Source organism: Sphingomonas sp. (genome assembly GCF_965200105.1).
GTDB lineage: Bacteria > Pseudomonadota > Alphaproteobacteria > Sphingomonadales > Sphingomonadaceae > Solisphingomonas.
Map to the genome: position 1 here is coordinate 1,237,218 of NZ_CBDATN010000002.1, position 165,283 is coordinate 1,402,500.

Annotated in this window: 138 protein-coding genes, 1 tRNA gene, 2 rRNA genes, 23 pseudogenes and 1 other annotated feature (2 of these 165 only partly in view); of the genes and pseudogenes, 87 read left to right on the top strand and 77 right to left on the bottom strand. The window is 65.6% G+C overall.

The genetic code is table 11. The features are described from left to right. From odhB to sdhC, 10 genes are all read right to left on the bottom strand, one after another. Positions 1-1,037, bottom strand: partial view of a 2-oxoglutarate dehydrogenase complex dihydrolipoyllysine-residue succinyltransferase gene (gene odhB, locus ACOFKX_RS07355; protein ID WP_419826382.1) — the 5' portion only. The gene continues 196 nt to the left of window position 1, outside the view; 1,037 of the gene's 1,233 nt are visible here — the first part of the coding sequence; its start codon is at positions 1,035-1,037; its stop codon lies beyond the left edge, outside the window. Positions 1,038-1,057: 20 nt separating this feature from the next. Further along, on the bottom strand, positions 1,058-3,991 hold the full coding sequence (locus ACOFKX_RS07360) for a 2-oxoglutarate dehydrogenase E1 component (RefSeq protein ID WP_419826383.1): 2,934 nt from the start codon (positions 3,989-3,991) through the stop codon (positions 1,058-1,060). 87 nt (positions 3,992-4,078) lie between these two features. Beyond that, the gene (sucD, locus tag ACOFKX_RS07365) at positions 4,079-4,963 is read right to left on the bottom strand and encodes a succinate--CoA ligase subunit alpha (RefSeq protein ID WP_419826384.1); all 885 of its coding nucleotides are present in this window, start codon (positions 4,961-4,963) and stop codon (positions 4,079-4,081) included. 43 nt (positions 4,964-5,006) lie between these two features. Further along, entirely contained in the window at positions 5,007-5,969 is a 963-nt protein-coding gene (gene mdh / locus ACOFKX_RS07370) for a malate dehydrogenase (RefSeq protein WP_419826385.1), read from the bottom strand. A gap of 137 nt (positions 5,970-6,106) precedes the next feature. Next, positions 6,107-7,507, bottom strand: a complete 1,401-nt coding sequence (locus ACOFKX_RS07375) for a M20/M25/M40 family metallo-hydrolase (RefSeq protein ID WP_419826386.1) — start codon at positions 7,505-7,507, stop codon at positions 6,107-6,109. A gap of 53 nt (positions 7,508-7,560) precedes the next feature. Continuing rightward, positions 7,561-8,691, bottom strand: a complete 1,131-nt coding sequence (gene zapE, locus ACOFKX_RS07380; RefSeq protein WP_419826387.1) for a cell division protein ZapE — start codon at positions 8,689-8,691, stop codon at positions 7,561-7,563. Positions 8,692-8,961: 270 nt separating this feature from the next. Further along, the gene (locus tag ACOFKX_RS07385; RefSeq protein WP_419826388.1) at positions 8,962-9,744 is read right to left on the bottom strand and encodes a succinate dehydrogenase iron-sulfur subunit; all 783 of its coding nucleotides are present in this window, start codon (positions 9,742-9,744) and stop codon (positions 8,962-8,964) included. Between the two features lie 7 nt (positions 9,745-9,751). Next, positions 9,752-11,548, bottom strand: a complete 1,797-nt coding sequence (sdhA, locus tag ACOFKX_RS07390; RefSeq protein WP_419826389.1) for a succinate dehydrogenase flavoprotein subunit — start codon at positions 11,546-11,548, stop codon at positions 9,752-9,754. Continuing rightward, positions 11,548-11,934: a succinate dehydrogenase, hydrophobic membrane anchor protein gene (gene sdhD, locus ACOFKX_RS07395; RefSeq protein WP_419826390.1), complete on the bottom strand. Its 387-nt coding sequence runs from the start codon at positions 11,932-11,934 to the stop codon at positions 11,548-11,550. Before sdhD ends, sdhA begins: the two co-directional genes overlap by 1 nt. Beyond that, positions 11,934-12,362: a succinate dehydrogenase, cytochrome b556 subunit gene (gene sdhC / locus ACOFKX_RS07400; RefSeq protein ID WP_419826391.1), complete on the bottom strand. Its 429-nt coding sequence runs from the start codon at positions 12,360-12,362 to the stop codon at positions 11,934-11,936. Before sdhC ends, sdhD begins: the two co-directional genes overlap by 1 nt. Before the next feature lie 148 nt (positions 12,363-12,510). Here sdhC and ACOFKX_RS07405 point away from each other — a divergent pair, with 148 nt between their 5' ends. Continuing rightward, a complete protein-coding gene (locus tag ACOFKX_RS07405; protein WP_419826392.1) occupies positions 12,511-13,878 on the top strand; it encodes a methyl-accepting chemotaxis protein in 1,368 nt (455 codons plus the stop codon). Position 13,879: 1 nt separating this feature from the next. Here the strand turns inward: ACOFKX_RS07405 and ilvD are convergent, their stop codons facing one another. From ilvD to ACOFKX_RS07420, 3 genes are all read right to left on the bottom strand, one after another. Continuing rightward, a complete protein-coding gene (gene ilvD / locus ACOFKX_RS07410) occupies positions 13,880-15,733 on the bottom strand; it encodes a dihydroxy-acid dehydratase (protein ID WP_419826393.1) in 1,854 nt (617 codons plus the stop codon). 245 nt (positions 15,734-15,978) lie between these two features. After that, on the bottom strand, positions 15,979-16,275 hold the full coding sequence (locus ACOFKX_RS07415; RefSeq protein WP_419826394.1) for a putative quinol monooxygenase: 297 nt from the start codon (positions 16,273-16,275) through the stop codon (positions 15,979-15,981). Between the two features lie 2 nt (positions 16,276-16,277). Then, entirely contained in the window at positions 16,278-17,051 is a 774-nt protein-coding gene (locus ACOFKX_RS07420; RefSeq protein ID WP_419826395.1) for an enoyl-CoA hydratase, read from the bottom strand. 71 nt (positions 17,052-17,122) lie between these two features. On the opposite strand from ACOFKX_RS07420, the gene leuC reads away from it, so the two are divergent. Continuing rightward, positions 17,123-18,568: a 3-isopropylmalate dehydratase large subunit gene (gene leuC, locus ACOFKX_RS07425; protein ID WP_419826396.1), complete on the top strand. Its 1,446-nt coding sequence runs from the start codon at positions 17,123-17,125 to the stop codon at positions 18,566-18,568. Then, on the top strand, positions 18,568-19,161 hold the full coding sequence (gene leuD, locus ACOFKX_RS07430; protein WP_419826397.1) for a 3-isopropylmalate dehydratase small subunit: 594 nt from the start codon (positions 18,568-18,570) through the stop codon (positions 19,159-19,161). The genes leuC and leuD overlap by 1 nt, the downstream gene beginning before the upstream one ends. Positions 19,162-19,180: 19 nt before the next feature. Here leuD and typA read toward each other — a convergent pair whose 3' ends face one another. Beyond that, positions 19,181-21,007 carry a translational GTPase TypA gene (typA, locus tag ACOFKX_RS07435; protein WP_419826398.1) on the bottom strand — a complete coding sequence of 609 codons (1,827 nt, stop codon included), beginning with the start codon at positions 21,005-21,007 and terminating at the stop codon, positions 19,181-19,183. A 142-nt stretch (positions 21,008-21,149) separates the two neighbouring features. Here typA and ACOFKX_RS07440 point away from each other — a divergent pair, with 142 nt between their 5' ends. Next, positions 21,150-22,361 carry a toxic anion resistance protein gene (locus tag ACOFKX_RS07440; protein ID WP_419826399.1) on the top strand — a complete coding sequence of 404 codons (1,212 nt, stop codon included), beginning with the start codon at positions 21,150-21,152 and terminating at the stop codon, positions 22,359-22,361. Beyond that, entirely contained in the window at positions 22,361-23,089 is a 729-nt protein-coding gene (locus ACOFKX_RS07445) for a hypothetical protein (protein WP_419826400.1), read from the top strand. The genes ACOFKX_RS07440 and ACOFKX_RS07445 overlap by 1 nt, the downstream gene beginning before the upstream one ends. Before the next feature lie 7 nt (positions 23,090-23,096). Here ACOFKX_RS07445 and ACOFKX_RS07450 read toward each other — a convergent pair whose 3' ends face one another. From ACOFKX_RS07450 to ACOFKX_RS07460, 3 genes are all read right to left on the bottom strand, one after another. Then, positions 23,097-23,762, bottom strand: a complete 666-nt coding sequence (locus ACOFKX_RS07450) for a hypothetical protein (protein ID WP_419826401.1) — start codon at positions 23,760-23,762, stop codon at positions 23,097-23,099. Positions 23,763-23,827: 65 nt separating this feature from the next. Next, positions 23,828-24,130: a hypothetical protein gene (locus ACOFKX_RS07455; RefSeq protein ID WP_419826402.1), complete on the bottom strand. Its 303-nt coding sequence runs from the start codon at positions 24,128-24,130 to the stop codon at positions 23,828-23,830. Between the two features lie 742 nt (positions 24,131-24,872). After that, positions 24,873-25,181 (bottom strand): HipA domain-containing protein, encoded by a 309-nt coding sequence (locus ACOFKX_RS07460; RefSeq protein WP_419826403.1) that lies wholly within the window; start codon positions 25,179-25,181, stop codon positions 24,873-24,875. Here ACOFKX_RS07460 and ACOFKX_RS07465 point away from each other — a divergent pair. Together ACOFKX_RS07465 and ACOFKX_RS07470 are read left to right on the top strand one after the other, a co-directional pair. Further along, positions 25,144-25,931: pseudogene (locus ACOFKX_RS07465) on the top strand (alpha/beta fold hydrolase). The gene ACOFKX_RS07460 and the pseudogene ACOFKX_RS07465 overlap by 38 nt on opposite strands. 143 nt (positions 25,932-26,074) lie before the next feature. Further along, the gene (locus ACOFKX_RS07470; protein WP_419826404.1) at positions 26,075-26,881 is read left to right on the top strand and encodes a TauD/TfdA dioxygenase family protein; all 807 of its coding nucleotides are present in this window, start codon (positions 26,075-26,077) and stop codon (positions 26,879-26,881) included. 137 nt (positions 26,882-27,018) lie between these two features. On the opposite strand, the gene ACOFKX_RS07475 is transcribed toward ACOFKX_RS07470, so the two are convergent. The 3 genes from ACOFKX_RS07475 to ACOFKX_RS07485 all read right to left on the bottom strand — a co-directional run bounded on the left by ACOFKX_RS07475 (position 27,019) and on the right by ACOFKX_RS07485 (position 30,513). Then, positions 27,019-27,699 (bottom strand): TetR/AcrR family transcriptional regulator, encoded by a 681-nt coding sequence (locus tag ACOFKX_RS07475; RefSeq protein ID WP_419826405.1) that lies wholly within the window; start codon positions 27,697-27,699, stop codon positions 27,019-27,021. A 175-nt stretch (positions 27,700-27,874) separates the two neighbouring features. Further along, positions 27,875-28,735: an amidohydrolase family protein gene (locus tag ACOFKX_RS07480; protein ID WP_419826406.1), complete on the bottom strand. Its 861-nt coding sequence runs from the start codon at positions 28,733-28,735 to the stop codon at positions 27,875-27,877. A 5-nt stretch (positions 28,736-28,740) separates the two neighbouring features. After that, positions 28,741-30,513: a class I adenylate-forming enzyme family protein gene (locus ACOFKX_RS07485; RefSeq protein ID WP_419826407.1), complete on the bottom strand. Its 1,773-nt coding sequence runs from the start codon at positions 30,511-30,513 to the stop codon at positions 28,741-28,743. Positions 30,514-30,814: 301 nt separating this feature from the next. Between ACOFKX_RS07485 and ACOFKX_RS07490 the strand changes: the two genes are divergently transcribed. After that, complete coding sequence (locus tag ACOFKX_RS07490) at positions 30,815-31,978, top strand: acyl-CoA dehydrogenase family protein (RefSeq protein ID WP_419826408.1); 1,164 nt, start codon at positions 30,815-30,817, stop codon at positions 31,976-31,978. A gap of 2 nt (positions 31,979-31,980) precedes the next feature. Beyond that, a complete protein-coding gene (locus tag ACOFKX_RS07495) occupies positions 31,981-33,108 on the top strand; it encodes an acyl-CoA dehydrogenase family protein (RefSeq protein ID WP_419826409.1) in 1,128 nt (375 codons plus the stop codon). 278 nt (positions 33,109-33,386) lie between these two features. Here ACOFKX_RS07495 and ACOFKX_RS07500 read toward each other — a convergent pair. The 6 genes and pseudogenes from ACOFKX_RS07500 to ACOFKX_RS07525 form a co-directional block, all read right to left on the bottom strand. Further along, positions 33,387-34,091: pseudogene (locus tag ACOFKX_RS07500) on the bottom strand (IS5 family transposase); the annotation flags it as partial. 931 nt (positions 34,092-35,022) lie between these two features. Next, positions 35,023-35,415, bottom strand: coding sequence for a TonB-dependent receptor plug domain-containing protein (locus ACOFKX_RS07505; RefSeq protein WP_419826410.1), 393 nt, complete (start codon positions 35,413-35,415; stop codon positions 35,023-35,025). A 444-nt stretch (positions 35,416-35,859) separates the two neighbouring features. Then, positions 35,860-36,954, bottom strand: a complete 1,095-nt coding sequence (locus ACOFKX_RS07510) for a Rieske 2Fe-2S domain-containing protein (RefSeq protein WP_419826411.1) — start codon at positions 36,952-36,954, stop codon at positions 35,860-35,862. Between the two features lie 12 nt (positions 36,955-36,966). After that, positions 36,967-37,203, bottom strand: coding sequence for a hypothetical protein (locus ACOFKX_RS07515; protein ID WP_419826412.1), 237 nt, complete (start codon positions 37,201-37,203; stop codon positions 36,967-36,969). A 28-nt stretch (positions 37,204-37,231) separates the two neighbouring features. Then, the gene (locus ACOFKX_RS07520) at positions 37,232-37,369 is read right to left on the bottom strand and encodes a hypothetical protein (RefSeq protein WP_419826413.1); all 138 of its coding nucleotides are present in this window, start codon (positions 37,367-37,369) and stop codon (positions 37,232-37,234) included. 166 nt (positions 37,370-37,535) lie between these two features. Next, positions 37,536-39,380 (bottom strand): flavin-containing monooxygenase, encoded by a 1,845-nt coding sequence (locus ACOFKX_RS07525; RefSeq protein WP_419826414.1) that lies wholly within the window; start codon positions 39,378-39,380, stop codon positions 37,536-37,538. A 301-nt stretch (positions 39,381-39,681) separates the two neighbouring features. On the opposite strand from ACOFKX_RS07525, the gene ACOFKX_RS07530 reads away from it, so the two are divergent. The 13 genes and pseudogenes from ACOFKX_RS07530 to ACOFKX_RS07590 all read left to right on the top strand — a co-directional run bounded on the left by ACOFKX_RS07530 (position 39,682) and on the right by ACOFKX_RS07590 (position 51,406). Beyond that, positions 39,682-41,472 carry an N-acyl-D-amino-acid deacylase family protein gene (locus ACOFKX_RS07530; protein ID WP_419826415.1) on the top strand — a complete coding sequence of 597 codons (1,791 nt, stop codon included), beginning with the start codon at positions 39,682-39,684 and terminating at the stop codon, positions 41,470-41,472. 1 nt (position 41,473) lies between these two features. Beyond that, complete coding sequence (locus tag ACOFKX_RS07535) at positions 41,474-42,436, top strand: alpha/beta hydrolase (protein WP_419826416.1); 963 nt, start codon at positions 41,474-41,476, stop codon at positions 42,434-42,436. Positions 42,437-42,533: 97 nt separating this feature from the next. Then, the gene (locus ACOFKX_RS07540; RefSeq protein WP_419826417.1) at positions 42,534-42,782 is read left to right on the top strand and encodes an SDR family NAD(P)-dependent oxidoreductase; all 249 of its coding nucleotides are present in this window, start codon (positions 42,534-42,536) and stop codon (positions 42,780-42,782) included. A gap of 162 nt (positions 42,783-42,944) precedes the next feature. Beyond that, on the top strand, positions 42,945-43,442 hold the full coding sequence (locus ACOFKX_RS07545) for a hypothetical protein (RefSeq protein WP_419826418.1): 498 nt from the start codon (positions 42,945-42,947) through the stop codon (positions 43,440-43,442). Between the two features lie 266 nt (positions 43,443-43,708). Next, a pseudogene (dinB, locus tag ACOFKX_RS07550) lies at positions 43,709-44,341 on the top strand (DNA polymerase IV); the annotation flags it as partial. Between the two features lie 372 nt (positions 44,342-44,713). Beyond that, the gene (locus tag ACOFKX_RS07555) at positions 44,714-45,112 is read left to right on the top strand and encodes a hypothetical protein (RefSeq protein ID WP_419826419.1); all 399 of its coding nucleotides are present in this window, start codon (positions 44,714-44,716) and stop codon (positions 45,110-45,112) included. 968 nt (positions 45,113-46,080) lie between these two features. Beyond that, positions 46,081-46,491, top strand: coding sequence for a CocE/NonD family hydrolase (locus ACOFKX_RS07560; protein WP_419826420.1), 411 nt, complete (start codon positions 46,081-46,083; stop codon positions 46,489-46,491). A 182-nt stretch (positions 46,492-46,673) separates the two neighbouring features. Further along, positions 46,674-47,732 (top strand): CocE/NonD family hydrolase, encoded by a 1,059-nt coding sequence (locus tag ACOFKX_RS07565; protein WP_419826421.1) that lies wholly within the window; start codon positions 46,674-46,676, stop codon positions 47,730-47,732. After that, the gene (locus tag ACOFKX_RS07570; protein WP_419826422.1) at positions 47,729-48,391 is read left to right on the top strand and encodes a TetR/AcrR family transcriptional regulator; all 663 of its coding nucleotides are present in this window, start codon (positions 47,729-47,731) and stop codon (positions 48,389-48,391) included. Before ACOFKX_RS07565 ends, ACOFKX_RS07570 begins: the two co-directional genes overlap by 4 nt. 1 nt (position 48,392) lies before the next feature. Then, positions 48,393-48,758, top strand: a complete 366-nt coding sequence (locus tag ACOFKX_RS07575) for an antibiotic biosynthesis monooxygenase family protein (protein WP_419826423.1) — start codon at positions 48,393-48,395, stop codon at positions 48,756-48,758. A gap of 33 nt (positions 48,759-48,791) precedes the next feature. Further along, complete coding sequence (locus tag ACOFKX_RS07580; protein ID WP_419826424.1) at positions 48,792-50,075, top strand: alpha/beta hydrolase family protein; 1,284 nt, start codon at positions 48,792-48,794, stop codon at positions 50,073-50,075. A 144-nt stretch (positions 50,076-50,219) separates the two neighbouring features. Then, the gene (locus tag ACOFKX_RS07585; RefSeq protein WP_419826425.1) at positions 50,220-50,477 is read left to right on the top strand and encodes a hypothetical protein; all 258 of its coding nucleotides are present in this window, start codon (positions 50,220-50,222) and stop codon (positions 50,475-50,477) included. 35 nt (positions 50,478-50,512) lie between these two features. Continuing rightward, the gene (locus ACOFKX_RS07590) at positions 50,513-51,406 is read left to right on the top strand and encodes an SDR family oxidoreductase (RefSeq protein ID WP_419826426.1); all 894 of its coding nucleotides are present in this window, start codon (positions 50,513-50,515) and stop codon (positions 51,404-51,406) included. Between the two features lie 35 nt (positions 51,407-51,441). On the opposite strand, the gene ACOFKX_RS07595 is transcribed toward ACOFKX_RS07590, so the two are convergent. Next, complete coding sequence (locus tag ACOFKX_RS07595) at positions 51,442-51,720, bottom strand: hypothetical protein (protein WP_419826427.1); 279 nt, start codon at positions 51,718-51,720, stop codon at positions 51,442-51,444. A gap of 3 nt (positions 51,721-51,723) precedes the next feature. Continuing rightward, positions 51,724-52,835: pseudogene (locus ACOFKX_RS07600) on the bottom strand (FAD-dependent monooxygenase). 151 nt (positions 52,836-52,986) lie between these two features. On the opposite strand from ACOFKX_RS07600, the gene ACOFKX_RS07605 reads away from it, so the two are divergent. Then, positions 52,987-53,364, top strand: a complete 378-nt coding sequence (locus tag ACOFKX_RS07605) for a TetR family transcriptional regulator C-terminal domain-containing protein (protein ID WP_419826428.1) — start codon at positions 52,987-52,989, stop codon at positions 53,362-53,364. Positions 53,365-53,588: 224 nt separating this feature from the next. Here ACOFKX_RS07605 and ACOFKX_RS07610 read toward each other — a convergent pair whose 3' ends face one another. Next, positions 53,589-53,879 carry a hypothetical protein gene (locus tag ACOFKX_RS07610; protein WP_419826429.1) on the bottom strand — a complete coding sequence of 97 codons (291 nt, stop codon included), beginning with the start codon at positions 53,877-53,879 and terminating at the stop codon, positions 53,589-53,591. A 95-nt stretch (positions 53,880-53,974) separates the two neighbouring features. On the opposite strand from ACOFKX_RS07610, the gene ACOFKX_RS07615 reads away from it, so the two are divergent. After that, complete coding sequence (locus ACOFKX_RS07615; protein ID WP_419826430.1) at positions 53,975-54,880, top strand: LysR substrate-binding domain-containing protein; 906 nt, start codon at positions 53,975-53,977, stop codon at positions 54,878-54,880. Positions 54,881-54,905: 25 nt separating this feature from the next. Further along, positions 54,906-56,101 (top strand): annotated as a pseudogene (locus ACOFKX_RS07620) (IS701 family transposase). Between the two features lie 163 nt (positions 56,102-56,264). Here ACOFKX_RS07620 and ACOFKX_RS07625 read toward each other — a convergent pair. The 6 genes and pseudogenes from ACOFKX_RS07625 to ACOFKX_RS07650 form a co-directional block, all read right to left on the bottom strand. After that, positions 56,265-56,482: pseudogene (locus ACOFKX_RS07625) on the bottom strand (helix-turn-helix domain-containing protein); the annotation flags it as partial. Positions 56,483-56,795: 313 nt separating this feature from the next. Beyond that, complete coding sequence (locus ACOFKX_RS07630) at positions 56,796-58,235, bottom strand: phosphotransferase (RefSeq protein ID WP_419826431.1); 1,440 nt, start codon at positions 58,233-58,235, stop codon at positions 56,796-56,798. Beyond that, positions 58,232-58,741 (bottom strand): annotated as a pseudogene (locus ACOFKX_RS07635) (alpha-hydroxy acid oxidase); the annotation flags it as partial. The gene ACOFKX_RS07630 and the pseudogene ACOFKX_RS07635, both read right to left, overlap by 4 nt. A gap of 125 nt (positions 58,742-58,866) precedes the next feature. Next, a pseudogene (locus ACOFKX_RS07640) lies at positions 58,867-59,812 on the bottom strand (IS630 family transposase). Between the two features lie 108 nt (positions 59,813-59,920). Next, entirely contained in the window at positions 59,921-60,103 is a 183-nt protein-coding gene (locus tag ACOFKX_RS07645) for a hypothetical protein (RefSeq protein WP_419826432.1), read from the bottom strand. Positions 60,104-60,164: 61 nt separating this feature from the next. Further along, a pseudogene (locus ACOFKX_RS07650) lies at positions 60,165-60,488 on the bottom strand (alpha-hydroxy-acid oxidizing protein); the annotation flags it as partial. A gap of 373 nt (positions 60,489-60,861) precedes the next feature. Here ACOFKX_RS07650 and ACOFKX_RS07655 point away from each other — a divergent pair. Together ACOFKX_RS07655 and ACOFKX_RS07660 are read left to right on the top strand one after the other, a co-directional pair. Then, positions 60,862-61,899 (top strand): Rieske 2Fe-2S domain-containing protein, encoded by a 1,038-nt coding sequence (locus tag ACOFKX_RS07655; RefSeq protein WP_419826433.1) that lies wholly within the window; start codon positions 60,862-60,864, stop codon positions 61,897-61,899. A 411-nt stretch (positions 61,900-62,310) separates the two neighbouring features. After that, positions 62,311-64,722, top strand: coding sequence for a membrane-bound PQQ-dependent dehydrogenase, glucose/quinate/shikimate family (locus ACOFKX_RS07660; protein WP_419826434.1), 2,412 nt, complete (start codon positions 62,311-62,313; stop codon positions 64,720-64,722). A gap of 133 nt (positions 64,723-64,855) precedes the next feature. On the opposite strand, the gene ACOFKX_RS07665 is transcribed toward ACOFKX_RS07660, so the two are convergent. Both ACOFKX_RS07665 and ACOFKX_RS07670 read right to left on the bottom strand, forming a co-directional pair. Next, a complete protein-coding gene (locus ACOFKX_RS07665; protein ID WP_419826435.1) occupies positions 64,856-66,406 on the bottom strand; it encodes an ISL3 family transposase in 1,551 nt (516 codons plus the stop codon). 322 nt (positions 66,407-66,728) lie between these two features. After that, positions 66,729-67,046, bottom strand: a pseudogene (locus ACOFKX_RS07670) (ATP-binding protein); the annotation flags it as partial. A 168-nt stretch (positions 67,047-67,214) separates the two neighbouring features. On the opposite strand from ACOFKX_RS07670, the pseudogene ACOFKX_RS07675 reads away from it, so the two are divergent. From ACOFKX_RS07675 to ACOFKX_RS07715, 9 genes and pseudogenes are all read left to right on the top strand, one after another. After that, positions 67,215-67,774, top strand: a pseudogene (locus ACOFKX_RS07675) (DUF1993 domain-containing protein). 117 nt (positions 67,775-67,891) lie between these two features. Then, positions 67,892-68,722: an aldo/keto reductase gene (locus tag ACOFKX_RS07680; RefSeq protein ID WP_419826436.1), complete on the top strand. Its 831-nt coding sequence runs from the start codon at positions 67,892-67,894 to the stop codon at positions 68,720-68,722. Positions 68,723-68,732: 10 nt separating this feature from the next. Next, positions 68,733-69,293: a metallophosphoesterase gene (locus ACOFKX_RS07685; protein ID WP_419826437.1), complete on the top strand. Its 561-nt coding sequence runs from the start codon at positions 68,733-68,735 to the stop codon at positions 69,291-69,293. Continuing rightward, complete coding sequence (locus ACOFKX_RS07690; RefSeq protein WP_419826438.1) at positions 69,290-69,622, top strand: hypothetical protein; 333 nt, start codon at positions 69,290-69,292, stop codon at positions 69,620-69,622. The genes ACOFKX_RS07685 and ACOFKX_RS07690 overlap by 4 nt, the downstream gene beginning before the upstream one ends. Then, positions 69,619-70,245 carry a class I SAM-dependent methyltransferase gene (locus ACOFKX_RS07695; RefSeq protein ID WP_419826439.1) on the top strand — a complete coding sequence of 209 codons (627 nt, stop codon included), beginning with the start codon at positions 69,619-69,621 and terminating at the stop codon, positions 70,243-70,245. The genes ACOFKX_RS07690 and ACOFKX_RS07695 overlap by 4 nt, the downstream gene beginning before the upstream one ends. 1,164 nt (positions 70,246-71,409) lie before the next feature. Beyond that, positions 71,410-71,961 (top strand): hypothetical protein, encoded by a 552-nt coding sequence (locus tag ACOFKX_RS07700; RefSeq protein ID WP_419826440.1) that lies wholly within the window; start codon positions 71,410-71,412, stop codon positions 71,959-71,961. Next, complete coding sequence (locus ACOFKX_RS07705; RefSeq protein ID WP_419826441.1) at positions 71,958-72,230, top strand: hypothetical protein; 273 nt, start codon at positions 71,958-71,960, stop codon at positions 72,228-72,230. Before ACOFKX_RS07700 ends, ACOFKX_RS07705 begins: the two co-directional genes overlap by 4 nt. Further along, positions 72,208-72,393: a zinc-binding dehydrogenase gene (locus ACOFKX_RS07710; protein WP_419827376.1), complete on the top strand. Its 186-nt coding sequence runs from the start codon at positions 72,208-72,210 to the stop codon at positions 72,391-72,393. Before ACOFKX_RS07705 ends, ACOFKX_RS07710 begins: the two co-directional genes overlap by 23 nt. A 28-nt stretch (positions 72,394-72,421) precedes the next feature. Continuing rightward, entirely contained in the window at positions 72,422-73,216 is a 795-nt protein-coding gene (locus ACOFKX_RS07715) for an NAD(P)H-dependent oxidoreductase (RefSeq protein ID WP_419826442.1), read from the top strand. 245 nt (positions 73,217-73,461) lie between these two features. Here ACOFKX_RS07715 and ACOFKX_RS07720 read toward each other — a convergent pair whose 3' ends face one another. Then, positions 73,462-74,484, bottom strand: a complete 1,023-nt coding sequence (locus ACOFKX_RS07720; protein WP_419826443.1) for a GlxA family transcriptional regulator — start codon at positions 74,482-74,484, stop codon at positions 73,462-73,464. Positions 74,485-74,637: 153 nt separating this feature from the next. On the opposite strand from ACOFKX_RS07720, the gene ACOFKX_RS07725 reads away from it, so the two are divergent. The 4 genes from ACOFKX_RS07725 to ACOFKX_RS07740 all read left to right on the top strand — a co-directional run bounded on the left by ACOFKX_RS07725 (position 74,638) and on the right by ACOFKX_RS07740 (position 77,818). Next, positions 74,638-75,354, top strand: coding sequence for a DJ-1/PfpI family protein (locus ACOFKX_RS07725; RefSeq protein WP_419826444.1), 717 nt, complete (start codon positions 74,638-74,640; stop codon positions 75,352-75,354). 96 nt (positions 75,355-75,450) lie between these two features. Further along, positions 75,451-75,804, top strand: coding sequence for an EthD domain-containing protein (locus tag ACOFKX_RS07730; protein WP_419826445.1), 354 nt, complete (start codon positions 75,451-75,453; stop codon positions 75,802-75,804). A 174-nt stretch (positions 75,805-75,978) separates the two neighbouring features. Beyond that, positions 75,979-76,778, top strand: a protein-coding gene (locus ACOFKX_RS07735) for an IS5 family transposase (protein WP_419826446.1) whose coding sequence is annotated in 2 segments (ribosomal slippage) — positions 75,979-76,338 and positions 76,341-76,778 — 798 coding nt in all. Because the reading frame shifts where the segments join, the coding sequence is not laid out codon by codon here. 254 nt (positions 76,779-77,032) lie between these two features. Next, positions 77,033-77,818 carry an aspartyl/asparaginyl beta-hydroxylase domain-containing protein gene (locus ACOFKX_RS07740; protein WP_419826447.1) on the top strand — a complete coding sequence of 262 codons (786 nt, stop codon included), beginning with the start codon at positions 77,033-77,035 and terminating at the stop codon, positions 77,816-77,818. A 90-nt stretch (positions 77,819-77,908) separates the two neighbouring features. Here the strand turns inward: ACOFKX_RS07740 and ACOFKX_RS07745 are convergent, their stop codons facing one another. Further along, complete coding sequence (locus ACOFKX_RS07745; RefSeq protein WP_419826448.1) at positions 77,909-79,420, bottom strand: putative bifunctional diguanylate cyclase/phosphodiesterase; 1,512 nt, start codon at positions 79,418-79,420, stop codon at positions 77,909-77,911. Between the two features lie 132 nt (positions 79,421-79,552). On the opposite strand from ACOFKX_RS07745, the pseudogene ACOFKX_RS07750 reads away from it, so the two are divergent. The 5 genes and pseudogenes from ACOFKX_RS07750 to ACOFKX_RS07770 all read left to right on the top strand — a co-directional run. After that, a pseudogene (locus tag ACOFKX_RS07750) lies at positions 79,553-80,374 on the top strand (IS701 family transposase); the annotation flags it as partial. A gap of 514 nt (positions 80,375-80,888) precedes the next feature. Then, positions 80,889-81,107 (top strand): annotated as a pseudogene (locus ACOFKX_RS07755) (transposase); the annotation flags it as partial. 178 nt (positions 81,108-81,285) lie between these two features. After that, positions 81,286-81,564: pseudogene (locus ACOFKX_RS07760) on the top strand (transposase); the annotation flags it as partial. A gap of 336 nt (positions 81,565-81,900) precedes the next feature. Beyond that, the gene (locus tag ACOFKX_RS07765) at positions 81,901-84,282 is read left to right on the top strand and encodes a TonB-dependent receptor (protein ID WP_419826449.1); all 2,382 of its coding nucleotides are present in this window, start codon (positions 81,901-81,903) and stop codon (positions 84,280-84,282) included. A 23-nt stretch (positions 84,283-84,305) separates the two neighbouring features. Then, complete coding sequence (locus tag ACOFKX_RS07770; protein WP_419826450.1) at positions 84,306-84,833, top strand: cupin domain-containing protein; 528 nt, start codon at positions 84,306-84,308, stop codon at positions 84,831-84,833. A 92-nt stretch (positions 84,834-84,925) separates the two neighbouring features. On the opposite strand, the pseudogene ACOFKX_RS07775 reads toward ACOFKX_RS07770, so the two are convergent. Beyond that, positions 84,926-85,097, bottom strand: a pseudogene (locus tag ACOFKX_RS07775) (IS3 family transposase); the annotation flags it as partial. Between the two features lie 117 nt (positions 85,098-85,214). On the opposite strand from ACOFKX_RS07775, the pseudogene ACOFKX_RS07780 reads away from it, so the two are divergent. Then, positions 85,215-85,316: pseudogene (locus tag ACOFKX_RS07780) on the top strand (IS630 family transposase); the annotation flags it as partial. Positions 85,317-85,524: 208 nt separating this feature from the next. On the opposite strand, the gene ACOFKX_RS07785 reads toward ACOFKX_RS07780, so the two are convergent. The 3 genes and pseudogenes from ACOFKX_RS07785 to ACOFKX_RS07795 form a co-directional block, all read right to left on the bottom strand. Beyond that, entirely contained in the window at positions 85,525-86,832 is a 1,308-nt protein-coding gene (locus ACOFKX_RS07785; RefSeq protein ID WP_419827377.1) for an IS701 family transposase, read from the bottom strand. Between the two features lie 113 nt (positions 86,833-86,945). After that, positions 86,946-87,398, bottom strand: a pseudogene (locus tag ACOFKX_RS07790) (transposase); the annotation flags it as partial. A gap of 104 nt (positions 87,399-87,502) precedes the next feature. Continuing rightward, entirely contained in the window at positions 87,503-87,784 is a 282-nt protein-coding gene (locus ACOFKX_RS07795) for a hypothetical protein (protein WP_419826451.1), read from the bottom strand. 305 nt (positions 87,785-88,089) lie between these two features. Between ACOFKX_RS07795 and ACOFKX_RS07800 the strand changes: the two genes are divergently transcribed. After that, the gene (locus ACOFKX_RS07800; protein WP_419826452.1) at positions 88,090-88,584 is read left to right on the top strand and encodes a hypothetical protein; all 495 of its coding nucleotides are present in this window, start codon (positions 88,090-88,092) and stop codon (positions 88,582-88,584) included. A gap of 100 nt (positions 88,585-88,684) precedes the next feature. On the opposite strand, the pseudogene ACOFKX_RS07805 reads toward ACOFKX_RS07800, so the two are convergent. Continuing rightward, positions 88,685-88,867, bottom strand: a pseudogene (locus ACOFKX_RS07805) (oxidoreductase); the annotation flags it as partial. A gap of 88 nt (positions 88,868-88,955) precedes the next feature. On the opposite strand from ACOFKX_RS07805, the gene ACOFKX_RS07810 reads away from it, so the two are divergent. The 4 genes from ACOFKX_RS07810 to ACOFKX_RS07825 all read left to right on the top strand — a co-directional run bounded on the left by ACOFKX_RS07810 (position 88,956) and on the right by ACOFKX_RS07825 (position 94,594). Further along, positions 88,956-89,855, top strand: a complete 900-nt coding sequence (locus tag ACOFKX_RS07810) for a LysR family transcriptional regulator (protein ID WP_419826453.1) — start codon at positions 88,956-88,958, stop codon at positions 89,853-89,855. A gap of 826 nt (positions 89,856-90,681) precedes the next feature. Next, a complete protein-coding gene (locus ACOFKX_RS07815) occupies positions 90,682-91,299 on the top strand; it encodes a (2Fe-2S)-binding protein (RefSeq protein WP_419826454.1) in 618 nt (205 codons plus the stop codon). Next, the gene (locus ACOFKX_RS07820; RefSeq protein WP_419826455.1) at positions 91,299-92,324 is read left to right on the top strand and encodes an FAD binding domain-containing protein; all 1,026 of its coding nucleotides are present in this window, start codon (positions 91,299-91,301) and stop codon (positions 92,322-92,324) included. The genes ACOFKX_RS07815 and ACOFKX_RS07820 overlap by 1 nt, the downstream gene beginning before the upstream one ends. Next, on the top strand, positions 92,321-94,594 hold the full coding sequence (locus ACOFKX_RS07825) for a xanthine dehydrogenase family protein molybdopterin-binding subunit (protein WP_419826456.1): 2,274 nt from the start codon (positions 92,321-92,323) through the stop codon (positions 94,592-94,594). The genes ACOFKX_RS07820 and ACOFKX_RS07825 overlap by 4 nt, the downstream gene beginning before the upstream one ends. 325 nt (positions 94,595-94,919) lie before the next feature. Here ACOFKX_RS07825 and ACOFKX_RS07830 read toward each other — a convergent pair. Next, positions 94,920-95,941 (bottom strand): annotated as a pseudogene (locus ACOFKX_RS07830) (IS110 family transposase). A 340-nt stretch (positions 95,942-96,281) separates the two neighbouring features. On the opposite strand from ACOFKX_RS07830, the pseudogene ACOFKX_RS07835 reads away from it, so the two are divergent. After that, positions 96,282-97,605, top strand: a pseudogene (locus ACOFKX_RS07835) (serine hydrolase domain-containing protein). Between the two features lie 8 nt (positions 97,606-97,613). On the opposite strand, the gene ACOFKX_RS07840 reads toward ACOFKX_RS07835, so the two are convergent. The 4 genes from ACOFKX_RS07840 to ACOFKX_RS07855 all read right to left on the bottom strand — a co-directional run bounded on the left by ACOFKX_RS07840 (position 97,614) and on the right by ACOFKX_RS07855 (position 102,106). Next, positions 97,614-99,092: a SulP family inorganic anion transporter gene (locus ACOFKX_RS07840; RefSeq protein ID WP_419826457.1), complete on the bottom strand. Its 1,479-nt coding sequence runs from the start codon at positions 99,090-99,092 to the stop codon at positions 97,614-97,616. Between the two features lie 59 nt (positions 99,093-99,151). After that, positions 99,152-99,207: a sequence feature (sul1 is cis-regulatory element that is thought to sense ions involved in sulfur or methionine metabolism; They are found in Alphaproteobacteria), on the bottom strand. Between the two features lie 203 nt (positions 99,208-99,410). Further along, positions 99,411-100,556 carry a winged helix-turn-helix domain-containing protein gene (locus tag ACOFKX_RS07845; RefSeq protein ID WP_419826458.1) on the bottom strand — a complete coding sequence of 382 codons (1,146 nt, stop codon included), beginning with the start codon at positions 100,554-100,556 and terminating at the stop codon, positions 99,411-99,413. A 29-nt stretch (positions 100,557-100,585) separates the two neighbouring features. Further along, positions 100,586-100,927 carry an SWIB/MDM2 domain-containing protein gene (locus tag ACOFKX_RS07850; RefSeq protein WP_419826459.1) on the bottom strand — a complete coding sequence of 114 codons (342 nt, stop codon included), beginning with the start codon at positions 100,925-100,927 and terminating at the stop codon, positions 100,586-100,588. A gap of 402 nt (positions 100,928-101,329) precedes the next feature. Beyond that, positions 101,330-102,106: a helix-turn-helix transcriptional regulator gene (locus ACOFKX_RS07855; RefSeq protein ID WP_419826460.1), complete on the bottom strand. Its 777-nt coding sequence runs from the start codon at positions 102,104-102,106 to the stop codon at positions 101,330-101,332. A gap of 108 nt (positions 102,107-102,214) precedes the next feature. Here ACOFKX_RS07855 and ACOFKX_RS07860 point away from each other — a divergent pair, with 108 nt between their 5' ends. Further along, positions 102,215-102,625 (top strand): tautomerase family protein, encoded by a 411-nt coding sequence (locus tag ACOFKX_RS07860; RefSeq protein WP_419826461.1) that lies wholly within the window; start codon positions 102,215-102,217, stop codon positions 102,623-102,625. Continuing rightward, the gene (locus ACOFKX_RS07865) at positions 102,625-103,209 is read left to right on the top strand and encodes a carboxymuconolactone decarboxylase family protein (RefSeq protein ID WP_419826462.1); all 585 of its coding nucleotides are present in this window, start codon (positions 102,625-102,627) and stop codon (positions 103,207-103,209) included. The genes ACOFKX_RS07860 and ACOFKX_RS07865 overlap by 1 nt, the downstream gene beginning before the upstream one ends. Positions 103,210-103,282: 73 nt before the next feature. On the opposite strand, the gene ACOFKX_RS07870 is transcribed toward ACOFKX_RS07865, so the two are convergent. Continuing rightward, entirely contained in the window at positions 103,283-104,194 is a 912-nt protein-coding gene (locus ACOFKX_RS07870; protein ID WP_419826463.1) for a LysR family transcriptional regulator, read from the bottom strand. 98 nt (positions 104,195-104,292) lie between these two features. Here ACOFKX_RS07870 and ACOFKX_RS07875 point away from each other — a divergent pair, with 98 nt between their 5' ends. The 4 genes from ACOFKX_RS07875 to ACOFKX_RS07890 all read left to right on the top strand — a co-directional run bounded on the left by ACOFKX_RS07875 (position 104,293) and on the right by ACOFKX_RS07890 (position 106,738). Then, complete coding sequence (locus tag ACOFKX_RS07875) at positions 104,293-105,063, top strand: SDR family NAD(P)-dependent oxidoreductase (RefSeq protein WP_419826464.1); 771 nt, start codon at positions 104,293-104,295, stop codon at positions 105,061-105,063. Positions 105,064-105,274: 211 nt separating this feature from the next. Next, a complete protein-coding gene (locus tag ACOFKX_RS07880; protein WP_419826465.1) occupies positions 105,275-106,180 on the top strand; it encodes a ketopantoate reductase family protein in 906 nt (301 codons plus the stop codon). A gap of 187 nt (positions 106,181-106,367) precedes the next feature. Continuing rightward, positions 106,368-106,490, top strand: a complete 123-nt coding sequence (locus tag ACOFKX_RS07885) for a hypothetical protein (protein ID WP_419826466.1) — start codon at positions 106,368-106,370, stop codon at positions 106,488-106,490. Positions 106,491-106,504: 14 nt separating this feature from the next. Next, on the top strand, positions 106,505-106,738 hold the full coding sequence (locus ACOFKX_RS07890; protein ID WP_419826467.1) for a hypothetical protein: 234 nt from the start codon (positions 106,505-106,507) through the stop codon (positions 106,736-106,738). Between the two features lie 67 nt (positions 106,739-106,805). On the opposite strand, the gene ACOFKX_RS07895 is transcribed toward ACOFKX_RS07890, so the two are convergent. Beyond that, positions 106,806-107,324: a MarR family winged helix-turn-helix transcriptional regulator gene (locus ACOFKX_RS07895; protein ID WP_419826468.1), complete on the bottom strand. Its 519-nt coding sequence runs from the start codon at positions 107,322-107,324 to the stop codon at positions 106,806-106,808. On the opposite strand from ACOFKX_RS07895, the gene ACOFKX_RS07900 reads away from it, so the two are divergent. The 4 genes from ACOFKX_RS07900 to ACOFKX_RS07915 all read left to right on the top strand — a co-directional run bounded on the left by ACOFKX_RS07900 (position 107,323) and on the right by ACOFKX_RS07915 (position 110,412). Next, on the top strand, positions 107,323-107,694 hold the full coding sequence (locus tag ACOFKX_RS07900) for a VOC family protein (protein WP_419826469.1): 372 nt from the start codon (positions 107,323-107,325) through the stop codon (positions 107,692-107,694). The genes ACOFKX_RS07895 and ACOFKX_RS07900 overlap by 2 nt on opposite strands. 123 nt (positions 107,695-107,817) lie before the next feature. Next, a complete protein-coding gene (locus tag ACOFKX_RS07905; RefSeq protein ID WP_419826470.1) occupies positions 107,818-107,952 on the top strand; it encodes a hypothetical protein in 135 nt (44 codons plus the stop codon). Positions 107,953-108,022: 70 nt separating this feature from the next. Beyond that, positions 108,023-109,087: an alpha/beta hydrolase gene (locus tag ACOFKX_RS07910; RefSeq protein WP_419826471.1), complete on the top strand. Its 1,065-nt coding sequence runs from the start codon at positions 108,023-108,025 to the stop codon at positions 109,085-109,087. Further along, positions 109,084-110,412: a saccharopine dehydrogenase NADP-binding domain-containing protein gene (locus tag ACOFKX_RS07915; protein ID WP_419826472.1), complete on the top strand. Its 1,329-nt coding sequence runs from the start codon at positions 109,084-109,086 to the stop codon at positions 110,410-110,412. Before ACOFKX_RS07910 ends, ACOFKX_RS07915 begins: the two co-directional genes overlap by 4 nt. 90 nt (positions 110,413-110,502) lie before the next feature. Here the strand turns inward: ACOFKX_RS07915 and ACOFKX_RS07920 are convergent, their stop codons facing one another. Both ACOFKX_RS07920 and ACOFKX_RS07925 read right to left on the bottom strand, forming a co-directional pair. After that, positions 110,503-110,883, bottom strand: coding sequence for a hypothetical protein (locus ACOFKX_RS07920; RefSeq protein ID WP_419826473.1), 381 nt, complete (start codon positions 110,881-110,883; stop codon positions 110,503-110,505). 122 nt (positions 110,884-111,005) lie between these two features. Then, positions 111,006-111,986: a LysR family transcriptional regulator gene (locus tag ACOFKX_RS07925; protein ID WP_419826474.1), complete on the bottom strand. Its 981-nt coding sequence runs from the start codon at positions 111,984-111,986 to the stop codon at positions 111,006-111,008. A gap of 98 nt (positions 111,987-112,084) precedes the next feature. Between ACOFKX_RS07925 and ACOFKX_RS07930 the strand changes: the two genes are divergently transcribed. The 7 genes from ACOFKX_RS07930 to ACOFKX_RS07960 all read left to right on the top strand — a co-directional run bounded on the left by ACOFKX_RS07930 (position 112,085) and on the right by ACOFKX_RS07960 (position 117,808). Continuing rightward, positions 112,085-112,741 carry a DsbA family protein gene (locus tag ACOFKX_RS07930; RefSeq protein ID WP_419826475.1) on the top strand — a complete coding sequence of 219 codons (657 nt, stop codon included), beginning with the start codon at positions 112,085-112,087 and terminating at the stop codon, positions 112,739-112,741. Beyond that, a complete protein-coding gene (locus ACOFKX_RS07935; RefSeq protein ID WP_419826476.1) occupies positions 112,738-113,361 on the top strand; it encodes an NAD(P)-dependent oxidoreductase in 624 nt (207 codons plus the stop codon). Before ACOFKX_RS07930 ends, ACOFKX_RS07935 begins: the two co-directional genes overlap by 4 nt. An 11-nt stretch (positions 113,362-113,372) precedes the next feature. Beyond that, positions 113,373-114,587 (top strand): MFS transporter, encoded by a 1,215-nt coding sequence (locus ACOFKX_RS07940; RefSeq protein ID WP_419826477.1) that lies wholly within the window; start codon positions 113,373-113,375, stop codon positions 114,585-114,587. Positions 114,588-114,597: 10 nt separating this feature from the next. Beyond that, the gene (locus ACOFKX_RS07945) at positions 114,598-115,383 is read left to right on the top strand and encodes an MBL fold metallo-hydrolase (RefSeq protein ID WP_419826478.1); all 786 of its coding nucleotides are present in this window, start codon (positions 114,598-114,600) and stop codon (positions 115,381-115,383) included. Positions 115,384-115,418: 35 nt separating this feature from the next. Continuing rightward, positions 115,419-115,898 (top strand): ester cyclase, encoded by a 480-nt coding sequence (locus tag ACOFKX_RS07950; protein ID WP_419826479.1) that lies wholly within the window; start codon positions 115,419-115,421, stop codon positions 115,896-115,898. Positions 115,899-115,912: 14 nt separating this feature from the next. Next, on the top strand, positions 115,913-116,914 hold the full coding sequence (locus tag ACOFKX_RS07955; protein WP_419826480.1) for an alpha/beta fold hydrolase: 1,002 nt from the start codon (positions 115,913-115,915) through the stop codon (positions 116,912-116,914). 165 nt (positions 116,915-117,079) lie between these two features. Further along, entirely contained in the window at positions 117,080-117,808 is a 729-nt protein-coding gene (locus ACOFKX_RS07960; protein WP_419826481.1) for a class I SAM-dependent methyltransferase, read from the top strand. Positions 117,809-117,857: 49 nt separating this feature from the next. Here ACOFKX_RS07960 and ACOFKX_RS07965 read toward each other — a convergent pair whose 3' ends face one another. The 5 genes and pseudogenes from ACOFKX_RS07965 to ACOFKX_RS07985 all read right to left on the bottom strand — a co-directional run bounded on the left by ACOFKX_RS07965 (position 117,858) and on the right by ACOFKX_RS07985 (position 121,170). Next, positions 117,858-117,977, bottom strand: a complete 120-nt coding sequence (locus ACOFKX_RS07965) for a DMT family transporter (RefSeq protein ID WP_419826482.1) — start codon at positions 117,975-117,977, stop codon at positions 117,858-117,860. A gap of 16 nt (positions 117,978-117,993) precedes the next feature. After that, positions 117,994-118,164: pseudogene (locus ACOFKX_RS07970) on the bottom strand (DMT family transporter); the annotation flags it as partial. Position 118,165: 1 nt separating this feature from the next. Next, positions 118,166-119,029 (bottom strand): alpha/beta fold hydrolase, encoded by an 864-nt coding sequence (locus ACOFKX_RS07975; protein WP_419826483.1) that lies wholly within the window; start codon positions 119,027-119,029, stop codon positions 118,166-118,168. A gap of 203 nt (positions 119,030-119,232) precedes the next feature. Then, on the bottom strand, positions 119,233-120,174 hold the full coding sequence (locus tag ACOFKX_RS07980; protein WP_419826484.1) for a sugar phosphate isomerase/epimerase family protein: 942 nt from the start codon (positions 120,172-120,174) through the stop codon (positions 119,233-119,235). Between the two features lie 105 nt (positions 120,175-120,279). Next, positions 120,280-121,170: an alpha/beta hydrolase gene (locus ACOFKX_RS07985; RefSeq protein ID WP_419826485.1), complete on the bottom strand. Its 891-nt coding sequence runs from the start codon at positions 121,168-121,170 to the stop codon at positions 120,280-120,282. A gap of 319 nt (positions 121,171-121,489) precedes the next feature. On the opposite strand from ACOFKX_RS07985, the gene ACOFKX_RS07990 reads away from it, so the two are divergent. From ACOFKX_RS07990 to ACOFKX_RS08005, 4 genes are all read left to right on the top strand, one after another. Further along, positions 121,490-122,134: a TetR/AcrR family transcriptional regulator gene (locus tag ACOFKX_RS07990; RefSeq protein ID WP_419826486.1), complete on the top strand. Its 645-nt coding sequence runs from the start codon at positions 121,490-121,492 to the stop codon at positions 122,132-122,134. 250 nt (positions 122,135-122,384) lie between these two features. Then, positions 122,385-123,359 (top strand): alpha/beta fold hydrolase, encoded by a 975-nt coding sequence (locus tag ACOFKX_RS07995; RefSeq protein ID WP_419826487.1) that lies wholly within the window; start codon positions 122,385-122,387, stop codon positions 123,357-123,359. 290 nt (positions 123,360-123,649) lie between these two features. After that, on the top strand, positions 123,650-124,597 hold the full coding sequence (locus tag ACOFKX_RS08000; protein WP_419826488.1) for an AEC family transporter: 948 nt from the start codon (positions 123,650-123,652) through the stop codon (positions 124,595-124,597). 59 nt (positions 124,598-124,656) lie between these two features. Beyond that, the gene (locus tag ACOFKX_RS08005; protein ID WP_419826489.1) at positions 124,657-126,015 is read left to right on the top strand and encodes a class-II fumarase/aspartase family protein; all 1,359 of its coding nucleotides are present in this window, start codon (positions 124,657-124,659) and stop codon (positions 126,013-126,015) included. Positions 126,016-126,521: 506 nt separating this feature from the next. Here ACOFKX_RS08005 and ACOFKX_RS08010 read toward each other — a convergent pair. Further along, entirely contained in the window at positions 126,522-126,758 is a 237-nt protein-coding gene (locus ACOFKX_RS08010; protein ID WP_419826490.1) for a hypothetical protein, read from the bottom strand. Positions 126,759-126,983: 225 nt separating this feature from the next. Further along, entirely contained in the window at positions 126,984-127,907 is a 924-nt protein-coding gene (locus tag ACOFKX_RS08015) for a LysR family transcriptional regulator (protein ID WP_419826491.1), read from the bottom strand. A 92-nt stretch (positions 127,908-127,999) separates the two neighbouring features. Here ACOFKX_RS08015 and ACOFKX_RS08020 point away from each other — a divergent pair, with 92 nt between their 5' ends. Then, on the top strand, positions 128,000-128,806 hold the full coding sequence (locus ACOFKX_RS08020; RefSeq protein WP_419826492.1) for a DODA-type extradiol aromatic ring-opening family dioxygenase: 807 nt from the start codon (positions 128,000-128,002) through the stop codon (positions 128,804-128,806). Positions 128,807-129,229: 423 nt separating this feature from the next. On the opposite strand, the gene ACOFKX_RS08025 is transcribed toward ACOFKX_RS08020, so the two are convergent. Next, entirely contained in the window at positions 129,230-129,931 is a 702-nt protein-coding gene (locus ACOFKX_RS08025; protein WP_419827378.1) for a LysR substrate-binding domain-containing protein, read from the bottom strand. A 12-nt stretch (positions 129,932-129,943) separates the two neighbouring features. Continuing rightward, positions 129,944-130,123: pseudogene (locus ACOFKX_RS08030) on the bottom strand (helix-turn-helix domain-containing protein); the annotation flags it as partial. 111 nt (positions 130,124-130,234) lie between these two features. Here ACOFKX_RS08030 and ACOFKX_RS08035 point away from each other — a divergent pair. Then, positions 130,235-130,675 (top strand): ester cyclase, encoded by a 441-nt coding sequence (locus ACOFKX_RS08035; protein WP_419826493.1) that lies wholly within the window; start codon positions 130,235-130,237, stop codon positions 130,673-130,675. 206 nt (positions 130,676-130,881) lie between these two features. Beyond that, positions 130,882-131,199: a hypothetical protein gene (locus ACOFKX_RS08040; RefSeq protein WP_419826494.1), complete on the top strand. Its 318-nt coding sequence runs from the start codon at positions 130,882-130,884 to the stop codon at positions 131,197-131,199. 37 nt (positions 131,200-131,236) lie between these two features. Here the strand turns inward: ACOFKX_RS08040 and ACOFKX_RS08045 are convergent, their stop codons facing one another. From ACOFKX_RS08045 to ACOFKX_RS08055, 3 genes are read right to left on the bottom strand one after another with little or no spacing between them, the layout of a single operon-like run. Next, the gene (locus ACOFKX_RS08045; protein ID WP_419826495.1) at positions 131,237-132,118 is read right to left on the bottom strand and encodes an SDR family oxidoreductase; all 882 of its coding nucleotides are present in this window, start codon (positions 132,116-132,118) and stop codon (positions 131,237-131,239) included. Beyond that, complete coding sequence (locus ACOFKX_RS08050; RefSeq protein ID WP_419826496.1) at positions 132,111-132,884, bottom strand: SDR family NAD(P)-dependent oxidoreductase; 774 nt, start codon at positions 132,882-132,884, stop codon at positions 132,111-132,113. Before ACOFKX_RS08050 ends, ACOFKX_RS08045 begins: the two co-directional genes overlap by 8 nt. A 14-nt stretch (positions 132,885-132,898) precedes the next feature. Then, on the bottom strand, positions 132,899-133,663 hold the full coding sequence (locus ACOFKX_RS08055) for an SDR family NAD(P)-dependent oxidoreductase (protein WP_419826497.1): 765 nt from the start codon (positions 133,661-133,663) through the stop codon (positions 132,899-132,901). 136 nt (positions 133,664-133,799) lie between these two features. On the opposite strand from ACOFKX_RS08055, the gene ACOFKX_RS08060 reads away from it, so the two are divergent. Continuing rightward, on the top strand, positions 133,800-134,675 hold the full coding sequence (locus ACOFKX_RS08060; RefSeq protein WP_419826498.1) for an AraC family transcriptional regulator: 876 nt from the start codon (positions 133,800-133,802) through the stop codon (positions 134,673-134,675). A gap of 6 nt (positions 134,676-134,681) precedes the next feature. Here ACOFKX_RS08060 and ACOFKX_RS08065 read toward each other — a convergent pair whose 3' ends face one another. Genes ACOFKX_RS08065 through ACOFKX_RS08075 form a run of 3 tightly spaced genes read right to left on the bottom strand, consistent with a single transcriptional unit; the run spans position 134,682 to position 138,510 of the window. Continuing rightward, entirely contained in the window at positions 134,682-135,416 is a 735-nt protein-coding gene (locus ACOFKX_RS08065; protein WP_419826499.1) for an SDR family NAD(P)-dependent oxidoreductase, read from the bottom strand. A gap of 55 nt (positions 135,417-135,471) precedes the next feature. After that, a complete protein-coding gene (locus tag ACOFKX_RS08070) occupies positions 135,472-136,782 on the bottom strand; it encodes a pyruvate dehydrogenase complex dihydrolipoamide acetyltransferase (protein ID WP_419826500.1) in 1,311 nt (436 codons plus the stop codon). Positions 136,783-136,785: 3 nt separating this feature from the next. Continuing rightward, complete coding sequence (locus ACOFKX_RS08075; protein WP_419826501.1) at positions 136,786-138,510, bottom strand: transketolase; 1,725 nt, start codon at positions 138,508-138,510, stop codon at positions 136,786-136,788. A gap of 29 nt (positions 138,511-138,539) precedes the next feature. On the opposite strand from ACOFKX_RS08075, the pseudogene ACOFKX_RS08080 reads away from it, so the two are divergent. Then, a pseudogene (locus tag ACOFKX_RS08080) lies at positions 138,540-139,001 on the top strand (IS5 family transposase); the annotation flags it as partial. A 42-nt stretch (positions 139,002-139,043) separates the two neighbouring features. On the opposite strand, the gene ACOFKX_RS08085 reads toward ACOFKX_RS08080, so the two are convergent. Then, the gene (locus ACOFKX_RS08085; RefSeq protein WP_419827379.1) at positions 139,044-140,351 is read right to left on the bottom strand and encodes an IS701 family transposase; all 1,308 of its coding nucleotides are present in this window, start codon (positions 140,349-140,351) and stop codon (positions 139,044-139,046) included. 203 nt (positions 140,352-140,554) lie between these two features. On the opposite strand from ACOFKX_RS08085, the gene ACOFKX_RS08090 reads away from it, so the two are divergent. Both ACOFKX_RS08090 and ACOFKX_RS08095 read left to right on the top strand, forming a co-directional pair. Continuing rightward, positions 140,555-141,193, top strand: coding sequence for a glutathione S-transferase family protein (locus ACOFKX_RS08090; RefSeq protein ID WP_419826502.1), 639 nt, complete (start codon positions 140,555-140,557; stop codon positions 141,191-141,193). A 195-nt stretch (positions 141,194-141,388) separates the two neighbouring features. Further along, positions 141,389-143,131, top strand: a complete 1,743-nt coding sequence (locus ACOFKX_RS08095) for an ATP-binding protein (protein WP_419826503.1) — start codon at positions 141,389-141,391, stop codon at positions 143,129-143,131. Between the two features lie 392 nt (positions 143,132-143,523). Here the strand turns inward: ACOFKX_RS08095 and ACOFKX_RS08100 are convergent, their stop codons facing one another. From ACOFKX_RS08100 to ACOFKX_RS08110, 3 genes are all read right to left on the bottom strand, one after another. After that, positions 143,524-144,207: a hypothetical protein gene (locus ACOFKX_RS08100; RefSeq protein ID WP_419826504.1), complete on the bottom strand. Its 684-nt coding sequence runs from the start codon at positions 144,205-144,207 to the stop codon at positions 143,524-143,526. A gap of 247 nt (positions 144,208-144,454) precedes the next feature. Then, positions 144,455-145,393, bottom strand: a complete 939-nt coding sequence (locus tag ACOFKX_RS08105; protein WP_419826505.1) for a hypothetical protein — start codon at positions 145,391-145,393, stop codon at positions 144,455-144,457. Positions 145,394-145,573: 180 nt separating this feature from the next. Then, positions 145,574-146,674 (bottom strand): DUF4238 domain-containing protein, encoded by a 1,101-nt coding sequence (locus ACOFKX_RS08110; RefSeq protein ID WP_419826506.1) that lies wholly within the window; start codon positions 146,672-146,674, stop codon positions 145,574-145,576. 35 nt (positions 146,675-146,709) lie between these two features. On the opposite strand from ACOFKX_RS08110, the gene ACOFKX_RS08115 reads away from it, so the two are divergent. The 3 genes from ACOFKX_RS08115 (at position 146,710) to ACOFKX_RS08125 (ending at position 150,072) form a co-directional block, all read left to right on the top strand. Then, positions 146,710-148,131, top strand: coding sequence for a hypothetical protein (locus ACOFKX_RS08115; RefSeq protein WP_419826507.1), 1,422 nt, complete (start codon positions 146,710-146,712; stop codon positions 148,129-148,131). A gap of 10 nt (positions 148,132-148,141) precedes the next feature. Continuing rightward, positions 148,142-149,482 (top strand): DUF6602 domain-containing protein, encoded by a 1,341-nt coding sequence (locus ACOFKX_RS08120; protein ID WP_419826508.1) that lies wholly within the window; start codon positions 148,142-148,144, stop codon positions 149,480-149,482. 287 nt (positions 149,483-149,769) lie between these two features. Next, positions 149,770-150,072, top strand: coding sequence for a hypothetical protein (locus ACOFKX_RS08125; RefSeq protein ID WP_419826509.1), 303 nt, complete (start codon positions 149,770-149,772; stop codon positions 150,070-150,072). Positions 150,073-150,093: 21 nt separating this feature from the next. Here the strand turns inward: ACOFKX_RS08125 and ACOFKX_RS08130 are convergent, their stop codons facing one another. Then, positions 150,094-154,230 (bottom strand): hypothetical protein, encoded by a 4,137-nt coding sequence (locus ACOFKX_RS08130; RefSeq protein ID WP_419826510.1) that lies wholly within the window; start codon positions 154,228-154,230, stop codon positions 150,094-150,096. Between the two features lie 183 nt (positions 154,231-154,413). On the opposite strand from ACOFKX_RS08130, the gene ACOFKX_RS08135 reads away from it, so the two are divergent. Beyond that, on the top strand, positions 154,414-155,310 hold the full coding sequence (locus ACOFKX_RS08135; protein ID WP_419826511.1) for a DUF2971 domain-containing protein: 897 nt from the start codon (positions 154,414-154,416) through the stop codon (positions 155,308-155,310). 357 nt (positions 155,311-155,667) lie between these two features. Here ACOFKX_RS08135 and ACOFKX_RS08140 read toward each other — a convergent pair whose 3' ends face one another. Next, positions 155,668-159,207: an SIR2 family NAD-dependent protein deacylase gene (locus tag ACOFKX_RS08140; RefSeq protein ID WP_419826512.1), complete on the bottom strand. Its 3,540-nt coding sequence runs from the start codon at positions 159,205-159,207 to the stop codon at positions 155,668-155,670. A 630-nt stretch (positions 159,208-159,837) separates the two neighbouring features. On the opposite strand from ACOFKX_RS08140, the gene ACOFKX_RS08145 reads away from it, so the two are divergent. The 3 genes from ACOFKX_RS08145 (at position 159,838) to ACOFKX_RS08155 (ending at position 163,071) form a co-directional block, all read left to right on the top strand. Beyond that, positions 159,838-160,590, top strand: a complete 753-nt coding sequence (locus ACOFKX_RS08145) for a hypothetical protein (RefSeq protein WP_419826513.1) — start codon at positions 159,838-159,840, stop codon at positions 160,588-160,590. Between the two features lie 15 nt (positions 160,591-160,605). Continuing rightward, positions 160,606-161,190 (top strand): hypothetical protein, encoded by a 585-nt coding sequence (locus ACOFKX_RS08150; protein ID WP_419826514.1) that lies wholly within the window; start codon positions 160,606-160,608, stop codon positions 161,188-161,190. A 264-nt stretch (positions 161,191-161,454) separates the two neighbouring features. After that, positions 161,455-163,071, top strand: coding sequence for a recombinase family protein (locus ACOFKX_RS08155; protein WP_419827380.1), 1,617 nt, complete (start codon positions 161,455-161,457; stop codon positions 163,069-163,071). On the opposite strand, the gene ACOFKX_RS08160 is transcribed toward ACOFKX_RS08155, so the two are convergent. The 3 genes from ACOFKX_RS08160 to ACOFKX_RS08170 form a co-directional block, all read right to left on the bottom strand. Further along, positions 163,028-163,104: transfer RNA gene (locus ACOFKX_RS08160), tRNA-Met, on the bottom strand. The two genes, ACOFKX_RS08155 and ACOFKX_RS08160, sit on opposite strands and share 44 nt — an antisense overlap. A gap of 66 nt (positions 163,105-163,170) precedes the next feature. Continuing rightward, positions 163,171-163,285: ribosomal RNA gene (gene rrf / locus ACOFKX_RS08165) — 5S ribosomal RNA — on the bottom strand. 100 nt (positions 163,286-163,385) lie between these two features. Continuing rightward, positions 163,386-165,283 (bottom strand): 23S ribosomal RNA (locus ACOFKX_RS08170); it runs 893 nt beyond the window's last position.

Below are 165,283 nucleotides of genomic sequence, written 5' to 3' on the forward strand. Positions count from 1 at the left end.
GGCGGGTTGATGATCGGCGTGGACATCAGGCTGCCGAACACGCCGCCGTTGGAGATGGTGAAGGTGCCGCCCTTCATCTCTTCGATCTTCAGCGTGCCATCCTTGGCGCGGCGGCCGAAATCGCCGATCGTCTTCTCGATCTTCGCCACCGACATGGCTTGCGCATCGCGGATGACGGGCACGACAAGCCCGTTGGGCGCGGACACGGCGACCGATATGTCGGCATAGTCGTGGTAGACGATCTCCTCGCCCTCGATGAAGGCGTTGACGGAGGGCACGTCCTTCAGGGCCATGCACGCGGCCTTCACGAAGAAGCCCATGAAGCCCAGCCGCACGCCGTGCTTCTTCTCGAACAGATCCTTGTACTTCGCGCGCGCCGCCATGACGGCGGTCATGTCCACGTCGTTGAACGTGGTGAGCATCGCGGCGGTGTTCTGCGCCTCCTTGAGCCGCCGCGCGACCGTCTGGCGCAGCCGCGTCATGCGCTGCCGCTCCTCGCGGCGCTCCGCCGTGGCGGCGGAGGCCGAGGCGGGCTGGGGCGCCGGCGCGTTGGCGGCGGCCTTGGCGACGTCCTCCTTGGTGAGGCGGCCGCCCGGGCCGGTGCCGGTGAGCGTCGCGGCGTCGATGCCGTGCTCGGCGACGGCACGGCGCACCGACGGCGACATCGCGGCGTTCTGCGCCGGGCTGCGGCTGGAGGCCTCCCCCGCCTGCGGGTCGGCCTCGTGGTTGCCGTAGCCGGCCTCGACCGCCTGCACGCTCTTGGTCGGCTGTTCGGCGGGAGCAGGCGCGGCGGCGGCACCGCCGGCCTCGATCGTCGCGATCACGGCGCCGACCGACACGGTGTCGCCCTCCTTTACGACCAGCGCGCCGATCGTGCCCGCCGCCGGCGCCGGCACCTCGACCGCGACCTTGTCCGTTTCCAGGCTGGCGATCGGCTCGTCGGCGGCGACGGTGTCGCCCGGCTTCTTCAGCCACTGGCCCAGCGTCGCCTCGGTGATCGATTCGCCGAGCGTCGGCACCTTCACTTCGGTAGTCATCAACGGTCCTTATGCTGGCGTCAGGCGGCGCGCGCAGGCTTGGCGCCGGCCTTGGCGGTATCGAGGCCAAGCGCGGCGGCGATTAGCGCCTTCTGCTCGGCCTGGTGGCGCTTGGCGAGGCCGGTGGCGGTGGCCGCCGAAGCCTTGCGACCGGCATAAACCGGCCGCGCGGGCCGCACGCCGGCCTGTGTCAGCGCCTCCTCGATGCAGGGCTCGACGAAGGTCCACGCGCCGTTGTTGCGCGGTTCCTCCTGCGCCCACACCACCGTCTCGACGCCGGAATAGACCTTCAGCCGCTCGATCACCACATCGTGCGGGAAAGGATAGAGCTGCTCCACACGCAGAATTGCAACATCCTTCAATTCAGCTTCGTCGCGCGCCTCGATAAGATCGTAGGCGACCTTGCCCGAGCACAGCACCAGCCGCTTCACGTCCGCCGGCTTCGGATCGGCGGGATCGAACAGCACGCGGTGGAAGCGGCTGTCACCCGTGAAATCCTCGATCGGAGACACCGCCGCCTTGTGCCGCAGCAGCGACTTGGGCGTCATGATGATGAGCGGCTTCCTAAAATCGCGCGTCATCTGCCGGCGCAGGATGTGGAAATAATTGGCGGGCGTGGTGCAGTTCGCCACCTGCATATTGTCCTCGCCGCAGAGCTGGAGGTAGCGCTCCAGCCGCGCCGACGAATGCTCCGGCCCCTGCCCCTCGTAGCCGTGGGGCAGCAGCATCACCAGGCCGTTGGCGCGCAGCCACTTGGCCTCGCCGGCGGCGATGAACTGGTCGATGATGACCTGCGCGCCGTTGGCGAAATCGCCGAACTGCGCCTCCCACAGCACCAGCGTCTTGGGCGCGTTGCCGGCGTAGCCATATTCGAAGCCCAGCACGCCGAACTCGGAAAGCGGGCTGTCGAGCACCTGGAAGCTGCGGTTGACCTCGCTGAGCGGGTAGAAGCGGCGGCCGTCCGTCTGGTCGATCCACGCGGCGTGACGCTGGCTGAACGTGCCGCGCGCGGAGTCCTGGCCTGACAGGCGCACCGCGAAGCCGTCCTGCAGCAGCGTGCCGAACGCCAGCGCCTCGGCGGTCGCCCAGTCGAAACCCTGGCCGCTCGCGAACATCTGCTTCTTGGCGTCGAGCACGCGCGCCAGCGTCTTGTGGATGGTGAGGTCGGCCGGCGGCACGGTGAGGATCGGCGCCAGCGCCTCGACCTGGCTCGCGTCCACGCCGGTGTCGCCCGCGCGGCGGCCGCCGGTCGTGGCTTGCGACAGACCGCTCCACACGCCCTCGAACCAGTCGGCCTTGTTGGGTCGGTAGCTCTTGCCAGCCTCGAACTCCTCTTCGAGGTTCGCGACGAGCCGCTCGGCCTCGCCGTCCATCCAGGCCTGGTCGATCACGCCCTGCTCGATCAGCCGCTGGCCGTAGATGGCGGAGACCGGCGGATGCTTGCGGATCTCGTCGTACATCAGTGGCTGCGTGAAGCTCGGCTCGTCGCCCTCGTTGTGGCCGAATCGCCGGTAGCACCACATGTCGATCACGACGTCGCGCTTGAACGTCTGGCGGAAGTCGGTGGCGAGCTTGCAGGCGAAGGTCACCGCCTCGGGATCGTCGCCGTTGACGTGCAGGATCGGCGCCTGAACGGTCTTGGCGACGTCCGAGGGGTAGGGGGACGAGCGCGCGAATTGCGGCGAGGTGGTGAAGCCGACCTGATTGTTGACGATGAAGTGGATCGTGCCGCCGGTATTGTAGCCGCGCAGGCCCGAGAAGCCGAAGCACTCGGCCACGATGCCCTGCCCCGCGAAAGCCGCGTCGCCATGCATGAGCAGCGGCAGCACGCGGTGGCGCTCGACGTCGCCGACCTTGGTCTGCTTAGCGCGCGCCTTCCCGAGCACGACCGGGTCCACCGCCTCCAGGTGGCTCGGGTTGGCGGCGAGCGACAGGTGGACCTTGATCCCGTCGAACTCGCGATCGGTCGAAGTGCCGAGATGGTACTTTACGTCGCCCGATCCGCCGACATCTTCCGGGTTGGCGGAGCCGCCCGCGAATTCGCTGAACACCGCGCGGTAGGGCTTGCCCATGACGTTGACGAGCACGTTGAGCCGGCCGCGATGCGGCATGCCGATCACGATCTCCTCGACGCCCGTCTGGCCGCCATGCTTGATGACCGCCTCCAGCGCCGGCAGCATCGACTCACCGCCATCAAGGCCGAAACGCTTCGTGCCGACATATTTGCGGCCCAGGAACTTCTCGTACTGCTCGCCCTGGATGACCTTGGAGAGGATCGCCTTCTTGCCCTCGGGCGTGAAGCTGATCGTTTTGTCCTGGCCCTCCATCCGGTCCTGAAGGAACTTCCGCTCGCCCACGTCGCCGATGTGCATATATTCGAGGCCGACAGGGCCGCAGTAGTTGCGCCGCAGGATAGCGACGATCTCGCCCACGCTGGCCCGCTCCAGCCCCAACGCGCCGCCAAGATATATCGGGCGGTCCAGATCGGCTGCGGTGAAGCCATGATATTCGGGCGAGAGGTCGGCCGGCACGTCGCGCTTGGCGAGGCCGAGCGGATCGAGCTCGGCGGCGAGGTGGCCGCGCACCCGATAGGTGCGGATCAGCATCATCGCGCGGATCGAGTCGAGCGTGGCAGCCGCCAGCGTAGCACCATCGGGCGTCTCCGAGGGAAGCGCGGCCGCGATCTCGACGAGCTTGCCGCCCTTGGGCGCCTTGCCGGCGACGGTCATCTGCGTGGGATCGAGGCCAGCGGTGAGCGCGTCGGTGTCCGCCGGCGGCCAGTTGGGTTGCCGCCAGCTCGGCCCGGTCATCGCCTCGGCGATCTCGTCGAAATAGCGGTTCCAGGCCGGGTCCACACCGTCCCGATCGGCCTGCCACCGGCGATACAGGTCCTCGACGAAGGCGGGGCTCACGCCCGCCAGTTCGTCGTTCTCGAACGCTCCCTCGAAACCCATGTCACCGTCCTTGGCCTGCCCGGATCGGACGCCGCAGGGTCCGGGCTCAGATACGCATCGGCCGCATGATCGGCGCCCTATGGTTAATCAGCCCTTAAGTACCTGCGACAAGGTGGTGCCGAGCTCCGACGGGCTGGGCGAAACGACGATACCCGCCGCCTCCATCGCGGCGATCTTGTCCTCCGCACCGCCCTGTCCGCCGGACACGATCGCCCCGGCATGGCCCATGCGTCGCCCCGGAGGCGCGGTGCGACCGGCGATGAAGCCGACCATCGGCTTTTTGCGCCCGCGCTTCGCCTCGTCGCGGAGGAACTGCGCGGCCTCCTCCTCGGCCGAGCCGCCGATTTCACCGATCATGATGATCGACTTGGTGTCGTCGTCGGCGAGGAACAGCTCCAGGACGTCGATAAAGTTCGTGCCGTTCACGGGATCGCCGCCGATGCCGACCGCCGTCGTCTGGCCGAGACCCTCGTTACTGGTCTGGAACACGGCCTCGTAGGTAAGCGTGCCCGAGCGCGAGACAACACCGACCGATCCCTTCTTGAAGATGGCGCCCGGCATGATGCCGATCTTGCATTCCTCAGGCGTCAGCACGCCTGGGCAGTTGGGCCCAATCAGCCGCGACTTCGACCCGGAGAGCGCGCGCTTCACCTTCACCATGTCCAGCACCGGGATGCCCTCGGTGATGCACACGATCAGCGGAACCTGCGCGTCCACCGCCTCCAGGATCGAGTCCGCAGCGAAGGGCGGCGGCACGTAGATGACGGAGGCGCCCGCGCCCGTCGCCTTCACCGCCTCGCGCACCGTGTCGAAGACGGGCAGGCCGATGTGCGTCGAGCCGCCCTTCCCAGGCGTAACGCCGCCGACCATCTTCGTGCCGTAGGCGATCGCCGCCTCGGAGTGGAAGGTGCCCTGGCTGCCGGTGAGCCCCTGGCAGATCACCTTGGTGTTGGCGTTGACGAGGATCGACATTCGGCTTCCCTGTTCTGATGGTCGAGACGCGGTGCGCGAGATCTTACTTCAGGCTCTCGTCAATGCCCTTGCAGGCCTCGAGCAGCTCCTTGACCGCGTCGACCGAGACCTGGAGGTTGCCCTTGGCTTCCTCGTCGAGCTCGATCTCTACGATCTTCTCTGCGCCGCCCGCGCCGATCATCACCGGCACGCCGACGTAGAGATTGTCGACGCCATACTCGCCCGAGCACAAGGCCGCCGTCGGCAGGATGCGCTTCTGGTCGAACAGATAGGCTTCCGCCATCGCGATCGCCGACGTCGCCGGCGCGTAGAAGGCCGAGCCGGTCTTCAGCAGCGCGACGATCTCGCCACCGCCGCCGCGCGTGCGCTTGACGATCGCGTCGATGCGCTCCTGGGTGGACAGGCCCATCTTGATGAGATCGGGCACCGGGATGCCGTTGACGGTCGAGTAGGTGGCGACCGGCACCATGGTGTCGCCATGGCCGCCGAGCACGAAGCTGTTCACGTCCTTCACCGACACGCCGAACTCCTGCGCCAGGAAGGTGGAGAAGCGCGCAGAATCCAGCACGCCCGCCATGCCGACGACCTTGTTAGCGGGCAGCCCCGAGAACTCGCGCAGCGCCCACACCATGGCGTCGAGCGGGTTGGTGATGCAGATCACGAAAGCGTCGGGTGCGTTGGCCTTGATGCCCTCGCCGACCGCCTTCATCACCTTGAGGTTGATGCCGAGCAGATCGTCGCGGCTCATGCCGGGCTTGCGCGCGACACCGGCGGTGACGATCACCACGTCGGCGCCGGCGATATCGGCATAGTCGTTCGAGCCGGTGATCTGCGCGTCGAAGCCCTCCACCGGGCCGCACTGCGAGAGATCGAGCGCCTTGCCCTGCGGCACGCCTTCTGCGACGTCGAACAGCACGACATCGCCCAGGCCCTTGAGCGCGGCGAGATGCGCCAGCGTGCCGCCGATGTTGCCCGCGCCGACGAGCGCGATCTTCTTGCGTGCCATGAACCCTCCAAAGGCCGACGGAAGGCACGACCGCGAGAGGAAAGGACCGGCGGCCGGCCGGGAAGCGCGGTTCGCTTAACCCCATGCTGCGGGGCGGGCAACCGGCTTTGACTATGCCGCGGCGATTGGCGGCGCGCTCAGCCGGCCAGCGTCGTCACCATGTCGTGCCAGTGACCGAGATCGTCGTCGAAGCTCTTGACCGGCAGGCGCTCGTCGCGGCCGTGCGCACGCTCGTCCTCGGGGCTCACGATCCACGCGCCCGATACGCCGTAGACGGGCACGCCGGCGATGCGGAACGGCCGAGCGTCGCTGGCGCCCGTGCTCATCTCCGGGATGATCGCGGCGCCCGGATGCCGCCTGTGCACGGCAGCGGTATAGGCGGCCACGACATCGCCGCGAAGCGGGGAGGACAGGCTCGCCGGATAGGCGTCGAGCCGCGTCACCTTCACCTGCGGGTCACCGGCGATGCGCTGCAACTCGTCACGGATCGCGTCGGGCGAGACGCCGGGCAGGATGCGGCAGTTGACGGTGGCGGTGGCGCGCTGCGGCAGCGCGTTGTTGGCATGGCCGCCCGCCAGCCTCGTGGCGACGCAGCGCGTGCGCGTGAGACCCACCTCCTGCGGATCGGCCTCAATCGCGTCCGCCGCCTTGCCGTCGCCCGCGTCGGCGAGCCACGCCTTCATCGCCTGTCCAAGAGCGCCCTTCTCCTGCTTCGCCCGCTCTGCGAAATAGGCTCGCGTGGTCTCGTTGAGCGAGGGCTGGAAGCGGTATGCTTCCAGCCGCGTCAGTGCGTGCGCGAGTTGATAGATTGCGTTGTCGGGCCTGGGCTTCGACGAGTGGCCGCCCTTGTTGGTGACGGCGAACTCGTAATCGGCATAGGTCTTCTCCGCGGTCTGGAGCGAGAAGCCGAGCGATCGCCCCTGCGCGTCGACGCGCCCGCCGCCGCCGTCCGCGTTCAGCCCGAACTCGGCGTCGGTGAGCTGGCGATACTGAGTGGCGGCGAGCTTGGCCCCGATGCCCGTCGTCTCCTCGTCGCCGGTGACGAGCAGCACGATGTCGCGCTTAGGCGTGAAGCCCTCGGCCCTGAGCCGGAGCAGCGTGGCGACCAGCGCGGCGTCGCCCCCCTTCATGTCGAGCACGCCGCGCCCATAGTAATAGCCGTCCTTCTCGACGAACTTGAAGGGATCGGTGGTCGCCCAGTCCTCGGGCTTCGCCTCCACCACGTCCATGTGCCCCATCAGCAGCAGCGGCTTGCGCGTCGGGTTCTCCGCCGGCCAGCGCACGATCAGGTCGGCGGTGTCGTTGCCCACCGCCGCCGTGTAGGGCAGCACGTGGATGTCGGAGGCCGGGAAGCCGCCCGCCCTGAGCTGATCGGCATAGTAGTTGGCGAGCTCCACCGTGCGTCCGCGCCCCGCGACGGTCGGCACGTCGACGGAGTGCTCGAGGATCGCGACCGCCTTGGCGCGCCAATCGGTCGCGGGCGCCGCAGGCGCGGCGGTGGCGGCGATCAGCGCGAGGGCGGCGACGGCGTGGCGCATGATGGTTCATCCCCTTGGTTCACGTCTGGAGCATGACAGGCGTGAGAGCCGCGTCAATGCGATCCGGTCGCCCCCACGCCATGACCCTTCGCGAGATAATCGGCGGATCGCATCTCCATCAGCCGCGAGACGGTGCGCTCGAACTCGAACGTCTCCTCGCCCGCCGGGTAGAGCGCCTCGGGCTCGCCGGCGGCGGCGGCGAGCAGCTTCACGCCATGCTCGTAGAGCGTGTCGATCAGCAGGCGGAAACGGACCGCCTCGTTGCGGCGCTCGGCATCGAGCCGAGGCACGCCGACGAGGATGACGGTGTGGTAGCGCCGGGCGATCGCGAGATAGTCGGCCGCGCCGCGGGCTTCTCCGCAGAGCCGCTTGAAGGAGAAGACCGCGACCCCCTTTGCCGCCTTGGGCACGGTGAGCGTGCGCCCCCCCGAGACTGCGATCTCCTCCGAGGGCACGTGCTCGCGATCCTCGACGGGAAAGTCGGTGAGGCGGAAGAAGGCGCGGGAGAGCGCGTCCGTCGCCGCCGCGCCGTTGGGCACGTACCAGGTGGGGAAGCCGCCCAACCGCTCCAGCCGATAATCGGTCGCCCCGTCGAGCGCTACGACGTCGAGCCGCTGTTCCAGGAGCGCGATGAACGGCAGGAAATGCTCGCGATTGAGCCCGTTCAGGTAGAGCTGGTTCGGCGCGCGATTGGAGGTCGCCACCACCGTCACGTCGTGGCCGATGATGATGCGCGTGAACAGCCGCGACAGGATCATCGCATCGGCCGAGTTGGTGACGATCATCTCGTCGAAGGCGATCAGCCGGTTCTCCGCCGCGATCGCGTCGGCGACGGGGGCGATCGGATCGCCGACCTCGCGCGACCGCTCGACGCGCAGCCGATCGTGCATCTCCAGCATGAACTCGTGGAAGTGCACGCGGCGCTTGGCCTCGATCCGCACCTGCCCGTAGAACAGGTCCATCAGCATCGACTTGCCGCGCCCGACGCCGCCCCACAGGTAGAGCCCGCGCGCCGGCTCCGGCCGCTTGCCGAGCATCCGCCACAGCACCGACCCACGCGGCGGCTTGGCCTCCAGCGCCCGCGCGAGCGCGTCGAGCCGCGAGGCGACGTCGCGCTGCACGGGATCGGGCCGGAGCTCGCCCGCCGCGACCAGCGCCTCATAGCGCGCGGACACGCCGCTCACATCAGGGCGTCCGGTAGCGTCACCTTGCGCGACGTCGCCTGCCAGGAGAGCAGTACGCCCTGCCCCCTGCTGGACCGTACCGAAGGGGGACATGAAGGCGCCCGGTCTCGCGCAGCAGCGTGGCAACCACGTCGATCAGCCGGTCCGGCCGGCCCGCGCCGATGAACTGGGCGGAGCGCGCCAACGTTACGAGGCCCCCGAACACCTCTCGCGAGGCCCTTGGCGTTCGATTCCTCGCGGCGATGATGCGCGGCGGTAGCGTCGCTCACGTCAAACGACGCGCTCGACTTCCATCTTCTTGATCTCGGCGATCGCCTTGGCGGGGCTCAAGCCCTTCGGGCAGACGTTCGCACAGTTCATGATCGTGTGGCAGCGGTAGAGGCGGAAGGGATCCTCCAGCTCGTCGAGCCGCTCGCCCGTCATCTCGTCGCGGCTGTCGGCGAGCCAGCGATAGGCCTGGAGCAGGATCGCTGGCCCCAGGAACTTGTCGGCGTTCCACCAGTAGCTCGGACACGAGGTGGAGCAGCAGGCGCACAGGATGCACTCGTACAGCCCGTCGAGCCGATTGCGGTCCTCGGGCGACTGGAGCCGCTCCTTGCCCGAAGGCGCGGGGGTCGCGGTCTGCAGCCACGGCTTGATCGAGGCATATTGCGCGTAGAAGTGGGTAAAGTCGGGCACCAGATCCTTGATGACGTCCATGTGCGGCAGCGGCGTTATCCGCACCTCGCCCTTCACGTCGTCGATCGCCTTGGTGCAGGCGAGCGTGTTCGTACCATCGATGTTCATCGAGCAGGAACCGCAGATCCCCTCCCTGCAGGAGCGGCGGAAGGTCAGCGTCGGGTCGATCTCGTTCTTGATGCGGAGCAGCGCGTCGAGCACCATCGGCCCGGTCTGCTCCAGATCGAGCTCGTAGGTATCGTAGCGCGGATTCTCGCCTGTATCGGGATCCCAGCGATAGACCTTGAACTTGCGCGGCTTCTTGGCGCCCTCCGCCTTGTAGGAGCGAGCCTTGCCCGTGATCTTCGAGTTCTTGGGGAGTGCGAATTCGGCCATGTCGTCCTCAGTACACCCGCGCCTTGGGCTTTATATAGTCCACCTCATCGGTGAGGGTATACTCATGCACCGGGCGGTAATCGATCCGCACCTTGGCCTGCGCGCGCCCGTCGAACCAGCAGAGCGTGTGCTTCATCCAGTCGCCGTCGTTGCGATCGGGGAAGTCCTCCTGCATGTGCGCGCCGCGGCTCTCCTCGCGGTTGGCGGCGGAGTGCATCGTCACGACCGCCTGCGGCAGCATATTGTCGAGCTCCAGCGTCTCGACGAGGTCGGTGTTCCAGATCATCGAACGATCGGTGACGCGCACGTCGGCCATCTTGGCCAGCACCGCGTCGATCCGTGCCTTGCCCTCGGCCAGGCTCTCCGAATTGCGGAACACCGCGCAGTCCGCCTGCATGGTGCGCTGCATCTCCGCGCGAACCTGCGCGGTGGGCGTGGAACCGTTGGCGTTGCGATAATGATCGAGCCTGGCGATCGCCGCGTCGTCGGCCGCGGTCGCCACCTTGCCGTGCGGGGTGCCGGGCTTCACCAGCTCGGCGATGCGGAAGCCGGTCGCGCGGCCGAACACTACCAGGTCGATCAGCGAGTTGGAGCCGAGCCGATTGGCGCCGTGAACCGAGACGCATGCCGCCTCGCCCACCGCGAACAGGCCGGGGACGACGCTGTCGGGATCGCCGTCCTTCAGCGTCACCACCTCGCCCCAGTAGTTACAGGGGATTCCGCCCATATTGTAGTGGACGGTGGGCACCACCGGCAGCGGCTGGCGGGTGAGATCGACGTTGGCGAAGATCTTGCCCGTCTCGGTGATGCCCGGCAGCCGCTCGGCCAGCACCGCCGGATCGATATGATCGAGATGGAGGTAGATATGGTCCTTGTCGGGGCCGACGCCGCGCCCCTCGCGGATCTCCATCGCCATCGAGCGCGACACGACGTCGCGCGAGGCGAGATCCTTGGCGCTAGGAGCGTAGCGCTCCATGAAGCGCTCGCCCTCGGAGTTGGTGAGGTAGCCACCCTCGCCGCGCGCGCCCTCGGTGATGAGCACGCCGGCGCCGTAGATGCCGGTGGGGTGGAACTGCACGAACTCCATGTCCTGGAGCGGCAGCCCCGCGCGCAGCACCATGCCGCCGCCATCGCCGGTGCAGGTATGCGCGCTGGTCGCCGAGAAGTAGCAGCGGCCGTAGCCGCCCGTCGCCAGCGTGACGGCGTGCGACCGGAAGCGGTGGATGGAGCCGTCCTCCATGCACATCGCGATAACGCCCTTGCACGCCCCGTCCTCCATGATGAGGTCGAGCGCGAAATACTCGATGTAAAAGTCGGCGTCGTACTTCAAGCTTTGCTGGTAGAGCGCGTGGAGCATGGCGTGGCCGGTGCGGTCGGCGGCGGCGCAGGTGCGCTGCACGGGCGGGCCCGCGCCCATGTTCTGCATGTGGCCGCCGAACGGACGCTGGTAGATCGTGCCTTCGGGATTGCGGCTGAACGGCACGCCGGCATGTTCGAGCTCGATCACCGCCGCCGGCGCCTCGCGCACCATATACTCGATCGCGTCCTGATCGCCGAGCCAGTCCGACCCCTTGACGGTATCGTACATGTGCCACGTCCAGTGATCGGGCGTGTTGTTGCCGAGGCTGGCCGCGATCCCGCCCTGCGCGGCGACGGTGTGGCTGCGCGTGGGGAACACCTTGGTAATGCACGCGGTCTTGAGGCCCGCGCCCGCGCAGCCCATCGTCGCGCGCAGGCCCGAGCCGCCGGCGCCGACGACCACCGCGTCGTAGACATGGTCGATGATCGGATAGGTCTGCGTCATCAAGCGGCGACCCCACCAAAGGCGATCTTGAGAATGGAGAAGATCGACAGCGTCGCGATCGCGAGCGCGTAGGCGTTGGCGAGCAGCGTCGCGACGATCTTGCTGCCTTCGTGGACATAGTCCTCGATCACCACCTGCAGGCCCAGCCGGAAATGCCAACACACCGAGACGACGAGCAGCACCATCGGCACCGCCACCAGCGGGGACTTCAGCCACAGCACGATCGCCTGATGATCGACGATCGGCAGCCGCGCGAGCGACAGCACGAACCACAGCATGAGGGCGAGATTGCCCGCCGCCGTTACCCGCTGCTGCCACCAGTGCTGCGGCCCGACATGCGCCGATCCCAGACCGCGGACGCGCCCGAGCGCGGTTCCCGAACGCATCAATATTTGCTCCGAACGAACAGCCAGAAAAGCGCGGTCGCGACGACCGAGAACACCATCGTCATCCACGCGCCTGTCTTGTTGGTGCGCAGCTCGTAGCCCGCGCCGACATCGAGCACGAAGTGCCTGATGCCCGTGGCCATGTGCTGGAAGAAGGCCCATGTGAAGCCAATGCCGACGAGCAGAGCGGCCACGTTGACGAGGCGCTGTCCCGCCATGCCCGGCTGCGCGTCCACCACCCAGGCGTAGAAGGTCGCGTAGCCCTTCGGTCCGGAGGCGGCGGCGGCCAGCCACCAGGCGAAGATGATCCCGCCGCCCAGCGCCATCGCGACGCCGGTGGCGCGATGGAGGATCGAGACCAGCATGTGCGGGCCCCATCGCCAGATCGTCAGGTGCGGCGAGAGCGGTCGGGCGGTGTTTCGCGACACCTCTATCCCCCAGAAGGAAAAGCGGCCCCGTCTCTGCGCGAAACCGTGCTGGGATGCAACATGGCGTCGTCCGCCCGGCGGGATAACGCGACGTTTACCTCGCGCGAGCTAATTGATGCTCAGCCGAGGATAGAGAGGGCCGCCGACCATGACCATAGACGTGCTCGCCCCCGACGTACCGCTGGCGTTGTCGGAAGAGGCCTTGGCGGAAAGGGCCGCGGCCTATAACGGCGACGGTGCGTTCGGCGCGGCGATTGCCGCGCTCTGGTCGCGTGCTGGGACCGTTATCGAGAAGCAGCTCCGCGACTCCTACGCGACCCTGATCCCCTCCCTCGAGGAGGCCGCCGAGCAGAGCGAAGTCGATCTCAGCGGGACAGAATTGTTCAACTCGATATGCGAATACGGCATACGCCGGTACACGATGCCTATCGACGTCGAGTGGGTCCGCAAGATCGCTCAGGGTGGCGCGCGAGCCTCGCAGCTCAACCTGCCGGCATATTTCATGGCCGATCGGAACGCGCGCAGCATCGACGATGTCTTCCGCGTCATTGCGGCGGCGTTCCCGGACGATCTTGAATTCCTCACGCTGGCCGCGAACGTCCTTCAGCGGATGAACATGGTGGAACTCGAAATCCTGATGGCGGAGATGGCCGAGGAGCGGCGCATCGCCGCCGTCGAGTACCGTGCCGAGCAGAGTGCTACGTTCCGGGCCGACGTGACTGATACGCTGAAGGCGATGCTCTCCGACTCAGCCAACCTGCGCGACCAGACCGGCCACACTTCGGCCTCCGCGCGCGGAATGCTCGGCAAGACCTCCGAGGTCGCCGCCGCCGCCGAACAGTCGGCGATCGCGATGCGGGAGGCGGCGCAGACCGCCGCCGGTCTCATCCGCGCGATCGAACAGGCGCGCAGCGAGGTGGAGATCTCGGCCGGCATCGCGTCGCGCGCCGCCACCCAGTCGACCCAGGCGGTGACGGTGGCGGACGCGCTCTCGGGCCACGCCCATGCCATCGAGTCGATCCTCGGCCTCATCCGCGACATCGCGGGGCAAACCAATCTCCTCGCGCTCAACGCCACGATCGAGGCGGCGCGCGCGGGTGATGCCGGACGCGGCTTCGCGGTCGTGGCGCAGGAGGTGAAGAGCCTCGCCAGCCAGACCGCGCGCGCTACCGACGACATCGCCGCCAAGATCGCCGCGATCCAGGCCGCGTCGCGCCACACGCTCGACGTCAACAACGCGATCCGAGACATCGTGGGCGAGGTCCAGTCGTCAGCGCAACGCATCCGCGAGGCCATGGAAGCGCAGGCGCAGACCGTCACGATGATCACCGCCGCCGTCGACGAGACCGCTCTCGCCGCCGATTCCATGTCCGGCACGATCGCCGCCATCCGCTACGATACCGAGGCCGTCGCAACCGACATCGATCGGCTGGAGGCGGGCTTCCGATCGGTCGACGATCGGCTCGGCAAGCTCGACACGACGACCAGCGACTTCGTCGAGCGCTACGCCGCCTGACCTATTCCCGCTCGACCTGCGAGACGTCGCGCACCGCTCCGCGCGCGGCGTTGGTGGTGAGCGCGGCATAGGCGCGAAGCGCGGGCGAGACGTCGCGCTTGCGGCCGAACGGTTTCCACGCGCGCGAACCCCTTGCCGTCATCGCGGAGCGGCGCTGGGCGAGCACCGCGTCGTCGAGGTCGAGCCGGATCATGCGCGAGGGTATGTCGATGAGGATCGGGTCCCCGGTCTCGACCAGCGCGATCAGCCCGCCCTCCGCCGCCTCCGGCGAGACGTGGCCGATCGACAGACCCGAGGTGCCCCCGGAGAAGCGCCCGTCGGTGACGAGCGCGCAGGCGGCGCCGAGCCCCTTCGACTTCAGGTAGCTCGTCGGGTACAGCATCTCCTGCATCCCTGGCCCGCCCTTCGGCCCTTCGTAGCGGATCACCACCACGTCGCCCGCCACGACCTCCTTGCCCAGGATCCCCGCCACCGCGGCATCCTGGCTCTCGTACACGCGCGCGCGCCCGTGGAAGACGAGGCAGGACTCATCGACGCCCGCCGTCTTCACGATGCAGCCCTCGGGCGCGAGGTTGCCGAACAGCACCGCCAGCCCGCCGTCCTGCGAGAAAGGCGTTTCGGCCGAGCGGATCACTCCGTTCGCGCGGTCCACGTCGAGCTCGTCCCAACGAGTGGCCTGGCTGAACGCGGTCTGCGTCGGCACGCCGCCCGGCGCCGCGCGGTAGAAGCGGTGCACTTCGTCGGAGTTGCTGCGCCCGACGTCCCAGCGCGCCAGCGCGTGGCCCAGCGTCTCGGCATGAACGGTCGGCTGCGTCGCATCCACCAGCCCCGCGCGTTCCAGCTCGCCCAAGATCGCCATGATCCCGCCTGCGCGGTGCACGTCCTCCATGTGGACGTCGGCCTTGGCGGGGGCGACCTTGCAAAGGCACGGCACGCGCCGGCTGAGGCGATCGATGTCCGCCACCGTGAAATCCACCCCCGCCTCGTGCGCGGCGGCGAGGAGGTGGAGCACGGTGTTGGTGGAGCCGCCCATCGCGATGTCGAGGCTCATCGCGTTCTCGAAGGCGGCGAAGGTGGCAATGCCGCGCGGCGTCGCGGTCACGTCGTCCTGCTCATACCAGCGCTTGGCTAAGTCGACGATCAGGTGGCCAGCCTCGCGGAACAGCTTCTCGCGATCCGCGTGCGTCGCCAGCACCGATCCGTTACCGGGCAGCGAGAGGCCCAACGCCTCCGTCAGGCAGTTCATCGAGTTCGCCGTGAACATGCCCGAGCAGGAGCCGCAGGTGGGGCACGCCGAACGCTCGACCGCCGCGACCTCCTCGTCCGAGTAGCTCTCGTCGGCGGCGACCACCATCGCGTCGACGAGATCGAGCGCGCGGGCCTTGCCCTTCACGACAACCTTGCCCGCCTCCATCGGCCCGCCCGAGACGAACACGGCGGGGATGTTGAGGCGCAACGCCGCCATCAGCATCCCCGGCGTGATCTTGTCGCAGTTGGAGATGCACACCAGCGCGTCGGCGCAGTGCGCGTTGGCCATATACTCGACCGAGTCGGCGATCAGCTCGCGCGAGGGCAGCGAATAGAGCATCCCGCCATGGCCCATCGCGATGCCGTCGTCGACGGCGATGGTGTTGAACTCCTTGGCGACGCCGCCCGCCGCCTCGATCTCGCGCGCCACCAGCTGACCCAGATCCTTGAGGTGGACATGGCCCGGCACGAACTGGGTGAAGCTGTTGCAGACCGCGACGATCGGCTTGCCGAAATCCTCGTCCTTCATGCCGGTGGCGCGCCACAGCCCGCGCGCCCCCGCCATGTTGCGGCCATGGGTGGTGGTGCGCGAGCGATAGACGGGCATCAGCGGGGCCTCGACAGGTTCGAGTCGGCGACGTTGATAGGGGCGCCGAAGTTGACGAAGTTGACACCACGTCGGGTAGGCATCGCCCCTCCCGCAGCGTTCGCGAGGCGGCGAGTGGAAGGGCGGCGGGCGAAGATCATACCGGCTTCTTGCACGGATCGGGGCGTGTAGGAAAATATCGCCCGCTCCCTGCCGCCGACGTAGCAGGTGCACCGGATGCGGGAAGAGGCAGGCGAAGGCATGAGCTAGGGCACGTCGATCGCGTGGGTGACGATAATGTCGGGACGGCCGCCGGCGAGATCGCGCGCGGCCATCGCAAACGCCCTGAAGTGATCGGACGCCATGTGCGCGTCCACCGCCGCCTGATCGCGATACAGCTCGTTGAAGACGAAGCGGCGCTCACCCGCCGCCTCTCGCCACAGCTCGTACGAAAGCACGCCCTCCTCCGCGCGCGAGGCGGTGGCGCACGTCTTCGCGGCGGCGACGAACTCGTCCTCGCCATCGGGCCGGGCGGGGACGATGGCAACGACCTTGACGGGCATGTTCAGGTTCCTTGCCCGGACAACGGGGCTCGCGCGAAGACGGGTGCGCGCTTTTCCAGGAACGCGGTGAACGCCTCCTTGGCCTCGGCCCCGACGAGCGCGTCCGCGAATGTCGCCTCCTCCGCGTCCAACCGTTGTGCGATCGCTTGCCCATCGCCGCGCATCAGGGCGCGCGAGGCGGCGAGAGCGCGGGGCGGCATCGCCGCCAGCGCCCGCGCCTTCTCCCGCGCGTGATCGTGCAAGGCACCGTCCACCACCGCCGTCACCAGCCCCGCCGCCTCCGCCTCGCGCGCGCCGAGCGGTTCGCCGAGCAGCAGCATCGCCGACGCCCTCGCCATCCCGATCCGCTGGGGCAGCAGCAGGCTGGACGCCGCCTCGGGCACCAGCCCGAGCTTCGCGAACGGCGTCGAGAAGCGGGCGTCGGGGCTCGCGTAGACGAGATCGCAGTGGAGCAGCATCGTCGTGCCCACGCCCACCGCCTGCCCGTGCACGGCGGCGACCATCGGCTTGGCGAAGCGGCTGATCGCCCGGATGAAGCGCATCGCCGCCTCCGCCCCGCCGGGCTTCAGGAAATCGTTGATGTCGTTGCCCGCGCAGAAGCCGTCGCCCTCGCCCGAGAACAGCACGGCGCCGACGCTGTCGTCATCGCCAGCGGCGGCCAGCGCCCGCGTCATCGCCTCGTACATCGCGGCGGTGAGCGCGTTCTTCTTGGCCGGCCGCGCGAGCGTGAGCTCAAGTATGTCGTCGGCGACACGCTGTTGGATGTCCTCGGTCATGCCGCCCCTTAACGCCGTTCGCCGCGCAAGGGCAGACAAAAGGCTGGTGCCGCGCTAGAGGCATCGGCGACATGACCGACAAGCCCGACGCCGCACGCCCACGCACTTTGTACGAGAAGATCTGGGACGCGCACATCGTCTCCCGCCGCGACGACGGCACTTGCCTCCTCTACATCGACCGTCACCTCGTCCACGAGGTGACGAGCCCGCAGGCGTTCGACGGGCTACGCGCCGCCGGCCGCCGCGTGCGCCGCCCCGATCTCACGCTCGCGGTGCCCGATCACAACATCCAGACAACGGCGCGGGTGGATGCGCGCGGCGAGCGGCTGCCCGTCACCGATCCTGAGTCGCTGGCGCAATTGGACGCGCTTCGCCGCAACGTGGCCGAGTTCGGCGTCGAGTATATCGACGATCTCGCGGCGGAGCAGGGCATCGTCCACGTCGTCGGGCCGGAACAGGGCTTCACCCTGCCCGGCACCACGCTGGTGTGCGGCGACAGCCACACCGCCAGCCACGGCGCGCTGGGCGCATTGGGCTTCGGCATCGGCACCTCGGAGGTGGAGCATGTGCTCGCCACGCAGACGGTGCTCTTGAAGCCGTCCAGGACGCTGGAGGTGCGCGTCGACGGCGCGCTTGGCCTGGGCGTCACCGCCAAGGACGTGGCGCTGGCGATCACCCACTCTCTCGGCGCGGGCGGCGGCGCGGGGCACGTCGCCGAATATACCGGCTCGGCGATCCGCGCGCTGTCGGTGGAGGGCCGCCTCACCGTCTGCAACATGGCGATCGAGGCGGGCGCGCGCGCCGGCCTGATCGCGCCCGACGACACCACCTACGCCTATCTCCGCAACAAGCCTCGCGCGCCGAAGGGCGCGGCGTGGGACGCGGCGGTGGCGCACTGGCGCACGCTGCCGAGCGATCCCGGCGCCACCTACGACAAGACGATCGTCATCGACGCCGCCACCATCGCGCCGCTGGTGACGTGGGGCACCAGCCCCGACGACGTCGTGCCGATCGACGGCATCGTGCCCGATCCCGCCGGCTTCGCGGACGAGCAGAAGCGGGCCGCCGCCGAGAAGTCGCTCGCCTATATGGGCCTCGCGCCCGGCACCGCGATGCGCGACGTGACGGTGGACCGCGTGTTCATCGGCTCGTGCACCAACAGCCGCATCGAGGATCTGCGCGCGGCCGCCGCCATCGCGCGCGGCCGGCATGTCGCCGCGGGCGTCAAGCAGGCGCTGGTCGTGCCCGGCTCCGGCCTCGTCAAGCGTCAGGCCGAGGCGGAGGGGCTCGACCGCGTCTTCACGGACGCGGGCTTCGAGTGGCGCGAGCCCGGCTGCTCGATGTGCCTGGCAATGAATCCCGATAAGGTGCCGGCGGGCGAGCGCTGCGCGTCCACGTCCAACCGCAACTTCGTGGGCCGCCAGGGGCCGGGCGCGCGCACCCACCTGCTCTCGCCCGCGATGGCGGCGGCGGCGGCGGTGACGGGGCGGTTGGCGGACGTGCGGGAGCTTAGCTGATGGAGCGCTTCACCGCCGTCACCGGCACCGCCTACCCGCTCGGCCGCGCCAACGTGGACACCGACATCATCATCCCCGCGCACTGGCTGAAGACGGTCGGCCGCGCGGGGCTGGGCCAAGGCGCGTTCGAGACGATCCGCGCCGAGCCCGGCAACCTGTTCGACGATCCCGCCTACGCCGGCTCGCCGGTCCTGATCGCCGGCGAGAACTATGGCTGCGGCTCCTCGCGCGAGCACGCGGCTTGGGCAATGGCCGATCTCGGCATCCGGGCGGTGATCGCGCCGAGCTTCGCCGACATCCACGCCGGCAACGCGCTCAGGAACGGCATCCTGCCGGTGGTGCTGGCCAAGGAGCAGGTCGAGCGGCTGCTGGAGGTGGCGCGCGAGGGCACGACCATCACCGTCGACCTCGAGACGCAGACGGTGACGACCCCCTATCAGGATCGCTTCGCCTTCACGGTCGACCCGTTCCGCCGCGATTGCCTGCTGAACGGCCTCGACGACATCGGGCTGACGCTCGCCGACGGCGATGCCATCGCCGCGCACGAAGCGCGCGAGCCGGCCTGGGTGGGGGGCGCGGCGGCGGGCCGCTAACGCCCCGCCGCCGACCGCCTCACGCCGCCGCGCGCTTCGCCCGCTTGCGGTCGTGCGGATCGAGGTGGCGCTTGCGCAACCGGATCGACTTGGGCGTCACCTCCACCAGCTCGTCCTCGTCGATATAGGCGATCGACTGCTCCAGCGTCAGCCGGCGCGGCGGCGTCAGCCGGATCGCGTCGTCCTTGCCGCCCGACGCACGGAAGTTGGTGAGCTGCTTGGCCTTCATCGGATTGACTTCGAGATCGTCGTCCTTGGCGTTCTCGCCGACGATCATGCCCTCGTAAAGCGCCTCGCCGGGCGCCACCATCATCACGCCGCGCTCCTCCAGTGGTCCGAGCGCGTAGGCGTTGGCCTCGCCCGATCCGTTGGAGATGAGGACGCCGTTCTTCCGGCCCTCGATCGTACCCTTGTAGGGGCCATATTTCTCGAACAGCCGGTTTATGATGCCCGTGCCGCGCGTGTCCGACAGGAACTCGCCGTGATAGCCGATGAGGCCGCGCGACGGCGCCGAAAAGGTGATCCGCGTCTTGTTGCCGCCGGACGGGCGCATGTCCGTCAGCTCCGCCTTGCGGATCGACATCTTCTCGACGACCGTGCCCGAATATTCGTCGTCGACGTCGATGACGACCGTCTCGTAAGGCTCCTCGCGCCCGTTCGGACCGTCGCGCAGCAGCACGCGCGGGCGGCTGATGCCGAGCTCGAAGCCCTCGCGGCGCATCGTCTCGATCAGCACGCCGAGCTGGAGTTCGCCGCGCCCGGCGACCTCGAAGCTGTCGCGATCCTCGCTCTCGGTGACGCGGATGGCGACGTTGCTCTCGCCCTCGCGCAGCAGCCGGTCGCGGATCATGCGGCTGGTCACCTTGGTGCCCTCGCGCCCCGCGAACGGGCTGTCGTTGACGGCGAAGCGCATCGACAGCGTCGGCGGGTCGATCGGCTGCGCGGCGATCGGCGTCGACACCGAGGTGTCTGCGATCGTGTTCGCCACGGTGGCGACGGTGAGGCCCGCGAGGCTGATGATGTCGCCCGCCTGCGCCTCGTCCACGGCCACCCGCTCCAGGCCCCGGAACGCCATGATCTTGGAGGCGCGCCCGGTCTCGACGACGTTGCCCGCCATGTCGAGCGCGTGGATCGGCTGGTTCACCTTGAGGCTGCCGGTGTTGACGCGGCCAGTGAGGATGCGCCCGACGAAATTGTCGCGATCGAGCAGCGTCACCAGGAAGGTGAACGGCGCGTCGAGATCGACGGCGGGCGGCGGCACATGGCCGACGATCGTCTCGAACAGCGGCGTCAGCGTGCCTTCGCGCGCCTCGGCGTCGGTCGACGCGTAGCCGTTGCGGCCGGACGCATAGAGCACCGGGAAATCAAGCTGCTCGTCGGTCGCGTCGAGCGACACGAACAGGTCGAACACCTCGTCGAGCACCTCCTGGATGCGCGAATCCGGACGATCGACCTTGTTGACCACCACGATCGGGCGGAGGCCGAGCGCCAGCGCCTTGCCGGTGACGAACTTGGTCTGCGGCATCGCGCCCTCGGACGAATCCACCAGCAGGATCACGCCGTCCACCATCGAGAGGATGCGCTCCACCTCGCCGCCGAAATCGGCGTGGCCGGGCGTATCGACGATATTGATCCGCGTCGTGTCGCCGCCATGCGCCCACTCGACCGAGGTGCACTTGGCGAGGATGGTGATCCCGCGCTCCTTCTCCAGATCGTTCGAGTCCATCGCGCGCTCCTCCACGCGCTGGTTGTCGCGGAAGGTGCCGGACTGGCGGAACAGCTGGTCGACGAGCGTCGTCTTGCCGTGGTCGACGTGCGCGATGATCGCCACGTTGCGGAGGCTCATGAGTTTTCTCGATCCTGTCGGGTTTTTCGAGGCGGGCGCATAGCCGAGATGCGGCATTGCAACAAGGCGGCGGCGAACCTGCCGTGTCACTTGAATAACACACTCTTCCCCGCCTATCTTCTCCATATAACGGGAGACGCGCATGGCGACCGAGCTGACGAGCCTCGATGCACCGACGGACGCGGCACCGATCGAGCTGACGCCCCCCGCGCCCATGCCCGCCGTCACGCCCGAGAAGGCGGCAGGGCTGGTGCCGCTCGACGATACGCAGCGCACCAAGCTGGAGGAGCGCGTCGACGGCTTCATCGCCGAGCTGGTCGCCGCCGACAGCGCCTCGCCCGAGTTCGGCCGCAAGGTCGACCAGATCACCAACATGGGCCGGCGCGAGATCCAGGACGCGGCCGGCCACTCCAACCGCTTCCTCGATCGCCCCGTCCGCGCGATGGACAAGGACACGACCGTCGGCGCCGATCTCGCCGAGCTGCGCCGCACGATCGAGGATCTCGATCCCGGCAAGCGCGGCAACCTGCTGGCGCCCAAGAAGCTGTTCGGCGTGGTGCCGTTCGGATCGAAGCTGCGCGACTATTTCGACGGCTACAAGTCCGCGCAGGGGCATATCTCGACGATCCTCGCGCGGCTGGCGGGCGGCAAGGACGAGCTTCTCCACGACAACGCCGCCATCGACGTCGAGCGTCGCGCGCTGTGGGCATCGATGGGCAAGCTCGAACAGATGGTCCACATCGCGCGCACCATGGACGCGCGGCTGGAGGAGAAGGCCGCGGACCTCGACGCCACCGATCCCGCCAAGGCCAAGGCGATCCGCGAGAGCGCGCTGTTCTACGTCCGCCAACGCGCGCAGGACCTGCTGACGCAGATGGCGGTGACGGTGCAGGGCTATCTCGCGCTCGATCTCGTCAAGAAGAACAATGTCGAGCTCATCAAGGGCGTCGATCGCGCGTCCACCACCACGGTCGCGGCGCTGCGCACGGCGGTGACGGTGGCGCAGGCGCTCACCTCGCAGAAGCTGGTGCTCGACCAGATCACCGCGCTCAACACGACGACCGCGAACATCATCGACTCGACGGGCGCGATGCTCAAGAACCAGACCGCGCGCATCCACGAGCAGGCGGCGGCCTCGACCATCCCGATCGACACGCTGAAGCGCGCCTTCCAGAACATCTACGACACGATGGACGCGGTCGACACGTTCAAGCTCAAGGCGCTCGACACGATGAAGCAGACGGTGGGCACGCTTTCGTCCGAGGTCGAGAAGTCGCGAGGCTACATCGCGCGCGCCGAAGGCGCCGCCGAGGCGCAACTCTCCGCGCGCGAGGAGCCGTTCCGGATCGAGTGATGGCCAAGAGCGACGACATACTTGCTCATGCCGAGGAGTTCATGGGCCGCATCGAGCGGTACATGAGTCCGGAGGGACGCGCAGCGAAGAAGCGCCAGCGGGAGCGGCAGCGCGCCCGCGCACGCCTCGTGGCGCGGCGGCTCGTGCTGGCCACCGCCGCCATCCTCGCGGTGGCCATAATGGTGGGCGCCTGGACGCCGCTCGGCATGTTCGGCTTCCTCGCCATGCTGCTGGCGATGGCGCTCGCCTGGGCGGCGATCATCCTGTGGTCGCAGCCCGGCGAAGCCACGCCCGAGCGGATCGCGACGACCGCCCTGGCGCAGCTTCCCTCGCAGACCGGGGAGTGGCTGGATCGCCAGCGCGCGCTTCTCCCCGCGCCCGCCCAGCGCCAGGTCGATCAGCTCGCGCTGTCGCTGGACGCGATCGGGCCGCAGCTCGCCGCGCTCGATCCCAAGCTGCCCGAGGCGATCGAGGTCCGCCGGCTGATCGGCGACGAGCTGCCCGAGCTGGTGCGCGGCTACCAGCGCGTGCCGCCGTCGCTCCGCCGCCAGCCGTTGGACGGCGGCCCGTCGCCCGACCGGCAGCTCGTCGACGGGCTCACCACGATCGAGGAGGAGGTGCGCCGCATGAACGCGCGGCTCGCCGCCGGCGACCTGAAGGCGCTGGCGACGCAGAACCGCTTCTTGGAGATCAAGTATCGCGGCGAGGACGGCGACCGGATCGCCTGACGCTCACCTAGAAGCGATAGCCCAGCGAGAGCTGGAGAACGGGATAATATTTATAGTCGTCGACGCGGTTCTCTAGCCGGGCGAGCTGGCGGTCGCGCTCGGCGATGGCGGCCGGGTTGGAGCCGAGCTGCCCCGTTGCCGTCACGTCGTCGAGACGCGGGCGGCCGTGAAACATCACGCCGGCGTCGATGCCGTAGGTGAAGCCCGAGAGCGTCGTCTTCGCGTAGCCGACGGTGACGATCGGCGCGACCGAGCGCGTCTTGATCTTGCCGCTGAGCTCGCCCGCCTGCTCGGGCGAGTAGGTGACGCCGCCGTAGGTCTGCGGGCCCTCCGCCATGCCGTGGAAGCGGATATGGTTGCCGCTGACCGATCGCGCGCCGGCGGAGAGGCGGAAGCCGTTGAGCAGGGGATGGATGTCGACCGTCCCGCCGAAATTGCTGATGCGCGCATGGCCGTCGTAGCGATAGTCGCCGACGTCGCCGTGGCCCGAGATGCCGAGAAAGGTCGCCGAGCCGCGCACCGCGACGAGCGGGTTGACGCGGTAGGTGATCTCGGGGCCGACGCCGAGCGAGCCGCCGCTGACAGCGAGCGTGACGCCCGTGTTGACGATGGGCAGCGCCTGCGCGGCGGCCGGGGCGGCGATGAGAAGCGGAAGCATGACACGGCGGAACATGGCGGATCCTCGACAATCTATGGCCGCCAGTCTCGCCGAAGATGGTTAACGAGTGGTGCTTCCGGTTACCGCGCACATGGCGTGAAGAGGCCCTTGCCGTCGCGGCAGAGCCGCCCGGTGGATATCGCCGGCTGCCGCTCCCGATGCGCCGGCCCGACGCCGCGCGACACGACGGTCGCCGGCTTGTCGCCCGCCCTGACTGGCGAGACCGGGGGCGAAGCGTGGCGACGTGAAGCGACGTCATGACGGCGCGAGGCCTCGGCCGGTGTGCAGGGCGTGAAGAGGCCCTTGGCGTCGCGGCACAAGGGCGCGGCCGTGCCAGCCCCCGGAATCGCGATCAACAGCGGCAGGATCGCCACGAGCTTCATGCGGCTGCCCCCCTATCAGGCTCTTGCCGGCAACCGATCATAGGTCAGCCGCGTCACCATGAAAGACACTCCTGCGCCGCACAGGCTGAACGTACAAGATTCGACTGTAGTCCGCTAGGTCGAGCATAAGCCTCAACCTCGGTGACGCCTGCGAGCGCTCGATCTTCAACGCCGCGCATACTTGATTCGGACTCAGCGGCCCCGGAGTAGCGTGCCATCACCAAGGTCTGACGGGACACGGCGATCGCCAGGATTATATGAGACCGCCGATGGTGCCGATTGCCTTGATGCTGCCGTTCGCGACCGAGTTCCCTGTTAAGCCGAACAGCAACAAGGCTGCTCTTCCGGCGGAGACTTACGCTTGGCTCCGAGGGATCGACGACAGCACCATTTCTCACGCCAGCCTCGGAACGCGAGCGAGACGGCGAGACCCTCTACGTGATCTCCGGGGCGGGGGAGGAGCTGCGCAGGCGCGAGCTCGAGCGTGACGGTGAGTGGCGGCTATCGGGTTCCGCACGACATGCCAGATCGCGAGGGACGCCTGTGGCGGACGGAGGCGGTGCTTCGAGGCGCATCCGGCTCCGGCATCTCCGAGGACGACGTCCACCCCGATCAATCTTCGAGCCGGAGGCGTGTCGCTGATCGCCGGCGCGGGGTCGTCGTGAGCTATGAGGCGGGCTTCGACCGGCCGTTCGTCGAGCGCCGCCTGCCCGAGCTGGCGGGCGCGTTCCAGCCGAGTCCATCAGGAAGCCGTGATTGCGCACGTGCTCGTCCCGCACCGACGCGAGGACGTTAAGACCATTCGTCGGACGAGCTGTTCGTCCGGCTCGGCACCGGACGTTATCGCCATGTGGTCCAGCAGGAGTTCCTCGTAGGAGCCGCCGTCCGGCGAGTCGCGGTCGAGGAGCCCGGCCAGAGGCTGGAAGTGCAACCTTCTGTCGCCGAGCCGGTCGAACCGTGAGACGGCGAAGAAGCCCGGTCCCGTTCCGGACTCCAATAGCCGCGTCGGCGGCATCAAGGATTGGGGCAGCAAGGACGCGGCCGTCGTCATGTTCCATCACGGCTGGCCGCTCAGCTCGACGACTGGGACGCGCAGATGATGTTCTTCGTTCAGAAGGGCTACCGCGTCGTCGCGCATGACCGCCGCGGCCATGGGCGCTCCACGCAGTCGGCCGGCGGCCATGACATGGACACCTACGTCGCCGACGTGATCGCGCTGACCGATGCGTTGGACCTCAAGGATGCGATCCACGTCGGTCACTCCACCGGCGGTGGCGAGGTCGCCCGCTATGTCGCCCGCGCCAAGCCCGGCCGGGTCAAGAAGGCGGTACTTGTGAGCGCGGTCGCGCCGATCATGATCAAGACTGCCACCAATCCGGACGGCGTGCCGATGGACGTGTTCGACATGGTGCGCGAGCAGACCGCCACCAACCGCTCGCAATTCTTCTACGACTTCACCCTCCCCTTCTTCGGCTACAACCGCGAGGGGGCCGAGGTGAAGGAAGCAGTGCGCCTCAACTGGTGGCGGCAGGGCATGACGGGTAGCGCGCTCGCCCACACGCTCGGCATCAAGGCCTTCTCCGAAACCGACTTCACCGACGATCTGAAGGCAATCGACGTGCCGACGCCGGTGCTGCACGGCGAGGACGATCAGGTCGTGCCGTTCGCCACCACCGGCAAGATGTCCGCCGAGATCGTGAAGGGCGCCAGGCTGATCTCCTATCCCCGCTTCCCCCATGGCATGCCGGTCACCAACGCCGAGCGGATCAACGCCGACCTGCTGGCCTTCATCGAAGACTGACCCACGACGAAGCACGGGGCGGTTGCCCGCCCCGTGCTTTCGCATGACACTCAGGCATCACAGGGAGGTGTCGCGATGGGCGACCGGGTTCTGATCTTCTACGGCTCCTACCGCTCCGACCGGCAGGGCATCCGCCTTGCCGAGTGGCCTCGATCCAGGACGCGTTGCGCGGGTTATGGATCGATCGTGGCGTGGTCGTGTTTCGCGGCCTCGATGGCGGCGAGGAAACTCACCTTCTCCTAAGCCGGGTGTTCGGCGAGCTGGAGGACCATGCGATGACGAGGGATCGCGCGGACCGTCACCCGGAGCTGCTCGACATCTTCTACGACGGCTCAAAAGGGGAAATCTACGAGGTCGACGGCAAGTTGCTGGGTGCGTGGCTGCCGTGGCACATCGACCTGATCTACATCGACCGGATGAACCACGGCGGCATCCTGCGCGCCATCGAGCTGCCACGCGGCGGGGGTGGGCAGACCGGCTTCATCGACCGGATCAACGCCTATGATCGCCTTCCCGACGAGCTGAAGGCGCGGATCGAGGGTCTGAACGTCGTCTATCGGGCGCACTTCGACGCATCCATCCAACAGTTCAAGTCGAACCGGGCGCGGACAATCCATCCGCTCGTCTATCGGCAACCCAATACCGGACGGAAGGTGCTTAACGTATCGCCCTGGTTCGCGGAGAGCAGCGAAGGGGCGGAGAACGAGGAAGGCGACGCGATCCTCAAGGCGGCGATCGAGCACAGCATCCGCCCGGACCTTGCCTATTTCCACGACTGGCAGGTCGAAGACATGGTGCTGTGGGACAATTGGCGGATGATGCACAGCGCCAGGGGCGTCGCCGCCGACGACCGGCGCGTGATGAAGCGGACGACGATCGCCGGCGATTACGAGCTCGGCCGCGTCGAAGGCGGCGTGCCGTTCCCCGACGCGCTTCGCATCAGCGTCTGAGGGACGGGAGCGGAGCCGCGAGGAGCGGCCCGCATCCGCGCGAACCGGGGGGTCGTAGAAGCGATCGGCCGTCGACCAAGTCACCGTCGCGTCCGGCTAACGAAGCAACAAGCGCCTTCGAGCCTGTCCGGAGCCGTTCATCTCGGGACCTGGACCGTCGCGTCTGGATCTGAGGCGCGCAAGGCGACGAGTTCGGCGGTCATCGCGTCGAGCGCTGCGGCGAAAGCTGGGCGCGGCGGCTCGTCGAGCGCGCCGAGCAGCGTCAGCCCGAAGCTGACCGAGAGCTCGGCGGCCAGCCGCTGCTCGGACCAGTGCAGCACCACCCAGTGCAGGAACACCGATCCGGCCGCATAAGCGATTTGAACGTCGAGCACGTCGGCGGGAATTGCGGCGCGCAGTATGCCGGCGTCGGCGAGCGCCCGGACCATCGGGGTGAGCATCGTGTCGCTGAGCGGGACGACGAGCCGTTGGAACTCGTCGGACCCGAGCATCGACAGGGAGTGCGAGAGGCCGCGGTAGAAGTCGGGCTTGCGCGAGAAGACCTCGGCGATCCGCGCCGCCACCCGGAAGGCGATGCGGGCCGGATCGCGCGCATCGACCTTGCCGACGCTGCGATGCAGTCCCTCGACCTCGGCCGCGAACACCGCATGCAGGATCGCCGCCTTGGAGCCGAACAGATTATAGGGCGTGGCGAGGCTCAGCCCAGCCTGCTTGGCGAGGGTCGCCATCGAGAACCCTTCGGCTCCGCTCTCGGCGAGCAGCTTGCGCGCGGCGTGGACCAGCCGCTGGCGCCGTTCCTCGCGCTGACGTGCGCGCACGCCGCCGGTCGAGAGGCTGGTCGGGGAAGGAGGCGTGGACGCGGCTGCCGGGCCGCTGGAGGCATTCTGCATGGCAGCAACTGTGGCGCGGCGCGGCGCCGGGAGCAACCGTTTACGGGCAGCCTCGCCCGAGCGGGACCAAATCCCTGCCCGCCCGCTGCCTAGCCGGCGCGCCCTACAGCTTGAACAGCTTCTTGGCGTTGCCGTACAGGAACTTCTCCCAGACATGATCGCGGAACGGAAGCTGACGCAGCTCAGCGTAGATGCGCTCGAGCGACAAGCCCATCGGCCAATAGCCCGCGAAGATGACCTTGTCGGCGCCGCGCGTGTTGGCGTAGTCGATGATCGCCTTAGGATAATGCTTCGGCGCAAACGCGCTCGTCGAGTAATAGAGGTTGGGATATTTGAGCATGAGCTTGACCGCCAGATCCTCCCAGGGCTCGGCGCCGTGGCGCATCACCACCTTAAGGTCGGGGAAGTACCAGCACACCTCGTCGATCAGCTCGGTCTTCTGCGGCGCCATCGGGTAGCGCGGCCCCGGCACCCCGGCGTTGAGCAGGATCGGCAGGTCGAGGTCGACGCAGGCGGCGTAGATCACGTACATCTCCTTGGAGTTGATCGCGACCTGGGGATAGCTACCGCTCGCGAAGAAGCTTAGCGCGCGTACGTCATAGCTCTTGACCAGCCGGCGGATGCGGCGGACCTCCTCCATGCCGAACCCGGGATCGACCGGAACCTCGAAGCTGAACCGGTCGGGGAAGCGCGCCCGGATTTCATCGGGAGTGAAGGTAATCGAGACCAGGCCGCGCTCGATGTTGTACTTGTCCATCTGTTCGACCGCAAAACCGATCGGATCCTTGATTTCGCCGATGTCGGGAATGGCGTTAAACATATATTGCGCCGGAAAGGCGAAGTCGCGGCTTTCACGGTCGCGATATCCCGCTTTCATGGTCTCGTAAGCGGCGTACAGGCTCTTCTTGTCGGGCAAGCCGAGCATTGTGTCGATGACTTTGCCTCCATTATCCAGATACGACATCGGCATTACTCTCCTTGTGTTCGGGCCCCGTAGGATGTCCTGAGCGCCACCTTGTCGATCTTGCCGAGCGCGTTATGCAGGAAAGGCTCATGGTGGACGATAATCTCGGAGGGCACCTTGTAATCGGCCAGGTTGGCGCGCGCGAAGGCGAACGTCTCCCCGACATCGATGGACCGCCCGGCATGCGGCACGATCGCGACGATCAGCCGCTCGCCGAGCCGCGGGTCGGGCACGCCGAACGCGGCGACTTCCATCATCCCCGGCACGTCCTGGAAGACGCGCTCGATCTCGGCCGAGTAGATGTTCTCGCCCGAGCTGATGATGACGTCCTTCTTGCGGTCGACGATTGTTATATAGCGATCCGCGTCGACGAAGCCGACATCGCCGGTTTTGAACCAGCCGTCGCTATATGACGCGGCAGTCGCCTCCGGATTGTTCCAATAGCCCTTCAAAAGAAGCGGGCTGCGCACCCAGATCTCGCCCGCCTCGCCGAGCGGTAGATCGCGGCCGTCGCCATCCACAACGCGAATCTCCGTTCCCGGCACGATCCGGCCGGCGGCCCGAGGATTGGCGAGATACTCCTCACCATGTGCCGCGCAGACCCCGCCGTTGGTCTCGGTCATGCCGAACCCGCCGCCCACGCTTGCATTGGGGAAGGCATCGCGCATTGCCCGCCCCAGATTGCTCGCGAGCATCTGGCCGCCGCTGACGACGCCGGTCACCGAACTGACGTCGGTCGTGACGAAGTCGGGACAGGCGAGCAGGTCCCAGAACAGCGATGGAGGCCCCCCGATCATGCTGATCCGCTCCGTTTCGATGAGCTTGAGCGCCTGCGCCGGATCCCAGCGGTCCATCATCACGATCTTGCCGCCGAGCAGGGCCGTTATCAGCACCGTCCCGGTGGCGCCGCTCATATGGAAGAAAGGGAAGATCGCGAGCGTGGAGTAGGGCGGCGCCGCCGCCGCCAGCTCCTCCGGCTCCTTACCGAGCCTCCTCGCCGCACGGATCAGCTGGGTCATGCCATTGTGGCTCACGCCGACCAGGAACGTCGCCACCCCCATATGGTCGAGCACGGCACCCTTCGCGCGACCGGTGGTGCCCGAGGTGAACATGATTATGACGGGGTCTTCCCACCCTGCGTCGGTCGGCTCCACCGGCGCCGGCTCGATCACCACGTCACGGAAGCCGCCCTCGCCGTCGGCGATCAGGACCGGTCCGCCGAACCGACCGTTCAGGGCATCGGCGCGGCGCCGGTCCGCCAGCAGCAAGGTGCAATCCGCAAGGGCGAGCGCATGGGCCATGTCATCCGGCGTGCCGCGGCTGTTGATCAGCACGGCGGTAGCGCCGCTCAAAATGATTGCCAGAAATGCGAGGGCCCATTCCGTCGAGTTGCGCATCGCGATCGCGATGTGCACGCCAGGCGCGGCGCCATGGCGCTCGCGCAGCACCTTGGCGAAGCCTGCCGCGCGCGGCAGGAACTCGGCATATGTCCAGCGCCGGTCACCGCTGACGATATAGGTTCGGTCGCCGAACGACTGTGCCTGGACGATCAGATGGCTCAAATTGGCGGGCAGCCGCTTGTAGACCTGCATGTCGGCGCCCTTGACGTTCATCCGCTCGAACTCGAACGGCTGTCCGGGCGCCGATAAGGCGAGTCTGATCGCATCGAATTCCGCCAATACCGGTGACATGCTCTCTCCGTTTGAATATGATGATTGCCCGATCGCCCCCCGCAGCATCGAGTAGTGCTGTCTAATCGGCTGCTGCGGTCGCGCCATCGATGATTTGACTCATTCCGATGTGCAAGCGGAGCTGTTCTTCGGCGCCGCGTACGATCATGCTACGCTAAGTCAGCATCGCGACAGAATGCGCGAACTGCCGTGCGCGCGGGCGCTCGCCGGCTACCGTTTGCAGCCTTCAACAAGCCGCCCGGTCGCGGTTGCCCTCCGATCCGGCCTCCCCCGCATCCCTCGCGCTCATCGTCGGACATCTCCTTCTTCGCGTTTATGGCGTTGCTTCGGCCGGGTTCGCACTGATATAGGTATAATACATTATGGTTTTTGAAAAAAGGGGGGGGAGATGGCCGATCTAGAGAGCTTCCGTGCCGAAGCGCGCGCTTGGCTCGAGGCGAACTGCCCGCCTGAAAAGCGCGGCAAGATGCACGAGGACGATCACTTCTTTGGCGGTCGCAATGCGTCGTTCAAGGATGAGCCCCAGCGCCTCTGGTTCGAGCGGATGCTCGCGCGCGGCTGGACCGCGCCCGAATGGCCCGAGGAATATGGCGGCGGCGGGCTTGATGCCCCCGAAGCGGCGATCCTCGAGGAGGAGATGGCCCGGATCCAGGCGCACCGTCCGCTGACCAGCCTGGGCCTCCTCATGCTTGGCTGGGCGCTGCTCAAGTTCGGCACCGAGGCGCAGAAGCAGCAGCATTTGCCGCCGATCGTCCGCGGTGAGATCTGGTGGTGCCAGGGCTACTCCGAGCCCAATGCGGGCTCCGATCTCGTCAACCTTCAGACCCGCGCCGTGCTCGAGGGCGACGAGTTCGTCGTTACCGGCCAGAAGATCTGGACGTCCTACGGCCATCTCGCCGACTGGACATTCTGCCTCGTCCGCACCGATCCGGAGCGGCCGCGCCATGCGGGGATCAGCTTCCTCCTGATCGACATGCGCAGCCCGGGCGTTTCGCCATCGCCGCTGCGCCTGATCTCGGGCCTCAATCATTTTTCTCAGGTGTTCTACGACGAGGTCCGCGTACCGCGGGAGAACCTCGTCAGCGAGCTGAACCGCGGCTGGGATGTCGCCAAATATCTGCTCCTGTTCGAGCGCGCGATGATCGGCGGCGCCAGGCCCGACGACGGCATTAGCCTGCTCGATTTCGCCAAGCTCCATCTCGGCCCCGACGGGCTCGACCGCGAGCCCTATCTGCGCACCCAACTCGTCGCGATCGACATGGAGCTGGCCGCCTACCAGGCGCTCGTCGAGCGCTATGCAAGCGAGACCGAGGCCGGAGTGTCGATGGGCGCGAAATCCTCGATGCTCAAATATTTCGCGACGGATCTGTTCGTGAAGCGCAACGAGATCATGCTGTCGATCCTCGGCACCGCCGGGCTAGACCGCGACGCGGAGACCGCCCACGTCTCGACCGGGTGGCTCAACTCGATCACCCACAAGATGGGCGGGGGCTCCTCCGAGATTCAGCTCAACATCGTCGCGAAGCGCGTGCTGGAGCTGCCGGGAGCATGACCATGAACCTTACCACCAACGAGGTCATGCAAATGCTGCGCGAGAGCGCGTACCGCTGCTTCGCCGAAGCCGAGCCGGCCAAGGCGCTCCGCCGCGACCGCGACGCGCGCGACCTCGACGCGCTGGGGCGGGGCTTGTGGTCGGAGATGATCCCGCTCGGCCTGCCCGGCGTGCTCGTATCCGAGGAGTTCGGCGGGAGCGGCCTGGGCTTCCGCGAGAGCATTCAGGTGTCGGAGATGATGGGGCGCTCGCTGGCGTTGGGCCCGTATCTGTCGACTGCGGTGATGGCCGCGACCGCGATCGGCCATGGCGACAATGCGACCATGCAGCGCGAGCTGCTGCCGGCGATCGCCTCCGGCGAGATGATCGTCGCGCCCGCGGTCGAGGAACGGCCGCGCCATGGCTCGCTCGACATCACGACCTTCGCGTCGCGCAGCCAGGATGCGTACCGGATCAACGGCCGCAAGACGGCGGTGATCGACGCCAATGTCGCCGATCGGCTTATCATCCTCGCCCGCGACGAGAACGCGCCGGAAGAGCTGCTGCTGTTCCTCGTCCCCGCGAACACGGCCGGCGTGTCTTGCACCGCCGCGATGGGGGTCGACAGCCATCCGATCTGCACGGTCGAGCTTAGCGACGTTCAGGCAAGCGTCGACGATCTGGTCTGCGCGACCGCACAGACGGCGGCTTTGCTCGAGCGCGTCCACGATGCCGGCCGGCTCCACCTCGCCGCCGAGCTGGTCGGGCTTGCGGCGGAAGCGTTCGACCGTACGATCGAGTATCTCAAGACTCGGGTGCAATTCGGAAAGCGCATCGGCGAGTTTCAGGCGCTCCAGCACCGCGCGGCGATCCTGTTCGGAGAAATCGAGGTCGCCTCTTCGGTCGTTCTCAAGGCCGCCACCCTGCACGACGCGAACGATCCGCGGTTTCCTGCCTATGCGAGCCTCGCCAAGGCGAAGGCGGGCGAAGTCGCGAAGCACGTCACCGCCGAAGCGGTGCACCTGCACGGCGGGCTCGGCATGACCGACGACTTCGACATGGGGTTCTACATCAAGCGGGCGCGTGCCGCATCCGAACGGCTGGGCGATACCGCCTGGCTTCAGCAGCGCTGGCTTACGCAGCACTTTTGACGTCAGATCGGACTACCTATGATCGATGACACGGTCCGTCGCGGGCAATCCCCAGATCGTGTTGGTACCGAGCGTTGATGGTGCACCGTTCACACACAAGTGAAGACGCGACACCAGAGACGAGGTTCTACACGGGAGCGCTCGGACGATAGAGAACGACGGGCCCTCAATTGTGCGAGCGGGCCGTCGAAAAAGAGAACAACCGGCATCAGCTGTTGATTCCGGTTGTTCATTCTCTAGGTTCTCAATGGGCGAGAGGTAAACGCGCTTAAGACTCCACGAGACCGCCAGGCGAAGGTACGCTTGACTACCCGACGTCGAGGATGAACGACGAAGCCGGACTGGCCGGCGATCCTGCGGACGATCTGGATGTCGATGCTGGTGGCGTTGGCGACACGATCGGAGTTGTAGGCGCTGTCGGCAAAGACCTTGGCGACGAACGGGTGGCGCGAGCGCGATGCCTTGAGCAGCGGCACGGCGCCCTCGCGGTCCTGCACGTCGGCCGGATGGATAAGCACGCCGAGCGGCCGACCGTCGGTGTCGACCATGGCGTGGCGCTTGCGGCATAGGATCTACTTGGCGGCATCATAGCCGTGTGGGCCTCCGCTTTCCGTGGTTTTCACCGACTGGCTGTCGACCACCGCCGCCGACGGGCACGGCTCCCGACCGCGACGTTCGCGATCGGCGACGACGAGCCCGTGGCTGATCCGGGCAAACAGGACCTCGTCACGCCAGAGCCGGAACCAGCGCCAGAGCGCAGGCCATGGCGGCAGATCCGACGGGATCAGCCGCCAGGGACAACCAGCGCGCAGCACGTAGAAGATGCCGTTGACGATCTCGCGCATCGAGCGTGCCCTCGGGCGTCCACATCGCTTCGGCGGCGGCAGGTACGGCTCGACCAGCCGCCATTCGACATCGGTCAGATCGCTCGCATAGCGAGACGCTCGTCGGCTATGGTGCCGACGGGTGGCCGGGGTCCACATGCAAGCTCCAGTCAGGTCTCAGCAACCCTCTGGAATCAGCCAAACCCCGGCCACTCACCCCCGTTTCGACACAGCCTCTTAGGCCGAACGTCCAAAGTGTGAACGCTCCGCTCTTGAAGCCGCGGTTGTAGCTCGCATAAGCGAGAACATCTTCCGAGAGCTTCTGATCGACGCTCAGTCGCCAAGTCTATTTCTTGAACGTCTTGTCGAGATCGATCGGTCGTGCAGGCACTGTGTTGCTGAACAACGGCAGATATTATACAACGTTGAGCGATCGTTTCTCGACGCAGTCCCGGATTCCCCCGTAAGTCTTGCTGCCCAGCGGGACTTCATAGGTCGCCTATCCGAACAATGAGCCGGCCCTGGCCTGTGTGAGCGAGGTGTAGTTTATCAACACCGTTGGCAACTGGGTCATGAACGGCTCGTAGGACTCATGCGAGTTGATATAGTAACCGCCGATGATCCACTGAAACGGTGACGAAATCGTCGACACCACCTGGAGTTCCTGCGTGGACGCACGGCTCGGTGCGATCCATCTCACGATCGTAATCGCGAACGACGTGCCATCGGAATTGAGTTGAGTTCAATTACGCTCTTTCGAATAGAAGGTGATGGAGACCATCTCGATCGCGTCGAGCAAGTGTCGCGCGCGCACCGCACCGGTATAGCCGCGTGAGAATATGCGCGGATCGACATCAGCATAGGAAGTGTTCTTCGACCTCGAAAAACCGCCCGTTGAAACCCGGCCGTAGAGCGGCGGCAGGACTTTCGCCCGGGGCGAACGTCACGCCGAGCTTGGTCTCTCGGCTGCGCCGCCTGGCGTAGGTGCCGAACAGGTCGATCTGGGGCCGCTCGACAGGGTCCACGCCAGTCGACCGTTGACGGTCACGGAGGTGACGCCGCCGAGATGGTGCCCCGTCGTCGGATTACCTCAGTAATCGCCACCCCGGCGGGCGACCAGGCTCAGGCTGGCGTTCAAACCAAGCGCCAACGGACCTGATATGTGCCCCTCCTCCACGGTCTCGTCGAGCCGTCCATAGGAGGAATTCCCGCCTCCTTCGAACTGGTCGGTCGGCTGCTCGATGATGATGTTTATAGCAGCGCCCGTAGCATTACGCCCGTAGAGCGTACCTTGCGGCTTCTTCAGAACTTCGACGCACTCGACATCGGACAAGTCGATCTGACTCAGGATCTTCGCCCCTTGATATACTCCGTCGACGTACAGAGCGATTGACGCCTCATTGCCCGGCAGGGCGGCAGCGGCATCGGGCGACGTCGCCCAGGGCGCTGGCGGCGTTCTGAGCAGCGTCCGACGAAGCCGCATCCGCGGCTCCGGAAGGAGCGGTTTCCGCAAATGCCGGCGCGTCCAAGCCGAGCGCCGCAATGAAGCTGACGGATGCCAGAACCGGAACGAGACTCCGGCGACAGCCGAATAGACGATGCACCCCTAACGTCGTCGTGTTACCCTCCCAAATTATTATATCGACTCTCTAACGTGGGAAGTACTCGAAGCACAGAGATCACACCTTCTTGCAGACGACGCTTTACGCATCGTTTAAAGAGCTAAACGGCTCTTACCGGCCGAACAAATGAGGTTTTCCCTGCCAAGACTTTGCTTGAGAGCCTTGAATAGACTTCGCGGCTGTCCTCGCCCGGCTCCCCGTCTCCCTACCAGATTCTCACCGCCGGCGCTGGCCAGCGGTGTCGATGCGATCATCCCACTACCGTAAGCCATGCGCCGCGTCCAAGCGAGACTCCTCCGACGCGCTCATGCGGCGCGCATTTTAGTCGGGCGTGGCTGAACCAGAAACTGGTTGTAGAAGACCCGATTGCGCCCGAACGGTCCATCACCATCGCAGACGAGCGGCGGCTCTATGCGTTTGTGGCGATCGAAGATCACCTTGTCTTGATCGAGCTGGTTGCAGATGTCCGCGATCAGCCCAGCGGCAAGCCGCGAGCCGGCTTCGGACTTGGGCTGGATGAACGCGAACCGGATCTTGACGCAATCGCGGTCGATGGGGGTATTGCCGCTGACGAGCATCGTTTCGGACAAGCCGGAGAACCTAGCCCAGGCCTGCCCCGGACCGATCGACCGCACGTTGATCGCGCCGTCGACGAAGCCACGTGGCGTGGTCAGTGTGATGTCCGCCCGTACCGAGCGGCGGATGCCGTCATAGCTGATCTTGTAATCCGGCACCGTCGGCGCACCGTGGACGTACTTGAAGTGCGAAATATCGATCCCATTCTCGCTTACATTCTCCATGCAGCTGAAGACGTTCCACTCGAACTTCTTGAACGGGGTCCAATCCGGGTGGCCGACTTCTTCGAACACCTCGAGCTCCCATAGCGGCGCGACCCGCTCGGGGTGATACCAGATCCAGATCATCCCGTTGATCTCCTGCGTCGGCCAGCTCGGCACGCAGTCTTTGCGCCGCGCCTGCGGCGGAATGACCTTTGCGTAGGGAATCTCCTTGACCGCGCCTTCGCCGTCATAGCGCCACGCGTGGAAGGGACATTCGAGGTAATTACCGGTGACCTTGCCGCCGTGCGCCATGTTGGCGCCGAAGTGCGCGCAGTAGGCATCGATCACGCGCGCAACGCCGTCATCCCCGCGCCACAGCGCCAGCTCCTGGCCGAAATAGCGGATCGGCTTGAGCTCGCCGACGGCAAGCTCGTCCGAATAGTCGATCACGTACCAGCCGAACGGATAGTCCTTCGGCAATTCGCGCTCGTCCGCACTCGGCCGATCCGGGATATCGGCCAGCCGCCACGCCTCGCGATCATCGCCCTTCAGGTTCGCAAGATAGTGCCAGAGGGCAGGCAGCGGCGTGTTGGCATCAGTAGGCGGATCGTGGTCGGCCATGATGGATCTCCTTCAAAGCTTTGCTGGCTCAAACAGCGTCGTTGCGTCCGGTAGGGGTTCGAGCGAGGTCGTTTTCTGACGCTGCAAGTCCCCCAGCGGCAGCTGCAGATCCCTCCCGAACAGAAGATGCAATCGCGATCGACAGTCGTCACCGCAGGCACTTTCTGCACCAAACCGATCGCCACGCGCTTGCGCCATCGCCAGGTGCGCCGCGGAGTGTACATGGAAGGGTACGACTTCCTCGATCACGCAATCCTCGCCGGCTCGGCTTGATGATTTATAATCCTTTATAACATGACTCGGGCTGTGGCGACAAGCGTAAAGAGGCCTGAGCTACGCGATCGACGGCGGCGGCGGTCGCCTCGGCGGCGCGCAGATACACCGCCTCGGTCGACGGCGTGATCGCGTCGAACATGCCTGTGCCCGCCGGCGCCACCCACTTGCCGCCGACGAATAATCGATCGGTGGCGATCGCGAGCGATCCGGACTGGCTCTCAACTTCTTGCATACGGCGTCATCGACAGCTTGCCGGACCGCGCCCGATTATCGTCGTCATGTCCGGCCGAGCGAGTTCGGCGAGGTCACGCCTTAAGCGTGAGGCCTTCGAGCGATCCCTCGTTCCGCCACTTCACCAAAATCGCGTTGAACTCGTTGACGCCCGGGGTGTACGCCTCGCCGACCAGAGTCCCGACCACGGTGTCGAACTTGCCTTCGCTGTTATAATAGCCCGGCGTGCAGGCTGCCTTGAAGTCGTTGTTCGCGTTGGCGTGCCTGTGGATCTCGGCCACCCACTCGTCCTCTGCCTCTCGGGTCGGCTGAACGCGCGTGGCGTTCCGCGCGCGTGCTTCGCTTATAATATAGGCGACGTGCTGCGCCTGATCGTCGAACATCGACGTCATGTTCGCCGTCACCCCGTTCTGGCCGATGCCGATGAAGAACCAGTTGGGGAAGCCGTGGCTCGAATGGCCGTGGAACGTTCGCATCCCTTTCGCCCAGTGGTCGAGCAGCCGCTCCCCGTCCTGTCCGATAATCTCGAACTCGAACTGGCGCTTCAGGCTCGTGCCGAACTCGAAGCCGGTAGCGTATATGATGCAGTCCACTTCATATTCGACATCGTTGGCAATCACGCCTTTTCGCGTGATGCGCTGGACGCCCCGCGTGTCGCTGGTGTCAACCAGCGTGACGTTCGGCCGGTTGAACGTGGCGAGATAATCGTCGTTGAAGGTCGGCCGCTTGCAGAACTGCCGATACCATGGCTTCAACGCTCCGGCTGTCGTCGGGTCCGTCACCGTCTCGTCGACACGCGCGCGGATCCGGTTCATCTTCTCGAAGTCGGCGAGTTCGGCCATCTCGGCGGCTCCTTCCGCCGCCTCGCCCGGAGCCTCGTCGTCCGGCGCAAGCGACTTCAGGTTGCGGAAGATTTCGGTCCACGCGTCGCTCACGAGATCCACCTCGAAGGGCTTGCCCGTGACGACGTCGTTGAAGTTCTCGCGCCGGGCACGCTGCCAGCCCGGCGTCAGGCTTCGCGCCCAATCCGGGTCTGTCGGGCTGTTGCCGCGGAAGTCGACGGAGGACGGGGTCCGCTGAAAGACATAGAGGCGCCCGGCATCGGCGCCGAGATACGGAACGCACTGGATTGCCGTCGCGCCCGTGCCGATCACTGCGACGCGCTTGTCGGCGAGCTCGTGCAGACCGCCCCGATGGTCGCCGCCGGTATAATCATAATCCCAGCGGCTGGTGTGGAAGGTATGGCCTTCGAAGTCGAGGATGCCTGGGATGTTCGGCAGCTTCGGGCGACTCACCGGTCCTGTCGCCTGGATGACGAAACGGGCCTTCATCTCGTCGCCGCGATTGGTGCTAACGATCCATCGGTCGATCGCATCGTCCCAGCGAAGTTGGGTCACCTGCGTTTGGAAACAGGCCATGCCATAGAGGCCGTATTGCTTGCCGATCCGCCTGGAATGCTCGAAGATCTCGGGCGCGTAGGAGTATTTCTCCGTCGGCAGAAAGCCGGTTTCCTCGAGGAGCGGCAGGTAGCAATATGACTCGATGTCGCACTGCGCGCCGGGGTAGCGGTTCCAATACCAGGTTCCGCCGAAATCCGATCCCTTCTCGATGATGCGGACATCGTCGACGCCGGCCTCGCTCAACCTGGCGGCCGCGAGCATCCCGCTGAAGCCGCCGCCGATGACCACGACCTCGACCTCGTCTTCCAATGGATCACGGACGATCGGCTCGGCGACATATGGATCGGCGGCTGCGTAGCGCGCGAGTTCGCCCGTGAGCAGCAGATACTGGTCCTCTCCGTCCTCGCGCAGGCGCTTGTCGCGCTCGCTGCGATATTTCTCGCGCAGCGCGACCGGATCGAACCCCCGGCCGCCGCCGACCGCTTGGGACCTATCGTCTTCACGAACCTCGTTTGGCATCACACCCTCCGACCTTATCGCGCAAAGATCGAGGTACGGCACCCGATGACGACCGGAGCCAGCATCCTCGCGGCGGTTCGCATCCATCGCAACGCGAGCGCACCGTGATCTTCATGGTCGCTCCCAACGCCGTCTGCTACCGCGTCGACCATAGCACCTCAAAAATTTCGTACGACTCCGTATCACGGCGGCGACTTGACGCTGGCGACCGGGAAGCCAATGCTGCGGTTCGAGCGGGCGGGTGGGTCGGCGACGCGCTCTGCGGCCCGCTCGGCCACTTGGGCTTTCAGGAGGAGCCGTCTTGGTCCAGTCCGATGCCATCCACGATCTGGTCATCCGCAACGGGCTGATCATCGACGGCACCGGCGCCGAGCCGCGCATGGGCGGCGTCGCCATCGACGGTGACCGCATCACAGCGGTGGGCGAGGTCGGTGCGGGACGCCGCGAGATCGATGCGGAAGGCTGCTGGATCACGCCCGGTTTCATCGATCCGCACACCCATTATGACGGGCAGGCGATCTGGTCGACCCGGCTCGACCCCTCGTCCGCGCATGGCGTGACGACCGTCATGATGGGTAATTGCGGGGTCGGCTTCGCCCCTTGCCGCGCATCGGATCACGCAGCCCTCATTAACGTAATGGAAGGCGTGGAAGATATCCCCGGCGTTGTCATGGCGGAGGGCCTCGACTGGGACTGGGAGACGTTTCCGCAATATCTCGACGCGCTCGAGGCGCGATCACGGGACGTCAACGTCGCGGTCTACCTGCCGCACAGTCCGCTACGCGTCTATGCCATGGGCGCTCGCGGAGCCCGGCGCGAACCGGCGACCGCGCAGGATCTGGCGAAGATGCGTCGCCTTGCCTGCGAAGCCGTCGAGGCCGGCGCGATCGGCTTCGCCACGTCGCGAGTCAACTTCCACCGGACCGCAAACGGCGATCGGATCCCCAGCTTCGATGCCTCGCGCGACGAGCTTCGCGAGATCGCCGCCGGCGTCGCGGACGCGGGCGGCGGCCTCGTTCAGGTCGTGCTCAATCCGTCCGACAACGGTTGGTCCGACGAACTCGACATCGTGTTCGACGTGTGCCGAGCGTCGGGTCTGCCGGCCACCTTCACCTTCGCGACCTCGAACGGCGAAGATCGTAACTGGGAGAACGCGCTGGCAATGGTCACGGCGGCCAACGCCGAGGGGATGCGTGTCACGGGGCAGGTGTTCCCGCGGCCGATCGGGATGATCTTCGGCTACGCACTTTCGACTAATCCTTTCAGTCTCTGCCCATCCTACAAGGAGATCGCCGAGCTTCCGCTCGGGGAGCGCGTGGCTCGCCTTCGGCAGCCGGGCTTGCGTGACCGCATCCTGTCCGAGACGCCCGGCGAGGGGCATCCGCTCGCGATGCTGGCCCGTCGGTGGGATTGGATGTTCCCGATGGGCGACACGCCCGATTACGCGCCACGGCTCGAAAGCAGCATCGGCGCGCGCGCTCGCAGCAAGGGCGCGGCGCCTGAGGACTTGGCCTACGACATGCTTCTTGAGAAAAACGGCCGGGCGCTGATATATCTCGCAGCAGGCAATTTCTACAAGGGGACGCTGGACGAGCTGGGCACGCTTCTTCGCGATCCGGCGATCGTGATCGGTCTGGGCGACGGCGGCGCGCATTACGGCATCATCTGCGACGCGGGCTATCCGACGTTCCTGCTGACCTACTGGGTGCGCGACCGCGACGGAGCGCGCTTCGTTCCCGCCGAGGCGATCAGGATGCTGAGCGCGCGTCCGGCGGAGATGATTGGCTTTACCGATCGGGGGGTGCTGGCTCCCGGCAAGCAAGCCGACGTCAACGTCATCGATCCCGACCGGCTTGCGCTCCACGCGCTGGAGATCGTCAACGACTTGCCGACCGGCAGCCGCAGGCTCAATCAGGAGGCGTCGGGTTACCGGGCCACGATCGTGGGCGGGCAGCCGATCGCGGAGAACGGAATCCCGACAGGTGCCCTTCCCGGTCGACTGATCCGCCGCCGCGGCGGATCGCGACGCCCCGCCTCCGGGGTAAGCGGAGCTTCGCCGATCGGGGAGCCGGCTTATTCCGCGGGAGATTGAGATGCGCTCGCGTCACCTGATCGATCCCGAGGCGGAACCGTTCCTAGAGCTAATCCCGCAGTTCGATCTCTCGTCCGAAACATTGGCGGAGATACGCCGCTGGATGGACGACAACCCCGCGAGCGCCCCGGCGGACTCGAATGCCGCGGTTGCGGAGGAGATCATCCCGGGCGAGAGCGGGGGACCGGCCGTCAGGGTGGTTATCCATCGGCCGAACGACCAAACGGGGCCGCTGCCGGTGGTCGTGCATTGCCATGCCGGTGGCTTCGTCCTCGGCTCGCCGGAGACGCACGCGGCCGGCAACGCCTATCTAGCGCAGCATTTGGACTGCGTCGTCGTCTCGGTCGATTATCGGCGGCCGCCCGAGCATCCGTTCCCCGCGCCGCTGGAGGATTGCTACACGGCGCTGCGCTGGGTGCATCGCAACGCCGAGGGGCTCTGGATCGATCCGGCGCGGATGGCGGTCGGCGGGCAGAGCGCGGGCGGCGGGCTGGCCGCGGCGCTCGCCCTGCTCGCGCGCGATCGCGGCGAGGTGCCGCTGATCTTCCAACTGCTGATCTACCCGATGCTCGACGATCGTACCGGCTCGGCCGGCGAAGCCGATCCGCATCCCTATGCAGGCGAGTTCTGCTGGACTGCCGCGAACAACGCCTACGGATGGCGTTGCATGCTGGGTGCCGAGGCTGGAGGCGCGGACGTGTCGCCTTACGCGGCGCCTGCCCGGGCCAGGTCGCTGGCCGGCCTCCCGCCGACCTTCATCGCCGTGGGCGCGCTCGACCTGTTCGTCGAAGAAGGCATCGAATATGCTAGGCGATTGATCCGAGACGGCGTCTCGACCGAGCTGCACGTCTATCCCGGTGCCATTCATGCGTTCGACTCGTGGCCGGATACCCAGAACAAGGTCGCTTTCGACCGGACCTATGCGGATGCGCTTCGCCGCGCCTTCCGATTATCGCCGACCTGACGTCGAAACGCGGCTGACCAAGCATCGGTAACGGGCGCTCTGCCCACTCGACGGATCGTAGCGTCATCCATTCAGCATCGTTCAAGGAAGAGATCGGGTGCCCGCATCATTACTCGGCAAGGTTGCGATCGTCACGGGCGGCGCATCGGGCATCGGGCAGGCCTGCGTGTCGGCGCTCGCACGCGCTGGCGCGATCGTGCTCGCCGCCGATCTCGACGATGCGCGGCTGGCGACGATCGCCTCCGGCACCGACGGCAAGGTGACGACGATCCGTTGCGAAATCACTTTCAACGCCGACGTCCGCTCGCTGATCTCGGCCGCGGAAAGCGCCGGGGGCTCGACGTAGCGACCGATCGCGCTGGCATCCTGCACATTCGGCGAGACCTAGGCATCGGGCGATTATGCGGGCGGGATCGAGAACCACAACCGCTTCTTCCTCAACCCGATTTGCCGCGCCCCCCCCCCACTCGGGCACCGGCTATCTGCACACCGCTTCGTCCGCCAGCCGATGATGGAGGCGGTAGGTGCGTCGTTCGGGCAGGTGATCGCGCCGGTGGTGGTGGCGAAGGATTTTGTCGACCTTCTGGAGAACGGCAGGCACGACGACCGCCAGAGCGTGCTGATTCAGCTCGCCAGCGCGACATCGGCCACTGCCGGCGACCTAGACGCGGCGGCGGGCGGGATTGAGGCCCGCACCAGCGACTTCGTGATGGCGGGCGGCGGAAAGACCGAGGATGCGGAGGTGGACCGGCTGCGCCGCTACCTCGCAGCTAAACTCACGCGCAGCGAGGTAGATGCGCTGCGCACCGCGTATCAGGACCTTTCGATTAAGATGGTGTGGCGGGACAGCAGGAAGCGCGCGCATTGCCTGGGCGGTGCTCGACACCGGGATCCGTGCCGACCATCCCCATTCTCGCGAGCACAAGCTCCGGGCGCAACGCCGTCATCGGCATCACCGGCCCCTGGCGCAGCGATCCCAAAGTTAGCGAGGCGTTCACGATGCTGATGATGCCACCTGGGCCCGACATAGCGCCATACCAGGACCGCTAGATTGTCATTCTCGACAAATCGAGCTGGGCGACTGGCTCGATGTGCGGATACCCGCGCAATCCATCATCCGGCCTCCGCCTGCGGGCAGCCTCAAGGTTCAGCAGGTCGGCTAGGCAGCGAGTGCGTTGAAGGTTGGAAGGAGGCGTCCACCGCGTACTGACGCCGCGGTGGCGTCGGGAGCCAGGTTGATGTTCCGTATTCGTTCCATACTATGCTGTCGGCATGGGAGGCGGATCGATTCGCAAGATCATCCATTTCGACATGGATGCCTTCTTCGCGTCCGTTGAGCAGCGCGACGATCCCGCTCTACGCGGTCGCCCAATCGCGGTCGGCTATGCCGCGGCTCGCGGTGTGGTGGCGGCGGCGAGCTACGAGGCAAGGGTATTTGGAGTTCGCTCCGCCCTGCCCTCGGTCTCCGCGATCCGGCGCTGCCCGGAACTCATCTTCGTGCCGCCGCGATTTGAGGTCTGTAAGGCTGTGTCCCGGCAAATCCACGCGACTTTTGCGGAGTTCACCTCGCTCATCCAGCCGCTCTCGGTCGACGAGGCGTATTTCGACGTGACCGAGAACCGCGCCGGTCTGCTGACCGCCTGGACCACCGGCAAGGCGATCCGCACGCGCATCTTCGAGGAGACCGGTCTCACCGCCTCGGCGGGCATCTCCTACAACAAGTTCCTGGCCAAGCTTGCCTCCGATCACCGCAAGCCCAACGGCCAGTTCGCCCTCACGCCCGACATGGGCGCGGCGTAGGTCGCGACGCTGCCGGTGGCACGCTTCCACGTCGTCCGTGCGGTGACCGCGGCCAAGATGAAGCGGCTCACCCAAGCAGGTGGCGCAGACGAAGCGCTGCGCAGCGCCGCGCAGGTCATCGGGCCAGCCACGCTGCTGGAACAGCCACCACAATGGAACCGCATTAAGAACCCGCTCCGACCGGCAGCGCCGGCATCGGGGGCGCAGGGCAGCGACGGTGAAGCGCGCACTGCTCGATCGTCCGCAGCACGCGTCCTATATGATCGAGATCGTCCGCAGGCGCGCCAGATATCATGACCTGCCCTGGGGAGAAGGCGGCGCCTCCTCATAGCGGCCGGCGGCACGTGGCTGGCGGACGATGCCGTTGAAGGCGGCGTTGTCCCTTACGCGCCGCCGATCTCATTACTCTGCGCCGCCGCATCGGCGACGATGGCGTTATGGTGAGGAAGTAGGCGCATACTACGCTCGCGAGCCGTGGTGGAGGCGGTCGACCATGCGCGCGGAACGGTGACCCTCCGCTTGTCGCGCGGCCGAGAGCGGGTGTTTCGGCCGGAGAAGCTGCATACGCGCCCGACCGAGAGCCTGGTCCAACTCTATGAGGCGAAAACGCTTCAGCTGCACGAGCGCGACCGCATTCGCTGGACGGCGAACGTTTGCGATCAAGCGCTTTTCAATGCCGATAAGGCGCGGGTCGTGTCGATCGACGCAAAAAGAGTCACGATCGAGACGTCGCACGGTACGAAGGTCGCCCTGCTCCGCGACGATCCGATGCTCCAGCACCTCAATCTCGCCTACGCGTTGAACGCGCACATGGCCCAAAGCCTGACTTCCGATCGGGCATCGGGGTCATGGAGACGCGCGACACCAAGCTTGTGAACCAGCAGACGTGCCTGATGACAGTGACCCGCTTGCGGGACGCGCTGACGCTGGTTGTCGGTCGCGCGAGCAAGCTTGAGCGTCAATTATCTCGCAACGCCAGAGGCAAGTCCTCCGCGCTCGAGACCACGGGCAACGTCCGAGACGGGCGAGTGAGAACGGACGAGCGGTCGCGGCCAAGCAATGTCCCTCAGCCCCCGGAGAGATCGATCGAGGCTGATCAGGGCCGGCCGAAGCCATATAAGATCGGAATCTGATTTGAGACTTTGACCGGACAAGAAGACCCACAATCCACCATTCGGGCTAGACTAGCTGGCACGCTCTCCACTTCCGGCCATTTGTTCATTTGACAGACGCAGGAGCAGGCCTGCAAATTGCGCTGGACCTGCAGCTGTCAGGTTCGACGCCGTTGGAACGCTGTTCCCGCTCGAACCGCTGCGGACGGGCATCCTGAGTTTAGGCCTGCCCGCCGCCGGACTGGAAATATGGTTTGCCGCCGGATGCCGGAACGCATTCTCGCTGGCGGCGTCATCCAATTCTAAACGTTCGCGACCGTGGCGGAAGGTGCTCTCGATTTTGGTACTCGCCTAACAAAGCCTCTCCGCGTCGACGTCGGACCGCACGGAACTGATCAAGGGAGTTCGGGCTTTGGATGCGCGGCAAGGAGCCGAGTAGGCGTTGGCGCGGCTGTCGACACACACCCTTCCTTGGTGACGCTCAGCAACGGATCGCAGCACGCGGCAACGGCGCTGCTGAGGCGCGCCGGGCTGAAGGGGCAAATCACTTACCTCGTCTCGGTCGATGACGTTAGGCATTTCAATCCTTGGGCGGAGAATTTCATTTGCGGCCTGCGTCACCGATCTCCATCGACTGGAAAGAGGACATGAATTTGCGCTAAGATGCGAGTGCAACTAAGTGATTGCTCAGTTGTTATGATTGATGTGGCTAGCGGTTAGCGGAGTGCGGGCATGAGTAGCAGCGACCACACATCCAGCCTGCCGCTCGAGAGGCCGACGGTTCATACCGTCGCAGCCCGCGATGGTGTCGAACTCGCGGTTGCGGTCTATCATACAATGGGCGAAGGTCCCGTTCCCGCGTTGCTTGCCGCCTCGCCCTACCGGTTCGATAATGACGAACTTCCCGACATTCCCGCCTTTATGTTCCGCGAAACGGGTCCGATCGGCTTCTATGTGGAGCAGGGCTACGCCTATGTGCGCCTAGACGTTCGTGGCACGGGACGCTCGGGCGGCGTATTCGAGTTCCTGGGGCCAAGCGAGCAACAGGACCTGTACGACGTCATCGAGTGGATTGCCGCCCAGCCCTGGTGTACCGGGCGTATAGGCGGCAGTGGCCAGTCATACTTCTGCATGGCGCAGTGATTCATGGGAGTCGCGCAGCCGCCGTCGCTAGCGTGCCTCGGTGTCCACGACGGCATGAGTGATCCCTACAGAGCAAGCGTCTACGCTGGCGGCATTCTGGAAACTTCTTTCCTACCACCTGGCTGGATCTCGTTCGCACGATCAACGCCGAGCCAGCGGCCCCGGACGCGCCTCCTCGCGAGTTGCGCTCCGACCTTAACCAGACCATGCGCGACCATCCCCTGTACGACGATTGGTGGCGCGTTCGCACCGCGCGCGAGCGGCTCGGCGCGATTACCATACCCGTTTACGCGAGCGGGATCTGGAGCAAGGGTCACCTTCAGGGTGCGCTTGATGGCTTCCCTCACGTGTCCGGCCCGGTCAAGCTGCGCCTGTCTCGCGCCGAGAACGCCAGCGTCGCGCAGATGGAATACGCGTCAGAAGATTTCCATTGTCGGGTCATGCTGCCATTTTACGATCGTTGGCTGAAAGGCATGACGACCGACTGGGACGCTCGGCCCCCGGTCGAATATGGGGTGCGCGAGAGCGGCGAGACCCGCGCGGCCACCGCCTGGCCCCCTGAGCAGGTCCGCTACCGTGACTGGTTCCTGAGTCCGGCGAAGGCCGATGCCGTTTCCTCTCTGAACGATGGCTCGTTGGTGATAGACCCATCGGAGAAGGCGGAGGTTGGCTATATCTACCCCGATCCCGGCTGGGTGCTCGGTAACGTCGGTTTCGGCGCGGGAGGACCGAAGGACGGTTTCGATCCGGTCATGCGGATGCTGACCTTTATGACGCCGACCCTGGATCAGGAATACTTTTTCGTCGGGCCGATCGCGCTCGAACTGCATCTTTCATCAAGCAACCTCGACACCGATGTGTTTGTTCGCCTCGTCGATCAGCCGCCGTCGGAACCCGGCCGCGCACCAACGGGCAAGCTGGTCAGCGCCGGCTGGCTGCGTGCGTCACACCGTGCGCTCGATCCGGTCGGCACACCGGCCGAGCCGCTTCATCTCCACGACCGCCGTGCTCCCCTGGAGCCGGGCGTGCCCGTGCGGCTCGACATCGCGCTCGCGGCGACGGCGTGGCGGCTGGCATCGGGCCACCGGGTCCGGCTGGAGATCGCGAACACGGATTCGTCGCTTACCGTTCCCATCAACACTCACCTCTATCCGCCGCGAGCGATGGGTGAGGATCACGTCCATATGGGCGGACATCACCAGTCGCGGCTGCGACTGCCAGTGCTGGACGAGCGCGCATGACCCCGGCGACGACCGTACCGAACCGCCGATCGGGACCGCGTCGACGCGACCGGCCTGCAATGGAAGCAGCCCTGATCGAGGCGGCGACCGCGTTGTTTGCTGAACGCGGGTACGAGTCCACAAAGACCCGCATGATCGCCGAGCGGGTCGGTTGCTCCGAAGCGCTCATCCAGAACTATTTCGGCGGCAAGGACGGGCTGCTGCTCGCGGTCATGCGATCGGGCGGCGAATGGGAGACTTACCTGGCCTTCTTCCGCCGACCGCTTTGCGCCTCAATGGAGGAGGAGGCCGCCGAACACCTCACCTATGTGATCAAAGGGTTGACCGCCCGGGCGCCCTACCTTCGCATTCTCGTGTCACGAGCGCTCGTCGACCCCTCGTTCCAAGCAAGTTATGGTGAGTACACGCTCCGCAAACAGGTTCTCGCTGCCTTGACCGAGCGGTTCGATCGCTGCCGGCAGACCGGCATGTTGAGCGACAGCGTGCCGATCTCGGCGGTCGCTGAATGGCTGGTCGACATGGGTTTCCATCTTGGATTCATCCACCCGCATCTGCTCGGCCACAAGCCGGCCCAAGTGACCGGGCTGGCTCGCGACTTTGCCCGGCTGTTTGGGCGGGCGGTCCAACACGACGACTATCAGACCAGCAAGGAGAAGTAACATGCAATTTCAGGAGCTCGAACCGCGCGCGACCATCGAGTCGCAGTTGAGCGACACCGAAGGTCAGGTGGTTTTGCTCAACATATTCACCATGGAGGCACAGGATGCCGATGGCTTCCTTGCGGCATGGTCAAGGGAGGCTGACTTTTTCAAAGCTCAACCTGGCTACATCTCGACCCAGCTCCACAAGGGAGTCGGCGGAAGCACGATGTACGTCAACTATGCCGTATGGGAATCGGCCGCCGCCTTCGGAGCCGCCTTCCACAATCCGACCTTCAAAGAGACGGCCAAGGCATTTCCCGCCAGTGTCGTCGCCCTGCCGCATCTTGTTCGCAAGATCGCGGTTCCCGGCTACTGCGTCGCTTGAGGCGTCCCTCACGATTAAAGGAGGTCCTGCGTCATGGCTAGGTCCATCGACATCGCCGTTCCGCCGTTTCACGTACAGTCCTCCGGCAAGGAGCTCAGAAACGGGTTCCCCTATTTTACCTATCACGAATCCGTGTCGGCGCTTTGGTTGCAAATGTGGCGTCCAGCCTGTGTCGGCGGTTACTATCCGTTTTACGACGGCATCGTGGAGGATTTCGATCCCATCTTCGAGGAGCTAATCAGCATATCAGGCGACGATCCCAGGATCCTGCATCGGCCCGACGATTATGCCAAGCCGTTCCTGCCGGTGGGCCGGTACCTCGTGGCCCAAGCGGAAGAGGCTCTATCACGGGGACAAGGTGATCGGGCCAAGGATCTTTTCCTCCGCGCAGCGGCAGTCTTCCGTATTGCCCGCTTCCCGATTGTCCGGTCACCCCTGACCCGGCAGGCGTGGGAAGAAGGCAAGGCCGCCTATGAGAAGGCGGGCGAGATGCTCGATCCGCCCAGCGCTCGCACCGCTATCCCGTTCGTCCACGCGGATACGTCGGCAGGTGACACCGACGTTCCCATTCAGGCCTATCTGCGCTTGCCAAAGGGTGAGAAGCCGGACGCTGGCTGGCCTGTCTTGCTGTTCGTGTGCGGTCTCGACTCGTACAAAACCGACAATCGACTGCGGACCGATCAGCATCTCGACCGCGGTTATGCCACGCTGATCTTCGAAATCCCGGGCACCGGCGACTGCCCGGCCGCACCGAACGATCCGACCTCGCCCGACCGTCTCATGAGCAGCGTCCTCGACTGGGTGGCGGCAACGGCGTCTGAATACGGGATCGATCTGGCGAAGGTGATCGTGCGGGGGATCAGCACGGGTGGGTACTACGCGTTTCGCGTCGCCCACACCCACGCCGACCGGCTGTTCGCCGTGACCGCCGAGGGTGGTGGCAGCCACTATATGTTTGATCCACGATGGATCGGCGCACAAGACCAGATGGAGTATCCGTTCGCGCTTGCCGAGGCGCTCGCGTATAAGTTCGGCTACCGCGACACCGACTACGCGGCCGCGGTTGACCGTTATTCGGCCGAAGCGCGCAAGTTCAGCCTTGTCGATTCCGGCGTGATCGGCAGCCCAAGCTGCAAGCTTCTCGCCATCAACGGAATGGAAGACTCGATCTTTCCCATCGAGGACAGCTTCCTCGTGGCGACCACCGGCGACAAGAAAGACCTGCTCGCGCGCGGGGATCGCGGGCATATGGGCGCGCCGGGAGGCGAGGAGATCGTGTACCAGTGGATCGACGACGCGTTGGCGGGCAAACCGTGATCGTGAGTTTCACGACAGACGCCGACATCGGTGGCAAAGGCGCGGCTGAAAGGGAGAAGCGAACCATGGCGGCGATATGCGTGCCCAAGTCCGCCATGTCTGGAATGGCTGAATTGGGCGCTGGCCCACCCTCAGAAACGACAGGTGCTCGCGCATCCGGGCGTCTCGCAAGAGATAACCGCTCAGACCTGTGACGCTGCGGCTGCGTGCTTCGCCGAAGTTGTGGCGCAACTCGATCGCAGTCGCGCCGGTGGAGCCCTACGCGACGTATCATTCCTGTTCGTCGCGTCGCTGGTCACCGGCATGGTGGACGCGACGCTCAATTATATCACGCAGAACCCGGAACACCGAGATCGGCACGCTGACGCGGGTCTCGAGGCGCTCTGGCGCTTCCTCGGATAATCGGACTTCATCGTTCAACGACACAGGACGCAATCATGCGCGATAACACGAACGAAACCGCACCTAGGAACGAGATCGTCGTCGTGACCGGCGCATCCCGAGGCATCGGTGCCGCCACCGCCCGGGAGCTCGCTCGACGGGGTTATCACGTGCTCGCGGGTGTGCGTAGCGATGACGACGTCCGAGCACTAAAAGACTCTAATCTAGAGCCCGTGTTGCTCGACATTACCGACGAGGCGGAGATCGCCGCTCTCGTCCGGCGGGTCATGGACTTCCCTGCGGGCCGGCGACTGCGAGCGCTGGTCAATAACGCCGGTCTCGCGATCAACACGCCGTTGGAGACCTACACGCTGACCGAGTGGCGGCGACTGTTCGAGGTCAACCTGTTCGGCCACGTGGCGATGACGCAGGCGCTGCTCCCCGCGCTGATTGCGGGCCGCGGCACCGTGGTGAACATGTCCTCCGTCGGCGGCAAGGTGGCGATGGCCACCTATGGTCCCTATGCCGCCAGCAAGTTCGCCCTCGAGGCAGCCAGCGACGCGCTGCGGCGGGAGGTCGCGTCGCTTGGCGTCAAGGTTGTCGTGATCGAGCCTGGCGCCGTCACCACCAGCATGCTCGGCGAAGTCGATGATCGCGGCCGGCGCGTCCTCGACGCGATGACCCCGGCACAGCGTGGCCGCTACGCCGCGCTGATGCACGCGGTCGTTCGGCAGGCCCGGCCCTCCGCCTCCAGCGGCGCGCCGCCGGAAGAAGCTGGCCGCGTCATCGCGGACGCGATCGCCAGCGAACGGCCACGAGCGCGCTACACCGTCGGACGCAGCACGGCAATGATCGTGCGCCTTACCAGGCTGCTGTCGGACCGGATGCTCGACCGTCTCCTGGCGCGCAATCTCAAGCCCTATATCGACGAATATTCCTCCGATCAGTGAGCCGGTTCGCGCCCGGATCCGAGACTTCGCCGCCATCACAAGCGCGACACAGGCCCGCTGCCGTTGCCTAGGGCCAAGCGTAGCGCGTCGTTCAGAGCGAGAGCTTGATTGACTTGGTCGCGGCGAGATCGCCAGGCCACGACACCATTGGGCCGCACCAGCGAAGCACCCGAACGCGACAGACCGAACGCGGCGGCAAGGTCGAGATCGATCGAGCACACGTCCTGCTCGGCGACCAGGCATCGCACCGGCGCGAGCAGGTGCTTCAAGACCCGATCGAGCACCGCGCGCCAACCGGCGTCGTTCGCCAGCAACACTCAACCGGGCTGGAACAGGTCCAGCGTGGAGATGCGTTCGCCCTCGCAGGTGACCCAAAGGTGCGGCGCGCGTGTGCCGGGCTGCCCGGCCCAGTCGGCCGGTCGCCGGGCGTCGGGCAGGTCGCCATCGCCGCCCGCGATCACGTCGAAGCGGTAAATCTGGCCGAATTCCATCGCCGTGTCGTCTATGATCGGCTCGTCTGCCGCATGACCTTCGGCGCGGCGGCGATAGTCGGGACGCGCCAGGATCTGCTGGTGGCGGCGCCAGGCGACCGGCCGACGTTCCTGCATGTAGCTGTCGAGCAGCTGTGGACCCGACGCGCCCGACCGGACCGAGGCCAGCTCCCAGGCGAAACTATGCGCGTCGGCGATGCCGGTATTCACGCCGAAGCCGCCCCGCGACGGCGACAGCGTGTGCGCAGCATCGCCGGCAAGGAACACGCGACCGGAGGAAAATCGTTCCGCCACGGAAGCGCTGAGGTCCCAGCGTCCGATGGTGATGAGGTCGACCGGAAGATCGGGACGGCTCGTAGCTCGGGCGATGGCCGATCGCAACGCGTCGTGGTCGCGCTCCTGATCATCATGGAACATCACCCAGCGGCCATCGCCGTAGGTGGTCAGGAACGCCTTCAGGTCGGGCTGGTCGATCTCGAACTGCGAAACGCCGCGTTGCAGGTAATCGTCGAGTTCCGCCCGGAACAGCACGCTGCGCATCGTCGCCAAGTGGCCGCGTCCGACCATCGGGATCCCCAACCGCTCGCGATAGGACTGCGGCTGCCGTCCGCCGCGATCAGGTACGATGCCCGTAGCCGGTACGCATGCCCATTCACGCTCCTCACCTGAGCCGTGACTCCGTCTTCGTCCTGGTGCCAAGCGGTTAGCTCGGTGGCGAAGCGGAGGTCGGTGCCGAGTGCCGTAGCGTGCCGGTGCAGGAGCGCCTCCATGCGGTCCTGCGCGATCGCCGCACCGGCACAGGGTGAAGGTGGCGCCCCGTCGTCGCCGGCGCCGCCTGGCGTCCAGGTGTTCGTCTCGAACCACTCGCCGGCCAGGCTCTCGAGGCGGGAGCGTAGAAGCCGGCTGTCGGCCGATACCTGCGGCATTTCGGCGCCCATCCCGACGGCGCGCAGCAGTTCAAGTGTACGGGCGGTGTACTCGGCGAGCGGCGTCGGCGAGATCACGGAGGCGGCAGGCGTTCCGCTCGGCTCCTCCACGAACCACTTCCGCTCCAAGAAGGCCTACGCCATCCTGGTCCTGGAACGCTACATGGACGTTCTGCTCGCAATTGCGGCGGGCAGTCTGGGCGATGGCGGACGCGAGCCGCTCGCCAAAATAGGCGCGTACTTCGACGCGATCGTCGACATCGCCGAGCCCCTCCAATGGCGGTTCGGCTGTCTGCTCGCGAATCTGGGACTGGAGCTGCCGACTCACAGCGAAAGTTTGCGTAAGGCGTTCTCGACGGCGCTTGAGGCGCTGACGGTTCCATTCGCTAACGCAATCCGAGACGCGCAAGCTAGCGGGCAGGCACGCGCCAACGTCGCTGCGGAGGATTGGGCAATGATGCTCCTCGCCAGCTGGCACGGCAGCCTTTTGCGAGCGAAGGTCGAGCGGAGCGGCGACGCACCACGTCTCTCGCGAACATGATGCCGCTGCTTCTCCGGACTGACCCATAGAAGATGCTGTTTGTTATCTTCGAGCGCTTCTCAGCCTTATAGGAGGTTTAGCTGCGGGCGCGACATGACAGCGGGTGGCCAGACGCATCTATCAGCGTCGGACATCAGCTTGTCGCCCTGGCGGCCAAAGCAACAGCGACATTGCAGTCGCACCTTGCAGGAACCGCAGCCACGACGTTTGCCGTCAGAGCCGACCTATGACAGGAGAGCCCCGATAAATCCCTGCGGCCCACCCGGGATCAGCGCTTCGGCCTGCTTGATCTTCTGGTCGTGCTGGTAGCTATCAAGCACGGACTGAGCCTTCTCCAGGCCGGCCCAGCGCGTGTTCACCATTAGGTGGCCCGGGTCAGTCACATCCTGGATGACCTCGTGGTGCTCGTATCCGTCGAGCTCGGTCATGTCATGCCCGATCGAACGGGTGATCTGGACAGCCTGGTCATGGGCGTTTGCAGGAAACTTGAAGTCGAACGTTGATATGAATGGCATGTCTGCGCCTCCGATTGTGCGAGGAAGTCATGCCGCAATGAGAACGCCGGCATCAAGCGCGTGACGGTGATCACACTCGTAACTACGAGAGAGGAATGGACAGATTGAAGGCGATGGCCACCTTCGTCACGGTGGTGGAACGCGGCAGCTTCGCCGCTGCGGCGGCGGCCGGAGGCCTCTCGCCCGCGATGGTCGGAAACCACGTCCGATACCTGGAAAAGCGGCTTGGTGAGCCTCTTCTCACCCGATCCACGCGGCGCCAGGCGTTGACCGATCTGGGGCGCGATTACTACGAGCGGTGTCGCCGCATTCTGGAGGAGGTCGAAGGCGCGGAGGCGGCCGGCTGCATCGGGACGCCCTCCTCCGGCACGTTGCGCGTGACCGCGCCGGTCGTCCTCGGCACGCTGGTTCTGGCGGACACGATCGCGCGCCTTGTCGCTGAAAATGCAGCATTGAAGGTCGACCTGATACTTCGCGACGATCGTCTAGACCTCGTCTCCGAGCGGATCGATGTCGCCCTGCGCATCGGCGCGTTGCCGGATTCCACGCTCGTCCAGCACGCGCTGGAGTCCCTGCCGCTCATCATGTGCGCGACGCCGGACTATCTGCGCAGGCGGGGCATGCCGCGCAGCCCGGCCGACCTCGACGGGCATGCCTGTCTCAGCTTCCTGCAACATGGCGCGAACGAGTGGCCGCTGCGCACCGGCGATGAAACTCTCTCCTGGTCCGTTTCCGGACCGGTTCGGGCCAACAGCGGACTGGCCCTAAGAGCTTTCGCGCTCGCCGGACTTGGGATTGCAATGCTGCCACTGTGCGTCGTCAAGCATGATTTGCAGGATGGTTCATTACGAGAGGTGCTGCAGGATCACGGGCCGCGACCCCTCGAACTGCGCTTCCTCGCCCTGCCCGGTCGCATGGACGCGCCGAAGGTGAGGCGCTTCGTCGACGCCGTCGCCGCGGATTGGCGGGCGGCGACGCTAGCATTACAGTTGCGCTTTTGATCCTGTTTTGAATCAATGGGCCACCATGTCGAGGAGGTCGTGGTGACGGGAGCATCGATCGAGACGACGCTGGAGCTATGGGCGTCATCATTGCGCGAGGTGAAGATGCGGATGCGGCCCTTGTTCAGCCAGGAGCGCGTTGCGGCATCGGCGAACAGCTTCCTCGACGGGTTGCTGGGCGACGAACGTCGCAAGACCGGATGGATGCGCGCGGAGGCGGCTGGCATGGCGGCAACAGGCGATCCTGGGGCGCGGGCGGTGGGATGCGGAAGCGCTGCGCGATATTGTGCGCGACTATGCCATCGACCATCTCGGCACCGATGACGCGGTGCTGGTCATCGATGAGACTGGGTTCCTGAAGCAAGGCAAGGCGTCGTGTGGCGTGGCGCGCCAGTACACGGGGTCGGCCGGCAAGGTGACCAACTGCCAGATCGGCGTGTTCGCCGCCTATGTCTCGGTAAAAGGGCCATGCCTTCGTCGACCGGGCACTGTATCTGCCAAAGAACTGGACCGCCGACCCTTCACGGCTGGCGGCGGCGCACGTGCCCGAAGGCATGGTCTTCGCAACCAAGCCGACACTGGCGGTGAAGATGATCGAACGCTGGATGGCGGCAAACATGCCGTTTTCCCGGCTCGCGGCGGATGCGGTCTACGGTGTCGGCGACATCGAGCAGGCGCTGCGTCGTGCCGGCAAAGGGTACGTGCTGGGCGTAAAGGGCGGCCATCGCTTCGGCTCTTGGGTAGGCAGGCCGGTGGTCGCGGGCACCGCCGCACAGATCGCAAGCGACCCCGATCCTGGCGCATGGCATCGCCGGTCGGCAGGCAACGGCACCAAGGGGCCAGACTTCACGACTGGGCCTGCCTCGAATTCACGGACCTCGAGGCTAACGATTATGCCGACGATCTGTCCGGCACATGGACCAGGGGCCTGTTGTCCGACGCCACGTCGCCGATGGCGATCTCGCCTTCTTCACGACGTGGTGCCCGGCCGGCACGACCATGAATACCCTCGTCGGCGTGGAGGGGCATCGCTGGGCTATTGAGGACAGCTTCGAAACTGCCAAGAACGAACTCGGCCTCGATCACAACGAGACCCGCTCGTGGCATGGCTGGCACCGGCACGTTTCGCTTGTCATGCTCGCCTTCGCGATGCTGGCGGCGATCCGCACCCGCGCCAATGCCACGCCCCCAAAAAGAGCCCGGACGAGGTCACCGACCTGATCCGCTGGTCCGCTGGTCCGTCCAGGAGATCCGCCGCATCGTCGTCAGGCTGGCCCAGCGCCGCATCGAACGCCGCCACGTCATCGCATGGCCATGCTGGCGTCGTGCTCATCAGGCTGCCGCACAACGCGCGCACAGCCAATCAAGAACGCAACTGTAATGCTAGGCCCGCCGGCCCCTCGGCGTTGAACCGCACTATCCAGTCGCGCACGGTCTGGAGCGTGACGTCGCCGATCTCGCCGCCTCGCTGCGGGTCTCCCCCTCGTAGATCGCCGCCAGCGCCAGCAGCCGCCGCACCTGCTCCGCATCGCGGCTCGTCCGACCCAGCTTCCGCAACGCCGCCCCGTCATAGTCCGACCGCAACCGCACCGCCGCCGCGATCGCGAACCTCCCTCAGCCCGCGATCTTGAATCATCCTCTGGGTCGTTTAGGAATCCCCGCCGTGAGTCAGCTCCTCACGGATCTGGTATTACGCGATCCGGGCGCTCACTAAACCCGCCATACCGGTGTCCGACACGATCGGCGAGCGCAGGCGGCGTAGGAGTATAGGGGCGCGGACGAGTTTTACAATCGGCGCCGCGGCGGCTCGCCTCACTCGCCGCCGACCTTCCGGTAACATGTCGTCCTCTCGCTTGATCTGGGCGGGTGGCAGGGGTCACTAGGAAATCGTCGCGCCGACCGCGCGGGACCGCCGCTAAAGCGTGCGCAACGGGATTGCCGACGGCACGACCCCCTCCAAGCTCTCAAGCCTTACGAGTGGAACACCTACGCTGCACCCCGTCGCGCACTGCATAGGTTCGTACAAATACTCGCGCCTTACCTGAACACGATATAGGAAGTTCAGCCTCGCTTCGAAATCATGTTCAGAATCCTGAACGATCAGTCGCTCGAGCTCGTACAATCCCTCATACCAATCATCGACCTTGTTACCGATCAAGGCCGACAACTCCTTCATATTATCCTGATCTATACGTCCCGCTACCGCGTTCCCACGCGCCAGCGTCTTTACGAGCGCGGCGCTGTATCGAGCAAACGACTTTTCGCCTTGGTCGCGCGAGCGCGGAGCATAGAATTGCTCGATCTGCCCGGTGATAAGATCGTGAAGCGGCTTGAGAATCGTCGTCTTCTCGCTTGGCAAGTCGGGTACGCTCAGTGAGATTCCGTGATACTCGGCCATCGCCTCCAGGATGCCGCGCTGCGCCGGAATCTCCCAGGACAGAGTGAACACTAAATCGGGGAGCGTGGGATCGGGTGCGATCTTCGTCGCCGCGGAAGGCAGATTGAACAGCACCGTGCTTGCCACCGTCATGTATCGCAAGGCCGCGTGGTCGAGCGGAATACCGGTAAGCGCCTCATAATGCTTGCCGTAGTGCGCGACGTGCTCCGGCATACGTCCAATCGAATATACCAGTTCACGCACGCGCATTAAACCGATCGCGAGCAGCGGGTCCGCAAGCACACCGAGTTCGAAGTCGATGAGTGACAGGTATTCAGAGCCCGCGAACATAAATTGGTTCGGACCGACGTCGCTCAATCCGAAGCTCAACGGGCGCTCGCTCGGAAGATGATAGGTTTGGAGCCATTGTATCCCAAGCTCAAGGATGGGTTCAGGCTGAGTTCTTTCCAGCGAACGGTAGGTGGCGATGCTCGTCCTCTTGAATTCCTCCCACTGATCCCTCGACGATGCAGGTCTCGCCATGTTTGCCGGAAGCGCCATCTTGTCCACGGGAAAGGCATGCAGGCGTGCGATATCCTCCATGTAATCCTGGAAGAGCGCAAACCGGCGGTCCGGATCGAAGACTTGACTGAGTTCGGCGTCTCCCTCGATCCGCTCCATCAGCATCCACCCGTGCTCGGCATCATGCCCATAATAATATGGGACACTAACCGGCAGGTCCTGTAGAGCCCGCAGGACTTCGGCCTCGCTCGTCAGGCCCTCTCGAACGTCGCCATCGTCGGCACCGCCGCCTGGATCCCGGAAACCCCGCAACATCACCTTACGGACCGATCCATCCGGCAACTGGATGTCCAGGAACCATTGGGGTCGCCAATTATCGTGTTTCAGCTTGCGGACGATCCGGCCGCCGACGACCCGCTCCGCCCAACTGAAACCTTCCTGCTCGGCGCGTATCATTTTGTCTCTCCGCCATCACCATGCCGCCCGACGCGAGGGTCGCGCCATCCCCTCCGCACCGAAGCTACGGAACGGCCCGCAAGGCAGCGCCACCATAGGATCGCCGGCGTGGCCGCGCGAACGTCAGGAGTGCCCGTCAGAGCCGCGCTGAACTCCAGTTCGCTCCGGATCAGCTCGATCACCCGCGCGACTCCTTCCTCGCCGCCGGCGGCCAAACCATAGAGCGGCGCCCGCCTTAGGAGACAGGCCTTGGCGCCGAGCGCGACCGCCTTCAGCACGTCCTGCCCCGAACGGACGCCGCCATCCAGCAGGACGTCCAGCCGTCCGGCGACCCGCTCCACGATATGCGGCAAAGCGGCCACGGTCGATGCCCCTTCGTCGAGCATGTTCCCGCCGTGGTTCGACACTACGACCGCGTCCGCGCCACATTCAACCGCGAGCCCCGCGTCGTCCGGATCGCAGATGCCCTTGACGATGAGCTTGCGCGGCCAGATCGCGCGTACCCACGCGACGTCCTTTTAACTTGCCGTAGGATCGAACTGTCCGACGATATTGGCCATTTCAGCCGCTTGCCCGGCGAAGTTGTGCAGGCCCGATCCTGTCCCGAACAAGGCCCTAGAGCGGTTTTCGATCAGTCTGCATCGCAGTTGCAGGCAGCGAAGTAGTTGGCGCGTTCCTGTGGCGAGTAGAGGTCGAGGATGCGGCCGATGGCGTTCCAGAGGCCATGGATGGTGCGCTCGGCGGCCTTGCGCAGGTGCGCCTTCAGCTTGGAGAAGGCCTGCTCGATGGGTTGAAGTCGGGGCTGTAGGGCGGGAGGAAGAGCAGCCTGGCGCCGACGCTCTCGATGGCGTCGCGCACGGCCGGCGCCTTGTGGCTCGACAGGTTATCCATGATGACCACGTCGCCGGGTCCGAGTTCAGGCACGAGGACACGGGTGACGTAGGTGAGGAAAGCGTCGGCGTTCATGGGTGCGTCGAGTACCCAGGGCGCAACCATGCCCGTGCGGCGCAGGCCGGCGACGAAGGTGGCTGTCTTCCAGTGACCGAACGGGATGTCGGCGCGCAGGCGCTCGCCCCGCCGGCAGCGGCCATGGCGCCGCGCCATGTTGGTGCTGGCCCAGGTCTCGTCTATGAACACCAGCCGCTCGGGGTCCAGGTCGAGTTGGCCGTCGAACCATTTCCCGCGCTGCTTCAGGATGTCGGGACGGTCCTGCTCGCTCGCGTGGCCGGTCTTTTTTTGCGCGTGATCCCGTGCCGGGCGAAGAAGCGCCACAGCGTGGCGATGCTGACGCTCACGCCACGCGCCACCAGCATCTCGCGCAACTCCGCCAAGGTCGGATCGGGCTGCTGCTCGATTGCGTCCAGGATGAAGGACGCATGCTCCTCGATCTTCGCCGTTCGACGATCTCCGCCCTGCGGCTTGGCCGCCGGCACGCCATGACGCACCGCCAGCTGCCGCCACCGTATCGCGCTCGCCGCGCTGACGCCGAACCGCTCGGCCGCTCGCCGGCACGACATCCCACCTTCAACGGCAGCAACGACACGATCCCGAAGATCACGCGATAAGGCTCGACCCATCCATGCCAGCCTCCTCCGCCAGCATGGATCATGAATCAGAAAATCCTAGCCGTGTGAATCCCAGCCGATTCAGCCCGCTCGAAAATCGCTCTAAGTGCCCAGCGCGGCCTACGCCCGAACTCCATCAAAAGCCCCGCGGTTATCTTTGGCGGGAAGGCCAATCCACTTCGAAAGAGCTTGGGGTACATCGCCGGTATCGCTGGTGACCGTCAGGACGAGGACCGGAGAGTTCGCCTCGATCGCAGGATCGATGAGGGACCTGAACAAGTTCCGGTTTTTCAGCATAGCCATTTGGAACCAGACCGGGCCCACCTCCGCCGTCACCTCTTCCAGCGAAGCAGATGGCCAACATCGCGAGGATGTAAGGCACCTTCGCCGCGGCCGCGGCACGCGCAACGGCGATTTCACACTCGCCGCCCCGTGCGATGCCGCCCATGCCCGTCGGTGCGAGGATGATCGGCGCCGGGAGCGATTGCTCCACCACCCTGGTCGCCGTGCTCGTCACCGAGAGGTCGCGGAGAACCTTCGGGCGGAACTTGAGCTTCCGGAAATCGTCTTCGTTCGCCTGCTTGGTGATCTCGCCGTACGATCCGCCGTCGATATAGTCGAATACCGATGGCGGAAGCTTCGGCCTGGCGAGCGCGCGCACGTCAGAGATGTTGGCGACAGGTCGCACCGCTCTTCCTCACTACCCGCGACGCCATCGCGCGATCGATCGGCGCAGGCCTACAAACACCGGCGCGTTGCAGCGGCTGTGGCGTCGTTCCGCATCGCACCCGCGGTCCGCTACCGGTTCGCCTTTGCCAACAACGCGGCTACCACATCGTTTGGCCGCTTCAACTCGCATGACCGCCTCGCCCGCATCAGCGTCTGTGCTTCAATAAGGATTAAGTTGACAGCGCCACATAGGCGAGGCCTTATACGGCTGAGTATTCAGAGCATAAGGAAGATCCGTCGAGCGCGCGCATATAGTGAAGCTTTCGTCTGGGCGGCTCTGGCTGAGTCCCGTCGCGCGTTCATGTGACGATCAGGCATCTCGGAGAGGTTTCATGTCGACGATCTACCGCGAGCCGGAGGCACCCCTCTCATCCTATCCCGCCGTCCACGAGATGGAGGCCGTACGCGTTCCGGCCGAGGGCGAGGGCGGCGTCTACACGCAATCCTGGTTTCCGCTCTGCCTGTCGTCGGAGATCGCCTCGGGCGCGATCGTGGGCGTACCGTTCCTCGGCGGGCGCGTCATCATCTACCGCGACGAGCAGGGATTGCCGCGCGTCCAGTCCGCTTACTGTCCCCATGTCGGCGCCGACCTTTCGCTGGGCAAGATCGTGGATGGCAAGGTGCAGTGCCCGTTCCACAAATATGAGTTTGATGTCGACGGGCGTTGCGTGAAGACCGGGATCGGCGATCCCCCGCCGCGGGGGGCGCGCCTGTTCTCCTTTCCCGCCGAGGAGCGGTACGGCGTCATATGGGCATTCAACGGCGAGGCGCCTCTGTTCCAGCTGCCGAGCTTCGCCTATCCGGAAGACGAACTTGAGATCGAGGTCTATGTCGGCCCGCCGACGAACTGCGATGGCTGGGTGTTCGCGACGAATACGTGCGACGTGCAGCATCTCGTCCATCTCCACGAGATGAAGGAGATCGACGTACAGGGCATCCAGGAGAGGGCCGTCTGGAACGATTGGGGCTTCATATACAATCTGAAGGGTATTCACGGCGTCGGCTGCAGGATCGATTGGGATATCTCAATGCGAGGCTCCACCTCCTTCTACCAGCAAGGAATGGTGGACGATTGGTGGCTCGGTATCATGGTGGGATTCTCCCTACCGGGACCTCAGGAGCACCGCGCCTTCGTAATCAACGCCGTCCGGCGCGAGGCGGATACGGACGAGGCGCGGAAACGCGCGCGGGAACAGCTCGGCTACGCGGCACACCTATCGGAGTTCACGGTGCTGCAGGATGCGGTGATCTTGCAAACCATGCATTTTCGACCAAGAGCATTCACGAGGACGGACAGGCTGCTGGCCAAGTTCCTGCGCTACCTGAAGAAATATCCACGCGCGCATCCCTCGGCGCCGCTCATCAACTAGTGGCCCGAGATGAGGAAGTTTCACCGGCGCGCATCGTCGTCGATCACTGCCCGGCCCCGGCGTCGAAGACACATATTGTTCCTGCGCGTGAGGTGAGACTATCGAACAGGTCCTCAGTCCGGCGTCAGCCTGCACGTGAGCGCGGCGTCTACGATATTGCCTCCAGGGGCGAGCGCATCCCGGTCGGCACGCGAGGCGGCGGGCTGATCGCCCTTGCGCCCAGCGCCAAGCGCGGCTGGAGCCGTGCGACTGCCGGAAGGATGGCTCCCGCTCCATCGGCGAAGCGGCGATCCGCAACCTGCGTTCATGCTTCTGGCGGTTTACGGACGAGATAGACTAGCGATTGTGTGTGCTCGGTTCGGCGAATGGCCGCTGGCTGAACACAGGCTTTGACGAAGAAAAGAGGACGGGATGTTGGCAGAAGCTGTTCCCGCGCGTGTCCGTCGGCGGTGGCCGTCCCGCGTTTTCGGTTCCCTCCTGATACTGCTCGGCTTGCCGCTCGCGATAGGTGGCGTGCGACTCGTCCTCCTGCATGGATCGGCCTACTATGTCGTGGCCGGTGTCGCGTTGACCGCGATCGGCGTTCAGTTCTGGCGCCTGCACCGCGACGCCGCGCTTGCCTACTGGCTGTTCCTGCTTGCCACGATCGTCTGGAGCGTATGGGAAGCGGGGCTTTATCCGTGGGCGTTGATGCCGCGGTTGGCGCTGTTCCTTATTCTGGGCCTATGGCTGGTGCTGCCGCCGTCGATGACCGGATTGCGGCTGCGACGCCGGCGCGGCTTGCCGACCTACCGCGGCGCGACCGCGCTGCTCTGCGCGGCGGCGGCCGTCGTCGTCGGGCTGGTGCTGCATGTCGCGACGGGGAACGACGGGCCTGCCGATCCGGTGTACGCCCGCGGTATCGCCGCGCCGGTTGCGGCCATCAGCCCACGACCCGCGGCCGCCGGTTCGGGTGATTGGCGCACCTATGGCAACGATCTCGCCGGATCGCGGTTCAGCTCGCTTTCACAGATCAACACGGACAACGTCCCGAAGCTCGCTAAGTTATGGGAGTACCGGGTCGGCCCCGGTGTCGATGGCCGTATTGGCGGGCTCGAAGTGACCCCGCTGAAGGTAGGCAACAGCCTCTATATCTGTACCGCCTACAACGACGTCATCGCGATCGACGCGGAGAGCGGCACGGAAAAGTGGCATTTCCGCTCGAACATCGACCGTAAGGGACTGCCGTACAACAACTGCCGCGGTGTCGCATACCATGAGGCCCCTAACGCAAGCGGTGATTGCGTTCGGCGCATAGTCACCGCGACGATGGACGGGCGTCTACTGGCTCTCGATGCCGCCAATGGGCAGCCGTGCCGCACATTCGGTTATAACGGCGCCGTCTCGCTTCTGGAGGGGATGGGCGCAGTCCCGCATCAATATTACCTTGTCAGCTCGGCGCCGACGATCGTGCGGAACACGATCGTGATCGGCGGCTTCGTCGCGGACAACCAATCGGTGGGAGAGCCATCGGGCGTGATCCGGGGCTTCGACGTGACGACGGGCAAGCTCGCCTGGGCCTTCGACGTCGGCCGCCTCGACCGGCAAACGGCGCCGCCGCCGGGCGAGCATTATACGTTGGGCACGCCCAACAGCTGGGCTCCAATGAGCGGGGATGAAGCGCTGGGCCTCGTCTTCGCGCCGATGGGCGGTGCGACGCCGGATTATTTCGGGGGCTTACGACGACCGTTCGACGACCGGTTTTCCGGATCGGTGGTGGCCATCGACGTGCGGACGGGTAAGCCACGCTGGTCTTTCCAAGCGGTCCGACACGACCTGTGGGACTATGACGTGGCGTCGCAGCCGACCCTGGTTGACCTGCCGGGCGAAGGTGGCGCCACTCGCAAGCTGCTGGTTCTGCCGACCAAGAGCGGTCAGCTCTTCCTGCTCGATCGCGTCACCGGGAAACCGGCCGCCGAGGTCGCAGAGCGGCCGGTGCCGCACGACGGGGTGCCCGGCGAGCACGTCTCGCCGACCCAGCCTTTCTCGGTCGGCATGCCGTCCCTCGTCGGCCCGCCACTGTCCGAGCGGAAGATGTGGGGCATCACTCCGTTCGACCAGCTCTGGTGCCGCATCGCATTCCGATCGGCGCGATATGAAGGTCCGTTCACTCCGCCCAACATGACGCGCAACATCTCCTATCCGGGCTTCTTCGGCGGAATGGACTGGGGCAGCGCTTCGATCGACACGGACCGCCATCTGCTCATCATCAATTCGAACCGCATGGCCGCGATCGATCGTCTGTTGACACGGGCGGAGGCGGATCGACGGGGCCTCGCCCCGATGACCGAGCGGAACGGCGTGGTGTTAGGCGCCGCCGCTGCACAGAAGGGCACGCCTTATGGCGCAGACGTGCAGCCGTTCATGTCGCCGCTCTTCGTTCCCTGCCAGCAGCCGCCCTTCGGCATGCTTACCGCGATCGATCTCAAATCGCGCAAGGTCGTCTGGACGCGGCCGCTCGGCACCAGCCAGGACAGCGGTCCTTTGAACGTCGGGACCGGGCTGCCGCTGCCCTTGGGTGGACCGAACGTCGGCGGCTCGGTCGTCACGCGAGGCGGATTGACCTTCATCGGCGCGTCGCACGACGCTTACCTGCGCGCGTACAACACCGCCACCGGAAAGCTGCTCTGGAAGTCCCGCTTGCCGGCAGGAGGAAATGCCACACCGATGACCTATCGATCGAATGCGAGTGGGCGCCAGATCGTCGTGATCGCCGCCTCTGGCCATTATGGCTTGATGAACAGGGCGGGCAATTACATCATCGCTTATGCCCTGCCGCGATGACCCTGCCGTCGGTTAGATCGCGGTCCTGGAATGAAGTAGCCGCGCTGTAGCGGGACAAGAGTGTCAATCGGCTTGGGAAGTTGACCCCGTATCGGCGTGCAACTTTGGCTCTGTCGCAATTTTGCTGATGGCGTCACGTGCTTCCGACGACACGTGCTTCGAGCAGGTCGAGCTTGCCGCGCCCGTACATTTGCCGCTTCACGAGCTTGAGCTTGGTGATCTGCCCTTCGGCCTGAGCGTTGGACCAGGCGGTCGCGATGGCGGCCTTTACTGCGGCGTGATCGCGTGCGAGGCCATTGGCGAAGGGCGCAAGCAGGCCGGATCGAGCCTGCTCTAGCCACCCTTCCAACGCGCCCTCGCGTTTCTGGCGCAAAATCCGGTGGAACGCGGCGGTGACCTCGCGTGCTTCGACCAGCGCCGGCACGCCCGCCTCCAGCGCCGCGACCGTGATGGTTTGTAAGCGGGAGAGCGCGTCAGGCTCGGCCGTCATGAGCCGTGCAACGGTGCGGGCGGACGGCACGCGCGTGATGTGATGGCCCACCGCCACCTCCGTCCGTCGCCGGCGCGTCATCCACTCGGTCACGACCCGCAGCGAGCCCCTGAACCCCTGGTTCCGCAGGTCGCGCCAGATCGCAGCGCCGTTCCGAACACCGCTCGACCACTGCTCGTCCAGCCTGGGCAGGTAGGGATCGAGCGAGCTCTCGCGCGTGCGGAACACCTCGTCGCGCTGGCCACGCAGGACCTTGCGAACCGTGCCGCGACTATGGCCGGTCCGCCGCACGATCTCCTTAATCGGCACGCCTGCTGCGGCCAGCTCATGCACCATGATGTTGTCCGCCTCGCGACGGCGGTATCCCGCGTAGCGCAGGCGCTCCGCCGCCGTGAGCAGGGCCGGGTCGACCGTGGTCCCGTTCAGCACCGCCTTGATCTCGGGCATGCAGGCGCGAGCGGCGGACAGGAACGCGTCGCTGGCGTTGGCCATCAGGTGCCAGCGGTCGGCGACCTGCACCGCGCGGGGCAGCGCGCGCGTGGCGGCGAGCGCGTAGGCGCCACCCCGGTCGCGCGTCACCACCTCGATCTGCGGCTGTGTCGCCAACCATGCTTGCGCGGTCGCCGGTTCGCGATCGGGTAGCAACGCGACTGTTCGCCGCCGTTCGAGGTCGCAGATCAGCGTGCCGTAGCGGTGATTGCGCCTCCAGGCCCAGTCGTCGATCCCGATCGCGCGCGGCGTCGGGAAGGCCGGCCTACCTCGCCGGCGCACCAGGCGCAGCAGCGTGTCGCGGCTGACCGGCAGGACCAGCCGCCTGGCCAGGCTCGCACCGGGTCTGCCGCCCAGTGCAAGGCCAAGATGATGGGCAAGTGCATCCAGCCGCACCGTGCGCCGCGACCAGGGTGCCAGCGCAACGGTGCGCTCGGCGAAGATCCGACGCGTGCAGCGCTCCTCGTCGCAGCGGAAGCGGCGTGCATCGACCTGGAGACGCACCGCCCGACCCGAGATCGGCAGATCGGCCAGGTTCCGGACGTAGCGGCTATGGACCCGTCGCGCTTCGACGCCGCAGACCGGACAGGTTGCGCCGCGTTGTGTCGAGCGCACCGTGATCATCACCGCCGCCCCGTCGGCGTGCACGTCCCGAACGGCGAAGCCGTCGGGAACGAGGGACGACGATCTGAACTTCTCCGCCATGGCGCTGCACTCCCATCGAAGCGACAGCCTCAACGCGTGGCGTCATCAAATCTGAGTCAGAGCCAATTTTGCACGCCGATCAGCCCCGAACGGGGTCAACATTGCAGGCCGATTCACACATGTAAATAGGCGTTGAACCGGGACCCCGGATCGGCGTGCAAGAGGGACCCCTCTGGCGAGGTGGGGCGGTTGTCCCGATAGTCCGTAGGAGGGACCCGCGGCCGGCGCCGCGCGCCGCCACGAGCGCAGGCGGTGACGGCCGTGGGAGATACCTGTGGACCCACCGGGTCAACCGCCGGGAGGGGGCTCCGGGGGGAGGGTTTTAGCTGCGGTGCTTGAGCCGCCAGCTGTCGTTGCCGGTCTCGACGATGTCGCAGTGATTTGTGAGCCGGTCGAGCATGGCCGTGGTCATCTTGGGATCGCCGAACACCGTCGGCCACTCAGCGAACGCCAGGTTAGTGGTGATGATGACCGAGGTGCGCTCGTAGAGCTTGCTGACGAGGTGGAACAGCAGCTGGCCGCCTGAGCGTGCGAACGGCAGGTAGCCGAGCTCGTCGAGCACGACGACGTCGAGCCGGGAGAGCTGGGCAGCCAGGGTCCCGGCCTTGCCGATCCGGGCCTCCTCCTCAAGCCGGTTCACAGTCACGCCCACCGACGATCCTGCGATCGACGCGGAGCTGGCCTCAGCTCTCAAGAAGGTCGGGCTCTAGCCACCGGAGCAGGTGCAATCTTGCGCACCATCGTCGATCTCCCGCAGATATTGCCCCGAGAGATCGAGAAAACCGCGCGTTGAAGAAGAAAGATGATGATGATGCTGAACGACATCCTGATACCAACCTACACCCAGATGCTGGGAGCGCTTTCAGCGGCTCGGCAAGGCCGACGAAATATCGGGCGGTGGAGCGCAAGCGCTGCTCACCGCGCGCCTCGCTTCCGACATGTTCCCACTCGCGACCCAGATCCGGTTCGCGTGCGTGCAGGCGCAGGAGGGGGTGTTCCGGCTGCGACAGGAAGCGTTCCCGCCCTCGATCGAGGTGCTGCTGAACGAAGGGCGCAACGCGGCCGAGCATCCTGCTCCATCGCGGATGCCCGCGCCAGGATCGCCGAGACCATGACGCTCGTGGAGGAAATCGCAGCGGACATGGCGGAGATCGATCCGGCGATACCGATCGCCCACGCGCTGCCGCAAGGCATGGTGTTCGACCTACCGCCGAACGACATGTCCGCGACTGGGCGCTCCCCCAATTCTACTTCCACGTCATGACCGCCTACGCCATCCTGCGCGCGCAAGGCGTCGAGCTGGGCAAGGCTAACTATGTCGCGCACATGTTCGCGTACTTGCGGCCCGGTACGGCGCCTTCCCGCTAGGCCAATCAATTCCGCATTGAGCCAGCTTGCCTCCTTGTGCGCGATTGAAGGCGGGTGGTTGCACCGGAACGACCTATCCGGCGTTGGGTCGTCAGCCATTCCGGCGGTGAGACCAACATGAAGATCGTGACGCTCCCAGGCGGAGAGACGGTGCCGGCGCTCGGCCAGGGCACCTGGATGATGGGTGAGCGGCACGATCGCCGCGGCGACGAGATTGCGGCGCTGCGCACGGGCGTCAAGCTCGGCATGACGCTGATCGACACGGCCGACATGTACGGCGACGGAGCGGCCGAAACGCTGATCGGCGAGGCGCTCGGCGATGTGCGCGACCGGCTGTTTCTGGTCAGCAAGGCTTATCCGCACAATGCCTCGCGCAAACGTCTCGGCCGTGCCTGCGAGGCGAGCCTGAAGCGGCTCGGCACCGACCGGCTCGATCTGTACCTGCTCCATTGGCGCGAGTCGGTGCCGCTCGGCGAGACGGTCGAGGCGATGGACGCGCTGAAATCCGCGGGCAAGATCCGTCACTGGGGCGTCAGCAACCTCGACACCGATGACATGGACGAGCTTGTCGCGGCGGGCGGCGGCGCCTGCGCAACCGACCAGATCCTCTACAACGTCACGCGGCGAGGGTCCGAACATGACCTGCTGCCCTGGCTTGTGGAGCATGGCATCCCGGCCATGGCGTACAGCCCGGTCGAACAGGGACGGCTCCTTGCCGCTCGCACCCTCGCCGAGGTCGCAAAGACGATCGGCGCGACGCCGGCGCAGGTCGCACTCGCCTGGGTGATGCGCCACGATGGCGTGATCGCCATTCCGAAGGCAGGCTCGGTTGATCATGTGCGGGAGAACCGCGCGGCTGCGGACCTCGTCCTCTCGGACGCCGATCTTGCGGCACTCGACGCCGCTTTCCCGCGCCCGCGCGATCGGCGACCGCTCGAGATGCTCTGAGCTTTCGGCGATGGCGCTCTTCTTCACCGCCGACACGCAGTTCGGCGATCACCGCACGATCAACATTCACCGTCGGCCGTTCGCCGATGTGGCGGCGATGGACGCGGCGATTGTTGTCGGCTGGAACGAGGTAGTCGGTCCCGAGGACGAGATCTGGCACCTTGGTGACGTGGCGCGCCGGCCGGCGGACGTGCCAGCCCTGCTCACTCGGCTCAACGGCACCAAGCATCTCGTCCGCGGCAACAATGACGATCCTGGGACCGGTGAAGCCGCCGGCTGGGCGAGCGTTCAGGACTATGTAGAACTGACGTACCACGGCGTCCTGCTGGTGCTCTGCCATTACCCGTTCAGAAGCTGGAACGGGCAGCATCGCCGCTCGATCAACCTGCACGGCCATAGTCACGGCAAGCTGAAGCCATTGCCGCGCCAGTTCGACGTCGGGGTAGATGCGCGTCATTTCCGACCCACGACGCTCGCGGCGCTCGTCGGGCGGGGCTCGGTCGACGTCGAGTCCGGCGAGAACCTCGCTCGGCAGAACCCGCCAACACGATCGCGTGAGACGGCACCGTGAGCGCAAACGCCCACCCGGTCACGCCGGACGGCCGCTATTTCGTGGTTCGCGGCCGCCTGTGGCGGCGATCGAACCCGAGCCTGCCGGAAGAGCAGCGCGCCGCGTTGGTGAGCGAACTCATGACGGGGAGACGGGCGGTAGGAGCCGCGTTGCGTGCCGCCGACAAGGCGCACCTTGCCGAAGCACGTGCTCAGGTCGATCGCGCCAAGGTGGCGCTCGGCGAGCGCGGGCCAGTGTGGTGGCAGGACGGCTCGCCCGATCTCAATCGTCATCTGGTCGTTAACACGCCGTATGCCGGCTGGCTGAGAGAGCAGGATAGCGCGCCATGACGATCGATCCGCTCCCCGAGCTGCCGGCCGGTGCGTTTTCGAAACAGGATCCGAGTGACGACCTCGCTTTCTATGCCCCACCGCGGCTGGTTACACATATCGACAAAGGGGCGGTGGCGGCGCTGACCGCATGTTATCGGGAGCGGCTCCCCGAGAACAGCCAAGTGCTCGACCTCATGTCGAGCTGGATCAGCCACCTGCCATTCGACCGAACCTACGCCAATGTCGTGGGTCACGGCATGAACGCCGAAGAGCTCGCCGCCAATCGAAGGCTGGATCGCTGGTTCGTGCAGAATCTCAATCGCGAGACGTCACTGCCGCTGGACGACCGATCGTTCGATGCCGCGCTCTGCTGCGTCGGCGCGCAATATCTGCAGCAGCCGGTCGCGGTGTTCACCGACGTACGCCGGGTGTTGGCGCCGGACTCCCCGTTCATCGTCAGCTTCTCGAATCGTTGCTTCCCGACCAAGGCCGTCGCCATCTGGCGGTCGCTCGACACGAACGGACATGCCGCGCTGATCCGGCTCTACCTCGAGCGCGCGGGCTTCCGCGACATCACGGTCGAGTTGCTTGCCGATGGTGGTGCGAGCGACCCCCTGGTCGCTGTCATCGGCAACGCCTGACTAGCCCGAGCGCCCGCCGGCACGCTCTTGGACGGCGGCGAAGGCGAACTTGGCGATCCTTGGCTGCGGACGACCTGCCGTCGTCGACGAGTATTTACGGCAGAAAGCGTCGTGGAGGCGACGTGATCCTTCCGGTGGTCAGCGGCTCTTCCGTTCCCGCTGTTCCTCGTGATCCGCCGTGACATCCAGATCCTTCGCAAGCTGCTCAAGCGCGCGGCGAGCGCCTGGGCGCTCAAGTCCGTCCCGACGATCCACCAATCGTAATGGGGCGCTCCGCGCTCGCGCCAGTCTGGCGGCAGCTCTGAGGGTTTCGGAATCCACGGCCGCTGATCCTCCGATCGTTGCTTACGGTAGTTGTACCGCAGCATAGCATCACAGCAGGAAAGGTTCGACTTTCGTAGCGTCGGCGACCCCGGCTTGATCGGCATGCGGTCGCGCTCTATCTCAGCGAGCTCCTGGTGGAGACGCCGCGCTGCCGCGCGATCCTCGAGCGCGGACTGCAACTCGGCCGCCTTCTCGAGGCGCCTGATCCGGGCCTGCTTGTGCGCCTCGGAGCGCGACTGTTTCATGACGATCCGGCACGTCCTCGCCGTTGCGGGCGCGCAACTGCCGTCGGGCAGGACCAGAAAGAAGGAGACGGGGGGCGGGGGCGGGACGGACGAGGCGGAGCCGCCCGAATTTGCCGCAGGCAATTCATTTAATGCGCCACCCGCCCCCAAACTGAACCTGCCCCCTCTCTTGCCGTCCCCTTCGACCTGCTCCTGGCCCTGTTCGTCAGCCCGCTGTGTCGCTCGTGCAAGACACTTGTCGCCCGCGATGGACCTGCGGCGCTGCGTTGAGGTGATCGGCCGATACGTCATGCGCGGCAGTATCGGGCTGTGTCATACTGGCAGCGACGTAAGTGCCGGCCCGAGACCACCGGCTCCGAGAAAATCGTGCGTTAACCACGAATCTCCTGCCGCCGGGCGCCCGATCAGCCCATAAGCTCGGAGTTGGGCCACCCGCCCAGCGCCGATGCTGAAAGGATGCCCGATGCTCGCCCTCGCCGACGTGACCTGCGTCGTCCCGATCTCGCCCGCGGCTCGCGCGAGCGGACGGTCGCGAGGACTTACGTCGCTGACGACATTATCATCATGGTGGGCCGGTCTCGAAGGAGACACGGCCATGTTCGACAGCCATCCACCCGTGAGCGACGAGAAGCTCGTCGCCCATATCGACACCCTACTCGCCGAAGTTCACGGCGCGCGCCGGACTGCGCTCGACAGAATCGTCCAGTGCGACGCGGAGCAGGCCCAGCTCGGCTATCACCTGAACCACGCCGCCTATGTGCCCGGCGGCATGCTCGCCGAGCGCGGGTTCGGCGCCGGCCACATCCTTGCGGTCGCCGGGTTTCACGCGCTCGACTGGCGCGAGGCGCTCGCGCGTCTGGACGCCAGCATCGGTGACCGCGAGGACACCGGCCTGCTCGCGCGCCTGCGCCTCGCCTGCGAGGCCGATCCGATGCTCGAGGTGAGCGGTCACGCCCTGTTCGCCGAGTTTGGTCTGCTGAATTCCGGGCGCTGGAAGCCGCCGCTTTCGCACCAGGGCCATCTCGCGGTCACCACCGCGCGCGCGCTGAACATCACGCTCCCGGCCGCGCGCACGCGCGGGCACGCGGCGAACTGGCTCGACGATCACGACGCCAACCTCCGGTTTCCGCAGGAGGACCGTGCATGACCACGATCACCGTCACCCTCGCCGGCAAGCCGGTGACCATCACCGACATCGCGCCTTATGGCCGCGAACTCGAGCAGACCCGCAACAAGCTCAAGACCATCTATGCCGGGTTCGATCCACCCGCCCGGAGCGGCTGCTTGCCCGTGAGGGGGAGATCAGGACCCTCTTCAATCGCGTCGAGGAACTGCGGTTCGCGATCGAGACCTGGCAGGCCGCCGACGGCGGCTGCGTCACCGTCCTCGCCGGCTGGGAGTTGGTGCGGCAGCTGACCGGAGGCGCAGTCGCCGGCATCAGATGGACCTGATTCGCGGCATCGACGCCGTCCACGGCCGTCCGGTGATCGACCGCTCTTTCCCGCTCGCCGGACTCGCCGATGCCTTCCGGCTCCAGGAGACTGGCGGCCACTTCGGCAAGATCGTCGTCGAGTTCTGACCAACGCATTCAGCAGGACAACCGGACCATGAAGGTTCTTCTCGTCTTTGCCCACCCGGAACGCCACTCCCTGAACGGTGCCCTGCGCGACATCGCCGTGGCCGACTTGCAAGCGCAGGGACACGAGGTCCGCGTCAGCGACCTCTACGCCGAGGGATGGAAGGCGAGCGTCGACCGCGCGGACTTCCCGGAGATGGCGGAAGACGAGCGGTTACGGGTGGCTGGCGCGTCGGGCCAGGCCTTCACCGCCGGATCACTGACGGAGGACGTGAAGGCCGAGCAGGAGAAGCTGCTCTGGGCCGACACGCTGATCCTCCAGTTTCCGCTGTGGTGGTACTCCATGCCGGCCATCCTCAAGGGCTGGGTGGACCGCGTCTACGCCTTGGGCTTCGCCTACGGGGTCGGCGAACAGAGCGACACCCACTGGGGCGACCGCTTCGGTGAAGGCACACTGGCTGGCAAGCGCGCGATGCTGATCGTCACCGCGGGTGGCTGGGCGACGCACTATGCCTCGCGAGGGGTGAACGGCCCGATCGAGGATATTCTGTTCCCGATCAACCACGGCATTCTCTACTATCCCGGCTACACCCTCCTGCCGCCCTTCGTGGCCTACCGCGTGGACCGGTTGGATGAAGCCGGCTTCCAGCAGATGGCGGATCAGTTAAAGGAGAGGATGCGAACCATCGAAACTATCGCACCCATTCCCTACCGGATGCAGAACGGCGGAGACTATCAGGTTCCCAGCCTGGAACTGCGCCCCGAGTTGGGCGACCCCGGCGCCTCCGGCTTTGGCCTCCATGTGGATCGAACGCGGATGGGCTGATGAGCTTCAGCTTGCCATCGGTCGAGTAACAACGACGTTCGATCATCTTCCCGCAAAAACGAACATCCAGCGGGAAGCCAGGTGGGGCCAGCCACGCCGCCGACCCACGCAGAGGCCGTTTAACTCAAAACCCGGTCCCAAATACCTTTTCCCGAAACTGCATCGCGGGGATGGAGTAGCGGGAAGACTCGGCGCTCTCGGACACGGGTTTTTAGGAAAGCGGCAACGACCCAATTTCAGACATTCTAGGCCCCACCACCGCCGCCCAACTTCAGATGTTCATTCGTCTTTGCGTTTGTCCTACTGAGCACCGGCTTTCCCAGGCCCAGCGCGCGCCGGTACGCCGTAGGGTTTACGCCAACCGTCTGGCAGAAGCGGTCGCGCAGAGCCGGTGCCCCGTCAAAGCCAGTGGCTTCGGCGATCTCGCCGAGCGACAGCGCCGTCGTCTCCAGCAGTTCTTGGGCGCGGCGCACGCGGGCGGTGATCAGCCACTGCAGGGGGGTGGTGCCGACCTGCTCGCGGAAGCGCCGGGCGAAAGTGCGCGGGCTCGTCGCCGCGCGACGGGCAAGGTCGGCGACCGTCAGTTGTTGATGAGCATGCTCTCGCATCCAGTCCAGCAGGGGCGCGAGGCTCGCGGACGAGGCGGGTTCCGCATGTACGATGAACTGCGCCTGCCCGCCTTCTCGGTCGAGCGGCGCCACCGCCAGCCGGGCCGCGTGCGCCGCGACGGCATGGCCGTGGTCCCGGCGGAGCAGGTGCAGGCACATGTCCAGCCCCGCCGATGATCCCGCGGAAGTCACGATCCGCCCCTCGTCGACGAACAGCACGTCGGGATCGACGGTCACTGCGGGGTAGCGACCCGCCAGGAGATCGGCGGCCAGCCAGTGGGTGGTCGCCCGCCGACCGTCGAGCAACCCCGTCGCGGCGAGCACCAGCGCGCCCGAGCAGATCGAGACCACGCGTGCGCCGTTCGCATAGGCGGACCGGATCGCCGCGACGACCGTGTCGGGAACGGGGGCTTCCGGATGATCGATGCCCGGCACGATCACCGTGTCGGCTTGGGCGAGTTCTGCAAGCGTCCACGGCGCGCGTATGCCGAAGCTGCGGGCGCGCACCTCCGGCGTCTCGGCGCAGACCTGGACCTGGTAGCCGTGGTCCGGGTTCGGGAGTTGCACGCGGCCGAACACCTCGACCGGGATGGAGAGGTCGAACGGTACCACGCCGTGGAATGCTAGAACTGCGACTTTGTGGATGGCGAGAACCTCCAATGAACTGGGAAACTGCCATATTAAATCCGATACTCACCCTCAATGAACGGTGTCGGCCTTGGCAGGAAACCCGACAAGATTGTCGTTTCTGCCGCTCACGATCGTCGGCTCGCGGCGCCTAGAAGGTGGGAGCAGCAACGAGAGAGAGCTTCCATGACCAGCATGCCCGCCTTCGCCGCCGACCAGCCGCCGCTCGAGATCGGCATGCTACTCTACCCCGGCATGACCCTGCTCGACCTCGCCGGCCCGCAGGCTGCGCTGGGCATGCACGGGCGGACCCACCTGTTCTGGAAGACGCTCGACCCGGTGATGACCGACAGCGGCGTGGCGCTGATGCCCACCGCCACGTTCGCCGACGCGCCCGCCGAGCTCGACGTGCTCTTCGTCCCCGGCGGGTTCGGGACCGTCGCGGCGATGAAGGATGAGGAGATCACCAACTTCCTCGCTGAGCGCGGTCGCGACGCCCGCTACGTCACCTCGGTCTGTTCGGGATCGCTGATCCTGGGCATGGCGGGGCTGCTCGACGGCTATCGCGCGGCGACGCACTGGGCTACCTACGACCTCCTCGACGCGCTCGGCGTCGAGGGCGGTCACGAGCGCGTCGTAGCCGACCGCAACCGGTTCACGGGTGGCGGCGTCACGGCCGGCATCGACTTCGGCCTGACGCTGCTCGCCGAGCTGCGCGGCGAGGAGGTGGCCAAGGTCACGCAGCTCATGATGGAGTACGACCCCGCACCGCCGTTCGCGGCCGGCAATCCCGACAGCGCGGGCCCGGAGCGCGTCGCGGCGGCGAGGGCGATCATGGGCGACACGATGGCGGAAGGCGTCGACGTCGCTCGTGCGCGACGGATGGCGCCGCAGCCCGCATGATCGCGTAGGAGCGCCTAGTACTGGCGGCTCATCGGCTGGCCGCCAGCAGGCTATTCCGCCTCACCGGCGACGCACCAAGCTGCAGAGGAGTACTCCTTGGTCAAGTTCACAATCCTGCTCAAGCGCAAGCCCTCGCTCACCCAGGAGCGGTTCGTCGATTACCATCGCAACGTGCACGCCGCGCTATTCATGTCGGTGCCGGTCGCGAAGGAGACGGTGCGTCGCTACGTCCAGCAGCACGCCCTCCCGGTCGACCTCCCGGGCATGCCGCCGGCCAAGTATGACGGCATCACCGAGCTCTGGTTCGACGACGTCGAGGCGATCGGCAGGCTGTTCTCGGATGCCGAGTATCTGCGGGTCGTTCGGCCGGACGAGGCAAGCTTCCTTGACCTGGAGCGTTGCGACTTCGTCGTGTCGGAGGAGCACGGCGTCCTCCCGCCCAGCATTTGATCCGCACCCGGCGTTTCGGCCCGCGAAGGTTTCCTGCTTGCGTTCGCCGATCACGGCCGGCGGGAGCAGTGCAATCAGCTAAGGACAGCGCTTAGAGCGCGTTTGAGAACGATTCCCAAGGCGGCTTTGGCGTGATTCATAGAGGGTCGGACCCACGATGCGAGCCGACGCCCGATGCCGAAGAGGAAGCTGCCTGCGAGGCGACGGTATGACACCGATCTGACCGACGGACAGTGGGAGCTGATCGCGCCCATGATCCCGGGTGCTCGGGCCGGCGGGCGACCACGAAAGGCGACATCGCGCGAGCTGGTCAACGCCGTCCTCTACTTCCTGCGCGCGGGTGCGGCATGGCGGCTGCTGCCGCATGATCTACCGCCATGGCAGACGGTCTACTACTATCTGCGCCGCTGGCAGGGGGAAGGCGTGTGGCAGCATGTCCACCATGCGCTCGTCCTCGCCGACCGCGAACGCTGCGGCCGCGAGGCGTCGCCATCGGCGGCGATCCTCGACAGCCAGTCGGTCCGCACTGCCGATCAAAAGGGGGCGACAAGGGCTACGACGCGGGCAAGAAGATCACCGGGCGCAAGCGCCACATCCTGACCGACACCGATGGTCGGCTCCTCACCGTCCGGGTGCATGGCGCCGACGTCCAGGACCGTGACGGTGGCAAGCTGCCGCTCAAGGCGTCCCGCCAGCGCTTCCCCTTCGTCGCTCGTGTCTTTGCCGACGGCGGCTATGCGGGCCGGTTCGTGCAATGGGCTGCCGACAAAACCCACGTCACGCTCGAGATCATCCGCCGCGGCGCTCATGCCAAAGGCTTCGAGGTGCTGCCGAGGCGCTGGGTCGTTGAGCGCACCTTCGCCTGGATCTTCAAGAACCGCCGCCTGGTCCGCGACTATGAGCAGCTCACCGCCGTCGCCGAAACCCTCATAACCATCGCCGCTTCCGCCACCCTGCTACGCCGATGGACATGACCAAACGGCCTTCTCAAACGCGCTCTTAGAGGCATTTAAGGCCGTCACCCGCCGCCGCGCACATCGACAGTTCCGCACATGTCGCTGCGACCCAGAGTCGGCCGTTCGAACGAACCACCCGAAACCCCCGCAGCGGGCGGTCATTCAGGTAGCGAATGCTCGCTGCTGCGGGAGCGCAAGTACGATGGAAACCGGCAACTAACGGGTGTTATCGATTGAGGCATCGTTGCGCCGGGTCCATAGAAGTCTCCGACATGCCAGCTTCCGCTAAGAAACCATCTGGATCGGGCCTTCTGCGGTTCGGCAAGAAGCTACGTCCAACGCTAAATCGGTGGGTCGAACGCGCCTCGCTGATCCCCACTACGCCGATACTCGATGCATCGCTGTTGCCCTGGGTCGAACAGCTCAAGGCGGATTGGCGGCTGATCCAGTCCGAGTATGACGCGCTGGTAGCCGAACGTGAGATAATCCCGCCCCTCGGCGAGATCGCGTCTTACCATCGACGCATCGCACCCGATGACAAGTGGCGGAGCTTCTTCTTCGAGGCGCATGGCTATGAGGTCGTCGCCAATCGGGCCAGATGCCCGAATACAGCGGCGATTCTCGACCGTATCCCAAACCTTGTTACCGCTTTCTTCTCCGTGATGGAGGCGGGCACCCACGTGCCTCGCCACAAGGGTTTCACGAAAGCCCTACTGAATATCCATCTCGGCCTGCGCGTTCCTGACGGTCCCGACCAGTGTCGCATCCAGGTTGCCGACCAGAGCCGGGGCTGGGACGACGGCGAAATCCTGATGTTCGACGAAAGCTTTCCTCACGAGGTCTGGAACCACAGTGACAAGCCGCGTACCGTTCTGTTCATCCAAGTGCTGCGCCCGATGCGGTGGCGCGGGCGGGTTCTCGCCCGTGTGACCATCCGGTTCGTCAATTTGACGAAGTACGTCCAGCAAGCTCGCCACTCGATCGGCGCGACGCCGAAGCGACGGACGAAACGAACGAGTTCACTTTTCTCGGAGGTGATCAAGCGTTTGTCATTCTGACCCAGTTCCGGCCATTCAAACCGCCCTCTGCGCTTACCTAAATTTGACCTCTGTTCATCTTCATCGAACAAGCCGTGAGGCGGCTTGAGCCTACCTCGACGATCGTCCAGCCCGAGATAGCTCGACCCCGGCTCTCTGACCGTCGACCCACTTGATGATCCCTGTCCAGATCGACCCTTGTTGGAGTTCGATCGCCACTGACGTGCCAACATCGCTTGGAGTGAGGCTTGCACTCTCGATCATCGCGCCCCCGCCTGACGTGTTGCGGACGGTCGCCTCGTTCCGATCGCTGCCGCGCACCAGTAGCGCCTTGAGGATGACCTTCTCGCGCGGCGGGCGGCTGATCCTGTGGCCGACAAGCTGCGCCGACAGCCCGCGCTGGTCCAAGTCCGCCGCGACCTGCTCAGCCCGTACCGGTTTGCCGTAGACAAAGCCTTGGATGCTGCTGCACCCAAGCTCGCGCACGAACACCACCTCGTCCTGCTGTTCGACGCCCTCCGCGGTGGTCTCGAGGCCCAGCGTGTTGGCAAGGGTGACGATCGCCTTGATGATCGCCGCCTTGCGGTTGCCGGCCATGATCGCGCCGCGCACGAAGCTTTGGTCGATCTTGATCTTGTCGAACGGCGCCTTCTGGAGGTAACCGAGCGATGAGTAGCCGGTGCCGAAATCGTCGAGCGCCAGCCGCACGCCGAGATCTTTGAGGGTCTTGAACGTGCAGCCTGAATCATCGTCTGTCTGCAGGAACACGCCCTCGGTAACCTCCAGCTCCAGGCGGTCCGGCGGGAGACAGGACGCGGTCAGTGCGTTGGCGATCAGGTGGGGCAGCTTGGGGTTGGCGAACTGGAGCGGGGACACGTTGACCGCGACGCGGACGCCGCCCGGCCAAGCCGCGCAATCGGCGACGGCCGTGCGGAGGACCCACTCACCGATGCCGGCGATGAGTCCGGTTTCCTCGGCGATCGGGATGAACTCGGCGGGGCTCACGTTGCCGCGGCGAGGATGGTTCCAGCGGATCAGCGCCTCGTAGCCGACGATCTCCTCGGTCGCCGTCGATACCACTTGCTGATAGACCAGATAGAGTTCGCCGTTGGATGTGGCGAGACGCAGGTCGTCCTCCAGCTGGCGGCGGTTCTTGGCATCAACGAGAAGATCCTCGTTGAAGATGCGATACGTGCTGCGCCCGCCGTCCTTGGCGGCGTAGAGCGCGAGATCGGCGTTCCTGGTCAGCGTCTCCACCGTCTGCCCCTGTTCGGGCGCCACCGCGATCCCGACGGAGCAGCCGATCGTCAATGGTGCGCCCTTGATGATGTACTGCCGCGAGAGCGTCTCGATGATCGTCCGAGCGACGGGCTCGGCGTCGTTCCGGGCGCTCTCGCTTGCCAGGATCACCTGGAACTCGTCGCCACCGAGACGTCCCACGACGCCGGTCTTCTCGATGATCCGCTCGAGGCGTTGCGCGACCTGCTTGAGGAGCTCGTCGCCAATCAGGTGGCCCAGTGTGTCGTTGATCGCCTTGAAGCGATCGAGATCGAGCATCAGCAGCGCAGTCGGATCGAACCCGCTCTGGCGCGTGGCCAAGAGATGCTCCAACGTCGTGCGCATGCGCTCGCGGTTGGCGAGGCCGGTGAGGCCGTCGGTATAGGCCAGTCGGGTGATCGCCGCCTGCGATCTCCGTTTCTCGGTCAGGTCGATCCCCGATCCAACGAAGCCCTCGAAGCCTCCGTCGGCATCGAAGCGGGGCTTCCCGCCGACCGTCAGGCCGCCCTGACCAAGCCGGAGATCGCCATCGAGGAGATCGACCGGGTGAGGACCGCGGGTGTGCGCTTCGGCTGCGTGCTCGCGGACGCCGGCTACGGGATGAGCGCGCCGTTCCGCCAGGCGCTGAGCGAGCGTGGCCTGTCCTGGGCGGTCGGCATCCCTGCCCGGCAGAAGGCGTATGTGGCCGATGTCGCGATGATCTTCCCGGTGGCAGGCCACGGGCGGCCTCGCCAGCACCATATCCCCGACAGCAAGTCCGTCGCTGCCGAGACGCTGCTGGCCGGGCAGTCGTGGCGACGGGTCAGCTGGCGGCGCGGTACGAAAGGGCGGCTGACCGCCCGCTTCGCGGCATTGCGCGTGCGCGTGGCCGACGGTCCGACTCAGCGGATCCGTGACATGGGCAACCAGCATCTGCCGGGCGAGGAGGTCTGGCTGGTCGGCGAGCATCGCTCGACCGGCGAGCGTAAATACTACCTCTCGAACCTGCCGCCCGACATGCCGCTGGGGACGCTTGCCGGCGCCATCAAGGCACGGTGGATCTGCGAGCAAGCGCATCAGCAGCTCAAGGAGGAACTCGGCCTCGACCACTTCGAGGGTCGATCATGGACCGGACTGCACCGACACGCGCTGATGACGATGATCGCCTACGCCTTCCTCCAGTCCCGCCGCCTCACCGCCGCGGGACGGAAAAAAAAGAGTCGGGGGACCACCACCGCAACCGAGCATGCCGGCCGTCAGACAGGCGATCCTCGACTACTTCGCACGACCGCCTCCGACGCGCTGCCCCCATTGCAGTAGACCGCTCGCGACCACTTCACCTACCAACCTGCCAAAGTAGTGCTAGAGAAGGCGGCATACGCAAACGGCGGAGGCGTCGCGACCGTTTGGGAAGCGAAGCCAGCTGGCAAGTTAAAGAGGATTATCTACGGGGAGCACCCGGCCGACTGGGGCATCATTACGCCCGCCGCGCAACTCAGGCCGAACGGACGCTACAGAGTGTCGGTCCATGCAGGCCCTGACCACGGCAGTGAGGACTTCAGCCCGTCCAAGCTACCGCGTTGTCAGATGTGACTCAATCATTCCGAGCAAACGTCCGCTTCCCACCAAGCCCCACCCGCGCTTAAGCGCAAGGCGAACGCCGGCAGCGAACAGGCCGCAAGCGCCCACAAACGGCCCTTCGTGCGCGACATTATCTTGCCCGGCGGTGGACGATGACCGGCGTGTTCGATGCCATGCTGGAAACGCTGGCCGAGGCGGTTGAGCGGGACACCAGCGCCGACATGATCGACAGCACGGTCGTGCGGGCGCACCACTGCGCGGTGGGGATAAAAAAGGAACTGGCCACGCCGAGGCGCTTGGTCGCTCGCGCGGCGGGTTCACCACCAAGCTCCGAGCCAGGTGCGATGCTCAGGGACGCCCGCTCGCCTTCGTCCTGACGCCCGGGCAGGCGCACGACGTCCAGGGCTTCCGCCCGCTCATGCGCATGGTCGCCAATCGGATCGACGCGCTGCTCGCCGACAAGGGCTACGATGCTGACGCGATCCGCGAGGACCTCGCCGACGCCGAGGTGGAGGCGGTAATCCCCGCCAAGGCCACCCCATCAGGTCAGCCGCCACTACGCTATGCTGATGGCGAGTTCGACCTCGTCATCAACCATTCGGATCTGACGCACCTCGACGAAGCGCACCAGGACGCTTCGCTTCCCCAGCGGCGCTCACGCCGTGCTGCTGCTCGACCAGACCGGGTGGCATGGCACGCGCAACCTCGTCGTGCCCGACAACATCACGCTGTTGCCGCTGCCGCCGCGCTCGCCCGAACTCAACTCGTCGAGAACGTCTGGCAGTTCATGCGCGACAACTGGCTCTCAAACCGCGTGTTCGCTTCCTACGCCGACATCCTCGACCATTGCTGCCGCGCCTGAACGCCCTCGTCGACCAGCCCTGGCGCATCATGCCCTCGACCTGCGCCGCTGGGCGCATCGGTCATGATCTCAGAGATCTGGTATTAGTAGCGCTCGTACCGCGACACTTTCGACAGCTCGACTCGGCACCGCGATTACCCGAGGTTGACAGATGGATGAGGTCTGCCGAACGCCAGGCTGGACACGATACCTTACAATATCTAGAAAACCTACATACGGTAGATAGAAAAGGGCCGGGGGAATGGGCACTCATCATCGGCCATCGCGCTGGAATGGGCTAGCTTTGCTAGGCTTGGCTTGTGGAGCGGCCGGCCAGGCATCCGCCCAGAGCGATCCCGCGTCGGCGGCACCGCCTGTCCCGACGCCAGTGGCGGGGCCGTTAAGCGGCATCCAGGACATCGTTGTGACCGCCCGGAAGCGCACCGAGCGTCTTCAGGATGTTCCGGTAGCCATAACAGCCTTCACCAGCGATCAACTCGCTAGATATGCCACACAGTCGCTCTCCCAAATTGCCGCGCAGACGCCCGATCTCCAGGTCGGCCCCCAAGCCGGCGTCGGCGAAAACGTCATCACGCTTCGCGGCATCGGTACGGTTTCATCGAGCACGACGAACGACCAGTCGGTGGCGCTCAACATCGACGGCGTCCAGGTGAGCCAGTCGAGCGCCCTCGCGCTGGGATTGCATGATCTGGGTCGAATCGAGATCCTCAAGGGTCCTCAGGCGCTCTTCTACGGCAAGAACAGCCCGGCCGGCGTCATCTCGCTCGTCTCACAGGATCCGGGGCACGACCTCGAGGTGATGGCAAGAGGCGGGTACGAGTTCGCGGCCGACCAGCGCTTCGTCGAGGGCACCGTCTCCGGACCCCTCACGTCGACAATCGGCGCCCGTATCGACGGCTACTACAGCAAGCAGGATGGCTGGTTCCGGAACGACGCCAAGCCGATCGCGCCGATCCGGGTTCCGCCGTCGGCGGGCGGCACCGGAGAGTCGACCTCGCAGAATATCGGCAGCAGTTTGCCGCGGGGTTCGCGTGTACGCGAATACTTCACCCGCGGCACGCTGGCCTACGCTTCTCCCGATCAAGCCTTCGACGCCAAGCTGAAGATAAGCTACGACAATATCACGCAGCGAGGAGGTTATGGCTTCCTCAATCAGATTGAAGCCTGCGCCGGCCCCGCTCCGCAGTATGTCCTGTTGCTCAATTCCAGCGGGTCACGCGATTGCAAGGTGAACCGCTACAACAATCAGGCAGACCTCTCCTCGGACGTGTCGAGCTTGTATCCGAAGATCTTCAAAAACGGCCGGCTTTATACGTTCAACAAACAGTTCCTCGCTTCCCTTGCTACGGACTATCATCCATCGGATGCGCTGACGCTTACCTCCGTTACCGGGTACTACAATCTCAAGTCTGGTATAGATGGCAACTTTGCTTATGGCGACCAGGATTTTATCGCTGCAGGAAGTTATCTAAATACCAAGCAGTTTAGCGAGGAGTTGCGCGCGACCACGAAGCTGAGCGGCCCCATCAACTTCATGGTGGGCGCATATTATCAGCATGTGAACCTTCGCGACCTCAGCGCCGTGGCCGTCGGGAATCCCCTATCGAAGGCGTATACAGGCGGCTTCCTGTCAGGACCGGTTCTTCTCGTCGATCCCCGATTGGGGCAGATAACCAACGCCTATTCCGCGTTCGGTCAGGTCCTGTACAACATAACGTCCACCCTTCAGATCACCGCGGGTGCGCGCTACTCGCATGAGGCTAAGAAGGTTTCGGGTCACGAGAACCCCAACTCGTTTACGGCGACCGGCTACGACATTCTATTTTCCCCGAGGCAACGATCTTTCAACAACGTTTCGCCCGAAGCGACGCTGACGTACAAGCCTGTCAGGAGTCTCACGCTTTATGCGGCGTACCGCCAAGGCTTCAAGTCGGGTGGTTTCGACCTAAATTCGCTGGTCGGGGGCTTCGGCAGGATCAATGCCGGTGACACGACCTACAAGCAGGAGACCGCGCGTGGTGGCGAGATCGGTGCCAAGGGAACATTGGCCGACCGTCAGATCGCCTTCGATATTGCGGTGTTCAATTATAAGTACGATGGATTGCAGATTTCGGCGTTCAACCCAACCTCACTCAGCTATCAGTTCACAAACGCAGGTTCAGCCACGACCAAGGGCGTTGAGGCCTCGATCCAGCTCCAGCCGGATCAGGTACGGGGCTTGAGCCTTCGCGGGACGATCGACTATGACAAGGCTCGCTTCGACCGGTTCACCAATTCGCCTTGCTACACCGGACAGTCGCAGGCCGCCGGCTGTTCGAGCATCGCCGGGAGGGGCGCCGACGGAAACGTCACGATCACTCCCGCTACGCCAACGGCGGTAGGGAACGCGCAGGACCTGTCTGGCCGGCCGCTTGCCCGGGCGCCCAACTGGTCTGGGAATGTGGGGGCAACCTACGAGCGCGAGATCGGAGGCGGATTGACGGCTTCGATCTCTTCGGATGCGCTCTATACGGGCAGTTATCTGTCGCTTCCCGAGGAAGATCCTCGTTCGCGTGTTCACGAGGCTTGGCGGTACAACGCCAGCATCAGGGTGCGCGGGCGTAACGATAAATGGGCGTTGGCGCTGATCGGCACCAATTTGACGAACGTCCTGCGCAGCGTCAGCAGCGCCGCGGTGGCGGGCAGCGGAGGAAAGACCGGAACCTCGGGTGCGTTTCTCGGCGACTTGATCGGTTCCGTCAGCGAGCCCCGCGCCGTGACTCTCCAGGCCACGCTTAAATACTAGCCCTTCCAAGACATTCCGAGGAGATGCAGATCATGTCCGGAAGTAGGTCCGCCGAGAGAAAGTTCCAGATTTTTCGCGAAGCCGATGCGCCCTCTTTGGAGGAGGCGCAGTGCATGCAGATCCTACCGTACAGCCCTGCGCAGGCGGAGGGCGTGAACGCCATGTTTAGCGCCGGCTCCGAACGGGGCGAGCAGGTTAAGGTGTTGTTCAGTATTCCCGGTTTCAGCCTGGCTCATGCTTGGTTTAAAAAGGATTTTCCGCTGCCGCTGCACAGCCACAACGTCGACTGCCTGTATTACATCGTCTCGGGGTCGCTGAAGCTTGGCTCTGAATGGTTAGGGCCATGTGACGGCTTTTTCATTCCCGCAGACGTGCCCTACACCTTCACTCCCGGCCCCGAGGGCCTCGAGATCCTTGAGTTCCGCCACGCGCAGACATTCGACTTCAAGATGGTAGCGAAGGGCGCCGGGTTCTGGCGGCGCGCGGCGGAGACCATGATTGCGCGCCAGGAAGACTGGAAGACTGCCACGCGGCCCGTGCTTAACACTTGAGCGGCCGCTACTTCCCATTTGGATAGCGACCGACGCTTTCAGGTGCGTTCGAACCGCCCCGGGTTTGCCGGAGGCTTGGGTTGTAAGTCACGCTACCATACCGATGTTGTCGGCGCAGCGTAACACTGTCCCTTGGCTTCGGCAGGCGGGATGTTGCCGATGGGTTCAAGCAGCGGACGGTGGTTGAACCAGTCGACCCACTCGAGTGTGGCGTACTTCGACGGCTTCGAAATTGCGCCAAGGTCCACGCCTGCGGATCACCTCGATCGTATTTCGACGTGCAACTGGGATCCGCCTAAAATTGGTGATCGCTTCTAATATGTAACACTACTCTGGCAAGTTAAAGGAACCGGCTGCAATCGTCTTTCCTTCTCGCGTGATCTGAGAGACCGAGTGGTCGCCGCTGTTGAAGGTGAACTGTCGTGCCGGGCGGCGGCGGAACGGTTTGGGGTGAGCGCAGCGAGCGCGATCCGCTGGCGGCAGCTGACGCTTCAGCACGGCACACCGGCCGCCAAGCCGTAAGGTGGCGATCGCCGCTCGGTCAAGATCGAGGATTATGCGAGGCTCATCCACGCTGCCATGGAGAAGCAGTCCGACATCACGCTGGACGAGTTGCGCACGATGCTGGCCGGGCACGGGGTGAGCACTAACACTACTTTGGCGGTTGGTAGGTGAAGTGGTCGCGAGCGGTCTACTGCAATGGGGGCAGCGCGTCGGAGGCGGTCGTGCGAAGTAGTCGAGGATCGCCTGTCTGACGGCCGGCATGCTCGGTTGCGGTGGTGGTCCCCCGACTCTTTTTTTTCCGTCCCGCGGCGGTGAGGCGGCGGGACTGGAGGAAGGCGTAGGCGATCATCGTCATCAGCGCGTGTCGGTGCAGTCCGGTCCATGATCGACCCTCGAAGTGGTCGAGGCCGAGTTCCTCCTTGAGCTGCTGATGCGCTTGCTCGCAGATCCACCGTGCCTTGATGGCGCCGGCAAGCGTCCCCAGCGGCATGTCGGGCGGCAGGTTCGAGAGGTAGTATTTACGCTCGCCGGTCGAGCGATGCTCGCCGACCAGCCAGACCTCCTCGCCCGGCAGATGCTGGTTGCCCATGTCACGGATCCGCTGAGTCGGACCGTCGGCCACGCGCACGCGCAATGCCGCGAAGCGGGCGGTCAGCCGCCCTTTCGTACCGCGCCGCCAGCTGACCCGTCGCCACGACTGCCCGGCCAGCAGCGTCTCGGCAGCGACGGACTTGCTGTCGGGGATATGGTGCTGGCGAGGCCGCCCGTGGCCTGCCACCGGGAAGATCATCGCGACATCGGCCACATACGCCTTCTGCCGGGCAGGGATGCCGACCGCCCAGGACAGGCCACGCTCGCTCAGCGCCTGGCGGAACGGCGCGCTCATCCCGTAGCCGGCGTCCGCGAGCACGCAGCCGAAGCGCACACCCGCGGTCCTCACCCGGTCGATCTCCTCGATGGCGATCTCCGGCTTGGTCAGGGCGGCCTGACGGTCGGCGGGAACCCTCGCCTTCGCCAAGCGCGTGGGATCGCCGGTCCAGCTCTCCGGCAGGAACAGGCGCAAGGCCACCATCACCGGCACCTCACGCGATGCCAACGTCACCGACACCATCGTCTGGCAGTTCGCGTTCTTACCCAGCGACGAGGCATATTGCGGCGCCACGCCGACAGAGTGCCGACCCTTCTTCGGCATGGCGGTGTCGTCGATGACGAGGAAGGCTCCGACGCCACCCACCAACCGGTCGGCCTCCCTCAGCAGCGCCGCCTCGAGCGGCGCGCGCTCCCAGACACCCGCGGCGACGAAGTGGTGGAGCTGGTCATAGCCGGCCTCGCCACCGCGAGCCGCCATCGGCTGCACGCTCTTGCGATCGCCGGGACCGATCAGACCAGCAACATACTGCGGGCACATCCTGCGCCGCGCTGGATGCGACAGCCCCGCCAGGAACGGCTCAAGCCATCGCTCCAGATCGCTTCGCCAGCCCTCGTCCACCACCATCGCCATCGATCCGTCAGCCTACACTGACACACAAGAATCAACGACGATTCCAGCCGGTTCCCTCAACCTGCCAAAGTAGTGCTAGCATTGCGACGCTTACCAAGTCTCTGAGTTCATGACCGATGCGCCCAGCGGCGCAGGTCGAGGGCATGATGCGCCAGGGCTGGTCGACGAGCGCGTTCAGGCGCGGCAGCAATGGTCGAGGATGTCGGCGTAGGAAGCGAACACGCGGTTTGAGAGCCAGTTGTCGCGCATGAACTGCCAGACGTTCTCGACGAGTTGAGTTCGGGCGAGCGCGGCGGCAGCGGCAACAGCGTGATGTTGTCGGGCACGACGAGGTTGCGCGCGCCATGCCACCCGGTCTGGTCGAGCAGCAGCACGGCGTGAGCGCCGGAGGCCACCGCTGTAGAGATCCCGGCGAGGTGGAGCGTCAGGCCCTCGGTGTTGCAGCGGGGCAGGACGAGGGCGGCGCCCTTGCCCTCGGGTCTGAGCGCCGTCGATGGGTTGGCTCGTCTCCTCAGTAGAGACCGCGTGAGCATGCTCTGGCGCACCACCTGCGCGTGATCCTGAAGCTGCGTGGCCGGCAGATCCTGCGCGCTCGTGGACGCGGCCGGCATCAGCGCCGCCAGGATGGTGACGGCGATAGCAAGATGCGGAGAACGACCTGTCATCAGCGGGATGAGCCGGTATAGCCGGCCCGACGGCAGAGCGATGTGAGTCGAACGACCTGCGAGTTGCCGGCACCGTACTGCTTTCGAAACTGCGGCAGCGTGGCGCAAGCCTCCGCCTGCCGGCGAGTCGATGCCGCTTGGGCACGTGACTGCGCCTGCCGGTGCGCCGCTGCGGTTCCGGCGTAGCCGTTCATGGTCGTCGGGTTCAGCGCCGTCACCTGCGCAACCGCTGGCGAGGCGCTCACCACGGCGGCAATCAGGATCGCCTTCGGAAATTTCATAGCTCGTCCTCCTTGCCGCACCTGCAAAGGTAGCCTGCTCCGCCAGCGGTCGAGGGATGGCCGGAGGCACTGTCCGTGACAACCCCTCGTCTCGAGCGCTATAAGTTAGGAATGACCGGCTCAGCGTCCAGTTCAGCCGTTGCCGTGCTGCTCGCGCTGCTGCTCGCCGTCGGGTGCAATCAGGCGGGCAGCGCGCCGGCGAAGTCCACTGTCGGACTCGAGGCTAGCTCACGGTCCGATCCACGGCCGACGCCGGAACGGCCGCAAACCCCGCCGCTCTCTATATTGCCGACCTCACGCGGGCCGTGGCTGGGGAAGAGAAGGTGCGCTTTCCTGCCTGGGTTGGCGGCATCGGCGGCATGAGCTGCTCGCTCCATACGCTCAGCGGGACTAACTCCGCTTCTCGCGTCCTGACCCTGACGCTGCCGGCCGAGCTGGCCGCGCGCCGTCACGTGCTGGCGGTGGTCACACCAGAACGTGGGCTGCTGGAGATCTACTCCCCCTATGACGACGACGCTGCGGAGGCCGGCGACCTCCTAGTCCCGTCCGAGATCCTCTCCTGGTCCAAGGCGCGCGCGCAGAGCCGCTTCACCGTCAGTACCGACGACCTGGACGGCCTGCGTCCCGGCCTGAACACGCCGGAGGTGCTGTTCCTGGAGTCTGGCCGTTATCGGTTTGCGCTGGTCAACGGCATCGACGCGGCGCTGTTAAAAACCAACGGTGCCGCAGTGCGAGTGACGGCGGCCTGCTCTGTCGACTGGGCGCCGCAAGAGGCCAGAGCGGGGGCGACCCGTCTCTGATCCGCCATTTCTTGCCATTGCTCAGCGGCTTTCACGACCCATTTGTGGTCACTCCGAGCTGCTTGACCGCTCCTCAACTTCCGCCGTCCGTTCACATCCGCTCGGCGGTACACCCATGGGTCACGCCGGCAGCCACCGCCGCGCGCAGCACCGCGAGCGCTGCCTCGCGGTCCCTTGGCGGACCGAACACATGCGGGCCGGCGAGCTGCATCGCGCCATAGCCCATCCGCGGCACGCGGCGGTCGCCGAGGATGAAACTGCCGGCCTGGTCGATCGTCTGCATGGGACTTCTCCTTCGCGCCCCAGCTAAGCGTTGCCGATCGCGGCGATAATCCGGCATGATCCGTACGGGCCGTGCGGGAAGGCGAACAATGAAACCCGATCTTGCTGACCTCAACGCGTTCCTCGCCGTCTCACGGGCGCGTGGCTTCCGCGAAGCGGCGCGTACTGCGGGGGCGAGCGCATCGACACTCAGCGAGGCGGTCCGCCGGCTGGAGATGGCGCTCGGCGTCCGCCTGCTTCATCGCACCACCCGCAGCGTGACGCCGACCGAGGCCGGCGCACGGCTCCTGGAGCGCCTCGCGCCAGCGCTTGGCGACGTCGCTGCGGCGCTAGATACGGTGAACGAACTTCGCGATGGCGTCAGCGGAACGCTCAGGCTCAACGTGCCGGTCAGCGCCGCACGGCTGGTGCTGCCGGGGATCCTGCCCGGCTTCCTCGCCGCGCATCCGGGCATCCGCGTGGAGATCGTCGCCGAGGACGGGTTCGTCGACGTGCTCGCCTCGGGCTGTGATGCCGGCATCCGCTATGACGAGCGGCTGGAGCAGGACATGATCGCTGTGCCGATCGGCCCGCGCGTGCAGCGGTTCGCGACCGCCGCCGCGCCCGTGCACCTCGACCGGCACGGTCGTCCCTCGCACCCACGCGACCTGCTCGGTCATCCCTGCATACTCGGACGTTTCACCAGCGGCCGGCTGACCGCGCCGTGGGAGTTCGAGCGCGGCGACGAGATGGTGCGGGTCGAGCCTCAGGCGCGGCTGATCGTCGGCGTCGGCGGCGCCACGGATCTCGGGATCGACGCCGCCATCGCCGGCGCCGGCGTGGTCCATCTGTTCGAGGACTGGCTGCGACCGCATCTGGCGACCGGCGCATTGGAGCCGGTGCTGGAGGATTGGTGGCAGCCCTTCTCCGGGCCGTTCCTCTACCATCCGAGTCGCCGGCTCGTGCCACCGCCGCTGCGCGCGTTCATCGACCACTTCCGAGCGACCTGACCCACTTTCAGACGCTCATGACGGATTAGCCGGTGCCCGGATCCGACATTCGTTCACCTTCATCGAGAGCTTACTCGCTGGCCATATCAGGTCTCAAGCCCAGCATTCGCGGCGAACTCACGGTGAAATGAAAACGGCCCCAAGAAAAGCTTGGGGCCGTCAAATAGGGTCTCGGAAGATCAGGGACTGTATTTGCTACGCCCGAAGAACGGGAGCGCCGTCACATGCTATGTGTAGTGACCCCAGTCTCTGCCGCCTCGCTGCCGGGAAGCGGGTTAGAGTCGTGAATATGGTCGCCCTGCCCAGCCGGGGGCGTACCGTCGTAGGATGTGCCTGACACCCCATCCAGATTGACCCCCTGCTCCTTGAGCTCAGGGCTTGTTTGAAAATACCGATTCGTCTTCACGGTCCCGCTCGGGAGCGTTGTCTCCTTGCTCGTGGCAGTGATGCCGTCGACGTCCTCGATGCCTGACATTGTCGTGCTCCGGTGAGCCCGCTGCCCATGCGCAACAGGCACCTTTAATCACGATTCAACAGAGGTAAGGTTCTCCGTGGGTCGAAAGAGATGCCAGAACTTTGCTACAACTAAGCGGACTGCCGATCCGGGAGGCGAGCTGGAGCAGGCGGCACGACGAGCTCGCGCGAGCTTGAATTAAGTGTGGAGCCGTGACGACCCAGAGGCGGCCGTTGCAACCTGCCATCCAGCTCTCCACAAGCGGTCGTTCGTTCAGCCTTGCTCGGGCACTGGACCGTCAACTTCTGCGATGTGATCCGCGGCACGATCGTTGTTCCCGCTCGTTGGAACGGTGCTCTAGCGGGAACCCACATGACGACCGAAAACGAGAAGCTTACTGCCGAGGGTCGGCGCTCGCTGCTTCGGGGCGTGGCCATCGGCGCGGCAGTCGCGCCGGCGATGCTGGCCGGCGCGACCGCCGAGGCGCAGACACTAGCGTCCGCTGCCGATGACCCGTTGCTCGTGACTGTCGAGCTGACGGTGAACGGTCGGCGCGAGCGGGCGACATTGGACGGGCGAACCACCCTGCTCGACGCGCTGCGCCACCACATTGGGCTGACCGGCAGCAAGAAGGGCTGCGACCACGGCCAGTGCGGGGCCTGCACGGTGCTGGTGGGCGGTCGGCGCGTCCTCGCCTGCCTGACGCTGGCGACGATGGTGCGCGAGCCCGTGACCACCATCGAGGGGCTGGCGAAGCCCGACGGCACGCTCCACCCCATGCAGCAGGCCTTCATCGACCAGGACGCTTTCCAGTGCGGCTATTGCACGCCCGGCCAGATCGTCTCGGCGATCGCCTGCGTGCGGGAGGGCCGCGCGCGCAACGATGACGAGATACGCGAATATATGAGCGGCAATCTGTGCAGGTGCGCCGCCTATCCGCACATCGTCGCCGCGATCAACCAAGCCAAGACGAAGATGGGAGCGGCCTGATGCGCCCGTTCGCCTATGCCCGTGCCGACGACGTCGCCACCGCTGTGCGCGCGGCCGCCCCGCCCGCACCGACGAGCCTCCCGCCGACCGCCGCGCCCGCGCAGTTCATCGCCGGCGGTACGATGATGCTCGACCTGATGAAGCTCGACACGATGCGGCCCGAGCGGCTGGTCGACATCAATTGCCTGGACGCCACGCTCGGCGCGATCCGGCCGGGGCCGGACGCGCTCCGGCTCGGCGCGCTGGTGCGGATGAGCGCGCTCGGCGACGATCCGGTCGTCAACCGCGACTACCCCGTGATCGCGCAGACAATGAACCTCGCCGCCGCCGCGCAGCTCCGTAACATGGCGTCGCTCGGCGGCAACGTGCTCCAGCGCACGCGCTGCCAGTATTTCCGCGATCCGAGCTGGAAGCAGTGCAACAAGCGCGAGCCCGGTTCGGGCTGCGCGGCGCTGACCGGTGTCAACCGCAAGCACGCCGTGCTGGGCGTGTCGGACAAGTGCATCGCCGAATACCCCGGCGACTTCGCACAGGCGCTGGTGGCGCTGGGCGCGAGCGTCAAGACGCAGGGCCCGGCAGGCGCGCGCACCATTCCCTTCGAGCGGCTGCACCTCGGGCCCGACACGCCCGATCGCGAGACGGTGCTCAACCCCGGCGAGCTAATCACGGGACTCATCGTGCCCGCGGGCCCCTGGACGCGCCGATCGCTGTATCTGAAGGTACGCGACCGCCAGTCCTACGCCTATGCGCTCGCCAGCGCAGCGGTGGCGCTGGACCTGGACGGCGACGCGGTGCGCGAGGCGCGGATCGGGCTAGGCGGCGTCGCCTACCGCCCGTGGCGCGCGCACGAGGCGGAGGCGATGCTGAAGGGCAAGCGGCTGGATGAGGCGAGCGCGACCGCCGCGGCGCGGGCCGCCTTCGCGGGCGCCAAGCCGCGCGAGCACAACGGCTACAAGGTCGAGCTTGGCCGGCGCACGCTGGTGCGCGCGCTGATGCAGGCAAAGGCGATGGAGGTGACGGCGTGACCGAACAACAGGGCCAGCCCATGCCTCCCGTCGCGATCGGCCAGCCGACCAGCCGCGTCGACGGGCGCGTCAAGGTGACGGGCGAGGCGCGCTACGGCTCGGACTATGACGGTGACGGCCGCGCCCCGGCCTATGCTTACCTCCGCACCAGCGCGATCGCGCGCGGCCGGATTACACGGCTGGACGAGACGGCGGCGCGCGCAGTGCCGGGCGTACTGGAGATCCTGACCTATAAGAACGTCGGCGACCGGATCAAACCCGGCAAGATCTTCTCCGACAAGGGCTATATGGGCACGTCCATCGCCCCGCTCGCCAGCGACCGCATTCAGCACGACGGCCAGATCGAGGCGGTGGTGATCGGCGAGACGTTCGAGGGCGCGCGCGAGGCGGCGCACCGGCTCGACATCGCGTACGCCGAGGAGCGCCCGTCCGCGACGTTCGGCAGCCCGGGGCTGGAGACGATCACGGCCGAAGCGGCGCAGCAGAAGGCCAAGCAGAAGCAGCAGGCCCAGGGCGGCGGACAGCAGGGCGGCGGACAGTCCAAGGAGGGCGAGGACGAGGGCGAGGAGAAGCCGCAGGTCGGCAACGCGCCGCGCGCCTTCGCCGCGGCGCCGGTGAAGATCGACGAGCGCTACGGCACGCCGACGCAGCACCACAACCCGATCGAGCTGTTCACCACCACGTGCAGCTGGTCCAACGGCCGGCTGACGGTTTGGGAGTCCAGCCAGAACATGTATGGCTTCCAGAACGGGCTGGCCGAGCAGCTGGGGATTGAGCCGGACCGCATTCACGTAATCTCGCCCTATGTCGGTGGGGCGTTCGGCTCGCGCGGGTCGCTGACGCAGCGCACTGCCTTGATCGCGTACGCCGCGCAGAAGGTCGGTCGCCCCGTGCGGCTGGAGGCGACGCGCTCGCAGGGCTTCACCATCGCGACGTATCGCGCCGAGACGCAGCACCGCGTCCGGCTGGGTGCCGGGCATGACGGCAAGCTCCAGGCGCTGATCCACGAAGGCTGGGAAATCTCGTCGCGACCGGACGAGTACAAGGTCGCGGGCACGGACGCGTCGACCCGGCTCTACGCCTGCCCGAACGTGGGGTCGGAGGTCTACATCGTCCACGCCGACCGCAACACGCCCGGCTTCATGCGCTCGCCGCCCGAGACGCCTTACCTGTTCGCGCTGGAGAGCGCGATGGACGAGCTCGCCTACCAGCTGAAGATGGACCCAGTCGAGCTGCGCCGGGTCAACGACACGCAGGTCGAGCCGATCAAGGGCCTGCGCTACACCAGCCGCGCGCTGATGCCCTGCTTCGACGCCGCCGCGCAGGCATTCGGATGGTCCAGGCGGAACCCGCAGCCCGGCTCGACGCGCGACGGCGATTGGCTGATCGGCTGGGGCTGCGCCACGACCATGTACCCGACCCAGATGGGCGCGGCGACCGCGCGCGTGACGCTCAGCCCCGACGGGCAGGCGACCGTGCGCACCGCGACGCACGAGATCGGCAACGGCGTGCGCACCGCGGTCGCGATCGTCGCGGCCGAGGAGCTCCAGCTGCCGATCGACAAGGTCCGCGTCGAGGTGGGTGACAGCGAGCTACCGCCCTCCCCAGTCGCGGGCGGATCGAACAGCACCGCTAGCGTCTGCAATGTCGTCGCCAAGGCCTGCCGCGAGGTGATGGCGAAGAAGGCTGCGGGCACGGGGGGCGCGATCGAGGTCTATGCCGAGAACATCCCGCACGGCGTGAAACCGGACGGCATCCAGAAGCTATACAAGGGACAAGGCAACCTCGCCGGGGGCGCCAAGATGAAGGATCGCATGCAGTTCGCGTTTGGCGCGCAATTCATCGAGGTCCGCGTCCACGCCCACACCGGCGAGGTCCGGGCGCCGCGCGTCGTCGGTGCCTATGCCGCAGGCCGCGTAGTCAACCCGAGGGCGGCGAAGAGCCAGTTGATGGGTGGGCAGATCTGGGGGATCAGCGCCGCGCTGCACGAGGCGACGGAGATCGACCCACGCGCCGCGCGCTACTACAATGACGACCTCGCCGAGTACCTGATACCGGTGAATGCGGACATCATCGACGTTCAGACAATCATGCTGCCCGAGACGGACCGCCAAGTGAACGAGCTGGGTATCAAGGGCCTGGGCGAGCTCGGCAATGTCGGCCTCAACGCGGCGGTCGCGAACGCCGTCTTCCATGCGACCGGCGTGCGGGTGCGCGAGTTGCCGATCAAGATCGAGAAGCTTCTCGGCGCACCGGCGCTCATGGCCTGATTGCTCCCCTTCGTACTATTATGAGCAAGAGCCCGAAGTATGGTACGAGGCTAGATCGACCCATGTGTGGACGGCTCTCCGTTGGCAAGCTTGAACAGTTGCTTCGCGTAGCTGGTTGGTGCGGCCATGTGTCCGACCTGTTGGTGCGGCGCATGGTGCCGCTGGCCGTAATGCCATTCGCGCGTCTCGGGTCCCGATCACAAAGGCGCACTCGAGGTGCCTGGGTCATTGTGGGTTTTCCCGATCCGGCGGTTCAACCGGCTTGTTGCATTAGCTCCTGATCGCCCTTCCCAACCTCGAAGGCGCGGTCACCCGCGCCATGTTTCTACGCGACTTGCGGCTCACGGTAGCGCTCGCCACTGGCCATCATCGCCCAGATCATGCGAGCGTTCTTGTTGCGAGCGCAACCGCCGCCACTTTGGTTTTGCGCCGGGCGAGCAGCTGCACGAGCCATGGCCGCTTGGCCCCGTTCCGCTCGGCGTAGCGCACCACCGCCATGGCGCCGACGATCAGCATCTGGCGTAGGTATTGATGCCCGGCTTTGGTGATGCCGCCGAGCCGCTCCTTGCCCCCGCTCGAGTTCTCCCGTGGTACCAAGCCGATCCATGCGGCAAGGTTGCGGCCTGAGCGGAAGATCGTGGGATCGGGCACAGTGGCAACGATGGCGCTGGCAAGCAGCGGACCGACGCCGGGGATCTCCATCAGCCGGCGGCCAAGCTCTGTCTCGCGCGCGCTCGCCCTGATCCGGCGGTCATTCTCGAGGATCTGCTCCTTCACCATGCGCAGTTGAGCAGCCAGCATCTCCAGGCAGGTACGTGCATCGACCGGCACCCGCCCATCAGACGGATCGGCGATTACGTCGAGGAGCTGGTCGATGCCATTCCTGCCGATCGGCGCCACCACCCCGAACTCGGCAAGGTGCGCCCGCATCGCGTTCGATACCTGTGTCCGCTGGCGGTTGAGGATCAGGCGGACACGATGCAGCATCATCGCGCTCTGCTGCTCGGGAGTCTTGATAGCAACGAAGCGCATGGTCGGCCGGGTCACCGCCTCGCAGATCGCCTCGGCGTCGGCCGCGTCGTTCTTGCCGCGCTTGACGTACGGCTTCACGTACTGCGCCGGCATGAGCTTCACGTCATGGCCGAGCGCGACGAGTTCTCGTGCCCAATAGTGCGACGATGCGCACGCCTCGATGCCGACGAGACACCTCGGCAGCTTCGCAAAGAACTTCAGCATGCGCCCGCGGGTCAGTCGCTGGCGAACCACCGCCGCGCCTTCCGCATCAACACCGTGCACCTGGAAGACGTTCTTCGCGAGATCGAGACCTACAGTCGTGACGTTCCCCATCGTGGCTCTCCCTTCCGGCTCTCCGCAGATCATCCTGCGGGAGGGGTGGAGAGCCGTCCACACATCAGAAGGCGACACTCGGAAGCGCGCAGCCGCATCCCGGAACCAGCCGTTCGTTTACTGGCGCTCCGCTGCTCACGGCGCTCCGCCGCGTGTACCGAACCGGCATTGACATGCGGCAGCGATCATCAACCATAACGACGTAGTGGCGACACGCATCCGCTTCGGCTTGCTCTTCCTTCTCCTGGCTGCGTCCGTACCGGGACCGGCCGGGAGTGTCGCCGCCGGAACCGGCCTGCCTGCGGCGCTCACCCGCCAGGTCGACGGAGCCATCCAGGAGGTGCTGGCCAAGGACGGCACGCCCTCGGCCTCGGTCGCCATCGTTCAGCATGGGCAGGTGGTCTACGCCAAGGCGTTCGGGTTCGCGTCCATCGCGCCACGCCGGGCCGCCACCTCCGACACGCGCTACCAGCTCGCCTCGGCCTCCAAGTCGATCACCGCGCAAACGCTGCTGCTGCTCGCCGCGGACGGCACGCTGTCGCTCGATGCACCCGTCGCCCGCTGGTTGCCGCAGGTCACCGATGCCGGCCGGATCACGGTGCGCGAGCTGCTGGAGCATGTGTCGGGCCTGCCCGACCACTATCCGCAGAGCTACCCCGCAGGACCGCGCGGCGGACCGACCACGCCCGACCGCATCATCGCGGAATGGGGCCGGCACCCGCTGCTGTTCGCGCCCGGCACCCGGTTCCGCTATTCGAACCTGAACTATGTCGTTGCCGGGCGGATCGCGGAGCTCGCGTCGGGCGGGCCGCTGTTTGCGTTTCAGCAGCGGCGCATCTTCGCGCCGCTGGGCATGTTCCATGTCGCCGACCTCGACCGGGTGACGGCGGCGACGCCCGACATCGCGACCGGCTATGTCCAACGGCCTGGCGCCGCTCGAGCCCGCACCCGACGAGGGCGTCGGTTGGTCGTTCGGTGCCGGCCAGATTGTCGCCACCGCCTCCGACCTCGCCCGCTGGGACATCGGCCTGTTGTCGGGCAGGCTCCTGCCCGCGGCGCGGGCGCGCGAGGAGGTCACCCCTCCCGTACTCACGGGCGGAGCGCCGTCGCCTTACGCGCTGGGGCTGTTCGTCTCCCGAAAGAGCGGCCAGCTCGTCTGGTCGCATGTTGGGCAGGGCCTCGGCTTCCTGGCCGGCAACAGCATCTACCCGGACGACGGCACCGCCATCGTGATGCTGACCAACACGAGCGCCGCGCTCAGCATCGCGCACATCGCCGACCAGCTCGCCTTTCTCCTGTTGCCGCCCACGCCAGCCGATGCGCAGGCCAGGATGCTGTTCACCGGGCTGCAGCACGGCGCGACCGACCGCACCGCGCTCACGCCGGCCTTCTCCGCCTTCCTCGACCCGCGCCGATTGCGATCCTATTCCGCCAGCCTTGGCCCGCTCGGCCGCCTGGAGACTTTGGTCCTGAAGAGTGAGGACGAATCGGACGGCGTCACCACGCGGCGTTACGAAGCAACGGCAGGTGGGCAACGGCTGAGCATTCTCTGGGAACGGACTGCCGACGGTCACACCGACGACTTTTTGGTCCAACAATCGGAAGGGTTACGTTCAGACCCAGTTATAGCCGTTCAGCCGCCTTTGCCGGCTCTCCGGAACTAGCCGTTCGTTCAGGCTGCCATGTCCCGCATCAGCGGAGCGTGCCGATCGACCAGGACGGCGCTCGCCTCGTTGAGACCGACGACCTCGACCACCATGCCGTGGCGGCGCATGGCCGATGCGACCTCCTCCAGCGCCCCCACGGCGGTGACGTCCCACAGATGCGCGCCGGTCAGGTCGATCCGGGCGCGCCGCGCCGTATCGCGACGATCGAAGTGGTCAGCGAAGATCTCAGCGCTGGCGAAGAAGACCTGGCCCGAGACGTTGTAGAGCCTCGTGTCGGTCGTCGGATCATGGTCGACCGCGACGCTCATCAGCCGGGTGACCTTGAACGCGAAGAACACGCCGCTCAGCAGGACGCCAACCGCGACGCCGGCGGACAGGTCGTGCGTCGCCACCGTCACCGCCACGGTCGCCAGCATGACGACGCCGGAGACCTTGGGATGGCGGCCGAGATCGCGCAGCGATCCCCAGGAGAAGGTGCTGGCCGACACCATCATCATGATCGCCACCAGCGCCGCGACGGGCACCTGGGCGATCCAGGGGCGCAGCGGCACCATGACGATCAGCAGGAACACGCCCGCGACCAGCGTCGACAGCCGCCCCCTGCCGCCGTAGCGCACGTTGCCGACCGTCTGCCCGATCATGCCGCATCCGGCGATCCCGCCGAACAGCCCCGCCGTGACGTTGGCCAGGCCGAGCCCGGTGCACTCGCGCGCCTTGGAGCTGGTGGTCTCGGTCAGATCGTCGACGACGCGCGCGGTCATCATCGACTCCAGCAGCCCGACCGCCGCCATCGCCAGCGCATAGGGCGAGACGATCGTCAGCGTAGCCCAAGCGATCGGCACCTGAGGCAGTCCCAGCGACGGCAGCGATGCCGGCAATCGGCCGAGATCGCCGACGACGCGCAACGGCATGGGCACGGCAAGGCTGACGACGGTCAGCACAACGACGCAGATCAGCGGCGACGGGATCGCCGCCGTCACCTTGGGCAGCAGGTAGATGATCGCCAGCCCCAGGCCAATCATGGCGTAGCTGTGCCACGTCACGCCGATCATCTGCGGCACCTGCGCGGAGAAGATCAGGATCGCCAACGCGTTGACGAAGCCGGTGCGGACCGAGCGCGAGACGAAGCGCATGAGCACGTCCAGCCGCAGCAGCCCAAAGACGATCTGCAAGGCCCCCGCGAGCAGCGTCGCCGCCAGCAGATAGGGAAGCCCGTGGGCATGGACGAGCGCCGCCGCCACCAGCGCGACCGACCCCGCCGCGCCGGAGATCATCGCGGGTCGTCCACCGGCGAAGGCGATGACGATGCCGATCACGAAGGAGGCGAACAGGCCGACCTCCGGATCGATGCCGGCCACGAACGAGAAGGCGATCACCTCGGGGACGAGGGCGAACGTGCCGACCATCCCGGCCAAAACGTCCCGCCGCATGGCGTGTAAGCCGCCGAACCATTCGGCACGATAATGCGAGATAGACAAAGTCATATAGCAGTCCGCAATCACGACATCCGTGTGCGCTGTGGCTGTGAGGCCGGATGCAGGTGCGTTGTCCGGCGGATCGGCGGCCGGAATAGCCACCCGGGGTCTCACCGGGTCCAAGCGGGTGCGGTCAACTAGCGACAGCGATCAATCGATGCAACACGCGCCGTCCTACGATGTCGACGAGCAACCTGTCGCAGCCTGGTGACCCAGCTCCGGACGCTCAGCATGGCAGCGGCACACTCCAGAATCGGACGCCTGTTCATCTCGTTTCCACAATGGGTTGCGGACGACGACAGCCGGGTGGACGGCTTATTGCCGTCGTCATCTGAACCCCAGCCAGTCTTCCATGGTCGCAAGCTCGGTTCGCAGGGCCTCGTGCACGTGGCCCGGCGTGTCTGGCTCAACATGAGTCGCCTGCACAAGGAGCCTGCGCGCTTGCCGATCAGCCTTTAGATCAACGCGCGCCACCAGCTGGTCGCCGAGTAGAAACGGCAGCACGTAATAGCCGTGCCGACGCTGCTCCGCCGGAACGTAGATCTCGATCCGGTATCGGAACCCAAATAATCGCTCGGTGCGATCACGTGCCCAGATCAGCGGGTCAAACGGCGCAAGCAGCGCCTGCGCATCTATCCGGCGGGGACGGCGTGCGTCGCGATGCAGCCAGGCCTGGCGCCACCCGGGGACATCCACGGGGATCAGCACACCTTGCTCTGCCAGTGTCTTGATCGCGCCCGCCGCCTGCTCGGGGGATTGGCGGAAATAGTCGCGCAAGTCGCCGCTGGTAGCGACTCCGTGCGCCGCCGCGGCACGTTCGATCAGCGCGCAGTGCGCGTCCGCGTCGGTGGGCGTCGGCTGCGCCAGCACGTGAGCGGGAATGACCCGCTCGGTCAGGTCGTAGACGCGCTCAAAGCTGCCGCGCCGCGTGGCAGTGGTGATGTGGCCTGCCCAGAACAGCCACTCGAGCGAGCGCTTGGTGTCGCTCCACTCCCACCAGCCCGACTGCCCCTTGTGACTCTCGAAGTCGGCCGCCGCGAGCGGGCCTTCGATCCGGATGCGGTCGAGCAACGCCATAGCTTCCTCGCGGCGCTCGGTCGCATAGACGCGCATCCGGTTCCATCCCGCCTCACCGCGATCGGCCTGCGCCATTCGCCAGCGCAGCAGCGGATGGAGCGCGAACGGCAGCAGCGACGCCTCGTGCGCCCAATATTCGAACAACCGGCGCTGACGCCTCGGCCCCCAGGCAAGCCGGTCGAGATCGGCCCGATCATAGGCACCCAGCCGCGAGAAGGCGGGCAGGTAATGCGCGCGCGCGAGCACGTTGACGCTGTCGATCTGATGCAGCTGCAACCGGTCGAGCGTGCGGAGCAGCTGGGCTGGACGCGCCACCGCCGGACGCTTCGCACCGAAGCCCTGCGCGGCCAGTGCGATGCGCCGCGCGAGCGACGGACTGATCCGCTCGATCGTCACTGCCCGATGAGGAGGCGAGAAGCTCGGCTTCAGCCCTTGACGGCGGTGAGGTGGGCGCTGAGGTGCTTGTTCATCTCGAACATGCTCACCGACTTCTTGCCAAAGATCTTGGCGAGCTTGTCATCTGCGTTGATCTGGCGCCGGTCCTTGGCATCCTGCAGATCGTGCTTCTTGATGTATTCCCACATCTTGCTGACGACCTCGCTACGCGGCAGGTCCTTCTTGCCGACGATCTCTGCCAGCTCCGCGGATGGGGTCACCGGCGCTGTGATGCCGCCGCGCGCGCCACCGGCGGGCTTGTCGGTCGCCTTCACCTTCTTCTCCGCCGCCGCGGTCTCGTCCTTGCCGCGCTTCTTCGCCGATTGTGCCATCATCCCCTCCGTCACTGCCTGCTCAATGCCAAGGCGCAGCTTATACGCTGCTGCGATCGCAACGGACCAGAGCAAAGCAACACACGCCCTCGCTGGTGATCATCGCCGCCAACGCAATGACGGGACGCGCGTGGTGCTCCTCGGAGCAGCGCAGGCGCGGGGCAATGTCGAGCGCCGCGTCTCAACCGCTCACTGGTTACCTCTAGTGACCCGCTTGACTCAAAAGGCGACATCCAGCGCCCGCTAGCCGCTTCCGAAACTGGCCATCCGTTCATTCCTCGTGGCTGACAGTATCGCGGCTTTGAGACCTTTGAGCGACGACCGAACGGAGCCTGGTTCGGTCAGCCCACATTTTTAAGAAAGGTCATGTTCTGGAAAACCCGGCTAAGCTGAACTCATAAGTCAGTGAGCCGTCCAGCGGGTGTACAGGGCCAGTTTCAACGCCGGATCATCGTTCGCCTGGAAGCTGGCGTAGATGTACATCTTGCCATTCCGGCCGGTGGAATGCAGCGTTTTAGTACCCGCCGCCGGCGATGCGACCTGGTGAGAACACCACCAGCCCCGAAACTCGTCGGACGCCTCGCTCAAGGTTGACACCAGTTTCTCGAAGGCCGGATCGCCCGCCCGCTGATCGTAAGTCGCGCGGAACAGTGCGATCATCCGTTGAGCCTCTTGCGCCCAGTCACTGCCGAACAGCGCCTGTGCGTCGGAGGTCGTCAGCATGTAACGAAGGATATTCCGTTCACCCTCGTCCATGGAGGTGAACCCGAACAGCTCGTCGGCAGCGGCATTCCACGCCAGTACGTCCCAGCGCAATCCGGTGACATAGGCGGGCTCGGGCAGGCTCCTGACGATGATGGCGACGATCTCCGGCACCGTCTCACGAACGAACGGCCGATCGGCATTCCGCGGAGCCAGCCTGTGCAGGTGAGCCGTCTCGGCCTCGTCGAGGCCGAGCGCCCGGGCAAGCGCCGCCATCGTTCCGGCCGACGCCGATACCTCGCGGCCCTGCTCCAGCTTGACGTACCATTCGCAGCTGATCCCGGCCCGGTCGGCGACCTCCTCGCGCCGCAGCCCAGGCGTCCGCCGCCGCCGCGTATCGGAGAGGCCCAGCGCGACAGGATCGAGGCGATGCCGCCGAGACCGCAGGAAATCGCCCAATGGCTTGTTGCCGCTCACGCACGCTCCTGACTGGTACTAGCCGATACCAGGATAAGACCGGGTCTTCTTGGCCGAACGCGGAGGGCCTAGCTTGGATCCCTACCCGCCCGATTGAGGAGAGCGCACATGCCCATGGTCTATATCCAGATGCATGAAGGAAAGGACGCGGCGTACAAGAAGGCCGTGTCGGACGGCATCCACGCCGCCATGATGAACGTGCTCGGTGTGCCGGACGACACGTGGGACCAATTCTTCAACGAGCACAAGCCCGGCAACATGGTCTACGACCCGAACTATTTCGGCGTGCCGCGCAGCCCGGACATGATGTTCATCCACTTTTTCTTCAACACGCGACCCAAGGAAACGAAGGAGCGCTTCTTCGAAGCGGTAGCCGACGAGGTGACGAAGCGTTCGGACCTTCGCCGCGAGGACCTACTCATGGCGATCACCGAAGTGCCGTGGGAGAATTGGTGGGCCTTCGGCCGGACCGTCGATCCGAATACCGGGTTCGACACGCGCATGAAGGGACAGGGCTGATGGACGCCCCCGGTCTGGGTGGCCGCCTGCCGCTGCAACCGCCCGCAAGCCTCGGGCCCGACGCCCGCGCGCTCTATGCCCGGCTTGTCGAAGGGCGGCTGGGTCGAGCAGCCCCGTTCACCAGCCAGACCGACGGCGGCGAGCTGATCGGACCGTTCAACGCCCTTCTCTACGCGCCCGCCATCGGCGGCGGGTTCATTGGCTTCCACGAGGCCGAGGAGCACGCGACACCGCTATCGAAGCGCGTGCGCGAGATCGTGATCCTGTCGGTCGGAGCGGTCTGGGCGTCACCTTACGAAACCTACGCACACCGTGCGGTTGCGTCGCAGGTGGGTTTCTCACCGGATGTGGTCGCCGCCCTCGCCGCCGGTGACTCGTGCGATCAGCTTGGCGACGATGAACGGGCAGCCCAGCGTTTCACACTCGAACTCGCGTGGGAGCGGGTCGTTGGCGATGCGACCTATGCGAAGGCGGAGCAGGCGTTCGGCCGCGAAGGCCTCGTCGCCCTGACCTTGCTGGCGGCGGCGTACACGGCCACCTGCACGATGCTCAAGGCGTTCGCTGTGCCCGCTCCGTCTGGGTGACCGTGCGGCAGCGGCGATCAAGGCGACCGGTGTTTCTCCAGAACTTGGTTTCGGGAAAGCAATCGATCGCCCTTCAGCGTCGCCCGACGTTCTTGAGCGCGTCGACGACGGCCCGAACGGCGGGTGCGAGCGGCGCGCCTCTGGTATAGCAGACGAAGAAGCCTGGAGTGCTGGGCGACCAGTCCGCCAGCACCCGCACCAGCCGGTCATCCTCGATGTAAGGGTGCGCCAGATGCTCGACGCCGTGCCATAGGCCAATGCCTTCAAGGGCAGCGGCGAGCATGAGATCGGGATCGTCCGTCACCAGCGGTCCCGACACGTCGATCAGCAACTCCTGATCGTCCTTGCCGAACCGCCATCGATAGAGGGACCCGCCGGGACCGCTGCAGCAGCCGATGCAAGCGTGACGGGTCAAATCCCTGGGATGGATCGGCACGGCGCGATCGGCGAAATAAGCCGGCGACGCGACGATCGCTGTCTTGAACGAGGGGGTCAGGGCGACCGCAACCAGGTCCTGGCTGATCGTGTCGCCGAGCTGGATACCGAGATCGAAGCCGTCGCCGACCATGTCGCCGGGGTGCTCGACCGTACGCACCTCCAGCGTCAGGTGCGGACAGATGCGCGCAAGGTGCGTCATGGCCGGTCCCACGAGCGTGCGGATCGCGACGCGTGGGGCGGCGAGCCGCACCGTGCCGACCACCTCTCCCTCCAGCCGTCCCGCACCCGCCACCGCGCCGTCGAGTGCCGCCAGCGCGGGCGCGAGGTCGGCGAGCAGCCGTGCGCCCGCCTCGGTCGGGGCGACGGACCGCGTCGTGCGATGCAGCAGGCGCACGCCGAGCCGCGCTTCGAGCGCCTTGACGGCATGGCTGAGCGTCGACGGCGCCAGCCCGAGGTCGCGTGCGGCTCGACGGAAGCTGCGGGCCTGCGCGACGGTCGCGAAGGCAGTGATCTCGGCGAAGTCGCCGGGGCGGAGACGGCTGGTCATTGGTGGTTGTAAGGCAATGGCCTGTTAGCGTGGAGACGACTTATGTCGCGGTCCACGGAGGACCACATCCCTAGCCTAATCGAGAGAGGGTATCCAGAATGAACAATGGTCGTCGTCTCGAAGGTCAGGTCGCGATCGTCACCGGGGCCGGCACGGGCATCGGCGAAGCTTCCGCCCGCGCCTTCGCACGTGAGGGCGCGCGCGTTGCCCTGATCGGCCGCCGCGAGGAACCGCTACACGCCAATGCAGCGGCGATCCGCACGGAAGGCGGCGAGGCGCTGGTGGTCGCCGGCGACGTATCGCGCTCCGACGATGCCGAGCGGATCGTCGCCACCACGGTCGAGCGGTTCGGGCGGCTCGACTGCCTGTTCAACAATGCCGGCATCCAGGGCAAGGGTGGCCCGATCGTCGACATGGACGAAGCGGCGTTCGACGAGCTGATCGCCATCAACCTGAAAGGGCCATGGCTGGTGACCCGCGCGGCGCTGCGCGCGATGGTGCCGGCCGGCCATGGCGGCGCGATCGTCAACACTTCGTCTTTCCTGTCCACGGCCGCCACCGTCGGCACCTCGGGCTATTCAGCGAGCAAGGCAGGGCTGGACGCCATGATCCGGGCGATCGCGCTGGAAGCGGGGCCGCACGGCATCCGCATCAACAACATCAATCCCGGCGTCATCCACACACCGATGCTGCGCGCGCACGGCGACGACATCATTCCGCCGCTCGCGGCGCGCGCGGCGCTCGGCCGGGTGGGGACGCCGGAAGACATCGCCGATGTCGCGGTGTGGCTGTGCACCGAGGAGGCGCGCTTCGTCACCGGCCAGTCGCTGCTCGTCGACGGCGGTTTCACCATCCCAGGTCCGCGCTGAATCGAGCAGGCCCTCCAGCGGCCACGCCCCGAGAAGTTGATCAAGAGCGCCAATGCGAGAGACGGAGTTTTCGGGATTGGAGACGGGCAGTGAAACCCGGCGATTTTCACACGGCGCGATGTAGCGAGCGAACAGTCCAAGCCGCCTCTTCGAGCGACCGGCTCTGATGGAGCGGTTCCCTTCCGCCCGTGGCGGGTCCAAGACACCGGCCATGTCAGTCGCCCCACCCGCATCATCTCTTCGCATCGCCGTACTTGGTGTTGGCAACATCGGGAGCACGTTCGCCTTTCAGCTGGCCCGCACCGGCGGCCACGACGTCACCGTCGTCGCGCGGCCAGGCTCGAAGCGCCTCGAACAGCTCCGGCGCGACGGCGCCATCATCGACGTGAAAGGCGAGCGGGCAGGCGTCCACGTGACGGATGCGCTCGACGAGCAGATCCCGTTCGACCTCGTCATCGTCACGCTCCTGGCGCATCAGGTCGACGCGGTGCTTCCGGCCTTGCGGCGCAGCGCCGCCCGGTGCGTCCAATTCATGTTCAACACCTTCGATCCCGAGCGCCTGTGCGCAGCGGTTGGTCCCGAGCGCTGCGCGTTTGGCATGAACTTCGTCCAGGCGACGTTGGACGGGGACGGCTGGCTCAAGGCTACCATCGGCGCAGGGGGCCAGAAGACCCTCATGGACCAGGAGCGTTGGGTGGCCCTGTTCCACGCAGCAGGGCTGCCGGCCACGGTGGAACGCGACATGCCCTCATGGCTTCGCTGCCACGTCCCGCTGTGCGTGGCCTTCGAGAGCGTCTCCGTGGCCGGTGTGAAGCGCGGCGGCGGCGCATCGTGGAAGGAAGCGTCCGCCTTGGCGCGCGGTGTTCACGCCAGCTTCGGGCTGATCAAGGCTCTGGGCTACCCTGTCTATCCCCGGACCAAGACGCTGATCGACCGTGCGCCGGCGTCAACGTTTGCGGCAGTGCTCTGGTCCATGTCCCGCGTCCGGTCGTTTCGCGAGCTGCTGGCTACGGGTCAGCCCGAATGCGAAGCATTAGTCGACGCCATGATCTCGGCCGCACCGCAAGCTGGAACATTGGTGCGGATAGCCGACATCTCGGCCATGAAGCCGTCGTAAGCTTGCCTGGAACAAAACTGTTGTCGGAGGCGGCTATCGATGACGGCGATGGTGAAAGAAAGCACATACTTACCAAAAAGCTGTTCCCGGTTTTCTATCCCGAACTGCGCGATGGCAAAGGAGGTACGGGACGCAGACGCTTCCTGCACCGCTGCGCGCACCTTCGGAAGCTGACATAAGGAAGTTGATGTCAGACTTGTGCGGTTTCCTCCCGCTCGAAGGGATCGGGCATTGGCCGCAGATGGAGGCAACCAGCCGCGTCAACGATAAGCTGCTCGATTTCCTGCGCGAGGTGAGTGCGAGTGCCTGACCACTGGCTCCCTCGTGACCGGCGGCAGCCGCGGCCTGGGCCGCAACACCGCGGTCAGCATCGCCCGTCATGGCGGTGACGTGGTTCTCACCTGTCGCAGCCGCAAGGTCGATGCGGACGCCGTCGTGGTCGAGATCGAGGCGATGGGCCGCATACATGAGGTCGAGGAGGAAAACTGGGGTGTTTTCGGCAAGCCAGCCGATCTGGCCGCGATGCCCGCCGGCGCTCCGGATGCGCTGGCGATCTGAGGATCACGCCAGCCGGCGGCAAGTCCACGGGAGACGGCGTCGTCGAGAGTGCCCGACCCCGCGCTGCTCAACGGAGTGCCTTTGCGAGGCGCAGCAGCATTGCGGTGACCTCCAGGGTATCAAGCGGCGCCGCAGCGTTCCGGACGCGCGCTTCGGCATCGGCCACGATCCCGGAGGCCATCTCGAGGACGCCACGACCGGACGCGGTCAGTTCGGTCCTCTGGACTCGTCGGTGTTCGGGATGAGCTGTCCGCGCGATGAATCCGGCGCGTTCAAGTCCGACCAGGATCGCCTGCATCGATTGCGGAGTGACGAAGGCGCGGCGCGCGAGCACGGCATTGGAAGCGCCGGTTTCGGCCTCCAGTGAGGCGAGAACCGCATATTGGGACGTGGTAAGCCCGATCTCACGCAGGCCGAAGTCCAGGCGGGTGCGAAGCGCCTGCTGGGCCTGCTTCAATGCAAAGCCGATCGTCGCATACGGGTCGCCTATCCGCGAGGCAGCTTGCTCGTTTGACATATCAGGAGCCTTACATATATCAGTGACCTGACGATACGATGCCGCGTCAGTCGAGGAAAGCTCAGTCATGCCCCATTTGTTCGGTCCGGATTTCATCGGCATTCAAGCCGAAGACCTCGAGGCGGCACGGACCTTCTACACCGAGGTCGTCGGGCTGAAGGTCGCCGCCAACGGACCGCCGGGTGCCGTCGTGTTCGACACGAAGCCAATCCCGTTCGCCGTGCGCACACCCTTGGTCGACCTGGGCAATAAGGACGAGCTTGGCCGGGGCATCGCTCTCTGGTTCGGCTGCGACGACGCTGACGCCTTGCATGACCGTCTTGTAGCGCGGGGCACGCCGATCGTTTTCGCGCCCAAGGACGGGCCGTTTGGCCGCTACTTCGCGTTCCGCGACCCATTTGGCTATACGATCACGCCCCACACGATCGCGCAGCCTTGAGCGTGGAAGTCGATCGTCGGCTTAAGGCCGTTCGGCTCGCCTTCCCGCCGCAAAGCGACGCTACTCGCCGCCTTTGGCTGCGGGGCGGACAGGATGGTGGACGCGCCGAATAGGCCGCGGTTGATGGGTATCATCGCGGCGGTTACAGACGCGGCGCCGTCGTTTGCCAAGGAGGTGATCGTCGCGGCGAGTTCCTCGATCGTGGCGAAGCGGCCGATCGGCGGACGGATCAACCAGCGGGCACGGCTGCCGCGTTGACGGTCGACGGCAGCCTCACCGCACGGTAGCGCCCGAGTGCGATTACCTTTGATAAACAGGATATGACCTAATGCCTCTGCATCGCCGCGAAGCGGGCTTGGCCGACCGGACGAAAATGACCGGTATCCGGGCTATGTTGAAGCTTGGCCCGTCATTGACCGGCGGTCCCGAGGGGCGAGCAGCCTATGACGACATGCTCTCCAAGCTGGATGCGGCAACGGACGTGTCGTTCGAGCCGGAGATCGTGGGCGGCGTGCCCGGCTGGTGGTGTCACCCCGCTGAGCGTGGCGATGCGGCCCTCCTCTATTTTCATGGCGGCGCCTATGTCGTGGGCGCGGCCTGGGCCTATCGCGCCTTCGTTAGTCAGATCGTTGCGCGATCGGGCGCCAGCGCGTTCATCCCCGACTATGGACTCGGCCCGGAGCGACCGTTCCCGGCGGCGTTCGATGACGGCGTCTCGACCTTTCGGGCGATTGCCGCGCGCTTCGACCATTTTGCTCTCGTTGGCGATTCCGCTGGCGGCGGGCTGGCGCTCGCCATTGCGAGCCACGGCGCGCATGATGCCGCCCTTTCCTCCGGCCCACAGCCGCGCGGCCTGGCGCTGATGTCACCGTGGACCGACCTGTCGCTTTCGGGCGCAAGTATGACCAGCAAGGCCGACGACGATCCGCTGCTGACCCGAGACATGCTGGCGGCGGCGGTCCACAATTATTTAGGGGAAGGCTCGGCGCGCGATCCTCGCGCCTCGCCGGTGTTCGCGGACTTGTCCGCGCTCCCGCCGTTGCTCATCCATGTGGGTGAAGACGAGGTGCTGCTCGACGATTCTACCAGGGTCATGGAACGTGTCGAGGCGAGCGGCGGCGATGCCCGCATGGAGATTGGGGCGGGCATGATCCATGTCTTCCCGAGCATGTACGAGCATCTGACGACCAGCACGACGGCGCTGGATGATATCGGTCAGTTCCTTCGCGCCCGACTGCAGTCCGCGTGGGCTGGAGCCGCCGCTTTCGGTGGCGTGCCTCCTCCTGCGACTTCATCTGCCAACGAATTGTTGCGGCGATCAGAGGATACCAGCGCCGCTTTGCCCGTTTGCGCTGACTGTTGCTGCTACGTTTCAACAGGACAACAGGTATGAACGAGGTTTCTGAGCTGTCGAGCAGTTCTCCCGAGAACCAACGTGAATTCGACCTGGCCGTCTTCGGCGCCACGGGTCTCACCGGACGTCTCGTCGTCAAACAGGTCGCCGCCATCGACGCGCTGCTACGCTCGCCGGACGGCAAACGACGCTGGGCAGCGGTCGGCCGGAACCGCGACGAGGTCGCGAAGGTGTTGGCCGAACTTGATCTCGCGGACGTCGATATCGTCGTTGCGGACCTCGACGACGCGGCGTCGTTGCAGGCGTTGGCGCAGCGGACGGCGGTGGTGCTGAATCTGGCAGGGCCGTATACGCAAAAGGCGCCGCACCTGATCGCCGCCTGTGTCGACGCGGGCACGTCCTATGTCGACCTGAGCGGTGAAATTCCGCTTTTGCGCCGGGTCATCGACCGGTTCGACGAGCCTGCGAAGCGCGCCGGCGTTCAGATAGTGCAAATGGCCGGCTGGGAGGCGATGCCGGCCGATCTGACCACCTTGATCGCCTGCCGTCGTGCCGCGGGCGACGGAGCGGGTCCTGATGGCCCCGGCGCTTCCGAGCCGATCAAGGATGTCGTCGTCACCGTCACGTTCACCCGCCGCCCGGACGGGGGCGTGCCGTTCAAGCAGCAGGTGTCTGCAGGCACGCTGGCGAGCATCGTCGCGATGCTGGACGATCCCGACGCATCGCTCGTCGGGCATGCCGACGCGCTGCTTCCGGAGGATGCCAGTAAGGGAGCGGCGTCGGACCGACTGCATTTCGGCGATGACGATGCCAACGGCCGCGTGCTGGGGCCCGTCCCGCCCGTCGCCTTTCTGAACCCGCCAATCATTCGCCGCACCGCCGCTCTGCTCGCGGCCGAACGTAGCGCGCCGTATCATCCCGCGCCCTATGTGGAAGGCGAGGACATGGGTGACCCAACGTTGGGCGGTGCGCTCGGCCGCAAGCTGCGCGCCAAGGTCAAGGGCGGATTGCAGCACCTCGCCGTCGCCGCAACGGACTTGCCGCTGCCAGTACGTGAAGCGGCTGCTGCGGGCCTGCGTCGGATCCTGCCCGAGGCAGGCACGGGACCGTCCGACTCTTACCTCGAAGACTGGGCATGGACGGTGGAGGCGCGCGCCACCAGCGAGAACGCCGCCGTGGGCGTTGCGACGATCGAAGGGACGGGGCACCCCGGCTATACCGCGACGGCTGCGATCATCGTCGAGGTCGCGCTGCACATGCTCGATCGCAGTGCAGCGAAGCTACGCACAGGCTGTCTCACGCCGGCCCTGGTCATTGGCGCATCCGTCGAGGGGCTTCAGGTGGACAACCTGAAGCTGCGCTGATGCCACCGTTCGCGCGTTGAAGCCTTTCTACTCGTTCGCCTGCCGAGACGAAAGATATGCGACCTCGACAGGGCTAAGGATAGAGTTGCATCAAGCGGGATCGTTCGACAGCAGCCAGTCGTCTGCGTCATCCAAGTTCGTAAAGATGCGTGTCATCGCTACTTTGGGCAGACGATCCATCTGTCGTTTCAACAGCTGGGAACCTACAATGATCGCCAGCCTGTCAGTTGGCGCGTACACGCGATTGATCACCTTGCCGATCTCATCGATCGCTACAAGGGCTTGAACCGAAGCCGTACTGTTATCTATCAGAACACGAGCGCCTTGCTCGCACACGCGCGCCCGGCTGATCGCATCGGCCAGTTGCTCAAGATACTTCCTTGCCTCATCAAGCGACCAGAACCCTGAACATTTCGCTCGAACGACGTGGGTGATCTGATCGATCTGGAGGTCGAACTTCGCTTCCTGCATCCGGGCGAGCCAAGACCTGATTGTTTCACGGGCGCTGGCGCCGATAGCTGATCGTATTGATCGCGAAAAGCTGTGTTTGGGCCGGTTCGACGCGCTCGCTCGCTCAAAATTGGGGCACCCCATCAGATGTCGCGCGACTGAATCCGCTCGACCTTTCCGGACATTGCCCCAGCCGCGGGCAGCGCGGCGAAATAGCGTAGTAGCGCATCGGCGGCGACGCAGACCTTGGCCACCCCGCCCCCGCTTTTGGGCATGATCATCGTCACCGGCGCGGAGGGCAGTCGCCAGTCGGGCAGCAGACGCACGAGCCTGCCCTGCTCAAGTGCTGGGCGGGCATCGGGATGGAACAACGACGCCAGCCCCATTCCCTCCTCGCACAACTGGTGGAGGGCGACCTGGCTGGTGGTGCCGATGCGGATCGCCAACGGCACGCGCTCTCGCCGGCCTTTGCCGTCCGTGAGGTTGAGCGCCGCCTGTGGCTCGGGCTCGCGCTCGCCGTTCCCGCGGGCTGCGCCGTCATTCTCCCCTTCCATCGCCAGCCAGTCGTGTCCCGCCAGGTCAGCCGGCGTCGCGGGAGCGCCGCGCCGGCCGAGATAGGCGGGGGACGCGCAGAGAATGCCCTCGAAGTCGCAGAGCTTGCGGCCGATCCAGTCCGTGTCCGGCAGCCCGCCGACCCGTACCGCCAGGTCGACCCGCGTGTCGATCAGGTCGACGAGCCTGTCGTCGAGGATCAGCTTGAGGCGCAGCCCGGGCCAGTCGGCGAGCACCGGCGCGAGCGCTGGCGAGATGTGCGCCGCGAAACCGATCGGCGCCGCGACCCGGAGTTCGCCGGTCGGGGCATCGCGTGCCTGCTCCAGCGAAGCGGCCGCCCCGTTGCGCGCCTCCAGGAGGCGGCGGCAATAAGGCAGGCAGCGTTCTCCCGCCTCGGTCAGCGTCAGCTTGCGCGTCGAGCGATGCAACAGCACGATCCCCGTCCGCGCTTCCAGGGCGCGGAGGGTCTGGCTGACCGCCGACGGCGTCATCCGCAGCCGTCGGGCGGCGGCGCTCATCGACCCGGCTGAGACGGTCTCGGCGAACACCGCATACTGGCGAAGATCCTCCATCCGTTAGTCCTGCTTCAAGGAGTTTGCTGGGATGCCCCGCTAATCGGACAACAGTGAAGCTCCTATTTCCGGTTCTGTCCAGGAAGATGGAGGGTCCGATGCCCAACCCCGTGTTGCACTATGTTTACGACCCGCTCTGCGGCTGGTGCTACGCCGTGACGCCGATGGTCGATGCGGTCGCGGCGGCCGGCATTCCGCTGTCGCTACACGGCGGCGGGCTGTGGGATGCGCCGACCAGGCTCGCGCGCGAGAAGCTGGCGTACATCCGTCAAAGCGACGCGCGGATCGGCGCGCTCACGGGGCAGCAGTTCGGCGACGCCTATCTGAACGGCCTGCTCGGCGACAATGCCACCGTCTTCTGGTCGCAGCCGACGATCGCAGCGGTGCTGGCCGCGGGCGAGCTAGAACCCGGCGCCGAACGCCGGATGCTGCACGCGATCCAGCAGGCGCACTACGTCGCCGGCCTGCGCGTGGTCGAATCCGACGTCCTCGCCGTCGTCGCTGCCGGCATCGGCCTTGACCAGGACGCCTTCGCGGCGGCGTTCGCGCCCGACGCCGCGGCGGACCACATCGAACGCACCCGCAGGTTCATGGCGCGAGCCGGACTGAGCGGCTTTCCCGGCTTCGTGCTGGAGAACGGACCCGAGCTGGTCCGGGTGCCGCACGAGGATTTCTACGGCCGCCCCGACGTGTTCGTCGAAGCACTTGCCGCCATGTCGCTCACCCCGTCCTGCCAAGAGGAGTTAATCGCATGAAGGTCGCCCTGATCGGCGCCACCGGCTTCGTCGGCGCCAAGCTGCTCGCCGAAGCCCTCGACCGCGGCCAAGACGTAACCGCGATCGTCACCGGCCTGTCGGCGTTGCCGTCGGCCGGGACGCTGCGCGGCGTACAGGCCGACGCGACGAACGCCGACGCGCTGGCGCAGGCGGTCGCCGGCCACGATGTCGTCATCAGCGCCTTCAACCCCAGCCGCGATCCCGACGGCACCGGCACGCAGGCGATCATCGACGGGGTCAGGGCGTCGGGCGTCGATCGCCTGTTGGTGGTCGGCGGCGCGGGCACGCTGGAGATCGCGCCCGGCCAGCGAGTGATCGACCAGCCCGACTTCCCGGCCGAGTGGAAGGCGGGCGCGCTCAGGACCGCGGCCTTCCTCGATCAGCTGCGCGCCGAGACCGATCTCGACTGGGTGTTCGTCAGCCCGGCCGCGCATCTCGAACCGGGCGAGCGCACCGGGCGCTACCGCGTCGGCGGCGACCAGCTGATGACCGACGAGGCGGGCGAGAGCCGCATCTCGCTACAAGACTACGCCGTCGCTATGCTCGACGAGGCAGAGCGGCCCGCGCACCACCGCGCGCGCATGTCGGTCGCCTACTGAAAGGTCGGCTCGTGAATCCTCCTGCCAGCGTCCCGCGTCACAGCGGCATCGTCCATGGCGCGCTGGCGCTCGGCGGCTTCGCGATCGGCACGACCGAGTTCGCGACGATGAGCATCCTGCCGCTGTTCGCCCGCGACCTCCATGTCGACCTGCCGACCGGCGGCCGCGCGATCAGCGCCTACGCGATCGGCGTCGTCGTCGGCGCGCCGCTGCTCGCGGTCGGTGGCGCGCGCCTCAGTCGCCGCACGATGCTGATCGCGCTGATGGCGTGGGTTGCGGTCGCCAACCTGCTCAGCGCCGCCGCGCCGTCGTTCGGCTGGCTGTTGTTCTTCCGCTTCCTCAGCGGCCTGCCGCACGGCGCTTATTTCGGCCTCGCGGCATTGGTGGCGGCCAGCCTGGTCGAGGACGACCGGCGGTCGGTCGCGGTCGGCCGGGTGATGGCCGGGCTGACGGTCGCCACCGTGGTCGGCGTGCCCGCCGCCAACCTGCTTGCGCAGCTGGGCGGCTGGCGCGCGTCATTCGTCGTCGTCGCGGCGCTCGCCGCCGCCACCGTCGCGGCGGTGTGGGCGCTGGTTCCCCGCGACCAGGGCCGCCCGGATGCCCCGTTTGTGGCGGAGCTGGACGCGTTACGTAGCGGACGGGTGTGGTTGACCCTCGGCATCGGCGCGATCGGCTTTGGCGGGATGTTCGCGATCTACACCTACCTGGTGCCGACGCTGACCGCGGTGACGCACGCGCCCGCGCTCGCCGTGCCGTTCGTGCTGGCGCTGTTCGGCGTCGGGATGACGCTCGGCAACCTCCTGGTGCCCCGTTTCGCGGGCCGGACACCGATGCCGGCCGCGGGCGCGCTGCTGCTCTGGGCAGCGGTGACGGCGGCAATCTACCCTCTCGCGGCGCAGCGGCTGTGGTCGATGGCCGCGATCGTCGTCGCGATCGGGTTGGGCGGCGCGCTCGGCACGCTGCTCCAGACCCGGCTCATGGACGTCGCGGGCCGCGCGCAGGGGCTCGCTGCCGCGCTCAACCATTCGGCGTTCAACACCGCCAACGCGATCGGGCCCTGGCTCGGTGGCCTCGCGATCAACGCCGGCTGGGGATGGACATCTACTGGCTGGGTGGCTGCCGGGCTGGCGTTAGGCGGCCTCGCGATCTGGACCCTGGCGCTCACGATCGACTGCCGCGGCGCTACCGCATCCTCCCCCCGACGACACGCTTCTCAACAAGCCTAGGAGAACGACCATGCGCATCAGACGACTTGGCTGGTCCGGCATCGAGATCGAGCGCGGCGACGACACGCTGCTGATCGACTATATCCTAGACACGTCCGAACTGCCGGTGCGTGACGATCGGCAGCCGTTTCCCCTCGCAGCCGAGCCGGCGCGTGCGGTGGCGGGGCTGCTGACGCACCTTCACGCCGATCATGCCGACCCGGTCGCGCTCGCCGACGCTCTGCGCGAGGGCGCGCCGGTGTTCCGGCCGGTGCCGGCGGCTGGATCGGGGCCGGACCTGGAGCTTACCGCCCATGCCGAGAAGGCGTTGGGTACCGTGTCGCTGGACGTTCGCGTCGTCGACGCGTGGACCAGCCACCAGGCCGGTCCCTTCACCCTTCACGCCGTGCCCGCGGTTGACGGCTTCGGTGACCCGCAGGTGGGCTGGATCGTGGAGGCGGACGGCAAGCGCATCATCCATGCCGGCGACACGCTGTTCCACAGCTATTGGTGGCGCATCGCCCGCGCGTTCGGGCCGTTCGACCACGCCTTCCTGCCGATCAACGGCGCGCTGGTCGACTTCCCGTTCCTGCAGCCGCCGAGGGAGCAGGAGGCGGTGATGACGCCGGAGGAGGCGGTCAAGGCCGCGCGGATGCTGGCTGCGCGCGCGATCACGCCGATCCACTACGGCGCGCTGCACCGGCCGCCGGGATACATCGAGACCAACGATCCGGTGGGCAGGCTGCACGCCGCCGGCGCAGGCTCCGGCGTCGCGATCGAGGTCCGCGAGCCCGGCGATTGGGTCGAACTCGGCTGACCCGTCCTCCACGAACGCGAAGCAAGGAACGCCTCATGCGAAAGAACAGACCCTTCACAGCCGGCGCGCTCGCCCTTTGCGGGCTGGCGCTGGGCGGGCTGATGCTGGCCGCCCCTCAGCCAAGCCGAGCCGCCGAGGGCGCGGCCGAGGCGAACAAGCGCGTCGTGCTGGCTTTCTACGATGCGGGCCTGAACCGGAAGAACTATGCCGAGGCGGGCCGCTACCTTGGCGCGCGCTATGTCCAGCACAACCCGACGTCGGACGACGGCAGGGAAGGCTTCGCCAAGTTCGTCGCCTTTCTCCGCGCCAACTACCCGGACGCGCACAGCAATGTTCGCCAGGCCTTTGCGGACGGCGACTTCGTCATCCTGCATGTGCTCGAGAAGCTCCATCCGGGCGATCGCGGCAACGCGATCGTCGACATCTTCCGCCTGGAGCGCGGCAGGATCGTCGAACACTGGGACGTGAAGCAGCCCATCCCCGACCACGCCGCCAATCGCAACAGCATGTTCTGAAAGGACATCACGCCATGAAGACCACCGATGCCACCTCCCCTGCCCGCTCCAAGCGGGCGACACGCCGCCTGACCGGCACGATCGTGGCGGCCGCACTGGGGATTGCAGCGGCGACCGGCTCGTCCGTCGCCGTCGCGCAGCAACGCACCACGCCGGCCACCGACATCCGCTACAAGACGGTCGCGGTGGACGGCGTCAACATCTTCTATCGCGAGGCGGGTGATCCCGCCAAGCCGACCATCCTGCTGCTCCACGGCTTCCCCGCGTCGTCGCACGAGTTCCGCACGCTCATGCCGCTGCTGAGCGCGCGCTTTCACCTCGTCGCGCCCGACTATCCCGGCTTCGGCTTCAGCGGCGCACCCAGCGCGGCCCGCTTCGCGCCGACCTTCGCCAATCTCACCACCGTCATGGACGGGTTCATCCGCGCCGTCGGACTGACCCGGTTCACCATCTACATGCAGGACTTCGGCGGCCCCGTCGGCTTCCGCCTGGCGGTCGCGCACCCGGACATGGTCGACGGGCTCGTCATCCAGAACGCCAACGCCTATGAAGTCGGCATCGCGCCCGATGTCCTCCACGACATGCGCGCGCGCGCCGCAGGTCCCTTGGACGCCAAGGCGTCCGCAGCGCTCGAAGGGATGCTCTCGCCCGAGGGCACGAAGTTCCAATATCTGACCGGCGTCCGCGATCCGGCGAACGTCGATCCCACGAGTTATCGCCTCGACAGCTTCATACAGGCCCTGCCCCAGCAGCACCGCATCCAGCGTGCGCTGATCGTCGACTATTACGACAATGTCCGCCAGTATCCGGCGTGGCGCGCGTATCTGAAGGCGCGCCAGCCCAGGACGCTCATCCTCTGGGGCAAGAACGACCCGATCTTCCTGCCCGCCGGCGCCGACGCCTACCGGGCGGACCTGCCGAAAGCGGAGGTCCACATGTTGGATACCGGGCATTTCGCACTCGAGGAGGATGCAGAGGTCGCGGCCAAGCACATCTTGCGAACGTTTCGTGACTAGCTTGTCACGCGGACCAGGACGAGGCCCATGGGCGTTTGATTGCTGCCTAGAAGACAATGCCTGTTCATAATCATCCGCAATTCCTGACGCACGGGCCTGTTCGGTCTGCACGGGCTGGTCGATTGCATCGATTGCTTTACGAGCAGATCATAATGCATGGGCGGGATGACGCTCGCATGCCCGCCGGATAGGGCGTCCCTCATGAGTGACTTGCAGACTAACTTCGTCGATCTGGAACGCGTCAATCGGTACGTCGATGTCGGTCCGCCGGCGTTCACCCCCGGCCACGGCGGACTGCTTCAGATGATCGGCATCCTGCTTGGCGAAGTCATGCCCGGCGATGGCCGCTTGCTGGTTGTGGGTGCCGGTGGAGGGCTGGAGACAAGGTACCTCGCAGGTGTCGAGCCTAACTGGAGCTTCGTAGGCGTCGATCCCGCAAGTGCCATGCTGGACCTCGCACGCTCGATCGCCGGGCCTGCGGCGGGCGATCGCCTGAGCCTGATCGAGGGAACGGTGCTCGATGCTCCGCCAGGGCCGTTCGACGGGGCGACATGTATCCTTGTTCTCGGCCTCATCCCCGATGACGGGAGCAAATTGTCGACGCTGGAAGAGGTGCGGCGCCGCCTCAAACCTGAGGCGCCGTTCATCCTCGTGGACCAATGTATCGACCTTGCGGCCTCCGACGCCTCGCGCAGGTTGAACCGCTATGCGACTTATGCCCTACGGTCTGGGGTCGCGAGCGATACGGTCGTGAAGGCGAGAGCGGCCGTGGGCGCTTCGACCAGCATGGTGCCGGAAGCGCGCAACAGCGCGTTGCTGGATGAGGCAGGGTTTCGTGACGCCGAACTGTTCTACGCGGGAATGGCTTGGCGGGGCTGGATCGCCTACGCCTGAGCAGCTGCCAACCACTCGCTTGGGAAGCTGAAAAAGGTATCCATTCTCCTCATTTGATCAGGAGTGCGCCGGCGACGATCAGCACGGCGGCGACACTGCGGCGCAGATCGATCGGGTGACCGGCAAGCCCGAGCGCGCCGAACCGGTCGAGCGCGATCGAGCACAGCACTTCCGGTCGTGCGCGGCATCGATCGCACCGCGACCAGCCCCATGGCGACGAGCGCGGCGGTCAGCACCGCGCCAGACACCGCTGCGGCCCATACCGGCGATCCGAGCGTCCGACCGAAGCGGGCGTTCACCGCTGCTTGCAGCGGCAGCATCGCTCCCGCCAGCAGCGCGAGGAGGACAGCAGCCATCTCAGCGTGCAGATTTTGGGGTCGAGCGCCAAAAACGCTCGATCGCGCCCGTGAACTCCACCGGGCATTCTTCAGGTTGATAATGCCCGCAGCCGTCCAGCACGACCGCCTGCACGTTGGTCGCGAGACCCTGGAAGCTCTCGCCGAGCATCTCGCCCATGCCTTCCTTGCCGCCGACCAGCAGCACCGGCATCGGCAGCGGCGTCGCGCGGCGCTCGCCCAAGCGCTTCAGTCCGGCTGGACCGAACGCGTCGCGGTAATAGCTGAGAAACGCGCCCATGGTCCCCGGTGCCGAGAAGGCGCGGACATATTCGTCACGCGCCGCGGCGTCGATCTTCGCCGGCCGCGCTGCCTTGTGATCGAACAACCAGTTCAGGAACACGCGCTCGCGGCCCTGCATCAGCGCCTCGGGCAAGCCGGGCAGCCGGTTGAACGCGACATGCCAGGTCTTCACATTGGTGACCTCGTCGGGGATCGGCGTCGTCGCGTTCGGGTCGGGGATCGTCACCACGCCGATGACGAGCCGTCGCACGTCGCCCGGATGGGCCGAGGCCAACGCATAACCGATCAATGCACCGAGATCGTGTGTGACGATGTCGATCCCGCCCGGCCGCGCGAGCCCCGTGGCGGCGATGAAGCCGTGCACGTCGGCGGCGGCGGTGTCGAGGTCGCAGCCGCTCGCCGGCTTGCCGCTGTCACCGTAGCCGCGCGGATCAAGCACGATCACCCGGCGATGCTGCGCGACCAGCAGCGGCACCATCTTGCGCCAGGCGTACCAATCCTGCGGCCAGCCGGGTAGCAGCAGCACCGGGTCGCCTTGCCCGGCTTCGACATAGTGGAGCCGAACGCCGTTCACCTGCGTCATGTGATGCGTCGTGCCCGGAATAACGGGCACGGATGGAAGCGGCTGGGCCGAGGCAGGTGAGACCGAAACGGCGGCGGCCAGCGCGGCGAGGCTGGCTCCGAATGCTGTAGTCAAGGACATCGACCTTCTCCTGTCAAACGAACGCGGCTTGGCCCAAAGCCCTGAGCGCCAGCGCCGCCGCGGCTTTCCACCGCCGCTTCGGCTCAGCGCGCGGCAGTCCACTTGCGGAGAAAAGCGAGGCCGTCGCGCGCGACCTCCTCCTTGCTGGGGAAGACGTCGCGCCAGACATGCGCGGACTTGGCGAGCGGCTCGACGTCGGTCGAGAACCCTTCCACCATCAGCCAGCCGGCATAGCCGATCGCGTCGAGGCCGCCGAAGATCGCGGGCCAGTTCACCTGTCCCGTGCCCAGCGTCCCGCGATGGCTTTCGCTGATGTGCGTGTGGTGAAGCTTCGCGCCCGCGGCGCGGACCGAGCCGGTCGCGCTGCCTTCCTCGATATGCGCATGATGCGTGTCATAGGCGATCGCGAGATTATCGGCGCCCGTGCGCTCGATCAGCGCCAGCGTCTGCGCGACCGTGTTGACCAGATAGGCCTCGAACCGGTTGAGGAACTCGAGACACAGCGTCTGACCCGCAGGTTTTGCGTAGGCGCAGGCCTGCGCCAACACATCGGCGGAGCGGGCGAGCTCGTCCGTGGTCGGCGCTTTGCCCGTGAACGCGTCGGACGCGGCGTAGAGCGGGCCCGACAGGGTCTGGCTGCCGAGCTGGTGCCCGGTATCGATCGCCCATCTCAGCGCATCCACCGCGGCGGCGCGGACGGCAGGGTCGGGGCTGACCGGGTTGGCCTCGGGCTTCAGGCTCGACAGGGTCGTGCAGGCCAGTCCTTCGTCGTCGAGCACGCGACGAAGCTCGCCGAAGCGTTCGGCGTGGCCGCGCGTGATCGGGATTTCGACCCCATCGAACCCGAGCCGCTTCAGCGTGCGAAGCAGAGGATAGAAATCCGGCGTGACCGCGTCGGTGAACAGGTACAGGTTCATGCCTAGGCGCGGTCGCGCACGCACCGCCGCGCGCGCCGGTGCCGCCGCCGCCAGCGCAATGGTGCCGCCCGTCGCCCAGGCCAGCGCCTCGCGTCGTGTTCCGTCCACTCCTGGTCTCCCGCCCGAAGACCATGCGATAACGGCGCATCGCCTCATTTGGAAGCGCCCGTTTCCGATATGGTGATGCGGAGCGGTTTTTGCCCCAATTATCTCTTAAGGGTTGAGATATTCCGTGTAGAACCCGTCCAGCCGTTCGACGGCTTGGTCGACATACTCGTCCTTGTCGTACAGTTCGTAATGGCCTGCGCCCTCGATGACGAACATGTCCTTCTTGTTGGTCGCCCGCTCGAACAACAGCTTGCCGTCCTCGAACTGCAGGGTCGTCCCCAGCCTGCCGGCCACGATGACCTGGAGGGGTTGGATGAGCAGCTCACCGACGAGGTGAAAGGCGTCGAAGCTCATCAGCGGCCCCAGGCTGCGGAAGTTGCGTCGGTTCGTCCGGGTCTTCGCCGGGCGGCGCTCGCTGTAGAAGCCGACGGCGTCGAGCACGTCCTGGTCGGTGATCCCGGCCGCCTTGGCCGTTTCCATGGTATCGGGAATCCAGGGATCGAGCCGCGCCGCACCGCCACGCGCCTCGGCCGTGCGCTGTTTTCCCACCGCCTCCAACGTACCAGCGACAGCGCCTGCCGAGAGCGATTCCTGTCGCCGTGCCCTGCCGATGTTGACGGCCACCACGGTTCCGACGGCCTTGAAGCGGTGCTCGGTCAGCGCGGCGTTCACGGCATAGCCGCCACCTGCGCAGATGCCGAGCAGGCCGACCCGCTCCTCATCGACGAAGGGGATTGTCATGAGGTAGTCGACGGCGCAGCGGACCTCCTCGACGCGGGCGGCCGGATCCTCCATGTCCCGGGGCTCGCCACCGCTCTGCCCTTGGTAGGACGGGTCATAGGCGAGCGCGACGAAACCGCGGTCGGCCATCTTTCCTCCCCAGACCGCGCCGATCTGTTCCTTAACGCTGCTGCCGGGCGTGACGATGACGATGGCGGCATAGGTCCGCGCCTCGTCAAACTCGTCCGGCAGATGCAGCGCCGCGGAGATATCCACCGTGCCGTTCTTATACGAAACATTCCTGGTTGCGCTCCGCACCGCTCGTCACCCCTGTCGCATTCTCACCGGGATCAACCTTTCGGGCCTTTGATTGGTTCACACCATGCGTCTTGAGGCCAAGCCATTCCGACCGGCCGTTAACGGCACGGCCATGGCCGCGCGCCGCCGCCGCGCAGACGCAACCGTAGCGGCAACGGTCAGCAACGGTGCACGCCGTTCGAGACATTCCATGGGCCTGGTCCCATCCCGCGGTGATACATGGGTCCAATCGCCGGTTCGGGCGTTGCAAAGCCACTCCCCACCCACTCGTTAGGAAGTGATCGTTTCCGACGAACTCAAGGCGCGTATTGACGGTGACGCTTCCGGCGGAAAGCGCGCGCCTGGCCGGCCGCGGGGGTTCCGGGTCGACACGGCGCTGGATGCGGCGGTGCAGTTGTTCAGCGAACGCGGCTTTCACGCGACCTCGATCGCGGACTTGTCCGAGCGGCTCGGGCTCACCATCGGCAGCATCTACAAGGCATGGGGCGACAAGAAGGGTTTGTTCCTGGCCGCGCTGGACCGCTACGTCGGAGGGCACGAACAGGTGATCGAAGAGCGGATCGCGAATCTGCCTGACGGGCGGGCTAAGCTGCGCGACGTGCTGCTTTGCTATGCCGAGTGGAGCCATTCCGAACAGGGCCTGCGCGGCTGCATGATGGTGGGCGCGGCGGTGGAGTTCGCGACCTTCGACGCGGCGGTCGCGAACCGTGTCGCGGTCGCGCTTGCGGATCGCGAACGCCGACTAGTCGAGCTGGTCGGCGAAGCACGCGCGGACGGATCGGCGCCCGCGCGCCTCGAGTCGGCGGTCACCGCGCGGCTGCTGCTCTGCGTGGTGCAGGGGATGCGCGTGATCGGCAAGACCGGGCGGACCCGTGCTGAGATGGCAGCGGTGGTCGCGGACGCGATGCGACTGCTCGACTGACCCGCGAAAGAGTCTGGAGGCGGCACGCAGGCGGAGGTGCATGGTCGAAGTCGTCTTGCTGCGCGGGGAAGCATTGGCCGTTTGTGAGGCGGAACCAGTATAGGAAGTGATCGTTTCCCAAGTCGGTCCGAGGGAGGATTCGACAGTGATCACCGACACGCACGCGCCGTATGAGCGGGAGACGCCGCCGCGGCGCTGGCATGCAGCGATGTCCGCCGCCGCCGCGCCGCAGTTGTTGTAAGTCTAAACCATGCGTGGACACCGCACCTTTCTGATCGCGCTGGCGGGCATGCTCTGCCTGACCGGCTCCGCCGAGGCGCAGACCGCGCCGGCGCCGAAGCCCTCCGCCTTCGAGAGCCATGTCGTAGCCGCGAACGGGACCAGGCTTCACTATGTCGTCGCTGGCCGAGGCGAACCGGTGCTGCTGCTGCCCGGCTGGCCTGAGGACTGGTATGCGTGGCGGCATATCATCGCCGATCTCGCCGCAACGGGACGGCGCGTCTACGCGCTCGACCCGCGCGGCTTCGGCGACAGCGCCAAGCCGGCGAGCGGCTATGACATGGACACCGCCGCAGCCGACCTCCACGCCTTTATCGGCGCGGCCGGGCTCGCGCGCGCCGGTGGGATCGACATCGTCGCGCACGATCTCGGCGCCTGGATCGCCTATGCGCACGCCAGTGCCTATCCAGGCGACGTCCGCAGGCTGGTGCTGAGCGAGGTGACGATCCCCGGCGCCGGGCCGCCCAAGCCGATACCCGACGACGCGACCAACGTGAAGACGTGGCACTTCGGGTTCAACCGGCTGAACGGCCTGCCCGAGGCGCTGGTTTCGGGACGCGAGCGCGTCTACCTGACCTGGCTGTTCGAGAATAAGTCCGTGCGACACGACCGGATCGACCGCCAAGCCGTGGACGAATATGTCCGCGCCTTCGCCGCCGCCGGCGCTGCCACGGCGGGGTTCAATTACTACCGGCAGACGTTCAGTGACGCCGGGCTGAAGCGGATGCGCGAGCGGCTCGCTTATCCGCTCCCCATGCCGGTGCTGGCCATCGGCGCATCGGGCGGCGTCGGCACGGGGCTGGAGGACAGCCTGAAGGGCGCGGCGCGCGATCTCCACGGCGTGGTCCTGCCCGGTTGCGGCCATTACCTGCCCGATGAATGTCCTGCGGAGATGACGGCCGCCGTACGCACATTCTGGACGCAATATCCTGTTCGCACGCAGTAATGGCCGAGGCCTGGGGCGCAGACACTTCAATCTTCTGACGCGAGACGACGTTGATCCCGTTCAGTACGCTATCGTCATTAGTCGGGAGCTCGCGGCCGGAATTGCTTAGCGTATCCTGGGAGCCGTCTTATGTCGAGCTTCTGTGAGCATGTGCTGGTCGCGATTCCGATACGCAACCGCCCGGACGATTTGGTCGTCACGGGAAAGCAGATTTGCTGTTGGAAATCTGACCCTGCCTATAATCCTGCACGACGGGCAAGCCCTGTTCACCTCAAATGGAGGAGGTCGCCATGCTGACTACCATCGCAGGTGCGCTGCTGCCGGTGCTGTTCATGCTGGCGCTCGGCTACGGAGCGGGGCGCGCGCATGCCTTTCCCAAGGACGCGGTGGCGGTGATCACCACCCTCGTGCTCGATTTCGCCCTGCCCGCCAGCCTGTTCGTCAGCACGGCGCTGGTTTCGCGAGAGGCGCTGGTGGCGGAAGCGCCGCTGTTCTACGCGTTGACGATCGTGGTGGCCGCGGTCTGGGGCGCCGTCTTCCTGTTGGGGCGCGTGCTGTTCCACCACTCCGCGGCGGAGGCCTCGATCCAGGCGGTGCTCGTGTCCCTGGCGGCCATCCCGTTCTACGGCCAGGCCGTTCTGTCCCCGATTATCGGCGCAAAGGCTGGCATCGGGGTCAGCATCGGCTCGATCGTGGTCAACGTGATCGCGGTGCCGCTGACCACGATGGCGCTGGCGATGGGCGGCGGCGGCAAGAGCGCCTCGGTTGGAAAGGCGATCGGCGGCGCGTTGCTGACCACGCTCAAGACGCCCTACATCGTGGCGCCGATCGCGGGCGTCGTGCTGGTGCTCGCCGGCCTGCACCTGCCCTCGCTGCTGGTCGCCCCGCTCCAGCTTGCCGGCAATGCGAGTTCTGCCGTCGGCCTGTTCGTCGCCGGCCTCACGCTCGCGGCCGTCAAGCTGGAGATCACGGGAGAGATGGCGTTCAACGTCGTCGCCAAGCTCGCCGTCATGCCAGCGCTGTTCGTCGGTCTGGCGATGCTGTTCGGGGCGAAGCCGCCGATCGTCGAGCAGGGCGCGCTGCTCGCCGGCCTGCCGTGCGGGCCGATCGCGGTGCTGCTGGCGACGCGGCACAAGATCTACGAGGCGGAGTCGTCGACCGCGCTGGCGGTCAGTTCGCTCGCGTTCATCGCGACCCTGCCGATCATGATCGTCCTGTTCGCCGGCGGACACCGATGAAGCGAGCGCCCCTACCTCGGCCGCAAGGCTGATCGTACCTCAGGTCAACGGAGAGCATCATGCAACCGAACGCCAGCATCTACGACTCGGTCATCTACGGCAACATCTTCAGTTCCCAGGACATGCGCGCCATCTGGTCGGACCAGTCGCGCATCCAGCGCTACCTCGATTTCGAGGCCGCGCTGGCCAGGGCTCAGGCCAGGCTCGGGATCATCCCGCAGGACGCCTGCGACGAGATCGTGCGTCACTGCCGGGTCGAGGAGATGGACTTCGACAAGCTCCGGCAGGTTACCGAGCATGTCGGCTATCCGGTCCTCCCCGTCGTGGAGCAGCTCACTGCCCTGTGCGCCGACGGGCTCGGCCAATGGTGCCATTGGGGCGCGACGACGCAGGACATCACCGACACGGCGACGGTGCTGCAGATCCGCAGCTCGCTGGATCTGGTCGACGCCAAGCTGACCGCGATCTCCGCCGCGCTGGCGACGCTCGCCAAGGCGCACCGGGACACGCCGATGATCGGGCGCAGCAACCTGCAGCAGGCGGTGCCGATGACCTTCGGCTACAAGGTGGCCGTGTGGCTCGCGGGAATCGAACGGCACCGCGAACGGCTGGCCCAGCTTCGCCCGCGCGTGCTGGTCGGCGAGTTCGGCGGCGCGGTCGGTGCGCTCAACTCGCTCGGCGACCGGGGACTCGATGTTCAGGCCGGCGTGTGCGCCGAGCTCTCCCTGGGTCAGCCGCTGATCTCCTGGCACACCATGCATGACGCCTTCGCCGAGACGGGGACGTTCCTAGCGCTCGTCTGCGCGACGTTGGAGAAGATCGCCTTCGACGTGAAGGTCATGGCGGCCACCGAGATCGCCGAGGTCCAGGAGCCGGACGGCGGCGGCGGCCGCGGCGCGTCCTCGACCATGCCGCAGAAGCGCAACCCGATTTCCTGCGCCTACATCACCGGCTGCAACGGCGTGGTGCGCCAGCATGCCGCCGCGCTCCTGACGGCATCGGTCGCGGACTTCGAGCGCGCGACCGGCCCGTGGGAGATCGAGTGGATCGTGCTGCCGGAGATATTCTGCCTGAGCGCCGGCGCGCTGGACCAGGCCGTTTTCATGCTGGAAGGACTGGTCGTCCATCCGGACGCGATGGAGCGCAACCTCCACCTCACGAACGGGCTGGTGAACACGGAGGCGGTGATGATGGCGCTCGCGCCCAAGATGGGGCGTGAGACCGCGCACGATGCGCTGTCGAAGATCGCGATCGCCGTGTCGCAGGGTAAAGGTTCTCTGATCGACCTGCTCAGCCAGGACGAGAAGATCAGCAAGGTCTTCGACCGTGGGCAGCTCGAAAAGCTGATCGATCCCAATAATTACCTGGGCCAGGCAGGTCCCATGACCGATCGCGTGCTCGCGTCCCTGGACAGATGAAGCGACGTTCGACGTGACTAAGGTGCCGCGAGGGGGCGAGGACGGGGCGCGCCTTCTAGAGGCCGCGATCTGATTGTCCCCCTTTCCGCCCGGCGCCGACGGGGAGGACGCAAGCGGTCGGAACTGTTGAATGGCCGGACGCCTCGAACGAACAGTCTCGATTGGGAATCACCCCGGGGCAGCTGCCGTGTCGGTGGCTTTGTCAGTCGTCCGCCGGGTCCGCTTTCACAAAATCTGTTCCCGAATGCATTTTCTTTAAATTGGCAGTCCGGGATGGAGAATGGGAATTTCGCGACCCTCCCGGGAGGCACATCTGTAGAGCATGGTAGCTCGGTGAACGACCGAGAACGATCATGCTGGTCGGTCGCTCAACGGCTGCGGAGCGCCCTTTGGCTGCTCGCGCGCGGTTCGTCGCTCGTCGAAACCAGCCGTCCATGCACGAGATCGAGCTGTCCTGTCGCGGCGTCGGGCCGCGACAGGACAGAGCCGCATGGTGGCGGAGGCCTCTATTCGCCCCAGCCGCGCACGTCACGGCCGCCGAACACCATCCGTCGGATGGCGGGCGACGCTAGGCCAGCGCTGAACCCCGGCGCGGGCGCGCTCACTTCGTCCAGCCGCGCCATCTGCCCCTCATTAAGCGCAAGCGACGCGGCGGCCAGGTTGCCGGTCAGCTGCTCGACCGTCCATGGCGTCACGTTCAGGATGGCACATTCCGCAGACGTCGCAGCGGTGGTCGACGCCACGGGCGCGTACGACTCGCGGTCTCCTGCGGCAGGGCACTTCCTGGAGTCGACCGGATTTGTGCTCGCGCCCGATGGCACGGTCCTGAACGCCACTTATTCCAGTCGCGCGATCGGCCGCCTCGCCCCGAACGATGTCGTCCGTCTGGTCACGTTCATGCGATCCCAGGCGCGCTGAGCCAACGCGGCGTCGACCGCCCAGTCTTGGGATCGTCTCCCTACCGCAAATCACGCTTCCGCCGGGTCGCGTCCCTTGAGCGTATCGAACAGCCAACGCCCGGCCGGGCCGAGGCTGGCGCCAAGGGCATGGGCCACGATGATCGGAAGGTGCGGCATCCTTCCCGTACCCTCCCAATGCTTCAGCCTGAGCTCCGACAGCCGTCCCCTCGCAAGGTCCTCCGCGACCATGTGGCGGGGCATACTGCCCCAGCCGAGCCCGGCCCGCAGCATCGCGTGCTTCGCGCCAAGGTCAGCCAGGCGCCAAGTGTTCGAGGTGATGATCCCGTGATCCGCGCCTCGGGTCCGCGGCGAGCGATCGGTCAACACCAGCTGTAGGTGCTCCTCCGCCTCCTGGCGCTCGATCGGCGCATCCCGCAGGGCTTGCAGCTCCGCAAGCGGGTGGGACGGCGCGCTGACCGCCACGAGGTGGACGCGTCCTGCCGCCTCTCGTTCCAGGCCTTCGAGCGGCGCGAACAGCGCCAGCACCAGTCCCACGTCGGCGGTCCCATCGACCAGCATGTCCGCCGCGGCGCCGAGCGATTCCACATAGACGCGGGTCGCGACCGATGGGAACCGCTCCTTGAAGGCGCCGAGCGCCACGGTCAGCGGCTCGATGGGCGCCATGGCATCGATGACCAGCGACAGCGCCGGTTCCAGGCCGGCGGCGATCCCGTCGGCCTGGGCCTGGAGCGTTCGCGCTTCGTGAACCAGCCGCTTGGCCTTGGGCAAGAGCGCCGCGCCGGCTTCGCTGAGCGCCGGTCGGTAGCCCGATCGGTCGAACAGCTGCACCCGCAGATCGGCCTCGAGCTCCTGGATGGCGTAGGTGACCGCCGACTGCGCGCGGTTGAGCTTGCGCGCTGCCGCCGAGAAGCTGCCGGTGTCGAGGACGGTCAGAAAGACGGCCGTCTGATCGAGATTCAGCACCGGCCGCATCATCATATTCCCCGATGGAGTTGAGCTGAACTATCCCGCTTTGTCCGGCTAGGCGAGCGCCATATCTCCTTGTCAGCAAGGAGACCCCCACCATGTCCGGCGCAACCTGGCCCACGCTCTTCATCCCGCACGGCGGCGGCCCGTGCTTCTTCATGGAGCAGCCGCCGCAATGGCCGCGCGACACCTGGGACCGTATGGCCGCGTTCCTGCGCGGCATCGACGCCGGCCTCGGACGTCGTCCCCGCGCGGTGATCGTCATCTCGGGTCATTGGGAGACCGAGCGCCCGACGCTCAACGTCGCGGGCCGCCCCGATCTGCTGTTCGATTACCGAGGTTTCCCGGAGCACACCTACCGGCTGACGTACCCCGTCGCGGGCGACCCGGCGCTCGCCGACGAAGTGCGAACCCTTCTCGCGGATGCCGGCTTCGAGACGGACGTCGATGGCCAGCGCGGGCTCGACCACGGCGTCTTCGTGCCGTTCAAGTTGGTTTATCCTGACGCGGACGTTCCCGTGCTGCAGCTTTCGCTTCAGCGCGATCTCAATCCAGCCACTCACTTGGCGATCGGACGCGCGTTGACGCCTTTGCGCGATCACGGTGTGCTGATCGTCGGCTCAGGCATGAGCTATCACAACACACGCAATCTCTTCTCGGGTCGCGGCGACGACGTGGCAGAAGCGTTCGATGCCGCGCTCACCGCAGCAATGAGGGATGCCGACAAGCGCGACGAGGCGCTGGTGCATTGGCGCGACATGCCCGGCGCTGTGGACGCCCATCCCGCGGCCGAGCACCTGCTGCCGCTAATGGTGGCGGCGGGTGCGGCGAGCGGCGAGGCGGGCACGCGCATCTACGCCGATCATGTGCTCGGCAAGCCGATTTCCGCCTTCCGGTTCGGCTGACCGCCTTCGCCCCCCTTTCCCGATCACCGGCCTCCGAGCGAGACCGACGACGTGCGTGACTTCGACCTAGGCAGGCCTGACGAGTGGCCTCGCTTTTCCATCGGTAGTTGTAACGGCCTGCAATGATGATCGGCTCGACGCGAGATTATGGGCCCATTCTGGCGCACGCTTGGTGAGAACGTGGACCCGCTCGGGCGGAGGCTATTTGAGAACGGGCGCACGCGGGGTGAGACGGACGCGAGACGCTGACGGTGTGGCGCACGCTTTGTGAGACGTTCACCCGCAAGTAAAGCTGCCCGGCGGGCTGGATGCTGGCGCTGGTTTCCGCAACGGCTTTTCTCGTTGCGAACGGCCGCGATTAAGCTGCTGATCTCGACCACAAGAAAACCGAGCGTTTTTCTGGTGCCCCGACCATGCCGCAGTTTACGGCAGCACCTCCCGCAACACGTCGATGAATGCTCTGAGCGCAGGCGGCACCTGCCGATGTCCGGGGTAATAGAGAAACAGGCCGGGGATGGCCGGGCACCAGTCTTCCAGTATCGCGACTAAACGCTGATCGGCGAGGCCGGGCGCGGCAGCGCGATCGGGAATCAAAGCGATCCCGCGACCATCGATCGCGGCTTCCGCCATGAGGTCGAGCCGGTCGAGCGTGAGCGAGCCCGGCACGTCGATCGCGACCGCCTTCCCGCGCCGCTCGAACTCCCACCGGTAGAGCCGGCCTCCCGGCATCCGGTGACGAATGCAATCATGGCCGCGAAGATCGTCGGGCGCTGTTGGCGCTCCCGCTCTCGCCAGATACGAGGGTGAGGCCACCGCCAGGAACCGCACCGGGCCACCGAACCGCACCGCGACCATGTCCTGCGGCACCGCCTCCCCCAGCCGCACACCGGCATCGAACCCGTCCGCCACGATGTCGATCAGCCGGCCTTCCGTGACCAGATCGACGGCGACATCGGGATGGCGCTCGCGCAGGACCGGCACCACCTCGCGCAGCAGCAGCCGGCTCGGCACTTCCGGCGCATTTATCCGTACGGTCCCGCTCGGCGCTCCGCCAAACGTCGCAACGACCGCGAGCGCGGCGTCGAGGTCGCGCAACGCGGGAGCAAGCCCGGCGAGCAGCTGCACACCTGCCTCCGTCAGCGCCACGCTACGCGTCGTGCGGTGGACCAGGCGGACGCCGAGCCGAGCTTCCAGGGACCGCATTGCGTGGCTGACTGCCGAAGGTGACTGGCCGAGCGTATCGGCCGCGCGCCGGAAGCTACGGTGCTCCGCGACAGCGGTGAAGGCGGTCAGGTCCGCGAGCGTCGGCGTTGCCATTGGTGAGCGATCCTCAGCAGCTCGTGCACATTCGTGCTTCTAATCCAGACAATGATGAGCAGCTATATCCGGTAACGATGAGCGGCGGTTCGCTCGAAATGAGGACAGACCATGGCTTTCTCACGCGATGAGATCGTCGCTCGCCTGATCAAGGCCGGCGAACTTGAAGTTCTAGGCGGCGATCGCGCCGAAACCGAGTCCTACTTCAACGTGGAGGAGTTCCGCTTCCACGGGCCGGACGGCCAGGAGGCAGACTATGCGGGGCTGAGTGGCTATTTCGACGCCGTCAGGGCAGCGTTCGACGACCTCTCGATCCGCCGAGGCATCATTGTGGTCGATGGTGACCACGTGGCGTGCCAGACCTGGATCGAAGGGCGGTTCGTGCGCGAGTTCACGCAATCACCGGCTGGTAAGGTGGCGCCTAACGGCCAGCGCATCACCTTCGATCTTGCAAACATCTTCCGATTGAACAGTGACGGCAAGATCGTTGAAGAATGGGTGCGGACTGATAACCGGAGTACCCTTCGGCAGCTTGGGGCGCCGCAGGGCTGACATCAGCCTTCGCGCGGACACGCGTTAACAGCCGACCTGGTCCGTCTCATATCATGTGCGCCGCTTCTCCCGCGTCTCGCGTCCGTCTCACACGGTGTGCATCCGTTCTCAAACAGCGCGCGCCCAAGCCGCCTACAATCTTACGCAGCTTGCGCCGGAACGGACCTACAATCTCGCGCTGAACCGATCATCATTGTAGGCCGGTATTGCTAGGCGATGACCAGCGGTTCGCGCGTATTCAGGGCGCGCAGCACGTCATCGGTACTGACAACCGTGGCGAACTCTTTCGACAGGTCGCTGAGCGCGGCGGCATGGACCTCCGCAACCTGGCGCATCTTCCCGTCCAGACCGACGCGGTCGAACGTCGCGGTCGCGTCCTCCGTTGCTACTCAGACCCCAGCTTCACGAGCGAGCAGATCGCAGCCACGAAGCGTCTTGCGGCCGCGACGCCTCCGGCGGAGATCGATCCCAAGATAGACGCGCTCGTCACCGAACTGATCGGACGGGTTGCCGAAGCCAGCTAGGCGTAGAAAACGCGGGCGGCTGCAGAGGTCGTCAATTCTAACGCGCGATGTCGGCGAGGCCTGCCAGCTTTAACGTATCTCGACGGAGGCGATCTTGCACGGCGGCGACGCCTTCTGATCCGTCCTGTGACGGATCCACCGTGACGCGGAACGGTCGCTTGCCACGGGGCGCATCAACAATTCGCAGGATAGCGCGTCCGACTTCGGTCGGGTCGGCGTCGTCAGGCTCGAACTCCGTAACGGCGGCCAGGACCTTTGCCTCCAAGTCGGCCGTCGGTCCGTGGGCATAGGCGTGGGCCACGGCCGTGTACGCCGGTTGCATCGCGTGCTGGAAATGATTGGTGCCGTTGGTGAAGGCGCCAGGCACGATGATCGCGCTCTCGATGCCGAACCGGGCGACCTCGAGCGCATAACTGATCGCGAGTTGCTCCATCGCCGCCTTGGCGGCAAAGTAAGGTCCGAGCAGCGGTGGCCAGTTCGCCCTGACGGTGGTGCTGGAGACCCAGAGCAGCAGACCCGCCCTGCGCTCGCGCATATGCGGGAGCACCGCCCGATTCACCCGCTGAGTACCCAGCACGTTGCTATCATAAAGGCTTGCGAGCTGTTCGACGCTGAAGGCCTCCGTTGGGCCGAGATTCATGTGACCAGCATTGTGCACCACCACATCAAGGGGTCGATCGGACAGGGCGAGTGCGACCGCTGCATCCACCGACGGTTGATCGGTTATGTCCATCTCGACCGGCCGGAGCGCGATCCCCTCGTCCTCGCTCAACCGGCGAAACTCCTCCGCGACCGGACGGTTGCGCCGTTCGCTCTCCCGCATCGTGGCGAAGACAGTATGTCCGGCACGGGCCAGCTCTAGTGCCGCCATGCGGCCGAAGCCGCTGGACGTACCGGTGATCAGGACGGAGCTAATCATGTACTTGCGCCTTGTCGTTCGGCCGCATCATGCGGGCATTGAGTTCCGCCTTGGCGCGGTCCGGAACGATGTGCAGAATCGCGCGCTCGAGCGTGTTGAGCCATCCGGGTGAGACCTGGGCCGAGCCGGCCTTCATCGCTTCCCAACCGGCGCGGGCGGGCGCGTCGGCAGGGTCCTTCGCGCCGGCGCCCGCAGGGGTGTTCGTCGTCTCCGCCCGTTCCCAGAAATCCGACTCGGTCACGCCGGGCATCAGGCAGGTGACGGTCACCCCGGTGTCATGCAGCTCGTTGCGAAGCGCGTAGCTGAAGTTGTCCAGGAACGCCTTGGACGCATTGTAAGCCGCCTGGAAGGCTCCGGGAATCAGCCCGGCGATGGAGCCGGTGATCAGGATGCGGCCGTCGCGCTGATCGCGCATCCGCCTGCCGACACGCTGTAGCAGGTCAAGCGTGCCGATCACGTTCGTCTCGACAAGATTGCGCACCGCTGCGAAATCCTGATCGAGGAAGCCCTGCCCCAGTCCATGGCCCGCATTGGCGCAGAGCACATCCACCCGTCGCCCCGCGATCCGCTCATCCAGCGCGGCAACCCCCTCCGCCGTGGACAGGTCGACTTGGATCGTCTCGACCGGCGCGCCGGCGAGGTTCGCCAGCGCGTGATCGAACGGCCGGTCCGCGGCGAGCAGCAGCGTATAGCCGTCGGCGGCGGCAAGCGTCGCGAGCTCCAGCCCAATGCCGGATGATGCGCCGGTGATGAGGGCGAACGGCACCTTTGTCGCCGCGCTCACAGATACGCTCCGCCAGAGACCTCGATGCGTTGCGCGTTGACCCAGCGGTTGGCATCGCCGAGCAGGCCTGCAATCATCGGTCCGACATCGTCGGGCACGCCCGCGCGGCCGAGCGCGGTCGCGTCTGCAACACCCTTGTTCATCTGCGGGTTGTCGCGCACCATGCCCCCGGCGAAGTCGGTTTCGATCGCGCCTGGCGCGACCGTGTTGGCGGTGATGCCGCGCGCGCCGAGCTCCTTGGCGAGGTAGCGGGTGAACACCTCGATGCCGCCTTTCATCATCGCATAGGCGGCAAAGCCCGGCGTAGCGAAGCGCGCGAGGCCGCTCGACAAATTCACGATCCGGCCACCGTCGGCGATCAGCGGCAGAAGCGCCTGCGTCAGGAAGAACGCGCCCTTGAGCTGGACGGCGACGATGTCGTCGAAATCTGCCTCCGTCACATCGCCGATCTTGCCGAAATGGCTGGTGCCGGCGTTGTTGACGAGGAAATCGAAGCTCTCGCGCCCCCAATGCTCGCTCAGTGCCGCCTTCACCTGATCGACGAAGGCCGGAAAACGTCCGGCATGGGCGACATCGAGCTGTAGCGCGACCGCTTTCGCCCCGGCCGTCTCGACCTCGCGCACGGTCGCGTCGGCTTCGTCGCGATTGGAATGAAAGGTAACGATCGAGTCCACCCCGGTTCGTGCCAGGGCGTTGACGGTGTTGCGGCCGAGGCCGCGGCTGCCGCCAGTGACAATCGCAATGCGTGATCTCTCGGGCATGATGGTCCTTCAATTGGTTGACCTCGACAATACGCCGATTAAGCGGCAATCGATTGCCCCACTCTCCTTGAAAGTTGCCCTTTCCTCTAGATGTCTGGTCCGCTAGACCGGACCTGTGACGGAACACTGCGCGTCAATGGTGCAAATCCTCAACCGATCGGCGGCAAAGGATGGCGCGTCATTGCCGACCCCGCTGCCGGGCATCACCGTTATGCGTCACCGCAAGCCAGGGCGCGTGCAGCATGAGATGTATACGCCGGTGCTCTGCCTGGTGCTGCAGGGCGGCAAGCAGGTCGCGATAGGCGAGGAAACGCATCTGATCGGGACCGGACAAGCGCTGCTGGTCAGCGTAGAGGTGCCGGTGATCGCCAGCATGGATGCGAGCGAGGCTCGGCCGTACTTGGCCGTGGCGGTCGATCTGGATATGGCGCTGCTCGACGAGGTGGCCAGGCAGATGGGCGACGTTCAAACGCGGCGGTCGGGCGGGGCGATCGCGCTCCTCGACCGACCCGGCGACCGATTGCTCGATTGTCTAGGTCGGATCGTAGCGCTGGCGGGGCGGCCGCAGGAAGCGGCGGTGCTCCTGCCGGGTCTGCGGCGCGAGCTGCATTATCTTCTGTTGCTCGGCCCGCTCGGGCCCGCGCTGCGGGCGATGGCGCAGCCGGACAGCCACCATCGCCGCATCGGCCGGGCGGTGGCACTGTTAAGGAGCGCGTTTCACGAGCCGCTGCGCGTGGAGACGCTGGCTAACGTCGCAGGCATGAGCGGTTCCGCCTTTCACTACCATTTCAAGGCGGTCACGCGCCTCTCGCCTGGGCAGTATCAGAAGCAGCTTCGCCTATTGGAGGCGCGACGGTTGATGCGGCTGGAAGGTTTCAGTGCGCGCAACGCCGCCTTCCAAGTCGGTTATGCCAGCCCGCAACAGTTCACGCGCGACCACGCCCAGCACTTCGGCGCACCGCCTCGACGAGGGCTTAACGCTGAACTGGAGCAGGCTTTCGCCGCCGAGTGAACTCGCTCAGCGACGCGTCAGTCCACCATCGACCGCGATCGTCTGCCCGGAAATCATCGCCGCGTCGTCGGAGGCGAGGAACAAGGCAGTGCCGACGATGTCCGCCGGCATCTGCGCGCGATGGATCGCCTGCATGGATGCGATCGCGGCAAAGGTCTCGTCGCTGTCATGGAGTTCGGTGCCAGGCGTGCGGACCAGGCCAGGCGCGATCGCGTTTACCGTAACCCCGTCTTTGCCCAGGATCGCGGCGAGCGAGCTGGTGAAGCCGATCAGCGCGGCCTTGGTTGTGATGTAATGGACGAAGTCGGGCACGTTCAGCGACACGCTCGATGATGACAGGTTGATCACGCGCCCGGCGCGCGACGCGCGCAGGTCATCGGCGAACGCCTTGGTCGTCAGGAACGCGCCGTCGACATTGACGGCGAAGAACGACCTCCAGGTCGCAAGGTCGATTTCATCGAACGGTATGCGCCGAAACACGCCCGCGTTGTTGACGACCACGTCCACGCGCCCAAGCCGCTCATGGACGAGCGCGGCAAAGCGCTCGACCTCGCCTGCTTCGGAGATGTCCCCGCGATGCGCTGCGAACCGGCGGCCGGTACCGGTCACTCTGCGCTCCGTCTCGCCCACGTCGCCGAGGTCGATGGTGGCCACGTCCGCACCGGCCTTGGCGAAGCCCTCGGCGAATGCCTGGCCCAAGCCGGTAGCCGCGCCGGTGACCACAACGATCTTGCCCTCCAACGATCCAATCATGTCAACTGCTCCTCATAGAGATTGATTGCCGCATGTTCCACGGTCATGCCGCCAGGAGCAACGGAGCCTCAACCAGCCCCCTGAACGCGCGCATGAAGGCCGCGGCATCGGCGCCATCGATCGCGCGGTGGTCGAAGCTGCCGGTCGCGCTCATCACCGTCGCAACGGTGAGCTCCCCCTCGCGAACCCACGGCCGCTGCTCGCCCGCGCCGACTGCCAGGATCATGCCCTGTGGCGGGTTGATGACGGCGGCGAACTGCTTGATGCCGTACATCCCCATGTTGCTGATCGACGCGGTGCCGCCCGTATATTGCTCGGGCTTGAGCTTGTTGTCGCGGGCAAGCGCGGCCAGCTCCTTGATCTCGGTGGCAATCCGGCCGATCGACTTCGTGTTTGCCGCCGTCACGACGGGGGTGATAAGGCCAGTGGGCGTCGAGACCGCGACGGAGATGTCCGCGCGCTTGAAAGCAATCATCTGGTCAGGCGTGAACTGGACGTTGCACGCCGGCACCTCGATCAGCGCGAGCGCCAGCGCCTTCACCAGCAGGTCGTTGACCGACAGCTTGATCCCCCGGGGCTCAAGTGACGCATTCAGCTCGCTGCGCAGCTGGAGAAGGGGGCCGAGTTGAACGTCGACCGTCAGATAGATGTGCGGCGCCTGCTGCTTGGATTCGGTCAGGCGGCGGGCGATCGTCCTGCGGATGTTGGACAGCTTGGCCGTTTCGTGCGGCACGTCGGGGATTGCGAGCGGCTTGACCGCAGCCGCCGGTTCGACCGCGACCGGCGTGCTCGGCTCGGCCGCGATCAACGGCCCGGCACCAGCCTGTGCTCCGGCCGAAGCCAAATCCGTCCGCACGATTCTGCCGTTCGGTCCCGACCCCATCAGCGTCGATAAGTCCACACCCCGCGCTGCCGCCAGCCGCCGCGCGAGCGGACTGGCCTTGATCCTTGCGTCCACCGTACCGCTCGCCGACTTCGGCACCGCTTGTGCGCTCGGCTCCCCTTGTGGTTCCGGCGGCAGGTCGTGATGCTCGGTCTGCATGGCGGGAGGATCGGCCTTGGCCGGCGCGGCGGGCGGCGGCACCTGAGTAGGCGCAGGTGCGGCGTCGTCCCCTTCCGCCGCTAGCGTCGCGATCACGGTGCCGACCTTCACATTGTCCGTGCCCTCCGGCACCGCGATCGACGCGACCGTGCCCTCCTCGACCGCCTCGAACTCCATGGTGGCCTTGTCGGTCTCGATTTCCGCCAGGATATCGCCCGACTTCACCGTGTCGCCGGCCTTGACCAGCCACTTGGCAAGCGTGCCCTCCTCCATTGTGGGCGACAACGCCGGCATCTTGAGCTCGATCGCCATGGCTCAGGCCTCCAGAAACAGTTCGGCGGCCGCGTCGACGATCGCATCGGCATCAAGCCGGTAGGTGCGATACAGATCGGGCAGGTCGCCCGTCTGGCCGAACCGATCGGTGCCGAGCGGACTGGTGCGCATGCCGCGCACCCCGCCAAGCCACGACAGGGTGGAGGGCGATCCGTCGATAATCGTGACCAGCCCGGCCATTGGTGACAGTGGCGCGAGCAGGGTCTCCACATGCGAGCGTTCCGCGCCGCCATGCGTCCAACGCTGCGCGCGCGCGGCGGACCAGCCGCGGTGGAGCAGGTCGGGCGAGGTGACGTTGAGCAGCCCCAGGCCGGGTAGATCGTCGGCCAGCGCCTCCCATGCCTGAAGCACCTCCGGGGCGATCGCGCCGGTGAACGCGATTGCGGCCTCGCTGTTCGGGGCCGGCGGCTTGAGCCAGTAGCCGCCCCGAAGCGCGTCGGCTTCCCAGTCGCGTCCGTCGCGCGCTACCTGTTCGACCGCGCGGGTGGTCAGCCGCAGATATACCGATCCGCCGTCCTCCGCCTGCAGATGCTCGAACGCCCAGCGCATCACGAGCGCCAGCTCGTCGGCGAAAACGGGCTCGAAATAGGTCAGACCCGGCTGGCCGATGCCGATCAGCGGAGAGTTGATCGACTGGTGCGCCCCGCCTTCAGGCCCGAGCGTGAGGCCCGAGGGGGTCGCCACCAACAGGAACCGGGCGTCCTGGTAGCAGCCATAGTTGAGCGCATCGAGGCCGCGCGCGATGAACGGGTCGTACACCGTCCCGATTGGGAGCAGGCGCGTACCGAACAGCGGCGCGGACAGCCCGAACGCGGCAAGCGCGAGGAACAGATTGTGCTCCGCGATGCCAAGTTCGAGGTGCTGGCCGGCGCCGTGCCCCGCCCACTTCTGCGCCGACGGGATCTTGGCGGCGTGGAATACGTCGGCCAGTTCCGAGCGGCGGAACAGCCCGCGCTGGTTCACGAACGCGCCGAGATTGGTCGACACCGTCACGTCGGGCGAGGTGGTGACGATGCGGTCGGCCAGCGGATGTCCCGACTTGGCGAGATCGAGGAGGATACGTCCGAACGCGGCCTGGGTCGACTGTTCCGCGCCGTCTGGGGTCGGCAATCGTTCGGGCACAGGCACAGCTTCTGCGCGCGGCTCTGCGGATCGGCGCGAGAGTGGCGAGACTTCGACAAACGCCTTCAAGGCCGCGGCGGCGTTGCCGCCGAGCCCACCATAAAGGTTCCACTCATCCCCTTCCGGGATGCCGAGCCGGTCGCGCAGTTGCTCGATCTGGCGCGGGTTCATCATTCCCGCATGATTGTCTTTATGGCCGGCCAATGGCAGACCGAAGCCCTTGATGGTATAAGCGATGAACAAGGTCGGCAACTCGTCCTGTGCGCTCTCGAACGCCTCCACCAGCGTCTCGATGCAATGCCCGCCGAGGTTGGTCATCAGCCCGGCGAGCGCGTCGTCGTCATATCCGTCGAGCAGCGTCGCAATGTTCTGCTGCTCGCCGATGTCGCGAGAGAGCCGCGCTCGCCAAGCGGCACCGCCCTGGTAGGTGAGCGCCGCGAACTCCGCGTTCGGACAACCGTCGATCCAATCCTTCAGCGCTTGGCCGCCGGCTTGCGCGAACGCCTCGCGCTGCTGCTTGCCGTACTTCAATGTCAGCACCCGCCAACCGCATGTCTCGAAGATGTCGTCGAAGCGCCGGAACATCCGGTCGGCGGTGGTATGATCCAGGCTTTGCCGACCGCAAAAAAGGGGGTCCAGATCATTGTCTCGGTCGTTCCCGGGGCGGGCTCACGACCAAGATCCATGTCGTCGTCGATGCGCAGGGGCTCCCGATCCGGCTCGGCCTGACCGCTGGGCAGACGCATGACGGGCAGATCGCAGACACGCTGCTCGATCATCTCGGCCCATGCACCATCGTGCTGGCGGACAAGGCCTATGACGCCGACCGCATCCGTGAGCTGATCCAGGAGCAGGGTGCGACGCCAAACATCCCACCAAAGAGCAATCGCAAGTGGAAGCCCTGCTTCAGCAAGCGACTCTACCGCGAGCGCAACCTGATCGAGCGCTTCTTCTCCAAGCTGAAGCACTTCCGCCGCGTCGCAACCCGCTACGACAAGCTCGCCGCCAACTTCCTCGCCATGGTCCAACTCGCCTCAATGCGCCTGTGGCTTCGCGCTTATGAGTCTACAGCCTAGCACTACTTTGGCATTTTTGTAGTTGAGGTTGTCGCAAGCGGCTTATTGCAATGGGGGCAGTGTGTCGGTGGCGGTCGTGCGAAGATGTCGAGGATGGCCTGCCTGACGGCCGGCATGCTCGGTTGCGGTGGTGGTCCCCCGACTCTTTTTTTTCCGTCCCGCTGCCGTGAGGCGGCGGGACTGGAGGAAGGCGTAGGCGATCATCGACATCAGCGCATGTCGGTGTAGCCCTGTCCACGACCGGCCCTCGAAGTGGTCGAGGCCGAGTTCCTCTTTGAGCTGCTGATGCGCCTGTTCGCAGATCCATCGTGCCTTGATGGCGCCGGCGAGCGTCTTGATCGACGTGTCGGCAGGCAGGTTCGAGAGATAGTATTTGCGCTCGCCGGTCGAGCGATGCTCGCCGACCAGCCATACTTCCTCGCCCGGCAGATGCTGGTTGCCCATGTCACGGATACGCTGGGTCGGACCGTCGGCTACGCGCACGCGCAAGGCCGCGAAGCGCGCGGCCAGCCGACCTTTCGTGCCGCGCCGCCAGCTGACCTGTTTCCACGGCTGTCCGGCCAGCAGCGTCTCGGCAGCGACGGACTTGCTGTCGGGGATATGGTGCTGGCGAGGCCGCCCGTGGCCTGCCACCGGGAAGATCATCGCGACATCGGCCGCATATACCTTCTGTCGCCCCGGTATGCCGACCGCCCAGGACAGGCTACGCTCGCTCAGCGCCTGGCGGAACGGCGCGCTCATCCCGTAGCCGGCGTCCGCGAGCACGCAGCCGAAGCGCACGCCCGCGGCCCTTACCTTGTCGATCTCCTCGATGGCGATCTCCGGCTTGGTCAGGGCAGCCTGCCGGTCGGCGGGCACTTTCGCCTTCGCCATGCGTCCCGGGTCGCCGGTCCAGCTCTCCGGCAGGAACAGGCGCAAGCCCACCATCACCGGCACCTCGCGCGATGCCAACGTCACCGACACCATCGTCTGGCAGTTCGCGTTCTTGCCGAGCGACGAGGCATATTGCGGCGCCACGCCGACCGAGTGCCGCCCTTTCTTCGGCATGGCGGTATCGTCGATGACGAGGAAGGCTCCGGCGCCACCCACCAACCGGTCGGCCTCGCTCAGCAGCGCCGCCTCGAGCGGTGCACTGTCCCAGACACCCGCGGCGACGAAGTGGTGGAGCTGGTCATAGCCGGCCTCACCGCCACGAGCGGCCATCGGTTGCACGCTCTTGCGATCGCCGGGACCGATCAGACCAGCGACATACTGCGGACACATCCTGCGTCGCGCTGGATGCGACAGCCCCGCCAGGAACGGCTCAAGCCATCGCTCCAGATCGCTTCGCCAGCCCTCGTCCACCACCATCGCCATCGATCCGTCAGCCTACACTGACACACGAGAATCAACGACGATCCCAGCCGGCTCCTCTAACCTGCCAAAGTAGTGCTAGAATGTTGTTGATCGGCAATTTGTCTCACGCGGCGACGATCGTGCTTTGATGCGAACTGCGAACCGATCCAGGCATGTCGCGTTACCCTCTCGGCAACGAACAATCGAGGATATGACCGATGAAGCTTTATTGGGGTCCGCATACCTGCGCGATCGGGACACATGTTTTGCTGGAGGAGATCGGCAAGCCGTACGAGGCCGAAAAGATCGACGCTGCAGGCGGGGCGACGAAGGAGCCTTGGTTCAAGGCGATCAACCCCAAGAGCAAGGTGCCGACGCTCGTGCTCGACGACGGGCGCGTGCTCACGGAGTTCGGCGCGATTGCGATCTGGCTGGCGCGGCAGAATCCCGAACTGAACCTCGTTCCGACCGACGCCGACGAGGAACAGCGAGCGCTGTCGCTGATGGACTTTGCGGTTGGCACCATCCACGGCCAGGCGTTCGGCCGCGTCTTCATGCCCGAGCGGTTCGAGCCGCAGGATCCCGTGCACCAGACCCTTGGGCTCGGCCAAGCCTCGGTGAAGAAGCAGGGCCGGCAAATGATCGAGGAAGCATTCGCCATCGTCGACGGGCAGGTCGCCGGCCGCGAGTGGGCGGCGGGCGATCGCTTCGGCATCGCCGATGCCGCGCTGTTCTTCGTGGAGCGTTGGGCTGCGGAGGCGGGTGTGGAGCTGCCAGCCAACCTCGCGGCGCATCTTGAGCGGGTGAAGGCGCGACCCGCGGTCCGCACGGTCATGCGGATCTGGGGGGAAGCCTGAAGTCGGCTTACTGAGCGACAGATCCCAGCCAGTGCGCCACTTGCTTCTTAGACGATCATCGCGAAGCGGCGCGGGAGTTACGGGCGGGTAGTCCAGATACATACGCCGCCGGGCCGCAAGTTCGCAGATGCACGGTGCTACTCTTCCACCCCCGCGCGTTGCAGGTCCATCACGTTAGGAAAAGGCGGGCTTAGAATGAAATCGGACGACGGGGACATTGGCGAAGCCGCCTGGATGCGACAACAGGATGTACTGGCCAAGTTCGGCGAATTGGCTCTGCGATCGGACGATCTCGACGCGATCCTCACCGAAGCCTGCCACCTAGTCGGCGAGGCGCTCGGCACCGACCTGTCGAAAGTCCTCGAGCTACAGGAGGACGGCATCACCATGTTCGTGCGAGCCGGTGTCGGCTGGAAGCCGGGGGTGGTCGGCAAGGTGACGGTCAGGGCGGAGAAGGACTCGTCGGAAGGGTATGCGTTGCAGACGGGCAAGCCGGTCACGTCGGACGACATCGATCGCGAAACCCGGTTCCACTACGCCGATTTCCTGAAAGACAACGGCGTGAAGGCGCTGGTCAACGTCGCCATCGGCGGCAAGGGCAGCAGGCCGTTCGGCATCCTGCAGGTCGACAGTCGCCGCCCCCGCCGGTTCGGCGAGCGGGAGACGAGCTTTCTTCGCGGCTATGCCAACCTCCTTGCAGCTGCCGTTGACCGCCTGCGCGGCGCTGCGGAGTTGCGCGACGCGCAGGCGGCCCTGAAGACGCGCGAGGAGGCGCTGAGCCAGAGCAACAAGATGGAAGCGATCGGTCAGCTGACCGGCGGCGTGGCGCACGACTTCAACAACCTGCTGACCATCATCGGTTCGGCGGCGGACTTCCTGCGCCGCGACGACCTGTCGAAAGATCGTCGGGATCGGTATCTCGCCGCGATCTCCGACACTGTCGCGCGGGCCTCCAAGCTCACTGGACAACTGCTCGCCTTTGCGCGGCGCCAGGCGTTGCAGCCCAAAGCGTTTGACGTCGGCAAGCACGTCGGGATCGTCATCGATCTCCTCGGCTCGCTGTTCGGGGACCGGATCCGGATGGATCGGGAGCTGTGCGACCCGGCCTGCTTCGCCCTGGCCGATATCAGCCAGTTCGAGACGGCGCTGGTGAACCTGGCGGTAAACGCCCGCGACGCGATGGACGGCGAGGGCCGCCTGACCTTCAAGGTCGCGACCGCCACCGACATACCCGCGATGCGCGGGCATGCCGCGGTGTCGGGGAGCTTCATCGCGGTCTCGGTCACCGACACGGGCACTGGCATGACGCCGGCGCAGATGACTCAGATCTTCGAGCCGTTCTTCACCACCAAGGAGGTCGGTAAGGGCACCGGTCTCGGCCTGAGCCAAGTATTCGGTTTCGCTAAGCAATCGCAGGGTGAGGTCGCTGTCGAGAGCAGCCGCGGCCACGGTTCCACCTTCACGCTGTACCTGCCACATGACGGCTCGAGGCCGGAGGAGCCAACAGCTTCCGCGGCGCCCCTCCCCAGTCGCATCGCCGCAGATGCGATCTGCATCCTCGTCGTCGAGGACAATGATGCCGTCGGCCAGTTCGCGACCGAGATGCTGCACGATCTCGGCTATCGCACGGTCTGGGCATCGGCCGCTACCAGAGCGCTGGAGGTGCTGGCCGAAGTGGATACCCATATCGACCTCGTCTTTTCGGACGTGATCATGCCAGGCATGAACGGGATCGAGCTTGGGGAGGCGATCCGCCGGATCGACCCGCATCTTCCGGTGATCCTGACCAGCGGCTACAGCAACGTCTTGGCCGAAGAGGGAACGCATGGGTTCGAGCTGATCCACAAGCCTTACTCCGTCGAGGCACTCTCGCGAGTGATCCACACCGCGATCGGCACCGGAACAGCGATGGCGCAGGATGCCGCTTCGAGCGGCTAGATGTCTGGCCACCGCTCCTCCGTGCAGCAGCGCGCCTGCAAAATGCAGGATCGAAAGGGTGGCGTCGAGCTGCAAGCGTCCGGGCAGACAGCTTACGGCGCCGTGGCGAAGGCCACTCGCGAACGAGGTGACCCATTCCCAGACGTTCGGGTCGACTATGCCGCTCCCCGACTTCCGACATTCATTCATCGAGCCTCACGGCCAAACATCGACGGTGGGAACTGGGACAAAGCCGTCGTTCGCAAGACACCCGGCGAACGACGGCTTCCGGCAGAAGCTGCCATTCCCGGAGCTTCAGCGATGCTGTTCAGTTCCGCATCATCGCTCGCTGCTGGCCGAACAGTTTGCGTGTGCGCTTCGACTTGACCTGAAGCGGCGGCGCACGGGTCGTTTCAGCTTCGAACTTCTCCTACCACCGCCAGATGGATTGGCGCGCCCAGCGTCGCGAACAATCTGATCTCCGCCACCAGCAGAACACGATCACCGACCCTGAGTGTGCGGAGCGTCAACCCATGCAGTTCTTCCGTATCATGCGGTGTCTCGGCGCGGCCGCCGATGAACTCAAAAGCCTCAGGTCCAGCCTCGTGCAGGATGATATGGCGCAGAAAGGGAACGAAATGGTGCAGTCCGTAGCGAGATACGGCCAAAGCATGCCCGATCTTTGCGATCATCCTGACAAAGGCGAACACGTCAATCTGGATCGTGGTAAAATTCTTGATGCCATGCTTCGCCAGCTTGTCATGGTCGAGGTTGATTGCCGTCGACCAAGGCGGCGGGTTTCCCGTCGAAACGTAACCGGGCGGCCTGAGCGCGCCCGGAAGATCGAAGCGCGGGATCATCCACATCACCGGATAGTCATCGACCGGGACCATGACCTTGTTGCCCTCGATCCGGTTCACGTTGAACAGCGGCAATTCCTGGGGCCGCTTCTTCGTTCGGGACCGAAGCTGAAGATACTCCCTGACGGCCCGGAAGCCGCCGCGCATGATCAGGGCCTCGTTGCGGCCAGTGATTTGCTCGCAATCCCGGCAGCTCGCCTCAGGCAGAACATAGTTCCCGTTGATCGAGAGTGGCACGATATGCTCCTCGTGGAGCTTTCCACCCTCCGTCGTGTAGGTCGACGCGCCGCAATAAACGCATAGTCCCGCTGGCGCGGATCGGACCTCGGGTCGCATTGGGAACGGGTCGAACGTAACCCAGGTCTCGGCGTCTCGATCCCAACGCGCTAGTCCGTCCGGCCCGAACCGGTCAGCCGGGGGCATGGCTCTCTTGACCTCCCACTTGTCCTCTACCGTGCATGGCTTGCCTTCCGCTCATCTCGTTTCATGCGCTCAGGCGTCGTCGGCCAGCGTAATTGACGCGGCTAGAGCCGCGCCGATCGGCCCCCCGCCTCTCAAGAAAATAGCGGACACGATCGTCATTGTTGTCATCGAACTGCTGTCCCACCTTGCAGGTCAGAAGCAGATCGGCAGCCCAGGTCTCCAGCGGCCAGTCACGCGCCGCGCATTCGGAACGTAGGCGAGCGAAACTTGGAGGCTGGCCCTCCGAAAGAGTCGATAGTGCGCGGTGGACATCATCGGCATCGACGACTCGGTTGCCGATCTGCATGTCGCCGACCCTGATGCGCTGCCGCAGCGGATAGTCGACCGAGTAGGGGAGCTCGGGTGGGTTGTAGAGCAGATAGTAGACGGCCTTCCCGAAATCCTGGTTCAAATTGTCGATCAGGCCGACTTGCCGGTGACCGGCCCGGATCGCCGCGTAGACGCAGTTTTCGTCGAAGCCATACGTGCGGTGGAGTGACGCCGCCGCTTGCTGCCCGTCTCTTCGGATGAAGGCGTTCATGCCGTGCAGGAACCCGATTTCGTCCTCGTCATCTACATCGCCATTGAGTGGGAATAGTCGCTTGGACTGGAGGAGCCCGATCTTCTTCGCGATCAGAGCATCGCGGCGATAGACGAAGACCAAGATCGCAATGTCCGCCGTCTCCCATCGCCGTCGCTGGGGATGATCCCAATCCCAGTGCGGCGCACCAAGCCGGCGCAAACCGCCGATATTGTGCGTATCCATCCGGACGATAGCACCCGATTCGAGAAGCGCCGGGGCGCTATCGGGGATAAGCGCTTCTATGAGACCATCATCGAGCGACGTCTCTCGAATGTTGGGGAGGTTGGCCAAACGCTCGCAGACTTGGCGGTGGGCATCGCGAAAAACGCCGCGGAACCATGCGACAACATCAGTCGGTATCACGGGCCATGGGTTCAAGGACAACTCCTCCTACTGCGATATTCTGGAGCGACGATTGAAGTGTTTCAATCCTGCGATGCATACACGTTGTTGCATCGCCGCATCGAGCGTTGCTCGCGACAGACACCAGGCCCGTTGCGAAGCCAATTATTTTTTCGGTAAGTCGCGCAACTTGCTCTGACGATCACGGCTCTGTCGTCACCGCCCTCTCAGCTCGTCCAGCACATCCATGTGGTCGAACGTGCGGTCGACGCGAGCAACACGGTCAGCGTCGCGAAACGGCGGGATGTCCCAAGTGCCGAGCGGCTCCGGCTGGGGCGGGATGCAGCGCACGAACGAAAGGTCGAGCGTGACCGCCGATGGCGCCGCGCCCGATCCGTGCCGTGTGCGCATCTCGTTATCCGATGGCTCCACGACTGCCTCGCGAAAGACGGTACGCTCCCGTTGCCGTGGTTCCGACCATGTTGCTGCGGAGGATTGCAGAAGCTGTTCAGGCATGTCGGGCGCGGCAAGCATGACAGCATGCGCAGCTTCCCACTGAAGATCGTTGATGAGTGCGGCCTCGGAAGGATCATCGAGCAGGACAATGTCCCGCGCGTCGGTCGCGACTTCATAGGCAGCGGCGTCGAAACCGAACAGCGCGAGCCGCGGTCCGAGCGGGAGGAACAGCTGCAGCCCGACATTGGCATATCCCGTCACGCTGATGTGCTGATCCTCATAGTGCCGGTTGTGAAAGACCACCGGCGTGTCGGAGGCGATGAACGGCACCGCGCTGCAATTTTCGACCAGCACCAGCTTCAGGTCGGCGAGCAGGCTTGCGCCGATCGTCGTATAGCTCATCAGCTCGGACACCGCGTTCGTCCGCCTGATCCGCACGCGGTCGAGCGCCTCGACGATCTCGCGGTCCCCTTCGAGCTCCGCCTTCGTGCGCAGGATCGACTTGGCGACCTTCTCCGAGCCCTCATTGTGCTGCTCGGCCGCCCCGACAGTGCGAGCATGCTGCATGCCGAGATAGAAGATCAGCCATTCATGATCCTGGCTCGCGGCCGCGGGCAACCGCCGGTCGCGAACGACCTCGCCGAAGATCCTTGCCGCGTGCCCCTCGATATCGCCGAGGGCACGCTCGGTGCGACCATCCTTGCCGTAGAAATAGTCGCGGCACGCCTGACCTTTGATCGGCGCGCCAGGAATGAACTTGCGACGGTCGATGACGAAGACGCCGATCCGGTTGTCGCCCGCGCGCGCGAACAGGCGCATATACATCTGCGGCACATAATGATGGCTCTTGTTCTGGGGCATGCGCGCGTCGGGCCGAGGACTGCTAGAGAGAGATCATGACGATTTTCGCGCGCCGTCGAATCCAGTCAATGCTCGATGCGCTCGCACCTGTCCTCGGACCGGAAAAGGGCCGCGATCTCCTACGCCGACTCAATGATCCCAAGCAGGTCGAGCAGGCGCTACCCGCGGAAATGGAACTTGCCCTGCTCTGGGCGATCCAATCCCTCGGCGACCTGGAGATCGAGCCGGAATGGTGGGGCGACAGCCGGCGACCCGACGCGATCACCGATGCCTTCGTCGAAGGGCGTACCACCGCGATCGAGATCGCGGCCACGACCGACAATGCCATCTCCGGCGAAGAGGACATGGACGCGATCGCGGTCCAGATCTCCGAGGCCGCCAGCCGCGCCAGCAAGGGCACCGGCGACTATCTCTATTTCCGGTATCGCGAAGAGAGTGGATATATCGACGGTCGCTACATCCGTCGTCGGCTGGCACCCCGCGGCTATCGTCTCACCGACGACGAACGCGCCGCAATCACGCGGTGGATCGGCTCGGGTCAGTCCCGTTCGGCACGTCTGCACCTCCGGGCCAAGGGGCTTGACGTCGAGGTCGAGCACACCGAGCACAAGCAGATCCGCTACCATAACCTCTATTCGTCGATGCCGCCGGAAGCGCACTCGCTCGAGGACAACCCGCTATTCGATCTGCTGGTGCGCAAGGCCAAGCAATTGCGCGCCGCTGCGGCCGGCACCCTGCGTGTCCTCTTCGTCGCCGATGTCGGATCGACTTTGCTCCGGCGGGTCGGTCGCTTCGGCGAGATCGATCACACCCGCCGGTTCGTATCGGCGCGCGAGATCATCCTGCACTTTCTCGCCGGTCGCGGCCGCAACGTCGATGCCGTCGTCACGTTCTCGCCGTTCAAAGAACTGCAGCGGTCCAACGGTCTCGATCCGGACGGGCGCAGGCCACGATGCTGGACCGTCGCCTTCTTCGGCACGCCGCAATTGTCGAAACCGCCGCCCGCGCTCGAAACAATGGCGGCGCTCCTGCCCGAGCCCCACTATGAGGGCTATCAGGCGCGCTCCCTCTTTCGCCAAGGCGCCTTCTCTCCTTCCAGGACAGGACAATATCTCGGGATGACGATACGATCCATTCACGGCTCCGGCCGGTTCACCGTCGAATTCCCGGCACGGATGCTCCTCGATCTGCTCGCCGGCCGGATGACCGAAGAGCGCTTCCGCAAACGGCTCGACCCACGCGACGAAGGGCGGAATATTTTCAAGACCTGGCTGGATCAGGGCTTCACGATCAGCGATGCCGAGCTGGCGCCTCGCAGCATCGATGAGGATGACGATCATCTGATACTGCATTTCACTGACGATCCAGCCGCACGGCCGTTCAAGCTGCCCGAACAACCGGCCGAAGATGCGTCCGGAGGCGACCCGGGTTTGGACCGGGATGCCAGAGATCATTGAGGGCTGATCCATGATCCGGACGCTTGGCGAGATGCTGGAGACCCTTCGTCGCGCAGAGGCCAGTCGGCTCGATGAGGTGGACATCAAGCACGCGCCCACAATCGGCGAGATGTACGAGGGCCTCACGCAGGACGTCCTTGATCGCGCCATTCCGCTTGGGCTCGATCTGAAGGTTGTCAGCGGCTTCGCGATCGACGGCAATGGTGGCACGACCGGCCAGCTCGATTGCATGCTCGTGCGCGGCGAAGGCATCCCCGTCCCCTACACGGCGGGCAAGTTCCAATGGCATGTGAAAGACGTTCTCGCGGTGTTCGAGGTGAAGAAGACCCTCTTCGGCGAGGATCTCGGGGAGGCCTATCAGCAGCTCAAGAGCGTCTCGCAAATCACGAGCGCGTGGCTGCACAAGGCCAAGGGCGAGTATGAATTCAGCCTCAGCGCATCGATGCGGGCCTATGCCGAATGCACCGGCGAGATTACGCCACCGGCCAACCAATGGCTCCAGATGGACCCGGCCCGGCACCTAATCTTCCATACGATCATGTTCGACCAGATTGCTCCGGTCAGGGTCATGTTGGGCTATTTTGGCTATTCGACCGAAGGTGGACTACGGCGCGGCTTTTCAAGCCTGCTCGCGAAGAATCTGCGAATTCACGGCTTCGGGCCGCCCACTTTGCCGAACCTGATCGTCGCCGACGGCGCCGCGCTCGTCAAACTCGGCGGTCATCCCTATCATCAACCGGTCAAGGCCGACGGATATTGGCCGATCCTCGCCAGTTCGCACATCAACCCCACGCTCCTGATCCTGGAAATGATCTGGACCCGGATCAGCTACCTTCGCCCCATGGCCGAGCTGTTCGGCGAGGATCTCGAGCTGGAGCTCCTGTCACCCTTTCTCGAGGCCCGCCCGGTCATCCCGGACAATCCGGAGCAGGCACAGGGCTGGATGTACCGGGAAACACCGATGAGCGCGAAGCAGCTCGCCGAAGGTCCCGACCATATGGAATGGGCGCCGGTCGAACTCGACGTTCAACAGAATGTTGTCCTGGACCAGCTGTGCAGGAAGGATGTCTATACGACGGAGCCAGACCTGCTCGCGTATCTCGCTTCCTCCGTGCGCGATCCCGAGACATTCTTCCGATCGCTCATCGAAACGAATCTCGTCGCCTTGGACGGTACGCGCTTGGTTCTAACGACCGTCCAGCTCGCCATCGTGATCTTGCCCGATGGTCGAACTGTCGCGGGCGAGAACAACACTGGACGACTGGAACGCTGGGTGCAGCGGTTCATGGAGCGTCGCGGCAAGGCGGATGGTGCCGGTTCCGAGGGCGGCGCCGAGCTAAGCGATCCATAGTGACAGCGAAAATCGCGCGGCTTAATCGTGATGCCGTCGACCGGCTGGCCGAGAACGATGCCGGAGGCGCGCATTGAGGTTAATCGACGCGGCTGACTGTACGGCATCTGCGAAATGACCATTCTTGGGCGTTTTGCTGACCGCCAGCGTTTGGAGGTGCGAATGACCGGATTCGGCCTCAGGCGACGCTCTTGTGGCCGCATCGGAACGGCGTGAATTGGTCGACTGCTGACCGGCAGCTTACCCATCGATCGAAGCTCGGACGAGTCAGGCTGGGGTGTGGACCTGTGTCGCCGGAGAAGGCGGTCCTGATTCTGCGCGCGCTCGGGCGTCCGGCGCGCGCGGACCTGCTGCTGATCTCGCTGGGCCTCCACGAGGCTCTCTCGTGTGAAGATGTCGCGTTTCTCGAAGCTCTTCTTGCCGACATGCCCATCTTCGTGGAGCGGCTGACCGCGCTCGGCTCGTGCCTCAACCCGCGCTGGGCCCGCGGCAGCATGCTCTATCTCGCCGATGCGATCGAGCGCCACGCCGAACCCCTCCGGGCGGCCGACACTTTCCTGCAGCTCGATCCGACCAGCCCCGTGCGATGAAAGCGCGGCCGGGCGCGCGGTCTAGGCTTCGCCTTCAGCGTCGTCCTCGTCTTCGTCCTCACGTTCGTCGTCCGGGTTATAGATATCCTCCTCCTCGCCGAGCTTGCTCAGCGTCTTTCCATTCCATGACCAGGCCTGATGGCGGTCGACCGACCCGAGTGAATCATATCCTTGCAGCGCGGTCCGGCTCTCGAACAGGATCCAGACCAACCGGGTTTTCGTCACCTGGAGATAGTCGGCCATACGAGCTTTTTCGAACAGGAGCGCGACATCCCCGCCGCCGCCGATCTGGGCGGCAACGGCCTGCTCGGAAACATCCATCCAGCTGCGCGCGCCGTCCCAGAGGAGGACATTGTAGGCGACGAGTTCCGGCGCGGGCACCCACAGGTCATGCACCGGAGTCTCCGGGTCCTCGAGGCGATTGATAATAGCGGACGAATGCCTCCCAATATCCGCGTCAAGCGGCCATCGACCTGGATGGGTGTTGAACGCGACGCTCATTGGGAACTCGCCATCATAAAGATAGGAGAGTTCCGGGATGCTCGAGCGCGGGATCGAGGCGGCGATCTTCTTACTGAAGGTTCTCATCTTGCGGTCTGGAACCAGCAGGGATTGCACACGCCGAGGACCGAGGCGCGACAGGTCGCTCGCCTTATCCTCGTGCCGCCAGTCCTGATATCCCGACAGCATGACCCAATCCTTGGCGACCAGCTTGATCGTCTGGCTGCCGGACAGGGCCGCGACCCAGTCCTTCGGATCCTGCTTTCCAGGACTGGCGGGCGCCGGGGTGAAGAAATCGGTGAGACCCACGCCCGGTATGGGGTCTGCCTGGTCTTCACCGAGATCCGTGGGATCGAGCGTGCGGAGTTCGATGGCCTGCAGATCCGACGGGTTGGGTGCGCCGTCCCATGACGAAGTCCGGTATGGAACATGATCGTGCAGCTGCCCGAGTAGGCGCGAGAGGAAGATCCACTGATGCTTCTTGCTGACGCGGCGGTGCCGTGACGGCACGCCCCTTTCCTGGCCGTAGCGACGGACCAGCTCCCAATCATAGGCAAGCGCGAACTTGTTTGCGCCCTCGTAGCCGAGTGCGAGAATCTGCTCGACGATCCACTGCTTCAGAAAATCGACCGTCAATCCGGCTGCTGCGAGCTCGAATGGTCTGAGCTGCGGCTCGACGCAATAGCGCGCGAAGTCGGGTGCGAAAGACTTGCCCAATTCGAGATTGCCGGGAAGGTCGGGATGAGCCTGCTCGAGGGCCTGCCAGTCGGTGTAGGTCAGCGTGAGGGGCCAGGCGCTCGTAAAAGGAGGGCGCACAAGGGCGGCTGTCGCGATGCATGTCATGGTGCCGGCGCCGACGCCCTGCTCGACGATCATCCGTCCTAGATCGCGCAGCACCACATTGGCAGGTGGCATGCCGGTTGCGAACAGCCGCGTAAATACGATGTCCGCGATCTCGCCCCAGTAGGCGTCATCCCGTTGGAGCAGGCCCGCACCATATGCCGAATTCAGCACACGCTCGCGGGTGAAATCATCATCGCGGTCGATGAAGCGGTCGAGCACGGCTGCGCCGACCGCCTGCGCAATCATGAGTCGCGTCAGCGCCTGGGATGCTTGGTCCCTGATAAGCAGGTCGGCGCAGCCGGTCATCCATGCGAGCGCTACGCCGAGAAGTGTGGCGGAATCGACCGACAGATGTGCCAGATCCTGCTCGCGCGCAATGCGGACGAGCTGTTGAGCGGGACCGGACTGCTCCCAGGCCTGCGTCAGCATCTTCGTCCACAGTGCGTCGCGGTCGATGAGCGGATAACGCTGAAGAAGCGCATCCAGCCAGTCGGCATTCAGCGGATGGCCGGGGACGGCGGCAACGGCGAGCACCTGATCGAACAGCGTGATGAGATCGATGAACCGGCCGTGTCGGAGCACCCAGGCGGTGCTGTTGAAGCTTTCGAGGTCACGCCAGACCAGGACGCCGAGTGCCAGGACCGTGACCTCCCGATTGACTGCGGACCCTTGCAGGAGGTCGGCGATCTCGATGCCGAGCATCTCCGGCAACAGGATCGAATAGGCCTGGATGAGCCCGGCATGTGCGGCCACGGCCTGCGGCGATGCGACGAGCGCCGCGAGATCTCCTGACAGGAAGCGTGCCTCGACCGAGGCTTTGTCGTGACCGGACAGGTTCGCTTGCGCGATCAGCACGTCGCCCAGGCGCTCAAAGGCGAAGCGCAGGTGATGTCCGCCCCCGTCGGCCGACACCGAAACTAAGTCGCCCTCCTCCATGGCTCGAAGCAGGGAGGTCGACGCCTTTTCCGATCCCCGAACCGCTTCCAGCGCCGTGCGGGCATCGCCGAGCGGGAGCGACCGCGCACCGCGCTGGCCCATGAGCGCGGCGAGGACCGCGGCGCCATCGCGCACGGGATTCTCGATACGGGCGTCATAGTCGAGCAGTTCCGCCGCCTTCACATTCGCGCCGTCGAGGATCGCGGCGATCAGCCGTGTCAGGCTGACCTGGCCGCCCGGGATCCGACCCCAATTCATGCTGAGCGCCGCGCGACAGACGAGATGCAGGAAGAGCGGATTGGCAAATTCAGGCTGGGCGACGACCTCCGCCGGCGGGCCGACCTTGTAGAATGCCGCGAAGGAATAGGCGGCGTCATATTCGCGACCCGCAAATCCCGCGTGCGTGAAGGAGATGAGTGCGGCGCCAGCTGCGCCGAGAGCATCCTCAACGAAGATGTCGCGGCAGGTGAGCAGCAGCTTGATCGGCTGATTCCGGAGGTCCGCCTCGAGCTGCGGCAGCCAGGATTGCCACTGCCTGCGGTCGGGCGTCTCATTGACGGCATCGACCATGATGACGAACGGTGCGCCCGTGCTCTCGGCATAGGCCGAAAACATGCCGATCATCTCGCCCTTGGTCGTGGCCGCGCTCAAGCCCAGCTTGGCGGCGATGACGCTCCATAATGTCTGGCCGGAGGTGATCTCCTGGCCAAGAATAGTCAGCGCTGCGCGACCGGCTGCGACCCGTTCCTTCGTGGCATCGATCGTCGTGTGGGTCTTGCCGATGCCGGCAGGTCCTCGCATGAGGAGGATGTCGGCCCCCGCCGCGCGCGCCGACGGGCTCTCCGCAAACGCCATCATCTCGCCCAGCAAGCGGATGGCATCGCGAGATCGGTCGAGGTCTGCAGCCGGAAATGCGACCTGATAGGCGCTCTGAAATTGCCGCCAGCCGACAGTATCATTCTCCGCGCCGTGGGTCGCGTCGAACTCTGCCTTTAGCGTTGCTTCCAGAAATTGGGCCACCGGCAGCGTCGCAACGCAGAGCGTTTGCAGCGCGTGGCGTTGGGCCTCGGTAAAGGTCAGGGCCTCTACCGCAGCACAGCAGGTCCGCGCGGTTTCAAGCGCCGCCAGTATCTGCTGGGCGGGGAAGGCGTGCGCTCCTGGAACCCAGCGGCGCCAGCTGTCGACCGCGGCCCGCACGCGATGGCCCCAACCCGCCGTCACCGCGCTCCAACCGGGATCCAGCCCGAACGCCTTTAGCGTGTCGGTGGCGTCTGTTCCGACGCGCAGACTGGGCGAATATCGTGGCCCGGCTATGCGTTCGGCAACGTCAGCTGCTGACTTGAGCGACGCAGCGTCGAGGTGGGTCGTGCCGAACCAGTAAAGATTCCTTCCCGCAGTATTGTCCATGCCGAGGAACCTCGACTTCAGGTCGCTCGCCATCCACCATTCGACGGCGACCGTGGCACCACGCCGGCTTGCAAGGTCCACAAGGTCCTTGCGCCAGGCCTCGAGCGTATCGGCGGTGCCAGTTCCACTCCGGGCCGCGATCGTCGGCGTCGGATCGAAGGGCAACGTCACGATGTAGGTCTCGAGGGTCGGGTGATTGTCGAGCGCCGTATCGAGCGACTTCTCGAGCTGGGCCTTGTGTGCGGCTTTGAGGGGCAGGAAGAATTTCGACTGGAGGCCGGTCACCCGGCCGCTCGGGAGACGCCATATCGCCTCGACACCACCATCGCCGCCGGCCCCCCTATACCTTTGGTGCTGGGCGCCTGCAGGCACCTTCAGCTGTCGGAAGAGTTGTGCGGAAAACTCCTCAAAACCCTCGCGGCGGTCGCCGCCCTCGGCTCGGATCTTCGAGAAATCAAGGTCAGGGATCATCTCGGCGCCATGTTGAAAAGGATCAATATGGCAGCGCATCTAGCGAAGCCTATTCGCGCCGTCATCCACCCCGCTCGCTCGCCAGCTATGCCGCGTAAGTGCCTTAGAATGCGATATACGTCATCGGCTTAAGCGCCGTCCAAGGGCGTTTCATTTCGGGCGCGGCAGTGCCACTAAGGCGATATGCTACCGCCTATCCTCTACAAATATCGGTCCGACAATGAGCTGACGCTCAAGATCATCAGTGATCGCCAAATCTGGCTCGCCACGGCCGAGACGCTCAACGATCCGCTGGAATGCCAGACGGGGCAGATTCCCGATGACTGGAAGCGCAAGATCATTCGGGAGCAGGAAGAGGCTCGCTTCATGGGCGTGTTCTTCGACGTCAATCTGCGCCCTGCCGAAACGATATTGTCGTTGGATCGCCGCGAGACGAAGCAGTGGCGGAAGGCGTTCGGCAAGCTTCCTCATCATCGCAAGGTGCGGAAGATGCACCAACTCTATGATCGTCACGGCTTGCATCTGTCCGACATGAGCAACATTTTCGATAAATTAGAGAATCAGCTCGCGACTGTTGGAATATTCAGCCTGTCCGAAACGGAAGAACAGCAGTTGCTCTGGTCCCACTATGCCGACAGTCATAAGGGCATCGTGTTCGGTTTTACGGTAGAGGACGGCGCTGCATTGGCCAATCCGAGCCATCTCCTCAAAGTTGACTATAAGGACGAAAAGCCGGTCTTCGCCGAAGGCTATCAGGGAGAGTTCCGGCTTTGGCAGGCTGCGGACGGCAGCATGCGCTCCGAAAGCCGTTTCGCCTTCAACGATCCGGTGTTCCGAGCCAGCATCAGCACAAAACCCTGTTTCTGGTCCTATGAGCAGGAATGGCGATACGTTCATGAACGCTCGGGCCTTCATCCGCTTCCCGGCCGGCTCGCGAGCGTGACCTTCGGCTACCGCATGCCGGCTGACCGTCGCGTCGCCTACGCGCTTCTGCTCAAGCAGCATGGGTTCGACGTCGAGCTGAAGGAGATGAAGCGGACGGACGACGGAAAGTGGGCCACGGGATCCTATCGGAGCTGAGCGCCGGCGCGGGCATGCGCAACGCTTTCCGAAGACTTTCTATCATATCATTCTCCGAAAGGCTCTCTCGACCGTCCTGGTGTGTACAGCGGCACGGTAGGGTCCTGCCGGCATCGCGTGATGCCTATCGCGCGATCATTGCCCGAACGGTTGAGAACGGCGCGGAGGCGGTGATCAAGGATCGAAAGACTCACATTTGGGGCGCTTGCTGTCCGGCAGCTTCTGTCCGATCCAGACGTTCGCAACGCACCTGGTGAACGGCAATACCTGGTCGTGATCTGCCCCAACCTCGAACGTCTTTCGACACAGGTTACCGGCACGGAGGTCATCCCCGTCGGCCGATCGTAGGGCGCCATATCAATCCTTATCCAGCGTTAAAGCGTGGCGCACTTCAGGCAGCGGATCGGTTGCGGCAGCGGCCAACCAGTCGTTGATCGCCGGATTCGTGCTCCCCGCAGCGCGAAGCGCCAGCGCCAAGCGAACTGCCTGCTGCCGAACGAGCGAGATGCGTCCGGCATCTTCGCTCAGCAAGGTGATACGATCGTAGCTGGTAGCGACGAGCAGGTCGCCGAGTTTTACATCCAGGCGGTTGCGCAGGTTATCGTCGAGACGGCCCGCGCGTGCGAGCCTGACCGCGAGGCCCATCAACCGCCACAAGGCGGGTGATTGCTGAACCTCGATCACGGCGATCAGCTGCTCGACCAGCGCATCGGGCGCCTTTTGCATCTCCGACAGATCGCTTTCCGCCCATTTGACAAGCGCTTCGCCCGCATAGCTAGCCTCGTCGCCGTCGAGCGAGAGCAATCCGCGTCGGATATGGTTCTCGAGCGCATTGCGGGCAGTCGTCATGGTAACGAATGGAAGTAGCGCCGCGACCGCAGCGGGCGATCCGGTTTCGTCGATGAACTTGAGCAAGGCCGTCATGCGCCGACGGACGCGGTCGCCCTTCACAAGGTTCGGTGCAAGCGCCCAACTGAGGCAGGCACCGGCGAGGCTGTTGGCTTGCCGAGCGTCAAGCCCGCGCATGCTTGTGTCGAAAATCGCGGCCAAGTCGTCGCGATCAGGTTCGGCGAAACGGCTTACCACGATGCGATCGAACAATGTGCGCGCTTCCTTGGCATTGGGCATCAGCTTGCCGGCCCGTACAGCGCGCAAGATGATGTCCAGCTGCTCGGGCTCGATCTCGCCTTTGGACAGGCGAAAGACCCGCTCACGCACGTTCTGCGCGGCGTTCACTTGCGGTACGCCGAGGGTCGCCCAGAAGAACGGGAAAACCGAGGTGGCGGCGGGGAGCGGTGGTGTCTCGCCGTCGAGCTGACTCCACGACGCGCGAGCGAACTTCTGGGCCTCGCTCGGGGTAAGAATTTTCTCGTGCTGGAGGAAGGTGAGCCGGCTGATCGCCTTGTCGCGCGCTTCTCCCTGCCCCTCCACCGCGCGCAGCAGATTGTCGACGATCGGCCGGAGACCCGGCCGCCGCTTCCGGCCCTTGAAGTCGACATGGTTGAGCCACGGCACCGGATCGGGGCTGTTATAGTGCTCGACGAGCGGCAGCGTGAGGTCCGCGATTGCCATCGTCTCGCGGGCCGCTGGCGCGACCGTTTTGATCGTCGATTCGAGAAGCGATGTGACAGGTTTAACGAGCCGGTGGTCGCGCAGCCGGCCGGTCGTCCACAGTGTCACAGTCTCGATATGGAGTGCCTCAGCTCGTCCGTCGTCGAGCCGGATCGCAAGCCGAGCGATCATCGCCAGAACGGTCTCCAGCCGCTCAGTGGCGAAGGTAAATTCCTCGTTTGCCGCGGTTGTCCGCCGCTCCAGCCAGTAGTCCCGTGCGCGCGACAGCTGGACGAAGAGTTCGTTGACATCCTCGGCACCCAGCACAGCCATCGCGATCCGCGAGAAATCGCGTTCGAACTCAGGCATGCCGGTCGTCAATCCGGCCGCGATGACCCACCGATACCATTCGGCGATCGCTAACCGATCGAACTGCAGCGCGGCCACGCGCTGTTCGGTGAACAAGTTGACATGGGGGCCGCGCGGCGGGACGCCGCTTATCTCGAAGAAGCGCGTCAGTTCAATTGCAAGAGGGACATGGGTGCCAAACTGAATGCTTCTCCCGGCGCGCGCATAGGATCCCGGTTCAAAATTGGGCCGCAAGCGACGTGCCGCGACCGCGGCCTTCTCCACTTTTTCTGTGACCGCTTCCTTGAAGCGATCGATCTCGAACCAAGGATCGCAACGGCTTTCCCGAAACCCCTCGGGCCAGCGCTGGAAGTTCGATCCGAATGGCCGCCCATAGCCATTCTGATGAAACAAGGCCCAGGCCAGCCGAGACCGGATCCACAGCGACCCGCGATCGTCGCGCTCGCGATCCCTGAGATCTGTAAGCGTGGCGGATAGCATAGATCGAGCGTCGTCGATCTGACCGCATCGGACCAGCACGTTGGTGCGGCTCAAACCGAAGGCTGGGTCGTCGCCGGTGATGTTGGTGGCAAGTGCCAGCGCTTGCGCAAAGTCCATCTGTCGCACCGTGCGTAAGGCTTGGCGATAATAGCTTCGAGCGAGCATGTCGGAGCCAACGCGGGCCCGATCGGCGATGAGCGCCGTCATCGTCTCGAACAGCTGATCGTGGCCATCCTCATCAGCATAATGTTGCAGCGCGAGCGCGATCGCGATTCGCCCCTCCTCGTCGAGATCGGGCGAAGATACTGGATCGGCGAAGCGCTGGATAAGCGCTACCTCATCATCGAAGAGCGGGGTGAGGGCTGCGTCGCGCCGCCAGCACAATTCCCGCATCAGGGTTGCTGCCTCGCCGGCGGCGAGTTGCTCGATCAGCTTTATCGAGGGCAAAGTGCTGTTGAGGCGGAGCGTCAGCCGTGCTCCTTGCGGACAAACGAGCCATCCGGGATAGGCTCGACGGTCGGCTGTCCAGGCACTGATCATCGCTCGGGCGTGCTCGCAGTTCAACGAATTTTCATTCTGGCCCTGCTGCGTGGGCGTCCAGTCGTGTAGGGGCGGCGGCTTAAGCGCATGGAGCGCATTGAGGATAAGCCGTGTCGCCGCCGCGTGCCGGTCAGCTGGCTCGACATGAGCAACGGCGTCATGGACATCGATCGGCGCGATGTTGTGGCTCTCGAGATATTTGCGCTTGGCCGGATTCAGATTAAGCGCGCCGGCAAGATAAATACGCCTGGCCCCGCCGCGCAAATGATCGCGCACCCAGCCAGCCCAAGCGAGAAAGTTGGGATCGTCACCCGAAAAGCCAAGCATGACAAGCTCGTTTTCGACGAAGCATTGCCGCGCCAGATTGACGAAGGCGCCGCGGCGATCAGCATAGGTCCGATAGTCTTCCTCGGCGATGATGAAGTCGGCGTTCGCCCCCATCGAACCATGCAGCTTGATGATCCGCGGCGCTTTCGCGAACGCGATCTCGGCAGTGCTCCGCACGGGGTCGTAGACTATGTCGCCGAGACGTGCCGCGCGTTCGAGCAGCGTGTCATAATTGGTGGTGAGGACATCGGCCCAAGGCAGGCTCAACAGGCGGGCGTGGCTCGCCGACGGATTCCAGGAACTGTCGCGGATGTGATGCCGGATAAACGCATCGAGCGCCGACTGCCCGAAGTATGCGCGATATTCCTCCGCCAAGCGCAGCGGATCCCATGGCGCCATCCCCTCCGTTCCCGGGTAGAGGTCGTGCGTCATCGCGTCCGCTAGGTCCTTCCAGAGCGGCGGTGGTGGCGTGTCCGGGCTGGTCAGGATAGCGTCGCGGCTAAAGCCCGCACCGATTAGAACCGCGGCGCCTCGTAGGCCGGCGAACTTCCAGAGCGATCGGGCCAGTTGCTGGAGCGCCGGATAGTCGGCGATTAACGCGATGTCGGGCTCGGCCTTAGGTTGTGTCATGCGCCTAAGACTGCTCATTCCGGCCGCGGAAGGAAAGCAGCCTTCTCAGTTGGTTTTGGCGATATAGGACGTCAGCCCACGCGTCCCTCGGCTTGTGCCCAGCCAAGACAGGCAACGTCTCCGGCATGGCGCGGCCGCGACAAGCCGGCGTGCGGCCGGCTCCTTCGCTGACGTTCCGATCGCTGGCTTTGATCAGGGCGATTGGCAGTTGCTGTCAGGACCAAACGTTTATCGGTCCAAGAGTGAACGACTGGCTCTGGTCGCAAGCTGCCGCACCGCGTTTTCCACCCTCACCTCGCCGTTTGAACAAACGGCAGCTAAGCCTCTCCCGCTCTCCGAAGCGGCCGTTCCGCTTTCCACCATTTTCCCGAACGAGCCATATCAATCCCAGCTTCGCCCTTGCACGTTCTGCATTCGTACGGCACGTGTTCCCCATGCCGACTCACTAACTGGCGAGCGTGTCTGGCTTGAATGCGACGGCATGGTGTCGATGCCGCAGGGATTGTTGTGGGCCGCCTTGTTTCCCGCACCCTGCCGAACGGGCTCCTCGTGGAGCAGGTCCGCCGTGGTAGGGCCATCTGTCGGATCGCGTGACGCCGCGATCTTCTCCTTCGAGAGGATCGCCGTGTCATGTCGTTCATCGATAGCAGCCTAAGTGCCGAAAAGCGGACGCGGAGCCAGGAGCTCGGGTACGAGCTCAACGAACGTCGCGTTCCGTTCACGCAACGCGAAGCGGCCGGTCTCGCCGGCGACAATGTCGTCGAACAAGAGGCGGAGCTACCGGAGATCATCGACCTCGCGGTCGAGCTGATCCGGGCGTACCGCGCCAAGTGCCCGACGAAGGGCTGGAGGAAGATTCGCCGTCTGGTTCGAAAAACTCGTAAGCGTCAGATCGACGCGTCGAGATACGAGCCCCTCCCCTGGGATGGAGACGCGCTGACGTTCATCCAATATCTCGAGACGCAATTGTCGCCGGCCGGCAATCAGAAGATCATCGACCAAGTCGGAGCCACGCTCGGGCTTCCCTCTCCAACCGCCTGCGCCACCGAGATCCGCACGCTACCGGCGGACCTGCGCAAGCCGCTGGTCGGGCTCGACATGTCGTTGCTCCATTCCGCGCTCGCTCGCTCCGTTGTTGATTGCCGTCCGGTCGAGGCCCGGTTCAGGGCAATCTGGAAATATCGCTTGGTCGCCGTCGCGCAACGTCAAGCGAGCGCGCTTGCGGATGCGGCTCGCGAGCCCAACGGCTTCCGGGTCGCCGGTCCCGTGGCGTCCCCGTCCATGGCGCACATCTTTCTCAGGGCGGTGACGGCTCCGGCAATGGTCGTCAACCGCATCGCCGCCCTTCTGCCGACGCTTTCGCTTCCCGAGGATGACGATTAGGCCGCAATCGACCAAATGATCGCCGAGGGACTCCTGGAACGGCATCACGCCGACATCCTGGCGGGCGCCGCGCGCACCGTCCGTCATCGAATCAGCATGGATGCGAACACCGGCATGACCATCGATGTCATGAATTGTCTGCGCTTTCTCGCCAACGGTGCTCGCCCGGCCGCCTTGTTGGTCAACGGCGACATGGAAAATGACGGGCTGGGTGGACGGGAACCCATCGACCATCTGCTAGGCCTGACCGGTGCCGAGGCTGTTGCGTTCGTCGCCGAACAGCTGCTGTTGGCATGCGCGACGGTCGACGCCTCGACATGGTCGGCACGTGGCAAGGTCAAGGCGAACCGATCCGCCCTGGCCTTGCCGTCCGAGACCCGGGTCGGGATCGTCGCCAACATCCTCGCCCATGAGCATGTGCCGTATCGCTATGCTTCCGGCACGCGCGGGGTCCGCGATGGGTCGAAGCACGATCCGCTCTCGCCGGCGTACAAGCCTATGCGCGGCGCGGTGAGACGCATGCGGGAGAAATGCGCCGGGACCAGCCGTGACCGCTTGGTGCGCCACTTCGGGATCGATCCCAATGCCTGCCTTGGCTGAGAACACGAACGTGCGATCCGTCAAACCCAGGTCTGCGGAGACGCGCGCTCACCTGACGGGGCGTGTCGCCTGTCAACCCTCCCCTGCCGGACCATCCCGCCTCGTCCGCGGCGGAGGATCGCCGCGCTCGCGCGTTGGCGAACTTGGTACGGTTGCTCGCCCGTCAGGCCGCGGCAGACCATGTGCGGGCGGACTACGTAAAGGAGCGCTGAGATGAAGCCGGCCAGCCTGCGAGTCGGCATCTATGCCCGGCATTCGACCGAAATGCAGACTTCGACGTCGAGCGCCGATCAGGCGGCGGCGTGCGAGCCGCTGGTCCGGCAACTCGATGGCATCGTCGCCTGCGTCTATCTCGACCCCGAGACGTCGGGCTATCGCCGCGCCCGCCCAGGGCTCCAGCGACTGCTCGAGGACGTCCGCGCCGGGCGCATCGACATCGTCGTCGCGGAGTCGCTCGACCGGCTGGCGCGCGACCCCGAGGATGTGAGCTGGCTCGGCAAGAAGCTGCGCTACGACCGCGTACAACTGCATACCGTCAGTGAAGGGCATATAGACGAGATCAAGCTCGCCGTCGCAGGCCTGCTCGGCGCGCTGTTCCTAAAGGGGCTTATCGAGAAGACCCGTCGTGGTCTCCAGGCGGTGGTGCTGTCTGGCCGTTTCGCGGGCGGCCTCGTCTATGGCTACCGCAAGGTCGTGCGTCTCGACGGCAAGGGCAACGTCATCTGCGGCCTGCGCGAGATCGACGAGGCGCAGGCGGCAGTCGTCGAGCGCATCTTCCGCGACTTCGCCGCCGGCCGGTCGGCCGGACAGATCGCGACGGCGCTCAACGAAGAGCGGGTGCCGAGCCCGCGCGGCGGCGAGTGGAACGCCTCTACCATCCGCGGCGACCCGAAGAAGCTCGTCGGCATCCTCAACAACCCGCTTTATCGCGGCCAGATGGTCTGGAACCGGCGCGAGTGGCGCAAGAACCCGGACAGCGACGCGCGCGAACGGCGCTACCGGCTGCGCGACCCGTCCGATTGGATCCGGATCGAGGCATCGACGCTGCGCATTATCGACGACACGGTCTGGGACGCAGTCCAAGCCGAGCTCGCGCGCCGGGCGCGTCCGACCAGTGCCGGCGAGGTTGCCGGGCGTCGTCGCCAACGCCACCTGCTCTCAGGTCTCATCAAATGCGCCACGTGCGGGTCGAGCTACGTCATCTCAGGCAAGGACTATAATCGCTGCGCTGGGCACAAGGAGCGCGGCACCTGCTCGAACCGGCTGTCGGTACGCAAGTCGGTTATCGAACCGGCAGCGCTCGCCGCGATCCGCGACGATCTGCTGACCGACGAACACGCCCGCGTCTTCGTCGACGAGTTCCGCCGCGAGGCGAAGCGGCTGGCGAGGCAGCAGGTCCAGCGGGACGAGGGCACGCGCGAGCGTCTCGCTGAAGTCGCGACCGAACTCACTAACCTCGAGCGCAACATGCTGGCCGGGGTGTTGAGTCCGACGCTGACGCGCCTGCTCGGCGAGCGCGAGGCCGAGAAGGCGGATCTGCAGGCGAGGCTGGCGACAACGCCGGCACCGACGCCGCTCGCCATAATGCCGCCGGCGCCAGTGCTTATGGAGCAGTTCGCCGCGCGGGTCGCGAATCTCTACGCGTCGCTGGATGCGGAGGAGAGCCGCACCGAGGCGGCAGGCATCGTCGCGCAGCTCATCGACCGGATCACGATCCACCCGCACGGTGCGGATGGTCCGGAGGCGGAGGTTGAGGCGTCAGCGGGTGTGCTGCTGCGCTTTGCCATGAACGAGAACAGCCGCCGTCCCGGTGGGGACGGCGGCTGTTCTATAGCGGTGGTTGCGGGGACAGGATTTGAACCTGTGACCTTCAGGTTATGAGCCTGACGAGCTACCGGGCTGCTCCACCCCGCGCCAACACTCGGACCCGCTACGCGGGTGAACACGTGAATAGGTTCCCCAACACGCACCGGCCGCAAAGCCTGGCGACGACCTACTCTTCCATCGCTTAGGCGATAGTACCATCGGCGCTGTCCGGTTTCACGGCCGAGTTCGGGATGGGATCGGGTGGGTCACGGACGCTATGGCCACCAAGCTATGGGGCCGACGCGTGTTGAGGCTCAGAAATCGATGCGTGCACTATGCTGACAAGTCCGCCATCCGCAGACAGCAGCGCTGTCGTTGATGGCGGGGCTCTCAAGCGCGAATAGAGCGATTAGGACCGGTTAGCTCCACGCGTTACCGCGCTTCTACATCCGGCCTATCAAGGTCGTGGTCTTCGACCGCTCTGTGATATCTTATCTCGAGGGAGGCTTCCCGCTTAGATGCTTTCAGCGGTTATCCCGTCCGTACATAGCTACCCTGCTGCACCGTTGGCACGATGACAGGTCCACCAGAGGTACGTTCAACCCGGTCCTCTCGTACTAGGGTCAACTCCTCTCAAATATCGACGCCCACGGCAGATAGGGACCAAACTGTCTCGCGACGTTCTGAACCCAGCTCACGTACCACTTTAATTGGCGAACAGCCAAACCCTTGGGACCTGCTCCAGCCCCAGGATGTGATGAGCCGACATCGAGGTGCCAAACAACCCCGTCGATATGAGCTCTTGGGGGTTATCAGCCTGTTATCCCCGGCGTACCTTTTATCCGTTGAGCGATGGCCCTTCCACGAGGGACCACCGGATCACTATGACCGACTTTCGTCTCTGCTCGACTTGTCAGTCTCGCAGTCAGGCTGGCTTATGCCATTGCACTCTAACAGCCGGTTTCCAACCGGCCTGAGCCAACCATCGCGCGCCTCCGTTACTCTTTGGGAGGCGACCGCCCCAGTCAAACTACCCGCCACAGAGGGTCCCTGTCCCGGTTTCACGGAACGAGGTTAGACATCAGAAAACAACAGGGTGGTATTTCACCTATGGCTCCACCAAGGCTGGCGCCCTGGCTTCAAAGCCTCCCACCTATGCTACACAGTTCTTTCCTAATGCCACTCTGAAGCTGCAGTAAAGGTGCACGGGGTCTTTCCGTCTAACCGCGGGTACTCCGCATCTTCACGGAGAATTCAATTTCGCTGAGCATGTGCTGGAGACAGTGGGGAAGTCGTTACGCCATTCGTGCAGGTCGGAACTTACCCGACAAGGAATTTCGCTACCTTAGGACCGTTATAGTTACGGCCGCCGTTTACCTGGGCTTCATTTCAGTGCTTGCACACCTCCACTTAACCTTCAGGCACCGGGCAGGCGTCAGACCCTATACGTCGTCTTGAAGCCGACTTAGCAGAGCCCTGTGTTTTTGCTAAACAGTCGCTACCCCCTGGCCTGTGCCCCCCGGCAGTGCTTGCGCATAGCCGGGGCCTCCTTCTTCCGAAGGTACGGAGGCAATTTGCCGAGTTCCTTCAGCACACTTCTCTCAAGCGCCTTGGTATACTCTACCAGACCACCTGTGTCGGTTTCGGGTACGGACTATACGGGGAGGCTATTTCCTGGAACCGCTTCGAAGCACGATCAATCCAATAAGATCGTACCACTTACGCGATCCGTCACACATCCCCAGGCTCAGGAATATTAACCTGATTCCCATCGACTACCCCCTTCGGGCTCGTCTTAGGGTCCGGCTCACCCTGCGCGGATTAGCCTTGCGCAGGAACCCTTGGTCTTTCGGCGACAGGGCATCTCACCCTGTTTATCGCTACTCATGTCTGCATTCGCACTTCCGATACCTCCACGCCCCATTACCAGGACGCTTCGCAGGCTTACGGAACGCTCCGCTACCGCGTGCTTGCGCACACCCTAAGCTTCGGTACACGTCTTTAGACCCGTTACATCTTCGCCGCAGGAACCCTTGTTTAGACCAGTGAGCTGTTACGCTTTCTTTAAAGGATGGCTGCTTCTAAGCCAACCTCCTGGTTGTTCTGGGATTCCCACATGCTTTCCCACTTAGACGTGATTTGGGGACCTTAGCTGTAGGTCAGGGCTGTTTCCCTCTTGACGACGGACCTTAGCACCCGCCGTCTGTCTCCCGGACATCACTCTTGGGTATTCGGAGTTTGGTTAGGTTTGGTAGACCTCGCGGCCCCCTAGCCCATCCAGTGCTCT

Excerpts from the sequence above, each read along its gene's own strand:
- ACOFKX_RS07605 (WP_419826428.1), top strand. The coding sequence starts at position 52,987 with ATGGACGTTCTGCTCGCAATTGCGGCGGGCAGTCTGGGCGATGGCGGA.
- typA (WP_419826398.1), bottom strand. The coding sequence starts at position 21,007 with ATGAGCCTCCGCAACGTGGCGATCATCGCGCACGTCGACCACGGCAAG.
- ACOFKX_RS07535 (WP_419826416.1), top strand. The coding sequence starts at position 41,474 with ATGCGCTCGCGTCACCTGATCGATCCCGAGGCGGAACCGTTCCTAGAG.
- ACOFKX_RS07460 (WP_419826403.1), bottom strand. The coding sequence starts at position 25,181 with ATGACGACGGCCGCGTCCTTGCTGCCCCAATCCTTGATGCCGCCGACG.
- ACOFKX_RS08140 (WP_419826512.1), bottom strand. The coding sequence starts at position 159,207 with ATGACACAACCTAAGGCCGAGCCCGACATCGCGTTAATCGCCGACTAT.
- ACOFKX_RS08055 (WP_419826497.1), bottom strand. The coding sequence starts at position 133,663 with ATGCCCGAGAGATCACGCATTGCGATTGTCACTGGCGGCAGCCGCGGC.
- ACOFKX_RS08045 (WP_419826495.1), bottom strand. The coding sequence starts at position 132,118 with ATGATTAGCTCCGTCCTGATCACCGGTACGTCCAGCGGCTTCGGCCGC.
- ACOFKX_RS07725 (WP_419826444.1), top strand. The coding sequence starts at position 74,638 with ATGACCAGCATGCCCGCCTTCGCCGCCGACCAGCCGCCGCTCGAGATC.
- ACOFKX_RS08115 (WP_419826507.1), top strand. The coding sequence starts at position 146,710 with ATGACGATTTTCGCGCGCCGTCGAATCCAGTCAATGCTCGATGCGCTC.
- ACOFKX_RS07715 (WP_419826442.1), top strand. The coding sequence starts at position 72,422 with ATGAAGGTTCTTCTCGTCTTTGCCCACCCGGAACGCCACTCCCTGAAC.
- ACOFKX_RS07560 (WP_419826420.1), top strand. The coding sequence starts at position 46,081 with ATGAGTAGCAGCGACCACACATCCAGCCTGCCGCTCGAGAGGCCGACG.
- ACOFKX_RS07420 (WP_419826395.1), bottom strand. The coding sequence starts at position 17,051 with ATGACCGAGGACATCCAACAGCGTGTCGCCGACGACATACTTGAGCTC.
- ACOFKX_RS08005 (WP_419826489.1), top strand. The coding sequence starts at position 124,657 with ATGCAACCGAACGCCAGCATCTACGACTCGGTCATCTACGGCAACATC.
- ACOFKX_RS07680 (WP_419826436.1), top strand. The coding sequence starts at position 67,892 with ATGAAGATCGTGACGCTCCCAGGCGGAGAGACGGTGCCGGCGCTCGGC.
- leuC (WP_419826396.1), top strand. The coding sequence starts at position 17,123 with ATGACCGACAAGCCCGACGCCGCACGCCCACGCACTTTGTACGAGAAG.
- ACOFKX_RS07785 (WP_419827377.1), bottom strand. The coding sequence starts at position 86,832 with ATGGTGGTGGACGAGGGCTGGCGAAGCGATCTGGAGCGATGGCTTGAG.
- ACOFKX_RS08085 (WP_419827379.1), bottom strand. The coding sequence starts at position 140,351 with ATGGTGGTGGACGAGGGCTGGCGAAGCGATCTGGAGCGATGGCTTGAG.
- ACOFKX_RS07770 (WP_419826450.1), top strand. The coding sequence starts at position 84,306 with ATGCAGATCATGTCCGGAAGTAGGTCCGCCGAGAGAAAGTTCCAGATT.
- ACOFKX_RS07840 (WP_419826457.1), bottom strand. The coding sequence starts at position 99,092 with ATGACTTTGTCTATCTCGCATTATCGTGCCGAATGGTTCGGCGGCTTA.
- ACOFKX_RS07580 (WP_419826424.1), top strand. The coding sequence starts at position 48,792 with ATGGCTAGGTCCATCGACATCGCCGTTCCGCCGTTTCACGTACAGTCC.
- ACOFKX_RS07930 (WP_419826475.1), top strand. The coding sequence starts at position 112,085 with ATGCCCAACCCCGTGTTGCACTATGTTTACGACCCGCTCTGCGGCTGG.
- ACOFKX_RS07945 (WP_419826478.1), top strand. The coding sequence starts at position 114,598 with ATGCGCATCAGACGACTTGGCTGGTCCGGCATCGAGATCGAGCGCGGC.
- ACOFKX_RS07815 (WP_419826454.1), top strand. The coding sequence starts at position 90,682 with ATGACGACCGAAAACGAGAAGCTTACTGCCGAGGGTCGGCGCTCGCTG.
- ACOFKX_RS08150 (WP_419826514.1), top strand. The coding sequence starts at position 160,606 with ATGATCGCCGAGGGACTCCTGGAACGGCATCACGCCGACATCCTGGCG.
- ACOFKX_RS08060 (WP_419826498.1), top strand. The coding sequence starts at position 133,800 with ATGGTGCAAATCCTCAACCGATCGGCGGCAAAGGATGGCGCGTCATTG.
- ACOFKX_RS07950 (WP_419826479.1), top strand. The coding sequence starts at position 115,419 with ATGCGAAAGAACAGACCCTTCACAGCCGGCGCGCTCGCCCTTTGCGGG.
- ACOFKX_RS07510 (WP_419826411.1), bottom strand. The coding sequence starts at position 36,954 with ATGGCCGACCACGATCCGCCTACTGATGCCAACACGCCGCTGCCTGCC.
- ACOFKX_RS08110 (WP_419826506.1), bottom strand. The coding sequence starts at position 146,674 with ATGCCCCAGAACAAGAGCCATCATTATGTGCCGCAGATGTATATGCGC.
- ACOFKX_RS08130 (WP_419826510.1), bottom strand. The coding sequence starts at position 154,230 with ATGATCCCTGACCTTGATTTCTCGAAGATCCGAGCCGAGGGCGGCGAC.
- ACOFKX_RS07385 (WP_419826388.1), bottom strand. The coding sequence starts at position 9,744 with ATGGCCGAATTCGCACTCCCCAAGAACTCGAAGATCACGGGCAAGGCT.
- ACOFKX_RS07895 (WP_419826468.1), bottom strand. The coding sequence starts at position 107,324 with ATGACTGAGCTTTCCTCGACTGACGCGGCATCGTATCGTCAGGTCACT.
- ACOFKX_RS07405 (WP_419826392.1), top strand. The coding sequence starts at position 12,511 with ATGACCATAGACGTGCTCGCCCCCGACGTACCGCTGGCGTTGTCGGAA.
- ACOFKX_RS07740 (WP_419826447.1), top strand. The coding sequence starts at position 77,033 with ATGCCAGCTTCCGCTAAGAAACCATCTGGATCGGGCCTTCTGCGGTTC.
- ACOFKX_RS07900 (WP_419826469.1), top strand. The coding sequence starts at position 107,323 with ATGCCCCATTTGTTCGGTCCGGATTTCATCGGCATTCAAGCCGAAGAC.
- ACOFKX_RS07590 (WP_419826426.1), top strand. The coding sequence starts at position 50,513 with ATGCGCGATAACACGAACGAAACCGCACCTAGGAACGAGATCGTCGTC.
- ACOFKX_RS07610 (WP_419826429.1), bottom strand. The coding sequence starts at position 53,879 with ATGCCATTCATATCAACGTTCGACTTCAAGTTTCCTGCAAACGCCCAT.
- ACOFKX_RS07695 (WP_419826439.1), top strand. The coding sequence starts at position 69,619 with ATGACGATCGATCCGCTCCCCGAGCTGCCGGCCGGTGCGTTTTCGAAA.
- ACOFKX_RS08120 (WP_419826508.1), top strand. The coding sequence starts at position 148,142 with ATGATCCGGACGCTTGGCGAGATGCTGGAGACCCTTCGTCGCGCAGAG.
- ACOFKX_RS07810 (WP_419826453.1), top strand. The coding sequence starts at position 88,956 with ATGAAACCCGATCTTGCTGACCTCAACGCGTTCCTCGCCGTCTCACGG.
- ACOFKX_RS07860 (WP_419826461.1), top strand. The coding sequence starts at position 102,215 with ATGCCCATGGTCTATATCCAGATGCATGAAGGAAAGGACGCGGCGTAC.
- ACOFKX_RS07645 (WP_419826432.1), bottom strand. The coding sequence starts at position 60,103 with ATGGCTATGCTGAAAAACCGGAACTTGTTCAGGTCCCTCATCGATCCT.
- ACOFKX_RS07700 (WP_419826440.1), top strand. The coding sequence starts at position 71,410 with ATGTTCGACAGCCATCCACCCGTGAGCGACGAGAAGCTCGTCGCCCAT.
- ACOFKX_RS08135 (WP_419826511.1), top strand. The coding sequence starts at position 154,414 with ATGCTACCGCCTATCCTCTACAAATATCGGTCCGACAATGAGCTGACG.
- ACOFKX_RS07660 (WP_419826434.1), top strand. The coding sequence starts at position 62,311 with ATGTTGGCAGAAGCTGTTCCCGCGCGTGTCCGTCGGCGGTGGCCGTCC.
- ACOFKX_RS07415 (WP_419826394.1), bottom strand. The coding sequence starts at position 16,275 with ATGCCCGTCAAGGTCGTTGCCATCGTCCCCGCCCGGCCCGATGGCGAG.
- ACOFKX_RS07795 (WP_419826451.1), bottom strand. The coding sequence starts at position 87,784 with ATGAAATTTCCGAAGGCGATCCTGATTGCCGCCGTGGTGAGCGCCTCG.
- ACOFKX_RS07440 (WP_419826399.1), top strand. The coding sequence starts at position 21,150 with ATGGCGACCGAGCTGACGAGCCTCGATGCACCGACGGACGCGGCACCG.
- leuD (WP_419826397.1), top strand. The coding sequence starts at position 18,568 with ATGGAGCGCTTCACCGCCGTCACCGGCACCGCCTACCCGCTCGGCCGC.
- ACOFKX_RS07870 (WP_419826463.1), bottom strand. The coding sequence starts at position 104,194 with ATGACCAGCCGTCTCCGCCCCGGCGACTTCGCCGAGATCACTGCCTTC.
- ACOFKX_RS07685 (WP_419826437.1), top strand. The coding sequence starts at position 68,733 with ATGGCGCTCTTCTTCACCGCCGACACGCAGTTCGGCGATCACCGCACG.
- ACOFKX_RS07615 (WP_419826430.1), top strand. The coding sequence starts at position 53,975 with ATGGACAGATTGAAGGCGATGGCCACCTTCGTCACGGTGGTGGAACGC.
- sucD (WP_419826384.1), bottom strand. The coding sequence starts at position 4,963 with ATGTCGATCCTCGTCAACGCCAACACCAAGGTGATCTGCCAGGGGCTC.
- ACOFKX_RS08145 (WP_419826513.1), top strand. The coding sequence starts at position 159,838 with ATGTCGTTCATCGATAGCAGCCTAAGTGCCGAAAAGCGGACGCGGAGC.
- ACOFKX_RS07495 (WP_419826409.1), top strand. The coding sequence starts at position 31,981 with ATGAACCTTACCACCAACGAGGTCATGCAAATGCTGCGCGAGAGCGCG.
- ACOFKX_RS07995 (WP_419826487.1), top strand. The coding sequence starts at position 122,385 with ATGCGTGGACACCGCACCTTTCTGATCGCGCTGGCGGGCATGCTCTGC.
- ACOFKX_RS07705 (WP_419826441.1), top strand. The coding sequence starts at position 71,958 with ATGACCACGATCACCGTCACCCTCGCCGGCAAGCCGGTGACCATCACC.
- ACOFKX_RS07485 (WP_419826407.1), bottom strand. The coding sequence starts at position 30,513 with ATGGCGCGACCGCAGCAGCCGATTAGACAGCACTACTCGATGCTGCGG.
- ACOFKX_RS07910 (WP_419826471.1), top strand. The coding sequence starts at position 108,023 with ATGCCTCTGCATCGCCGCGAAGCGGGCTTGGCCGACCGGACGAAAATG.
- sdhA (WP_419826389.1), bottom strand. The coding sequence starts at position 11,548 with ATGACGCAGACCTATCCGATCATCGACCATGTCTACGACGCGGTGGTC.
- ACOFKX_RS07955 (WP_419826480.1), top strand. The coding sequence starts at position 115,913 with ATGAAGACCACCGATGCCACCTCCCCTGCCCGCTCCAAGCGGGCGACA.
- ACOFKX_RS08155 (WP_419827380.1), top strand. The coding sequence starts at position 161,455 with ATGCAGACTTCGACGTCGAGCGCCGATCAGGCGGCGGCGTGCGAGCCG.
- ACOFKX_RS07575 (WP_419826423.1), top strand. The coding sequence starts at position 48,393 with ATGCAATTTCAGGAGCTCGAACCGCGCGCGACCATCGAGTCGCAGTTG.
- ACOFKX_RS07745 (WP_419826448.1), bottom strand. The coding sequence starts at position 79,420 with ATGCGCACGACGTTGGAGCATCTCTTGGCCACGCGCCAGAGCGGGTTC.
- ACOFKX_RS07960 (WP_419826481.1), top strand. The coding sequence starts at position 117,080 with ATGACGCTCGCATGCCCGCCGGATAGGGCGTCCCTCATGAGTGACTTG.
- ACOFKX_RS07975 (WP_419826483.1), bottom strand. The coding sequence starts at position 119,029 with ATGACGCAGGTGAACGGCGTTCGGCTCCACTATGTCGAAGCCGGGCAA.
- ACOFKX_RS07880 (WP_419826465.1), top strand. The coding sequence starts at position 105,275 with ATGTCAGTCGCCCCACCCGCATCATCTCTTCGCATCGCCGTACTTGGT.
- ACOFKX_RS07655 (WP_419826433.1), top strand. The coding sequence starts at position 60,862 with ATGTCGACGATCTACCGCGAGCCGGAGGCACCCCTCTCATCCTATCCC.
- mdh (WP_419826385.1), bottom strand. The coding sequence starts at position 5,969 with ATGGCACGCAAGAAGATCGCGCTCGTCGGCGCGGGCAACATCGGCGGC.
- ACOFKX_RS07820 (WP_419826455.1), top strand. The coding sequence starts at position 91,299 with ATGCGCCCGTTCGCCTATGCCCGTGCCGACGACGTCGCCACCGCTGTG.
- ACOFKX_RS07925 (WP_419826474.1), bottom strand. The coding sequence starts at position 111,986 with ATGGAGGATCTTCGCCAGTATGCGGTGTTCGCCGAGACCGTCTCAGCC.
- ACOFKX_RS07480 (WP_419826406.1), bottom strand. The coding sequence starts at position 28,735 with ATGTCGTATCTGGATAATGGAGGCAAAGTCATCGACACAATGCTCGGC.
- ACOFKX_RS07915 (WP_419826472.1), top strand. The coding sequence starts at position 109,084 with ATGAACGAGGTTTCTGAGCTGTCGAGCAGTTCTCCCGAGAACCAACGT.
- ACOFKX_RS07935 (WP_419826476.1), top strand. The coding sequence starts at position 112,738 with ATGAAGGTCGCCCTGATCGGCGCCACCGGCTTCGTCGGCGCCAAGCTG.
- ACOFKX_RS07360 (WP_419826383.1), bottom strand. The coding sequence starts at position 3,991 with ATGGGTTTCGAGGGAGCGTTCGAGAACGACGAACTGGCGGGCGTGAGC.
- ACOFKX_RS08070 (WP_419826500.1), bottom strand. The coding sequence starts at position 136,782 with ATGGCGATCGAGCTCAAGATGCCGGCGTTGTCGCCCACAATGGAGGAG.
- ACOFKX_RS07490 (WP_419826408.1), top strand. The coding sequence starts at position 30,815 with ATGGCCGATCTAGAGAGCTTCCGTGCCGAAGCGCGCGCTTGGCTCGAG.
- sdhD (WP_419826390.1), bottom strand. The coding sequence starts at position 11,934 with ATGCGTTCGGGAACCGCGCTCGGGCGCGTCCGCGGTCTGGGATCGGCG.
- ACOFKX_RS07450 (WP_419826401.1), bottom strand. The coding sequence starts at position 23,762 with ATGTTCCGCCGTGTCATGCTTCCGCTTCTCATCGCCGCCCCGGCCGCC.
- ACOFKX_RS07850 (WP_419826459.1), bottom strand. The coding sequence starts at position 100,927 with ATGGCACAATCGGCGAAGAAGCGCGGCAAGGACGAGACCGCGGCGGCG.
- ACOFKX_RS08095 (WP_419826503.1), top strand. The coding sequence starts at position 141,389 with ATGAAATCGGACGACGGGGACATTGGCGAAGCCGCCTGGATGCGACAA.
- ilvD (WP_419826393.1), bottom strand. The coding sequence starts at position 15,733 with ATGCCCGTCTATCGCTCGCGCACCACCACCCATGGCCGCAACATGGCG.
- ACOFKX_RS07665 (WP_419826435.1), bottom strand. The coding sequence starts at position 66,406 with ATGGCGGAGAAGTTCAGATCGTCGTCCCTCGTTCCCGACGGCTTCGCC.
- ACOFKX_RS07570 (WP_419826422.1), top strand. The coding sequence starts at position 47,729 with ATGACCCCGGCGACGACCGTACCGAACCGCCGATCGGGACCGCGTCGA.
- ACOFKX_RS07505 (WP_419826410.1), bottom strand. The coding sequence starts at position 35,415 with ATGCGGCTTCGTCGGACGCTGCTCAGAACGCCGCCAGCGCCCTGGGCG.
- ACOFKX_RS08035 (WP_419826493.1), top strand. The coding sequence starts at position 130,235 with ATGGCTTTCTCACGCGATGAGATCGTCGCTCGCCTGATCAAGGCCGGC.
- ACOFKX_RS08020 (WP_419826492.1), top strand. The coding sequence starts at position 128,000 with ATGTCCGGCGCAACCTGGCCCACGCTCTTCATCCCGCACGGCGGCGGC.
- ACOFKX_RS07865 (WP_419826462.1), top strand. The coding sequence starts at position 102,625 with ATGGACGCCCCCGGTCTGGGTGGCCGCCTGCCGCTGCAACCGCCCGCA.
- ACOFKX_RS07905 (WP_419826470.1), top strand. The coding sequence starts at position 107,818 with ATGGGTATCATCGCGGCGGTTACAGACGCGGCGCCGTCGTTTGCCAAG.
- ACOFKX_RS07520 (WP_419826413.1), bottom strand. The coding sequence starts at position 37,369 with ATGTTCGACGCGATCACGCCGTCGACCGAGGCGGTGTATCTGCGCGCC.
- ACOFKX_RS07525 (WP_419826414.1), bottom strand. The coding sequence starts at position 39,380 with ATGCCAAACGAGGTTCGTGAAGACGATAGGTCCCAAGCGGTCGGCGGC.
- ACOFKX_RS07375 (WP_419826386.1), bottom strand. The coding sequence starts at position 7,507 with ATGCGCCACGCCGTCGCCGCCCTCGCGCTGATCGCCGCCACCGCCGCG.
- ACOFKX_RS08015 (WP_419826491.1), bottom strand. The coding sequence starts at position 127,907 with ATGCGGCCGGTGCTGAATCTCGATCAGACGGCCGTCTTTCTGACCGTC.
- ACOFKX_RS08090 (WP_419826502.1), top strand. The coding sequence starts at position 140,555 with ATGAAGCTTTATTGGGGTCCGCATACCTGCGCGATCGGGACACATGTT.
- ACOFKX_RS07875 (WP_419826464.1), top strand. The coding sequence starts at position 104,293 with ATGAACAATGGTCGTCGTCTCGAAGGTCAGGTCGCGATCGTCACCGGG.
- ACOFKX_RS08075 (WP_419826501.1), bottom strand. The coding sequence starts at position 138,510 with ATGTTCCGGCGCTTCGACGACATCTTCGAGACATGCGGTTGGCGGGTG.
- ACOFKX_RS08000 (WP_419826488.1), top strand. The coding sequence starts at position 123,650 with ATGCTGACTACCATCGCAGGTGCGCTGCTGCCGGTGCTGTTCATGCTG.
- ACOFKX_RS07455 (WP_419826402.1), bottom strand. The coding sequence starts at position 24,130 with ATGAAGCTCGTGGCGATCCTGCCGCTGTTGATCGCGATTCCGGGGGCT.
- ACOFKX_RS07885 (WP_419826466.1), top strand. The coding sequence starts at position 106,368 with ATGTCAGACTTGTGCGGTTTCCTCCCGCTCGAAGGGATCGGGCATTGG.
- ACOFKX_RS07920 (WP_419826473.1), bottom strand. The coding sequence starts at position 110,883 with ATGCAGGAAGCGAAGTTCGACCTCCAGATCGATCAGATCACCCACGTC.
- ACOFKX_RS07630 (WP_419826431.1), bottom strand. The coding sequence starts at position 58,235 with ATGATACGCGCCGAGCAGGAAGGTTTCAGTTGGGCGGAGCGGGTCGTC.
- ACOFKX_RS07545 (WP_419826418.1), top strand. The coding sequence starts at position 42,945 with ATGATGGAGGCGGTAGGTGCGTCGTTCGGGCAGGTGATCGCGCCGGTG.
- ACOFKX_RS07445 (WP_419826400.1), top strand. The coding sequence starts at position 22,361 with ATGGCCAAGAGCGACGACATACTTGCTCATGCCGAGGAGTTCATGGGC.